A 229,459-nucleotide genomic window follows, 5' to 3' on the forward strand; every position below is an offset into this window, starting at 1 on the left:
CGTGGACGACGACGGGGGCCACGACGACTTCTACCCCTACCCCGACGCCGTCCCCGACGAGGAGCCCGACGGAGCCGGTCGCACGGCCGCCCGCCGCGCCGCCATCGACGAGGACACCACCGACCTCGACCACGGCGACGACGCGGACGACACGGACGACGTGGACGACATCGACGACGCGGACGACCACGGGCCCGGCGATCGCCGCGCGGCCGACCCGACCGGCCGGCGTGCCGAGGACCGGACCGACCGCATCACGCGCCCCCGCGACCGCTCCCGGGACGACTGACCCGACGCCCCGGGCCCCGGCCGGGCCGGGTGACCCGGGCCACCGCACCGGGCGCCGTCGTCGTCGGGGGGCGCGTCTACCCTGGCCAGGGGCCGTGGAGCGGCCCGGACCGGCGAGGAAGGGACACGGTGGGCGCGCAGGAGCGGCACGGGGCGCTGCGGGTCGTCGTCCTCGTCTCCGGGAGCGGCACCCTGCTGCAGGCACTGCTCGACACCGCGGGCGCCGGGTTCGCCGTCGTCGGGGTCGGGGCCGACCGCGCGGGTGCCACCGGGCTCGACCGGGCCCGCGCCGCGGGTGTCCCCACCTTCGTCGAGCGGGTCGCCGACCACCCCGACCGCGACGCCTGGAACACCGCGCTCGCCGCGGCCGTCCTCGCGCACCGGCCGGGCCTCGTCGTCGGGGCGGGGTTCATGAAGCTCGTCTCCCCGGCCTTCCTGGACGCGCTCGGATGCCCGATGCTGAACACGCACCCGGCGCTGCTGCCGGCGTTCCCCGGCGCGCACGCCGTCCGGGACGCGCTGGCCGCCCGGGTGCCCGTCACCGGCGCGACCGTGCACGAGGTCGACGCCGGGCTCGACACCGGACCGGTGCTCGCGCAGGCGGAGGTCCCCGTGCTCCCGGGCGACGACGAGACCTCCCTGCACGAGCGCATCAAGACCGAGGAACGACGGCTGCTGGTCGCGACCGTGCGACGGTTCGCCACCGCCGCCCAACCCCACGAGGTGAACAGTGAGTGAGCGCAGGCCGGTACGCCGGGCCCTGATCAGCGTCTACGACAAGGCCGGTCTCCTCGACCTGGCCACCGGGCTGCACGCCGCCGGGGTGGAGATCGTCTCGACCGGCTCCACCGCACAGCGGATCGCCGACGCCGGCGTCCCGGTCACCCCCGTCGAGGAGGTCACCGGGTTCCCCGAGTGCTTCGACGGCCGGGTCAAGACCCTGCACCCGCGGGTGCACGCCGGGCTGCTCGCCGACACCCGCAAGCCCGAGCACCTCGCGCAGCTCGAGCAGCTGAACATCGCGCCGTTCGACCTGCTGGTGTCCAACCTCTACCCGTTCCGCGAGACCGTCGCGTCCGGCGCGAGCCGCGACGAGGCCGTCGAGCAGATCGACATCGGCGGCCCGGCGATGGTGCGGGCCTCGGCGAAGAACCACGAGAGCGTCGCGGTCGTCGTCGACCCGTCGCGCTACGCCTGGGTGCTCGAGCAGGTCGGCGCCGGCGGGTTCGTCGTGGAGGACCGCCGCAGGCTGGCCGCCGACGCCTACCGGCACACCGCCGCCTACGACGTCTCGGTCGCGACCTGGATGGGCGAGCAGTTCCCCACGGGCGACGACGACGCCTCCGCCGAGTGGGTCGGCGCCACCTGGACCCGCGAGCGCCCGCTGCGCTACGGCGAGAACCCGCACCAGTCCGCCGCGCTCTACACCGACGGCACCGGTTCCGGCCTCGCCGGCGCCGAGCAGCTGCACGGCAAGGAGATGTCCTACAACAACTACGTCGACGCCGACGCAGCCTGGCGCGCCGCGCACGACCACGGCGACCGCCCCACGGTCGCGGTGATCAAGCACGCCAACCCGTGCGGGATCGCGGTCGGCGCCGACGTCGCCGAGGCCCACCGCAAGGCGCACGCCACCGACCCGGTGTCGGCGTTCGGCGGGGTCATCGCGGTCAACGGCGAGGTCTCGGTCGCGATGGCCGAGCAGGTCGCCGAGATCTTCACCGAGGTCGTCGTGGCCCCCGGCTACGCCGACGGCGCCCTCGAGGTGCTCCAGCGCAAGAAGAACGTCCGCGTCCTGCGCATCCCCGACGGCGCTGCCCGCACCGGCACCGAGCTCCGCCCGATCTCCGGCGGGCTGCTGGTGCAGCAGCGCGACCTCGTCGACGCCGACGGCGACGACCCGGCCGCCTGGAAGCTCGTCACCGGCGACGCCGTCGCCCCCGAGGTGCTCGACGACCTCGCGTTCGCCTGGCGCGCCTGCCGCGCGGTGAAGTCCAACGCGATCCTGCTCGCCCACGACGGCGCCGCGGTCGGTGTCGGCATGGGCCAGGTCAACCGGGTCGACGCGGCGAAGCTCGCCGTGACCCGGGCCGGGGACCGGGCCCGCGGCTCGGTCGCCGCCTCCGACGCGTTCTTCCCCTTCCCCGACGGGCTGGAGGTGCTGCTCGACGCCGGTGTCGCCGCCGTCGTGCAGCCCGGCGGCTCGGTCCGCGACGACGAGGTCGTCGCGGCCTGCGCGAAGGCGGGCGTGCCGATGTACCTGACCGGGACGCGGCACTTCGCCCACTGACCCACCGCTCACCCCGACGGCCCGGGATCGCCTCGCGCGGCCCGGGCCGTCGGCGTTCCCGCAGGTCGGGGGGTGTTCCGGCCGAGAATGTCGGGGGTGCGTGCGACGGTCCTCCCGTCGTCGTCACCACCCCCACCCGGGGGATGCGGAGCGGCGGCACAGGCCCTATGCTTCGAACGTCAGTTCGAGCACGCGTCGCCTTCCCCGCGGCGCGCCGGGCGAGGTCGCGGCCGTTCGGTCGTGGCGCGGTGTGTGGCGGGGAGGTACTGCGGTGCGCGTCGGTGCGGGCGAGGGGCCGGTCGTCGTCGGGGGAGCGGCGGCGGTCGGCCGGGTGGTCGGCGGTGTCGGTGGGGGAGCCGGCGTCGACGTCGGGGACGACACCGGTCCGGAGGGGTCCGGGCCGGTGGTCGGGGCCGGGTCACGTGCCCCCGGGGGCGGGCGGGAGCCGCTGCCCGGGGCGCGGGGCCCGGCCGGGGGGCCGGGGTCCCCGGCGGGCTCGGCCGCCGAGCGGCTCGCTCGGGCCCGGCACGTCCTGCGCCGCACGGAGACCCGGGCGGGTCTGGAGCGGACCCGGCCGGGGCCCGTGGGGCCCTGCCCGGAGCCGGAGCCCCCGGCCCGCAGCGCCGGGACGGTCGAGGCGCGTCCGGTGACCGAGGCCGACCTGCTGCCGGTGCCGGGGCCGCTGGCCGGTCTGCTGCCCGGCGGGGGCCTGCGGCGGGGGTCCACCGTGGCGGTGGGCGTGGGGTCCGGCGCGGGGTCGCTGCTGTTCGCGCTGCTGGCCGCCGCGTCCGCGGAGGGCGCGTGGGCGGGCGTGGTCGGCCGTCCCGGCCTCGGCGCGACGGCCGCGGCCGAGGCGGGCGTGCGGCTGGACCGGCTGGCGCTGGTCCCCGACCCCGGCGCGGACCTGGTCCGGGTGACCGCGGCGCTGCTGGACGGGCTGGACCTCGTGGTGGTGGCCGGGCCGGAGCGGGCCGGGCTGCGGGCCGGGGACCGGCAGCGGCTCGCCGCGCGGGCCCGGCAGCGGGGTGCGGTGCTGCTGGCGCTCGGTGGGTGGCCGGGTGCCGACCTGCGGTTGCACTGCACCCGTCCGCGCTGGGAGGGCGTCGGCCGCGGGACGGGGCGGCTGCGGTCCCGGCGGGTCGAGGTCCGGGCGGAGGGGCGCGGGATCGGCCCGGCCGGGTGGGGGGTGGAGGTGCTCCTCCCGGGCCCCGGAGGGACGGTCGTCGCCGCCCCGGCGGCGCCCGCGGTCCCCGCGGTGCCGTCGGTGCCCGCGATCGCCTCGGTGCCCGCGATCGCCTCGGTGCCCGCGGTCTCCGCGGCAGCGGTGGGCGAGGTCCCGGTCGCGCGACCCGTGGCCCGGGCGGCGGGATGAGCACGCCCGGCACGACGGAGGCGGTCGGCGCGCCGGGCACGGGCGGCGGTGGGCGGGCGGAGCCCGACCCGCGGGTGCTGGCGGTCTGGTCCCCGGACTGGCCGGTCACCGCCGCCGCCCGCGCCGCGCACGTCCCGGCGGACCGGCCGGCCGCGGTCCTGCACGCCAACCGGGTCCTGGCCTGCTCGGCGACGGCCCGCCGGCACGGGGTCCGCCGGGGGCTGCGGCGCCGGGAGGCGCAGGCCCGGTGCCCGGAGCTCGTGGTGCTCGCCCCCGACCCGGGGCGCGACGCCCGGCTGTTCGAGCCGGTCGCCGCCGCGGTGGAGGCGCTCGCCCCGGGCGTCGAGGTGGTGCGGCCGGGGCTGCTGGTGCTGCCCGCGCGCGGTCCGGTCGGCTGGTTCGGCGGGGAGCGCGCCGCGGTGGAGCGGCTGATCGACCAGGTCGCGCTGCACGCCGGGACCGAGTGCCAGATCGGTGTCGCGGACGGGATGTTCGCCGCCGCGCTCGCCGCCCGCCGGGGCCGCGGGGTGCCGCCGGGACGGTCGGCGGAGTTCCTCGCACCGCTGGAGGTCGCCGAGCTGGACCGGGACCCCGACGTCGACCGGGCCGCGCTGGTGGACCTGCTGCGCCGGCTGGGGCTGCGGTCGCTGGGGGCGTTCGCGTCGCTGTCGGAGGCCGACGTGGCCTCGCGCTTCGGCGCCGACGCGGTGGTCGCGCACCGGCTCGCCCGTGGACTCGACCCCCGCCCGCCCGCGCGCCGGGTCCCGCCGGAGGAGCTGTCCGCGGCGGTCGAGCTGGACCCGCCGGTGGACAGGGTCGACGCGGCCGCCTTCGCCGCGCGGGCACTCGCGACCCGGCTGCACACCGCGCTCGCCGGGCACGGCCTGGCCTGCACCCGGCTGGGGGTGCACGCACGCACGGAGAGCGGGGAGGAGCTGCTGAGGGTCTGGCGGTGCGCCGAGCCGCTGACACCGTCCGGGACGGTGGACCGGGTGCGCTGGCAGCTCGACTCGTGGCTCGGGCGCGGCGGCTCCGGGACGCTGGTCGCGCTGCGGCTCACCCCGGAGGACACCGTGGTCGCCGGGGCGCTGCAGCGCGGGCTGTGGGGCGACGTCGGCGAGGGCGACGAGCGGGCCGGGCGGGCCCTGGTCCGGGTGCAGGCGCTGCTCGGGCCGGAGGCGGTGCTCACCGCGGTCCCGGCGGGCGGCCGGGACCCGGGCGAGCGGGTGCGGCTGGTGCCGTGGGGCGACGAGCGGGTGGTCGAGGACACGGCGGTCCCCGCCCGGCCGGGACCCGTGGCTCCCGCGCGGGACGGCGCCGCCGGTGCCCCCGGGCATGCGGAGCAGGCGGACCCCGAGCCGCCCGGACCGGCCCCCGGGCGGCCGGCGGTGGCACGTCCCGGCGACGCCGTGCCCGACGAGGCCGCGGAGAAGGAGCCGGGAGAGGCCGGGCCCGCGGGACGGCCCCGGGACGGGGAGCGGAACGGGACCGCACACCCCCGCCGCGCTCCCGGGCGTCGGCCACCCGCCGACCCCCCGGCGACCTGGCCCGGCCGGCTCCCGGCACCGTCCCCGGCGACGGTGCCCCCGGACCCGGTCCCGGTCCGGTTGCTCGCCGCGGACGGTGCCGAGGTGTGCCCGGCCGCGCCGGACCTGCTCGACGGCGTCCCGCGCCGGGTCGCGGGCGGCGGCCCGGACCGGGAGGTCACCGGCTGGGCCGGACCCTGGCCGGTGCACACCCGCTGGTGGGCCCCCGACGGCCCCGGGCCCGCGGTCCGGCTGCAGGTCGTGCTCGCCGACGGCACGGCCCTGCTGCTCGTGCACCGCGGCGGCCGCTGGGAGGTGACCGGTGTCTACGACTGAGCCACCGGCCGCCGCGGGCGGGTCAGCGCTGCGGGATCCCGGTGAGGTCGACGGCGAACCGGCCGATCGCCGAGGCCATCGCCGTCACGTTCCGGTCCAGTGCGGTCCGGTCGATGTTGGTCAGCCGGTCGCAGGCCGTGTGGTAGCAGGGGTCGTAGGACTGTCCCGCCGTGCCGCCCCACTTCTGCGCCTGCTCCGGGGTCTTCTGCTCCTCGGCGCCGGTGAACAGGCCACCGGCCGGGATGCCGGCCTCGATGAACGGGCCGTAGTCCGAGCGCCCGTCGAACGCGGTGCCCTCGGGGCCGTTCACGCCCGCCCCGACCAGCGCCTCGGTCAGGACGCGCTCCGCGGTGTCGGAGCCGGGCGGGCCCGCCTCGCCGCCGAGGCCGTCGGAGTTGTCGCCGTCGTAGACGAGGTAGCCGGGGTTCGGCGAGCCGACCATGTCGAAGTTGAGGTAGAGCGCGATCCGCGCGCGGTCGGCCTCGGACAGGCCCTCGACGTACTTCGTCGAGCCGACCAGGCCGATCTCCTCGGCGCCCCACCACGCGAAGCGCACCTTCTGGCCGACCGGCGGGGAGCCGCCGAGCTTCTGCGCGATCTCGAGCAGGGCGGCGCTGCCGCTGCCGTTGTCGTTGATGCCGGCGCCCTCGGGCACGCTGTCGAGGTGGGCCCCGGCGACCACGACCCGGCCCGGGTCGCCGGTGGTGGTCTCGGCGATCACGTTCCGCGAGGTCTGCTGCCGGATCGTGGTGTCGAGCACCAGCGACGCCTGCTGGCCGTCGCGCAGGGCGGCTCCGGCGGTCTTCGTCACGGCCGCCGTCGGGACGACCCCCGGGGTGTCGCCGAGGGTGGCGGGCAGGGCCGCGTCCTCGGTGTTGACCACGATCACCGCCGCCGCGCCCGCCGCCCCCGCGAGCCGGGACTTCTGGCCGAACTCGCAGGTCCCGCGCTCGACGACGGCGATGGCCCCGGCCGGCATCCCGGTGTAGTCGGCGGCGTCGCAGCCCGGTGTCGGGTCCTGCGGGGTGCGCGGGCGCAGCGACAGCGGCGCGGTCAGCCCGCCGGGCGGGGTGGCGGGGGAGAAGCCGAGCACCTCGGTCGTCACCGGTGCGCCGGCCACGGTCAGCCGTGCGTCGCCCGCGGAGAAGGTGCGCACCTCGAACGACGGGGTCGACACCTCGAACCCGCTCGCACGCAGGGTCCCGACGACGTGGTCGACGGCCGCGTCGTACCCGGGGGTGCCCACCGCGCGGTTGCCATCGTTCGCGTCGGCGAGCTTCTCGAACTGCTGCAGGTGGGCGTAGGCGCCGTCGCCGCCGACCGCGGCCGCGAGCCGCTGCGGCAGGCCGGGGTCGCCCTGCGCGGCCCCCTGGCTCCCGCCGCCGGTGGTGCCGATCGTCGCGGTGCCCGGCGCCGCGGGGACGTCCGCGCAGGCCGCGAGCGCGACGACGGCCACCCCGGCCGCCGCGAGCCTGACAAGCCGGTTCCCGAGGCGTGGCCGGTGCCGGCCACCCGTCGTGCTCGCCCGTCCCATGGAGCCACCCCTGCCGTCCGGCCCGGTGCCGGGCCTCGTCCGCGCCGGGTGTCCGGCGCTCCTCGTGCGTGCGCGGTACCGGTCGGGCGCCGCGGCGTCGGACCAGCATCCGCCATCGGGCGTGGCCGTGCGGTGAACCGACGATCACGACACGGCGTCACGAACACGACGGTACGACCCGGCGCGACCCGGGGCCGCGGTGATCCTCGGTCGATCCACACCGGGGTCTCAGTCGTTCCACAGGTTCGGCTGGTGAACTCGGAGATGTCGGCGGGGCGGTCCACGAACCACCTGCCGGCACCGGATGGGTACGTCCGGGTGGCCCGCGGGCCGGCGCTGGGGAGCGGCCGGTGTGCCGCGCCGGAGCCCGGACCCGCCGTGCGGGGCCGACCGGCGCTGGGGAGCAGCCGGCCGGCCCGCACGGCGACGCCCGTCCGCGGAACCCGGCGCTCGACGTTCGAACTTGTGTTCGAGTACGCTGCACGGGTGGGCTGGCAGAACCCGGACGTCCCCTGGGCGGAGCTGGAGAGTGCGCTGTCGGGTCGTTCCGTGCGCGACGGCGCGAGCCTGCGCGGCGGCCCGGAGGCCGACGGCGGGGACGCACCGGCCTGGTCCGTCCACCGCGGCCCCTACGAGCCGCCCGAGGACCTGCACCCGGCGGGGCCGGGCGTCGTGCCGTACGCGGAGCTGCACTGCCACTCGCACTTCAGCTTCCTCGACGGCGCGAGCGCCCCGGAGGAGCTGGTCGAGCGTGCTGCCGAGATGGGGCTGGAGGCGGTCGCGCTCACCGACCACGACGGCATGTACGGGGTCGTTCGGTTCGCCGAGGCGGCCCGCGCGCTCGGGGTGCGCACGGTGTTCGGCGCCGAGCTGAGCACCGGGCTGACCGCCCCGCAGAACGGCGTCGCCGACCCCGAGGGCGAGCACCTGCTGCTGCTGGCCCGCGGCCCCGACGGGTACCGCGCGCTGTGCCGCACCATCTCCACCGCGCAGATGCGGGGCGGGGAGAAGGGGCGGCCGGTCTACGACCCGGACGAGGTCGTCGCCGACACCGCGGGGAAGGTCGTCGTGCTCACCGGCTGCCGCAAGGGCGCGGTGCGCCGCGCCCTGGACCGCTCGGGCCCGGTGGCCGCCGCGGCGGAGCTGGACCGGCTGGTCGCGCGCTTCGGCGCGGGGAACGTGCGGGTCGAGCTGACCGTGTACGGCGAGCCCGGCGACACCGAGCGCAACGACGCACTGGCCGCGCTGGCCGAGCGGGCCGGCGTCGCGACGGTGGCGACGACCGGCGCGCACTACGCCACCCCCGACCGGGCCCCGCTGGCCGCGACCGTCGCCGCGGTCCGGGCCCGCCGCAGCCTCGACGAGATCGACCCCTGGCTGCCCGCGGCGGGCACCGCGCACCTGCGGTCCGGGCGGGAGATGGCCCTGCGGTTCGACGAGCGCCACCCCGGCGCGGTGGAGCGCGCGGCGGAGCTGGGCCGGGAGCTGGCGTTCGAGCTGCACCTGGTGGCGCCGGACCTGCCGCCGTTCGACGTCCCGCCCGGGCACACCGAGACGACCTGGCTGCGGGTGCTGACCGAACGCGGCCGGATGGAGCGTTATGGCAGCTGTGACGAGAACCCGTTCGCGGCGCACACCGTGCAGCGCGAGCTGGAGATCATCGAGGCGAAGAACTTCCCCGGCTACTTCCTGATCGTCCACGACATCGTCGACTTCTGCCGCCGGTCGAACATCTTCTGCCAGGGCCGGGGATCGGCCGCGAACTCGGCGGTCTGCTACGCGCTGGGCATCACCAACGTCGACGCCGTCCGGCACGGGCTGCTGTTCGAACGGTTCCTGTCCCCGGACCGCGACGGCTACCCCGACATCGACCTCGACATCGAGTCCGGCCGCCGCGAGGAGGCGATCCAGTACGTCTACCGCCGCTACGGCAGGCTGTTCGCCGCGCAGGTCGCGAACGTCATCACCTACCGGCCGCGGTCGGCGATCCGCGACACCGCCCGCGCGCTCGGGTTCTCACCCGGCCAGCAGGACGCCTGGAGCAGGCGCGTCGAACGCTGGCACGCCCTGGAGGCGAGCGAGCTCCCGCAGGAGATGCCGCCGCTGCTGCTGGACCTCGCGGGGCAGCTGATGGGTGCGCCCCGGCACCTGGGCATCCACTCCGGCGGCATGGTCATCTGCGACCGGCCGGTGTCCGAGGTCGTGCCGGTGGAGTGGGCGCGGATGGCCGACCGGACCGTCGTGCAGTGGGACAAGGAGGACTGCGCCGCGGCCGGGCTGGTGAAGTTCGACCTGCTCGGGCTGGGCATGCTCACCGCGCTGCACCTGATGGTGGACCTGGTCACGACCGTCACCGGTGAGCGGATCGAGCTGCACGCGATCGGCGAGTCCGACCCGGAGGTCTACGCGATGCTGTCGCGCGCGGACTCGGTCGGGGTGTTCCAGGTGGAGTCCCGCGCCCAGATGGCCACCCTGCCGCGGCTGCGCCCGCGCGAGTTCTACGACCTCGTCGTCGAGGTCGCGCTGATCCGGCCCGGCCCGATCCAGGGCGGCTCGGTGCACCCCTACATCCGGCGGCGCAACGAGCTCGAGACCTGGGACCACGACCATCCGCTGCTCAAGCCCGCGTTGCACAAGACGCTGGGCATCCCGCTGTTCCAGGAACAGATGATGCAGATCGCCGTCGACGTCGCGGGGTTCACCGCGGCCGAGGCCGACGAGCTGCGCCGGGCGATGGGCTCCAAGCGGTCCACCGAGCGGATGGAACGGCTGCGCGGGCGGTTCTACGACGGAATGGCCGCGAACGGGATCACCGGCGAGCTCGCCGAACGGATCTTCGCCAAGATGCTGGCCTTCGCGAACTTCGGGTTCCCGGAGAGCCACTCGATCAGCTTCGCCGCGCTCGTCTACTACTCGGCGTGGTTCAAGCTCTACCACCCGGCGGCGTTCTGCGCGGGCCTGCTCAACGCCCAGCCGATGGGCTTCTACTCGCCGCAGTCGCTGGTGGCCGACGCCCGCAGGCACGGCGTGCGGGTGCACCGGCCGGACGTCAACGCCGGGCGGGCCGACGCCGTCCTCGAACCCGACGACGACAGCACCGGCGGCCGGGCGGTCCGGCTCGGCCTGGCGGGTGTCCGCACCGTCGGCGCGGACCTCGCCGGGGTCATCGACGCCGAGCGCGACGCGGGCGGCCTGTTCGCGGACCTGCCCGACCTGGCGCGCCGGGTCCGGCTGACCGGCCCGCAGGCCGAGGCGCTGGCGACGGCCGGGGCGTTCGGCTGCTTCGGGGTGGAGCGGCGGGAGGCGCTGTGGGCGGCGGGCGTCGTCGCGGGGGTGCGCCCCGAGCACCTGCCGGGCACCGCCGTCGGGTTCGACGCGCCGGCCCTGCCGGGGATGACCGAGGCGGAGCTGACCGTCTCCGACGTCTGGGCCACCGGCGTCTCCCCGGACAGCCACCCGGTGCAGCACCTGCGCGCGGACCTCGACGCGCTCGGTGCGGTCCGGATCGACCGGCTCGACGAGGTGGGCCGCCACGCCGGCCCGGACACCCCGGCCCGGGTGCTGGTCGGGGGACTGGTCACCCACCGCCAGCGCCCGGCGACCGCGCGCGGGGTGACGTTCGTGAACCTCGAGGACGAGTCCGGGATGCTGAACGTGACCTGCTCGGAGGGCCTGTGGGCGCGCTACCGGTCGGTGGCGCTGGGGAGCGCCGGGCTGCTGGTCCGGGGCCGGCTCGAACGCAGCCCGGAGGGCGTGCTGAACCTGCTGGCCGACCGGCTGCAGCGGATGCCGCTGGCGGTGAAGGTGGTGTCCCGGGACTTCCGCTGACCGTCCCGCCCGCGCCCGGCGCCGGGCCCCCGCGACCGCCGGGCCCCGCGGTCCCCGACCACCGGGACCACCGGGACACGCGGACCACCGGAACCGGGCACGCCGCGGGCCCCGCCGGAGGAACCGGCGGGGCCCGCGGGCGGTCGCGACGGGGTCAGGACTTGACGAGCGGCCCGCCCATCGACATCGCGCGTCCGCCCAGGGTCTGGCCGAACGCGTCGAACAGGATGTAGGCGAAAACGATGCAGAACGCGAACGTCGTGATCCCGGCGATCGGGAACAGGCCCGCGTTGCCCGCGGTCACACCGATGTAGGCCAGCACGAAGGTGATGTCGACGAGCACGAAGCCGATCGTGAACATCAGCGGCAGCCGCAGCGTCGCCAGCGTCAGCAGGACGAACACCAGGGTGAAGGAGAGCAGGTAGGCCGACTGGATCGACCCGACCTGCTCGGTGGACAGGGCCTGTCCGGTGCCGGCGTCGATGATCCAGCCGTTGTTCAGCGCCATGAGCAGCACGCCGAAGCTGGTCCAGAACGCGGAGAAGACACCGAAGATCGCGGCGGTGACGCTGTCCCCGACGCGCAGCGCGACCATGGCCGACAGCAGCAGGAACAGGCCCGCCGAGAAGGTCACGATCGGGATCATGCCGCCGGGCAGTGCGGTGGTGTCCAGGTAGCCCACGAACCACAGGCCTAGCGTGATGCCGGACGGCAGGAAGCAGATGAGGCCCATCAGGGCCGGGTTGGCAGCCGGGGCGGCTGCTGCCGGGGCGGGCGGGGCAGCAGCGGCCTGCGCCCCCGCGGTGTCGCTCTCCACGCTCATGGAAAACTCCTCGTCGAGTTCGTGACCGGTCGTGCACCGGCGGTGTGATTCTGCTCTCGTGGAGATCGTTTTTCGCCCCTCCGTACGACCAGACCCCGACCTGTACCCCGGTCGCACGCAACCGGACCGTCGTCGCAGGTCGCGGGGGCGGCGTCCCCTACTTGCGCGGCACGTACGCGTCCTTCGGTCAGGTTCGACCGGCCCGGGCGTCACCTGAGAGGATGCCCGGGTGACCGCACGCGTGATGGACGGCAAGGCGACGTTGGCGGAGCTGCTCGAGGACCTGCGGGGCCGAGTCGAGAAGCTGACCGCCGCCGGGGTGACCCCCGGGCTGGGCACGGTGCTGGTCGGTGACGACCCCGGATCGCACGCCTACGTGCGCGGCAAGCACCGCGACTGCGCCAAGGTCGGCATGACCTCGCTGCAGCGCGAGCTCCCCGCCGACGCGAGCCAGGCCCAGGTCGAGGACACGATCGACGAGCTGAACGCCGACCCGACCTGCACGGGCTTCATCGTGCAGCTCCCGCTGCCGGACGGCCTCGACGCCGGCGCCACGCTGGAGCGGGTCGACCCGGGCAAGGACGCCGACGGCCTGCACCCGACCAACCTGGGCCGCCTGGTCCTCGGCGAGCCGGGACCGCTGCCGTGCACCCCGCGCGGCATCGTCGAGCTGTGCCGCCGGTTCGGTGTCGAGCTGAACGGGGCGCGGGTCGTCGTCGTGGGTCGTGGCGTGACCGTCGGCCGCCCGCTGGGGCTGCTGCTGACCCGCCGCTCGGAGAACGCGACCGTCACCCTGTGCCACACCGGCACCCGGGACCTGACGGCGCACCTGCGGGAGGCCGACGTCGTCGTCGCGGCGGCGGGGCGGGCCGGGCTCATCACGGCCGACCAGATCAGGCCGGGCGCCGCGGTGCTGGACGTCGGCGTCACCCGTACCGACCTGGGCCTGGTCGGCGACGTGGCGCCCGAGGTCGCCGAGGTCGCCGGGCTGCTGGCGCCGATGCCGGGTGGCGTGGGACCGATGACCCGCGGGATGCTGCTGACGAACGTCGTCGAGGCAGCCGAGCGCAGCCTGTCGGCGTGACGGGCGGCGGCAGGGGGCGGTGATGGTGACGACCCGCTCCGGGCACGGCCTGCGGGCCCGGCTGCGGGCGCACTGGCCGCTGCTCGTCGTCCTCGGTGTGTCGCTGGTCGGGCTGCAGCGGGTGGTCACCGAGCACTGGCGCGAGGGGTCCGCGGCGCTGGCGGTGGCGATGCTGGTCGCCGCGGGCCTGCGGGTGGCGCTGCCGCCGGACCGGGTCGGGCTGCTCGCGATCCGCGGCCGCTACGCCGACGCGCTGGTGTACGGCGGGTTCGGCGTCGTCGTCCTGCTGCTGGCGCTGACGATCACCCAGGGCTCGCTGACCATCAGCTGAGTGGTCAGCTGCGGGAGCCGCCGGTCGTCTCCGGGCCCGCCGGGCGCCGGGTCGGGGGCCTGCGCGGGCCGGCGGGACGCTTGCTCCCCGGACGCCCGGGGCCGGTGCTGGTCGCGCGCACGACCCGGCCCGGCCGGGCGGGGAGATCCCCGGTCGGTGCGCTGCGGGACGGCCTGATAATGATCATCGCTAACGAGATTCTACCGGTGGGTACACCCGCTCCGGGACGGGGGTTGCTCCGGACGAGTTGCGTGATGTCGCCCACGGTGGCCCCGCTGATCACCCGTTGATCGCAACGAAGATCGATCCGCCACCCGGTCGGCGGCGCCCGGTCCGGCGGCACCCCACGGACGGAGGTGGTCCCCGCCACCGTCCGCGAGCATGATCGCCGCCATGACCGACCGCAGCGGCCACATCGTCGACACCCTCGTGACCGCCTTCGACGACCTGATGGCGGCCGACCCGTCGGCGTTCCGGACCAAGTTCCGGAAGATGGCCGCCGACCCGTTCGCGTTCTACCGGGGCAGCGCCTGCCTGTTCTACGACGACGTCGCCCGCCGCGAGGACCCCTGGGTCGACGACCGCACCGGCCGGGTCTGGATCCAGGGCGACCTGCACGCCGAGAACTTCGGCACCTACATGGACGGCGACGGCGTGCTCGTCTTCGACGTCAACGACTTCGACGAGGCCTACCTCGGCCACTGGACCTGGGACGTCACCCGGTTCGCGGCCAGCCTGTGCCTGCTCGGCTGGCGCAAGGCGCTGTCGGACCGGTCGCTGTCCGAGCTCGTCGAGCGCTACTGCCGCAGCTACCTGGCCCAGGTGCGGCACTTCGCCGACCGCGACGACGACGCGTTCTCCCTGCGCCTGGACACCACCGACGGCCCGGTGCACCAGGTCCTGCAGACCGCGCGCACCCGGACCCGGGTCGGGCTGCTCGACGCGATCACCGAGACCGAGGGCTTCGACCGGATCCTGCGTGCCGGCCCCGGTGTCCGCACCCTCGACGACGACGAGAAGGCCGCGGTCACCGCCGCGTTCGAGGTCTACGTGGCCACGATCCCGGAGTCCCGGCGTCACCGCGGCGTCGCCTACACCGTCAAGGACGTCGCCGGGCGTTCCGGTGTGGGCATCGGCAGCGCCGGGCTGCCGACGTACACGGTGCTGGTCGAGGGGCTGAACCAGGCGCTGGACAACGACATCGTCGTGTCGATGAAGCAGGGCAACGTGGCCGCGCCGTCGCGGGTGGTCACCGACGAGCGGGTGGCCGCGGCGTTCCGCCACCACGGGCACCGGACGGCGGTGTCGCAGCGCGCGCTGCAGGCGCACGCCGACCCGATGCTGGGCTGGACCGAGCTCGGTGGCGTCGGGTTCGTCGTCGCCGAGGTCTCGCCCTACGAGGCGGACCTGGACTGGTCGGAGCTGACCGAGCCCGACGAGATCGCGCCGGTCGTCGCGGACCTGGGCCGGGCCACGGCGAAGATCCACTGCGTGGCCGACGCCGACGCCGACCACGCACTCGTCGACTTCCGGGTCGAGGAGGCGGTCGCGGCGCGCACCGCGGGCGCGGAGGACGCGTTCGTCGAGTGGGTCGTGGAGTTCGCCCACGACTACGCCCGGACCGTGCGCGCGGACCACGCACTGTTCGTGGAGGCGTTCCGCTCCGGGCGCATCCCCGGCGTCAGCTCGGCCTGACACGACGACGGCCCGCCCTCCCGGCAGCGGGAGGACGGGCCGTCGGCGGTGGGGCTACTTGCCGGCGAAGGCGTCGATCGCCGCGTTGAACGTGGCGCTCGGCCGCATGACCGCGTCGGTCTTCGCGCGGTCGACGTAGTAGTAGCCGCCCAGGTCGACCGGGTCGCCCTGGACCGCGTTCAGCTCACCGACGACCGTGTCCTCGGCGGCGGCGAGCTTCTCGGCGAGCGGGGCGAAGATCGCGGCCAGCTCGGTGTCCTCGGTCTGCGCGGCGAGGGCCTGCGCCCAGTACAGCGCGATGTAGAAGTGGCTGCCGCGGTTGTCGAGCTCCCCGACCTTGCGCGACGGCGACTTCCCGTTCTCCAGCAGCTTGCCGGTGGCCTCGTCGAGGGTCTGGCCGAGCAGCTTGGCCCGCAGCGGCTCCTCGGTCTTCGACGCCAGCATCTCCAGCGAGACGGCCAGCGCGAGGAACTCACCGAGGGAGTCCCACCGCAGGTGGTTCTCCTTCTGCAGCTGCTGCACGTGCTTCGGCGCGGACCCGCCGGCGCCGGTCTCGAACAGGCCGCCGCCGTTCATCAGCGGGACGATCGACAGCATCTTCGCCGACGTGCCCAGCTCCATGATCGGGAACAGGTCGGTGAGGTAGTCGCGCAGCACGTTGCCGGTGACCGAGATGGTGTCCTCGCCCTTGCGGGCCCGCTCCAGGGTGTAGCGGGTGGCCTCGGCGACCGCGAGGATCTCGATGGTCAGGCCGTCGGTGTCGTGCTCGCCCAGGTACTTCTCGACCTTCGCGATCAGCTGCGCGTCGTGGGCGCGCGCCGAGTCCAGCCAGAAGACGGCGGGGGAGCCGGTGGCCCGGGCTCGCTCGACGGCCAGCCCGACCCAGTTGCGGATCGGGGCGTCCTTGGTCTGGCAGCCGCGCCAGATGTCGCCCTCGCCGACCTCGTGCGAGAGCTTCTCCTCGCCCGACGCCGCGTCGACGACGCGCACGGTGCCCGCCGAGGCGATCTCGAAGGTCTTGTCGTGGCTGCCGTACTCCTCGGCCTTCTGCGCCATCAGGCCGACGTTCGGGACGGTGCCCATCGTCGTCGGGTCGAAGGCGCCGTTGGCCTGGCAGTGCTTGACGGTCTCGTCGTAGAGCGGGGCGTAGGACGAGTCCGGGATGACGAACTTGGTGTCCTGCAGCGCGTCGTCGGCGTTCCACATCTGGCCGGAGGTGCGGATCGCGGCCGGCATCGAGGCGTCGATGATGACGTCGCTGGGGACGTGCAGGTTGGTGATCCCGCGCGCGGAGTCGACCTGGGCCAGCGCCGGGCCGGTCTCGTAGGCGGCGGTGATGGCCTTCTCGACGGCGTCGCGCTTGTCGGCGGGCAGCTTCTCCAGCGCGGTCAGGATCGAGGCGAGACCGTCGTCGGGGTCGGCGCCCACGGAGGCGAGGTCGTCGGCGAAGGAGGCGAACACGTCGGCGAAGTAGGCGCGGACGGCGTGGCCGAAGATGATCGGGTCGGAGACCTTCATCATCGTGGCCTTGAGGTGCACCGAGAACAGGACGCCCTTGGCCTTGGCGTCGGCGACCTGCTCGGCGAGGAAGGCCTGCAGCGGCTCGCGACGCATGACGGCGCCGTCGAACACCTCGCCGTCCAGCAGCGCGACCTTCTCCTTCAGCACCGTGACGGTGCCGTCGGCGGCGACGTGCTCGATGCGGACCGCGCCGTCACCGGCGGCGGTGAACGAGGTCTCGGAGTGGCGGAAGTCGCCGTCGTCCATGGTGGCGACGTGGCTGGTGGAGTCGGAGCTCCACGCGCCCATCGAGTGCGGGTGCTTGCGGGCGAAGTTCTTCACCGACAGCGGGGCGCGGCGGTCGGAGTTGCCCTCGCGCAGCACCGGGTTGACCGCGGAGCCCTTGACCGAGTCGTAGGCGGCGCGGGCGGCCTTCTCCTCGTCGCTCTGCGGGTTCTCCGGGTAGTCCGGTACGTCGTAGCCGGCGCCCTGGAGCTCGGTGATCGCCGCCTTGAGCTGCGGGATCGACGCCGAGATGTTCGGCAGCTTGATGATGTTGGCGTCCGGGGTCTTCGCCAGCTCGCCCAGCTCGGACAGCGAGTCCGGGACGCGCTGGGCGTCGGTCAGCCGGTCCGGGAACTTCGCCAGGATGCGGGCGGCCAGGGAGATGTCGCGGGTCTCCACGTCGACCCCGGCCTGGCCGGCGAAGGCCTCGATGACCGGCAGGAAGGAGTGGGTCGCCAGTGCCGGCGCCTCGTCGGTGTACGTGTAGATGAGCTTCATCGCGTCCTCAGGCCTGCCTCGGCTCGTCGTGTGTGCTGCCGTGTCCAGCGAGCGGGCCGCGACGGCGCCGGCGGACGGGCCCGGGACGACCGGGCGGGTCCCCGGCGCGGCGACCCGCTGACTGGGCCACACGCTATCTGTTCACCGCCCCCGCACGCCCGCAGGAGTAACCGGCCCGACACCCCCGTGATGGTCGAGCCCACGGCCGCGGACCGGCTACCGTGGTCGCGGCAGCGCTCGGCGGGAGGGGAACGACGGTGGCGAAGGTCTTCGGGCTCACCCGGAAGTCGCTCCTGAGGGGCTGGCCGCTGGTCGGGCTCATCGGTGTCGGCCTGACGGTCGTCGCACTCGCCTACGGCGGTGTCACCGGGAACCTGGAGACCACCGGGTGCCGTGTCGTCGTGCAGGGCGAGCAGGTGACGGTGCGCTCGGCGCCCGGCAACTCGGCGGCGCCGGTCCGCACGCTCCCGGTCGGGACCGAGGTCGCGGCCGAGACGATCGTCGACGGCGGCTTCCGCAAGCTCACCGAGCAGAACCAGTGGGTGCCGGTGGACTCGGTCGCCGCGACCTCGGGCAGCCGGTGCTGAACCCGTCGCGCAGCGTGATCAGGGGTGCGGCACAGTAGGCGGTGTGAACGCGCTCGCCACGGTCAACGTCAACGGGGTCCGTGCCGCCGCCACCAAGGGGCTGCTGGAGTGGCTGGCCGCGACCGACGCGCGGGCGGTCTGCCTGCAGGAGGTCCGGGCCCGGCCCGACGAGCTGCCGGCCGCCTTCCTGGCCGCGCTCGACGAGGGCGGCTGGCACCTGCGCCTGGCCCCGTCGCTGACGGCGAAGGGCCGCAACGGCGTCGCCGTGCTGAGCCGCGACGAGCCCGAGGCGGTCCGGATCGGCTTCGGCGACCCCACCACCGACCTCGACGGCCGCTACCTCGAGGTGGACCTGCCCGGCGGGCTCACCGTCGCCTCGCTGTACCTGCCCAAGGGCATGGCGGGCACCGAGAAGCAGGACCACAAGGACGCGTTCTGCGCGGCCTTCGGTGACCACCTGCGCACCGCGTTCGACCGGTGCGCCGCGACCGGGCGGCAGATGGTCGTCGGCGGGGACTGGAACATCGCCCCCACCGAGCTGGACCTGCGCAACTGGCGCGGGAACCGGCGCAACTCCGGGTTCCTGCCGCACGAGCGGGAGTGGTTCGCGAAGCTGCTCGAGCACGGCTGGCGCGACGTGGTGCGCGAGCGGCACCCGGGCGTCGACGGGCCGTACTCGTGGTGGAGCTACCGCGGGCGGGCCTTCGACAACGACACCGGGTGGCGGATCGACCACCTGCTCACCACGCCCGGGCTCGCGGACGCCGCGCACGAGGCCGTGGTGGACCGGGCGCCCGCGCACGACCGGCGCTTCTCCGACCACGCCCCCGTCGTCGTCCGGCTGGGGGCCGTGTGATCGCCGGCCGGATGGTCGGCGGCCGCTACCTGCTGCTCGACGAGCTGGGCCGGCGCGGTTTCGGGCCCACCCACCGTGCCGAGGACCGCATCACCGGCCGCACCGTCGCCGTCACCGAGATCGCGCTGCCCGCGGTCGCGGGGGTCCGGGAGCGGCTGCTCACCGAGGTCCGGGCGGCCGGACGGCTGCGCCACCCGTCGGTCGTCGGGGTGCTGGACCTGGTCACCGACCGGTCCTCGGCCGGGGACATGCGCGAGTACCTGGTCACCGAGCACCCGGAGGCGCGACCGCTGGGTGCGGTCGTCGAGACGGCGCCGCCCTCTCCCCGGCAGGTCGCGCTCGTCGGCCGGGACGTGCTGGCCGCGCTGCGCGCGGTGCACGCCGACGGCGGCACCCACGGCGGCCTCGACGCCGACGCGGTGCTGGTCACCGCCGACGGCCGCGCCCTGCTCACCGACGTCGGCCTCGCCCGCGCGGTCGGTCCGCGCCCCGGCGGGAACGGTGCGCCCGCCGCCCCCGAGGGCGCCGACACCCCGGCCGCGGACCTGTGGTGCCTGGGTGCCGTCCTGCGCGAGGCGGCGGACCCGCGCCTGTCGGCGGGCAGCGCGCTCGCGACGGTCCTGGACGGCCTCACCGCCGACGACCCGGCCGAGCGCCCGACCCACGACCGGGCCGCCGAGCTGTTCGAACGCGGCGCCCGGCCCCGGTCCCCGGGCGGGGACCTCGGCCGCAACCGCTGGATCCTGCTGGGCGTGGCCGGGGTGCTGGCCGTGGTCGTCGTCGTGCTGCTGGTCCTCGCCGTCCTCTGAGCACTCCCGGCGGCGGAAACCCGGCGGCGCCCGCGACGCGGCGGGGGCAGGATGGGCCGGGTGAGCCGGAGCGTCGAACACCCAGCCGACCACCCCCGCGTCGCCGCCGTGAAGGAGGCGTTGCGCCGGGCCGGTGCCGATCCCGCGTCGATCGCGGGCCTGGTGCTGCTGCCCGACGCGGTGACCACCGCGGCCGCGGCGGCCGCCGCGCTGGAGGTGGAGGTCGGCCAGATCGCGAACTCGCTGGTCTTCGACGCCGACGGCGCCCCGCTGCTCGTGCTCACCTCCGGCGCGCACCGGGTCGACACCGACAGGGTCGCCGCCCTGGTCGGCGCGCAGCGGGTCGGGCGGGCGTCCAAGGAGCTCGTGCTGGAGGCGACCGGGCAGGTCATCGGTGGGGTCGCCCCGGTCGGGCACCCGGCGCCGGTGCGCACCCTGGTCGACGTCGCCCTGGGGGAGTTCGACCGGGTCTGGGCGGCCGGCGGGGTGGCCCGCTCGGTGTTCCCGACGACCTTCGACGAGCTCGTCGCCGTCACCGGCGGGACGCCCGCCGAGGTCGCCTGAGCCGTATTCCCGCACCGGCCGTGATCCATCGCCGGGAAACGGACGGTCGCTGCGATGATCCGCGAAACCTAGTGTGGGTGGCATGGCCGATACTCCTGCCGCACCCGTCCCGGCCGAGGCCGTACCGCCGGTCCCTCTCCCGACCCCCGCACCCGCCGAACCGGTGCCCTCGGACTCGGCGTTCCGCCGGGCCCTGCGCCGGGTCCGGGACGGGGCCACCCTCGACGTCACCGAGGCCGCCGTCCTGCTCGCCGCCCGCGGTGAGCACCTCGACGAGCTGCTCGGCCACGCCGGCCGGGTCCGCGACGCCGGACTCGTCGAGGAGGGCCGCCCGGGCGTCGTCACCTACTCCCGCAACGTCTTCATCCCGCTGACCCGGCTCTGCCGCGACCGCTGCCACTACTGCACGTTCGCGACCGTCCCGCACAAGCTCGACGACATGTTCCTGGAGCGCGACGAGGTCGTCGAGATCGCCCGCCAGGGCGCCGCGCAGGGCTGCAAGGAGGCCCTGTTCACCCTCGGCGACCGCCCCGAGGACCGCTGGCCGCAGGCCCGCGAGTGGCTCGAGGCGCGCGGCTACGACTCCACCCTCGACTACGTCCGGGCCTGCGCGATCGCCGTCCTGGAGGAGACCGGGTTGCTGCCGCACCTCAACCCGGGCGTCATGAGCTGGGAGGAGCTGACCCGGCTCAAGCCGGTCGCGGCCAGCATGGGGATGATGCTGGAGACGACGTCGCAGCGGCTGTTCGAGAAGGGCGGCCCGCACTTCGGCAGCCCCGACAAGGAGCCCGCGGTCCGGCTGCGCGCCCTCACCGACGCCGGCCGCGTCGGCGTCCCGTTCACCACCGGCATCCTGATCGGCATCGGCGAGAACCGCACCGAGCGGGCCGAGTCGCTGTTCGCGATCCGCTCCGCCGCCCGCGCGCACGGGCACGTGCAGGAGGTGATCGTCCAGAACTTCCGGGCGAAGCCGGACACCGCGATGGCAGGCGACCCCGACGCCGACCTGCACGACCTGGCCGCGGCGATCGCCGTCGCCCGGCTGGTGCTGGGCCCGAAGGTGCGGCTGCAGGCGCCGCCGAACCTCGTCGGCGACGAGCAGGCGCTGATGCTGCGCGCCGGGATCGACGACTGGGGCGGTGTCTCCCCGGTGACGGTGGACCACGTGTCCCCGGAGATGCCGTGGCCCGCCGTCGACGAGCTGGCCGCGATCACCGAGGCCGAGGGCTTCACGTTGCAGGAGCGCCTCACCGCCTACCCGAAGTACGTGCGGGCCGGGTCGCCGTGGATCGACGCGCGGCTGCACGGCCACGTCGCCGCGCTGTCCGGGCCCGACGGGCTCGCCCGGCCCGACGCCGTCGTGGAGGGGCGGGCGTGGCAGGAGCCCGACGGCGGGTTCGCCTCGACCGGGCGCACCGACCTGAACTCCACGATCGACACGACCGGGCGCACCGAGGACCGGCGCAGCGACTTCGGCGACGTCTACGGCGACTGGGACGAGGTGGCCGCCGAGCTGGAGCACCAGCGCGCCGGGCACGGGGCGGCCCCCGAGCGGCTCGACTCCGACGTCCGGGCCGGGCTGGACCTGGCCGCGTCCGACCCGGCGGCGCTGCTCGACCCGGCGCACGCCGACGCCGCGATGGCCGTGCTGACCGCCGACGGGCCCGCGCTGCGCACCCTGCTCGACCTCGCCGACGACGTGCGCAGGCAGGTCAACGGGGACGACGTCACCTACGTGGTCAACCGGAACATCAACTTCTCGAACGTCTGCTACGTCGGCTGCCGGTTCTGCGCCTTCGCCCAGCGCGAGCGCGACGCCGACGCCTTCCGGCTCTCGCTCGACGAGGTCGCCCAGCGCGCCGCGGAGGCCGCCCGCGACGGCGCCACCGAGGTCTGCGTGCAGGGCGGCATCGACCCGCAGCTGCCGGTGTCGTTCTACGCCGACCTGGTCCGCGCGGTCACCGCCGCCGTGCCGGGGATGCACGTGCACGCGTTCTCCCCGATGGAGATCGTCTCCGCGGCGGCCAAGGCCGGGGTGTCGATCCGGGAGTGGCTGACCGAGCTGAAGGCTGCCGGGCTCGGCTCGATCCCGGGCACCGCCGCCGAGATCCTCGACGACGAGGTCCGCTGGGTGCTGACCAAGGGCAAGCTGCCGGCGTCGCAGTGGATCGAGGTCGTCTCGACCGCGCACGAGCTGGGGATCCCCAGCAGCTCGACGATGATGTACGGCCACGTCGACGAGCCCCGGCACTGGCTCGGCCACCTGCGCACGCTGGCGTCGATCCAGGACCGCACCGGTGGGTTCACGGAGTTCGTGCCGCTGCCGTTCGTGCACCACAACGCCCCGATCTACCTGGCCGGGATCGCCCGGCCGGGGCCGACCGAGCGCGACAACCGGGCGGTGCACGCGTTCGCCCGGCTCGCGCTGCACGGGCGGATCGACCACGTCCAGTGCTCCTGGGTGAAGCTCGGCGACGACCTCGCCGCGGACATCCTGGCCGGGGGCGCCGACGACATGGGCGGCACGCTGATGGAGGAGACGATCTCCCGGATGGCCGGCTCGGAGAACGGCTCCGAGCGCTCGGTCGCCGAGCTCACCGCGATCGCCGCGGCCGCCGGTCGCCCGGTCCGGCAGCGGACGACGACCTACCGCGGCGAGCCCCGCGTGCTCACCCCGGCGTCGGGCACCGGGCCGCGGATGCTGCCGCTGACCCCGGCCTGATCCCGGCCGGTCCCGCGCCGCCCCGGGCCGCGCGGGACCGGCCCGGCCGCCGATCGGCCTACGGTGGCGGTATGGGTGTACTCGGAGAGATGTTCCCGCGGAAGCGGATGCACGAGGACTCGGACGCCGCGCAGGGCGGGCAGCAGTGGCGGCTGGGCCCGATCGACCTCGACAAGGGCGTGGTGACGGTCGAGGCCGCGCCGCAGCCCGAGGACCCGGCGCAGGAGGAGGACCGGGAGAACGGGTGAGGTACTGACCGGGACGACGCCCCGCGGCTGCCGCAGCCCCCTCACCGCGCTGTCGCAGGACGTCCGCCCCGGCCGGTGGGCCGACCCCCCGATCCGGCCCACCCCGCCGCCGGCCACGCGCTGGCGCGGCTTCGATCGGCAGAGTGAGGCCAACGGTACGATCTTGAGCAGTCCGGGGTCAAGGGAGGCGAGCGGGTGCGGCCGCAGGAGCTGGGCGCCGTCGGGCGCGGTCTCGGCCTGCTCGCCGACACCTGGACGCTGCTGATCCTGCAGCGCGCGTTCCTCGGCGTCAGCCGGTACGCGGGGTGGCGGGAGACCCTCAACATCTCCGACGCGACGTTGTCGGCGCGGCTGCGCGGGCTCGTCGACGCGGGTCTGCTCGAGCCCCGCAGCTACGCCGACGGTGGCCGCGAGCGCCGCGGCTACGCCCTCACCGAGCGCGGTGGCGACATCTGGAAGCTGCTGATCTGCACCTGGGACTGGGAGAAGACCTGGGTCCCGCGGGAGGTCCCGCTCCCCGAGATCGTGCACCGCGACTGCGGCCGCCCCACCCGGGTGCGGGTGTGCTGCGCGGCCTGCGGCGGCGCGGTCGGTCCGCGGGACACCGAGGTCGAGCGCGAGCCCGGGGCGCCGGGGCTGGACCTGCTGGCCCGCAGGCACCCGCGGCGTACCCGCGGCACGCTGCCCGTCGACCCGCTCTCGTTCCTGCCCGGTGCGATGGAGATCATCGGCGACCGGTGGGGTGCCACCGTCCTCGGCGCCGCGCTCGCCGGGATCCGGGCGTTCACCAGCTTCGCCCACGAGCTGGGGATCTCCCCGGAGGTGCTGTCGGACCGGCTGCGCCGCTTCGTCGCGCTCGGGGTGCTCAGCCGCAGCGGCGACGGCGAGTACCGCCTCACCGACAAGGGGCGGGCCAGCTTCCCGATCCACGCCTGCCTGGTCGAGTGGTCGCACCGCTGGTGCGGCGGGGACGGCGCCCCGATCGACCTCACGATCCGCCACCGGGCCTGCGGGCAGCCGCTCTGCGTGCGGCTGGACTGCGAGCAGTGCGGGCGGGCGTTCGCCCGGGACTCGGTGTCCCCGGTGCGCCCGAGATGACGGACGGTAGGGAACGATGGCGGGCATGAACGACGCCCACCGTCCCCGCGTGCTGTCCGGGATCCAGCCCACGGCCGACTCGTTCCACCTCGGCAACTACCTGGGTGCGCTGCGGCAGTGGGTGGCCCTGCAGGACGACCACGAGGCGTTCTACTGCGTCGTGGACCTGCACGCGATCACGGTGGAGCACGACCCGGCCGAGCTGGCCCGGCGTACCCGGGTCGCGGCCGCGCAGCTGCTCGGGCTGGGGCTCGACCCGGACCGCTGCACGCTGTTCGTGCAGTCGCACGTCCCGGAGCACGCGCGGCTGTCCTGGATCCTGGAGTGCATCACCGGCTTCGGCGAGGCCGGCCGGATGACCCAGTTCAAGGACAAGTCCGCCAAGCAGGGCACCGACCGGGCGACGGTCGGGCTGTTCACGTACCCGATCCTGCAGGCCGCGGACATCCTGCTCTACCAGGCCGACCGCGTCCCGGTCGGCGAGGACCAGCGCCAGCACCTGGAGCTGACCCGCAACCTCGCGCAGCGGTTCAACCACCGCTTCGGTGAGACGTTCCGGGTGCCCGAGCCGCACATCCCGCAGGCCACGGCGAAGATCTACGACCTGCAGGACCCGACGGCGAAGATGAGCAAGTCGGCGTCGTCGCCCAGCGGGATCGTGGAGCTGCTCGACCCGCCGCGGACCTCGGCGAAGAAGATCCGTTCCGCGGTGACCGACAACGAGCGCGAGATCCGCTTCGACCCGGAGAACAAGCCGGGCATCGCGAACCTGCTCACCATCAACGCGGCGATGACCGACCGGAAGGTCGCCGAGGTCGAGGCCGAGTACGTCGGCCGCGGCTACGGCGACCTGAAGAAGGACCTCGGCGAGATCGTCGCCGCGTTCGCGGAGCCGTTCGCGGAGAAGGTGAACGGCTACCTGGCCGACCCGGCCGAGCTCGACCGGGTGCTCGCGCGCGGTGCCACCCGTGCGCGTGAGGTCTCCGGCGCGACACTGGCGGCGGTTCACGAGAGGATCGGGTTCCTCCCGCCCGCCTGAGCCGCGCGCCCGGGGCGGGGAGTACCACCGAACCGGGGGAATGATGGCCGAGAACCGCGCCGCCACGATCGCGCACCGGCTGGAGACCGACGAGGAGGAGACCGAGACCTTCCTCGACCGCCAGCGGGAGAAGCATCCCTGGCTGGACCATCTGGTCCGGGCGGGGGAGCGCTACACCGAGAACCACGGCGACCACTACGCCGCGGCGATCACCTACTTCTCCATCCTCGCGCTGGTGCCGCTGCTGATGGTCGGGTTCGCGATCGCCGGGTTCGTGCTCCGGGGGAACCCGGAGCTGGTCGACTCGCTCCGGGACTCCATCTCCTCGGCCGCGCCCGGCGGGCTCGGTGACACGCTCGGCCAGGTCGTGGACACCGCGGTGAACCGGGCCGGCGCGATCGGCCTGATCGGTCTGGTCGGCGCCCTCTACTCCGGCATCGGCTGGATGAGCAACCTCCGCGAGGCGCTGACCGAGCAGTGGGGCCAGCGCGACGACGCCCCGCCGATGATCAAGCGGCTGGCGTTCGACCTGCTCGCCCTGCTCGGGCTCGGGCTGGCCCTCGTGCTGTCGTTCGCGATCTCCTCGATCGGCGGCGCGGCCGGGAGGTACCTGCTCGACCTGGTCGGCCTCGGCGAGGCGACGTGGGCACGCGTGCTGCTGAGCATCGCCTCGTTCCTGCTCGTGCTCGCCGGCAACTGGCTGGTGTTCCTCTGGGTGATCGCCCGGCTGCCGCGCGAGCCCGTGTCCCTGCGCAGCGCCGTCAAGGCCGCGCTGATCGGCGCGGTCGGGTTCGCGATCCTGCAGCGGGTGATGGTGTTCTACCTGGGCAGTTTCGGCGACTCGCCGGTCGGTCAGGCGTTCGGCCCGATCCTCGGTCTGCTGGTCTTCATCTTCTTCACCTCGCGGTTCCTGCTGTTCGTGACGGCCTGGGCCGCGAGCGCCGAGGAGAACGACCTGGGCTACCGCGACCTGCCCGCCCCGGCGATCATCCGTCCGCAGTACGTCGTCCGGGACGGGCCGGGCGCGCTCGCGTCGGCGGGCCTGGTCACCGCGGGTCTGATCGGCGGGGCACTCGGCCTGCGGGCCCTGGGGCGCCGGCGGCGCTGACCGTCCGGTCCCTGGCGTACGCGTTCGGACAGGTGTGCGCGCGGTCCGGGGCTGCCGCGCTGCGGCGAGGTGCCGGCGGCTCGTGGGCACCGGGGGTACCCGCGACGCCGTCCCGCCCCGATCTCGAAGGGCCTGATCCCGACGAGTTCGCTTACCCGGTAAGCGGATTCGCAGGAGGGTGTGGCCCGGCCTGCGGGCGCGGGGGTGAGCCGGTGCCGTCCCGGCCGGTTCTCCCGGTACAGGCCCCGACGAACTCGTTCGCCCGGTGAACGGTCTCGCGGACCCGAGCTCCGGGGACGTGATCCCGGCGAATTCGCTTACCCGGTAAGCGGATTCGCAGAATGGTGCACCCCGGCCCTCGGGCACCGGGGCGAGCCGGCGCCGATTCGGCCGGGTCCCGGGAGAGGCCCCGACGACTCGTTCACCCGGTGGGCGATTCCGCGGGAGGAGAGTTCCGGGGTGCGGGGCGCCGGGACGGTCCCGGGCGTCTGCCGCGGGTCAACGACGCCGGCGCAGCCGCGCGGCCACCAGGGCCCCGACGCCGGCGAGCGCGGCGACCCCGCCGACCAGCACCGCGGCGGGGACCGGCGGAGCACCCGCGGCATCCGGGGTGCCGGTCGCCGTCGCCCCGTCGGTGCTCCCCGTCGCCCCGTCCGCGTCTCCGGACGCCGCCGCGCCGCCTGCGTTGTCCGCGCCGCCTGCCCCGCCGGCGGGGGCCGCGGCGCCGGGGGGCGTGTCCGAGCCGTCGGCGGACCCGGTGGTGCCCGGCTCGACCAGCGTCCCGATCCCGGTGGCCTGGGCGCCGAAGCCCCAGTCCAGCAGTGCGCGGGCCTGGTCGACCATCAGCACCGGCCGGGGCTCGCCGCGCACGATGGCGACGACCAGCCGTCGCCCGTCGCGCTCCATCGCGCCGACGAAGGTGTGCCGGGCGGCGTCGGTGAACCCGTTCTTGCCGCCGAGGAAGCCGGGGGCGCCGAGGAGCCGGTCGTCGTTGCCGAGCAGGAAGCCGGGCTTGTCGGCGAACCCGGGGAACGGGATGCTCCGGGTGGTCAGCGCGGCCGCGATCCGCGGGCGCTCCAGTGCGGCGCGCAGCAGCAGGCCCAGGTCGTAGGCCGAGGCGGACATCCCCGGGCCGTCGAGGCCGGCGGGCGTCGCGGGGCGGGTGTCCAGGGCACCGAGGCGGCGGGCCTCGTCGCGCATGGCGGCCAGCGTCGCGGGGACCCCGCCGAGCTCGCGGGCCAGGGCGTTCGCGGCGTCGTTGCCCGAGGACAGCAGCAGCCCGTGCAGCAGCTGGTCGACCGTGTAGCGCCCACCGGGACCGATCCCGGCCCGGCTGCCGTCGACGTTCGCGTCCTCGGCGGTGCCCACGACCACCCGGTCCATCGGCAGCCGCTCGTCGACGACCAGCGCGAGCAACAGCTTGATCGTCGACGCCGGACGCTGCCGCGCGTGCGGGGCCCGGGCGGCGAGGACCGCACCCGAGTCCAGGTCGGCGACGACGTACGACGCGACCCCGACCGGCGGGGGCGGCACCGGCCCGGCGTGGGTGTCACCGCAGCCGCCGAGCCCGCCGACCGGTGGCGACGGCACCGGCAGCGGGGCGACCGGCACCGTCTCCTCCCGCGCGGGCGGGCCGGGCGGGACCTCCTGCCCCGGGCACCCCGCGGCGGCCGCGACCGGAGCGGCGGGGGCGGCCGGAGCGGCGGAGGCGACCGGAGCGGTACCCGCCGCCCCGACCAGCGCGAGCGCCACGACGACGGGAACGAGCAGCCGGGCGGCGGGTCGGCGCGGGGAGCCCGGGCCGGCGGGGGTCGTCACCGTTGCAGCATGACCCACCGCCCGGCGGAACGGGCCGCCCGCTCCGGGCCCGGCACCACGGACCGCGGCACGGTCAGCGCTCGACGATCTCCTTGACCCGGTCCAGGCTGCGCTCCAGCCCGTCGCGCATCAGGGTCTCGCGGTCCCGGCCCAGGATCCCGCTGCGCTGCAGCAGCCGTACCGGCAGCGCCGCCTCGCCGGTCTTCTCCCGCCAGGCGACGACGGTCGTCGCCCCGTCGCCGGCCGGCTCCAGGATCCAGCCCCAGGCGGTGCGCGACTCGGTCACGACGAAGGTGAACCGGCGGGCCGGCTCGCACTCGGTGACCCGGCAGTGCGTCGACCAGCGGATCCGGCCGTGCCGGTTGCCCCCGGTGAACCTCGCGCCCACGGCGGGCCCGGTCGCGTCGCCGCGCCACCGTCCCCCGGTGGCCTCCGGGCTCCACTCACCGGCCCGGGTGATGTCCGAGACCAGCTCCCACACCCGCTCCGGTGGGGCCTGCACCGTACGTTCCGCGCGATCCATCGATCCTCCTCCGACGACTGCCGTCACCTCCCGGTACAAGATCGTCCGGGTGCGCGGACGGTACCGTCCGTCAACCGCTCGACGATTCCGCGTCACGGCCCTGTTTCGACTTCTGCCAAAACCGTTGTCCAGCGGTTACCGTCCCGTCCGGACATGCGCCGCCGAGCGGTGGCGCCGGAGGGGGAGGTCACCTCGTGCGGATCAACCAGCGCATCGGAGGCAGGGGCCGGTACGCGACCGCGATCGCGCTCGTGGCCGCGGCGGCACTCACGCTCGCGGGCTGTGCCCGCGACACCGGCGGGGGCGGCGGCGCCCAGACCGGGGAGTGCGAGCGCGTCGCGCCGCCGTCGGTCCCGGCCGCGTCGGCCCAGCCGGCGCCGGAGGCCCCGAAGGCGGACGCGAGCCGGCTCAAGGTCGGGCTGGCCTACGACATCGGCGGCCGTGGCGACGCCTCGTTCAACGACGCGGCGGCCGCCGGCCTCGACCGCGCCGTCGCCGAGCTGGGGCTGCAGAAGGCCAACACACGCGAGGCGACCGCCCAGGCGGGGGAGAGCGAGGACGCGGGCACCAACCGCCTGCGCCAGCTCGCCCAGGGCGGGTTCAACCCGATCGTCGCGGTCGGCTTCAACTACGCCACCGGCGTGAAGACCGTCGCGACCGAGTTCCCGAACATCCAGTTCGCCATCGTCGACGACGACACGGTCGACCTGCCCAACGTCAAGCCGCTGGTCTTCGCCGAGGAGCAGGGCTCGTTCCTGGTCGGCGCCGCGGCCGCGCTGAAGACCTCGACCTGCAAGGTCGGGTTCATCGGCGGCGTCGACAACCCGCTGATCCAGAAGTTCGACGCCGGCTACGAGCAGGGCGCCAAGGCCGTCGCGCCGCAGATCGACGTCGAGTCGGCCTACATCTCCCCGGCCGGCGACTTCACCGGCTTCAACGACGCCACCCGCGCCACCGAGATCGCGTCCGGCCAGTACGACGGCGGCGCCGACATCGCCTTCGCCGCGGCGGGCCAGTCGAACCAGGGTGTCTTCGCGGCCGCGCAGACCGCGCAGAAGAAGGCCATCGGCGTCGACTCCGACCAGTACAACTCGCCGCAGCTCACCCAGGTCCGCGACACGATCATGACGTCGATGATCAAGCGGGTCGACGTGGCGGTCTACGAGTACATCAACGCGGTCGCGGGCAACACCGTCGCGAAGCTCCCGGCGCGGTTCGACCTCGCCAACAACGGTGTCGGCTACTCCACCTCCGGTGGCCAGGTCGACGACATCGTCCCGCAGCTCGAGGCGTACAAGGCCGCGATCATCGCCGGACAGATCGACGTCAAGTCCACGAAGTGACCGACGAGCGCCACGCGGTCGAACTGCGCGGGATCACCAAGCGGTTCCCCGGCGTCGTCGCGAACGACGGCGTGGACCTCACCGTCACCCACGGTGAGGTCCACGCCCTCTGCGGCGAGAACGGGGCCGGCAAGTCGACCCTGATGAAGATCCTCTACGGGATGCAGACGCCCGACGAGGGCACGATCGTCGTCGACGGGGCGGACACGCACTTCCGCAGCCCCGCCGACGCCATCGCCGCGGGGATCGGGATGGTCCACCAGCACTTCATGCTGGCCGACAACCTGACCGTCGCGGAGAACGTGCTGCTCGGCGCCGAGCGCCTGCACGGCATCGGGAAGGCGGCCCGGGCGCGGATCACCGAGCTGTCCGCGACCGTCGGGCTCGCCGCCCGGCAGGACGCGCTCGTCGAGCACCTCGGCGTCGCCGACCGGCAGCGCATCGAGATCCTCAAGGTGCTCTACCGCGGCGCCCGCACGGTGATCCTCGACGAGCCGACCGCGGTGCTGGTCCCGCAGGAGGTCGACGAGCTGTTCGCGACCGTGCGCACGATGCAGGGCGACGGGTACACGTTCCTGTTCATCTCGCACAAGCTCGACGAGGTCCGCGCCGTCGCCGACCGGATCACCGTGATCCGCCGCGGCCGCACGGTCGGCACCGCGGACCCGCGGACCGTCACCAACCGCGAGCTGGCGGAGATGATGGTCGGCTCGGAGCTGCCCTCGCCGGAGACCCGCGAGTCGACCGTGACCGACCGCGAGGTGCTGCGCGTCGAGGGCCTCGGGCTGGCGAGCCCGGACGGCGGCCGCGACCTGCTCGACGGCGTCGACCTCGTCGTGCACGCCGGTGAGGTGCTGGGCATCGCCGGCGTCGAGGGCAACGGCCAGACCGAGCTCGTCGAGACGGTCATGGGGATGCGCAGGCACGCCCGTGGCCGGGTGCTGCTGAACGGCACCGACATCTCGGCGACGTCGACGATGGCCCGCCGCGAGGCCGGCATCGGCTACGTCCCCGAGGACCGGTCCCGCCACGCCCTGCTCGGCGAGCAGCCGCTGTGGGCGAACCGGATCCTCGGGTTCCAGTCCCGGCCGCCGATCGCCCGGCGCGGGCTGCTGGACACCGCCGCGGCGCGCACCGACACCGAGCGGATCGTGCGCGACTTCGACGTCCGCACCCCCGGCATCGACGTCATGGCCGCCGCGCTGTCCGGCGGCAACCAGCAGAAGCTCGTCGTCGGGCGGGAGCTGTCCGGCGACCCGGTGCTGCTCATCGCGGCCCACCCGACCCGCGGCGTCGACGTCGGCGCGCAGGCCGGCATCTGGGCCGAGCTGCGCCGCGCCCGCGCCGCCGGGCTCGCGGTGCTGCTGGTCTCGGCCGACCTCGACGAGCTGATCGGCCTGTCCGACACCCTCGCCGTCATCTCCGGCGGGCGGCTGGTCGGCACCGCCGATCCCGCGACCGTGACCCCCGAGGAGCTGGGTACCAAGATGACCGGAGCCGCCACGTGAGCCGGCTGCGGGGCGCCGTCGTCGCGCCCGTCCTGGCGATCGCGGTCGCCGCCCTGCTCTGCGGGGTCGCGCTGGTGATCAGCGGGGCGTCGCCGTGGACGGCGGTCACCACGATCCTCGCGCAGGTCGGGTCGGGCACGGTCGTCGTGGACACCGTGAACTCCGCCGCCGTCTACTACCTCGCCGCGCTGGCCGTCGCGATCGGCTTCCAGATGCGGCTGTTCAACATCGGCGTCGAGGGCCAGTTCCGGGTCGCCGCCTGCGTCGCCGCGATCGTCGGCGGGACGGTGGCGCTCCCGCCGGTCCTGCACACCGTGCTGATCATGGTGGTGGCGCTGCTGACCGGCGCCGCCTGGGTCGCGATCCCGGCGCTGCTCAAGGCCTACCGCGGTGTCTCCGAGGTCATCTCGACGATCATGCTGAACGCGATCGCCACCGGGCTGATCGCCTACCTGATCCGCGCCGAGACCTTCGGCGAGCTGCGCGGCAACAACATCACCACCCCGCCGATCCCCGAGTCGGGCTGGTTCCCCGGGATCCCGGTGGGCAACGGCGCGATCTTCGGGATGGTGTTCGTCGCGGCCGCGCTGGGCATCGGCTACTGGTTCCTGCTCGGACGCACCCGGTTCGGCTTCGAGCTGCGCGCCTCCGGCGAGTCGGCGACGGCCGCCGCGACCGGCGGGGTGAACGCGCGCCGCACGATCGTCGTCGCGCTGCTGCTCTCCGGTGCGGTCGCCGGGCTGGTCGGGCTGCCCGAGCTGCTCGGGCGCGACCACGCCTACACGCTGTCCTCGCCGCAGGGCTATGGCTTCACCGGCATCGCGATCGCGCTGCTGGGCCGCAACCACCCCGTCGGCATCGCGCTGGGCGCGCTGCTGTGGGCGTTCCTGGACAAGTCCGCGGTGGCGCTCGACGTCGTCGGCATCCCGCGGGAGATCGTGCTGATCATGCAGGGCCTGATCGTGCTGTCGGTGGTCGTCGCCTACGAGGTCGTCCGCCGGGTCGAGCGCCGGGCCGAGCAACGGCGGGTCGCCGCGGCGGCCCCCGCACCGCAACCCGCGGAGGTGTCGTCGTGACCGCGGTGCTGGACCGTGCGCGGACCCTGCCCGGCTGGGCCCGGTCGGCGCTGATCGCAGCCGCGCTCGTCGCCGTCCTGTCGGTCACGGTGACGCTGACCGGCCAGACCCAGCTGACCTCCGGCGGCACCGCGTCCGCCGCGGTGCGGCTGGGGCTGCCGATCCTGCTCGCCGGCCTGGGCGGCCTCTGGGCCGAACGCGCCGGGATCATCAACATCGGCCTCGAGGGCATGATGGTGCTCGGCACCTGGGGCGCGGCCTGGGCCGGCTACCAGTGGGGGCCGTGGGCGGCGATGCTCGGCGGGCTGGTGTTCGGCGCGCTCGGCGGGCTGCTGCACGCCGTCGCGACGGTGACGTTCAACGTCAACCACATCGTCTCCGGCGTCGCGATCACCCTGCTCGGGACGGGACTGACGAAGTACCTGGCGACGCTGGTGTTCACCCCGGTCTCGCAGAACCCGCGCCAGTCCCCGCGGCTGGAGGGCTTCACCGAGTTCTCGATCCCCGGGGTCTCCGAGGGCCTCGCGGCGCTGGAGGCCCAGCAACGCGTGTTCGTCTCCGACCTCGCCGGGCTGCTGTCCGGGCTGGTCACCGGCCTGACGCCGATCCTGGTCATCGGGGTCGCGCTGGTCCCGGTGAGCTACCTCGTGCTGTGGCGGACGGCGTTCGGGCTGCGGCTGCGCAGCGCGGGCGAGTCGCCGGTCGCGGCGGAGTCGCTCGGCGTGAACGTGGTGCTGCACAAGTACGTCGCGGTCACGATCTCCGGCGCGCTGGCCGGGCTCGGCGGCGCGGCCCTGGTGCTCAACCCCGGCCAGCTCGGCTACCTGGAGAACCAGGTCGGCGGCCGCGGGTACATCGGCCTCGCCGCGATGATCTTCGGCAACTGGCGGCCCGCCGGGCTGCTCGTCGGCTCGGCGCTGTTCGGCTACGTCGACGGCCTGCAGCTGCGCGCCGGCGGTGAGGCGGTGCACGCGCTGCTCTACGGCGCGACGCTGGTCGCGGTCGTCGTCGCGGTGCTGTGGGCGATCCGCCGGATGTGGACCGCCGCCGCCGTCGCGCTCGTCGCGGGGCTGCTGGTGTACGCGGTCTACTGGTCGGTCGACACCGTGCCCAGCGAGTTCGCCTCCTACGCCCCGCAGCTGGTCACGCTGATCGTGCTCGCGGCGGCCTCGCAACGACTACGACCACCGGCCCGGCTCGGCGAGCCGTACCGGCGCGGGGAGGGACGCTAGATGGCAGGCGGGGGACCGTCCGGAGCGGGCGCGGACATGATGCGGCCCGACGCACCCGTCCCGGACTGGGACGCCCTGCGGGCCGCCGCGGTGCAGGCCGCGGCCTGGGCGTACGCGCCGTACTCCCGGCTGCACGTCGGCGCGGCCGCACTCGTCGACGACGGGCGGGTGGTCACCGGCTGCAACGTCGAGAACGCCTCCTACGGCCTCGGCGTCTGCGCCGAGGTGACCCTCGCCGGCCAGCTGCGCCTCTCCGGCGGCGGACGGCTGCTCGCGGTCGCCTGCCGCTCCGGCGACGGCGACCTGCTCATGCCGTGCGGCCGCTGCCGCCAGGTGCTCCACGAGTTCGGCGGCGCCGCCCTGCTCTGCGACACCCCGCGCGGGGTGCTGCCGTTCACCGAGGTGCTGCCCGACGCGTTCGGCCCGGAGGACCTCCCGTGAGCTTCTCCGCGGTCGAGGTCATCGCGGCCAAGCGCGACTGCCGCACGCTGTCGAAGGCCCAGATCGACTGGGTGGTCGACGCCTACACCCGCGGCGAGGTCGCCGACGAGCAGATGGCCGCGCTGGCCATGGCGATCCTGCTCAACGGCATGGAGCCCGGCGAGATCGCGCACTGGACCCAGGCGATGATCGACTCCGGCGAGGTCCTCGACTTCGGCGACGTCGGACGCCCGCTGGTCGACAAGCACTCCACCGGCGGCGTCGGGGACAAGATCACGCTGCCGCTGGCGCCGCTCGTCGCGGCCTGCGGGGCGGCGGTGCCGCAGCTGTCCGGGCGCGGGCTCGGCCACACCGGCGGCACCCTGGACAAGCTGGAGGCCATCCCCGGCTGGCGCGCCTCGCTGACCACCGAGGAGATCACCGCGCAGCTGCGCGAGGTCGGCGCGGTCGTCTGCGCGACGACGCCCACGCTCGCCCCCGCCGACAAGCGGCTCTACGCGCTGCGCGACGTCACCGGCACCGTCGAGTCCGTCCCGCTGATCGCCAGCTCGATCATGAGCAAGAAGCTCGCCGAGGGCACCGGCGGGTTGGTCCTCGACGTGAAGGTCGGGTCCGGCGCGTTCATGAAGACCCTGCCGCGCGCCGGGGAGCTCGCCGACGCGATGACCGCGATCGGTGCCGCCCACGGCCTCCCGACCACCGCGCTGCTCACCGACATGTCCCGCCCGCTGGGCCGCTGCGTCGGCAACGCCCTGGAGGTCGCCGAGTCGGTCGAGGTGCTGCGTGGCGGGGGACCGGCCGACCTGGTGTCGCTCACCGTCGCGCTGGCCACGGAGATGCTCGCCCTCGCCGGTCTGCCCGACGCCGACCCGGCGGCGGTGCTCGCCTCCGGCGCCGCGTACGACGTGTGGGAGCGGATGATCGCCGCGCAGGGCGGGGACCCGTCCGCGCCGCTGCCGGTGGCCACGCACGTCGAGACGGTCGTCGCCGAGCGGTCCGGGATCTTCGCCGGGGCCGACGCGCTCGCCGTCGGTACCGCGGCCTGGAAGCTCGGAGCCGGGCGCGCCCGCAAGGAGGACCCGGTGCAGGCCGGGGCCGGGGTCCGGCTGCTGGCCGCCCCGGGCGACGAGGTCCGCGCCGGTGCGCCGCTGGCCGAGCTGCACACCGACGACGCCGACCGGCTCCCCGCGGCCCGGCGGCTGCTCGCCGGGGCGGCGCTGCTGATCACCGCGGACCCGCCGCCCGAGCGGGACCTCGTCCTCGACGTCCGCCGGGGCGGCTGACCGCCCCCGGCCGGGGCAGCGCGCGGCCCCGAACGGCGGCAGGTGCCCGACGGGACGTGACGGATCTTCCTGCGTCCGCGTGTCGCATTCGCGACGAAACGTAACTCTCGGTGTATCCGTCCGTTACGCACAGTGTGAACCGTTCGCCGGCGACGATGCCGTCCCCCAGCCACGTCCCCGTGTCACCGGACCCCGCGGGGGTGACGGCGGGCCCCGACGTCTGGACCGCGGCCGAGGCGAGCGAGGACTTCCGCGAGCTCCGCGCGCGCCTGCTGCGCTTCGTGCTGCCGGCGACCGCGGGCTTCCTGGGCTGGCTGTTCCTGTTCGTGGGGCTCAGCGCCTGGGCGCCCGGGCTGCTCGGCACCCGGGTGCTCGGCGACCTCACGCTGGTGCTGGTGCTGGCCATCGGGCAGTTCGTCTCGACGTTCGCGATCACCGCGCTGTACGTCCGGTACGCAGGCCGCCGCCTTGACCCGCTCGCCGACGAGATCCGTGAGCGTCTCGAGCGGGGCCACCGGTGACCGCCGCCGTCGCGGCCGCGTCCCCGGCCCCCGGGGACCCGCTGCTCAACATCCTGGTGTTCTCGTCGTTCATCCTCCTGGCCTTCGTCCTGGTGCTGCGGGTGCGGCGGCGCTCGTCGGCGGCCCGGGACTACTACACCGCGGGCAGCGGCTTCACCGGTCCGGAGAACGGCCTGGCCCTGTCCGGGGACTTCCTGTCGGCCGCGACGTTCCTCGGCATCGTCGGCGCGGTCGCCGTCGCCGGTCCCGACGGGTTCCTCTACGCCGTCGTCGCCTTCGTCGCCTGGCTGGTGGCGCTGTTCTTCGTCGCCGAGATGCTGCGCAACACCGGTCGCTACACGATGGCTGACGTCCTCAGCTACCGGTTGCGGCAGCGCCCGGTGCGCGCGGCCGCCGCGACCTCGGCGGTGGCGATCTCCACGCTCTACCTGCTCGGTCAGCTCGCGGGCGCGGGCGGCCTGCTCGCGCTGCTGCTCAACATCACCGACCGTGCCGGGCAGTCCGCGGTGATCGCCGGGGTCGGGGCCGTGGTCGTCGGGTACGTGCTGATCGGCGGGATGAGCGGCGCGACCTGGATCCAGATCGTGAAGGCGGTCCTGCTGCTGGCGACCGGGATGATCATGGCCGCCTTCGTGCTCGGCACGACCGGTATGAGCCTGCCCGCGCTGCTGACCGCGGCCGTCGCGAACCACCCGCGCGGCGAGGCGGTCCTGTCCCCGGGGCTGCTGTACGGCGGTGGCCTGACGGCCAACCTCGACCTGCTGTCACTGGCCGTCGGCGGTGTCCTCGGTGTGGCCGGGCTGCCGCACATCCTCATGCGCTTCTACACCGTCCCCGACGCCCGGCAGGCCCGGAAGTCGGTCGTGTGGGCGATCTGGCTGATCGGCGCGTTCTTCCTGCTGGTGCTGGCGCTCGGGTACGGCGCCACCGCGCTGGTCGGGCCGGAGGCGATCCTCGCCGCGCCCGGCGGGGTGAACTCGGCGGCGCCGCTGCTGGCACTGCAGATCGGCGGGCCGGTGATGCTGGCGCTGGTCTCGGCGGTGGCCTTCGCGACGATCCTCGCGGTCGTCGCCGGTCTGATGATCACCGCCGCGGCCGCGTTCGCCCACGACGTGTACGCCCAGCTGCTGCGCCGCGGCCAGGCCACCGCGGCCGAGGAGGTCCGGGTCGCCCGGCTGACCACCGTCGTCATCGGGCTCGTCGGCATCGCCGGGGGAATCCTGGCCAACGGCCAGAACATCGCGTTCCTGGCCGCGCTGACCTTCGCGATGGCCGCCTCGGCGAACCTGCCGACGCTGCTGTACTCGCTGTTCTGGAAGGGGTTCACCACGACCGGTGCCCTGTGGAGCATGTACGGCGGCCTCACCGTCACGCTGACGCTCATCGTGTTCTCGCCCGCGGTGTCCGGTGCGCCGACGGCGATGCTGCCCGACCTCGACTTCGCGTGGTTCCCGCTGGCGAACCCAGGCCTGGTGTCGGTCCCGGCGGGCTTCCTGCTCGGCTACCTCGGCTCGGTGCTGGGCCGCGAACGCCCCGACGCCGCCGGGCACGCGCAGATGTCGGTCCGGGCGCTGACCGGGGCAGGACTGCAGCGTGCGGTTCCCGAGGACCCGCCGGCGCCGCTCCCCGCCGGCCACAGCGCCCACCCGGCTCCCGCCGGTCACGGCGTCGCCCCGGTCCCCGCCGGCCACGGCGTCCACCCGGCCTCCGCCGGTCACGGTGCCCACCCGCGCCCCGACGGTCCTGCGGGCCACCCCGGCCCGGCCGGTCCCGCGGCGTACCGGGGCCCGGCCGGTCCCGCGCCGCACCGGCGTCCGGACGGTGGGGTGGCCCGTACCGCCCGGCCGGACGGTGCCGCCGCACCTCTCCGCACGGGACGGCCCCACGGCGGGCCGTCGCGCGACGCCCGGCCCGGCGGCCACCCGGCGGGCCCGTACCGGCCGCCGGCCGCCCCGGCGCGGGACCCGCAGCTGCGCCCGGGACGGGAGCGGCCCGGGCCCGGCACCGGCACGCCGTCCCACTGAGCCGCGTCCCCCGACCCCGGCCGGCGCCCGCCGGCCGGGGCCGGGCCGTGCTCGGCGGGGCGCCGGAACGGGCGGATCCGCGACACGCCCGCCGCTGCGCCGTGACGCCGGGCCGGTGCGCCCACCGGTGGGTGACGGCGCGGTGCCGGGCGGGCGTCGGCACGACGATTCCGATCCGGCACGATGGACCACGATGCGTGAGGACCGACGAGCGGCGGAGCGGGCGCCCCACCCCGCGGTGGTGCGGCACCAGCCGCTCCCCCGACCGGTGATGGGCACCGACCCCCGGCGGACCCCGCGGACGCCCCCGGAGGGAGCCGCCGAGGTGACCCGTCCGCTCGGGTCCGGGCGGATCCCCGACCCGGGGGAGCCGACCACCCCGCTGGGACCGGTGGCCGACCCGTCGCCCGGCCGTCCCGCACTCCCGGACGGCGCCGCCGCGGGCCCGGGGACGCCGTCGAACGGCACCGCGCCGGCGGGGGAGACGCCCGGGGACGGCGGAGCACCGGCCCCGGGGACGTCCGGGGACGACCCCACCGGGACGACCCCGTCCGGCGGCGCGGAGCGCACCGGCTCGCTCGTCCGCTCCTCCGGCATGATCGCGATCGCCAGCCTGGTCAGCAGGCTCACCGGCTTCGTCCGGAACCTCGCGCTGGTCGCGGTGCTGGGCTTCGCGGTCGTCAACGACTCCTACACCGTCTCGAACACGCTGCCGAACATCGTCTACGAGCTGCTGCTCGGCGGTGTCCTGACCAGCGTGATGATCCCGGTGCTGGTCCGCGCCCAGGCCGAGGACGCCGACGGCGGCGAACGCTTCACCCGCCGTCTGCTCACCGTCGTCGGGGCCGCGTTGCTGGTCGCGACCCTGATCGCGATGGCCGCCGCCCCACTGCTGACGAGGCTCTACCTCGGCTCGGGGGACACCGGACAGGCCAACCCGGCCCTGGCCACGGCGTTCGCCTGGCTGCTGCTGCCGCAGATCTTCTTCTACGGCATCGGTGCGCTGCTCGGCGCGGTCCTGAACTCGAAACAGGTGTTCGGACCGTTCGCCTGGGCACCGGTGCTCAACAACCTGGTCCTGCTGGGTGTGCTCGTCGTCTACGTGCTCGTGCCGGGGGAGATCTCGGTCGACCCGGTCCGGATGGGCGACCCGAAGCTGCTGGTGCTGGGGGTCGGGACGACGCTCGGCATCGTCGTCCAGGCACTGGTGCTGATCCCGTTCATGCGCAGCATCGGGTTCCGCTACCGCCCGGTGTGGGGCTGGGACCCGCGGCTGTCGCTGGCCGGCGGGATGGCGCTGTGGATCGTGGCCTACGTCCTCGTCGGGCAGGCCGGCTACATCGTCACCACCCGGGTCGCCGCGTCGGCGTCCGAGGGGTCGGTCGCGACCTACATGAACGCGTGGCTGCTGCTCCAGGTCCCGTACGGGGTGCTCGGGGTGTCGCTGCTGACCGCGCTGATGCCGCGGATGAGCCGGGCCGCGGCGAAGGGCGACGTCGACCAGGTCGTCACCGACCTCTCCCTCGGCGCGCGTCTGTCCACCGTCGGGCTCGTGCCGATCGCGGCCGTGATGACGGCGTTCGGCCCGTCCCTGGGCACCGCGCTGTTCTCCGTCGGCGCGGGCAGCGGGACCGGGGCCGAGCGCCTCGGCCAGGCCGTCGCGTGGTCGGCGTTCGGGCTCCTGCCCTACGCGGTCACGATGCTGCAGATGCGCGTGTTCTACGCGATGACCGACTCCCGCACCCCGACGCTGATCCAGGTCGGCATGGTGGGGGTCAAGATCCCGCTGCTGCTGGCGTGCCCGCTGCTGCTCCCGCCGGAGCAGGTCGTGCTCGGCCTCGCCGCGGCGAACGGGGTCTCGTTCGTCGGGGGTGCGGTGCTCGGGCAGTGGCTGCTGCGTCGCCGTCTCGGCCGGGCCCGCTCCGGTGAGGTGCTCGCCTGCCTGGCCCGGGTGGCGCTCGCTTCGGCCGCCGCGGCCGCCGTCGCCTGGGGGATCACCCGGCTCGTGGACCCGGCGCTCGCGGACTGGCCGGACGTCGCCCGGGCCTGGACGCTGCTGGTCGGGGGCTCGCTGATCGCGCTGCCGCTGGCCGTGGTCGCGATGCGGGTGCTGCGGGTCCGCGAGCTCGACGCCGTGTTCCGGCGCTTCGCCCGCCGTTGACCCCGGCTCACACGACGGGCGGCGCCCCGTCCGGCACCGGCGTCGGGGCGGCACGCTGGGAGAACGCGAACCAGAGGTAGCACAGCCCGACGACGAACAGCAGTCCCGTGGCCGTGCCCTCGATCTGCAGCGGCGCGGCGCCGCCGACCGGGCCGGGGACGAACACCGCGGCGACGATCGCGGCGTAGAGCAGCGGGTCGAGGGTGCGCAGGGACCGCACCGTCCGCGCCACGGGCGCCCCGCGGTGACGCAGGAACAGCAGTGACTCGACCAGGCCGACCAGGCCCAGCACCCCGAACGTGACCCGCCACGCGATGCTGCTCCCGGCGGCCAGCACCGCGCCCAGCCCCATCACGCCGGGCAGGAAGAAGTGCAGGGCCACGTGCAGCGTGCTGCGGTGCAGGGCCGGATCGCGACGCCACCCGCCGTGCGAGAGACCCAGCACGGTGAACCACAGCCCGAGCAGCGTGAAGCTGACCGAGCTGAGGCTCTGGTAGAAGCTCAGGGCCGGATCCACGGACACCTCCACCGGTCGGCCGACGGGTGCAGCGATGATGGCCGCGGCGGAATCGGTTGTCTGCGGCCGATCAGCCCAATCGGGTCCCGGAACGCACGAACGCCGCGCCCCCGGCGTGCGGGGCGCGGCGTCCGTCAGGAGAACCGGGGGACTCAGTCGTCCGGGTCGTCGCCGACCAGGTCGGCGGCGGAGGCACCGTTCTGGCTCTTCACCGCGACCTTGGCCCGCCCGCGGCGCTGGGCCGGGCGGGGCGGGGGCGGCGGGGCCTGCTGGGCGTACTGCCCACCCCGGCCCATGATCAGCTCCGCGAACGTCGCCATGGCCTCGTCGAGCTGGCTGGCGTTGCGGCGCTCGGACTCGGCGTTGGCCTTGGTGACCAGGTCGGTGACCGAGCCGGTGTCCGGACGGTCGCGCAGCACGGTGTCGAGGCCGGCGAGCCGGTCGTCGACGCCGGCGGAGAGGGTCGAGACGTCGCCGGACAGCTTCTCCAGGCGAGTGTCGACCTCCCCGGTCAGCTTGTCGAGGCGGCCGTCGACGTCGCCGGTGAGCTTGTCGAGCTTCCCGTCGACGCTCTCGCCGAGCGCGTCGAACCGGCCGTCCACGGCTTCCGACAGCGACGACAGCCGCTCGGTGACCGAGCCGTCGAGCTCGCCCAGGCGGTCCTTCAGGGACCCGCCGAGCTTGCCGACCCGCTCCTTGACCGACCCGTCCAGGTCGGTCAGCTTGCCGTCGAGACCGGACTCGACCGAGTCGAGCCGGGTGCCGACCTCCTCCAGACGGGCGGAGAGGGCCTCCAGCCGCTCGGTGAGGGCGTCGAACGCCGGGGCCGGGTCGACGGCCGGGCGCTGGGCCAGGTCCTCCAGGCGGCGGTGCAGGCCCACCGAGGTGTCACCCAGCAGGTTGCGCAGGCCCTCGCCGGTCTCCTCGAAGGAGTGCACGGCCGCGTCGAGCTGCTCGCGCACCTGACGCTCGACGCCGTCGACGCGCTCCTTGATCGGGGAGGCGACGGCGTTCGGCATCGCGTCGAGCCGCATCTCGTGCCGGTCGAGGCGGTTGTCGAGGTCGTCGAGGCGCTTGTGCAGGCCGCCCAGGCGGTCGTCCAGGCCGTCCATCCGGCCCGAGACGCCCTCGAGGCGCCCGCCCATGCCGTCGAGCCGCCCGTCGAGCTGGGCGATCGGCTTGGCCAGCTTGTCCGGCAGGGACTCGATGGCCCGGGTGATCGCGCCGAGCACGATCTCGGTGTTGTCCAGCTTGGACACGGTCTCGTCGAGGCGCTCGGCCAGGACGTTCAGCTCGGTCCGGTCGGGGAGTTCGGTGAGCTTCTTGCGCACGGTGCCGATGGCGTCCAGGGCCGCCAGCCGGGCGTGGATCTCGTCGAGGGAGTCGAAGATCTGCTGCTGTTCGCTGTCACGGATCTCGGCCGCTCGCATGAGCATGCCGCGCATCCGGTCGAACGAGAGGTTCGAAGTGTCGCTCATGGCACCTGCTGCGCTTCCTCTGAGCCAAGTGGGGAGTGCCCAGAGGGTAGCGACCGCCGTACGAGGGTCGACGGACGGTGTTGCGTTGAGCCGTCCGGGGCATGTCTCCGCACCCGGATCGGGTCGATCATGGCAGGTCCGGGCGCCGGTCGTCGCGCGCCACGCCGCTCGGTACCGTGCCCGAGTGGCAGATCCCACCGCTCCCGTCCCGGTCACCCGCGACACCGTCCGCCGCGCTCCCAAGGTGCTCCTGCACGACCACCTCGACGGCGGCCTGCGGGTCGGGACCGTCGTCGACCTGGCCCGCGAGTACGGCTACGACAAGCTCCCCACCACCGACCCCGGCGAGCTCGCGGCCTGGTTCCTCGGCGCCGCCCACTCCGGCTCGCTGGTCCGCTACCTCGAGACCTTCGGGCACACCGTCGCCGTGCTGCAGACCCGGGAGGCGCTGACCCGGGTCGCGGCCGAGGCCGCCGAGGACCTGGCCGCCGACGGCGTCGTCTACGCCGAGGTGCGCTTCGCCCCTGAGCTGCACGTCGAGGGCGGGCTGGACCTCGACGCCGTCATCGACGCCGTCCTCGACGGGTTCCGGATCGGCACCGACCGCGCCGCGGCGGCCGGCAACACCATCCGGGTCGGCACCCTGCTCACCGCGATGCGGCACGCCGCCCGGTCCCGGGAGATCGCCGAGCTGGCCGTGCGCCACCGCGACTCCGGCGTGGTCGGGTTCGACATCGCCGGCGCCGAGAAGGGGTTCCCGCCCACCCGCCACCTCGACGCGTTCGAGTACGTCCGTCAGCGGTGCGCGCACGTCACCATCCACGCCGGTGAGGCGTTCGGGCTGCCCTCGATCCGGGAGGCGCTCCAGTGGTGCGGGGCCGAGCGGCTCGGGCACGGTGTCCGGATCGTCGACGACATCACCGTCACCGACGACGGCCCGCAGCTGGGCCGCCTCGCCGCCTGGGTCCGCGACAGCCGCATCCCGCTGGAGATGTGCCCGACCTCGAACGTGCACACCGGCGCCGCGTCGTCGCTGGCCGAGCACCCCATCGGGCTGCTCACCGAGCTGCGGTTCCGGGTCACGGTCAACACCGACAACCGGCTGATGTCCGGCTGCACGATGACCAGCGAGATGTACGACCTGGCCGAGACCTTCGGCTACGGCTGGGACACCCTGCGCTGGTTCACCGTCAACGCGATGAAGTCGGCGTTCATCGGGTTCGACGAGCGTCTGGCGCTCATCGAGGACGTCATCAAGCCCGGGTACGAGGCCCTGTCGCGCTAGTGCTCCCGCAGCCGGGCCTCGAGCCCGGCGACGAGCTCGCCCCAGGACTGCGCCTCCTGGGTGAACGGCGGGCTGGGTGCCATCCGCGTCGGGTCCGGCCGTACGACGAACGACACGAGCCAGCCGAGGCTGTTGGACTCGGCGAGGACCTCGGCGGGCTCGGGGTCCCCGGCCCACTCGCCGACGTCGGTCAGCAGCTCCGAGGCCAGGTCGAGCTGGACCGGGTCCAGGTCGAGCACGCCCTCGGCGAGGTCGGGGCCGATCCCGGTCAGCACGTAGGTGTTCATGTCCTCGACGCCGCCGTCGAGCTCGCCGACGGCGGCCGCGTCGAGCACCTCGGCGAAGGTGACGGCCGCGGTCAGGTCGGTCCCGGCGACGGCGGGGTGCTCCCGGTCGGCCAGCGCCCGGAACAGCGCACGCTCGGAGCCGAACACGTCGATCCGGCCGTCGGAGCCGAGGAAGACCGGCTTGTCGTCGAGGTAGCAGCGCAGGCTGACCACGGAGCGGTCGCCGACCTCGATGCGGATCGGGTCGATGCCGACCTCGGCCCAGAAGCCGGTCGGCTCCTCCTCGGCGGTGTCGGCGTCCTCGGTGCCCGCGGCGAGCGCGGCGGCCTCGAGGGCCTTGTCGTCGTCGAGGGGCTGCTCGGCGAGACGGTCGCGGAGCTCCTGCTCCTCGGCGCGTGCCTTGTCCAGCGCCCCGGCGTCGACGTCCGGGGTGGCGACGAGGTCGTCGACGGTGTCGACGATCCCGTCCCAGTGCGTCGCGATCGCCTCGGACAGCGCGGTCCAGCGCTTGGCGCCGTCACGGCCGGCGAAGGCCTGCTCGCCCTCGCGCAGCAGCGCGAACGTGGGCTCGCCGTCGAGCGCGGCGATCACGTCGGTGAGGTCGCAGACGTCGGCCAGCGACCGGACGATCGAGACGGTCTCGTGCAGCTCCTGCACGGTCAGCGCGTCCGGGTCGGCGGCGGCCAGCTCCGGCAGACCGACCAGGTCGTACCGGTGGACGGCGTCGGGGGTCAGCTCGGCGACCGCGAGCCCGGGGACCGCCGACCACGCGGGGTGGTCGGTCAGGTCGTGCTCGGGTGCGGTCCGCACGAACGCGGCGAGACCGGCCACCTCGTCGAAGACGAACACGTGCTCGTCGTCGCCGAGGAAGGCTTCCCACTCCTCGCCGTCCTCGCGCCAGGGGGGAGCCCACAGGGTGACCACGTCGCCCCGGGTGAGAGCGAGCCGGATCGGGACGATGTCGCTTGCCACGGGGCGAGCCTATCGTCGCGTCCTTCCGCCGGCCGGTCCCACCACCTCGGGTGTCGCCGGCCCGGCGGATCACGGTCGTGCGGGGTCAGGCCTGGGAGTGCAGTCGGACCACTCCGATGGACACGTCCTCGAGTCCACCCCGGTCGAAGTCGCGTCGCAGCTGGTCGGCCTTGATGGTCGCCGTCATCCCGTCGAACGGGCCGTGCGCGTCCACCTCCCCGGTCTGCGGGTCCACCGCCAGAACAACGTATCCGTCGCACTGCGTGAGCTTTTCCGCAGCAGCGATCAACGTCTGCTCCTCGGAAGTCGTGTTCTCCGGCATCGGATCACCTCCTTGTTGTCTAGTACAGCGTCGGCGGTGCCCTCGATGTGACACCGTTTCGGCCATACCACCCGTTCGGGTCAGGTGAATCGCGAGATCGGCGACCGCGCGTGCTGATCGTGGCACTCCACGCGGTCGGTCACGCGATCCGGGGAACCGGACGTGTCCGACCGGACACCGTTGGTGATCACGGTTCCGCTCGGGGATCGGCTGTCACGCAAGGTCTGCGAGGGTGTCCGCGGCCTCACCCGGGAGGACGAGGAGGTGCATCCGGCCGGTCCCGGCGTCACTCGTCGGTGAGCGCGTGCTTCTCACGCTTCGTGAACCGTGACACGCATCCGTGTCAACGTCCGGGGGTGACGTCCCGGTGTCCGTCCGGTCACGGGACGGCATCGTCGCAGGACACGGGGCGCGTCCGGCCGTCGGGTCCCACCGGCCCGCGGGGCGACGGCACCGGATCGGTGGGCCGGGCGCCTCCTCACGGGGGATCTCCTCGCGGCCCGGCCGCCGTAGGCTGTGCGCCCGTGGACACGATCGTCGTCGACCACCCGCTCGCGCGGGCCCGGCTCAGCACCATGCGGGACGCCCGCACCGACAACGCCACCTTCCGGGCGGCGTTGCGCGAGCTCACCCTGATGCTGGTCTACGAGGCCACCCGCTCGGCGCCGCTGGCCGAGGACCGGATCCACACCCCGGTCTCGCGGACGGTCGGGTACCGGCTCGCGAACCCGCCGGTGCTCGTCCCCGTGCTGCGGGCCGGGCTGGGGATGGCCGAGGCCGCGCTGAACCTGATCCCGGACTCGCAGATGGGCTTCGTCGGCATGGCCCGCGACGAGACGACCCACGAGCCGGTGCCGTACATGGAGTCGCTGCCCGACAGCCTCGTCGGGCGGCCGGTGTTCGTGCTCGACCCGATGCTGGCCACCGGCGGCTCGATGGTGCACACCGTGGAGCTGCTGACCCGCCGCGGCGCCGACGACGTGACGGTCCTCTGCGCGCTGTCCGCGCCGGAGGGCGTGGAGCGGCTGCGCGCGTCCGGACTGCCGGTCCGGATGGTGACCGCCAGCATCGACGAGCGGCTCAACGACTCCGCGTTCATCGTCCCCGGCCTCGGCGACGCCGGGGACCGTCAGTTCGGCGCGGTGTGAGCCCGCCGTGAGGCCCTCCCGCCGCATCCTCACCGGGGTCGTGGCGACGGTGGTCGCGGTCGCGCTGTCGGCGCTGCCCGCGGCGGACCGGCCGGAGGACGCCGAGGTGCCCGCCGCCGTCGACGAGCCCGGGGTGGTGCGGGTGATGCCGCTGGGCGCGTCGTCGACGGTCGGGGTGGGGAGCCCGGGGACGGCGGGCTACCGCCTCCCGCTGTGGCAGCGCCTGGCCGCCGACGGCGTCCGCATCGACTACGTCGGCTCCCGCAGCTCCGGGCCGGAGGCGCTGCCCGACACCGACCACGAGGGCCGCTCCGGCTGGACGGCGGCCCGGATGGTGCCGATGACGGGCGGCTGGGTGCTGGCCGCGCAGCCGGACGTCGTGCTGCTGCACGCCGGGACCAACGACCTGCTGCAGGGCGCGAGCGCGCGGGCGACGGCGGCGAGCCTGGACCGCCTGCTGGACCGCGTGTTCGCGGCCGCACCGCACACCCACGTGATCATGGCCGGGGTGTGGGCGCCGCTGCCGAAGCAGCGGGCCGAGCGGGCGCGGCTGGCCGAGTACCTGCCGCGGGTCGCCGCGGCGCACCGGGCGGCCGGGCACTCGGTGGAGTTCGTCGACACCTCCACCCTGTTCCCCGCCGGGCGGACCGCGGACGGCCTGCACGCCGGACCGGGCGCCTACCGCACGATCGCGTCGGTGTGGGCCGACCGGATCGAGGCGCACCTCGGGGTCCGGCCCGCCACCGGGCGCCGGTAGCTCAGTCCTCCGGCATGACGGTCGCGGCCACGACCGCGCCCAGCTCGCGGCACGCGGCCCGGGCGGCGGCGTCCGGGGGACCCGCCACCTCGACCGGCGCGGCCGCCGCGGTCCAGCCCATCGCCCCGGCGACCGTGGTCACCGAGCGGGTCGCGCCGGAGGTGTCCGAGCCGCCGTGCACCCACAGCCCGTAGGGCAGGCCGCGGGTGTCGTCGGCGCAGACGTAGAAGACCTGGTCGAGGAAGTGCTTGAGCGCGCCGGACATGTAGCCGATGTTCGCCGGCGTCCCGAGGACGACGGCGTCCGCGGCGAGCAGGTCGCTCGCCGTCGCGGCCAGGGCGGCGCGGGCGACGACCTCCACCCCGGTGATGTCCGGGTCGGCCGCGCCCGCGCGGACCTCGGCGAGCAGCTCCGCGGTCGCGGGGGACGGCGTGTGGTGGACCAGGAGCAGGCGCGCGCTCATCCGGCGAGCATCCCGTCGACCTCGGTGCGCAGCGCGTCCAGGCGCTCCGCGGCGACGGCCCGCGATGACGGCACCGCGGCCACGTCGCCGGTGGGGTCCTCCACGACCTCCAGGTAGGCCTTGAGCTTCGGCTCGGTCCCCGACGGGCGGATCACCACGCGGGTCCCGGGGCGCCGCAGCCGCAGCACGTCGGGGGCCGGGCGGTCGGCCTCCCAGCCGGCCGGGGGCGCGTCGCGCAGCCGGGCGACGGCGGCGTCGCGCTCGGCGGGGGCCATCCGGATCGAGACGCCCCGGGTGGCGTGCACGCCGAACTCCGCGGCCAGCTCGTCGAGCCGCCGCGGCACCGACGACCCGGCCGCGGCGAGACCGCGCACCAGGTCCGCGGCGACGACGGCGGCGGAGACGCCGTCCTTGTCCCGGACGCCGTCGGGGTCGACGCAGAGCCCGATCGCCTCCTCGTAGCCGAAGACGAGCCCGTCGCCGGCCCGCACGATCCACTTGAACCCGGTGAGGGTCTCGGCGGAGCGGGCCCCGCGGGTGGCCGCCACCCGGGCGAGCATCGACGACGACACCACGGTCGTCGCGACCAGCGGGTCCGCCGCGGTCGCGGTCCGCAGGACGTGGTCGCCGAGCAGCACGCCGGTCTCGTCGCCGGACAGCATCCGCCAGCCGTCGGGGAAGGCGACGCCGAGCGCGCACCGGTCGGCGTCCGGGTCCAGCGCGACGGCGAGGTCCGCGCCGCTCTCCGCGGCCAGCGCGAGCAGTGCGTCGGTCGCGCCGGGCTCCTCCGGGTTCGGGAACGCGACCGTCGGGAAGTCGGGGTCGGGCACGGCCTGGCTCGCGACGACGGCGACGTCGTGTACCCCGGCCCGGGCGAGCGCGGCGACCGCGGTCGCGCCGCCGACGCCGTGCATCGGGGTGAGCGCGATCCGCGGCGCGGGCGCCCCGGTGTTCCCCGACAGCGTCGCGACCCGGTCCAGGTAGGCGCCGGTGACCTCCGCCGGGTCCGGCAGCGGCCCGAGCGGCACCGACACCGCGGGCGGGGCGGCGGTGATGGCGTCCTCGATGGCGGCGTCGTCGGGACCCACGAGCTGCGCGCCGTCGGCGAGGTAGACCTTGTAGCCGTTGTCGGCGGGCGGGTTGTGCGAGGCGGTGACGGCGATCCCGGCGACCGCGCCGAGGTGCCGCACGGCGAAGGCCACCAGCGGGGTGGGGACGGGGCCGTCGAGCAGGGTCACGGTGAACCCGGCGCCGGTCAGCACCCGGGCGGTGGCCTCGGCGAACGCCGCCGACCCGTGCCGGGCGTCCCGGCCCACGACGACCCGGCCGGTGCCCGCGGTCCGGGCCAGGTGGGCGGCCAGCCCGGCGGTCGCCCGGGTCACGACGGCGACGTTCATCCCCGACGGCCCGGCCCGCACCGGCCCGCGCAGCCCGGCGGTGCCGAAGCGCAGCGGCCCGGACAGCCGGTCGGCCAGCTCGTCGCCGGCCGCCGCGGCGCCGTCGCCGCCGGCCATCGCGGTGGCCAGCACGCGCTGCAGCTCGGCCCGGGTGCCCGGGTCGGGGTCGTCGGCGATCCAGCGCAGCGCCGCGTCGCGCAGCGGCCCCGGGAGCACCATCAGATGCGGCCGACGAGGTCGCGCAGCAGCGAGCCCATCCGGGTCGCCGCGGCGGCGCCGGCGTCGAGGACCTCCTGGTGGTTCAGCGGCTGCCCGGACAGGCCCGCGGCCAGGTTGGTGACCAGCGAGACGCCGGCGACCTCCAGCCCGGCGGCGCGGGCGGCGATCGTCTCGGCGACGGTGGACATCCCGACCAGGTCCGCGCCCAGCGTGCGCAGCATCCGGATCTCGGCCGGGGTCTCGAAGTGGGGGCCGGGCAGCCCGGCGTAGACGCCGTCGACCAGCGACGGGTCCAGCTCGCGGGCGGCGGCGCGCAGCCGCGGGGAGTAGGCGTCGGTGAGGTCGACGAAGTGCGCGCCGTGCAGCGGCGAGCGCGCCAGCAGGTTGAGGTGGTCGGAGATCAGCACCGGCTGCCCGACCGACAGGCCCTCGGTGATGCCGCCCGCCGCGTTGGTCAGCACGACCGTGCGGACACCGGCCGCCGCGGCGGTGCGGACGCCGTGCACGACCGGGTCCATCCCGTGGCCCTCGTAGAGGTGGGTGCGCCCGAGCAGGACCAGCACCCGGGTGTCGCCGATGCGCAGCGAGCGGGCGGTGCCGCCGTGGCCGACCGCGGACGGCGCGACGAACCCGGGCAGCTCGGCCATCGGGACCTCGGTGTCCGGGGTGCCGAGGACGTCGGCGGCCGGACGCCAGCCGGAGCCCAGGACCACCGCCACGTCGTGGGTGTCGGTGCCGGTGCGGCGGGCGAGCTCGGCGGCGGCGTCGTGGGCGCGAGCGGTGGGGTCGGCGGTGTCGGCCATGGGCGCCAGCCTAGGGGGCGCCTGCGCCGTGGCCGGCTCAGCCCGGGGTGGCGCGGAAGCCGGAGGCGACGGCGTCGAACAGGCCCGCGACGGCGTCCTCGGCGCGGCCGGCGGGGGAGGTCAGCTGCAGTACCCAGACCCCGCCGAGCTGGTCGCGGCCGGGGATGATGCGCATCAGCGTGCTGCGCTGCGCGCTGCCGCTGCCGGTGGTGAGCGCGATCTGGCTGGAGCCGTCGGGCAGCTGCTCGACCGGTCCGGCCTCGACCGGGTCGACGCCCAGCGCCTCGGGGGTGAGGGCCTCGGTGACGGCCTGCAGCGAGGTCGCCGCCCGGACCGACAGCTCCTGACGGCCGTCCGGGCTGACGAAGCGGACGACGACCGAGCCGTCGGGGGCGGGCGAGCGGAACTGCGTCCAGCCGTCGGGCACCGGCACGGTGAAGCCGAGCGGGTCCGGGTAGGTGGTGCGCAGCGACCGGTCGGTGGCGACCGTGACCGTCGACAGCGGTTCCTGCCCGGCCAGCGCGCGGACCCCGGCGAACCCGGCGAGCGCGCCGAGCAGCACGATCAGGGCGCCGCCGAGGACCAGCGGGACGGCGCCGAGCACGGTGGTCGGGCCGGCCGCCGCGGTGCGGGCGGGCGCCGCCCCCCGCGACGACGGCCGGGCCTGCCGCGGGCGCGGCGGCTCGGCGGGCGGCGGTGCCGGGGCGGGCACGGGGTCGGCGACCGGGACGCGGCCGTAGGCGCCGGTGCCGGTGGGGCCGACCGGGCCGGGCGGGGGCGGTGCGGCGACCCGCGGCGGTGCCGGTGCCGGGGCCGCGCCGGTCGGTGCGGGCACCCGCGCCATCACGGTCGGCACGTCCGGCGAGCCGGGGAAGATCGGGTCGTCCGGGTCGGCGAGCAGCGGGCGCAGCCGGGCCCGGACCTCGTCGAGCGGCATCCGGCCCGACGGCTCCTTGACCATCAGCCCGGCGATGACCTCGGCGAGCGGGCCGGTGATCGTCGGCGCGGGGACGGGGCCGTCGACGACCTCGGTGATGGTGCGGACCGGGTCGCCGTCGACGTCGTAGGGCGGGCGGCCCTCGACGGCGGCCCAGAGCGTCGCGCCGAGGCCCCACAGGTCCGCGGCCGGGGTGACCGGCTGGCCCGCGGCGACCTCGGGGGCGATGTAGGCGGGCGAGCCGAGCACGAGGCCCGCGGAGGTCATCGGCGCGTCGGACTCGTTGCGGGCGATGCCGAAGTCGGTGAGCTTGATCCGGCCGTCGTCGGAGATCAGGACGTTGCCGGGCTTCACGTCGCGGTGGGTGATCCCGGCCCGGTGCGCGGCCCGCAGCGCCGCCGCCGTGCCGTGCCCGACGACGCCGGCCTGCGCGGCGTCGAGCCTGCCCAGCTCGGTGATCGCCGCGGCCAGGTTCTTCGACGGCACCAGCTCCATGACCACCAGCGGCTCGTCGCCGCCGGAGTCGAGCACGTCGAAGACGGTCACGACGTTGGGGTGCGACAGCCCGGCCAGCGCCCGGGCCTCCCGCATGATGCGTTCCCGCAGCTCCAGCTTCTCCCCGGCCGGGATGCCGTCGGGGATCTTCAGCTCCTTGAGCGCGACGCGGCGGTGCAGGACCTCGTCGAAACCCGACCAGACGGTGCCCATCGCGCCGCTCCCGAGCGGACCGTCGACGCGGTACCGCCCGGCGAACTGTCGGCGCTGGACCTCGCCCTCGGGAACGGACACGCCGTCGATTGTTCCATCGTGCCCGCGCGGCCCGTCCCCGCACACCGTTCCCGGCCGAGATCGTCACCGCCGGTGCGCGGGGGTGACGGTGCGTGACGACACTGGTCGGTCCGGGACGTCGGGCGGCCGCCGCGGCGGGTCGGGCGTACGGACGGTCACGGTCCGGTGGCATTCCGGCCGCGGGACGGTGTCGTCGTGCCGGGAGTTCCCCGTGACGGGCGTCCGAACCGCCGGTGAACGGCGAGGACGGCCGTTCGCCGACGGGAGGAGCGGTCGCACGCGGCCGTTCACCTGGAGCAGTGAACCCGCTGGCAGCAGCTCGCCGACCCCTTGCCGCCCCGAGGCGTGAACGGACGATTTCGACTGGAACACCGCCGGACGGGTGAGCACCATCATGGGTGGTGGGAGACGACCGAACGCCGTCCGCGTCGACCGCGGACATGCGGGCCGTTCCCGCCGAGGGCCAGTACGAGGAGGACAAGGTGACTGCGCTGCAGACCCGCACCGAGCTCCCGGAGATCACCGATCCCGCGGTCGACGATCTCGGCTCCGGCACGGGTCCGGCCTGGCTGGAGTCGTGGATGCGGGCGCACAAGGGCGAGATCGTCGGCTGGCGCCGCGCGATCCACGCCCAGCCCGAGCTGGCCCGTCGCGAGCACCTCACGACCGCGCGCGTCGCGGAGACCCTGCTGCGGGCCGGTCTGGAGCCGCGCACGCTGCGCGGCGGCACCGGCGTCGTCTGCGAGGTGGGGCACGGCGAGCCGCTGGTCGCCCTGCGCGCGGACATGGACGCGCTGCCCCTGCAGGAGCAGACCGGTCTCCCGTTCGCCTCCGAGGTGCCCGGCGTGATGCACGCCTGCGGGCACGACGCGCACACCGCGATGCTGCTCGGCGCGGCACTGGCGCTGCAGTCCGCGCCGTCGCTGCCCGGCCGGGTCCGGCTGGTGTTCCAGCCGGCCGAGGAGGTGCAGCCGGGCGGCGCGCTCGACGCCGTCGAGCAGGGCGTGATGGAGGGCGTGCAGCGGATCTTCGCGCTGCACTGCGACCCGCGCCTGGAGGTCGGACGCCTCGGCACCCGGGTCGGGCCGATCACCTCGGCCTGCGACCTCATCGAGGTCCGGCTGACCTCCCCGGGCGGGCACACCTCGCGCCCGCACCTGACCGCCGACCTCGTGCAGGCGCTCGGGCTGCTGGCCACCCAGGTGCCGCTGTTGCTGACCCGCCACGTCGACCCGCGCTCGGGCACCGTCCTGACCTGGGGTGCGGTGCACGCCGGGGACGCGGCGAACGCGATCCCGCAGTCCGGGCTGCTGCGCGGCACCCTGCGCACCGCCGACCACGCCACCTGGACCGAGCTCGAGGAGAAGCTGCGGGCGCTCGTCGCGTCCGTGCTGGCCCCGACCGGTGTCGGCTACGTGCTCGACCACGTCCGCGGTGTCCCGCCGGTCGTCAACGACGCGGTGTCCACCGGGATGCTGCGCGACGCCGCGGTGACCGTCGGGGGCGAGGCGGCCGACGCCTCCACCGAGCAGTCCTCCGGCGGCGAGGACTTCGCCTGGTACCTGGAGCACTCCGCGGGCGCCATGGCGCGGCTCGGGGTGTGGTCGGGCGCCGGGAAGCAGCGGGACATCCACCAGCCGACCTTCGACCTCGACGAGCGGGCCCTGCCGTTCGGCTCGCGGGTGCTGGTGCAGGCCGCATTGTCCGCCCTGGCGCAGGCGGCCTCCTGAACCACCGTCTCCCGCGGTGAACGACGACGGCCCGGTCCCCTCGCGGGGGCCGGGCCGTGGTCGTCAGCCGGTGCGGCCGGTCAGGACTGGTTGCCGGGGGAGGACTTGCGGCTGGGCCTGCTGCGCAGCTCGTTGACGTAGTCGTCCGGGGCGCCCGCGGTCTCCGCGGCGTCGGCGATCACGCCCAGGTAGCGGGCCGACGGGTCCCCGCCCTCGTAGGCGTTCAGCACGTAGATGAACGCGAGGACGCTGCCGTCGAGGGTGGCGACGCGCAGCCGCAGCTTCTTGTGCATGCCCAGCTCGCCGCCCTCCCAGCGGTCGAGCTGGCGTTCGTCGTGCTCGGGGACGTCGTAGAGCACGACGAACACCTGCGAGCCCGGCTCCTCCACCACGGTGGAGAGCGCGCCCTCCCAGGTGTAGTCCTCGCCGCCGAACGTCAGCCGCCAGCCCTGGAGCCACCCGGTCCCGGCCATCGGCGAGTGCGGGGCGCGCTCCTTCATCTGCTCGGGGTCCATGTTCGACCCGTACGCGGCATACAGCGGCACGCGTGCAGGGTAATGGGAAGCCCGGCGGGGCCTCGACCCGCCCGGTCCTAAGGATGGGACACGCGTACTGTGAGCCCCGTCGACGCCGGCGGGCGGGACCGCCTGCCGGTCCACCACCACCGACTTCTCCAGGGGGATCTCCCGTGACCCGCATCGTCATCATGGGCGGCGGACCGGCCGGGTACGAGGCCGCACTCGTCGCGGCACAGCACGGCAGCGAGGTGACCGTCGTCGAGCGGGACGGGATGGGCGGCGCCTGCGTCGTCTACGACTGCGTCCCCTCGAAGACCTTCATCTCCTCCGCGGCCGTCCGGGTCGACCTGCACCGTGCCGAGGACCTCGGCGTGCTGGTCGACCGCGGCAACTCCGCGGTCGACCTGCCCGCGGTCAATGAGCGGGTCAAGTCCCTCGCTCTCGCCCAGTCCGCCGACGTGCGGGCCCGGCTGGAGAACGAGGGCGTCCGGATCATCGCCGGCACCGCGCAGTTCGCCGGGCCCGGCGCGGCCCGCGCCGCGCACGAGGTGACCGCCACCCACGCCGACGGGACGGTCGAGGAGCTCGTCGCCGACGTCGTCCTCATCGCGACCGGGGCCACCCCGCGGGTGCTGGACTCCGCCCGCCCCGACGGCGACCGGATCCTCGACTGGCGCCAGCTCTACGACCTCGACGAGCTGCCCGAGCACCTGATCGTGATCGGGTCGGGCGTGACCGGCGCGGAGTTCTGCTCCGCCTACGTCGAGCTCGGCTGCCGGGTCAGCCTGGTCTCCAGCCGTGACCGGGTCCTCCCGCACGAGGACGCCGACGCCGCCGCCGTGCTCGAGGAGGTCTTCGCCGAGCGCGGCGTCGAGATCCTCGCCCACGCCCGCGCGGACTCCGTCGAGAACACCGGCGACGGCGTCCGCGTGACGCTGTCCGACGGCCGCGTCGTCGAGGGCTCGCACGCCCTGATGACCGTCGGGTCGATCCCGAACACCGCCGACCTCGGCCTGGAGAAGATCGGCATCGAGACCGACCGCGGCGGGTTCGTCCCCGTCGACAAGGTCTCGCGCACCTCGGAGCCGGGCGTCTACGCGGCCGGCGACTGCACCGGCGTGCTCATGCTTGCCTCGGTCGCGGCCATGCAGGGCCGGATCGCGATGTGGCACGCGCTGGGCGAGGGCGTCTCCCCGATCCGGCTGCGGACCGTCGCGGCGAACGTGTTCACCCGCCCCGAGATCGCGACCGTCGGGATCAGCCAGAACGCGATCGACTCCGGCGAGGTCCCGGCCCGCACCGTGATGCTGCCGCTGTCGACCAACCCGCGCGCCAAGATGCGCGGGCTGCGCCGCGGCTTCGTGAAGCTGTTCTGCCGCCCGGCGTCCGGCGTGGTCATCGGTGGTGTCGTGGTCGCCCCGGTCGCGAGCGAGCTGATCCTGCCGATCGCGATGGCGGTCCAGAACGGGCTGGGCGTGGACGACCTGGCCCACACCTTCTCGGTGTACCCGTCGCTGTCCGGGTCGATCACCGAGGCGGGCCGTCAGCTCATGCAGCACTCCGACCTGGACTGAACAGCTCCGCGAACCGGTCGCGCAGCTCGCCGTCGCCCGCGGGGGCGAGGGTGGACCACTCGGGTCCGCCGTGCGCGCCGGTCCCGCGGGTCAGCCGGTAGCGCCCCCGCGGCGTGTCGACGACGGCGACGTGCCCCGGCAGCCGCGACGGGCTGCCCCAGCGGTCGTGCCGGACGGCACAGATCTGCGCACGGTGCGCGGGCCCGGCGAGCAGCGGTGCGAGCCGGGCCCGCTGCCCGTCGTCCGTGCCGGGGTCGGTGTGTGCGTCCGCGTCGAGGAGGCGGGCCAGCTCGGTGGTGGGCAGGGCCACGGCGGGCCCGGGCCCCGGCGCGCGCCGGGGCAGGGCCGACACCGCGGCGAACGCCGGTGAGCCCGCCGCGGTGACGGTGACGGCTCCGCCGGTGTGGACGGCGAGGACGCCGTCGCCGTCGCGCTCGGCGGCGACCGCGCGCAGCGGCCCGTCGTCGAACCGGCCGCGCACCTCCAGGTGACGGTCGGGGCGGGCGAGCAGGGCCAGCAGCCGTACCAGCGCGGGGTCGGGTCCGGCCGGACCGGCGAGGCCGCGGGCGCGCAGCCCGCCGACGCCGGCCGCCACGACCCGGCGTCGCTCCTCGCGGGTGCGCCCGGGGGAGGGCAGCCGCAGCGCCACCGGGGTGGCGCCGAGCCCCAGGTGCTCCCAGACGACGTCGAACTCGGCGCCGGTGAGCACGAACGGCACCGACGGGGTCCAGGGCGCGGGCTCAGCCACGGCCCCTCCAGCGCGCGTCGGGGCGCAGGACGCCGGGGTCGGGTCGGGCATCGGGCTGCTCCGGGGGGTCGTCGGGGGCGGCGTGCTCGTCGGCGACGAGGCGCCAGGCCGGGATGCGGGGGTCGGCGGGCGCGCCGACGGTCGCCGCGACCGGGTGCGGGGCGGCCGGGACCGCGCCCACCGGTACTCCGGCGGGGGTGACGGCCGGGTCGCCCGGTGCCGGCATCGGCGGCGGGGTGGGGCGGGCGTGTGTGACGGCGCCGGGGGGCGCCGGGCCGTCGGTGTGGGGGACGGCGAGGTCGCCGGTGGTGACGCCGTAGTGGACCGGGCTGCGGGGACCGTCGGGGTCTCCGGGATCGCCGGGGGCGGGGCAGTGCGGGGCGGTGCCGCCGCCGGTCGGTCCGCTGCCGGTCGGCCCGTGGTCGGTCGGCCCGTGGTCGGTGGGGTCGGCGCCCGTCGCGCCCCCGGCGGCCGGCCCGCCGGTCGTGGGCTGACCGGGCGCGCCGCCGCCGGTCGTGGAGTGGCCGGGGCCTGCGGACGTGGAGCTGTGCGGCGTGGGGTCGCCGGGGGCGGTACCGCCGGTGGTTCCGCCGCCGGTTCCCCCCGGGGACGGTCGGTCGCTCGGGAATGCACCGGGAGCGGGGCCTCCGGGCGAGGCGCCGTCCGGGTCGGGGCCACCGGGCGTCCACGGCGCCCCACCGTCGGCGGCCGGGGCGCCACTGGGGGCGCGGGTGCCGCTGGTCGTCGCGTCGCCGGAGGGCGGTCGGTGCTCGGCCCCGCTCGGCGGTCCGTCACCCGGCGGGTCCTGGGCGGCACCGCCGGACGGTGTCCCGTGGCCGACCGCGTCGCCGAGCCGCGGGGCCCCACCAGGGGTGGTGTCGCTGCCGGGCCCCTCCGGCCCCGGTGCGGCGTCGTCGCCGGCCGGTGCGCCGTGCTCCGGGGGCAGGTCATCGGAGGGGTGTTCGTCGCGTCCCGGTGGCAGGTCGCCGGAGGGGTGTGCGCCGTGCTCCGGGGTCAGGTCGCCGCCGGGGCGCGGGTGTCCGGGCGGTGTGTCGTCCTCGGCGGGCCTGCGTCCGTCCCGGCTCTGTCGCTCCCGGCGGATCGTGGCGCCGATCAGGATCCCGGCCCCGCCGAGCGCCCCGCCCGCGAGCACCGCGGCGGTCACCGCGGTGCCGCCGCCGGGGTCCGCGCCGCCGACACCGCCCGGGTCGCCGGCGCCCGCGGGGGAGGCCGGACCGGCCACGAGGCCGACGGTTCCGGGCCCGGTGTCCGTGCCGGGCGTGCCGGTGCGGGGTGTGTCGGTCGCGGAGGCGTCCGCGAGGTCGGGCCCGGAGGAGGGCCCGCCGACGTCGATCGGCCGCGCCCCGGGCACCCCGGCCCGTCCGTTCCCGGTCAGCACCGCCGCGGTGATCCCGCCGAGGCCGATCCCCGCGAACACCGTCGTCCCCGACGCAGCGCCGCCCGCCGGGGCCGGATCCGCATCGCCGCCGGGACCGGGCGGGGGCCCGCCGGGCGACGGGGCCGGGACGGCGGGGGAGGCGGGGACGGTGCCGTCGTGGGCGACGGCCGGGGACGCACCCCACCCCGTCCACGGGGCGCCGGTGACGCGGGTGTCGCCGTCGTAGCGGACCATCAGCTCCGCGGCCCGGCCGGCCGAGTTGCCCGCGGCGAGGTCGGCGGCCGCCCAGTCGTCGAGCAGGGCCGGGCCGGTGGGTGCGGTCTCGGGCGGCGTCGGGGCCGCGGCGGCCGGCATCCGGGCCCGGAGGTCCGCGGCGAGCCCGGCCTGGGCGGCGAGTGCGTCGGCGGTGCGGTCCGCGTCGACGGCGGCGGAGACGACCCAGCCGTCCAGCGACCCGAACGCCACGGTGACGCCGTCCGCGGTGCCGCCGGACCACCCTCCGGGCAGCTCGCGGACCTGGCCGGACAGCTCGCGGTGGACGTCGGTGAGCGCGGCGGCGGCGTCGCGCCAGGCCCGCTCCGCCCCGGCCGACGCCGAGGGGCCCGGACCGGACGCGACCATCGCGACGATCTCGGCGTGGCTCAGTCCCGCCCAACGGGGTGCGGTCACCGGGCACCCCCGTTCAGCGCGTCCGTCGTCGACTCCTCGGTGTGGATGTAGGCACGCCCGGTGACACCGGCGGCGTCGCGGGCCCGCAGCAGCTCCGCGTGCAGCGTGCGCAGCCGGCCGATCGCGGCGTCCGGGCCGTCCGCGGCGTGGACGGTGTAGCGGGCGGCGGCCTCGGCGCTGGCCGGGTCCCCCAGCCACGGTTCGACCCGGCGGGCGTCGGCGTCGAGGGTGCGGAGCGCGACGGCCAGCCGGGACGCGGCCCGGTCGAGCGCCTCCGCCGCCCCGGCCGGGGCGGCCGGGTCGACACGCAGGTCCGGGTGGATGTCGGGCACGTCGGCCTCCGGTGCGGACGGGCGGATCACGGACGGGCGCACGCTAGGCCCGCACCGGCCGTCGCCGCGGGGGTTCGCCGTGGAACGGTCGCGATCGCGAAGCCCGCACACGACGACACCCCCGCCCGCACCGGTGGTCACCGGCGCGGACGGGGGTGTGTCGCGATCAGGCCGCCGTCACCTCGGTCGGCTCCGGGACCTCGACCGGGGCGCACCCGCGCAGCGGGCACGGAGGTGGGGCCCAGGGCCGGGGCGTCCCGCCGAGGGCGGGAACGGTCCCCGCGAACGGCCACCGGCCTGCGAAACGCTGCAGATACCAGTAGACGAACAGGTGGTCCGGTTCCTCCGGGTCGGAGACGAACAGCGCACGCTCGCCCAGGTCGGTGACCCAGGCTGCGTAGTCGTTCGCCACCTGCCCCGGTGGGCGCGAGGCCCGCCGGGTCAGGAGCCAGTCCTCCGCCCGGGTGCGCCAGGACGCCAGCGCGGTCGGGTGCAGGGTGGCCCCCGGAAGCTCCCGGAGGTTGGCGGTGAAGGTGCCGATCAGGACCCCGTCCGCGCCGTACGCGGCGGAGGTCAGGGTGAGCAGGGAGTGCGGGCCCGGGATCGGGCCGTCGGTGTGGACGTGCGTCGTGACGTGGAACGTCGTCGGCGCGATGTCGAACTCTGGGGGCATGACGGATCCTGTGACGTCTCGGTCGAACTGGGACGGCTCACGGCGCGGCAGGGCCTGCGTGGTGAGCGGATCCGCGGCGCGGTACTCCGCGTGGCGGTAGTTCCGGGCCCCGTGGATCGGGCACACGGGTCGGCTGTGGAGTTGTGACGTGCGTGTCGCGGGCGCCGGACGGCGTGCGCGACACGTCGGGAACGCTAGAACGGCGCGACGTGCCGGTCAACGGGCGGTGACCCGCTCGGCACAGCGCGTTCCGCGGAACGCGGGCTGCCGGCGCGCGGGCGACGGGGCCGGGCGGACCGCCTCAGCCCTCGCCCACCAACCGCCCCAGCACGACGACGTCGACCCGCTCGCCGTCGACGGTCCACGCCTCCCGCAGCCGGCCCTCCGGCACGAACCCCAGCGTCGCGGCGACGGCGGCGGAGGCCCGGTTCGGCTCGGCGTGCATCCAGGTGACGCGGTGCAGCCCGAGCCCGCCGAAGGCGAAGCGCACGACCGCCCCGGCCGCGGTGCGGACCAGGCCGCGTCCGCGGGCGCCGGGCAGCGTCCAGCAGCGCAGCTCGGCGGTGCCGTGGGCGAGGTCCAGGTGCTCCAGGGTGATCTCGCCGAGCATCTCCCCGGTCGTCGGCTCGGCGACGGCCCAGGCACAGCGGGTGCCGCGGGCCCAGCCGTCGATCCGGTCCGCGACGTGCGCGGTCACCTGCTCGTCGAAGTCCGGGGCGGCCGGGTCCGGACGGTTGCGCCAGCGCCGGATCTCCGGATCCCGGCAGGACGCGGCGACGGCCGGGCGGTCGTCCACCCGGCCGTCGTGCCGCAGGCCGCGCAGGTACCACGCCCCGGCGTTGATCTCGACCGGGTCGAGCACCGGGGCGGGCACCCGGGTCAGTCCTTGATCTCGCAGATGACGGTGCCCTGGGTGACCGAGGCGCCCTGCTCCGCGTCCAGGCCGGTCACGGTGCCGGCCTTGGTCGCGGTGACCGGGTTCTCCATCTTCATCGCCTCGAGGACGACGATCAGGTCACCCACCTCGACGGTGTCGCCCTCGGAGACCGCGACCTTGATGATCGTGCCCTGCATCGGCGCGGTGACGGCGTCGCCGGAGGCCTTCGCCCCGCCGCCGCCCTTGCCACCGCGCTTGCGCGGGGCCGCCTTGGCCGCGCCGCCGCCGTTGCCGCCGCCGAGGGCGAGGTCACCGGGCAGCGAGACCTCCAGGCGTCGCCCGCCGACCTCGACGACGACGGTCTGCCGCTCGCCGGACTCGTCGTCGGCACCCGCGCCGCCCTCGAACGGCGGGACGGTGTTGTCCCACTCGGTCTCGATCCAGCGGGTGTGCACGGTGAAGTCCTCGAGGGTCTCGGCGGCGTAGGCCGGGTCCTCGACGACGAGACGGTGGAACTCGAGCACGGTCGCCATGCCCTCGACCTTGAACTCGCCGAGCGCGCGACGGGCCCGCTGCAGCGCCTGCTGCCGGTCGCTGCCCCACACGATCAGCTTCGCCAGCAGCGAGTCGAACTGGCCGCCGATGACCGAGCCGTCCTCGACGCCCGCGTCCATCCGGACGCCCGGCCCGGCCGGGTACCAGATCCGCTCGACGGTGCCCGGCGCCGGCAGGAAGTTGCGCCCGGCGTCCTCGCCGTTGATGCGGAACTCGATGGCGTGCCCGCGCGGGGTCGGGTCGTCGTCGAAGTCCAGCTCCTGGCCCTCGGCGATCCGGAACATCTGGCGGACCAGGTCGATCCCGGTGGTCTCCTCCGAGACCGGGTGCTCGACCTGCAGACGGGTGTTCACCTCGAGGAAGGTGATCATGCCGTCCTGGCCGATCAGGAACTCGACGGTGCCGGCGCCGTAGTAGCCGGCCTCCTTGCAGATCGCCTTCGAGGCGTCGTACAGGGTCTTCTTCTGCTCGTCGCTCAGGAACGGCGCGGGCGCCTCCTCGACGAGCTTCTGGAAGCGGCGCTGCAGCGAGCAGTCCCGCGTCCCGACGACGACGACGTTCCCGTGCTGGTCGGCCAGCACCTGGGTCTCGACGTGGCGCGGCTTGTCCAGGTAGCGCTCGACGAAGCACTCGCCGCGGCCGAACGCCGCGGTGGCCTCACGGACCGCGGACTCGTACAGCTCGGCGATCTCGGAACGCTCACGGGCGACCTTCATGCCGCGCCCGCCACCGCCGAAGGCGGCCTTGATCGCGACCGGCAGGCCGTGCTCGTCGGCGAAGGCGATGACCTCGTCCGCGTCCTTCACCGGGTCCTTGGTGCCGGGCACCAGCGGGGCGCCGGCCTTCAGGGCGATGTGACGCGCGGTCACCTTGTCGCCGAGGTCGCGGATCGACTGCGGCGACGGGCCGATCCAGGTGAGGTCGGCGTCGATCACGGCCTGGGCGAAGTCGGCGTTCTCCGACAGGAAGCCGTAGCCGGGGTGGATCGCGTCGGCACCGGCCTGCTTCGCGGCACCGATGACCTTCTCGATGTCGAGGTAGGACTCGGCGGCGGTGGAGCCACCCAGCGCGAAGGCCTCGTCGGCGAGCCGCACGAACATCGCGTCCCGGTCCGGGTCGGCGTAGACGGCGACGCTCTGAAGCCCCGCGTCCTTCGCTGCTCGGATCACGCGGACGGCGATCTCTCCCCGGTTGGCGACGAGCACTTTGCGCAGTGCGGGCACGGTCGAACTCCTCCGGTCACGGCGCCGGCCCGATGCTCCGGCGCAGGGTTAGGCGGAGTGTAAGAGCAGAGCAGCCGGAAGTTACCGGTGGGGAATGTGGCGATGGCAACGTCGTCACCCGTCCGAGGGCCCCGACCTCGACCCTGATCGTTCCAGTCGTGACCGGTGCCACCATCGGGACAGGCGGTTCCGGGGTCGCGGGGCGGTGCGGCCGTCGTAGTGCAGCGCCGCCTCGCGTGCGGCCAGCTCGCGCCGCGCGCCCGCACCGAGCCGCCCGGCGGCCGCGAGCTCGCGGGCCAGGTCCCAGCCCTCCCGCTCCGGGCCGTAGGGGGCGACGCCGTCGAAGCGGGCGTCGAACCGGGCCTGCCAGCCCGCCCCGGCGTCGACGGCGAGCAGCGGCCACGCCGCGGCGACGAGCCCCGCCCGCTTACGCAGCAGCGCGGCCCGGGTCGCGGCCAGGCGCGCCGCGTCGAACCCGGCCGGGTCCGCCCCGCCCGCGACGAGCGCCGCCACCAGCTCGGCCTGCCGCCGCGCGAGCCCGTCGCTCACGCCGGGGCCGGCCCGTCCGCGGCGGGGGCCGCCACCGGCCCGGCCCCGCGCCCGGCGCCCGCACCCGCCCGGCACGGTGCCGCGTGCCCGGCCGCGGCCGCGACGGCGTCCAGCTCCGCGCGCAGCACCGCGGCGGGCGGGTAGCGGCCGTCGCGTTCCAGCATCACCGGCGGCGGCACCGGCAGCTGCGCGACGGTGTGGGCCAGCAGCGCCAGCACCGCGTCCGGGACGGGGTCGGTGTGGGTGTCGTGCAGCAGCCCCGCCGCGTCGGCGGCGTGCCCGGCGACGTGGCAGTAGGCCACCGCCCCGGGCGGCAGCCCGGCGAGCAGCGCGTCGACGTCCGCCCGCGGGTCACGGCCCCGGTTGCGGGCGTTGACGAAGGTGTTCGCGACGTCGAGCAGCAGCGGCGCCCCGGTCCGGTCGTGCAGCCGATGCAGGAACCCCGCCTCGTCGAACTCGTCGTCGGGCCAGTCGAACAGGGCCGCGATCGGCTCCAGCGCCAGCGGGACGTCGAGCTCCGCGCGGGTCGCCGTCACGTTGGCGACGAGCACGTCGAGCGCCTCACGGGTGCGGGGGAGCGGCAGCAGGTGCCCCGCCTCGACCCCGCCGGCCCGGGTGAACGCGATGTGTTCGCTGACCAGCGCCGCACCCGTCGCCGCGGCGCAGGCGGCGAGGTGGGCGACCCGCCCCGGGTCGACGCCCTCGGGCGAGCCGGGCGACAGCCGCACCCCGTGCACGACGACCGGCCTGCGCAGCAGCGACGCCGGCACCGCGTCCGGGCGCAGCGACTCGGCGATGACCTCGTGGAACGCGAGACCGTCGACGTCGTCGAGGACGGCGGCGATACCGCTGCGCCAGCCGACCCCGGTCCCGCCCGGGACACCCGTCATGTCGCCACCTCCGCCGTACGAGCCGTCCCCGCAGCTTCACACCCCCCACGGTGCAGCTGCGGGGACGGCAGATCCGGTTCCCCACGCGGGCTCAGCCGCCGCAGCCGCCCCCGCCACAGCCTCCGCCGCCTCCGCCGCAGCTGCTCCCGCCGCTGTCACCGCCGGACCAGCCGACGCCACCGCCGTCGGAGGAGCCGCCCCCGGTCGCGGCGGGCGCCCCGCCGAGCGTGGCGAGCTTCTGCGCCGCGAGCTCCTCGGCGAAGGCGGGCTCGGCGGCCAGCATCGCGCCGACCCCGAACGCCCCGACCGACAGCGCGGCCGCGGCGGGCCCGACGGCCGTCCAGTCCGGGCGCATCGACGGCGACAGCGCGTCGTTCCGGGACCGGACGACGGTGAGCGCGGCGTCCCCGGCCCGGGTCCGGTCGGGGACCCGCGTCGCGAGCACCGTGGCGAACACCGCGGTGGCGGCGACGAGTGCGAACAGGAACCCGACCGGGCGCCCACCGCCCAGACCGGCGGCGATCCGCACCGCACCGGCGAGGGCGAGCACCCCGACCGGCCAGGCGGTCGCCCGGTAGCGGACCCGGTCGGCCGGGGACAGCAGCAGCCCCGCGGTCTCCAGCCGCTGCGCGGCCCGGGCCAGCTCGGTGCGGACCGGCTCGTGGGTGCCCAGCATCCGGCCCGGGGTCAGACGCTGCGCGGAGCGGTGGATCGCCCGCTGCAGCGCCGACGCGCCGTGCCCGGGGACCCGGCCCGCCCGCACCTGGCCCGTGGTGCGGCCGGAGGTGACCAGGCTGCCGTCGACGTGCATGGCCGACAGGGCCGCGTACACGGCCAGCTCGGGGCCGCCGTTGAGGTACGCGACGTCCTCGGGCCTGCTGTCGAGGGTGCGGGCGCCGCGCGGATCCCCCTGCGCGATCGTCCGCCGCCGGCGCAGCACGATCCCGGAGACCAGGACCAGCGCGACGACGTAGAGGACCAGGAAGGTCTGACCCGGGATGCCCCAGGTGTCCCCGGTGAGGTTCGTGCCCATCTCCACCACCCCCTGCGGTGAGCGACACTTCGTCGTTCGAAGCAGTGTGCGCCCGCTCACCCCGGCCGGGTGACCGATTTGAGGTGGACTTGAGGAAGGAGCGCGGACGACGACAGCCGGGATCACCGACGGTGACCCCGGCTGTCGCGGGAGTGAGCGGGCGGGCTCAGGCGGTCGCGGCCCGCACCTGGTTCTTGATGCGCGCCAGCATCGCCGCGATGCCGCGCAGCCGCAGCGGGCTGACGGCCTCGGCGAGGCCGAGGTCGGTGTAGAAGTCGTCCGGCACGGCCAGCACCGTCGCGGCGGGCTGCCCGTCGAGCCCGGTCACCATGATCGAGGCGAACCCGCGGGTGGTCGGCGCCTCCTTCGGCGCGGAGAAGAACAGGTGCACCGGCCGCTCACCGCCGTCCTCCACCTCGACGGCGAGGAACAGCGGCGACTGGCACTCGTGGACCTGCTCCATCGTGTCCGCGGTGTCGGCGTACCGCTCGGGCAGGTCCGGCAGCTCCTGGGACAGCTCCAGCAGCAGCTGGAGACGGTCCTTCGGGCCGACCGCGGCGAAGTCGTCGACCAGCTCGGCGAGATCGGGGGGCAGGGTGCCCGGGTCGGTGGAGCTCACGCGGACCCGCGCTCCTCGCCCTGCACGATCGGCACGCGCACGGCGTTGCCCCACTCGGTCCAGCTGCCGTCGTAGTTGCGGACCCGGTCGAAGCCCAGCAGGTACGTCAGCACGAACCAGGTGTGGCTGGAGCGCTCGCCGATCCGGCAGTAGGCGACGACGTCGTCCGAGGCCGACAGCCCCTGCTCCTGCTCGTAGATCGCGGACAGCTCGGCACGGCTCTTGAAGGACCCGTCCTCGGCGGCGGCGCGGGCCCACGGGACGCTCGCGGCGCCCGGGATGTGCCCGCCGCGGACCGCGCCCTCCTGCGGGTAGTCGGGCATGTGCAGCTTCTCGCCGGTGTACTCCTGCGGGGACCGCACGTCGACCAGCGGCCTGCCCAGGTGGGCGAGGACGTCGTCCTTGAAGGCGCGGATGCCGGAGTCGTCGCGCTCGACGACCGGGTAGTCGACCTGGGCCGGGGTGGGGGCGTCGGTGACCATCTCGCGGCCCTCGGCGACCCACTTGGACCGGCCGCCGTCGAGCAGCCGCACGTCGGCGTGGCCGAACAGGGAGAACACCCACAGCGCGTAGGCGGCCCACCAGTTGTTCCGGTCCCCGTAGACGACGATCGTGGTGTCCCGGCCGATGCCGCGCTCGGACATGATCTCGGCGAAGCGGGTGCCGTCGACGTAGTCACGGGTGACGGGGTCGTTCAGCTCGGTGTGCCAGTCGACCTTCACCGCGCCGGGGATGTGCCCGGTCTCGTAGAGCAGCACGTCCTCGTCGGACTCCACGACGACGAGGCCGGGGTCGGTGAGGTGCTCGGCCAGCCACTCGGTGGTGACCAGGCGCTCGGGGTGCGCGTACTCGGCGAGCTTCGGGTCGGGGTCGTGTCCGACAGTCATGGCCGCAGGGTAACCGCGTGCCCCGACACCCACACGGCGGTCAGGACCGCGGCGTCCACAGATCGACCACCGACACCCCGACCGCGCCCAGCAGACGGCGCAGCAGCGGCAGGCTGATCCCGATCACATTGGACGGGTCGCCGTCGATGCCCTCGACGAACCAGCCGCCCAGCCCGTCCAGGGTGAACGCGCCCGCGACCTTCAGCGGCTCGCCGGTGGCGAGGTAGGCGTCCAGCTCGGCGTCGGTCGGCTCGGCGAAGCGCACCCCGGTCCCGGCGTGCCCCTCGGCCTCCTGCGCCACCGCCCCGCCGGCCAGACGCAGCACGGCGTGCCCGGTCAGCAGCTCGCCGGTGCGCCCGGCCATGGCCTTCCAGCGGCGCCGCGCGGTCTCCGCGTCGTGCGGCTTGCCGACCAGCTCGCCGTCGACGAGCAGCATGGAGTCGCAGCCCACGACCACGCAGTCACCGGTCAGCCGGTCGGCGACGGCGGCGGCCTTGGCCGCGGCCAGCAGCGTCACCTTGCGCGCGGGGTCGGCGTCGGGGTGCGCGGCGAGCAGGGCGTCCTCGTCGACGTCGGAGACCTCCACGGCGGGGTCGGCCCCGGCGGCGCGCAGGACCGACAGGCGGGCGGGGGAGGCCGAGGCCAGAACCAGACGCACGACGGCAGACGCTACCGGCCCGCCACCGCGGAGCCGTGGTCCGCCGCCGGGTCGGCGGTCCGGTCCGGCCCGGCGACGCGGTGCAGGCGCAGCGCCAGGTGCAGGTGGAAGCGGCCCTCGGGGGTGCGCCAGTCCGGTCCGAGCAGGTCGTCGACGCGTTCGAGGCGCTGGCGCACGGTGTTCGGGTGCACCGACAGCGCGTCGGCGGCCGGGGCGAGCAGCTCGCCCGCGGCGAACCAGTGCCACAGCGTCTCGGCCAGCCGGGTGCGCCGGCGCCGGTCGTAGTCGAGGACCGGGCCGAGGTGGCGCCCGACGATCTCCCGCGACGTGGTGCCGGTCCGGTCCCGGATCACCGCGCCGACCGCGCCGAGCGAGGCGAAGTCCGCGTGCCCGGTGGTGCGGCCCAGAGCGCGGGCCGCCGCGGCGACGTCGGCGGCCTCGGTGTGCGCGCGGCGCAGGTCCGACGGCCCGCCCGAGGGGCTGTGCGCGGCGCCGACGAGCGACGGCGTCCCGGCCGCGGCGAGCCCCTCGGCGACGAGCGGTGCCGCCCCGGCCCCCGCACAGCCGGGGCCGGTCGTCCCGGCGGCGATCACGCACACGTGCCCGTCGTGCACCGACACCAGCCAGCGGCCCGCCCCGTCGAGCCCCCGCACCGCCCGCGCCGCGGTCACCGCACCGGCCGGGTCGACGTCGACGACCAGCACCGTCGCCGGGGTGTCGGGGGAGAGGCCGTACTGCGCGAGCCGGGTCCCCAGCGTCGGCCGCGGCGGGACCCGGCTGTCGACGAGCTCCTCGACCAGGGTGGTCTGGGCGGTCTCGTCGGCCTGGGCCAGTGCCCGCTCGACCAGCAGCGCGACCGTCATGAACGCCGAGGCGTGCGCCAGCCGGGCGACGGCGTCGTCGTCGGCGCCCTCCATGACCAGGGTCGCCAGGTGCTCGCCCGCGGTGGTGATCGCGAGCAGCGCGTAGGTCCCGCCGCCGGGCAGGTGCGCGATCGCGACCCCACCGGCCTGCTGGGAGGTGCGGACCGCCGACCGCAGCCGCCACCCGGCCAGCTCCTCGGGGGTGAGCAGCCGTCGTCCCGTGCGCAGCGCCCCGGACGGGTCGTGCAGCGAGAGCGGGTGCCCGACGGACTCGGCGAGCACGGCGAACACCCCGGCCGCCTCGGCGGTGGAGCCGGCCATCGCCCCCATGAGGCGTTCGTCGAGGTGCAGGAGGTGTTCCAGGCGCAGCCGGGCGCCGGGGTCGGAGCCGTCGTCGCGGGTGGTGCGCAGGCGCCGGATCTCCTCGCCGCGCCGGGTCTGCTCCAGCGCGACGGCGGCCTGCACGGCCATGTGCTCCAGTGCGGTCCGGGCGGCCGGGCCGAGGGTGCGGGGCCCGCGGTGGGCCACCAGCAGCGCCCCCACGACCCGCCCGCCCAGGCGCATCGGGGCGCCCGCGATGGCCCGCACCCCCTCGCCGCGCACGATCGTGTCGATCCCCGACAGGTGGTTGAGCGCCCGGTCGGCCAGGTAGTCCGCGGTCGCGACCGTGCCCGCGCCGGCCGCCGCGCGCCCCAGCACACCGGTGCCGAACGGCATCCGGATCGCGCGGTACTCCGGGGTGCGGACGCCGTCGGTCAGCTCGATGTAGGTCGTACCGGAGTGCAGGTCGTTGAGGCTGAAGTAGGCCATGTCCGCGCCGAGCAGCGCCCGGGTGCGGCGCAGGACGGCGCCGAGCATGACGTCGCGGTCGCCGACGTTCGCGAGGTCCAGCGCTGTCTGCCCGACGGCCTGCAGGATCGCGTCCTGGCTGGGCTCGGGGAACGGCGGAGCCGGCTTCATGCGCCCGACCCTATGTCTGTCCGCGCCATGTCCTGCGATCAAGACAGGCGCATACGACCATGGACGCCCGCCCCGGGCTTCCCGAGACTGGCCCGGCGACGAACTGCCAGAACCCTCCAGCGACGAAGGGAATCCTCATGGCCACGGCGAACAAGCTCAGCGTCATCCCCTGCGGGGCGATGCACGCCAACCTCCCGTTCCTGCTCCTCAAGCCCGGTGTCAGCATCAAGCCACGGTCCGAGAAGGACGCCCCGATCGACTGGGTGGAGGTGCCGACGCACTGCGTCCTCGTCGAGACCGACGAGGGCAAGCTGCTGTGGGACACCAGCTGTCCGTCGGACTGGGAGACGCGCTGGGCGCCGACCGGTCTGCAGGAGTTCTTCCCCTACGACCAGGTCGCCGACGACGAGTACCTGGACAAGCAGCTGCACAAGATGGGCGTCGGGCTCGACGAGATCGACTACGTCGTCCTCTCGCACCTGCACTTCGACCACGCGGGCAACGCCCAGATGTTCAAGAACACCAACGCGAAGATGATCTGCTCGGACAAGGAGAAGGAGTTCGCGCTCGGCTTCGAGGGCCCGTTCAACGGCGCCCACCTCAAGGCCGACTACGAGGGCATCGACTGGGAGATCGTCTCCGGTGATGTCGAGCTGCTCCCCGGCGTCAGCATGATCCAGACCCCGGGGCACACCCCGGGCTGCATGTCGATGCGCGTCGACCTCCCCGACACCGGCACGATGATCTTCACCTCGGACGCGGTCTACATGGGAGCGAGCTACGGCCCGCCCGCCGCGCCGGCCGCGATCGTCAACAACCTCGAGGACTGGTTCTCCTCGGTGGAGAAGCTGCGCGGCATCCAGGAGCAGACGAACGCGCAGATGGTGTTCGGTCACGACGCCGAGCAGATCCACCAGCTGCGCAAGGCACCGGAGGGGTCGTACACCTGATGACGTTCGAGGTTCCGGAGTACACCGAGGAGACGATCTTCACCTGGGGCGCGCCGCCGCTGAAGTTCGGCGCGGGCGCGATCGACGAGGTCGGCTTCGAGCTGTCGGCCTACGACGTGTCGCGGGTCCTGATCGTCACCGACCCCGGTGTCAACGCGCTCGGCGCGCCGCAGCGCCTGGCCGACAACCTGGCCCGCTACGGCATCGAGTCCGAGATCTTCGACGGCGTGCACGTCGAGCCGACCGACGACTCGATGAACAAGGCGACCGAGTACGCCCGCGCGCAGGGTCCCTGGGACGGCTTCGTCGCCGTCGGGGGCGGGTCGGCGATCGACACCGCCAAGGCCATCAACCTGCTCACCAGCCACCCCGGCGAGCTGATGGACTACATCAACAAGCCGATCGGCGGCGCGAAGGTGCCGCCCGGGCAGCTCAAGCCGCTGATCGCCGTCCCGACGACGGCGGGCACCGGCTCGGAGTCCACCGCGATGTGCGTGCTGGACATCCTGTCGATGAAGGTCAAGACCGGGATCAGCCACTGGCGTCTGCGCCCGACCCTGGCCGTCATCGACCCGCTGCTGACGATGACGCTGCCGCCGCAGGTCACCGCCGCGGCCGGGATGGACATCACCTGTCACGCGGTGGAGAGCTACACGGCGCGGTACTACACCACCTTCGACCGCAAGAAGCCCGAGGAGCGGGTCACCTACTGCGGCTCCAACCCGGTCTCGGACCTGTGGTGCGAGAAGGCTATGTCGCTGCTGGCGAAGTCGTTCCGGACGGCCGTCGAACGCGGCGCCGAGGACGTCGAGGCCCGCTCGGACATGATGATGGCCGCGACGTTCGCGGGCATGGGCTTCGGTAACTCCGGGGTGCACATCCCGCACGCCAACGCCTACCCGATCGCGGGCATGGTCAAGGACTACCGGCCGCAGGGCTACCCGCAGGACGAGGCGATGGTGCCGCACGGGGAGTCGGTGTCGCTGACGGCGCCGGAGGCGTTCCGGTTCTCCTTCGACTCCGCGCCGGAGCGGCACCTGCGGGCCGCGGAGCTGATGGACCCGCGGGCGGACAAGGTGAACGACCCGCGCGAGCAGCTGCCCGGGGTCCTGACCCGGCTGATGCGCGACATCGGCATCCCCAACGGCATCGGCGGCGTCGGCTACACCGAGGCCGACGTGCCGGACCTGGTCCCCGGGACGATGAAGCAGCAGCGGCTGCTCGCGACCTGCCCGCGGACCCCGACCGAGGACGACATCGCCGACATCCTCACGAAGTCCGTGCAGAACTGGTGACGCCCGTCCGCCGGCGGCCCGCTCCGGGCCGCCGGCGGACGCCGAGGAGAGAGCAGCAGATGCCGATCTACGTCTTCCGGTGCGGGTGCGGAGCCCGTTTCGAACACCTCGCCTCCATGTCGGACCCGAGCACCCCGCCCTGCCCGGTCTGCGGCGACGGCGCGACGAGCAAGGTCCCGGCCGGGTTCGCGCTCGGCGGCCAGGCGAGCCCCGGCCTGTCCAAGGACGAGATGCCCCAGACCTGGCGGGGTGTCTACAACGGGAACTCCGAGTACATCGACTCGATGCGCCGGACCTGGGACCAGCGACGCAGGCTGGAGGAGAAGTACCCGGAGATCGCCGGGGACCAGCGGCCGATCCTGGCGCACGAGGGCAAGTACCACGACGCCCCGCTGCGGGCCGGTGACATCCAGCTGGGCGGCACCGCCCCCATGCCCGGCGCGGGCGTGGCGGCCAAACAGGGCCACGGGCACGGACACGGGCACGGCCATGGGCACGGCCACACCCCCGCACCGGCGCCTCCCGCCACCGACACCACCACCGACTGACCCGCCGGGTGGACGCCGCGCCGGGTGCTCGTGGCGACCGGTGACGGTGCGCGGCGACCCGCGCGGCGGGTGCCGGGCGACGGCACGGGTCGCCACGGCGCTCGCCGGCCGTTGCGGGGCCGCTGCGGGACGGTGTCAGCGGCCGGCCAGGCCGTGGCGGTAGGCGTAGCCGACGGCCTGGGCGCGGTCGCGCAGCCCGGTCTTGGCGAACAGGTGGTTGACGTGGGTCTTCACCGTCGCCTCGCCGACCACGAGTCGTCGCGCGATCTCGGTGTTGGACAACCCCTCGGCGATCAGCCCGAGCACCTCGACCTCGCGCGGGGTCAGCCCGTCCGGCGGGTCGACCGGTGCCGCCGGGGCGGTCGACGCGCGGGCGGCGACCAGCCGGGACAGCACCCCGGCGTCCACGGTGGACACACCGTCGGCGGCCGAGCGCAGGGCCCGGCCGATGGCCTCGGCGTCGGCGTCCTTGGACAGCCAGCCCGAGGCGCCCGCGGCGATCGCGTCGACCACGGCGTCGTCGTCGACGTAGGTGGTGAGCACGACGACGGCGGTGCCGGGGTGCCCGTCGCGGACCCGGCGGGTCGCCGAGACGCCGTCGCCCGCGGGCATCCGCAGGTCGGTGAGCAGCACGTCCGGGGCCAGCTCGGCGACCCGGGCGACCGCCTCGTCGCCGCCGGACGCGGTGCCGACGACCTCGATGCCGTCGAGCAGGCCCAGGACGGTGGCGAGTCCGTCGCGCACGATCCGCTGGTCGTCGGCCAGTACCACCCGCAGGTCGCTCACGTCGTGATCCTCTCGCGGTCCGGGGAACGGGCGGGGAGCCTGAGCCGGACCCGCCAGCCGTCGGGGGTGGGGCCGGTCTGCAGCTCGGCGCCGACGAGTGCCGCCCGCTCGGCCATCCCGATCAGGCCGGAGCCCTCGCCGTCGCCGGGCGGCGGCGGTGTCCCGGCGACGTCGACGACCTCCAGCTCGGCGCCGTCGCCGTCGCGGCGCAGGTGCACCGTCACGGGGGCGCCGGGGGCGTGCTTGCGGGCGTTGGACAGCGCCTCCTGCGCGGTGCGCAGCACGGTCTCGCCCTCCCGCGCGCCGAGGTGCAGCCCGTCGGCGACCTCGACGGTCGCGTCCGGGTGGGCCCGGCCGAGCTCGCGCAGCTCCTCGGCGACGTCGACCGGTGCCGGTCCCTCGCGCAGCGCACGCACGGCGCGGCGGGCCTCGGTGATCCCGTCGGAGGCGAGCCGCTGGGCCCGCTCGATCTGGGCGATGGTGTCCGGCGCGGCCCCGTCGCGCAGTGCCATCAGCCGGGCACCCTGGAGCTGGACGGCCAGCGCGGACAGCGAGTGGGCCAGCACGTCGTGCACGTCGCGGGCGACCCGGGCGCGGTCGGCGATGGCCTCGGCGCGGGCGTGCTCCTCGCGGGCCCTGGCGTCGGCGACGAGTGTCCGCTCGTGCTCCTCGGTCCGGCGGGCGGAGTCGCGGCGGCCGATCCCGAACAGCACCATCGCGGTCAGCGCGGCGATCACCAGCAGCGCGTCCCACAGCGAGGTGTAGGGCCCGACGACGATCGTGGTGGCCGCGATGACCGGCACGTCGACGAACAGCGCGGTCCGGTACGGCAGCCGCAGCGCGGCCACGAACACCGCCATCATCGGGAAGGCCGCCGAGGTGGTCCAGCCGTCGGACCCGGCCAGCAGGGCGATCCCGCCCCCGGCGAGCGCGACGCTGGTCAGCACCGTCGCGACCGGCGGCATGTTCCGGTAGAGGGCGAAGACCACCCACCCGGCGACGGCCGGGACGAGCCCGGCGTAGAGCCAGGTCGGCGAGACCTGCTGGGCCGGCGACCAGAACAGCAGGAACAGCACGATCGGCAGCCACAGCAGCGACACCAGCCGCCGGGGCACCCCGAGCAGCGGCGACCGGTCGGGCTCGACGCGGCGGGCCGTGCGGGCGGCGGGCGTGCTCACCGTTTCACTCTGACACAGCGGCCGGGTCGGGCGGGACGCTCAGGCCGCCGCGCGGACACGGCGTGCCTCGTCCGGCCGGACCGGCAGCCCGGCCGCGGCCACCCGGCGTCGCAGTACCAGGCTCTGGACCAGCAGGCTGCCGCCGAAGACCAGTGCCGACGACGTCGACAGCAGCAGCCCGGCACCGACGGCCCCGCCGAGGACCCCGGCGCCGACCCGCACACCGATGGTCAGCACCCAGGCGACCAGCAGCGCGGCCGAGCCGCTGCGGTACGCCCACCCGTCGCGGGTGCCGAGGCGGAAGGCGTAGCCGCGCAGCACCCCGAGCCCGGCCGCCAGCACCAGCTCGGCGGCGAGCAGCGCCACCCCGGCCGCGGTGACCTCCGGGCGGGCCTGGGCGAGGGTGAGCACCCCGATGCCGATCACGACGAACGGGAGCGTCACGTCGCGTCGCCCGCCGACGTACTGCCCGCGGAACTGCTTGTAGAGGACCAGGCCGACGATCGCGACCGTGATGACGAGTGAGGTGGCGTCCATGGGGAGAACGATCTCCCCGCGGGCCCGGTCGTCGCGTCGGCGCCGGGGTCGATCCCGGGTGGACCCGCCCCCTCCACCCCCGGGTGGACCGCCGCCCCCGGGCCGGACGCGACGACGCCCGGTCCCCGGGCACGTGGTGTGCCGGGGACCGGGCGTCGGTCGGTGGTGCCTACGGGGTCAGCGGGGGAGGCCGGAGGCGCGCCAGGCGCCCGGGCCCGCGTGCAGCGGGGCGCGGAGCCGGGCCGCGGGGTGCGACCACAGGTCCGGCGTCCGCGGCGGGGCGGGCGGCCCGCCGGCGCTCGCCGCCGCGGCGACCACGGCGGTCAGCGCGGCGAGCTCGTGGTCGTCCGGGGTGCCCCGCACGACCCGGAACAGCGCACGGCGCTCCTCGGGGGTGGCCTCGGCGTCGGTGGTCACAGCGGGATGTTCCCGTGCTTGCGGGTCGGTCCCTGCTCCCGCTTGGTGGACAGCATCCGCAGCGCCCGGCCGACGTAGCCGCGGGTGTGCGACGGCGGCACGACCGCGTCGATGTAGCCCCGGTCGGCGGCGATGTAGGGGTTGCAGAGGGTGTCCTCGTAGTCCTGCTGCAGCTCCGCGCGCTTGGCGGCGAGCTCGTCGCCCTCCAGTCCCTTGAGCTCCTTGCGGTAGAGGATCGACACCGCGCCCTGCGCGCCGGTGACCGCGATCTGCGCGGTCGGCCAGGCGATGTTGACGTCGGCGCCGAGGTGCTTGGAGCCCATGACGTCGTAGGCGCCGCCGTAGGCCTTGCGGGTGATGACGGTGACCTTCGGGACGGTCGCCTCGGCGTAGGCGTAGATCAGCTTCGCGCCGCGGCGGATGATGCCGTTCCACTCCTGCTCGGTGCCGGGGAGGAAGCCCGGGACGTCGACGAAGGTCAGCACCGGGATGTTGAACGCGTCGCAGGTCCGCACGAAGCGGGCGGCCTTCTCCGAGGCGTCGATGTCCAGGCAGCCGGCGAACTGGGTCGGCTGGTTCGCGACGATGCCGACGCTGCGGCCCTCGACGCGGGCGTAGCCGATCACGATGTTCGGCGCCCAGAGCTCCTGGACCTCGAGGAAGTCCTCGTCGTCGACGACCCGGTTGATGACCTCGCGGATGTCGTAGGGCGTGTTCGCCGAGTCCGGGATCAGGGTGTCGAGCTCGCGGTCGGAGTCGATGATCCCGTCCTCGATCGACCCCTCGACGGGCTCGGTGGCCGGGAACGACGGCGCCTCGGACAGGTTGTTCGACGGCAGGAAGCTCAGCAGCTGCTTGACGTAGTCGAGCGCGTCGGCCTCGTCGCCCGCCAGGTAGTGCGCCACACCGGACTTGGTGTTGTGGGCCCGGCCGCCGCCGAGCTCCTCCATGTCGACGTCCTCGCCGGTGACGGTCTTGATGACGTCCGGGCCGGTGATGAACATGTGGCTGGTCTCGTCGACCATCACGGTGAAGTCGGTGATCGCGGGGGAGTAGACCGCGCCGCCCGCGCACGGGCCCATGATCAGCGAGATCTGCGGGATCACGCCGGAGCTCTGCACGTTGCGGGTGAAGATCTCGCCGTAGAGGCCGAGGGCGACCACGCCCTCCTGGATGCGGGCGCCGCCGCCGTCGTTGATGCCGACGACCGGGCAGCCGATCTTCGCGGCCACGTCCATGACCTTGACGATCTTCTCGCCGTAGACCTCGCCGAGCGCGCCGCCGAAGACGGTCGCGTCCTGGGAGAACACGGCGACCGGGCGGCCGTCGATCGTGCCGGTGCCGGTCACGACGCCGTCGCCGAACGGGCGCTTGGCGTCCATCCCGAAGTTCGTGGACCGGTGCCGGGTCAGCGCGTCCAGCTCGACGAACGAGCCCGGGTCGAGCAGCTGGTCGATCCGCTCACGGGCGGTCTGCCGCCCCTTCGCGTGCTGCTTCTCGACCGCGGACGCCGAACCGGCGTGGACCGCGTCCTCGAAACGCTGGTAGAGATCGGCGAGCTTGCCCGCCGTGGTGTGGATGTCCGGCTCTGCCCCACCACTGTCCGGGGTCGCCATCGGCTCCGTTGCGGCGCTCATGAGGTCGGAGCTTAACCCGCAAGTAGGTTCGGCTCGGGCGTGACGTCCGACGCAGCCGACCGGGTGGCCGCCCCGGCGACACCGTTACCGATCCGTTCACCCTCCGCGGTCCCCGGCGCGTCGCGGGGCCGTTACGGTGCGCGGTGATGACGACCGGGACGAATCACGGCGACGGGACCCCGCTGGACCCGTACGCCCTGCGGACGGCCGTGCTCCGTCCCGCGGGGGGCTGGACGGCGCTCGACGTCGTCGCCTCCACCGGATCCACGAACGCCGACCTGCTCGCCGAGGCCGGGCGCGGTGCGCCGGACCGCTCGGTGCTGATCGCCGAGGACCAGGTGCGCGGCCGCGGCCGCCTCGACCGGACCTGGATCTCGCGGCCCGGGGCGGCCCTGACGATGTCGGTGCTGTGGCGCCCCGAGGGCGTGCCCGCCGACCGGCTGGGCTGGCTGCCGATGCTCGCGGGCGTCGCGCTCGCCGACGCGATCACCGAGCTCGCCCCGGACGTGCCGGTGGCCCTGAAGTGGCCCAACGACCTGCTCGTCGGGCCGGCGCGGGGCAAGGCCGCGGGGATCCTCGCCGAGATGACCGCCGTCTCCGGCGGCGGACCGGGGATCGTCCTGGGCATCGGGCTCAACATCTCCACCCCGGCCACCGACCTGCCGTGGGGCGCGACCTCGCTGGCCGCGCACGGGTTCACCGCGACCCGCTCCGAGACGGCGATCGTGCTGCTGGGGCACCTGTACCGGCGCGAGGCGCAGTGGCGCGACGCCCACGGCGACGCCGACGCCTGCGGCCTGCGCCGCGACTACCGCTCGGCCTGCGCCAGCCTCGGCTCGCGGGTGCGGGTGGAGCGCCCGGCCGGGGACCACCTCGTCGGGACGGCCGAGGACGTCGACCCGCAGGGCCGGCTGCTGGTCCACCCGGACGACGGGGCCCGCGTCGCGGTGGCGGCCGGGGACATCGTCCATCTGCGCCCGGCCGACCAGTCCTGAGTCACCCACTGCGCTGACCTGCGACGCAGCCCCCCGCGCGTCGCGTGGGCGGTGGGCGCCCGGCGCCCTACCGTGGGGGTATGGCGTTCCCCGACAGCGCTCTGGACCGGGTTCTGGACCGGGTTCTCGACGAGGGCGAGCACGTCGTGCTGCTCGGGCACCCGCACTGGCGGCTGGGTCTGCGCCCGGCCGCGGTGCTCGTCGCGGTCAGCGCCGTCGCCGGGTTCGGGGCCGCCGTCGTCCGGCTGCAGCCGTGGGCGCCGTGGGCCTGGCTCGTGCTCGGGGTGCTCGCCGCGCTCGTCGCGGTGCGGTTCACGCTGCTGCCGATCGCGCGCTGGCGCGCCACCCTGCTGGTCGTCACCGACCGGCGGTTCCTCGTCCGGGAGGGCCTGCTCGTCCGCGACGGCCTCGACGTGCCGATCGACCGCATCGACTCGGTCCGCGTCCGGACCGGCGCCGGGGGACGGCTGTTCGGCTGCGGCACCCTGCTGCTCGACGTCGCCGGGGAGCGGCTGCGGTTCACCGACGTCGCGGGCGTGGAACGGGTCCAGGCCCGGCTGCACCGGCAGATCGGGCTGCTCGCCGAGCGGCGCCGCAGCCACGAGAAGGAGAGCGAGCACACGGCCCGCCGTGGTCACGCCGACGCGGCCGTGCGGGGCAGGATGGAGGCTCCCGCACCGCAGCGAGAGAGGGCGTCCCTGTGAGCAACGGTCTTCCCACGACGGTGCGCGACCCCGCGCTCCCGGAGCGCGTCGAGATCTACGAGGTCGGCCCCCGCGACGGGTTGCAGAACGAGAAGACCGTCGTCCCGGTCGCGGTGAAGGCCGAGTTCCTCGACCGCCTCGCCGACGCCGGTCTGCGCACGCTGGAGGCGACCAGCTTCGTGCACCCGAGGTGGGTGCCCCAGCTCGCCGACGCCGCCGATCTGCTGGCCGTGCTCGACCGCCGTGCCGGGCTCGACTACCCGGTACTGACGCCGAACGAGCGCGGCCTGGACCGGGCGATCGAGGCGGGCTGCGACCACGTCGCGGTGTTCGCCTCGGCCACCGAGACGTTCGCGAAGCGCAACCTCAACCGCACGCTCGACGAGCAGTTCGCGATGTTCGAGCCCACAGTGACCCGCGCGGTGTCCGAGGGACTGCGGGTGCGGGCCTACGTGTCGATGGTCTTCGGCGACCCGTGGGAGGGCGGCGTCGACCCGGACCAGGCCGCCGCCGTCGGGGCGCGGCTGATGGAGATGGGCTGCGACCAGCTCTCCCTCGGCGACACGATCGGCGTCGCCACCCCGGCGCACGTCGGCGCGGTGCTCGACGCCTGCGTCGCCCGCGGGGTCGGCGTGGAGCGGCTCGCGGTGCACTTCCACGACACCTACGGCCAGGCGCTGTCCAACACCCTGGCCGCGCTGCGGTACGGCGTGACCACCGTCGACGCCAGCGCGGGCGGCCTGGGCGGCTGCCCCTACGCCGGGTCCGCGACCGGCAACCTCGCCACCGAGGACCTGGTGTGGATGCTCGACGGGCTCGGCATCGACCACGGCGCCGACCTGCGGAAGCTGGTCGACACGAGCGTGTGGATGGCCGGGCACCTGGGACGGCCGTCGCCGTCGCGGGTGGTCACGGCGCTGTCGGCCTGACCCCGAACATGCCGGTGAACCGGGACCGGTAGACGACCGTGCCGTCGCCGGTGCGGGTCAGCGTCCCGCGCAGCGTGATCAGGCCCATCGACGGGCGGCTGCGCGAGACGCGGGCCTCGAGCACCTCCATCTCCGCGTGCAGCTCGTCGCCCGCGAACACCGGTGCCGGCCAGGCGATCTCGTCGCCGCCGGGGGAGCCGAGCGACGCCGCGCGGGACAGCACGGCGTCGACGTAGGCGCGCATCCACAGGCCCGCGGTGAACCAGCCGGACGCGGCCAGGCCGCCGAACACCCGCTCGCCCTCGGCCTCGTGCAGGTGGAACGGCTGTGGGTCGAACCGGGCCGAGAACGCGACCATCTCGTCGCGGTCGACCACGGTCGTGCCGAGGTCGAGGACGGTGCCCGGGGTCAGGTCGTCGAAGTACAGCTCAGCCACGCAGCACCCCCAGCACGGCGTCGTGCAGCAGCCCGTTGCTGGTCAGGCCGTGCCCGCCGGACCAGGTCGGGTTCCCGGCCAGGTCGGTCAGCCGCCCGCCCGCCTCGGCGACGACGGCGGCCGGTGCGGCCAGGTCCCACGGGTTCGCGGCGGGCTCCACCGCGACGTCGACGACCCCCTCGGCGACGAGCACGTGCTGCCAGAAGTCGCCGAACGCGCGGGACTCCCAGCAGGCCTCGGTCAGCGCGATCCAGCCCTCCCGCGACGCCGGGGACGGGTCGGTGCGGAAGGTCTCGGTGTTGGTGGTCGAGACGTAGGCGTCGGCGACGTCGGCCACCCCCGACACCGCGATCCGCTTGGGCGTCCCCGACGGCAGGTCCCGCGCCCAGGCCCCGGCCCCCGCCGAGCCCCACCAGCGGCGGTGCAGCGCCGGCGCGCTCACCACCCCCACCGTCGGCACGCCGTCGACGACGAGCGCGATCAGCGTCGCCCACGCGGGCACCCCGCGGGAGAAGTTCTTCGTCCCGTCGATCGGGTCGATCACCCAGCCGCGGCCGTGCGCGGTATCGGTGGACCCGCCGCGCTCCTCCCCGAGGATCGCGTCGCCGGGACGCTCGTGGCCCAGCGCGGCACGGATGGCGTCCTCGGCGGCGGTGTCGGCGTCGGTCACCGGGGTGCGGTCCGGCTTGCGCTCCACCCTCAGGTCGGCGGCCCGGAAACGGGGCAGCGTGATCGCGTCGGCGAGGTCCGCCAGGCGCAGGGCGAGATCCAGATCACCGGGTTCGGCGGGCACGCATCGCTCGGGGTTCACGTTGGGCGAGCATGCCAGCTCGCACCGCCACCGTGCCCGGGGCCCGGAGCCCTATGCTCGGTGAAATGACCACCGTGGTTCTGGCCGAGGACGACGCGGCCATCGCCGAGCCGCTGTCGCGGGCCCTGCAGCGCGAGGGGTACGACGTCGACGTCGTCGCCGACGGCGTCGGCGCCGTCGACCGGGTCACCCGTGCCCAGGTCGACCTGCTCGTGCTCGACCTGGGGCTGCCCGGCATGGACGGCCTGGAGGTCTGCCGGCGGGTCCGCGCGACCCTGCCGGACCTGCCCGTCCTCATGCTCACCGCCCGCACCGACGAGGTCGACTTCGTCGTGGGGCTCGACGCCGGCGCCGACGACTACGTGTCCAAGCCGTTCCGGCTGGCCGAGCTGCTGGCCCGGGTGCGGGCGCTGCTGCGCCGCCGCACCCAGGACGTCGTCGAGGTGGACGGCCTGCGGATGGAGCTGTCCGGCCGCCGCGTCCTGCTCGACGGCGACGAGATCTCCCTGGCCAACAAGGAGTTCGAGCTGCTGCGGGTGCTGATGATCCACGCCGGCCAGGTCGTGACGCGCGAGGAGATCCTGCACGCGGTCTGGGGCGACGCGGACATGAAGTCGTCGAAGACGCTGGACATGCACATGTCGTGGCTGCGCCGCAAGATCGGCGGCGAGAAGCGGATCGCCACCGTCCGCGGCGTCGGCTTCCGGTACAACTCGGACTGAGGTCGCCGTGCGCCGCCGGATCCTGATCTCCACCCTGCTGACGGTGGCGCTGACCGCGCTGTTCCTGGGCGGCCCGCTCGCGCTCGCGACCTGGCAGCTCGTCGAGGACTTCACCCGTGCCGAGCTGACCCAGCGCCTCGAGCAGGTCACCGAGACCGTCGAGGAGTACGGCACCGGGCCGCAGTCGCAACGGCTGGTGGAGGCGGCGATCCCGCCGAACTCCCGGCTGGTCGTCGTGCCGCCGGACTCCGACCCGATCGTCTACGGCGTGGACCGGGTCGACGACCCGGTCACCGAGTCGCTGCCGTTCGGGCCCGGCGGGATCATGGAGCTGTCCCAGCCGACCTCGGTGATGCGTTCCCAGCAGACCCAGGTGGTGGCCGTCGTCGTGCTGCTGGTGGGGTTCTCCGTCACCGTCGGCACCGGGGTCGCGGTGTACACCGCGCGCCGGCTGTCGGACCCGCTGCGCGACCTCGCGGCCCGCGCCGCCCGCCTCGGCGCGGGCGACTTCCGCCGGTCCCCGGCCCGCTACGACATCGCCGAGCTCGACCGCGTCTCGGAGGTCCTGGACTCCTCGGCGACGGCGCTGTCCCAGCTGCTGCACCGCGAGCGGTCGCTGGTCGGGGACGTGTCCCACCAGCTGCGCAGCCGGATCACCGCGCTGCAGCTGCGCCTGGACGAGCTGGCCTGCCACCCCGACCCGGACGCCCGCCGCGAGGCCAACGCGGCGCTGGAGCAGACCGAGCGGCTCACCGCCGTCCTCGACGACCTGCTGGAGTCCGCGCGCGCCGCCCGGGCGGTCGGGGCCGAACCGGTCGACCTGGCCGAGGCCGTCGCCGACGCCGAGCGGGAGTGGCGCGGCCCGCTCACCGCTGCCGGCCGGTCGCTCAAGGTGCGGGTGCCCGAGGGACTGCTCGCCCGGGTGACCGCGGCGCGGCTGCGCGAGGCGATCGGGGTGCTCGTCGACAACGCGCTGCAGCACGGCGACGGCCCGGTCACGATCTCCGCGCGCACCGGGGAGAACGCGCTGCTGGTGGAGGTGTCCGACACCGGGCCCGGCGTGCCGGAGGACCTGGTGCCGCACGTGTTCGACCGGGGCATCTCGGCGCAGTCCTCGACCGGGCTGGGGCTGGCGCTGGCCCGGACGCTGGTCGAGGCCGACGGCGGCAGGCTGGAGCTGTCCCGGGCCCGGCCGCCGGTGTTCCGGCTGTACCTGCCCGCGGCCCGCACCGACGACGTCGCCGCGACGGCCCCGGTGCCCGACCGCACCGGCCCGCGGTAACCGGTGGCCCGGTCGCTCAGTCCTTCGGGGCGGGGGTGACCGGCGGGGGCTGGCGTCGCACGAACTGGTCCGGCCACACGAACCGGCGGAACGCCCACCAGCGGAAGGCCATCCCGACCAGGGTGCCGACGATCTGCCCGGCCACGAAGTCCGCGGACTCCTGGGCGACCAGCGAGACGAACGGCACCTGCAGCTCGAAGACGTAGCGCGACACCCACAGCGGCGCCGAGTACACGGCGACCCCGACCCCGCTGATCACGAAGAACAGGAGGGCCTCGTGGTGCCGCTCGCGCCCGCCGCGGGTCCGGAAGGACCACTCGCGGTTCAGCACGTAGGACACCATCGTCGCCACCAGCACCGCGATGACCTTGGCGGTCACCGGCTTGTCGGCCAGCACCGTGGCCTTCAGCACCAGGAACACCACCGTGTCGATGACCCAGGTGCTGCCACCGACCATCAGGAACTTGATCAGCTCGCGGTGTTTGATCGCCTTGTCGCGGTACGGCTGGGGGATCCTGGCGAGCGTCGCCTCCACCACCGTCACGGGATCGATCGTGCCAGATTAGGCTCCCGGTCTCGTGGAGAGGGTTGACGCGCAGAAGGCCGCCTTGCCCGTCGTCGGCATGGTCGGCGGTGGCCAGCTGGCCCGGATGACCGCCCAGGCCGCCGTCGCGCTGGGTCAGACCCTGCGGGTGCTGGCCGCGTCGCCGGACGACCCGGCGGCCCGGGTGACGCCGGACGTCGTCATCGGCGACCCCGACGACGCCGCCGCGCTGCGGGAGCTCGCGACGGGCTGCTCGGCCGTCACGTTCGACCACGAGGGCGTCCCGCAGGAGGTGCTGGTCCCGCTCGCCGAGGCCGGGCTGCCGCTGCGGCCGCCGCCCTCGGCGCTCGTGCACGCGCAGGACAAGCTGGTGATGCGACGACGGCTGTCGGGGATGGGCCTGCCGGTGCCCGCGTTCGCCGAGGTGTCCGCGCCCGGCGACGTCGCCGCCTTCGGGGCGGAGCACGGCTGGCCGGTCGTGCTCAAGGCCACCCGCGGCGGCTACGACGGCCGCGGCGTCTGGTTCCTGCGCGCCGGCGGCGACGACACCGACCGGCTGGTCGCCGACCTGCTCGACGCCGGCACCCCGCTGCTCGTCGAGTCCGCGGTCCCGATGACCCGCGAGCTGGCCGCGAGCGTCGCCCGCTCGCCCTTCGGTCAGGCCGCCGCGTGGCCGGTCGTCGAGACCCTGCAGGTCGACGGCCAGTGCGCCCGGGTCACCTCGCCCGCCCCCGGGCTCGACCCGGACCACGCCGCCCGGATCCAGGAGCTGGCGCTGCGGATCGCGGCCGAGCTCGGCGTCGTCGGGCTGATGACGGTCGAGCTGTTCGAGACCGCGCCCGGCGAGGTCGTCGTGAACGAGCTGGCGATGCGCCCGCACAACTCCGGGCACTGGACGATCGAGGGCTCGGTCACCTCGCAGTTCGAGCAGCACCTGCGCGCGGTGCTGGACTACCCGCTCGGCTCCACCGCGCCGGTCGCCCCGGTCGCGGTGATGGCGAACGTGCTCGGTGCGGCGCAGGAGCCCGCGATGGGCATGGACGAGCGGCTGCACCACTGCTTCGCGCGCTTCCCCGAGGCGAAGGTGCACCTCTACGCCAAGGACGGCCGTCCGGCCCGCAAGATCGGCCACGTGACGGTCCTCGGCCGCGACGAGGCCGACGTGCGCACCCGCGCGGAGCTCGCCGCGGGCTGGCTGGCCACCGCGACCTGGGCGGACGGCTGGTCCGCCCACACCGGCGATCCCCGCTCCCCGCACTCCCCGGAAGGACCTCGATGACGCAGACCGGCTCCCCGCGCGTGGGAGTGATCATGGGCAGCGACTCCGACTGGCCGGTGATGGGCGCCGCGGGCGCCGCGCTCGACGAGTTCGGCGTGCCGTGGGAGGTGGGCGTCTACTCCGCCCACCGCACCCCGCAGCGGATGCTCGACTACGCCGCCTCGGCCGCCGACCGCGGCCTGCAGGCGATCGTCGCCGGGGCCGGTGGTGCCGCGCACCTGCCCGGGATGGTCGCCGCCGCGACGCCGCTGCCGGTCATCGGCGTGCCCGTGCCGCTGAAGTACCTCGACGGCCTGGACTCGCTGCTGTCGATCGTGCAGATGCCCGCCGGCGTGCCGGTGGCGACCGTCGCGGTCGGCAACGCCCGCAACGCCGGACTGCTCGCGGTGCGCATCCTCGGCGCCGGCGACGAGCGGCTCCGGCAGGCCATGGTGGAGTTCCAGGCCGACCTCGAGCGCAGCGTGCTGGACAAGGACGCGGCGCTGCGCGTGGCCGCCCGCGAGGGCTGAGGATCGGGCCGCGATTTTCTGGTGGCGCGCCGCTCGATCCCGTGCGTACGGTGTCGGTACACGGGAGAGGAGGTGGTCCAGCAGATGAGCTACAGCAGGACACGTGAGGTGGCCGTCAGCTAGCACCACGTTCTGCTCCGGCGGGGAGAACCCGTCGGAGAGGCGGTCGTGGAAGCCGGTGTGGTGCCGGCGAGTTCCCGACGGTCACCCGTGATCCCCGGGTCCGAACTCTGTCCGGTTCGGTGGCGCACCCCGGTGCGGCCCGGGGATCACGCATGTCCGGGGCCGGACGCCCCGGGGCCGGGCTCAGCCCGTGCGTCGGGTCGACTCCCGTTCCAGGGTCCGGGCCGCGCGCTCCAGGCGCCGGGTCACGTCCTCCAGGTCGGGCGCCGCGGCCGGCTCGCCCGCGTCCTCCAGCGGCAGCATCGGCGCGACCCGGCGGAAGTGGTCGACGGCGCCGGGCAGGTCGGCGTCGCGCGCGCCGTCGACCAGCCAGCGGCGCAGCGCCTGGTTGTGCGCGGCGACCAGCGCTGCCGCCGTCACCGCGGCGCGCAGCTCGCCGTCGGGGCGGCCGCCGAGCCGGGCCGTGAGCTCGCGGGTGAACAGCCGCCGGTAGTGGTGCACCGAGGCGGCCTCGCGGTCGCGCAGCGCGGGCACCGAGCCGACCAGCGCGAAGCGCAGCCGGGCGACCTCGGGGTCCTCGGTGTAGAGCTCGAACACCGTCTCCGCGGCACGCAGTGCCAGTGACGGCAGCGGCTCGTCGGGGTGCGCGCCGGCGAACACCTCGCCGATCCGGGCCAGTCCGCGCTCGTGGTCGGGGGACAGCGCGTCCTCCTTGCCGCGGAAGTAGCGGAAGAAGGTCCGGCGGCCGACGCCCGCGGCGGCGGCGATGTCGTCGACGGTGGTGTCGTCGTAGCCGCGTTCGGTGAACAGCCGCGCGGCCGCCGCGACCAGCTCCCGCCGCACCTCGGCCCGCCCCTCGGGGGAACGCCCGCGCCGCGTGCTGGTCGTCATGGCACGGAGGGTAGCAAGGTCCCGTGACATGTGGCACGGAGTGCCGTTAGCATGGTCGGCATGAACAGCGAGTTCGACAGCTACCGGCTCAGCGACGAGCACACGGCCCTCCGCGAGGCGGTCCGGGACCTGGCGGAGAAGGAGATCGCCCCGCACGCCGCCGACGTCGACGAGCAGGGCCGGTACCCCGTCGAGGCACGCGACGCGCTGGTCAAGGCCGGCTTCCAGGCCGTGATCATCCCCGAGGAGTACGGCGGCCAGGGCGCCGACGAGCTCGCCGGCTGCATCGTGATCGAGGAGGTCGCGCGGGTCTGCGCGTCGTCGTCGCTGATCCCCGGGGTGAACGGCCTCGGGCTCACCCCGATCCTGCTGTCCGCCTCGGACGAGCTGAAGAAGCAGGTCCTGCCGTCGGTCGCCGCGGGCGAGGCGATGGTCAGCTACGCCCTGTCCGAGCGCGAGGCGGGCTCCGACGCCGCGTCGATGAAGACCCGCGCCCGCCGCGACGGCGACGAGTGGGTCCTCAACGGCACCAAGTGCTGGATCACCAACGCCGGCGAGTCGACCTGGTACACGGTCATGGCCGTCACGGACCCGGAGAAGAAGGCCAACGGGATCTCGGCGTTCGTCGTCCACAAGGACGACCCGGGCTTCGTCGTCGGGACCAAGGAGCGCAAGCTCGGCATCCACGGCTCGCCCACCCGCGAGATCCACTTCGAGGACGCCCGCATCCCGGCCGACCGGATCATCGGCGCCGAGGGCACCGGCTTCAAGACCGCGCTGCGCACCCTGGACCACACGCGTCCGACCATCGGCTCGCAGGCTGTCGGCATCGCCCAGGGCGCGCTCGACGTCGCGACGCAGTACCTGAAGGAGCGCAAGCAGTTCGGCAAGCACCTGGCCGAGTTCCAGGGCCTGCAGTTCATGCTCGCCGACATGGCGATGAAGGTCGAGGCCGCCCGCCAGCTCTGCTACGTCGCCGCCTCGCGCGCCGAGCGCAACGAGCCGGACCTCGGCTTCATCTCCTCGGCCGCCAAGTGCTTCGCCTCCGACACCGCGATGCAGGTGACCACCGACGCCGTCCAGCTGCTCGGCGGCGCGGGCTACACCCGTGACTTCCCGGCCGAGCGCATGATGCGCGACGCGAAGATCACCCAGATCTACGAGGGCACCAACCAGATCCAGCGTATGGTGATGGCGCGTTCGCTGCTCAAGTGACACGCTGACGCCCCATGGACGGGGCCGTCGTGGACCGCGCACTGCTCGACCGGCTGCTCGACACCGACCCGGCGTTGCGCTGGCAGGTCGAGCGCGACCTGGCGGGTGCGCCTCCCGAGGTGTGGGAGGCCACCCGCGCGCGGGTCGCGACCGAGGGGATGGGCGCGCGGCTGCTCGCCCACCAGGACCCCGACGGCACCTGGGCGGGCGGTGCGTACTTCCCGGCCGGACCGTCCACGGTGGAGGGGCAGCCGTGGACGGCGACGACCTGGTCGCTGAACGCGCTGCGCGAGTGGGGCCTGGACCCGGCGGCGCTGGCGGGCACCGCGGAGAAGCTCGAGTCGTGCCGCTGGGAGTACGACGACCTGCCCTACTGGGACGGTGAGGTCGACGCCTGCATCAACGCGTTCACCGTCGCCAACGGACTGTGGCTCGGCCGTGACATGGACGCCCTCGCCGCCTGGTTCGCCGAGCACCGGCTCGCCGACGGCGGCTGGAACTGCTTCTGGGTGGACGGCGCGCGGCGGTCGTCGTTCCACTCCACACTGAACGCGCTGTACGGGCTGCTCACCCACGAGCGGGCCACCGGCGGGACCGCCGCGACGCGGGCCGCCCGCCGGTCGGGTGAGGAGTACCTGCTGACCCGCGGGCTGCTGTACCGGCTCTCGACCGGCGAGCCGGTGGAGCTCGAACGGGACCCGGCCGAGCTCGCCTACCCGTTGCGCTGGCGGCACGACGTGCTGCGCGGCACGGAGTACTTCCGCCTCGCCGCCGCGCTCGACGGGGTCCCGCCCGACCCGCGGCTCGCCGACGCCGTCACGGCGCTGCGCGCGTCGCGGCGGCCGGACGGGCGCTGGGTCCAGGGCGTCCGCGACCCGGGGGAGATGTGGTTCGAGGTGGACGTGCCGCCGGGGGAGCCGTCGCCGTGGCTGACCCTGTATGCCACCCGGGTGCTCGCCTGGTGGGACGCGGCGACCTGACGATCAGTACCTGGGCGCGGTCCGGGGCAGGGCGCGCGGCACTGAGGTGCTGATGATCACGCACTCGGCGGGGTGCGGATGACGAGCACGGCCGCGGCCGGTTCCCCGGCGAGGGCGGTGTAGGTGTGCTCGCCGTCCGCGGGCCAGCGGGTGGCCTCGCCGGTGCCGAGGTCGGCCTCGCTCCCGCTGCGTCCGGCCCGGACGGCACCGCGGGTGACGAGCAGGTGCTCCACCACCCCCGGACCGTGCCCGGGGGACACGTGCACCGCCTCCGGCACGAGGGCCAGGGCGTACACCTCGACGGTGCCGTGGTCGTCGGTGGCCGTCTCCAGCAGGCGCGCGGTGATGCCGGGGCCGGCGACCTCGGCCCCGGGGTGCTCGGCGAGCAGCCGCGACAGCGGTACGCCCAGGGTGTCCGCGAGCGCGTAGAGGGTGGAGAGGGTGGGGTTGCGGCTGCCGTTCTCGATCTCCGACAGCGAGCCCTTGCCGATCCCCGCCCGCTCCGCGAGGGCTCCGAGGGAGAGACCGTGTGCGGTCCGGGCCGTCCGCAGCCGTGCGCCGACGGCCGTGCGCAGCGCCCCGTCGTCCACCGGGCGACTGTAGCCGGGGCGGGTCGGCCGGAGGGTCCCGTGCCCGCGCCACCCCGGCCGCATCACCGGGCCGTGCCACCCGGCTGCGTCACCGGGCCGCGGCACTCGGCCGCGCTACCCGGACGGGGTGCCCGGGCGACGTGGGGGACCGGGTGTCCCGGGGTCGCGTACCGCGGTGGCCGCGGAGAAGCGTGCCGGGAGCGCCGTGACCTGGTCCCGGAGGTCGTCGAGGTCCCAGAGGTCGCGGCCGTCCGGCTCACGGAAGGCCGGCGTCACCAGGCCGGCCCTGGCCCAGCGGTGCAGTGCCCGCGGGCTCAGGGCCAGTCTGGTCGCGGCCTCGCCGGTGGTCACCAGTCGCACCGGGCGCCGCCGCCGGTCAGGCCGCGGCGGGTGCCGCGGTGCGGGCGGTCAGGCGGCCGACGACCAGGCTGCAGCCGTAGCCCAGCACGACCGAGCCGACCACGAACGACAGCAGCATCACCGTGAAGGGGCCGGTGGGCAGCGAAAAGTCGGTGCCCGACGCCCCGCTGAGCAGGCCGAACGCCGCGGTCGTGGCGAACCCGACGACCGCGCCGGGCACGAACCCGAGCACCGGTACGAGCGCACCGAGGATGAACACCGCGGTCATCCCGCCGATGATCAGGCCCAGCAGGGCGGGGTTCGTGGTGAGGCCGGCCAGGACCAGCATGACGGTGCCGGTGACGATGCCCCAGACGTTCGTGGCCAGAGCGGTGACCAGCGCGGGCCGGTCACCGCCCGCCGCGAAGAACGTCGCGGCACCCAGGAACGTCGCCGGTACGAACAGACCGAGCCCGGAGAGCGGACCGAGGTAGAGGTACGCGATCACCGCCCCGGCGACGCCGATCACCAGGGCCAGAGCGACGGGCAGCTTCATGAGACGGGCCTTCCGGTAGAGCCGCGCCCGACGGGTGCGGCGGCCCACGCAGGATGGGCCGCGGCAGGTGGCCGTACCAAGCTCGGCGGACCGGACGTCACCGCCTGTTTTCCGGACGACACGGTTCGGTCATCTTTGGTCGGGTCGACGGGGTCCCGTGTATCGGCCGCAGAACATCCTGCTTACCGCCCGGGGCGGGTTCTGTTTACAGAACGACGCGGTTAGGGTGGGCCCGTGGATCGTTCCTGGGCGCAACCGGTGTCGGTCGGTGTCGTCTCCGCGGTGATCGGGGTGACCAGCTCGTTCGCCGTCGTCCTCGCCGGGCTGACGGCGGCCGGTGCCGACCCGGCGCAGGCCGCGTCCGGGCTGGTGGTGCTCACCGCGCTGATGGGGGTGGCGACGATCTGGCTGTCCCGCCGGTTCCGCCGCCCGCTGATGATCGCCTGGTCCACCCCCGGCGCCGCGTTGCTGGCCTCCACCGGGGCCGTCGCGGGTGGGTGGCCCGCCGTGGTCGGCGCGTTCGTCGTCGCCGGTCTGCTGATCGTCGCGACCGGGCTCGTGCGCCCGCTCGGGCGGCTCGTCGGCGCGATCCCGGCGCCGATCGCGCAGGCGATGCTGGCCGGTGTGCTCCTGCCGCTGTGTCTGGCGCCGGTCCGGGCGCTGGTCGAGCGGCCGCTGCTGGTGGCGCCGATCGTGGTGCTGTGGGTCGTGCTGTCGCGGTTCGCGCCGCGCTGGGCGTCCCCGGCCGCGTTCGGGCTGGCGCTGGTGATCGTCGTCGTCCTCGCCGACGGCTGGTCGTGGCTGCGCCCGCCGGAGATCACCCTCACCGTCCCGGCCTTCTCGGTCGCGGCCCTGGTGGGGGTCGCGCTGCCGCTCTGGGTGGTCACGATGGCCTCGCAGAACGTGCCCGGAGTCGCGGTGCTCGCCGCGGCGGGCTACCCCGTCCCCTGGCGCCACGCGATGGTGCTCACCGGCGCCGGGACGGTGCTCGGGGCCCCGGCCGGTGCGCACGCGATCAACCTGGCCGCGATCACCGCGGCGCTGCCCGCCTCGCCCGAGTCCCACCCGGACCCGGCGCGACGCTGGGTCGCCTGCCAGGCCAACGGCGTCGCCTGCCTGCTGCTGGCCCCGCTCGCGACGACGATGGCCGCCCTGGTCGCGGCCGCGCCGCCCGGGGTCGTGGAGTCCGTCGCGGGGCTCGCGCTGCTCGGGACGTTCGGTGCCGCGCTCGCCGGTGCCCTCGCCGTCGCCGACCCGACGCCGGACCCGGCCGTCGCGCGGGTGCCCGCGGCCGCCGCGTTCCTGGTCTCGGCGGCCGGGGTCACGATCGCCGGGATCGGCGGGGCGTTCTGGGGTCTGCTCGCCGGGGTGGCGCTGCACCTGGTGCTGCGCCGACGCCCGGCCGCCGCGTGACGCGGCGGCCGTCACAGCACCGCGGGACCCGGCGGCGTCAGCGGCGGAAGCCCTCCACCCGTACCACGTCGGTCGGGGCGAACCGCCCCGCCGCGGCGTCGATGAGCGCGATCGTCCGGGCCGACTGCGCGCAGCCGAACCCGTACTTCGCCCGCACCCGCGCGTCGGCGATCTCCATGCAGGTGCGGCTGCGCGTGACGAACTCGGCCACCGGGTAGGTCGTGCCGGTGTCCAGGTGCTCGGTCACCACCAGCGACGGCGAGTAGTAGCTGACCTCGGTGCCGTCCGGCCAGCGGACGTCGAACATCATCTCGGGCACGGTCGTGCACGGTAGGCGGCCCGGATTGCCGCCGTGTTGCGCGCGGCGTCTACAGGATGAAGCCGAACAGCGGGCTGTCCGGCGGGATCGGCTCGATGTGCGGGGGAGCCTCCTGCATCCGCTTGAGCAGCGCGGGCAGGTCGTCCGGCGAGCCCAGCTCGATGCCGACCAGCGCCGGGCCGGTCTCCCGGTTGGAGCGCTTGGTGTACTCGAACAGGGTGATGTCGTCGTCCGGGCCGAGGACGTCGTCGAGGAAGCGGCGCAGCGCGCCCGGCTCCTGCGGGAACTCGACGAGGAAGTAGTGCTTGCGGCCCTCGAAGACCAGGGCGCGCTCGACGATGTCGGCGTAGCGGGAGACGTCGTTGTTGCCGCCCGAGAGCAGACAGACCGTCGTCGCGTCGCGGGGGATGTCGAGCCGGTCCAGCGCCGCGGGGGACAGCGCGCCCGCGGGCTCGGCGATGATCCCGTCGGACTGGTAGAGCGCGAGCATCTCGACGCAGATCCGGCCCTCGGGCACCGCGAGCAGCTCCACGCCCGCGTCGCGCACCACGTCGAAGGTGGCCGCGCCGACCTTGCGCACGGCGGCGCCGTCGACGAACGGGTCCAGCGACCCCAGGTCGACCGGCTCGCCCGCGGCGACCGCGGCCGCCATGCTCGCCGCCCCGGCGGGCTCGACGCCCACGATCCGGGTCGACGGCGCGCGCTCGCGCAGGTAGGTGATGGCCCCGGCGAGCAGTCCGCCGCCACCGACCGGCACGACCAGCACGTCCGGCGGGTCGGCCAGCTGGGCGAGGATCTCGCGGGCGATCGTGCCCTGGCCCGCGACGGTGCGCGGGTCGTCGAAGGCGGGCACCTGGGTGGCACCGGTGGACTCGGCGTCGGCGCGGGCGGCCGCGGCGGCCTCGTCGTAGGTGTTGCCGACCACCCGCACCTCGACGGCGTCACGACCCAGCCGCGCGACCCGGTCCCGCTTCTGGCGCGGGGTCGTGCCGGGCAGGTAGACCCGCCCGGTCACGCCGAGGCGCTGGCAGGCGAACGCGACGCCCTGGGCGTGGTTGCCGGCGCTGGCGCAGACGACGCCGGCGAGGCGGTCGGCCTCGGGCAGCTGCGCGATGAGGTTGTAGGCGCCGCGGATCTTGTACGAACGGACCGGCTGCAGGTCCTCGCGCTTGACCCAGACCTCGCCGCCGAGCGCGTCGGACAGGCGGGGGTTGAGCTGCAGCGGGGTCGGGCCGATGACGGCGCGGAGCCGGGCCGCCGCGTCGTCGACGTCCCGGGCGCTCACAGAGGGGGTCACGGTCGACCAGGGTGTCATGACCCCCGGCCGGGCCCGCCGCTCACCCCAGGCGCAGGGTGACCCGCTCGGACTCCGCGCGGCGGTCGAGGGTCGCCGGGTCCCCGGCGGCGTTCACGGTCTGGACCAGCGAGGCCCCCGCCGCGAGGACGGCGAGCAGCCCGTCGCGCAGGCCGTCCGCGCTGTCCCAGCCGGTGCTCGACAGCACCCGGGCGCCCGCGGTGATGCCGAGCGCGTCCGCGCGCTCCCGGGCCGTGGCCAGCACCTGCTCGCCGCTCGCGCCGTCCCAGGCCGGGGCCGCGCCGTCCACCGGGTCCCACGGGACGAACTCGTCGCCGTGCACCCGCACCTCGGTCGCGAAGTCGACGGTCCCGCCGGGGAGGTCGCCCAGGCCGCGGCCGAAGAAGTCCAGCGAGAACGCGACGACCGTGCCCGCCCCGGCCGCGAGGGCCACGTCGAGCCGCGCCGCGTCGGCGAGCACGACGTCCGCGCCCGCCGGGTCGCCGACGAGCTCCGCGCCGCAGGACCACACGGCCAGCAGCGCGGCGACGGTCTGCCAGTGCGCGGGCAGCAGCGCCGCGACCCGGGTGCCCGGCTCGACGTCGACCTCGTCGCGCAGCAGGTTCGCCGCCTTCGCGGTCCAGTTCGCGGTGGTCGTGCCGGACAGCTCGGTCCGCTCGCCGGTCGCGTCGTCGTAGTGGGTGACCAGCGGTCGCGGGGCGGCGGCGCCGAGCGCCGGGCCGAGCAGCGCGTCGGTGAGGAACAGGCCGGAGCCGAAGACGGTGTCCATCACGCCGGAACGCTACGTCAGTCGATGCAGGGGACCCCGCCCGCGGTGATCGGCGGGGTGGAGGGCGCCGGGGCGGCGGCGGGCGCGGCCGCCGCGGAGGTCGACCGGCCGCCGTTCGCGCGGTCGGTGCCGAGCAGCACCTGCACCCGGCCCTGGGCGACGGCGTCGGACTGCTCGACGCCGATCCCGCCCAGCGCCTCGGCGACCCGGCGGGCGGCGGCGTCGCCGTCGGCCTGGCTGTAGCGGACCACCGAGGTGGTGCGGTCCGGGGCGTTGCCGACCTCGCCGGGGGTGAACCCGTTGCGGCCCAGGGTGTCGGCGACCTGCGCGGCCAGCCCGGTCATCCCGGACCCGTTCGCCACGTCGGCCACGACCGGCGCCGCGGCCTCCGGGGAGGTCACGGCCGCCTCCTCGGGCTCGGGGTCGGTGTGGTGGGCGACGAAGTCGCGGACCTCGGCGGGGTCGACGAGCAGCACGTCCTTGCCGCGGGTGGTCTCCGGGCCGCCGGTGGGGATGGTCAGGAAGTCCATCTTCCCGGCCGCGATCGACGACGCCTCGCGGGCGAAGCCGAGCAGGTCCCAGCCGCTGTCGATGACGACCGACTGCTGGATCACCTCGACCAGCGCGCCGAGCTTGGTCGGGTCGGTGAGCGTGCCCGAGGAGAGGACCTTGTTGGCGACCGCGGCGAGGAACACCTGCTGGCGGTTGATCCGCGACAGGTCCCCGCCGGCCAACCCGTGCCGCTGCCGGACGAACGCGAGCGCGTCGGCACCGGAGATCGTCTGCGGGCCCGCGGGGAAGTCGGCGCCGGAGAAGGCGTCCTTCGCCGGGGCCTTGAGGCAGACGTCGACGCCGCCGACGGCGTTGGTGAGGTTGTAGAAGCCGAGCAGGTTGACCTCGGCGAAGTGGTCGATGGCCAGCCCGGTGAGGTCCTGGACGGTGTCGATCAGCGCCTGACGGCCCGCCTGCGACGAGTCCTGGTCGATCTGCCGGGGGTCGCGCACGCCCTCGGCGACCAGCCGGGACGCGGTCTGCGCCTTCGTCTGCGGGTACGCCGCGTTGATCTTGTTGCGGCCGATCCCGGGGATCGACACCTCGGAGTCGCGCGGGATGGAGAACGCGGTCGCGCTGCCGCCGTCGGCGGGCAGGTGCACGACGATGATCGTGTCGGAGTTGAGGACGCCGGACTCGGCGCCGCTGCGCAGCTGGGCCAGGACGTCGGCCGGCAGCGGGTTGCCCTGCGCGTCGGTCCGGCTGTCCACGCCGACCAGCAGGATGTTCTGCTCGCCGCCCGCGGAGCCGCCGAACAGCAGGTTCGTCGTGGTGATGCCGCCGGTGACGTCGCGGTAGAGGGTCCACACGGCGCCGGTGAGCAGCACCGTCAGCGCCGACAGCACGGCGACGGCGAGCCGCAGCCGGGCCAGCAGCCCGCGGCCACGGGGCGGTCGTCCGCCGGTGCGCCTGCCCCGCGCCGGGTACGGCGGGTGCTCGTCGGGGCCGGTCGCGGTCCCGGCCCGGCTCCAGCCCGCGGAGCCCGCGGGGCGTCCGCGTGCGGCGCCGGTGTCGGGGCGGACCCGGGGCGAGCGGGACCGGTCGTCGGGGGCGGCGGGGCGGCCGGACCGTCGTGCGGCGGCGCGCTCGGCGGCCGACGGGCGGGAGCGGTCCCGGTAGCCCTCGCCCATGCTCGCTCCCCTCGGGGTCCGTCTCGTCCGCGCCGCTGCGTCTCACCCGGACGGGGGAGTCCGGTGAACCCGGGCGCGGCCCGTGCGTCTCTGGGGCCGGACACCCCGGTCGGGGACCAGGGTGCAGCATCCGGGCCCGCGCCGTGGGTCGTGCCGGCCTGCGTGTCGGGTTGCTCGCCCGGTCGTCGTAGGGGGCCGGGACTTGAGGGTGACGCACGGGTACGACGTGTCGTCGCTGCTCGGGGGCGGTCCAGATGTTGGGGTGACAGTATCGCTATCTCAGTCGCGGTGACGGAGTGTGATCTTCGCGGGCGCGAACGGGCGGTGCCGGACGGTGCCGCCGGGCGCGGGCGCGCCGGTGCTGACTAGGTTGCGGGACATGCGCGGGGTGGACGAAAAGGACGGGGAGGCCACGTGACCGACGACGCACGGTCCTACGGCGACGGGGTCGCCGTCGTCACGGTGACCTACTCGCCGGGCGCGCTGCTGGACGTCTTCCTCGACTCGCTGCGCGGCGCGACGACCCGCACGGACGTGCCGGTCGTCCTGGCCGACAACGGATCCGTCGACGGCGCCCCCGAGCGCGCGGCCCGCGAGCGCGACCACGTGACGTTCCTGCCGATCGGGGAGAACGTCGGCTACGGCGCCGCCGCCAACCGCGGGGTGGCCTCGCTGCCCGACGGGTACGGCTGGGTCGTCGTCGCCAACCCGGACCTGGAGTGGGGCGCCGGGTCGCTGGACACCCTGCTCGATGCCGGCCGTCGCCACCCCCGGGCGGGGTCGCTCGGCCCGCTGATCCGCGAGCCGTCCGGCGAGGTCTACCCCTCGGCGCGCGAGGTGCCGTCGCTGGTGGCGGGCGCCGGGCACGCCGCGCTGGCGCCGGTCTGGCCCGCGAACCCGTGGACCGCGGCCTACCGGCGCAGCCGCGAGGACCTGACCGAGCGGGCGGCCGGCTGGCTGTCCGGGTCGTGCCTGCTCCTGCGGCGCACCGCGTTCGACTCCGTCGACGGTTTCGACCCGCGCTACTTCATGTACTTCGAGGACGTCGACCTGGGCGAACGGCTGGGTCTCGCCGGATGGCGAAACGTGTACGTCCCCGGCGCCGATGTCGTACACGTGGGCGGAGCGTCCACGGGCAAGCCGGAGGTGTCGGCACGGATGCTCGCCGAGCACCACCGCAGCGCCTACCGGTACCTGGCCGACCGCCACCGCGGTCCGGTGCACGCGCCGCTGCGTGCGGCCCTGCGCGCCGGCCTGGCCGTGCGCTCGGGTCTGCTGCGGCGGACCGGCTGAGCGCGAACGAGAAGAAAGAACCTGAGGGGGAACCTGCGTTGCAGGACGTCGAGGCGGTCGTGCTGGTCGGGGGCAAGGGCACCCGGCTGCGGCCACTGACCCTGTCGGCGCCCAAGCCGATGCTGCCGACGGCGGGGGTGCCGTTCCTGGCGCACCTGCTGTCGCGGATCCGCGAGGCGGGCATCCGGCGGGCGGTGCTGGGCACGAGCTACCTGGCCGAGACCTTCGAGGAGCACTTCGGCGACGGGTCGTCGCTGGGGCTGGACCTCACCTACGTCACCGAGGCCGAGCCGCTGGGCACCGGCGGGGGCATCCGCAACGTGGCCGGCAAGCTCTCCGCCGAGCACGTCATGATCTTCAACGGCGACGTGCTGGCGGGCACCGACCTGACCGCCGTCGCCGACACCCACCGCAGCACCGGTGCCGACGTCACGCTGCACCTGGTGCGGGTGCAGAACCCGCGGGCCTTCGGCTGCGTCCCCACCGACGCGACCGGCCGGGTGCTGGAGTTCCTCGAGAAGACCGAGGACCCGCCGACCGACCAGATCAACGCCGGTTGCTACGTCTTCCGCCGCGAGGTCATCGACACCATCCCCGAGGGCAGGCCGGTGTCGGTGGAGCGCGAGACGTTCCCCGACCTGCTCGCCTCCGGTGCGCACGTGCAGGGCCACGTCGACGTCGCCTACTGGCGCGACATGGGCACCCCCGGTGACCTGGTGCACGGCTCGGCGGACCTGGTCCGCGGGGTCGCGCCCTCGGCGGCGCTGCCCGGGCCGACCGGCGAGTCGATGGTGCTGGAGGGGGCCGAGGTGGCCTCCGACGCGTTCGTGTTCGGCGGGACGACCGTCGGCCGCGGCGCCCGGATCGGCTCCGGGGCCCGGGTCGAGGGCTCCATGCTGTTCGACGGCGCGGTGGTGCAGGCGGGCGCGGTCGTGGAGAACTCGGTGATCGGGGCCGGTGCGGTCGTCGAGGAGGGCGCGAGCGTCCGCGACACCGTGGTCGGCGACCGGGCCGTGATCGGCGCGCACTGCGAGCTGCGGCACAACATGCGGGTGTGGCCGGACGTCACGCTGCCGCCCCACGGGGTCCGGTTCTCGCCCGACGTGTGACCATCGGGGGCGTGGACGCGGTCGCCGTGGTGGTGGACCGGGAATGGCGGCCGCCGTTCCCGCTCGACCTGTACGGCGTGCTCGCCCCGTTGCGCCGCGGCCGGGGCGACCCCACCTGGCGCACCGCCGTCGACGGCGCCGTGATCTGGCGGGTCTCGACGACTCCGGCCGGTCCCGCCACCGTCGCGATCCGCCGTCGCGCCGACGGCGGCCCCCACGGCACCGTGCGGGCGACCGGCTGGGGGCCGGGAGCGGCCTGGGAGGTCGACCGGCTGCCGTCGCTGCTGGGGGCCGACGACGACCCGTCGGCGTTCGTGGCGCACCACCCGCTCGTCGCCGACGCGCACCGGCGCCGTCCCGGCCTGCGGCTGGGCTCCACCGGCCGGGTGTGGGACGCGCTGCTGCCCGCGGTGCTGGAGCAGAAGGTCACCGGCACCGAGGCGCACCGCTCCTTCCGCGAGCTCGCGTGGCGCTTGGGGGCGCCCGCGCCGGGCCCGGCCGGGGTGGTGCCCGCCGGGATGCGGGTCCCGCCGACGCCCGAGCAGATCCGCGCGGTGCCGGAGTGGGAGTGGCACCGGGCCGGCGTCGACCACGCGCGGCGGACGGCGATCCTGCACGCCGCCGTCGTCGCGCACCGGCTGGAACGGGCCGCCGAGCTGGGCGGGGAGCAGGGCCGGGTGCTGCTGCGCCGGGTCCGCGGCATCGGGGTCTGGACGGCCGCGGAGATCGCCCAGCGCGCCTGGGGCGACCCGGACGCGGTCAGCTTCGGCGACTTCCACGTGCCCAACACCGTCGGCTGGGCGCTGCTCGGCCACGACCTCGACGACGCGGGGATGCTCGAGGTGCTCGCCCCCTACGTGCCGCAGCGCCAGCGCGCGGTCCGCTACATCGAGGCGTCCGGGTTCCGCCGTCCCCGGTTCGGGCCCCGGTTCTCCCCGCGCGACTACCGCTCGTTCTGACCGACGTAGGGTCGCCGTGTGAAGGTCACCGTTCTGGTCGGCGGCGTCGGCGGAGCCCGCTTCCTGCAAGGCGTGAAGCACGCGCTCGGACTGCCCCCCGTGGGGTCGGGCGAGTCCGCGCACGAGGTCACGGCCGTGGTCAACGTCGGCGACGACATCTGGCTGCACGGGCTGCGGGTCTGTCCGGACCTCGACACCGTCATGTACACCCTCGGCGGCGGCATCGACGTCGAGAAGGGCTGGGGCCGCTCGGACGAGACGTGGTCGGTCAAGGCCGAGCTGGAGGCCTACGGCGCCGAGGCGACCTGGTTCGGGCTGGGCGACCGCGACGTCGCCACCCACCTCGTCCGGACCCGGATGCTGCGTGCCGGCTACCCGCTGTCCCAGGTCACCGAGGCGCTCTGCCACCGCTGGCAGCCCGGGGTGCGGCTGCTGCCCGCCTCCGACGACCGCGTCGAGACCCACGTCGTGATCGACAACCCGGACCCGGCCGCGGTCGAGGAGACCCCGCAGGTCGCGATCCACTTCCAGGAGTGGTGGATCCGGCACCGGGCCGCCCCGAAGGCGTACCGCTTCGCCTCGGTCGGCGCCGACCAGGCCGCGATCCTGCCCGACGCCCGGGCCGCGATCGCCGGGGCCGACGTCGTGCTCGTCGCCCCGTCCAACCCGGTGGTGTCGATCGGCACGATCGTCTCGGTCCCCGGGATGGCCCAGGCCCTCGCGGCGACGCCCGCGAAGGTCGTGGGGCTGTCCCCGATCGTCGGCGGGGCGCCGGTGCGGGGCATGGCCGACGCCTGCCTGAGCGCGATCGGCGTCGAGACCAGCGCCGAGGGCGTGGGCCGGCACTACGGCGGCCGCGGCGAGGGCGGCCTGCTCGACGGCTACCTGGTGCACACCGGCGACGCCGCGACCGTGCCCGGCGCGACCGTGCGCGAGGTGCCGCTGCTGATGACCGACCACGACGCGACCGCCGCCATGGCCCGCGCCGCGTTCGAGCTGGCGGGCGTCGGTGTCTGAGGGTTTCCCCGACCACGCGTCGCAGAAGCTGGAGATCATCGGAGTCCCGGGGCTGCCGGAGTTCCGCCCCGGCGACGACCTCACCGCCGCGCTGGCCGAGCGGATGACCTGGCTGCGCGATGGCGACGTCGTGGTGGTCACCAGCAAGGTGTTCTCCAAGGTCGAGGGCAGGCTGGTGCCGGCCCCCGCCGACGAGGAGGAGCGCGACGCGCTGCGCCGCAGGCTGGTCGACCAGGAGACCGAGCGGGTGGTGGCCCGCAAGGGCCGGACGCTGATCGTGGCCGGGAAGCTCGGCATCGTGCAGGCCGCCGCGGGCATCGACGGCTCCAACGTCCGCCGCGACGAGCTCGCCCTGCTGCCCGCCGACCCGGACGCCAGCGCGGCCGGGCTGCGCGCCGGGCTGCGGGAGCGGCTCGGGGTCGAGGTCGGCGTCGTCGTCACCGACACCCTGGGGCGCAGCTGGCGGGTCGGCCAGACCGACATCGCGATCGGCTCGGCCGGGCTGCCAGTGCTGCACGGCTACTCCGGCGCCGTCGACGGCCAGGGCAACGACCTGGTCGTCACCGAGATCGCCGTCGCCGACGAGATCGCCGCGGCCGCGGACCTGGTGAAGGGCAAGCTCGGCGGGCTGCCGGTCGCGGTGCTGCGCGGCGCGGCCCTGTCCGACGACGGCTCGACCGCCCGTGACCTCATCCGGCCGATCTCCGAGGACCTGTTCTGGCTGGGCACCGACGAGGCGATCGCCCGCGGGCGCGGCGAGGCGGTCCTGCTGCGTCGCAGCACCCGGGACTTCGCCGACGAGCCGGTCGACGCCGACGCCGTGCGCCGCGCCGTGGGCGTCGCACTGACCGCGCCCGCGCCGCACCACAGCACCCCGTTCCGGTTCGTCTGGCTGCGTGACGCGGCGCGACGCACCGCGGTGCTCGACGCGCTGCGCGAGCGCTGGCGTGCCGACCTGGTCGCCGACGGGCGCCCGGCCGACGAGGTGGAGCGCCGCCTCGCCCGCGGGGACCTGCTGCGCCGCGCCCCGGAGCTGGTGCTGGCGTTCCGGTCCACCGCGGGGATGCACGGCTACCCGGACACGGCCCGGGGTGCCGCCGAGCGGGACATGTTCACCGTCGCCGGCGGGGCTGCGGTGCAGTCCCTCCTGGTCGCGCTGGCCGCGGAGGGGCTGGCGTCCTGCTGGGTCGGCTCGACGATCTTCGCCGCGGACGTCGCCCGCCGGGTCCTGGACCTGCCCGACGACTGGGCGGCGCTCGGCGCGGTCGCCGTCGGAGTGCCGGTCGAGCCGATCGCCCCGCGTGCGCCCCGGCCGGCCGGCGACGGCCTGCTGGAGCTGTGAGCCCGTGGTAGCCCCGGCGACGGCCGCCCGCGAGCTGGGTGCCTGGACACCGCGCGACGCCGGCCAGCGGGCCCTGCAGCACGCGCTGCTGGCCTTCCTCGACGCGCGCCCCGACGACGCCTGCGACCGCTCCTGCGTGCCCGGGCACCTCACCGCGTCGGCGCTGCTGCTCGACGCGGGTGGGGACCACACGCTGCTGACCCTGCACCCGCGGGTGGGCCGCTGGATCCAGCTGGGCGGGCACTGCGAGCCGGGCGACGACTCGCTGCGCGCCGCGGCGCTGCGCGAGGCCACCGAGGAGTCCGGGATCGACGGCCTGGAGATCGACGAGCACCCGCTGCACGTCGACGTCCACCCCGTCACCTGCTCGCTCGGGGTCCCGACCCGCCACCTGGACGTGCGTTACCTGGTTCGCGCCCCCGCGGGCGCGACGCCGCGGATCAGCGACGAGTCGCTGGACCTGCGGTGGTGGCCGGTGGACGCGCTGCCCGCCGACGACGACACCGTCGCGACGATGGTCGCCGCCGCCCGCTGAGCCGGGCTCAGAAGTTGCGCCAGAAGAACATCGCGGAGTAGCCGAGCCGGAACAGCTCCTGGTTCCCGCCGGCGGCGCCGAACAGCAGCTGGGTGGCGGCGAAGAACAGCGCGCTCACCCCGGGCACGAACAGCAGCAGGGCGAGCAGCACGAACGGTGCCCAGGGCCGGACCCGCTCGCCGAGGCGCCGCGCCGGCGCGGACAGGTACGGCTCCAGTGCGCCCCAGCCGTCGAGGCCGGGCACGGGCAGCATGTTCAGCACGAACGCGATGATCTGGAAGTACGCGAGCGCGGACAGCCCGGCCGCCACCGGCAGCGGCATCCCCGGGAACACGGCCACCGTGATGATCAACACGATGCCGAGGGCCAGGTTCGCCGCGGGGCCCGCCAGTGAGACCGCGCTGCGCCGGGCCCGCGACCGCAGCGCCCACTGGTTGATCCACACCGCGCCGCCGGGCAGCGGCAGCCCGCCGATCAGCAGGATGATCAGCGGCAGCACCAGGGACAGGCCGGGGTCGGCGTAGCGCCGCACGTCGAGGGTCAGGTAGCCCTTCGCCGCGACCGAGGTGTCCCCGCCGCGGTAGGCGGTGATGGCGTGCCCGTACTCGTGCAGGCACAGCGACACCACCCAGCCGCCGAGCACCATGACGAAGATCCCGGAGGTCGCCAGTGCCCCCGATCGGGTGGGGACGGCGGCGGCGGCGAGAACACCACCGAGAAGGGTGACGCCGAGGATCAGCAGGAACCAGGGGCTGATGCGGCGTGTCAGGGACGGCACGTACCCATACTCCACGTCGGAGGAAACGCCCGCGCGCGACCCTTCACTCAATCGGCAGAGCCGGCTTGCACAGAGCGAGTGTCAGCGCTGTACTTACAGCGGTGTCATTCGCCAGTGCGTTGCGGGGAGGTGGGCGAGTGGACGACGTCGAGGGGTTCATGCGGATGCTGCGGCCGGTGGAGGCCGAGCCGTTGGGCACGGTCGAACGGCCCGATCACGAGATGGCCGACTACGACCAGGTCGCCCAGATCCTGGACCTGAAGGGCCTGCTGGACGACGGTTCCTCCGAAGAGGTGCCGGACTGGCAGGAGCGCGCGCTCTGCGCGCAGACCGACCCGGAGGCGTTCTTCCCCGAGAAGGGCGGCTCCACCCGTGAGGCCAAGCGCATCTGCTCCGGCTGCGAGGTCCGGGCCGAGTGCCTGGAGTACGCGCTGGCCCAGGACGAGCGCTTCGGCATCTGGGGCGGGCTGAGCGAGCGGGAACGGCGCCGCCTGCGCCGCGCCGCCGTCTGACCTGTTCCGGGGGGAACACATGAGGGCCGGTCGCCGTCACGGTGACCGGCCCGTCGTCGTCCCCGGGTCGTGCCGCGGGGACGCTCAGCCGCCGTCGACGGCGTCGGGCTCGATGTTGAGGTACTCCGCGACCTGCTCGACGAGTACCTCGTGCACGAGGTCGGCGAGGTCCTCGCCGTTGCGCGCCCTGGCCTCGAGCGGGCGGCGGTAGAGCACGATCCGCGCCCGGGTCGGCATCCCGGCGGAGTCGACCCCGGCCGGCACGAGGTGCGCCAGCGGGACGCCGACGTCGGCCAGCACCCCGGTGCCCCACACGATCTCGTCGGGCGAGGTGCGGTCGACCGACGGCACGTCGTCGACGGCGAGGTCGAGGTCGACCAGCTCCGGGCCCCAGCGCGCCTCGATCGGTTCGAGCGCCTCCAGCACCTTCGCGTCGAAGCGTTCGGCGCGGGTGCGGAAGGCCGGCGTCGACACCGGGTACATCAGGCCGCGCAGGCCGCGTCCTCGCCGGTCCCGCCGGCGCGGGCTGCGCGGCGACCGGCGGTCGTTCTCGGGACGAGCGGTGGGCACCAGGGCATTCTAGGACCCCCGCGCCCCACCCGGGGGTGACCCGCGACCGCGGCGGGCGGACCGTCCGCCGAGCGGGGTGCGCGTCGCAGTGCGGCGGCGGGCCCGCGACGGGCTATCGTCGGCGACGTGTTGAGTGTGCGGAGATGTTCACGGACGGGCTGCACCGAGCTCGCCGTCGCCACGCTCACCTACGTCTACGCCGACTCGACCGCCGTCGTCGGCCCGCTGGCCACGCAGGCCGAGCCGCACTCCTACGACCTGTGCACCGGGCACGCGCACAACCTCACCGCCCCCCGCGGGTGGGAGGTCGTCCGGTTCGAGGGCGAGTTCGCCCAGCCCCAGCACAGCGGCGAGGACCTCACCGCGCTCGCCGACGCCGTCCGCGAGGCGGGCCGGGTGGACCGGCCGGTCGAGGTGGTCGCACGGCCCGGCGGCACGGGGCGGCGCGGGCACCTGCGGGTGCTCCCGAAGCCCGAGGACGGCTGAGCCGCCCCACGGGGTGAGGAGACCTGCGCGGACGGGTGACACGGCTGCGCTAGGGTCGTGCGTCGTGCCCGACCTCTCGGCGATCGTGAAGGCCTACGACATCCGCGGTGTCGTCGGCGACCAACTGGACGAGCCCACCGCGCGCGCACTGGGTGCGGCGACGGCGCGGCTCGTGGCGGGTGACGACCCGGCGCCGTCGGCGGTGGTCGTCGGGCGGGACATGCGGGACAGCTCGCCCGCGCTCGCGGCGGCGTTCGCCGACGGGGTGACCGGGCAGGGGCTCGACGTCGTCGACATCGGGCTCGCGAGCACCGACATGCTCTACTACGCCTCCGGCACGCTGGACCTGCCCGGCGCGATGTTCACCGCGAGCCACAACCCGGCCGCCTACAACGGCATCAAGCTGTGCCGCGCCGGCGCCGTCCCGGTCGGCCAGGACTCCGGCCTCGCGACGATCCGCGACGAGGCGGGCCGCTTCCTCGACTCCGGGGTCCCCGAGGTCCCGACGCCGGGTGCCGTGCGCACCGAGGACATGCTCACCGGCTACGCGCGCTACCTGCGCGGCCTGGTCGACCTGACCTCGCTGGACGCCTCCCCGGAGCTGACCGTCGTCGTCGACGCCGGGAACGGGATGGGCGGGCACACCGTCCCGACCGTGTTCGACGGCCTGAACGTGCGCGTCGTGCCGCTGTACTTCGAGCTCGACGGGAACTTCCCGAACCACGAGGCGAACCCGCTGGACCCGGCGAACCTGGTCGACCTGCAGAAGCGGGTCGTCGCCGAGGGCGCGGACCTCGGCCTGGCCTTCGACGGCGACGCCGACCGCTGCTTCGCCGTCGACGAGCGGGGCGAGGCGGTGAGCCCGAGCGCCATCACCGGGCTGGTCGCGGCCCGCGAGCTCGCCCGGGCGCACGCGGCGGGGGAGTCCGACGTCGCCGTCATCCACAACCTGATCACCTCGCGGGCGGTCCCGGAGCTGGTCGCCGAGCACGGCGGCCGCGCGGTCCGCACCCGGGTGGGCCACTCGTTCATCAAGCAGACGATGGCCGAGACCGGCGCGGTGTTCGGCGGCGAGCACTCCGCGCACTACTACTTCCGCGACTTCTGGAAGGCCGACTCCGGCATGCTCGCGGCGCTGCACCTGCTGGCCGCACTCGGCGAGCACCGGGCGGCCGCCGCCGGGGCGACGGTGTCCGGGCTGATGGCGGGCTACGACCGCTACGCCGCCTCCGGGGAGATCAACTCGACGGTCGGCGACCAGGCCGCGCGGGTCGCCGAGATCGAGGGCGTCTTCGGCCCGCGCGACGGCGTCGAGCTCGACCGGCTCGACGGCCTGACCGTCTCGCTGCCGGACGGGTCGTGGTTCAACCTGCGGGCCTCGAACACCGAGCCGCTGCTGCGGCTCAACGTCGAGGCGGCCGACGACGCGGCCGTCCGTGCCCTGGTGGACGAGGTGCTGGCGGTCGTGCGCGCCTGATCGCGCGGCCCCGCACACCTGCGGTGATGGCGTCCGTACCCGGTCGGCTGCCGCGGAGTGTCGGTACCGGGTGGCAGCATCGAGAGCGCGACATGACGACGAGGAGAACCGTGGCCCTACAGCTCGACCCCCAGCTGCTGGAGATCCTGGCCTGCCCGTGCGACGCGCACGCGGTACTGACCCCGGGTGAGGACCGGCTGACCTGCACGGTGTGCGGTCGCGCGTTCCCGGTGACCGACGGGATCCCGGTGCTGCTCCTCGACGAGGCGCTGCCCGGGACCGGGCCGGCGGGGGACGGACGGGACGACGGGTGAACGGGGTGCTCGACGACACGCTGCTGGCCGATCCCGAGGGGCTGGCGGCGCGGGACACCACGGGCGTCCTGCGGGCCGCCGCGACCGCGGGCGCCCAGGTCCGCTCCGCGCTGTACACCGCGGGCCAGGCCGGGCTGGACCGGCTCCGCGGGCACCGTCCGCGCGCGCTGGTGCTGCTGCACCGGCCCGGTGTCTCCGGGGTGGTGGCCGACCTCGTCACGGCCCTGCTCGGGGACCGCTGTCCGGTGCCGGTCGTGGCCGCCGAGCGGCTGCCGGGCTGGATCGGGCCGCTGGACGTCGTCGTCGCGCACTCCGCGGACCCCACCGACCCGGAGCTGGCCGAGTCCGTCGCCGTCGCGGTGCACCGCGGCGCCGAGGTCGTGCTGTCCGCGCCGGACTCCGGGCCGGTCGCCCAGGCCGGCGCCGGGCGCGCCCGGCTGGTCGAGCCGCGCATCCCGCTACCCGAGGGGCTCGGGTTCGCCCAGGCGCTGACGGTCGCGCTGGTCGCCGTCGCCGAGCTGGACCTGCTGCCCGGGATGCGCAGCGAGGAGGTCCCGGCCCGGCTCGAGGCGCTGGCCGACGCGCTGGACGCCGAGGCCGAGCGCTGCCAGCCCGCGCACGAGCCGTTCGTGAACCCGGCGAAGGCGCTCGCGCTGCGGCTGGCCGAGCGGACGCCGCTGCTGTGGGGCGTGGACCCGGCCGCCGCCGCGGTGGCCCGGCACGGCGCGCTGGCGCTGGCCACCCACGCCGGCGTCGTCGCGCACGCCGACGGGCTCGCGCAGGCGGGCACCCTGGCCGGGCTGCGCGTCGCCGTCGACCTGTCCGAGCGGGGCGGGGGCGACATCTTCCACGACCCGTTCGACGACCCGGCCCCCGGCGGCGACGCGCCGCCGCCGCGGCTGGTGCTGCTCGGCACGGGGGAGGAGGACCCGCAGTCGGTGAGCCGCCGGGTGCTCGGCCGGGAGTGGCCGAACGCCGACCTGGCGCACCCGGTCGACGAGATCCCGCGCGGCACCCGCGACGCGGCGCTGCTGCGGGCCGGTGTGCTCGCCCTGCGCGCCGACATCGCCGCCGTGTACCTCGGCCTGGCGACCGGCGCCACCCTGATCACCTGACCCCGCGCACCTGACACCGGGAGACCCGTGGAACTGCTGGAGAACCCGATCCGCACCTACGCCTGGGGCTCGCGGACGGTCATCGCCGAGCTGCTCGGCGAGCCCGTCCCGTCACCCCACCCGCAGGCGGAGCTGTGGCTGGGCGCGCACCCGGCCGCCCCGTCGACGGTCGCCGGGGGCACCCGCCCGCTGCACGAGCTCATCGCCGCCGACCCGGTCGCCGCGCTGGGCCCGGGCCGCGACCGCTGGGAGGGACGGCTGCCGTTCCTGCTGAAGGTGCTGGCCGCCGAGGAACCGCTGAGCCTGCAGGCCCACCCGAGCCTGGAGCAGGCCCGCGAGGGCTGGGAGCGGGAGAACGCCGCGGGGATCGCGGTGGACGCGCCGGACCGCAACTACCGCGACGCCCACCACAAGCCGGAGCTGATCTGCGCGCTGACCGAGTTCGTCGCGCTGGTCGGGTTCCGCGAGCCGGCCCGCACGGTGGAGCTGCTGCGCGCCCTGGACGTCCCCGAGCTCGCCGCCTACACCGAGCTGCTCGCCGGCCAGCCGTGCCCGGACGGGCTGCGCGCGCTGTTCACCACCTGGATCACGCTGCCCCAGTCGGTGCTCGACGGGCTCGTCCCGGCCCTGCAGGACGGTGCGGTCCGGCTGCTGGAGCGTGGCACCGCCAAGGAGTGGACCGGCGAGGCGAAGACCGCGCTCGACCTGTCCGAGCGCTACCCCGACGACGCGGGCGTGCTCGCCGCGCTGCTGCTCAACCGGATCACCCTGGCCCCCGGCGAGGCGCTGTACCTGCCGGCCGGGAACCTGCACGCGTACCTGTCCGGGGCGGGCATCGAGGTGATGGCCAACTCCGACAACGTGCTGCGCGGCGGGTTGACGCCCAAGCACGTCGACGTGCCGGAGCTGCTGCGCGTCCTCGACTTCACCGCCCTGCCGCCGCCGGTCCGCGCCCCGGTCCCCGACCCCGGCGCCGACGGCTGGCACCGCTACGACGTGCCGGTCGAGGAGTTCCTGCTCCGCCGTGCGGTCACCGACGGCCGGGACAAGCTGGACGTCCCCGGCACCGGCGCCCGCATCCTGCTGTGCGTCGACGGTGACGCCGCGGTCGACACCGGGGGTGTCACCGTCGAGCTGCCCCGCGGCCGCGCGGTGTTCCTCTCCGCGGCCGACAGCGGCGCCGTCCTGACCACCGGCGAGGACGGGGCCACCGTCTTCCTGTCCGGCGACGCGCTGTAGCCCACCGCGCTCTCGCCCGTCGCGCTGCGGGTCTCCTGGTGGTGGCCCGCCGCGCCGCGGGCCACCGCGTCCCGGCTCACCCGGTGCGGCGGGCCGCGGCGGGGTCGGTCCCGTCGGCGTCGCCGTGCGCCCCGGCCGCACCGACCTCGGCCATCACCTCGGCGAACACCGCGACCGGGTCGGCGGCCGCCTCCGCCGAGAAGAAGCGCTCCAGCCCCTGCGCCGCGCCGGCGGCGTTGTGCTCCGCCCGCGGGAACATCGTCGCCTCGTAGCGGGCGACCGCGCCGGTGAGGTCGTGCGGGGTCGCGGCGACCTCGCGGGCCAGGTCGGCGGCGTCGAGCATGGCCGAGTTGGCACCCTGCCCGGAGAACGGCGACATCAGGTGCGCCGCGTCGCCGATGAGCGTGACCCCCGGGACCGGGTCCCAGCGGTGCCCGACGGGCAGCATCTCCAGCGGCCGCTCGACGATCCGGTCGTCGCACCGGACGATCAGCTCGCGCAGCTCGGGGGCGAAGCCCGCGAACGCGGTGAGCAGCACGGCGCGGGCCGCGGCCGGGTCGGCGAGCACCCCGGCGGTGGTGGTGAGGCCGTGCTCGGAGGCCCAGCCGGGCGGACGGTGGAACCCGGCGTAGACGCGGGCCGAGCCGTCGCCGAGCCGCTGGCAGAACAGGGCCCGTCCGGCGGCGCGGGTGGTCATCCCCCCGCGTCCGACGAGCGCCTCCAGGCCCGGGAACGACGCGGGCGTGACCCGCAGCTCGACGAAGGTCACCCCGGTGTAGGACGGCGTCGCCGCCGACAGCAGCGGTCGCACCCGCGAGCGCGCCCCGTCCGCCCCGACGACGAGGTCGGCCGTGACCCGCTCCCGCGTGCCGGGACCGGTGCCGTCGGGCGGTCCGGCGAGCACGGCGTCGAGCCTGCCGTCGTCGCGGTGCTCGACCCGGTCCAGCCGCGTGCCCCAGCGCACGGTGCCGGGGGCCAGGGACCCGAGCAGCAGCGCACGCAGGTCGCCGCGGTCGATCTCGGGGTTGAACAGCTCGCCGGGGGCGGCCCGCTCGTCGAGCAGGACCGCGCCGTCCGGGGCCAGCATCCGCATGTCCTGGCCCTCGGGCCGGGACACACGCAGGAACTCCTCCAGCAGACCGGCGGCGGACAGCGCGACCTGCCCGCTGTCGCGCTGCATGTCCAGGGTGCCGCCCTGGTCGCGGGTGGTGATGTCGGCCTCGCGTTCGAGCACGGTGACAGCGACGCCGTGGCGCTGCAGGACGCGGGCGAGGGTCAGGCCGCCGGGTCCGGCTCCGGTGACGAGGACGTGCGGTGGGGTGGTCATGGTGGCCTCCGGGGTGGGGGGAGTGCGAGTGGGTCGGCCACGACTGTAGGTGAAGTCGATTGAAAAGTGTAGTGACTTCACTTTCTGAGTGACTGCGCTAACCTGTCGCCGTGACCGCACCCGGACGCCGCGAACGCAAGAAGGCCGCCACCCGCCAGGGCATCGCGGACGCCGCACTGCGCCTGTTCCTCGACCGGGGCTTCGACGAGGTGACCGTCGCCGAGATCGCCGAGGCCGCGGACGTCTCGGTCACCACGCTGTTCAAGCACTTCGGCAGCAAGGAGGCGCTGCTGTTCGACGAGGACACCGAGCAGGAGTCCGAGCTGGTGGCCGCGGTGCGCGACCGCGCGCCGGGCACCGACGTCGTCGACGGGCTGTACGCCTGGCTGCTCGCGCGGGTCGACGGCCCGCCCGCCGCGCGACGGCCGTCGGCGGCCGAGATGGAGCGGTTCCGCGCGCTGACCGACGCGGCGCCGAGCCTGCGCGACCACGCGCGCCGGATGTGGGCCCGGCACGAGGCGGCACTGGCCGCGGCACTCGCGGCGGACGCCGGGCGCGCCGAGCCGGCACCGGCGGACCGGGTGCTCGCACACGTCGTCGTCGGGATCCCGCCGCTGCTGCGCGAGCAGGCGGGCCGGGCCCGCGAGCACCTCGACGCGGCGTTCGCCCTGCTCCGCCACGGCTACGACGGGGCTCAGTAGGTGTCGGGCGCCCGGTGGTGCTCGAAGATCAGCGACGTCCGGGTGCCCGCGACCTCGGCCCAGGCGTTGAGCGTGCCGACCAGGTCGCGCAGGGCCACGGTGTCGGCGGTCGCGACCCGGATCATGTAGTCGTCGTCGCCGGCGAGGAAGTACACGTCGCGGACCTCGGGGCGGCGGGACACCCGGGTCACGAACTCGGCGAGCCGGTCGCGGGCGTCGGACTGCAGGCGGACCGAGATCATGGCCTGCAGCGGGTGGCCGGTCGCCGCCGGGTCGACATCGGCGTGGTAGCCGCGGATCACCCCGCGCTCGCGCAGTGCCCGGATCCGGCCGAGGCAGGTCGACGGGGCGATCCCGGCCCCCGCCGCGAGTGAGTTGTTCGGTGTCCGGGCATCCCGCTCCAGCTGGCGCAGCAGGGCGCGGTCGACCCCGTCGAGCCGAACAGGGTTCGACGGTGACGGCCTGATCCGCCGCGGATTCGAAGAATCATCGTTCACAGAAGGCCTCCGAGAATCTTGTTCAGTTCTGTTGGCAGCTTATCGATGTTTCTTCACCATTGATGCAGGTAGCGGGCCGAGTGGAGGAGAGGGACATGCGCGTCGCGGTGCCGAAGGAGACAAAGGACAACGAGTTCCGGGTGGCGCTCACGCCCGCCGGGGTGCACGAGCTCGTCGGGCGGGGGCACGAGGTCGTCGTCGAGCACGACGCCGGCGCCGGGTCCGCGATCTCCGACGCCGACTTCAAGGAGGCCGGGGCGCAGATCGTGTCCGACACCGCCGAGGTGTGGGGCTCGGCCGAGCTGCTGCTCAAGGTGAAGGAGCCGATCTCCTCGGAGTACGGCCACCTGCGCCCGGACCTGACGCTGTTCACCTACCTGCACCTGGCCGCGTCGCGCGCCTGCACCGACGCGCTGCTGTCGGCGGGGACGACCTCCATCGCCTACGAGACCGTCACCGACTCCCGTGGCCGGCTGCCGCTGCTCGCCCCGATGAGCGAGGTCGCGGGCCGGCTCGCCCCGCAGGCCGGCGGCTACCACCTCATGCGCTCGGCGGGCGGGCGCGGCATGCTCCTGGGCGGCGTCCCGGGCGCGCCGGGTGCCGACGTCGTCGTGCTCGGTGCCGGTGTCGCGGGGGCGAACGCCATCGCCATCGCCGCCGGCATGCGCGCGAAGCTGACCGTGCTCGACGTCGACGTGGACAAGCTCCGCGCGATCGACGAGCAGTACGCCGGTGCCGTGCGCACCCAGTACTCCACCGCGCTGTCCGTGCGCGAGGCGGTGACCAGCGCCGACCTCGTGATCGGCGCGGTCCTGCTGCCCGGGGCCAAGGCGCCCACCCTGGTGTCGAACGAGCTCGTCTCCCAGATGCGGCCCGGCGCCGTGCTCGTCGACATCGCGATCGACCAGGGCGGATGCTTCGAGGACTCGCGGCCCACCACCCACGCCGACCCGACCTACCGGGTGCACGACACCGTCTTCTACTGCGTCGCGAACATGCCCGGCGCGGTGCCGCACACCTCGACCCGCGCGCTCACCAACGCGACGCTGCCGCACGTGCTGCGCCTGGCCGACCAGGGCTGGCGGGCCGCGACCGAGGCCGACCCGCACCTCGCCGCGGGCCTGTCCACCCACGCCGGGACGCTGCTGTCGCACGAGGTCGCGCAGGCGCACGGCCTGCCGCACGACACCCTCTGACCGGCCGGGTTCGACGGCGCAACAGCATCGTGACCTCAAATCTGTGCACGGAGACGTGACGCAGGACGCAACGACGTCGTAGCTTCACCGCCCATGACGGTCACGAGCCGTGGTGGCGGCATGTTCCGCACCAAGACGGTCGAGCAATCCATCCGGGACACCGACGAACCGGACACCCGGCTGAAGAAGGACCTGGGGACGATCGACCTGATCGTCTTCGGGGTCGCGGTGGTCATCGGCGCCGGCATCTTCACCCTGGCCGCCAGCACGGCCGGCAACATCGCGGGACCCGCGGTGTCGCTGTCGTTCGTGCTGGCCGCGGTGGCCTGCGGCCTGGCCGCGCTCTGCTACGCAGAGTTCGCCTCGACGGTGCCGGTCGCCGGCAGCGCCTACACCTTCTCCTACGCCACCCTGGGCGAGTTCATCGCCTGGATCATCGGCTGGGACCTGGTCCTGGAGTTCGCGGTCGGCTCGGCCTACGTGTCGAAGGGCTGGTCGGAGTACCTCGCCCAGACCCTCGGCCTGATCGGCATCGAGGTCTCGACCTCGTTCGAGCTGGGGAGCTTCTTCTCCTTCGACTGGGGCGCGCTGCTGCTCGTCGTCGTCCTGGCGTTCCTGCTCTACCGCGGCACGAAGCTGTCCAGCCGGGTCAGCCTGGTGATCACCACGATCAAGGTCGCGATCGTGCTGTTCGTGATCATCCTGGGCGCCTTCTTCATCAACGCGGCGAACTACACCCCGTTCGTCCCGGAGCCCACGCCCGGCACGGTCGAGACCGGCACCGGCATCCAGCAGTCGCTGCTGTCGTTCTTCGGGGGCGCCTCGTCGAGCGTCTTCGGGGTCTACGGCGTGTTCGCCGCCGCCGCGATCGTGTTCTTCGCCTTCATCGGCTTCGATGCCGTCGCCACGACGGCGGAGGAGACCAAGAACCCGTCGAAGGCGCTGCCGCGCGGCATCCTCGGCTCGCTCGCGATCGTCACCGTGCTCTACGTCGCCGTCGCGCTCGTGATCACCGGCATGGTGCCCTACACCGACCTGGCCACGAAGCCCGACGGCACCCGCGCCACGCTGGCCACGGCGTTCGCCTCGCTCGGCATCAACTGGGCGGCGACGATCATCGCCGTCGGCGCGCTGCTCGGCCTCACCACGGTCGTCATGGTGCTGATGCTCGGCCAGATCCGCGTCATCTTCGCGATGTCGCGCGACGGGCTGCTGCCGACCGCGCTGGCCAAGACCAACCGTTTCGGCACCCCGGGGCGCGCCACCTGGCTGATCGGCGTCGTCATCGCCCTGGTCGCGACGTTCTTCCCGGCCCAGGACCTCGAGCAGATGGTCAACATCGGCACGCTCTTCGCGTTCGTGCTGGTCTCGATCGGCGTGGTGATCCTGCGCCGGACCCGGCCGGACCTGCCGCGCGGCTTCCGTACCCCGCTGGTGCCGCTCGTGCCGATCCTGGCCGTGCTCGCCTGCGTCTGGCTGATGCTGAACCTGTCGGTGGAGACCTGGCTGCGGTTCGTCATCTGGATGGTCATCGGCGTGATCGTGTACTTCTCCTACTCGCGGAAGAACTCGATCCTCGGCCGTCGCGAGCGGGGTGACCTGCCCGCCCAGGCGACGTCCTCCGACTGAGTTCCCCCGGCGACGGCGGCGTACCCGATTCCCGGGTGCGCCGCCGTTCCGTATCAAACGGACAGAACGTATCTTTTCGGCCATGACGGCCAGAAGCCCCAATGGCGGGATCTTCCGCACCAAGACGGTCGAGCAGGCGATCCGGGACACCGAGGAACCGGAGTTCCAGCTCAAGAAGGCACTCGGACCGGTCCAGCTCACGATCATGGGTATCGGTGTCCTGATCGGCACCGGCGTGTTCGTGCTGGCGGGCGAGGCCGCGGCGCTCTACTCGGGTCCCGCGGTGTCGCTCTCGTTCCTCATCAGCGGGATCGTGTGCGCGCTCGCGGCGCTCTGCTACGCCGAGTTCGCCTCCACCGTCCCGGTGGCGGGCAGCGCGTACACGTTCTCCTACGCCTCGATGGGCGAGTTCATCGCCTGGATGATCGGCTGGGACCTGGTCCTGGAGTTCACCCTCGGCGCGGCCACGGTGTCGAAGGGCTGGGGTGGCTACTTCGACACGGTGATGGCGAGCATCGGGCTCCCGGTGCCGGAGGCCGTCTCCGCCGGGCCCGGCGGAGACGGGATCATCGACCTGCCCGCGGTGTTCATCGCGCTGCTGATGATGACCGTGCTGATAGTCGGCATCAAGCTGTCGGCCTGGGTCAACGCCACGGTCACCACGCTCAAGCTGGTGATCGTCGCCGGGATCATCGGGATCGGCGTCTTCTTCGTCTCGGGCGAGAACTGGATCCCGTTCGTCCCCGAGTCCCGGCCCGCCGACTACTCCACCGCGGCGGGCACCCCGCTGATCATGGACCTGTTCGGCATCGACACGGCGTTCGGCCTGACCGGCGTCTTCACCGCGGCCGCGCTGGTCTTCTTCGCCTACCTGGGCTTCGACATCGTCGCGACGCTGTCGGAGGAGGTGAAGGAGCCGCAGCGCACGATGCCGATCGGCATCATCGCGTCGCTGACCATCGCCACCCTGCTCTACATCATCGTGTCGCTGGTCTACACCGGGATCCTGCCCTACGAGCAGCTCGGGGTGGAGGCACCGGCCGCGGCGGCGATGGCGGCGACCGGGCTGCCCGCGGCGGAGTTCATCATCTCCTTCGGCATCCTGATCGGCCTCACCGTCGTGATCATGACGCTGATGCTGGGGCAGACCCGCGTCGCGTTCGCGATGAGCCGCGACCGGCTGCTGCCGCCGTGGCTGGCCCGGGTGCACCCGACCTTCCGGACCCCGTACCGGCTGACGATCATCACCGGTGTCTCGGCGGCCCTGATGGGCGGCTTCCTGGAGCTCACCGAGCTCGGGCAGCTGGTCAACATCGGCACCCTGGCCGCGTTCGTGCTGGTCTCGATCGGCGTGATCGTGCTCCGGAAGCGCCGCCCGGACCTGCCGCGCACGTTCAAGGTGCCGTTCATGCCGGTGCTGCCGATCGTGTCGGCGGTGGCCTGCTTCGGTGTGGCGCTGTTCCTGCCGGCCGACACCTGGATCCGGTTCTTCGGCTGGATGGCGCTGGGTGCGGTGATCTACTTCGTCTACGGCCGGACGCGCTCCCGGCTGGCGACGGGCCAGACCCTGGCCGAGATCGCCGCCGAGTCCCGCGGCCGCAGGGCCCCGCAGCGGGGCGAGGAGCAGTAGTCGACCGGTACCTGAGCGCTGTCACGGCCCGGCCGGGCAGCGCTCAGGTACCGATGATCATGCGTTCGGCAGGGTGTAGCCGGCGAACCGCTCGCGCAGGGTCTTCTTGGAGAACTTGCCTACGCTGGTCTTCGGCACCTCGTCGACCAGCTCCAGGGCATCGGGGAGCCACCACTTCGCGACCCGGTCGGCGAGGAAGTCCCGCAGCTCGTCGAGGGTCAGCGTCGCGCCCGGCTCGACGACGACGCAGGCCAGCGGCCGTTCCACCCACTGCGGGTGCGCGACGCCGATCACCGCGGCCTCGGCCACCTTCGGGTGCGCCATGATCTCGTTCTCCAGCTCGACCGTGCCGATCCACTCGCCGCCGGACTTGATCAGGTCCTTGGTGCGGTCGACCAGGCGGAACGAGCCGTACGGGTCGACGGTGGCGACGTCGCCGGTCCGCAGCCTGCCGTCGTCGGTGAACTGAGCACCGCCGCCCTCGCCCTTGTGGTACTCCTTCGCGATCCACGGCCCGGACGCCTGCACCTCGCCGGTGGCGTGGTCGTCCCAGGGCATCTCCTCGCCGGTCTCGGGGTCGGCGATCCGCATCTCCACCAGCGGCATCGGTCTGCCCTGGCGGACGCGCGCGGCGGCGAGCTCGTCGTCGGAGGCACCGTCGAGGTGCGAGCCGAGCACGGCCATCGTGCCGATCGGCGAGGTCTCGGTCATGCCCCAGATCTGCAGCAGCGGTACGCCGAGCCGGACGCGGTACTCCTCGCACAGCGCCTTCGGGACCGCCGAGCCGCCGCAGAAGATCGTGCGCAGCGACGACAGGTCGCGCTCGCCGAGCAGCGGCAGCACGTTCATCCAGATCGTCGGGACCCCGCCGGTGACGGTGACCCGGTGCCGCTCCACGAGGTCGACGATCACGCCGGGGGACAGGTCCGGGCCGGGGAACACCAGGTCGGTGCCGGCGAGCAGGCAGCCGTAGGGCAGGCCCCAGGCGTTCGCGTGGAACATCGGCACGACCGGCATGACGACGTCGCGCTCGGACAGTGCCGGGCCGTCGGCGATCAGCGTGACGAGCGAGTGCAGCATCGTCGAGCGGTGGCTGTAGACCACGCCCTTCGGGTTCCCGGTGGTCCCGGACGTGTAGCACATCGCGGCGGCGCTGTTCTCGTCGTCGACGACGAACCGGCCCGCGTACGGCTCGGCCGCGGCCAGGAGCTCCTCGTAGGACCGGATCCGCGGGTCGTCGGGGACCGCGACGTCGGCGCCGTCGTCGAGCACCACCACGTGCGCGACGCCGGGCAGCCGGTCGACGTGCGGCCAGAACAGCGGCAGCAGGGAGCGGTCGACGAAGACGACCTCGTCGCCGGCGTGCTCGGCGACGTAGACGAGCTGGTCGGGGTGCAGCCGGATGTTGAGCGTGTGCAGCACCCGGCCGGTGCACGGGGCGGCGAGGTAGAGCTCCAGGTGCCGGGAGGTGTTCCAGCAGAACGTGCCGACGCGGCCGTCCGCGGAGACGCCCAGGGTGTCCAGGACGGTCGCGAGCCGCCGCACCCGTTCGGCCCACTGGGCCACCGTGACGACGTCCTCGGTGCCGTCCGGCCGAGCGGTCACCATCCGTTTGCGCCCGAACAGCTGCTCCGCGCGGTGGAACACGTGCGGCAGGGTCAGCGGGCGGTCCTGCATCAGTCCGAGCACATCGATCAACCTACCGGCGGAGGTGACCGCGATCACCCACCTCTCGGGCAGGTGCGGGTCGCAACGGATCTGCCGCGGACACTCCCTGTGACCGCCCGACCGCAGTACGCTCGCCGTCCATGACCGACGCGTCGCCGGACGACCCGCACTCGCCTGCGGTCTGCCTCGACGTCGGCTCCTGCTGGACCAAGGCCGTGCTGGTGCTGCCCGACGGGACCCCGGCGGGGTTCGCCGAGCACCCCACCACGGCCGACGTGCTCACCGGGGTCGACGCGGCCGTCGCCGCCGCGGCGGCCGCCGCGGGCCGGGGCAGGCGTGCCGCGCCGCGGGTGCTGGCCTGCTCCTCGGCGGGCGGGGCACTGCGCCTGGCCGTGGTCGGGGCCGAGACGTTGATCGCCACCGAGGCCGGGCACCGGGTCTGTCGCTCCGCGGGGGCCCGGGTGGTCGGGGTGCACCCCGGGCCGCTGGAGCCCGACGCGGTGCTGGAGCTGTCGAGCCGTCGCCCCGGGGCGGTGCTGCTGCTCGGCGGTGCCGACGGTGCCGACCCGGCGGTGCTGCTGCACAACGCGGGCAGGCTGGCCCGCACCCGCGGGCACTGGCCGGTGCTGCTCTCGGTCGACGACGGCGCCCGCGCCGACGCGCTCGGCCTGCTGCTGGCCGGCGGGCGGGCCGTCACGACCTGCCCCAACGTCACGCCGCAGCCGGGCCGGATCGTCGCCGGGCCCGCGCGGGACGCCGTCGCCGCGCTCTACGCCCGGCACGTCCTCGGGGCGGGCACCGGCCGGTTCGGCGCACTGGTCCACTCCGCCACGCACGCCGCGGTCGGCGACGGGGCCGGGGTGCTGGCCCGGCTGACCGGGACCGGGGTGCTCGTCGTCGACGTCGGGTCGGCGACCACCGACGTGCACCGCAGCGGCCCCGGGCCCGGCCCGGCGGCCGCGACCGTGGAGGGCGACCTCGGGGTGCGCGACGGCGCCGTCGGCGTCCTGACGGAGGCCCAGACCGAGGGCATCGTCGACCCGGTGGAGGCCGACCTGCTCGGCCCGGCCGTCGCCGCGCTGCAGGAGTCGCGGGCCACCGTGCCCGCCGACCGGGGCGCGGCCGCCGAGGACCGCAGGCTGGCCGCGATCGCGGCGGTGGTCGCGCTGCGCAGGCACCTGCGCCACACCGGCGTCCTGGCCGACCCCGCGCACCCCGGGACCGGCCCGGACACCCCCGTCGACGCGGGTGAGATCGGTCTCGTCGTGCTCACCGGGGGCGTGTTCCGCCAGCGCGACGCGGCCGGGCTGGCCGCGGCGGCCCTCACGGTGCGCCACGACGCCGTCCTGGCCCCGCTGCTGGCCCGGGCGGAGGTGCGGGTCGACAGCGAGTCCGTGCTGGCCCCGGCCGGGCTGCTGGCCGCGCACGGCCGCGAGGTCGCGGCGGGCGGGCTGCTCGCCGAGCACCTGACGGGCTGATCACGCCTGAGTTGACACCCCCGCGGTGGCTCGGAACCATGGAGGTCGCGACATCGCCGGGCGCCGAGAGGCGCTGCAGCGGCCGTCACCGGCCGCCACGCTCGGGCCCGGCCGGCACGGACGAGGAAGGGCGCCTGTCTCCGACGAGGAGGGAGGACGCCGTGAACCGTGTACGCCGCTCCTCCTCCCGGTCGGACCGCACCCGTCGTGCCGACGAGTACGACTCTTACGCCTGAGGAGGCGCACCCACCCCATGACCGATCACCCGAAGCTGCAGCACGCCGGCGGCCTGGACTTCGCGATCGCCGACATCTCCGAGGCGGAGTACGGCCGCAAGGACATCCGGCTCGCCGAGAACGAGATGCCGGGCCTGATCGACCTGCGCCGTGAGTACGGGGAGTCCAAGCCGCTGACCGGCGCGCGGATCGCCGGCTCGCTGCACATGACCACCCAGACCGCGGTCCTCATCGAGACCCTCGTCGCGCTCGGCGCCGACGTCCGCTGGGTGTCCTGCAACATCTTCTCCACCCAGGACTACGCGGCCGCCGCGACCGTCGTGGGTCCGCACGGCACCGAGGAGAACCCGCAGGGCGTCCCGGTCTTCGCCTGGAAGGGCGAGTCGCTGGAGGACTACTGGTGGTGCACCGAGCAGCTGTTCAAGTTCCGTGACGCCGACGGCAACGTCGTGGGCCCGAACATGATCCTCGACGACGGCGGCGACGCCACCCTGCTCGTGCACAAGGGCGTCGAGTTCGAGAAGACCGGCGTCGTGCCGAGCTTCGACGACGACGACCTGTCCGTCTCCGACGAGGAGCGGGTCGTGTTCGACACCCTGCGCCGCAGCCTCGCCGAGGACCCGCAGCGCTGGACGACGATCAACTCCGACATCCGCGGCGTCACCGAGGAGACCACCACCGGCGTCAACCGGCTGTACCAGCTGGCCGAGCGCGGCGAGCTGCTCTTCCCGGCGATCAACGTCAACGACTCGGTCACCAAGTCGAAGTTCGACAACAAGTACGGCATCCGCCACTCGCTGGTCGACGGCCTCAACCGGGCCACCGACGTGCTGCTCGGCGGCAAGGTGGCCGTCGTGGCCGCCTACGGCGACACCGGCAAGGGCTCGGTCGAGGCCCTCGCGGGCCAGGGCGCGCGCGTCATCGTCGCCGAGGTCGACCCGATCTGCGCGCTGCAGGCGCTGCTGGAGGGCCACCAGGTCGCGACCCTGGACCAGGTCATCGAGCAGGCCGACATCATCGTCACGGCGACCGGCAACAAGGACATCCTGACGGTCGACCTGCTCAAGCGGGCCAAGCACCAGGCGATCGTCGCCAACGTCGGTCACTTCGACAACGAGATCGACATGGCGGGCCTGTCCCGCGTCGAGGGCATCAAGAAGATCAACATCAAGCCCCAGGTCGACGAGTGGATCTTCCCGGACGGGCACTCGGTCATCGTGCTGTCCGAGGGCCGCCTGATGAACCTGGGCAACGCGACCGGCCACCCGTCGTTCGTGATGTCCAACAGCTTCTCGAACCAGGTGATCGCCCAGATCGAGCTGTTCACCAAGCACGAGGAGTACAACAAGGACGTCTACCGGCTGCCGAAGCACCTGGACGAGAAGGTCGCGCGGATCCACGTGCAGGCCCTCGGTGGCGAGCTGACCAAGCTCACCAAGGACCAGGCCGAGTACATCGGCGTGGACGTCGAGGGTCCGTACAAGCCGGAGCACTACCGCTACTGAGCGAGTAGCCCGCGGATCGCGCATCGGTACCGCGTTCTCCGTCCGACGGCGCGGGGGTCCCTTCCGGGGCGCCGCGCCGTCGGCGTACCAGGGGGTCACCGTCGGGATGACGATCGAGATCGGGTCGGGTGACGGCTGGGTGCACTGCGCCCGGGGTCACCGGCACTGGGGCCTGTTCGGCGCGGCCGGGCTGCTCGTGCGCCACCGTGACGACGCCGACCCGGCGGGCGTCGACCGGGTGCTGCTGCAGCACCGGGCGTCCTGGAGCCACCACGGCGGCACCTGGGGGATCCCCGGCGGTGCCCGGGACCGGGGGGAGTCCGCGGTGCGGGCGGCGCTGCGCGAGGCGGCCGAGGAGAGCACCCTCGCCGTCGCCGGGCTGGCGCCGGTGGAGGAGTTCGTCGACGACCACGGCGGCTGGAGCTACACCACCGTCGTCGTGCGGACGCCGGACGCGCCGCCGGTCCGGGTGCGCGGCGCGGAGAGCACCGAGCTGCGCTGGGTGCGCACCGACCGGCTCGGTGAGCTGGACCTGCACCCGGGCTTCGCGACGACCTGGCCCACCGTCTCGGCGCTGGGCGCCTGACCTACGCTCGACCGCCGTGGGGGAACTGGTGGTCGTCGAGGGACTGGACGGTGCGGGCAAGCACACGTTCACCACGGGGCTCGTCGCCGAGCTGCGCGCACACGGCGCCTCGGTCACCACGACGGCCTTCCCCCGCTACGACGACGACGTGCACGCCGAGCTGGCCCGCGACGCGCTCTACGGCCGGATGGGCGACCTCGCCTCCTCGGTGCACGCGATGGCGGTGCTGTTCGCGCTCGACCGCCGGGCCGCCGCGGCCGGGCTGCGCGCGGCGCTCGCCGCGCACGACGTCGTGCTCGTGGACCGCTACGTCGCCTCCAACGCCGCCTACAGCGCCGCCCGGCTCGGCCAGGACGCCGACGGCGAGGTCGTCGGCTGGGTCCGGGCGCTGGAGATCGACCGGTTCGGCATCCCGGTGCCCGGCCACCAGCTGCTGCTGGCACCGCCCCGGGAGGTCGCCGCGGAGCGGGCGAGGTCGCGCGCGGCCACCGAGCCCGGCCGCGCCCGCGACGCCTACGAGAGCGACGACGGCCTGCAGGCCCGCACCGACGCCGTCTACCGGGAGCTGGCGGCGCGGTCCTGGCTGAGCCGCTGGACGGTGCTCGACGACCCCGCCGCGGCACCGTCGGCCCTCGTGCCCGCCCTGCTGCACCGGTGCTGATCACGGGGCTGGGATAGTGACGTCCATGAAGTCGCGCGTACTGGTGGTCGACGACGACCCGGCCCTGGCCGAGATGCTCACCATCGTGCTGCGGGGCGAGGGCTTCGAGACAGCGGTCGTGTCCGACGGGACGCGGGCACTGCCCGCCGTCCGGGACACCCAGCCGGACGTGGTGCTGCTCGACCTGATGCTGCCCGGCATGAACGGCATCGACGTGTGCCGGGCGATCCGGGCGGAGTCCGGCGTCCCGATCGTCATGCTGACGGCCAAGAGCGACACCGTCGACGTCGTGCTCGGGCTGGAGTCCGGCGCCGACGACTACGTCGTGAAGCCGTTCAAGCCCAAGGAGCTCGTCGCGCGGATCCGGGCCCGGGTCCGCCGCAACGACGCCGAGCCCGCCGAGCAGCTGTCCATCGGCGAGATCGACATCGACGTGCCCGCGCACCAGGTCACCCGGGAGGGCCGGCCGATCGCGCTGACCCCGCTCGAGTTCGATCTGCTCGTCGCGCTGGCCCGCAAGCCGCGCCAGGTGTTCACCCGCGAGGTCCTGCTCGAGCAGGTGTGGGGCTACCGGCACGCCGCGGACACCCGTCTGGTGAACGTGCACGTGCAGCGTCTCCGGTCGAAGGTCGAGCGCGACCCGGAGCGCCCCGAGGTGGTCCTGACCGTCCGCGGGGTGGGGTACAAGGCCGGTCCTCCGTGACCGGCGCGCCGCGGGTGGTGCACCGGCCGTGGTGACGCGGCGCCGCGGACTCCGCACCCGGCTGGCCCGGCTGCCCGGCGCCCGGCGGGTCGCCCGCGCGCTGGGCCCGCTGCGGGTGCAGGCCCACGAGCTGGGCGTGCTCATCGCCGCGGCGTGGCGGCGGTCGCTGCAGCTGCGGGTGGTCACCTCGACGCTGGCGCTGTCGTCGGCGGTCGTGCTGGTGCTCGGTCTGGTGCTGCAGAGCGAGATCGCCGAACGGCTGCTGCAGAGCAAGCTCGACGCCGCGATCTCCCAGTCGGACGCGAACCGGCAGGTCCTGGAGGGGCAGCTGGCGAGCGTCGACCCGGACCGCGAGGGCGTGCAGGAGACCCTGGACACCGCCCTGGAGCGGCTGACCGACACCACCGGCCCCGGCCGGGCCGGGACGGCCGGGGAGTTCAGCGCCGCGCTGACCACCGGGTCGGCGAACGGGCCCGAGGTGTCCGCCGGCGACGTCGGCCAGATCACCGCGCGCCAGCAGGACATCACCGCCCGCGGGTCGCTGGACAGCCTGAACCGCCAGTACACGACCGTCGACGGCGTCCCGAACCTCGTCATCGGGCAGAAGATCGCCACTGCGGGCCGGGAGCTGCAGTTCTACCTGCTGTTCCCGCTCAACGGCGAGCAGCTGACCCTCGGGCTGGTGCAGAGCACGCTGATCGTCGGCGGGCTGGTGCTGCTGGTGCTGCTGGCCGCGATCGCCAGCCTCGTCACCCGGCAGGTGGTCCGCCCGATCCGGCACGCCGCCGACGTCGCCGAACGCTTCGCCGGGGGACACCTCGACGAGCGGATGGCCGTGCGCGGCGAGGACGAGGTCGCCCGGCTCGCCGAGTCCTACAACGAGATGGCGGGCAGCCTCGCCGCGCAGATCGCCCAGCTCGAGGAGTTCGGGGCGCTGCAGCGGCGGTTCACCTCCGACGTCAGCCACGAGCTGCGCACGCCGCTGACCACCGTGCGGATGGCCGCCGACGTCCTCTACGCCTCCCGTGACGAGCTGCTCCCGGCGCTGCGCCGCAGCTCCGAGCTGCTGGTCACCGAGCTCGACCGGTTCGAGGAGCTGCTCGCCGACCTGCTGGAGATCTCCCGTCTCGACGCCGGCGTGGCCGAGCTGGGTGCCGAACGGGTCGACCTGTCCGCGGTGGTGCGGCGGGCGTCCGACGCGGTGCGCGGCATCGCCGCCGACGCCGGCACCGACCTCGTCCTGGATCTGCCGGCGGGCGAGCTGATCGAGGCCGACCCGCGCCGGGTGGAGCGCATCGTGCGCAACCTCGTCGCGAACGCGATCGACCACGGCGAGGGCCGCCCGGTGGAGGTGACGGTGGCCGGCGACGACGCCGCGGTCGCCGTCGTCGTGCGCGACCACGGCGTCGGGCTGCGGCCCGGCGAGGCCGACCTGGTGTTCAACCGGTTCTGGCGGGCCGAGGAGTCGCGGGCCCGGCGCAGCGGCGGCACCGGGCTCGGGCTGTCGATCAGCATCGAGGACGCCCGGCTGCACGGCGGCTGGCTGCAGGCCTGGGGCGAGCCGGGCAATGGCTCGGCGTTCCGGCTGACCCTGCCGCGCGAGGTGGGCGGGCACATCACCGCCTCGCCGCTACCGCTCGGCCCGCCCGCCGCCGCGGCCGGGGACCGGCGCAACGGCAGCTCGGTGCCGACCCCGCCGCAGGGGATCGGCCGCGACCTGCGCGAGGAGGACCTGTGGCGGCTGCGCCCCGAGGAGCACGCGCCGATGCAGCCCGCCGAGCGCGCCATCATCGACCCGGGCGGCGACCGGTGACCGCCCGGCGTGCGCTGGCGGCGCTGGTCGTGACGGTCGCCGCCGCCGTCGTCGCCGGGTGCGCGACGGTGCCCCAGCAGTCCGACGTGCAGGTGCTGCGCCAGGGCGAGCAGGCGGCCGAGCAGAACCTGAGCGGCCCGATCGAGGACGACGAGCCGCTCGGCCTGGTCCGCGGGTTCGTCTACCGTTCCGGCTCGCCCGACGACCGGCACGCGCAGGCCCGCCGCTACCTGTCGGCGTCGGCGTCGGACTGGGACGACGCGGCGTCGCTGACGGTCCTGGACGAGCGGTTCGACACCGTCGTGTCCCCGGACAACGGCACACCGGGCCCGGACCGGGTGACGGTGCGGGTGCGGGGCACCCGGCTGGGCACGGTCGGGCCGGGCGGGGCGTTCGAGTCCTCCCCGCAGCGGGTCGAGGTCGACGTCGGCGTCGTCCGGGAGGGCGAGCACTGGCGGATCGACCGGCCACCGCCCGGGGTGATGGTCCGGCTGTCGGACTTCCGCTCGCACTACCGCGAGCTGCAGGCCTGGTTCGTCGACCCGGTCCGCCGGATGCTGCTGCCCGACGGGCACTACATCCGCAGCGGGCGTCCCGGTGAGCTCGCGATGGACGCCGTCGACGTGCTGCTGCGCGGGCCGTCCACCGGCCTGGCCGGGGCCGCGGTGACGATGTTCCCGGCGACCGCGCGGATCCGCTCGGCCACCACCGATCCCGCGGCGGGCACGGCGTCGATCGAGCTGACCGGGGTGTCGGGGCTGTCCCCGCAGGACCGGGGGCTGCTCGCCGCGCAGGTCGCGCAGACCCTCGGCGGGGTGGGCGTGCCGCGGGTGGAGCTGCTGGCCGACGGCGGACCGCTGGTCCCCGGCACGCCGACGGTGTCGGCCGCGGACCAGGCCGACCTCGTCGCCGGCCCCGGCCGTGCCCCCGCGTTCCCCTACGTCGTCGACGGCGGCCGGGTCCGCCAGCTCGGCGCGACCGGCGTGGCGGCGCCGGTCGCCGGGCAGGCCGGGAACGGCTCGTTCGACATCACCGAGGCCGCCGCGTCCGCGCGCAGCGGGCGGATCGCCGTCGTGTCCCGGGAGTCGACGGGCACCCAGCGGCTGCTCACCGGCCCGCTGGGCGGGGAGCTCACCGCCACCCCAGTGTCCGGCGCCGACGTCCGCTCGCTGAGCTGGAACGGGGCGGGCGACGAGATCTGGGCGGTCGTGAACGGCAGGCTGCGCCGGGTCCTCGTCCCGCCGTCCGGGCCGCCGGTCGAGGGCGCGGTGGACGCGGGCAGGCTGACGCCGCTCGGCCGGATCGGGGACATCGCGCTGGCGCGTGAGGGCGGCCGGATCGCCGTCGTCGCCGACGGTGCGCTGCTCGTCGGCCCGATCGTCCCGCTCGACGACGGCGAGGTCGCCGTCGGGCCGCTGCGGCGGCTGCGCCCCGGGGACCTCGACGACGTGGTGTCGATCGACTGGCACTCCGCGGACCGCATCGTGGTCGCGTCGGACTCGGACCGCCCCATGTCCGAGGTGAGCGCCGACGGTCTGCGGCTGGACCAGATACCCGGCACGAACCTGACCGCGCCGCTGGGGGCGCTGGCCGCCGCCGAGGGGCGCCCGCTGTACGTGACCGACCGGACCGGCCTGTGGAGCTACTCCGGCGGCGAGTTCGACGCCTGGCAGCAGGCGGGCGGGACCGGAGCGGCCGCACAGCCGTTCTACCCCGGCTGAGCGCGTCCCGGTGGCCGGATCCCCGGCCTGTGGACAACTCCGGCGGTTGTGGACAACCCGGCCCGGGCGGGCTCCGGCGGGGCCGCGGCGACGGTGCCGGGGGCGAGTATCGGAGCCGTGACCCCGACCCGAGCCCCGTCCCCGGCCGCCGCCCTGCTGGACCTCCTCCTGCCCCGGACCTGCGGGGGCTGCGGTGCCGGGCCGCCCGGTAGCGGGGGCTGGTGCCCGGCCTGCGCGCAGGACACGGCGGGCCCGGTGCCGGTCCGGGTGGCAGGAGCCGGTCGGGTCGCGGCGGCCGGGCGCTACCGCGGGCCGCTGCGCCGGGCCGTGCTGGCGTACAAGGAGCGCGGCCGGCGGGACCTGGCGCCGGACCTGGCCGGGCTGCTGGTCGGCCCGGTGTCGGCGGTGCTCGCGCCGCGGGCCGACGGGACGCCGGACCCGGCCGCGGTGCGCCTGGTGCCCGCCCCGTCCCGGCCGTCGGCGGCCCGGGTGCGCGGCGGTGACCACGTGCTGCGGCTGTGCCGGGCGCTGGCGCCGTTGCTGACCGCGGCCGGGCTGCCGGCCCGCACCGACGCGGTCCTGGCCCTGCACCGCCGCGCCCGGGACTCGGTGGGGCTCGACGGCGCGGGACGGGCGGCGAACCTGGCCTCGGCGCTGCACCCGGCCCGCGGCCGCGAGCCGGTGCCTGCGGCCCCGGGGGAGGCGGTGCTGCTGGTCGACGACGTCGTGACCTCCGGGGCGACGCTGCGGGCCTGCGGGGCGGTGCTCGCCGCATCCGGACTGCCCGCCGTGGGCGCCGTGGTGCTCGCCGACGCCTCGGCCCGCCGGCGCCGACCGGACGGTCGCCTGTGACGGCAGTCACACGATCTGGCGGGTCCGCCGGTCTCCCCGTCCGCCGTCCACAGTGGTCCCCGGGTGCGCGATCCGGAGGTGAGCGCGCCGCCCCCGGGGGTGACGGGTCACCCGGGTGCCGCGGGGTCGTCGCACACCGCGTCCGATGGCGCCAGGGTGTCCACCCGACGGGTCGGCGAACGACCTGTCCCGGAGGCGGATTTCCCGATAACGTCGGCTGAACTCCGACCGCTACCACATCAGGAGGAACGACCGCGAGCCCACCCCCCGGGGCCGTCGTCGGGTCCCGGGTTCAGCACGACTGAAGCGAGGGATGTTCGAGTGGAGATCGTCGTCACCGGCCGGAACGTCGAGGTGCCGGAGCACTTCCGTGGCCTGGTCCAGGACAAGCTCAGCCGCCTGGAACGCCACGACCACAAGATCGTCGGAATGGAGGTGGAGCTCTTCCACGAGCCGAACCGCCGTCAGCAGAAGTCCTGCCAGCGCGTCGAGATCACCGGGCGCGGCGGCTGCGGAGCCGTCGCCCGCGCCGAGGCCTCCGCCGCCGACTTCTACGCCGCACTCGACATGGCCGTCGGCAAGCTCGCCGAACGGCTGCGCCGCTCCCACGATCGCCGCAAGCCCAGCCGCCGCGACCGCGTGGCCGCCTCCCGCGCCGCCGCCGACGCCTCGGCCGTCGCGCTGATGGAAGCGGCCCCTCCCGTCACCGACACCATCCCCGCACCGCGCAGCCACGACGAGTCCCTGACCGACGACGAGCTGGTCCGCCTCGAGCAGCAGTGGGAGGCCGAGTACCGGCCCGGGCGCATCGTCCGCGAGAAGTCCCACCCGGCCACACCCATGAGCGTCGACGAGGCGCTGTCACGGATGGAGCTCGTCGGCCACGACTTCTACATGTTCGCCTGCAGCGAGACCGGCCGTGCCTCGGTCGTCTATCGCCGCCGCGGCTACGACTACGGCGTGATCCGGCTCGACGGCTGACCACCCGCGCCCGACGGTGCCCGGGCCGCGGCGGGGAACGCCTCCCCGCCGCGGCGCGGGCCACCGTCGCCGGTGCCCGTACCATGGACGACGGGGTCGGCCCGCCGTGCGGCGGCGGTGCCGTGCCGGTGCCGCCCGCGGCACCGGGTCGCGGCGCGGAGACCGTGGTGGGAGGCCCCGTGTCCTGACCGCGACGTGAATGAGGTCGGCAGTGCCCTTCCTGAGTCGACTCCTCCGGGCCGGCGAGACCAAGCTGGTGAAGCGGCTCGCGAAGATCGCCGCGCACATCGACGGACTGGAGCCCGATTTCGAGGGCCTCACCGACACGCAGCTGCGCGCCAAGACCGACGAGTTCCGCCGTCGCCACGCCGACGGCGAGTCCCTCGACGACCTGCTGCCCGAGGCCTTCGCCACGGTGCGCGAGGCCGCCCAGCGCACGCTGGGCCAGCGCCCGTTCACCGTGCAGCTGATGGGCGCGGGCTCCCTGCACATGGGCAACGTGTCGGAGATGGGCACCGGTGAGGGCAAGACCCTGACCTCGACGCTCGCCGTCTACCTCAACGCGCTGCCCGGCGACGGCGTGCACGTGGTCACCACGAACGACTACCTCGCCAAGCGCGACTCCGAGACCATGGGCCGCATCCACCGCTGGCTCGGTCTCACCGTCGGCGTGATCCTGTCGGAGATGACCCCGGCACAGCGCCGCGAGCAGTACGCCTGCGACGTCACCTACGGCACGAACAACGAGTTCGGCTTCGACTACCTGCGCGACAACATGGCGTGGAACACCGCCGACATGGTCCAGCGCGGGCACAACTTCGCCATCGTCGACGAGGCGGACTCGATCCTCATCGACGAGGCCCGCACGCCGCTGATCATCTCCGGCCCGGCCGAGCAGAGCGCCCGCTGGTACCAGGAGTTCGCGCGGCTCGCGCCGATGCTGTCCAAGGACATCCACTACGAGGTCGATGAGCGCAAGCGCACCGTCGGCATCACCGAGGAGGGTGTCGCGCTGATCGAGGACCAGCTCGGCATCGACAACCTCTACGAGTCCGCGAACACCCCGCTGGTCGGCTACCTGAACAACGCGGTCAAGGCCAAGGAGCTGTTCAAGAAGGACAAGGACTACATCGTCAACGACGGTGAGGTCCTGATCGTCGACGAGTTCACCGGCCGTGTGCTCGCCGGCCGTCGCTACAACGAGGGCATGCACCAGGCGATCGAGGCCAAGGAAGGCGTCGAGATCAAGCCGGAGAACCAGACCCTGGCGACGATCACGCTGCAGAACTTCTTCCGGCTCTACGACAAGCTCGCCGGCATGACCGGTACGGCCCAGACCGAGGCCGCCGAGCTCCACGAGATCTACAAGATGTCGGTCGTCTCGATCCCGCCGAACCGGCCGCGGGTGCGCGCCGACCAGGCCGACCTGATCTACAAGACCGAGCCCGCGAAGTTCGAGGCGGTCGCCGACGACATCGCCGAGAAGCACGAGAAGGGCCAGCCGGTCCTGATCGGCACGACGAGCGTCGAGAAGTCCGAGTACCTGGCGAAGCTGCTGCTGCGCCGCGGTGTGCCGCACGAGGTGCTCAACGCGAAGAACCACGCGCGTGAGGCGCAGATCATCGCCCAGGCTGGGCACGCGGGCGCCGTCACCGTCGCCACGAACATGGCCGGTCGCGGTACCGACATCATGCTCGGCGGCAACCCCGAGTTCCTCGCCGACCTGGAGCTGCGCAGCCAGGGCCTCGACCCGGTCGAGACCCGTGAGCAGTACGAGGCCGCGTGGGACGCGGTGCTCGACCGCATGCGCAAGCAGGTCAAGGCCGAGGCCGACGAGGTCCGCGCCGCGGGCGGGCTCTACGTGCTCGGCACCGAGCGCCACGAGTCCCGCCGCATCGACAACCAGCTTCGCGGCCGGTCCGGCCGTCAGGGCGACCCGGGCGAGTCCCGCTTCTACCTGTCCCTCGGCGACGAGCTGATGCGCCGCTTCAACGGCCAGGTCGTCGAGTCGATCATGAACCGGTTCAACCTGCCGGACGACGTGCCGATCGAGGCCGGGATGGTCACCCGCGCGATCCGCAGCGCGCAGACCCAGGTCGAGCAGCAGAACTTCGAGATCCGCAAGAACGTCCTCAAGTACGACGAGGTGCTCAACCAGCAGCGCAAGGTCATCTACGACGAGCGCCGCCGGGTCCTCGACGGGGAGGACGTGCAGCGCCAGACCCGCAACATGCTCGAGGACGTGATCCACGCCTACGTCGTCGGCGCCACCGCCGAGGGCTACTCCGAGGACTGGGACCTCGAGAAGCTGTGGACGGCGGTCAAGGGTCTGTACCCGATCCAGCTCGACTGGCGCACCGTCACCGACGACATCGACGACCTGTCGGCCGAGGAGCTCGAGCGGGTCATCCTCGCCGACGCCGAGACCGCCTACGCCCGGCGCGAGGCCGAGATCGACGCGCTCATCGGCCCGCAGGGCGGCATGCGCGAGCTCGAGCGCCAGGTCCTGATGCAGGTCATCGACCGCAAGTGGCGCGAGCACCTCTACGAGATGGACTACCTCAAGGAGGGCATCGGGCTGCGGGCCATGGCCCAGCGCGACCCGGTGATCGAGTACCAGCGCGAGGGCTTCGACATGTTCGCCGCGATGCTCGAGGGCATCAAGGAGGAGACGATCGGGCACCTGTTCAACGTCGTCGTCCAGGTGCAGCAGCCGGCCGCCCCCGTCCAGGAGGCCGAGCCGGAGACGACCGAGATCCCGGTCGTGCGCCGGGTCCCGGCCGAGGACCCCGCCGAGTCCACCGTGGTCCTGCCGAACCTGTTCCGCACCAGCCCGCCGCAGAACCTGCAGTACAGCGGCCCGGGCGAGGACGGCGGGGTCGCGCGTCGCGGCGAGGGCGGGGCGGCGGCCCCGGGCACCGGGCGTACCGGTCGCCACCAGGTCCCGGCCCGCGGCAACGGGGCGTCCCCGAACGGCGACGACGGCGTCAACCGCGCCGAGCGGCGCCGTGCGGAGAAGGCCCGCCGGCGGCGCTGAGCTCCGGGCGCCGCCCGGCGGGGGTCTCCCGCCGGCGGCGCCGGTTCCCGCGGTCGCGGTCGTGCCGGTTCCCGTGGTCGCGACGCCCCGCACGAGCCGGGGCACGCAGCAGGTCCCGCTGCGACGGGGATCCGCACCCGGCCGGGCTCGGCCGCGTCGCGCCTCACACGAGCCGGACGGCGGTGGCGAGCCACCGGCCGTCCGGTGCCCGGTCCAGCCGCAGCGCCAGGGCCCGCACCCGCCCGGCGACGGTGACGGTCGCGCAGACCTCGGCCACGTCCGGCCGGGGAAGGCCGACGTGCACCCGCGGCGCCCGGCGCGCGGTCGAGCCGTTCGGGCTCCCGCAGCCGGGGGCACCGACGCGTCCACCGGGGCCCGACCGGCCACGGGACGGGCGCGCCGGGTGCACGATCCGGGCCGCGGTCAGGTAGCGGCGCACCGCCGGGGTGGTGACGGCGGCGACCCCGTCCGGCGGGCGGCGCCCCGCGAGCACCTCGGTCAGCAGCCGGACGATCCCGGTGGCCGGGGCCCGGACCCGCTCGACGTCGGCCGGGGAGGCGTCCTCGGGCACCGTCGGCACCGGGACGGGGCGGACCGCCTCGCGCGGTGCGGGCGCCGGTCCGGAGGACATCCGGAACCCACCGGGCAGGACGACGACGACCCCCGGTGCGAGCGGTTCCGGCACGTCGGCGGGGGCCTGGACCCGGAGCGGCCCGGAGCCGGTCCCGGGGGTGGTGTCGGTCCGCGGGCCGGAGGCACCCTCCGCCGGGGCGGTGTCGGTCGTCGTCGTGGTCACCGCGCCAGACTGCGACGGCCCCGGTGGCCGCGACGGGGACCGGCCCGGATCCGCCACCGGATCGTCCGGCTCCGCACGATCCGGTGCCGCACGATCCGAGGGCGCACGTACGGCCGGCGTGCTCCGGCGCACCGACGGAGCCACGGATGCGAGCGGTGCCGGCGCCGCGCTCGTGACCCGACGCCCGGTGGGAGCCGGTGTTCACGAACGCGATCGGCCCCGCCCGTCCGCCCCCGCCGGGCCCTGCCGCGTCCTACCCTCCCGCGATGCCCGCACCCCGCCCACCGGGACGTATCGACCTCACCCCGCCCCGTCTCGTCGCCGCTCCCGACCCGGTGGACGGCCCCGCGGAGTCGCTGGCCGACCTCGTCGTCCGGGCCGGGGCGGCGGTGCTCGCCGAACGCCGGCGGCGGACCGGGGGCCACGGCCTCGGCGTCACCGGGTTCGCCGTCCTCGACGTGCTGGAGCGGTGCGGCGGACTGGCCCAGCGCGAGCTCGCCGCCCGGGTCCGGGTCGCCCCGACCAGCCTGACCCCGGTCGTCGACGCGCTGGAGACGGCGGGCCTGGTGGTCCGCCGCGGGGACCCGGCGGACCGGCGGGTCCGGCTCGTCGCGCTCACCGACGCCGGGCGGGAGCGGTGGCGTGCCGCCCGCCCCGACGGGCGCGGACCGTGGCTGCGGGAGCCGGGGGACGGGCTCGACGACGCCGTCCGCGCTTACCTGCTCGCGGTGATCGCCGACCTGGAGCAGGATCGGTCCGACGTGACGTGATCGGCGGGGGAGTGCGATGGGACGGACCGCGGTCGAGGTGGTCGACCTGGTGAAGCGGTACCCGAAGGCGAAGGGCAACGCCGTCGACGGCCTGTCGTTCTCGGTGGCCGAGGGCGAGGTGTTCGGGCTGCTCGGGCCCAACGGCGCCGGGAAGACCACGACCGTCGGCGTGCTCACGACCCGCGTGGTGCCGACCTCGGGCACGGCCCGGGTCGCCGGGCTCGACGTGCGCGCCGACGCCGTCGCCGTCTGCGCGAAGCTGGCCGTCGTCCCGCAGCGCCAGAACCTGGACCGGTCCCTCGGCGTCCGCGACAACCTGGTCTTCCACGCCGCCTACCACGGCGTCGGGCGGGCGGAGCGCAACCGCCGCGCCGACGAGCTGCTGGAGCGGATGGGGCTGACCGACAAGGCGAAGGCCGTCGCCGACGACCTGTCCGGCGGCCAGGCGCAGCGCGTCATGATCGCCCGCGGGCTCATGCACTCCCCGGAGGTGCTGTTCCTCGACGAGCCCTCGACCGGCCTGGACCCGCAGGCCCGGCTGTTCGTCCACGACCAGATCAGCGGGCTGCGCGACGAGGGCGTGACCGTCGTGCTCACCACCCACGACATGGACGAGGCGCACAAGCTGTCGGACCGGATCGGGATCGTCGACCACGGGCGGCTGCTCGCGCTGGACACCCCGGACGCGCTGGTCCGGTCGCTGCCGGGCAGCGCGACGGTGGAGATCGTCGCCGACCACGGGCCCGGTGCGGCGGAGACGCTGCGCGCGGCGCTGGCCGGGCTGGGCGGTGTCGCGCGTGCCGAGACCCCGCCGGGCCGCGGCCCGGGGGAGAACGGCACCGTGTCGGCGTTCCGGCTGTCGGTCACCGCGGAGCCGGCGGCGCTGCTGGCACCGGCCGTCGACCTGCTCGGGCGGCACGGCGCCACGGTGCGCGACGTCAGCCTGGGGCAGGCGACGCTGGAGGACGTGTTCATCGACCTGACGGGCAGGGACCTGCGATGACCGGGCGTGCCTTCCTGGCGGTGCTGCGCCGCGACCTGTTCGTCACCGGCCGGGAGCTGCCCTCGTTCCTCGCCCAGACGCTGGTGCAGCCGTTCTTCTTCCTGCTGGTGTTCGTCGTGGTCCTCGGCCGCGGCGGCTTCGTGTCACCCGAGTACGGGCAGATCATGCTGCCCGGGCTGATCGCGCTGAACGCGATGTTCGGCGCGCTGCAGGCGGTGACGCTGCCGCTGGTGTTCGAGCTGTCCTGGACCCGGGAGATCGACGATCGGCTGCTCGCGCCGATGCCGGTGTGGGCCGTCGCCGTCGAGAAGATCGCCTTCGCGGGGCTGCGCGGCCTGCTCGCCAGCCTGCTGATGGTGCCCATCGGTTTCGCGATGATCGACATCCGGTGGCCTGCCGAGGGGCTGGCCCCCGCGCTGCTGATGGTGGTGCTCGGGAGCCTGCTCGGTGCGGCGATGGGGCTCACCATCGGCACCGCGGTGCCGCCGCGGCGGATCAACATCCTGTTCGCGGTGATCTTCACGCCGCTGCTGTTCACCGGCTCGGTGCAGTACCCGTGGCTCACCCTGGCCGACCTGCGCTGGTTCCAGGTGCTGTCGGCGGTGAACCCGCTGACCTACGTCAGCGAGGGGATCCGCGCGTCGCTGGTGCCGCAGGTCCCGCACATCCCGCTGTGGGTGTGCGTGCTCGTCCCGGTGGCGGCGATCGTGCTGTTCACCCTGCTGGGGATCCGCGGCTTCCTGCGCCGGGCCCTCGACTGAGCCGCGGCGGTCGAGCGGCGGAGCGGCAGCACCGAGCCGCGGCGGAGCCCCGGGAGGCGGCGACACTCGGTACCGTCGGCCGGGTGGCGGACACCCGGACCCTGCGTGGCCTGATCGTCGACTACGGCGGGGTGCTCGACGACCCCGCCGACGGGTCCCTGCTGCTCGCCTACGCCCGTCGCGCCGCGGCCGCGGGGATCCGCACCGCGCTGTTCTCCGGCGCGCACGCGGTGCCCGACGAGGTCGCCGCGGCGTTCGGCACGGTGCTGCTCGGTGCGGTCCGCGGGGCCCGCAAGCCGAGCCCGGACTCCTTCGCCGCCGCCGCGGCGGAGCTGGGCCTGCCCGCGGGGGACTGCGTCGTCGTCGACGACATGGGGGCGTGCGTGCGGGGCGCCGCCGCGGCCGGGGCGGTCGGGGTGCACCACACCGGTGCCGCGACCACCCTCGGCGAGCTGGAGGTCCTCCTCGGGGTGCCCGCCCGCGGCTGAGCCCCCGGGGCGGCCCGCGGCGCCGCCGGGACACCCCGGACATGCGGAGGCGCCGCCCGCAGCGTGCGGACGGCGCCTCGTGGGCAGCCCGGCGGTGGCCGGACCGGTCGTGCCCTGCTTACTGCTGCGGGGGCGGCGGCGGGGCCTGCCCGGGCGCGGGCGGCGGCGGGGCCTGGCCGTCCGGACCCGGCTGACCGGGGGGCGGCGGCGCGGCGGTGTCACCGGCACCGGTCCGCTCGCGGGCGAACTTGGTCGCGGTGTCGATCTGACCGTCGTGACCGTACTTCTGCTTGGCCGCGTCGCCGACCTTGTTCAGGGCCTGGTCGACCTTGTCGTCGTGCTTGCCGAGCAGTTCCTTGGCCTTGTCCAGGAAACTCATGCGCCCCATGCTGGCCCCGTCAGCGCCGGGGCGCAGTGCCGGGCCGTCGCTCGTTCGGGTGATGGTGGCCGCCGGTCGCCGAGCGGAGCCGGGCGTGCTCCGGGCGGAGGTCGTCCACCCGGGTGACGCCGAGCAGCTGCATCGTCCGCTCCACCTCGGCGCGCAGGATCTCCACCGCGCGGGACACCCCGGCCTCGCCACCGGCCATCAGCCCGTACAGGTAGGCGCGGCCCACCAGCGCCGCGCGGGCGCCGAGCGCGACGGCGGCGACGACGTCGCCGCCGTGGGTGATCCCGGTGTCCACCAGGACCTCCGCGTCGTCGCCGAGCTCCTGCACCACCGGCTGGATCAGCTCGGCGGGCACCGGGGCCCGGTCCAGCTGCCGTCCGCCGTGGTTGGACAGCAGCACGCCGTCGGCGCCCGCGTCGGCGACGCGGCGGGCGTCGGTGACCGACTGGACACCCTTGACCACCAGCTTCCCGGGCCAGGCCCCGCGCAGCCAGGTGACGTCGTCGAGGGTCAGCGCCGGGTCGAACACCCGGTTGATCACCTCGTAGGGGCTGCCGCCGCCCGCGGCGAGCGACTCGAACGTCAGCGGCTCGGTGGTGAGCAGGTCGAACCACCAGCGGGGGTGGCGGGCGCCGTCGACGAAGGTCCGCAGCGACAGCGCGGGCGGGATGGACAGGCCGTTGCGGGCGTCGCGGCGCCGGTTGCCGCCGACCGGGGTGTCCACGGTGAGCAGCAGCGTGTCGTAGCCGGCCTCCCGCGCCCGGGAGACGAGCTCGTGGGCGACCGAGCGGTCGCGCCACAGGTAGAGCTGGAACCAGTGCCGCCCGCCGCGCCCGGCCTCGGCGACGCCCTCGATCGTCGTCGAGCCCATCGTCGAGAGCGCGTAGGGGATGCCGGCCCGCGCGGCGACGGCGGCGACCGCGCGCTCGCCCTCGGTGTGCATCATCCGCGTGAAGCCGGTCGGGGCCAGTGCGAACGGCAGCGACGAGCGCCCGCCCAGGATCTCCCGGCCGGTGTCCACCCGCGAGACGTCGGTGAGCACGGTCGGCGAGAACTCCACCGAGGCCCACACCTCGCGGGCCCGGCGCAGGCTCACCTCGTCCTCGGCGGCCCCGTCGGTGTAGTCGAACACCGCCCGCGGCGCGCGTCGCCGGGCGAGCTCGCGCAGATCACCGATGCTCGACGCGCGGGCGAGCCGGGCCGCCGTGCGGTCCAGGGTGAACGGGGCCGGCCGCAGCAGCGGCGCCAGCTCGGACGGGCGGGGAATGCGACGGCGCACCATCGCCCCGACACTAGGTGACCGGTCAGCGTCGGCGCAGCAGCTCGTAGGCGGCGACGGCTCCGGCGGAGGCGACGTTGAGCGACTCCACCCCGCCGTACATCGGCAGCGAGAGGATCCCGTCGAGCCGGGAACGGACGTCCTCGGTCAGGCCGTCGGTCTCGTTGCCCAGCACCAGCGCGACCCGGGGCGGGAGCGACGCCTCCAGCAGCGAGTCGCCGCCGGCGTCGAGCCCGAACACCCCGAACCCGGCCGCGTGCATGAGGTCGACGCCCTCGGCGGCGGTGGCGCAGCGCAGCACCGGCGCGGCGAAGGCCACCCCGGCCGAGGCCTTGATCACCAGCGGGTCGATGGCGGGCACCCCGCGGCGGGGCAGCAGCACGCCGTCCAGACCGGCGGCCGTCGCGCTGCGCAGGATCATCCCGACGTTCGACGGGTTGGTGACGGCGTCGAGCACCAGCACCGACGCCGGCCGCCGGGTGCCCAGGTCGGACAGGAAGTGCTCCAGCGGCGACATCCGCGGGGCGACGACGTCGGCCAGCACGCCCTGGTCGTGGCGCCCGTTGCCGGCGAGCACCTTCACCCGCTGCGCGGTCGCGCGCTGCACCGGCACACCGCGGCCGCGGGCGGCCGCGGTGATCTCGCGCTCGCCGCCCCCGCGCACCGTGTCGGCCAGCACGACCTTGTCGACCTCCAGGTCGGGGTCGGCCAGCGCCTCCAGGACGGGCTTGCGGCCGTAGACCGTGATGAACCGGTCCTTCGGGGAGACCGCACCTGCATCGCTCACGGGGAGAAGCGTCGCACGTAGGATCGCGGCCATGCCGTCCCGGCTCTCCGCACTCGACGCGTCCTTCCTGTACCTGGAGGAGGCGACCACACCGATGCACGTCGGCGGGGTCGCCGTGTTCGACCGCCCCGACGACGGCTTCGACTACGACCGGCTGGTCGAGCTCATCGAGCAGCGCATCGCGCTGGTGCCGCGCTACCGGCAGAAGGTCCGCCACGTCCCGGGCAACCTCGCGCGCCCGGTGTGGGTCGACGACCCCGAGTTCGACATCGCCTACCACGTGCGCCGCTCCGCACTGCCCCGTCCGGGCAGCGAGGAGCAGCTGACCGAGCTGGTCGGGCGCCTGATGTCGCGCCCGCTGGACCACACCCGCCCGCTGTGGGAGATGTACCTCATCGAGGGCCTCGCCCCGGCCGGGTCCGCTGACGGCGGACGGGTCGCGATCCTCACCAAGACCCACCAGGCCATGGTCGACGGCATCTCCGCCATCGACATCGGCCAGGTCATCCTGGACGTGTCCGCCGAGCCGCGGGACACCCCGGACGAGCTGTGGATGCCGCGCCCGGAGCCGACCGACGGCCAGCTCGTGCTCGACGCGATCTCCGAGGCCGTCACCCGCCCCACCGAGATCGTGGACAACGTCCGGGTCGCCGCGGGCGACGCGCTGGCCACCGTCGGCAAGCTCGCCGGGGCCGCGGGCAAGGTCCTGAACATGGCCCGCACCGCGGGCCGCCGCGCGCCCGGGCTCCCGCTGAACGCCGAGATCTCCACCCAGCGCCGGTTCGCGATGGCCCGCACCGACCTGGAGGACTACCGCAAGGTCCGCGCCGCCTACGGCTGCGACGTCAACGACGTGGTGCTCGCCGTCATCGCCGGTGCCCTGCGCACCTGGCTGATGTCGCGCGGCGAGCCGGTCGCCGGGTCGTCGTCGGTGCGGGCGCTGGTGCCGCTGTCGGTGCGCGGCGAGGGCGACGTGCCCAGCTCGGCCACCGGCGGGTCGCTCGGGAACCGGGTCGCGTCGTTCCTGGTGGACCTGCCCGTCGGCGAGCCGAGCCCCCTGGTGCGGCTGCACCAGGTCACCCACCAGATGCGCGAGCACACCGACACCGGCGACGCCGTCGGAGCCGACACGCTGGTCCGGATCGGCGGGTTCGCCCCGCCGACCCTGCACGCCGTCGGCGCCCGCGCCGCGAACGGCATGGCCCGGCACTTCTTCAACCTGGTCGTGACCAACGTGCCCGGCCCGCAGTTCCCGCTCTACGCGGCCGGGGCGCGGATGCTGGAGATGTTCCCGGTGGTGCCGCTGGCGAAGGGGCAGGCCGTCTCCATCGGCCTGACCAGTTACGACGGTGGTGTGTACTACGGCCTGAACGGGGACAGGGACGCCATGGGCGACCTCGACGTGCTCGCCGGGATGGTGGACGAGTCACTCGAGGAGCTCCTCGAGACACTGCGACAGACGGGATGACCCCCGTCAGAGGAGAGGACCGTTGAGGATCTACCTCCCCGCGACCTGGCCGATGCTGGCCCGCACGGTGAAGACCGGGAACTTCGAGCCGCTGGGCGGCACCGCGTTCGCACTCACCCCGAAGCTGCGCGAGTCCTACACCGCGGGCGACGACGAGGAGCTCGAGTACGCCGCGATGAACGAGGCGGCGCGGGCGTCGCTGCGGCTGCTGTCGGTCGAGTTCGGGCTGGGCGAGGACGACACCCCCGCCCGCCGGGTCGTGGTGTCCGCCGACACCGACGACGTCACCCTGCGCCCCGACCTCGACGACGGCGCGGTCCGGGTGACCGGCCCGGTGCCGGTGTCGAAGATCGCCGCCGTGCACGTGGACCTGCCGGAGGCCGAGCACGCCGTCCGGGAGGCGGCCGGTGCGGTCGACAAGGCCGACCTGGGCGACATGGACGCCGAGTTCCTCGTCGGCGAGGCCGAGGACCACGAGCTGGCCTGGTACGACGGCACCGAGCTGCCGTTCCTCGTCGAGCTGGGCTGAGCCCCGGCGGGCGGTCAGCCCGTCCCGGCCGGAGGCCCCGGTGCGGGGTCGGCGAACACCGGGTCCCGCCCCTCCAGCCGCGCGGTCACCGCCTCGCGCTGGTTCGGGCTCGCGATCAGCGCACCGATCTCGGCCTGCTCGGCGGCGAGCTGCTCGGCGGGTGGGCGGGGCGCCGCGAGCAGCCGCTTCGCCGCACGCACGGCGTGCGGGTTGCGGGCGGCGATCTCGTACGCGGTCGCCAGCGCGGCCGCCCGCGGGTCCTCGGCGGTGCGGGTCGCGAGCCCCAGCGCGACGGCCTCGGTGCCGGACACCGTGCGCCCGGTGAAGGTCAGGTCGCGGGCGACGTCGCGCCCGACCAGCTGCGGCAGCAGCAGCGTGCCGCCCATGTCGGGCACCAGGCCCCACACGATCTCCAGCACCGACAGCGTCGCGGTGGGGGCGACGATCCGCAGGTCCGCCCCCAGCGCGATCTGCAGCCCGCCGCCCAGCGCGTGCCCCTGCACGGCGGCGACCACCGGCACGTCCAGCTCGGCCCAGACGTACGCGGCGCGCTGCCCGGTCGCGTGCGCCGGGGAGCCGTCGCGCGGCGGGGGCAGCTCGGCGGTGGCCGAGAGCCGCTCCCCGGAGCGCATCGCGCGGAACATGTCGCGGTCCAGCCCGGCGCAGAAGTCCGGCCCGTCCGCCGAGAGGACCACCGCGCGGACGTCCGTGCGGTCGCGCAGCGCCTCCGCGGCGTGCACGATCGCGGTGAACTGGGCGACGTCCAGGGCGTTGCGGCGCTCCGGGCGGGTGAGCCGCACCTCGGCGACGCCGTCGTCCACGGTGGTCCGGACACGCTCGCTCATGCACCGGACCGTAACCCGGATCGGAGGCCGGTATGGCGTTCGTCGCGCCGCAGCTGCACGAGGTGACCCGGGGGCTCGCGTTCCCGGAGGGCCCGGTGGCGCTGTCCGACGGGTCGGTGCTCGTCGTCGAGATCGCGGCCGGGCGGCTGACCCGGGTGCTGCCCGACGGCGGCCACGTCACCGTCGCCGAGACCGGGGGTGGCCCGAACGGCGCCGCGATCGGCCCGGACGGCGCCGTCTACGTCTGCGACAACGGCGGCTTCACCTGGCACACCCGCCCCGACGGCACCGTGTACCCGGGCAACCAGCCCGAGGACTACCGCGGCGGCGCGATCCTGCGGGTCGACCCCGACACCGGCGGCTCCTCGGTGCTCTACGACGGCCTGCGCGGCCCCAACGACATCGTCTTCGCCGCCGACGGCACCTTCTGGTTCACCGACCTCGGCAAGCGCCGCCCCCGCGAGGTCGACCTCGGCGGGCTGTACCACGCCCGTCCCGACGGCTCGGCGCTCACCGAGGTCGTGCACCCGCTCATGACCCCGAACGGCGTGGGCCTGTCCCCGGACGGGTCACGGCTCTACGTCGCCGAGACCGCCACCGGCCGCGTCTGGTGCTGGGCGGTCACCGGCCCCGGCGAACTCGGCGCGCCCCCGGAGCTGCCCGGCCCGCCCGGCCCCGGCGACGCCCGGCTGCTGCACGGCTTCGCCGGGTTCCGCAACCTCGACTCGCTCGCCGTCGACGGCGACGGGAACGTCTGCGTCGCCACCCTGGTCTCCGGCGAGGTCAGCGTGCTGTCCCCGGCCGGGGAGCTGCTCGGCACCGTCGCGCCGCCCGAGCACGACCCGCACGTCACGAACATCTGCTTCGCCGGCGCCGGGTCGCGCGAGGCCTGGGTCACCTCGTCGGGGTGGGGGCGGCTCTACCGCTGCACCTGGCCGGTCGACGGCCTCGACCTGGCGTTCCGCCGCTGAGGGCCCCGGGTCAGCCGCGGACCGGCGGCTCGATGGTGATCGGGGCGCCCCAGCCGTCGTAGCGGACGAGGACGTCGAGCGCCGCGCCGTCGGGGAGCTGCTGGCGGACCCGGCTGCGCAGCGGCCTGCGCTCGGCGTCGACCCAGATCTCCGCGCTCAGCCGGGTCAGCCCGGCCCGCTGCTGGGCCTGCAGCGCCGTGCGGCGCGCCGGGTCGGTCTCGGTCGCCGCAGCCCGGACCAGGTCGACGACCAGCGTGTAGTGCACGGTCGGGATGCCGTCGACGGCGTCGTCGGCGGCGTCGGCGACGAGCACCGCGTCCGGGTAGCGGGCCACCGCCCCCAGCGGGTCGACGCCGGCGGCGACGTTCGCGGCGAGCGTCGCGTGCGTCATCTGCTCCGGGGGCAGCGGGACGCGCCCGGCCTCGCCCCAGCCGCCGTCGCCGGGGCGCAGCCAGGTGCGCCCGCCGATCCGGATGATCTCGGTGCTCTGCGCGACCGTGCCGGACGGCCCCGAGCGCAGCAGCAGCCGCACCGCGGGGGCGTCCCCGGCCCGGTCGACCCGCAGGGCGCCGTCGCCGGTCACCGGGACGGTCGTGCCGTCGTGGGTCAGGGTGCCCGCCACCGACAGCGTCGAGCCGCCGTCGAGCCGGGTACGGGCCCGGACGTCGGTGATCAGCGGCGCCGGGTCGTAGTACTTCGGCAGGGCGGCGGGTGCGGCGGCGGGCGGTGCGGGGGTGTCACCGAAGGAGCCGGGCCAGGCGCAGCCGGTCAGCCCGGGCACCAGCACCGCCCCGCACAGCAGCAGCGTCATCGCGCGCCGTCCCGGCACTACCCGCTCCCCGGCCGTCGTCGTGATGGTCAGAACCTGTCGCTCGCCAGCGCCACCAGCACGCGGCGCAACGCCTCGAGTCTGCCCCCTCCGAGTGCGCCGGAGGCGACCAGGTCGTCCAGTGCGCACTCCGGGTCGGCGGGCGGCCCGAGGTGCCCGCAGCCGCGCGGGCAGTCCTCGATCGCGGTCGCCAGGTCGCCGAACGCGGCGACGACGTCGTCCGCGCCGACGTGGGCGAGCCCGAACGAGCGCACCCCGGGGGTGTCGACGACCCAGCCCTCGGCGTGCGGGAACGCCAGCGCCGCGGTGGTCGTGTGCCGTCCCTTCCCCACACCCGACACCCGTCCGATGGCCTGGGTCGCGGCCGGGACGATCGCGTTGACCAGGGTGGACTTGCCGACCCCGGAGTGCCCGACCAGCGCGCACAGCCGCCCGGACAGCTCCTCGCGCAGCGCGTCCAGCCCGGACGGCGGCCCGGACTCCGAGCGCCCGGTCACCAGCACCGGCACGCCGAGCTCGCGGTACTGCGCCGCGAACGGCTCCGGGTCGGCGAGGTCGGACTTGGTCAGGCACAGCACCGGCTGCAGCCCACCGGCGAAGGCCGCGACCAGGCAGCGGTCGACGAACCCGCTGCGCGGCACCGGGTCGGCGACGGCGGTGACCACGATCAGCCGCTGCGCGTTCGCGACGACGATCCGCTCGTAGGGGTCGGTGTCGTCGGCGGTGCGGCGCAGCACGGTGTCGCGCTCGGCGACCCGCACGATCCGGGCGAGGGTGTCCGGCTCACCGGACAGGTCCCCGACGAGGTCCACCCGGTCCCCGACGACGACCGGCGTCCGGCCCAGCTCGCGGGCCCGCATGGCGACGACCTGGGGCAGGCCCGGGTCGGCGTCGACCGCGCAGGTCCACCGTCCCCGGTCGACGGCGGTGACCATCGCGCGGGTCGCGTCGGCGTGCGCGGGCCTGCGCTTGCTGCGCGGCCGGCTCCCGCGCCGTCCGGGGCGGACACGGACGTCGGACTCGTCGAGCCTGCTGATGTCGCGGGGCACCCTGCTCAGCCGTCCACACGGGTCCCGAGCAGCGCGGCCCAGCGTCCGGGGAAGTCCGGGATGGTCTTGTCGGTGCTCGCGACGTCGTCGATCTCGACGCCGGGCACCACCAGCCCGATGATCGCGCCGGCGGTGGCCATCCGGTGGTCGGCGTAGGCGCCCCAGGGCCGGTCGGAGCGCCCGGTGAGCGGCTTCGGCTCGATCACCAGGCCGTCGTCGGTCTCGGTGACGGCGCCGCCGAGCGCGGTGATCTCGGTGGCGAGGGCGGCGAGCCGGTCGGTCTCGTGGCCCCGCAGGTGCCCGATCCCGCGCAGCCGCGAGGTGCCCGACGCCAGCGCGGCGACGGCGGCGACGGTGGGGGCGAGCTCGCCCGCGTCGTGCAGGTCGACGTCGACGCCGGTGAGCCGGTCCGGCCCGGTCACGGTGAGGCCGTCGGCGGTGTGCGTGACCGTGGCGCCGAACTGCTCCAGCACCGGCAGGACGTCGACGCCGGGCTGGGTGGTCTCGTCCGGCCAGCCGCGCACGGTGACCCGCCCGCCGGTCACGACGGCCGCGGCGAGGAACACCGAGGCGTTCGACAGGTCGGGCTCGACCGACCAGTCCCGCGCCGCGACCGGGCCGGGCTCGACCCGCCAGGTGTTCGGCTCGGCGTCGTCGACGACCACCCCGGCCGCGCGCAGCATCTCCACGGTCATCGCGATGTGCGGCAGCGACGGCAGCGGCTTCCCGTCGTGGAACACGGTCACGCCGCGCTCGAACAGCGACCCGGACAGCAGCAGCCCGGACACGAACTGCGACGACGCCGACGCGTCGATCGTCACCTCGCCACCCCGGATCGGGCCGCCGTCGAGCACGAACGGCAGCGCGTCGGCGGCGCCGTCGTAGGACACGGTGGCACCGAGTGCGCGCAGCGCGTCCAGCACGGTGCCCATCGGGCGCTCCCGGGCGCGCGGGTCGCCGTCGAAGCGGACCGCCCCGGACGCCGTCGCCGCGGCCGGGGGGACGAACCGCATGACCGTGCCGGCGAGCCCGCAGTCGACCTCGGCGGGCGCCTCGGGAGTGCCGCCGCGCAGCCCGGGGTGCGCGCCGATCCGCACGGTGTCGCCGTCGGTGGCGACCGGGACGCCGAGCGCGGCGAGCGCCCCGGTCATCAGCGCGGTGTCGCGGGTGGGCGGGGCGCCGTCGACCCGGACGTCGCCGCCGGACAGGCCGGCGAGCAGCAGCGCACGGTTGGTCACCGACTTCGACCCGGGGACGGTGACGGTGCCGGTCACCGGCGACCCGGGCGTGGGGGCGGTCCAGTTGCTCACGCCTCCATCCTTCCCCACGTGGGAGGATGGGGCGCATGTGCGGCCGTTACGCCTCCACCAAGGCCCCCGCGGACCTGGCCGACGAGTTCCACGCTGTCGACGCGACGCAGGAGACCTCGCAGCGTCCGGACTACAACGTGGCGCCGACCAAGGACATCACCGTGGTGGTCGAGCGCCACCCCCGCGACGGGAGCGGCGAGCCCGACCGGGACACCACCGAGCGGTCGCTGCGCACCGTGCGCTGGGGGCTGGTGCCGTTCTGGGCGAAGGACCCGTCGGCGGGCGCGCGGATGGTGAACGCCCGGTCGGAGACGATCACCGAGAAGCCCGCGTTCCGGCGCGCGGCCGCGTCGCGGCGCTGCCTGTTCCCGATGGACGGCTGGTACGAGTGGCAGCGCCACGACGCCGTCCCGAAGTCCCAGGGAGGGACCGGCAAGCCGACCAAGCAGCCGTACTTCACCCACTACGCCGACGGCGCCACGATGGCGATGGCGGGCATCTGGGAGTTCTGGCGCCCGAAGGGCGACGAGCTGACCGAGAAGTACCCGGACGGGCTGGTCACCGCCTGCGTGCTCACCACCGGGGCGGTCGGCCCGCTGGCCCAGGTGCACGATCGGATGCCGCTGGTGCTGCGCCCCGACGACTGGTCGGACTGGCTGGACCCGGACCGCGGCACCGGCGACGAGGGGGTGACCCGGCTGCTCGTCCCGCCGTCGCCGGAGCTGGTCGCGACCCTGGACATCCGGCCGGTCTCGCCGCAGGTCAACAACGTCCGCAACAACGCGCCCGAGCTGCTCGACCGGCTCCCCGACGACCAGGTGACCGAGCCGATCCAGCTCGACCTGCTCTCGTGACCGCGGCGCGCGAGGTCGACACCCCGCGCGGCCCGGCCCGGGTGACCCTGCACCGGGCGGGGTCCCCGCGCGGGCTGCTGCTGCTCGGGCACGGCGCGGGCGGCGGCGTCGACGCCCCCGACCTGGTCACCGCGACCGCGGCGGCCACCGCCGCCGGGTTCGACGTCGGCCTGGTCGAGCAGCCCTACCGGGTCGCGGGCCGGCGGGCCCCCGCCCCGGCCGGGCACCTCGACGAGGCGTGGCTCGCCGTCGTCGCGGCGGTGCGGCCCGGCCACGACGGCCCGCTGGTCGTCGGCGGCCGCAGCTCCGGCGCACGCGTCGCCTGCCGCACGGCGACGACGGCCGGTGCGGCCGCGGTGCTGTGCCTGGCCTTCCCGCTGCGCCCGCCGGGCCGCCCGGAGCGGACCCGGGCCCCTGAGCTCGACGGTGCCGGGGTGCCCGTGCTCGTGGTGCAGGGCCGCAGCGACCGCTTCGGCGTCCCGGCCGAGGGGCCCGACCGGCAGGTGGTGCTGCTGGACGGCGACCACGGCCTGAAGAAGCAGCACGACCGGCTGCACGAGGTCGTGACCGGGTGGGCGGCGGCACAGCTCGACCAGTAACCAAGGTTTGCCTACCCTGACTTGTCCGGTACGTTCCCTCCGTGCCGAAGATCCGAACTGTGACGGCGGCGGCGACCGCCGCGGTCCTGGCCGCACTCCTGCTCGTGGTGGCGGGGTGCGCCGCCGCGCCCGAGCCCGCCCCGTCCGCGGAGGGTGGGTACACGGTCACCCACGCGATGGGGGAGACGCGGCTGACGGCGCCACCGTCGCGGGTCGTGGTCCTGGACTCCCCGCACCTGGACGCGCTGGTCGCGCTCGGGGTCGTCCCGGTCGGGGCGAGCGAGTCGGCGGCCGGGGCCGGGTTCCCGCCCTACCTCGCCGACCGCCTCACGGGCACCCGTCCGGTCGGCTCGATCAGCGAGCCCGATCTCGAGGCGGTCGCGGCGCTGCAGCCCGACCTGATCATCGGCTCGGCCGTGCGGCACACCCCGCTCCACACACAGCTCGCGCGGATCGCCCCGACCGTGTTCTCCGTGGGCAGCGGCACCGACTGGACCGAGCAGGCCCGGATCACCGCGGCCGCGGTGCAGCGCACCGGACAGATGGAGGACCTGCTCGACCGGTGGCGCCTGCGCGCCGAACAGGTGGGCGAGGAGGTCGGCGCGTCCGGGCGGACGGCGTCGATCGTGCGGTTCCGGCCGGAGGCGTTCCGGCTCTACGGCCCGGACAGCTTCTCCGGGTCGGTGCTGACCACGATGGGCTTCGACCTGGGCGACCGCGCCTGGGACGAGTACTCGATGCGGGAGGTCGGACCGGAGCTGGCCTCGGAGATCGACGGCGACGTCGTGTTCTTCACCGACCGGGCCGGTGACCCGACCGCAGGTGCCCGGGGTGCGGTGACCCGGTTGTGGGGCGACGCACCCGCCGTCCGCGCCGGCCGGGTGCACGAGGTCGAGGACGAGACCTGGATGGTGGGGATCGGCGTGCTCGGCGCCGACCGGATCGTCGACGACGTGCGGGCGCGGCTGACCGGTTGAGCCCGCCGCCCTAGCGGGCCCCGACCAGCAGTCCGGCCGTCTCCGCCGCGGACCGCGGCGACCCCAGGTGCCAGCCCTGGCCGATGTCGCAGCCCAGGTCGTGCAGCCGGCGCGCCTGCCACCCGGTCTCCACCGACTCCGCGACGACGGTCAGCCCCAGGGTGTGGGCCAGCTCGATCATCGCCGAGAGGATCACCGGGCTGTCGACGTCGTGCGGGACGCCGTCGTCGCCCGGGCAGGGGCCGCCCTGCCCGGTGACGAACGACCCGGCCAGCTTGAGCACGTCCACCGGCAGCCGGTGCAGGTAGACGAGGTTGGAGTAGCCGGTGCCGAAGTCGTCGATGGCGATCCGCACCCCGAGCTGTGAGAGCTCCTCCAGCGCCTGCACCGGGCGCCCGGCGGCGGACATGAGGTCGCTCTCGGTCAGCTCCAGCTGCAGCGACGACGCCGGCCACCCGGTCCGCTCCAGCACCTCGGCGATGCGGGTGACGGCGTCGGGCCTGCGCAGCTGCTGGCCCGCCACGTTCACGCTGAGCACGAGCCCCGCGTCGGCGCCCGCGTCCACCCAGGACCGGGCGTCGGTGCAGGCCCGCTCCAGCAGGTGCAGACCCAGCGGCACGATCAGGCCGGTCTGCTCGGCCAGCGGGATGAACACGTCCGGGCCGAGCCGCTCGCCGTCGGCGGTGCGCCAGCGGGCGAGCGCCTCCACCCCGACGACGGTGCCGTCGCCGAGCGCCACCAGCGGCTGGTACTCCAGGTGGAACTCGCCGCGGTCCAACGCGCCCGGCATCCGGCCGGCCAGCTCGAACAGGTGCACGTCGTTCGCGTGCCGGGCCGGGTCGAAGACCGCGATGCGGTCCCGGCCGTCGCGCTTGGCCCAGTACATCGTCGTGTCCGCGGCCTGCATCAGCTCGGCGGCGCCCGCCGGTCCGGTGACGTCCTCGCCGATGGGGGTGCCCGCGGGGTCGCGGAACGGGCGGGCGACGATCCCGATGCTGGCCGAGACGACGACCTCCCGGCCGCGCACGTGCACCGGCCGCCGGACGACCGCCAGCGCCTGCTCGGCGACCGCGGTCAGCTGCTCCACGCCGGTGCACCGCTCCACGAGCACCACGAACTCGTCGCCGCCCATCCGGGCGACGGTGTGCCCGGCCGGGCGGAGCTCGGCGCCGAGGCGGTGCGCGACGGTGCGCAGGAGCTGGTCGCCCGCGTCGTGTCCGAGGGTGTCGTTGACGGCCTTGAACCCGTCGAGGTCGAGGTAGCAGACCCCCACCGGGGCGGGGGAGCCGTACGGGCCGGAGAGCGCGGTCTCGAGCCGGGTGAAGAACAGCGAGCGGTTCGGCAGCCCGGTGAGCGGGTCGTGCTCGGCCTGGTGGCGCAGCCGCGACTGCAGGCGGCGCCGCTCGGTGACGTCGGAGACCATCGCGACGAGGTAGCGGGGCTCGCCGTCGGGGGAGCGGACCAGCGAGACGGTCAGCTCGGTCCACACCTGGTCGCCGTCGGCCCGGAAGTAGGACTTCTCCATCCGGACGTGCCCGACCCGCCCGGCGAGCATGGCCTCGATCTGCGGCCACATCTCCGGGGTGTCCTCGGGGTGGATGAACTCGAACACCGAGCGGCCCACGAGATCGCCCGGCCGGTAGCCCAGCAGGGCGGTCAGCGTGCGGTTGGCCTCCAGGATGCGACCCTCGGTGTCGGCGACGCTGATGCCGAGCACGGAGCTCTCGAAGACCACCCCGTAGCGCGCCTCGGAGCGCCAGCGGGCGTCCTCGGCGGCGGCACGCGCCGCGAACGCGGCGGAGCTGATCCGCTCCTGCTCCAGCCGGGTGCGGTCGCGCAGCATCCGGGCGTACCCGGTCGACAGCGCCCCGACCGCCGCGCTCCAGCGGCGGAACCGTTCCGGGTCGAGGGTGCGCCCGGCGAAGTGCGCGGCCAGCACGTCGATCGAGCAGCGCAGGGCGGCGGGGTCGGTGAGGTGCGCGGCGACCAGCTCGGCGCCTACCTCCTCGGCGATCGCCTCCTCCGCCCGCCCCTCGACGACGGCGGTGAACCACCAGGCCGCCCCGGACAGCACCGCGTACAGGTCGGCTCGGGCGGCGGAGACGAAGCCGCGGGCCTCGATGGCGCCGACCCAGGCGTCGGCCAGCGCCGACGGCCCCGGCCCCTGCCCACCGGGCAGGACGGGGACGGGCTTCGCCACGACGGCTCTCCCTCCGATGATCAGATCCCGGGCCGCCCGGCGTGCCGTGCGACGGCGGCGAGCCCGGGGTAACGCTGCGCCTCGGGGCCCACCGGGGACTCCGGACGCCAGAGCGGGATCCGCACGACTCCGGGCTCCACCAGCTCCAGGTCGCCCAACAGCGCCGCGACCTCCTCGGTGTCGCGCATCCGCATCCGGTGCGGGGACCTGTCCCTGTTGTAGAGGTTCTGGGCCCGGCTCGCACCGGAGAGGCCACCCTCGTCACTCGCGTGGCTGACGACCACATGGCTGCCGGGGGCCGCGGCGCCGGCGTAGGCGGCGATGATCCCGGCCGGGTCCGCCTCGTCCGGGACGAAGTGCAGCACGGAGACCAGCAGCACCGCCACCGGGCGGGAGAGGTCGAGGTGGGTGCGGGTCAGCGGGTCGTCGAGGACCCGGCGCGGGTCGGTCAGGTCGGCGGCGAGGACGGCCGTCGACGGGTCGCCGTCGAGCAGCGCGCGGCTGTGCGCGACGGCGATCGGGTCGTTGTCGACGTAGAGCACCCGGGCGTCGTCGCGGGCGGTCGCCGCGACCTCGTGCACGTTGCCGACGGTCGGGATGCCCGACCCGAGGTCGAGGAACTGGCGGATCCCGTGCGCGCAGAGCTGGTGCACTGCCCGGCGCAGGAACGCCCGGTTGGCCTGCGCGACGGCCGCCATCTCGGGCAGCGCGTCGAGCACCCGGTCGGCGAAGGCCCGGTCGGCCTCGAAGTTGTGCGACCCGCCCAGGTAGTAGTCGTAGACCCGGGCCACGCTCGGGCTGGTCATGTCCACTTCGTCGGGCGCCCATGCCGGTCGGTCCACGCGTGCTCCCCGTAGCTCGTCTCGATCGGTGCCGACGGCGTCCTGCTGCCGTCGGTGATCGACCTTACTGGCGCGGAGCCCGGATCGGACCCGTCCGGGTGACCCTCTGCGGTCAGCCGGTTGCGATCGGTGCGACGACGGCGCCGGTGAGTGCCAACAGGTCCGCCGGGGCGAGCTCGATCTCCAGGCCGCGCCTGCCCCCGGAGCAGAACACCGTCGGGTGCTCGTGGGCCGAGGCGTCCAGGACGGTCGGCAGCCGCTTGCGCTGGCCCAGCGGGGAGATGCCGCCCGCGACGTAGCCGGTGGTCCGCTCGGCGTCGGCGACGTCGGCCATGACGGCCTTCTTCCCGCCCGCGGCGGCGGCCAGCGCCTTGAGGTCCAGCTGGGCCGACACCGGCACGATCCCGACCGTCATGGCCCCGTCGACGAGCGCGACGAGGGTCTTGAACACCCGGCGCGGGTCCTGCCCCATGACGGCGGCGGCCTCCTCGCCGTAGCCGGCGCCGTCATGGTGGGTGTAGGTGTGCAGCTCGTGCGCCACCCCACGCCTGCTCAGCAGTGCCGTCGCCGGGGTGCCCCTGCCCGCCATCGTCCTCGTCCTCCCGTCCGCGCCCCGCGGCCGACCCGGGGGTGACGGGGAACCTACGGGAATGCCGTCCGGCGCCGCACCGTTGTCCCGGGTGTGACGACATCAGTGATGGAGAGGCCCGGGGCCGCGCCGCCGGACGGCCGTGAGCGGCCGGGGCGCGTACCCTCCGACGCGTCCGCCGTGCCGGTGACCCGCACCGGTGCGCGACTCGTGTCACTGGAGAGGGAACCTTTGTCAGTACAGCCGGATCAGCCGGACCAGCCGGAGACGGGCGCGGCAGGGACCGATCCCGCGGAGCTCGCCGCCCTGGTCGGTGTGGCCGACGCCGACGGCAACCGTGCGCCCGAGGACGAGAGCGTCTCCGACCGCACGGCCCGCTTCGAGCGCGACGCGATGCCGCTGCTCGACCAGCTCTACGGCGCGGCGCTGCGCATGACCCGGAACCCGGCCGACGCCGAGGACCTGGTGCAGGAGACCTTCCTGAAGGCGTACTCGGCGTTCGGGTCGTTCCGCCGCGGCACCAACCTCAAGGCGTGGCTGTACCGGATCCTGACCAACACCTACATCAACGGCTACCGCAAGCGGCAGCGTCAGCCCCTGCAGTCGCCGACCGACGAGATCACCGACTACCAGCTGGCCCAGGCCGGTGAGCACAGCTCGACCGGTCTGCGCTCGGCCGAGGTGGAGGCACTCGACGCGCTGCCCGACAGCGACGTCAAGGAGGCCCTGCAGGGCCTGCCGGAGGACTTCCGCATGGCGGTCTACCTCGCCGACGTCGAGGGGTTCGCCTACAAGGAGATCGCCGAGATCATGGGCACCCCGATCGGCACCGTGATGTCGCGGCTGCACCGCGGCCGGCGCCAGCTGCGCGACATGCTGACCGACGTCGCCCGCGAGCGCGGATTCGTCCGCGACGGGGCCGCCGGCGCGACCGGGGACCGGGAGGTGACGGCATCGTGAGCGCCGCCGAGGACTCGGGCGCACCGCTCGAGCGCAACCCGATGATCCAGGACCCGCCCGCGAACACCGGCTGCACCGAGGTGCTGGCCGAGGTGTGGCTGTTCCTCGACCACGAGTGCGACCAGGAGCGGCGACGCCTGCTCCAGCAGCACCTGGACGAGTGCGCGCCCTGCCTGGCCGAGTACGGCATCGACGAGAAGCTGAAGGCACTGCTGGCCCGCAAGTGCGGCGGCGAGGCGGCCCCCGCCGGGCTCAAGGACCGGCTGCGGTCGCAGATCCGCTCCGCGGTGCTCGAGCAGGCCCAGGTGACCGTGGAGAGCGGCCCGGACGGCACCAGCGTCTCGGTGTCGCACCAGCGCACCGAGTACCGCCGCTCCGGCGGCTGACCGGCACCGCCGCTCCGGCGACACACGCGAGAGGGCGGGCACCCCACCGGGGTGCCCGCCCTCTCGCGTCGGTGTCGCCGAACTCAGCAGTTCGGCTTCTTGCCGTGGTTGGCGCCCTTCTTGGCGCGGTCACGGCGCTTGCGTGCACGCTTGGACATCTCGACCCTCCTTCCCGTCCGGGTCACGGTTCCGCGGCGTTGCCGCGGGAGCTTCGTACGCGCGATTCTCGCATGTGGTGGGATGGGCGATCGTGACCACGCTGAGCGAGCTGCTCGCCGAGCACACGACGATGGACGGCGAGACCGCCGATCACCTCCAGCGCGTGGTCGGTGAGTGGCAGTTGTTGGCCGACATGTCCTTCGCCGACTTCCTGCTGTGGGTGCCGCTGGACGACCTCCACGCGGGGACCGGCGGTGCCTCCCGGGCGGCGACCGCGCAGTTCCTGTGCGTCGCCCAGGCCCGGCCGACCACCGCACCGACCGCCCACCCGGACGACGTCGTCGGCCGCCGGGCGGTGCCGGTGGAGGTCGGCCAGCTGCGCCGGGCGGTGCTGGAGGGCCGGATCTGCCGCGACGACGACCCGCGCTGGCACCTGGAGGTGCCGGTGCGCCGGGAGACCATCCCGGTGCGCTTCAAGGGCCGCACGGTGGCGGTGCTGTCCCGGGACACCAACCTGTCCACCCCGCGCGTCCCGAGCCCGCTGGAGATCGCCTACCTCGGCAGCGCCTCGGACCTGTGCCAGATGATCGTCGACGGGACGTTCCCGCCGCAGTCCGGTCCGCCCGGCTCGGCCGAGGGCAGCCCGCGCGCCGGGGACGGCCTGGTCCGCCTCGACGTGCACGGGAACGTGGCCTACGCCAGCCCGAACGCGCTGTCGGCGTACCACCGCATGGGCCACGCCAGCGACGTCGCCGGGGCCGACCTCGCGACGGTCACCAAGGCGCTCGTGCTGGACCCGTTCGACGCGAAGGACGTCGCCGGCCGGATCAACGAGGCCCTCGACGGTGCCCCGTCCACCCGGATGGAGATCAAGGGCCGCCGGGCGACGATGCTCGTGCGCGCGCTGCCGCTGCGCCCCCGCGGCGACGCGGCGGGCGCGCTGGTCCTGGTCCGCGACGTGACCGACCTGCGTCGCCGGGACGCGGCGCTGATGAGCAAGGACGCCACCATCCGGGAGATCCACCACCGGGTGAAGAACAACCTGCAGACGGTCGCGGCGCTGCTGCGCATGCAGGCCCGGCGCAGCGAGAACCCGGAGGCGGGCCGGGCGCTGGAGGAGTCGGTCCGCCGGGTCACCTCGATCGCGCTGGTGCACGAGGCGCTGGCCTACTCCGTCGCCGAGGTCGTCGAGCTCGACGAGCTGCTGCCGAAGGTGCTGCCCGCCATCCGCGACGGTGCGACGACCGAGTCCCGTGCCCGGGTGCGGGTCGACTCCGGGTTCGGGGCGCTGCCCGCGGCGAAGGCCACCCCGCTGGTGCTGGTCCTGGCCGAGCTGACCCACAACGCGCTGGCGCACGCCTACGACCCCGGCACGGCGGGGGAGGTGGTCGTCAGCCCGGTGCGCTCGGCGAGCCGGCTGGAGGTGTCGGTGGCCGACGACGGCCACGGCATGCCGGTCGACTTCGACTTCGAGAGGTCCAAGGGGCTGGGTCTGCAGATCGTGCGGACCCTGCTGACCTCCGAGCTGGAGGCGACGATCGAGGTGCGGGCCCGGGAGGGCGGCGGCACGGTGGCGGTGGTCCGGGTACCGCTCGGCGGTTCCTGAACGCCGCGGTGGGAGGGGCGGCGGGGCAACGGGTCCGCCGCCCGTCGTCCCCGGGCGGTCGCTGCGGTGCGGCGGGTGACCGATCCCGGTCACTCCCGGTGACCCGGGGCGTGGACGGGGGCCCGGAGGGCACCGGATACGCTCGTCCCGTGACCGTTGATCCCGGTGCCGTGGTCGCGCCGGCACCGTGGTCGACCCTCACACCGGGGTGGCAGATCACCCCGAACGCACCTCGGGCCCGTGGCCGGTGGCGTCCGGCTACGGGCCCGAGGTCGGGGAGCTACTTCTTCTACTGTCCGGAGCTGCTGTCCGGGACAGCCGTTCCTGCCGCATTCCGGGCGAGTGCCCGGGCGGGGCTGCCTACGCGGTGCGGGCGCGCGGACGGGTGCTGCGCCGCTTCAGGGCGCGCCGCTCGTCCTCGCTCATGCCGCCCCAGACACCCGCGTCCTGGCCGGACTCGAGAGCCCACTGCAGGCACGACTCGGTGACCGGGCAACGCCGGCACACGCTCTTGGCCTCCGCGATCTGCATCAGGGCAGGGCCGCTGGTGCCGACCGGGAAGAACAGCTCCGGGTCCTCGTCGCGGCAGATCGCGTCGTGACGCCAGTCCATGATCACTTTCTCCTCTGGTGCGCGATCGGGGTCGCGCCGATCGTCTGTGCGCTTGGTGTTACGTGCGTGTTTCGCAGCTTGTGAATACTTTCACGAGCCACCGCGGTCCTCAATGGGAAACTGCTCGCGGGATGCGTGAGCGCCCTCATAGGGAACGCACGCAGACAGACCAGTGCCCGGGACTTCGAGCCGCCCTGGGCCGGTTCCACGATCCAGTGTCCCTGTCCCACCCGGAATCGGCCACCCGAAAACGATGTCGACCCGGACACCCTCTGAGTGAGGGGTCCGGCCCGGTGGGACGGAACCTCCACGAGCGGCGTTGCTCGTGGCCTCGCTTGCGTAGGGACCACCTTGGATCACGGGTTTGGCCTGGTGTAAGCCCCAACGGGACCGACGGTCCGCTCACATCGGTGAATGGCGCGGTTGCTCACTCCGGCGTGTGAGAGCGCCCGCACGATGCGCGACGAACCGTCCGTCTCACACGACGACGCGTAACGCTCCGGGCACGCTGAGGAATTCCACATCGGTGCGCATTCCGAGGTGGTCGCCGTCGAGCTGGAGAGCGAGAGGCTGTTCCGAAGTGATCCGCACCCGGCCGACGGCGTCGTGCCGGACGATGTGCCGCCCGTGCGGGTCGCCGTCGGCGGCCAGGATCTGGCGCAGGGTCGAGGCGATCGTCCGCGGGCTCAGCCCGGTGAGCGCGAACAGCCCCAGCCCGCTGCCGAACGACGAGCGGGGGTTGGTCCGCACCGCGCGGCCGGACAGGAAGGTCCACGGGTCGGTGTTGGAGACGAACGCCAGCCGCACCCCGGTCAGCGGCGCCGCGTCGGGGAGCTCCACCGTCATCGACGGCGGACGGCGCAGCTGCGCGAGGTACTGGGCGATCGCGGTCACCGCGTAGCGGCCGGGGCTGGCCTCGTGTCCCTGCGCGCGGGCGCGCTCGACCGCGGCCACCACCTCGGCGTCCCAGCCCATGCCGGCGTTGAAGGTGAACCAGCGGTCGTCGGCCCAGCCGAGGCCGACCAGCCGTCGTCGTCGCCGGGCCAGCGCGGTGAGCACGTGCCCGGTCGCCTCGACCGGGTCGCGCGGCATGTCCAGGGCACGGGCGAACACGTTCGCCGAGCCGCCGGGGACCACCGCGAGCATCGCGGTGGCGTCCGGGTCCGGCCGCGGGGCGCCGCTGCCCGAGCCGGTCTGCGCGGCCAGCAGCCCGTTGACGACCTCGTTGACCGTCCCGTCGCCCCCGAGCGCGACGACGAGCTCGACGCCGTCCGCCACGGCCGCCGCGGTCGCCTCCGCCGCGTGGCCCCGGTAGCGGGTCTGCAGGACGTCGAGCTTCAGCTCGCTGGCCAGGGCCTTGGTCAGCACGTCCCGGCCGGCGGCGGTGGTGGACGTGGCCTGAGGGTTGACCACGAGCAGCGCGCGCACGGGGCGACTGTATCGACCGCGCACCGGCCGGTCCGTCGGCCGCCCGGCGGTGGCGGTCGTGGCGGGCGGCCTATCCTCGGTGGGTGGCCGATGACCGCGACGACCGCCCCGTGACGCGGGAGCGACCGCCGGAGAACGTGCGGGTGGCGGGGGTGCTCGTCGCGGCCGAGGGGCTCGTCGGCGCCGTCCTCGCGGTCGTGCTCGGCGTGCGCGCCCTGGAGGCCGGCGGCGCCCGCCTCTACTACGGACTCGCCGAGGCCGGGATCTTCGTGCTCCTGGCGGCCGCCGTGGCCGGTGTCGGCTACGGGCTGGTCCGCGGGGTGCACGGCTGCCGCACCCCGGCGATCGTCGTGCAGCTGCTGCTGTTCCCGGCCATCTACTACGCGCTGGGCCCCAGCCGTCAGCTGGTGTGGGGCATCGTCTGCGGGCTGTTCGTGCTGTTCACGTTCCTGATGCTGATCAGCGAGCAGTCCCGGCGCTGGTCGATGGGCGACGAGTACCCCGAGGACTAGCGGCCGGCCGCCCCGCCGGTCCGCCGCCCGGCCAGCGCGACGAGCGGGTCGCCGGTGAGCCGGTAGGTGGTCCACCCCTCGTTCGGCACCGCGCCGACGGAGCGGTAGAAGCCGATGGCCGGGGTGTTCCAGTCCAGCACGTTCCACTCCAGGCGCTTCCAGCCGCGCCGGGCCACCTCGGCGGCCAGCTCCGCGAGCAGGGCCGCGCCGTGCCCGTCGCCGCGGGCGCCGGGGGTGACGTAGAGGTCCTCCAGGTGGATCCCGGCGACGCCCTCCCAGGTGGAGAAGGTCCGGAACCAGATGGCCGTGCCGACGACCGCGCCGTCGTCGCCGGTGGCCACGAAGGCCCCGGCCGACGGGTCCGGGCCGAACAGCGCGGCGTGCAGCTGGTCCTCGGTCAGCCCGCACTCGTGCGCGGCCTTCTCGTAGTCGGCCAGCTCGTGCACGAGCCGGACCATGACCGGCACGTCGCCGGGGGTGGCCGTACGGACGCTCACTGGTCCTCCGCGGGGGTGGGGCGCTGGTTGACGTGGTCGAGGCGGGGCACCCCGCGCTCGAACCCCAGCACGCTGACCCCGGCCGGGTCCATGCGGAAGTGCACACCGCCACTCGCGGGCAGCCCGATCCAGCGCGCCGTCAGCACCCGGGAGAAGTGGCCGTGCCCCACGAGCACGACGTCGCCGCCGCCGAGCAGGGCGCGCGCGTCGGCGAGGACGGCGTCGGCGCGCGCGGCGACGTCGCCGGGCGTCTCGCCGCCGGGCCACGGCCCGTCCCAGATCGTCCAGCCCGGCAGGGACTCGCGGATCTGCGGCGTGGTCCAGCCCTCGTTGTCGCCGTAGTCCCACTCGACGAGCCGGTCGTCGACCGCGTCCACGCGCAGCCCGGCCAGCTCGGCGGTGTCCCTCGCGCGCGTGCGCGGGGAACAGAGCACCCGGGCGGGCGGGGCCTCGTGGCGGACCAGGGCCAGCGCGTCGCGCACCCGGCGGGCGGCGGCCCGGCCCTCGTCGGTCAGCGGGACGTCGGTGCGGCCGGTGTGCTTCCCGGTGCGCGACCACTCGGTCTCGCCGTGGCGCAGCAGGAGGATCCGTCCGTCCGGATCGGCGTCGGTGCTCACGGGCGGCGACGCTAGTCGCGGACGCTGCGGGACGCTCGCGGTGATCAGGTCACCCGGTCGGGTCGGATCCGGACCCGACCGGGCAGTCCGCCGGGCGCGCCGTACCCGCAGGGTGGCCGGATCGGATGGGATCCGTGGCGGACCACGAGCCGAGGAGCGTCATGTCGTCGCAGTTCTCCCGCCACCCCGCGCGGCGGCGCATCGCCGGGATCGCCGCCGCGGCCGGCCTCGCGGTCACCGCCGCGCTCACCGCGCCCGCCGCCGCGGGCACCGCCGTGGCCGCCCCGTCCGCCCCGGCGGTGCAGGCCGGGGCGATCGGCCCGGGCGTGCAGATCGCCACCCCGGTCACCGGCGGCGCCGAGCTGTGCACCGCCAACTTCCTCTACACCCCGGCAGCCGGGCAGGACGGGCACCGCGACGAGCCCGGCGGCCGCGGCGCCGAGCACCAGGCCGCCCCGGCCGGGGCGCTCTACCTGGGCGCGGCCGCGCACTGCATGGCGGGCGAGGACGCGATGTCCTCGGTGGACGGCTGCCGCGAGCCGGTCATGCCGGAGGGCATCGAGGTCGGCATCCGCGGCCGCGACGGGAAGAACTACACCGGACGGGTCGCCTACAACTCCTGGGCGGTCATGCAGGACCGCGGCGAGACCGACCCGCAGCTGTGCCTCTACAACGACCTCTCGCTGATCCAGCTCAGCCCGGCGGCCGTCGCCGTCGCCGACCCGACGGTCCCCGGCTTCGGCGGCCCGACCGGGCTCGACACGGACGGCACCGAGCAGGGGGAGAAGGTCTACAGCTTCCAGCCCAACCAGCTCGTGGCGACGCCGTACAAGCAGGGCCTGAGCCTCGGGCAGCCGGAGGGGCCGCGCACGCACGTCGTCTCCACCACACCGCCGGGGGTGCCGGGCGACTCGGGCTCGGGCTACCTCGACGCGCGCGGGCGGGCGTTCGGGCTGCTGTCGAGCCTGATGCTGCCGACCAACACCAACGGGGTCACCGACATCGCCCGGGCACTGGCCTACGCCGAGCGCTACGGCGAGGTCGGCGCCCTGGAGGTCGTCCCCGGCCGGGTCCCGTTCACGCCGGGCGTGCTGCCGCTGACCGAGCTGCCCAGCGGCCCGTCGCTGCCCGCACTCCCGCTGCCCGACCTCACCCCGGCGCCGCTGCGCTGACCCGGGCACACGGCTCCCGGGACGGGCGTGCGGTGATCCGTACGCCCGTCCTGTGCGGGTGGCCACTCCGGACGCGCCGGGTGACCGGTTCCCGGCGTCCACCCGGTTAGACTCGCCGCCAGATCCGACAGCTCGTCCCGGCTCGGCGCCCCTATCCCGGCGCAGCGCGCGGGATGGCCGTCCGGCACCGCGAGCAGGTCGACGTCAACCCGCGACGCCCGGTGCAACGGCAGGCGCGTCCGTGCGCCGCTCTCGTACCGCACCACCCGTGGAGTCTTCCCATGACGCTCGCCCAGGACCCGACCACCCGTTCCGCCCCCGACCGGCACGAGGTGTTCGGCGCGCACGAGGGCGGCAAGCTCGCGACCGGCCTGACCGCGCCGCTGGCCGACGAGCGCGACCTGTCGATCGCCTACACCCCCGGCGTCGCGGACGTCTGCCGCGCCATCGCCGACGACGCCTCGCTCGCCGCCCGCTACACCTGGGCGCACCGGCTGGTCGCCGTCGTCAGCGACGGCACCGCGGTGCTCGGCCTCGGCGACATCGGGCCGCGCGCGTCGCTGCCGGTGATGGAGGGCAAGTCGGCGCTGTTCAAGTCCTTCGCCGGGCTCGACTCGATCCCGCTGGTCCTCGACACCACCGACGTCGACGAGATCGTGGAGACCCTGGTCCGGCTGCGCCCGACCTTCGGCGCGGTCAACCTCGAGGACGTCGCCGCACCGCGCTGCTTCGAGCTGGAGCGCCGCCTGGTCGAGGCGCTCGACTGCCCGGTTATGCACGACGACCAGCACGGCACCGCCGTCGTGCTGCTCGCCGCCCTCGACGGCGCCTGCCGGGTGCAGGGCCGCTCGCTGTCGGACCTGCGCATCGTGATCTCCGGGGCCGGCGCGGCCGGCATCGCCTGCGCACGCATCCTGCTGACCGCGGGCGCCTCGGACGTCGTGCTGCTCGACTCGCGCGGGGTCGTCGACGCCGGCCGCGGCGGGGAGAAGGCCGCGCTGGCCGCCGTCACCAACCCGCGCGCGGTCACCGGCGGGATCGCCGAGGCCCTGGCCGGTGCGGACGTGTTCGTCGGGCTCTCCAGCGCCACGCTGCCCGAGGAGCTGTTGGCCACGATGGCCCCGGAGTGCATGGTCTTCGCACTGTCCAACCCCGACCCCGAGGTGCACCCGGACGTCGCGGCCCGGCACGCCGCGATCGTCGCGACCGGCCGCAGCGACTTCCCGAACCAGATCAACAACGTGCTGGCCTTCCCGGGGATCTTCCGCGGCGCGCTGGACGCGCACGCCCGCCGCATCACCGACGACATGAAGGTCGCGGCGGCCCGCGCCATCGCCGACGTCGTCGCCGACGAGCTGTCCCCGCAGAAGATCGTGCCCGGCCCGTTCGACCCGCGGGTGGCCCCGGCCGTCGCCGCGGCGGTGGCCCGCGCCGCGGGCGACGTCGGCGTGACCGCAGGCTGACGAACGGCCATAACCCCGGTTACGAAACGTGTGCAACCGGGGTCTGCGCCGAACGGCACGGCTCGCTGTGAGCGGTCGAACACACACGGTCGGATCGGTTGCCACCGCTCGCCGAGCACGTCACACCCTTCACCCTCCGGCGACTACCTGTCACCACCCGTGAGTGACGGGCGGAGCAACGGTGTTGGGCCGAACGGTCTCATCACTCGCTGTATCGGGTGGCTCGATCGGTCTACCCGCCCGGATCGCCCGGCACGGTGGCTCGTTGTTCCCCACGGAGCTGCCGAACGGAACGGAGGCGGGCGTGTCGGAGCAGGAATCGCGGGCGGGACACCGTCCGGGTGCATCGGTCGGGGACCCGGCCGGTGGACGCGCGGAGCAGGCACCGGGTGCCCGCCGCGACAGGGACCGGGACCCCGGTCTCGCCGGTGACCTCGCCCGGGCCTTCGCCGGTCCCGGTGGCACCCCGGCGGGCCGCGCCCGGCCCGGACCCGACGACGAGCCGCTCCTCGACCGTGCGGAGGCCCTGAACCTCGCCGCCGCACCGGACGCCGAGATCTCCGGCACAGGCTTCGGGGAGCCGCCGTTCGGCAGCGCCCGCCGCCTCCCCGGTGCGCCGCGCCCGGCCGGCCCGGCCCCGTCGGTCGCCGAGGCGTCCCCCGGCCCGGGGACCACCGGGTCCGGGGCCACGGGTGCCGACGGTGCCGACCACTCCGCGGTGCAGCTCCCGCCCTCGCCCGCGATGGTCTGCGACGCCGGGGGCGTCGTCGTCCACACCAACGCCGCGCTCCGCCGCCTCGCCGGCTCCGCCGACCCGACCGGCATGCGGCTCCCGCAGCTGCTCGTCGGCCCGGACTCCGACGCCCGCCTGGTCCGTGCCGACCGCCGCCTGGCCCGGGTCAAGGTCGTCCGCTGGAACCAGCCGGGTGACCGCACCGTCGTGCTGCTCACCCCGTTCCCCGACGCCGCGCCCGCGCCGTCGGACGAGGCCCCCGCGCTCGACCTCGAGCGCGCCACCCGCTCCGGCACCTGGACCTTCGACCTGCAGGCCGGGACGCTGACCCGCAGCGAGGGGCTCGTCGAGCTCTACCGCGCGCTCGGCGTGCGCCCCGACGGCCCCGACGGCCCCATCGAGGGCGAGCAGGTCGAGCGGGTCTGCCGGATGCTGCGCCGCGGCCCGGACGCCGCGCCGGAGCCCACCACCGCGCACAGCTCGGAGATCCGCCCCGAGGGCGGCGCGGTGCTGTCGTGCCGCACCCGGATCGACCGCACACCCGGCGGTGCCCCGCTGCGCCTGATCGGGACCGTGCAGGACGTGTCCGACCGGCGCCGGGCCGAGTCCCGCGCGCAGCGCTCCGGGCAGCGGTTCGCCGACCTCGTCGCCACCATCACCACCGGCGTCGCGATGCTCGACGGCCGCGGCCGGATCGTCGACGCCAACCCGGCGCTGTGCCAGCTGCTCGACGCCGACCTGGAGACCCTGCGCGGCGTCCCGGCACGCAGCCTGTCCGCCGAGCCCCAGTCCGACGGCCGCGGCGGCCTGCCGGACTGGCTGCGCGACCCGTCGCACCCCGAGCCGACCTACCGGATCGAGTCGCTGCCGCTGCTGCGCGCCGACGGGACCCGGGTCGACTGCGAGGTCGTGGTCAACGCCGCCCCCTCCGACGACGGCCGCCCGTTCTGGCTGCTCGTCGTCACCGACGTGGGGGAGCGCCGCCGCGCCGCCGACGTGCTGCGCGAGGCCGACACCGTCGACCCGCTGACCCGGCTGCCCAACCGGGCCGGGCTGCTGGAGCTCGCCGACCGGCTGCTGGCCGGGCCGGACGCCGACCGGGTCGCCGTGGTCTGCGGCGACGTCGACGACTTCGCCCGCGTCAACACCGGTCTCGGCCACGACGCCGGCGACACCCTGCTCGTCGAGCTGGCCGGGCGGCTGCAGCGCGAGCTGCCGTACCACTGCACGGCCGGGCGGCTGTCGGCCGACGAGTTCGCGGTGGTCTGCGCCGACGTCGACGAGGTCGGCGGACCGCAGGCGCTCGCCGCCGTCGTCGCCGGGCTGCTGCGCGGCGACGTCACCGTGGCCGGCAGGCCGATCACGCTGACCGCCTCGGTCGGCGTCGCCGGGCGGGACGCCGCCGTGGCCGGCCCGCAGGCCGACGCCCGCGGCCCCCGCGGCGACGACCTGCTGCGCTCGGCCGAGGTCGCGGTGCGCGAGGCCAAGCAGCGCGGACGCGGCACGGTCGCCGTCGCCGACCGGGGCGCCGTCGCCCCGGCGCGCCGCCAGCTGGAGCTGGAGGCCGAGCTGCGCGCCGCGATCGAGGGCGACGCGCTGCGCCTGGAGTACCAGCCGGTCGTCGCGCCGGACGGCACCGTGCTGTCCGCCGAGGCGCTGCTGCGCTGGTCGCACCCGGTGCACGGCGAGGTCTCGCCCGGCGAGTTCCTGCCGGTCGCCCAGCGCGGCGGCCTGCAGCGCGACCTGGACCTGTGGGTGCTGCGCACCGCGGCCGCCGAGGCCGCGACCTGGCCCCGTGCCGGGCAGGCCGTCGCCGTCGCGGTGAACCTGGCCGGGCTGCTGCCGGCCGACCCGTCGTTCCTTGCCGACGTCACCGCGATCGTCGAGGGCGCCGGGCTGCCGTGGAACCAGCTGGTGCTCGAGCTCGTCGAGACCAGCCTGGTCGCGCTGCCGCGCCCCGCGCTGGACGCGATGAGCGAGCTCGTGCACCGCGGCGTCCGCTTCGCCGTCGACGACTTCGGCACCGGCTACTCGTCGCTGGCCCGGCTCAAGGAGCTCCCGGCGCAGACGGTCAAGGTCGACCGCGCCTTCGTCACCGGCGTCGGCACCGACCCGGCCGACTTCGCGCTCGCCCGCGCCGTCGTCGAGGTCGCGCGCGCGATGGGCCGCAAGACCGTCGCCGAGGGCGTCGAGACCGCCGAGCAGTTCCACGTCCTGCGCGGGCTCGGGGTCGACGCGTTCCAGGGCTGGCTGTTCGCCCGCTCGCTGCGCCCCGACGACCTGCACCGCGTGCTGCGCGGCGGCGGCCTGCCCACCCCGGCGACGAGCGCGACCCCGCCCGACGGGACCCCGGGCGCCTGGTGAGCCGGTCGCGCCCGCCCACCGCGGGCGCGACCGCCGTCGTCACCGCACGAACGCGCTCTGCCCGGTGATCGCCTTCCCGACGATCAGCGTGTTCATCTCCCGGGTGCCCTCGAAGGAGAACATCGCCTCGGCGTCGGCGAAGTACTTCGCGATCCGGTTCTCCAGCACCACCCCGTTGCCGCCGACGAGCTGACGCCCGAGCGCGACGGTCTCCCGCATCCGGGTCGCGCAGAACTCCTTCACCAGCGACGAGTGCGCGTCCGACCCGCGCCCGGAGTCGAGCAGCTGGGCGTTGCGCACCGCCATCCCCAGCGAGGCGCTCACGTTGCCGAGCATCCGCACCAGCAGGTCCTGCATCAGCTGGAACCCGCCGATCGGGCGGCCGAACTGCTCCCGCTGGGCGGCGTAGGACAGCGCCAGCTCGTAGGCGGCCATCTGCACCCCGACCGCGCCCCAGGCGGCGTTGGCCCGGGTGCGCTGCAGGACCAGTCCGGCGTCGCGGAAGGTGCCCGAGCCGCCGGAGAGCCGGTGCGACTCCGGCACCCGGACCTGGTCGAGCAGGATGTCGGCGTTCTGCACGATCCGCAGCGATTGCTTGCCCTCGATCTTCGTGACCGTCATGCCCTCCGACGGCGAGGGCACGACGAAACCGCGCACCGCGCCGTCGGCGTCCGGGTCGGTGTCCCGGGCCCACACGATGACCAGATCGGCGAAGGTGGCGTTGCCGATCCAGCGCTTCTCGCCGTCGAGGACCCACTCGTCGCCGTCGCGGGTGGCGGTGGTCTCCATGCCACCGGCCACGTCGGACCCGCCGTGCGGCTCGGTCAGCCCGAACGCGCCGATCGAGTCCATCCGGGCCATCGCGGGCAGCCAGCGCTCGCGCTGCTCGGGGGTGCCGCCGGCGTGGATCGAGCCCATCGCGAGGCCCGTGTGGACGCCGTAGAAGCTGTTGACCGACGGGTCGACCCGGGAGATCTCCGCGTGCAGGAACCCCAGGAACAGCCGCGACGCCGGCGGGTCGGCGTAGCCCGCCCCCGCGAGGTCGAGGCCCGCGAAGCCCTTGACCAGCTGCATCGGGAACTCGGCGCGGTCCCAGGCCTCCAGCACGACGGGGGCGACCTCGGCGCGCAGGAACTCCCGCACCCGGCGCAGGTCGGCGCGCTCGGCGTCGGTGAGCAGGTCGGCGTAGTGGAACCAGTCCGCGACGTGCGGGTGGTCTGGGTCGAGGTCCAGCTCGGGACGCGGCAGACGCGTGGGCTCCTTCGGCATGGCCCCACTGTTGCGCCGCGGCGCACCGGCCGCACGGCAGAGCGCCTACCGCAGGGCCTGCAGCAACGCCGCGCCGGCCGTCGTATCCCCGACCGGGCTGAGCACCACGTGGTCGGCGCCCGCGGCCCGGTGCTCGGCGACCCGGGCGGCGATGTCCTCGACGCCGCCGCGGGCGGAGACGGCGTCGAGCAGCCGGTCGGCGCGGGCGTCGACCTCGGCCTCGGCGAACCCCAGCCCGCGGACGGCGGCGCGGTAGCCGGGCACGCCGAGCAGGAACCCGGCCAGCTCGCGCAGGCCGGTCCGGTCGGTCCCGAGGACGGTCGGCAGCATCACCGCGAGCAGCCGGTCCGGGCCCAGCGCCGCCCGCGCCCGCGCGGTGTGCTCGGGGGTGACCAGCAGCGTCACCGCCCCGGCGCAGCGGGTGCGGGCGAGGTCGAGCTTGCGCGGTCCGAGCGCGGCCAGCAGCCGCTCCGACGCGGGCAGCCCGAGTGCGTCGAGCTCGTCGAGGTGGCGGTGCAGCGCGTCCAGCGCCCGCGGCTGCTGGGGCGCCCCCAGTCCGGTCAGGTAGCGGCCGGGGTGACGGCGGGCCGCGTCGGCGTGCACCGCGGCGACGGCCGCCGCCGGGTACAGCCCGGTCGGCACGATCCCCGGGACGACGGCGGCGGCCCGGGTGCCGTCGAGCAGCGCGGTCAGCCGGTCGAGCCGGTCGATCGCGCCCCCGGCGAGCCACAGGGTGCGGGCACCGGCGTCCTCCAGGGCCGCGGCGTCGGCGGGAGCGGGTCCGGTGGCGACGCCGAGCGGGCCCAGTGCAGTGGTCAGGGTCATGTCCGCAGCGTCGGTGCTGAACCGGACTGCAGGTCAAGCGCGACGGGGTGCCGGTGACCTGCGGCCGACCGCTCGCCCGTCGCGCACGACCGGGTTAGTGTGCTGCGACCAAGCGGGGAGCAGGGGTCCCGCGCGACGGCAGGGGGAACCGCCGATGATCGAGTTCCGGGGCGTCACGAAGCGCTTCCCGGACGGGACGGTCGCGGTCGACGAGCTCGACCTCGTCGCCGAGCAGGGGCGGATCACGGTCTTCGTGGGCCCGTCCGGCTGCGGCAAGACGACCTCCCTCCGCATGATCAACAGAATGATCGAGCCGACCGGCGGCGAGCTGCGCGTCGACGGGCGCGACGTGCTGTCCGCCGACCCGGCCGAGCTGCGCCGGGGCATCGGCTACGTCATCCAGCAGGCCGGGCTGTTCCCGCACCGCACGATCGTCGACAACATCGCGACCGTGCCGATGCTCGTCGGGAGCAGCAAGAAGGCCGCGCGGGACCGGGCGATGGAGCTGATGGAGATCGTCGGCCTCGACACCTCGATGGCCAAGCGCTACCCGGCGCAGCTGTCCGGCGGCCAGCAGCAGCGCGTCGGCGTGGCCCGCGCGCTCGCCGCCGACCCGCCCGTGCTGCTGATGGACGAGCCGTTCTCCGCGGTGGACCCGATCGTCCGGGAGAGCCTGCAGGAGGAGCTGCTGCGGCTGCAGTCCGAGCTCGGCAAGACCATCGTGTTCGTCACCCACGACATCGACGAGGCCATCAAGCTCGGCGACAAGGTCGCGGTGTTCCGGGTCGGCGGCAAGCTCGCCCAGTACGACGAGCCGGGCGTGCTGCTGTCCCGCCCGGTCGACGGTTTCGTTGACAACTTCGTCGGCCGCGACCGCGGCTACCGGGGCCTGGGCTTCCTGTCCTCGGACACCATCCCGATCGGGTCGCTGCCGGTGCTCTCGGTCGGCGACCCCCTCCCCGACGACGGCTGGTCGGTCGTCGTCGACGGCTCCGCCCGGCCGCTGGGCTGGGTCGAGGCCGGTGAGGGCCGGGTGACCGAGGAGGCCATCGTCCCGGGCGGGTCGCTCTACGCCGTCGAGTCGGGCTCGCTGCGCGGCGCGCTCGACGCGGCGCTGTCCTCACCGTCCGGTCAGGGTGTCGCCGTCGACGCCGACGGCCGGGTCGCCGGCTCGGTCACTGCCGACTCGGTGCTCGAGGCGCTGCCCGCGGCCCGCGACTCGCACAACGCCGCCTGAGGCCGCCGTGACCTGGGTGTTCGACAACCTCGACTCCGTGCTCGACGCGCTCGCCGAGCACGTCGTGTACGCCCTGATCCCGGTGCTGCTCGGGCTGGTGTTCGCGATCCCGCTGGGCTGGGTCGCCAACCGCAACGCGACGCTGCGCACGATCATGACCAACGCCGCCGGCCTGCTCTACACGGTCCCGTCGCTGGCGCTGTTCGTGTTCATGCCGCCGCTGCTCGGCACCCAGATCCTCGATCCGGTCAACGTGATCGTCGCGCTGACGGTCTACACCGTCGCGTTGCTCGTGCGGACGGTGTCCGACGCGCTGTCCGCGGTGCCGGGCCACGTCGTCGACGCCGCGAACGCGATGGGCTACACCCCGGTCCGGCGTTTCGTCGGCGTCGAGCTGCCGCTCGCCGTGCCGGTGATCGTGGCCGGCCTGCGGGTCGCCGCGGTGTCCACGATCAGCCTGGTCACGGTGGGTGCGGTGATCGGCTTCGGCGGGCTCGGCCTGCTGTTCACCGAGGGCTTCAACCGCAGCAACGACGCCCAGATCGTCTCCGGCATCGTGCTGGTGCTGCTGCTCGCGCTCGTCGTCGACTCGGCCCTGCTGCTCGGCGGCAGGCTGCTCACCCCCTGGCAGCGGGCCCGTACCGGGAAGGCGGGGGCATGACCTACTTCGGCTGGCTGTTCGACGGCGCGAACTGGGAGGGGCCGACCGGCATCCTCGCCCGGCTCGCCGAACACCTCGGCTACACCGCCCTGACCCTGCTGGTCGCGGTGCTGATCGCGGTGCCCCTGGGCGCCTGGATCGGGCACACCGGCCGCGGCGGCTTCCTCGTCGTCGGCCTGGCGAACGGGCTGCGCGCCCTGCCCACCCTGGGCCTGCTGGTGCTGATCACCACGCTGGTCGGGCTGTCGCTGATCGGCCCGATCATCACCCTCATCGTGCTGGCGGTGCCCGCGGTGCTCGCCGGCACCTACGCCGGCATCCGCAACGTCGACCCGGCCGTCGTCGACGCCGCCACCGGGATGGGCATGCGCGGGCCCGAGGTGCTGTGGAAGGTCGAGCTCCCCAACGCGCTGCCGCTGATCATCGGCGGGCTGCGCAGCGCGACCCTGCAGGTCATCGCGACCGCGACCATCGCCGCCTACGTCTCGCTCGGCGGGCTCGGCCGGTTCATCATCGACGGCCTCGGCCAGCGCGACTTCGGCATGATGATCGGTGGCTCGATCCTGGTCGCCCTGCTCGCGATCGTCGCCGACCTGCTCCTGGGCGGGCTGCAGAAGCTGATCGTCTCGCCCGGCCTGCAGGCCACCGGCCGGACCGCGCCGCGCCGGCTGCGCGTGGTGCCCACCCGTCCCGAACCCGTCCGCGAAGCGGCCTGACCCACCCCGCACGTCCCCGAGAGGACACCCACCATGAGACGCACCCGTCTGCTGACCGCCGTCGCCGCGACGGTGACCGCCGCGTTCGCGCTGACCGCCTGCGGTGGGGGCTCCGACCCCCTCGCCGGGGGCGGGCAGTCCGGCAGCAGCGACCAGAGCACCGTCGTCGTCGGCGCCGCGAACTTCACCGAGAGCCAGATCCTGTCCTCGGTGTTCGCCCAGGCGCTGCAGGCCAAGGGCGTCACGGTCGAGACCCGGCCGCCGATCGGGTCCCGTGAGGCCTACGTGCCGGCGCTCAAGGACGGCTCGATCGACCTGATCCCGGACTACAGCGGCACGCTGCTGCAGTACCTCGACAAGAGCGCCGCGCAGACCCAGCCGGACGAGGTCTACACCGCGCTGCAGTCGACGCTGGAGAAGGCGGCGCCCACCCTGACCGTCCTGAACCGGGCCGAGGCCGAGGACAAGGACGCCGTCGTCGTCACGAAGGAGACCGCGCAGCGGCTGAACGCGACCTCCATCGCCGACATCGCGTCGCGCTGCGGTGAGCTCGTGTTCGGCGGCCCGCCGGAGTTCCAGACCCGTCCCGACGGCATCCCCGGCATCCAGAAGACCTACAACTGCTCGTTCAAGTCCTACCGCTCGCTCGACGCCGGCGGCCCGCTGACCGTCGCGGCGCTGAAGAACGGCGACGTGCAGGCCGCGGACCTGTTCACCACCGACGCGGCGATCCCGGAGAACGACTTCGTGGTCCTCACCGACCCGAAGAACAACTTCGCCGCGCAGAACGTCGTGCCGCTGATCAACAAGGAGAAGGCGACCCCGCAGGTCACCGAGATCCTGAACGCGGTCTCGGCGAAGCTCACCACGCAGGAGCTGCTCGGCCTGAACGAGGCCGCGGCCGCGCCGGACAAGCCGTCGGTCGACACCGTGGCGAAGAACTGGCTGACCGCACAGGGCCTGCTCTGATGACCGGCGAGGTCCTGTCCCTGCACCGCTACCCCGTGAAGTCGATGCTGGGGGAGGACCTCGCCGCCCTCGAGCTCGACACGCACGGCGTCGTCGGCGACCGGGCGCTCGCCCTGACCGACCCGGACACCGGCCGGGTCGCGACGGCCAAGCAGCCCCGGCACTGGCGACGCCTGCTGACGTGCACCTCCGCGGGCGTCGGCGACGACGTGCGGGTCACGCTGCCCGACGGCCGCACCGTCGACGCCGGGCAGGCCGCCGGGCCGCTCGCCGAGCTGCTCGGCCGGCCCGTGGTCGTCGCCCAGCAGCGGGCCGACGGCGCCGTCGTCGAGCGGCCGGACCCCGAGGACGTCCTTGCCCACGGCCTGGACGCTGAGGTCGACGCGCCGACCCTGGAGATCGCCCAGGGCGCTCCCGGCGGGCGGTTCGTCGACCACTCGCCGGTGCACCTGATCACCACCGCGACGCTGGACGCGCTCGGCGTCGAGGCGCTGCGCTACCGGCCCAACGTCGTCGTCGCGACGCCGCCGGGCACCGAGCCGTTCGTGGAGAACGGCTGGCTCGGGCGCCGGCTCACCCTCGGCGACGTCGTACTGGTCCCGACCCTGCCGACCCCGCGCTGCTCCGTGCCGACGCTGGAGCACGGCGACCTGCCCCGCGCCCCGCACGCGCTGCGCGGTCCGGCCGACCGCAACCGCGTCGAGGTCGAGGGCTTCGGGGTGCTGCCCTGCGCGGGGCTCTACGCCCGCGTCGAGCACACCGGCACTCTGCGCCTCGGGGACCGGGTCGAGGTCTCCTGAATCTTTATGATCAGGAGTATTCTTTACCGGTGTTGAACATCAAGGACGCCGAGGCGGACCGGCTTGCCCGTGAGCTCGCGTCCGAGACCGGGGAGTCGATCACCCAGGCCGTGGCTGTCGCGGTCCGTGAGCGGCTGGAACGCATCCGGGGGCGCGGCGCGTCGGTCGGTCTCGCCGAGGAGATCGACGCGATCGCCCGCCGTTCGGCCGCGCTGCCCGAGCTCGACCGACGGACGTCGGAGGAGGTCCTCGGGTACGACGACGACGGGCTCCCCACCTGATGGTGATCGACACGTCCGCCCTGGTGGCGATCCTCTTCGACGAGCCCCCGCGCCCGGCGCTCGCCCGGGCGATCGAGGCGGACCCGGTCCGGCTCGTGTCGGCGGCGACGGTCCTGGAGGCGGCGATGGTCGTGGAGTCGCGTCGCGGTGACGCGGCCGGCCGGGAGCTCGACATCCTGCTGCACCGTGCGCAGGTCCGGACCGTCGACGTCGGCGAGCGGCACGCCGAGCTGGCGCGGTCGGTGTGGCGCCGCTACGGCAAGGGGCGCCACCCCGCCGGCCTGAACTACGGCGACTGCTTCTCCGCGGCACTGGCCCTCGCGAGCGGGGAGCCGCTGCTGTTCGTCGGCGACGACTTCGCCCGGACCGACATCCCGTCGGTCGCCCTGTCCTGACGTGCCCGCCCCGGTCAGGTCAGGCGCGAGTACACGTCGGTGACCAGCAGGACCGCGAACAGCACCGACGAGATCCCCAGGACCGCGTTGGACAGCCAGCGCGAGCGCGCCTCGCGGGCCACCATCGAGGTGTTCAGCAGCAGGAGCAGCGTCACCGCCAGGAACGGCATGAAGAACGAGCCCAGCACCCCGTAGACCAGGGTCAGCGCGAACGGTCGCCCGATCAGCAGCAGGGCCATCGGCGGGAACGTCAGCCACAGCAGGTACCCGCGGAAGGGCAACGACCGCTCGGCGCGGGCGGCCTCGTAGGCCCCGGCCCGCCCGGGCCCGTCGCCGCGGTCCCCGGTGTCGGTGCCCGGCTCCTCGCCGGGCACCACCGCGTCGACCTCGTCCGGCCCGATCGCGGCCTTCTTCCCGTGCGGCAGCCGGATCGCCCGCACCCAGTCGGTGAACAGCAGCGACACGCCGTTCCACACGCCGAGCAGCGAGGTGAAGGTGACCGACAGGAAGCCGACGAGGAACAGGATCCGCACCGGCTCGCCGTAGAGGGCACCGAGCCGGTCGGCGAGGGTGAGCAGCCCGCTGTCGGACTCGGTGAGGTTCTCCCCGAGCAGGATCGTGGACCCGACGACGAGCATCGAGACCACGAAGATGCCGGTCATGATGTAGCCGGTCGCGTTGTCCAGCCGCATCATCGACAGCCACTTCGGGCCCTTCCAGCCCTTCGCGAACAGCCAGTAGCCGTAGGCGGCCATGGTGATCGTCCCGCCGACGCCGCCGATCAGGCCGAGCACGTAGACCGTGGACCCCTCGGGCAGCCGCGGGACGAGGCCGTTCGCCAGCGCGGGCAGGTCCGGGCCGACCAGGATCGCGACGAACACGACCGTCGCGAACTTGATCAGCACGAGCACCGTCATGAACTTCTCGAACGCGTGGTAGCGCTGCACCCACACCAGCGCCAGCCCGACGACGCCCGCGATCGCCGCCCACCCGCCGACCGGCAGCCCGCCGAACAGCGCGTTCAGCGGCAGCCCGACCGCCGACATCGCGGTGGCGCCGTAGACGAAGCCCCACACCACGATGTAGACGCCGAAGAAGCCGGTCGCCCAGTAGCCCAGCCGCCGCCAGCCGTCGAGCATGGTCGCGCCGGAGCCGAGGTGCCAGCGTCCGACGGCCTCGCCGAGCGCGAGCTTGACCAGGGTCCCGACGACGGCGGCCCACAGCAGCACCGTCCCGAACGACGCACCCGCCACCATCGTCGCGACGAGGTCGCCCGCGCCGACGCCGGTCGCCGCGGCGAGCAGGCCCGGCCCGATCGAGCGGATCCTCCGCGCGCCGGTGGGGGGTTCGAGGAAGTCGGTCTGCGGACCGGGGGAGGCCATCGTCACAGTCTCCGATCACGGCGTCGTGGGAGGGATCGCGCGGGTTCGCCGAGCACGCTAGGCGAGCGGGGCGGTGCATTCCAGCGCGGAAGGGTCACGAACGGACGTATCGGACCCCCGATCGCGGCGACGGGCTACGACGCACGGCGCACCCGCCGTTGCAGCCGGTGCACGCCCGGCGCACCATGAACGGGTACCGGGACCGGCCGATAGATTGGCCGCGGCGTCGGCCGGGTCACGGTCGCCGCACGCGCACGCACGGAGGGTGGGCATGGCGAACATCGACGAGATCCGGGCCGGGATCGGGCGGGCCAACCAGCAGGCCACCGAGAGCCTCGGCGCGCTGCGGCACGCCCGCCAGGCCATCGAGGAGGCCGGCGCCGCGTTCTCGCAGAACATCTACGGCACCGCCCAGAACGACGCCGACGACGCCCGCGCCCGCTTCGCCGCCGCGTCGGAGAAGATCGACGAGGTCGAGCAGGCCCTGCACATCGCCATGCAGTCCGCCGACGACGTCGCCTCGCGGCTCTGACCGCGCCCGCCCGCCTCTGATGGCCCGTCGCCCGAACCGTCGCGAGCGGATCCGGTCCGCCTTCGACGGGTTCCACCGGGCGGCGTCGCGGGCACTGGGTGCGGCGGAGGGCCGCCGCGACCGGGCCGCGGCCCGGCACGCCGAGGTCATGGCGGAGCTGTGGCTGCGCGAGACCGGGCACGACGCCGCGCGCCGCGACCCGGGGCTGGCCCGGGTGCTCGGCAACCCGCGGCTCGCCGGCGTCCTCGCCCGGGTCGCCGAGGACCGGGCGCACGTGTTCGACCGCTGGCAGGGCGACTCGCCCCAGACGCTGTCGGAGATCGTCGCCGACGCCAGCCCCGGCGCCGCCGGGGACGCCCCGGCCGACTGGAAGCCGGTCGCGGGCGCCGTCGAGCCGACCGGTCCGGTCCCGGAGATGTGGGTGCTCGGCACCGGCTCGGTGGAGGGCGGTGCCCCGTTCCGGGTCGCGGTCCCGCTGCTCGACGGCGCGCACCTGCAGGTGGTGTCGACGCCGCGCTCCCGCGACCGGGCCGAGGCGATGGTCGAGCAGCTGGTCCTGCGCACCGTGCGGCACTTCCGGCCGGGCGCGGTGAACGTGCACGTCTGGGACGTCGGCCAGCTCGCAGGCGCCCTGCCCGGGCTGTACCCGCTGACCCGCACCGGGCTGCTGACCGTGCACGACCCGACCCGGCTGGGGCGGCTGCTGGACCAGCTCGCGGACCGGATCCGCCGGGTGCAGACCCGGGTGCTCGCCGACGGCGCCACCTCGCTGCGCGAGCTCGCCGACCGCACGGGGGAGCGGCCCGAGGCGTGGCTGGTGGCGGTGCTCGTCGGCAACGGCCGCGAGCTGCCCGAGGCCGAGCTGCGCCAGCTGCAGCGGGTGGCGCGCGGCGGTGTCGCGGCGGGGGTGCAGCTGGTGCTGCTCGACGTCCCGGCGGCGCTGCCGCGTCCGGTGGAGACCGTCGACTTCGGGGACCCGCCGGGCGTCGACCCGGCCGACGACCGGCTGCCGGTCCCGGTGCGGACCTCGGTGACCGGACCGCACGTGCTCGTCGAGCCGGACCCGCCGGTACCGGCCGACGACGTCACCGCGGTGTGCGAGGCGATCGCCGCCGGGCACGAGCAGTGGCGCGGACGGCTGGGCGCGTTCAAGGACATGCTGCCCCGGCGGCGCGGCGAGGGCCGCTCGCACGACGGGCTGAAGGTCGTCGTCGGGCACGAGGACGGCATCCCCGCCGAGCTGAGCCTCGACGACCATTCCCCGCACGCGCTCGTCGGCGGGCCCAGCGGGTCGGGCAAGACGAACCTGCTGCTGGCCTGGATCGCCGGTCTCGCCGCGCACTACGGCCCGGACGAGGTCGAGCTGTACCTGCTCGACTTCAAGGAGGGGGTGTCGTTCACCCCGTTCGCCCCGGACCCGGAGGGCCACCGCGCCGACCGGCTCCCGCAGGCCCGGCTGATCGGTGTCAACATCAACACCGACCGGGAGTTCGGGCTGGCGCTGCTGCGCCACCTGTCCGAGGTCATGCGCAGCCGCGCCGAGGCCGCCCGCCGGCACGGCGCGACCAAGCTGGCCGAGCTCCGGGTGGAGCGCCCCGACCTGCGGCTGCCGCGGATCGTCGCGGTCATCGACGAGTTCCAGTTCCTGTTCACCGGCCGCGACGCCGTCAGCGCCGAGGCGACCGCGCTGCTGGAGGACGTCGCCCGGCGCGGCCGCTCGCAGGGTGTGCACCTGGTCCTGGCCAGCCAGGACGTCTCCGGCATCGACGCGCTGTGGGGCCGCTCGGCGATCTTCGAGCAGTTCGTCCTGCGGATCGCGCTGCCCCGCGCGCGGCGGATCCTCGCCCAGGACAACGAGGCGGCGCTGGCGCTCCCGCGCTGGCACGCGATCGTCAACCACGACTCGGGCGTCGCGCACGGCAACCACGTGGTCCGGCTGCCCGAGGCGGGCGGCCCGGTGGTCCGCGACGTCCAGGTCACCGCGTTCACCGACTTCCCCGACACCCCGGAGCCGGTCGTCTTCGACGGCGCCCGTGCCCCCTCCCACGACGCGCTGGCCGCCCGGCTGCCCGCCGACGGCGTGCCCCGCGCGCTGGTCGGGCAGTTCGTCGACGTGCACGGCAGCCCCGCGGCCGCCGAGTTGTCCGACGGCCCCGGCCGCAACCTCGGGGTGATCGGGCCCGACGCCCGCGTCGCGGTCCCGCTGCTGTGCTCGGCCGTCCGCTCGGTGGTGGTGTCGCTGCCCGACCCGGCCGGCGCGCAGGTCCTGCTCGTGCCGCTGGCCCCGGACGCGGCGGCCGCCGCGGGCGCGCTCGCCCCGGACCTGCCCGGCACGGTGGAGAAGGTGTCCGCCGACGGGTTCGCCGCCCGCGTCGCCGAGCTGGCGGCGACGGTCCGTGCCCGGGCCGCGTCGGGCGGCGGTGGGGGACACGCGTCGCTGCTGGTCGTGGTGTTCGGCGCCGACGCGGCGGAGTCGATGCTGGACCGCACCGGCACCGAGGACCTGCGGGCGCTGCTGCGCCACGGGCCCGGGGCCGGGGTGCACGTGCTGGGCTGGTGGCAGGGCGCGCAGCGGCTGAAGACGCTGCTGGCCCCGCCGGGTGCGGCGATCGACGACCTGGGCGCCTGGGTGGCGACCGGCGTGCAGGGCACCGACCTGGTGCCGCTGCTGGGCGGACAGCCGCTGGACTGGACGCCGACGCCGGGGCGCGCGCTGTTCCTCGACCGCTCCCGGCACGGCCGCCCGCAGCTGGTCATCCTGACCGACGCGGGCGGCGGCGGCCCGGACACCCTCGCCGGAGGTGGGATGTGAGTGCCGTCGAGCGCTACCGCGCGGTCGTGGCCGAGCTGGCCGGTGCCGTCGTCGACCTGCGGGAACGCGACGCCCGGCGGGCCGAGGAGCTGCGCCGCGAGCTGCGCGGCACCGAGCGGGAGCTGCGCGACGCCGCGGACCGGCTCACCCTGGCCCGCGGCATGTTCGAGCTGCGCTGGGAGGCGGCGTTGCAGCTGATGTGGTCGGCCGAGGAGCCGGGGCGTCCCCGGCCGCGACCCGACCTGCGGGCCGACCCCGACGAGCACGCCGCGCTGGAGGAGGCCGCCGACGAGGCCCTGCGCGAGCTGCGCTCCTCGGGCGACCGGCGGCTGTTCCGCCTGCGCCGCGACGACGACTGACCCCGCCCCGCACGCCGCACCCGCCCGGGCCGGACACGCCGAGATGCAGCCCCGGGCCGGCCACGCGGGTGGCGGGCAGCCCTGAGCTGCATCTCGACGGTCGTGCCGGGGGTCCGGGGCCGGTGGTCGCCGTCCGCCCCTCCCCGGCGTACCGCGTGTGCGGCACCGGATCGTGGGCGGGCGGTCAGCCCAGCGGGACGACGCCCAGCAGCAGCGCGACCCCGAGCATCGCCAGCGAGCAGACCGCGGCCCGCCAGATCACCCTGCGGTGGTGGTCGGCCAGGTTGACCTTCGCGAGCGAGACGAGCAGCAGCAGCGCCGGGACCAGCGGGCTGGTCATGTGCACCGGCTGGCCGATGATCGAGGCGCGGGCCATCTCCACCGGGGCGATGCCGTAGTGGCCCGCGGCCTCGGTGAGGATCGGCAGGATGCCGAAGTAGAACGCGTCGTTGGTGAGGAAGAACGTCAGCGGCATGCTCAGCACACCGGTGATCACCGCGAACCAGGAGCCGACCGACGGCGGCACGGCCGAGACGATCCCGTTCGCCATTGCCGTCACCATGCCGGTGCCCGACAGCACCCCGACCAGGACCGCGGCGGCGAACACCATGGACACGACGCCGACGATCGAGGTGGCGTGCGAGGTCACCGCCCGGAGCTGGTCCTCGGGCTTCGGGAAGTTCACGACCAGGGCGATCGCGGCGGCCGCGACGAACACCAGCGACAGCGGCAGGACGTCCATGCCCAGCAGCACCAGCAGCGCGACGGTGAGCCCGAGGTTGAACCAGATCAGCTTCGGCCGCAGCGTCGGACGGTTCGGGTCCAGCGTGCCCTCGAGGGCGGCGTCGTCGGCGTCGGAGGAGCCCCCGGCGGAGCCGGACGCCGGCCGGTCGGTGCCGTGCGTGCCGTCGGTGCCGGTGCCCCCGCCGACCAGGGCGGGCTCGCGCACCGCCACCATCTCGTCGGCGACGACCGACAGCGTGCGGCCCGAGGCGAGCAGCCGCCTGCGCTCGGAACGGCCCAGCTGCCAGGCCAGCAGCAGCACGGTGGCGATGCCGGCCACCATGCCCGGGACCATCGGGTTGAACAGCTCCGAGGGCGACACGTTCAGCACCGTCGCCGCGCGGATCGTGGGGCCGCCCCAGGGCAGGATGTTGAGCACGCCGTTCGCGAGGTTGGCGACGACGGTCAGCACCACCGGGCTCAGCCCGAGCCGCAGGTAGATCGGCAGCAGTGCGGACACCGTGATGATGAAGGTGGTCGAGCCGTCGCCGTCGAGGGAGACGACACCGGCGAGCACCGCGGTCAGCACGACCAGGCGCACCGGGTCGTTGTTCACCGTGCGCAGCACGAAGCGGATCAGCGGGTCGAACAGCCCGACGTCGATCATCGTGCCGAAGAAGATGATCGCGAAGAACAGCAGCACGGCCGTCGGCGCGAAGTCCTTGAACGCCGACGAGATCGAGTCGACGACGCCGTCCTCGCCCGGTTCGGACAGGCCGGTGCCGGTCGCCACGAGGGCGAAGGTCAGCGGGACGAGTACCAGCGCCAGCGTCGGCGCGAGCCGCTTCGCCAGGATCAGGTACATGAAGACCGCGATCATCGCGGACCCGAGAACGATGAGCATCGGTGCTCCTCCTCGACGGATGTGTCGAGGAGCAACGCTAGGTCCGGGCCCCGGCCCCGGTCCCGCTTGCGGACACAGCCCACGTAGTGGTCGCTGCGTGCCCTGTGGTCGTTGTGGTCACGGGGCGGACGGGCGGCCGGCCGCCCCGTGACGGGCGGGTCAGTGGTCGATGCGGGTCGCGTCGTTCGCCCAGAACACCACGCGCCTGCCGACGCCGGTGATGATGAAGTGCAGGGTGATGCCGATCGCGGACAGCAGGACGAGCACCGCGAACGTCCGGGACACGTCGAGGGTGAAGTTCGTGGCCTGGATGGCGTAGCCCAGGCCCTCGGTCGACCCGACGAACTCGGCGACGATCGCGCCGGTCACCGCGAAGATGGCGGCGACGTCGAGCCCGGCCACGATGCTCGGGAGCGCGCTGGGGAACTGCAGCCTGCGGAAGACCTGTCCGCGGGTGGCGCCGAACGAGCGGAACATCGCGATCTGGTCGGGGTCGGTCGAGCGCAGCCCGTGGATCGCGTTGACCAGCAGCGGGAAGAAGGCCAGCAGCGCGGTCGTGACGACCTTGGAGGTCATCCCGGTCCCGAACCAGATCAGCAGGACCGGCGCGATGGCGACCTTCGGGATGGTCTGGGTCGCGACGACCAGCGGGAAGACCGCCTTGTCGACCAGCCGCGACTGGGTGACCAGGAACGCCACCGACAGCGCGGCGACGACGGCCAGCAGGAAGCCCAGCAGGATCTCCTGCAGCGTGACCCACGCGTGCGGGAGCAGCGAGCCGTCGGTCAGCCCGACCCACAGCGACCGCGCCACCGTCGAGGGGGCGGGGACGATCAGCGCCGAGACGTCGAAGACGACCACGGCGGCCTCCCACACCGCCAGGAGCAGGACGGCGAGCCCGGACGCGAGCAGCCAGCCGGGTTGGTCGACCAGCCGCCGGCGGGGCGGCCGGGCGGTGGCGGGGGGCGTCCGGACGGAGGTGCTGCGGTCCGACGTCGTCGTCATGTCTGTCTCCGTGGTGGGGCGGGGCGGGCGCTCAGTGGGCACTGTGCTCGGAGTTGAGGAGCCTGCGGATCCGGGTCACGTAGCTCCCGAACTCGGGGGTGTTGATCGTCTCGAGGACCCGCGGGCGGGGCAGGTCGATGTCGATGACCTCGGCGATCCGGCCGGGCCGGGCGGTCATGACCACCACCCGGTCGGACAGCAGGACGGACTCGGGGACGCTGTGGGTGACGAACAGGACCGTCTTGCGGTCCCGTTCCCAGATCTCGAGCAGGTCCATGCCGAGCTGGTCGCGGGTGAGCGCGTCCAGCGCGCCGAACGGCTCGTCCATCATCAGGATCTGCGGGTCGTGCACCAGGGCGCGCCCGATGCCGACCCGCTGCTGCATCCCGCCGGAGAGCTCGTTGGGGTACTTGTCGGCGAAGTCGGACAGGCCCAGCTTGGCCAGCATCTCGTCGGCGATCCGGTCCGACCCCTCGGCCGGGGCGCCGTTGAGGTCGTGGGACAGCAGCAGGTTCTGCCGCACGGTCCGCCAGGGCAGCAGCAACGCCTGCTGGAAGACCATGCCGAGACGGTGCCGGCCCGGGAGCAGCTCGCCGCCGAAGCTCAGCGAGCCGTGGGTCAGGCGGGTCTGCCCCATGATGATCTTCAGGAGGGTGCTCTTGCCGCAGCCGCTCGGGCCCACGATGGACAGGAACTGTCCCTGCGGGACGGCGAGGTCGACGTCGTCGAGGGCGACGACCTCGCCACCCCGCTTGCTGGTGTAGCTCTTGTGCACGCCGGTCAGTGCGACGGCGTCGGTCGTGGCCAGGGTCATGGGGGCACTCCTCTGTGCACGGTTCGGGGGAGAGGGCCGGGTCAGGCGGTGCCGGACTCCGGCCCGGCGACGGCGTCGGGCACCGGCAGCGGCCACGTCCCGCCCATCAGGTCCGTCAGGCGCATCGCCGCGGCGGTGAGCAGGGACTCCTCGCGGGCCGCGGACCCCGGCGCCAGCGCGGTTGCGGTGCCGATCACCGCGATCGTGGCGGCCAGTCCTCGGGCGCCGAACACCGGCGCGGCCAGGATGCGGACACCCGCGGAGGTCGTGGTGCTGCCGATCCCGCTGGCCCGCGCCTGCTCGGCACGCTCGTTGAGGTCCTCGCGCTGGGCACCGGGGACGGTCCCGAGCAGACGCTCGATGGCGAAGCGGTCCGGGTGGAAGGCCAGGAAGACCTGGGTCTGTGCGGCGTCGCTGGCGAGCTGGTGGCCGACGCGGACGGTGACGGCCGCGCCCCAGGTGACGTGCTGCTCGACGTGGACGACGACGGGGCCGCCCGCACCCCACAGGGCCATCGCGACGGTGAGGTGGGCGTCGGCCGACAGGTCGCGCATCACCGGGGGAGCGATCTCGGTGACCTGCTGGCGGCCCAGGGCGAAGGCCCCGAGCTGGTAGAGCAGCCGGGACGGCTGGAACGAGGCCTGCTGGTCCGGGCAGCGTTCCAGCAGCTCGGCCGCCACCAGCGACATGAAGTAGCGGTTGGTCGTGGTCCGGTTCAGCCCGAGCAGCGTCGCCCCCTGCGCGACCGTCAGCGTGGGCCGGGACGGGCCGAAGAGCGCCAGGATCTGCGCGGTACGGGCGACGGCCTGGATGTCGCCGGTCGACCGGGAGCCGACGTCCGGGAGGGGAACCGTGTCGCCGCTCATACGCCGTGGCCTCCAGATGATCGTATAGCGATCTGCGTGTTGCGAAGATAGGGCGCGACAAGGGCCGCGCACAAGCATCAATCGGATCTGTAGTCGATTTGTCGCAGACAGCGCAGTCTTGACATGTCGGGATGCGAACTTATAGTTCGGGATGCGGTCATCCGGTGCGACGCGAGTCGGGGCGTTCGAGAGCCACGCGTGGTGCCCGCCCCTCCACGGACACCTCCCACGAAGGCAGGCATCTGATGAACAGCAGCACTCTGCTGCGCCGCCTCGGCGTCGTCGCCACCGCCGCGGCCCTGGTCGCCGGGCTCGGCGCCTGCGGCTCTTCCACCGACCCGGGCTCGGGGAACACGCTCAACGTCGTGGTCACCACGGCCGCCTGGAGCGTGGAGACCGGCTCGATCACCCTCGCCGACCGGCTCGGCTTCCTCCGCGAGGAGGGCGTCCAGGCGACCTTCAGCACCGCGAAGTCCGGGACCGAGGCCGCCCAGCAGATCATCGGCGGGAACGCCGACGTCGCCGTCGCCACCCCCGAGCCGGTCATGATCGCGGCCCAGCAGGGCACCGACCTGCAGTACTTCATGCCCTTCTACGGCCACGTCATCTACGGCCTGGCCGCGGTGCCCGGAAGCGGCATCGCCTCGGTGGCCGACCTGCGGGGCAAGCGGGTCGGCGTCACCAACGCGAACAGTACCGGGGCGACCCTGCTGCGCACCGCGCTGAAGGCCGAGGGCATGAGCGAGAAGGACGTGACGATCGTGCCGATCGGCGTCGGGGCCCAGCAGGTCACGGCGGTGCGGGGCGGCGACGTCGACGCGCTCGCCATGTACGACACCCTCTACACCAGCCTGCGCTCGCAGGACATCGCGGTCACCGACATCCCGGTCCCCGGGCTGGACCAGCTCTTCGGCGGCGGGCTGCTCGCCCAGAAGTCCGCGCTCGCCGAGAACCCCGAGGCCTACGCGAAGCTCGGCCGGGCCGTCGCCAAGGCGCTGGCCTGGAGCCGGCAGCACCCCGAGGACGCCGTGCGCGCCGTCTGGGACTCCAAGCCGGAGACCCGCCCGGGCCCCGACCAGGACGAGCAGAAGGCCCTGGAGGACGGCGTCGCGATGATCGAGACCCGGCTCGGCGCCCTCATCCCGGACCCGCAGAGCACCTCGTGGACCGAGATCGACCCGGCGTCGGTGGACCGCTTCGCCGACTGGGCGCTCGGTGCCGGACTGATCACCGGGAAGCCGCCGGTCGAGGACGTCCTCGACTCGGGCGCCGGTGCGGCCATCGGCGACTTCACCCCGTCCGAGGTCACGCCGTCCGCGGGGTCCTGACCACCCCGCCCCGCTCCATCCGCCTCCCACGACCCGTGCCGCCACCGCGGCACGCAGGAAGGACACCGCTCCCATGTCCGACGCCGTCCTCGCCGCGCTGCGCGGCCTGATCGACATGCACGTCCACTCGGGCCCCAGCCCCTACCCGCGGCGGTTCCTGCACTACGAGGCCGCACAGGACGGATGGGACCGGCTCGGGATGCGGGCGATGGTGGTCAAGTCGCACCACCACAACACCGTGATGGACGTGCTCGCGCAGGCCAACCAGCTGGCGTCGATCCCGACCGAGGTGTTCGGCGGGATCGCGCTGAACAGCCCGGTCGGCGGCGTCAACCCGCACGCCGTGCGGCTGTCGCTGTCGATGGGCGGCAAGGTCGTGTGGTTCCCGACCATCAGCTCGGGCCGGCACATCGACTGCCACCCCGAGGGCGGCCAGTTCCCGACCTCGACCGTGCACACCACGATCGAGCGGATCGACGTGGTCGGGCCCGACGGCGGGCTGACCGCCGAGGCCCGCGAGGTCGTCGGGATCGTCCGGGAGGCCGATGCGGTGCTCAACGCCGGGCACATGTACCCCGACCAGATCCGGGTGCTGTTCACCGAGGCCCGCGCGGCCGGGATGGACAAGCTCGTGATCAGCCACCCGAACTTCGTGATCGGTGCCGAGCCCGAGACCTGCGAGGAGTTCGTCGGGCTCGGCGCCTACGTCGAGCACGAGGTCGGGATGTACAACCCGCACCGGGAGAACCGGCACTTCGAGCCGGAGACGCTGTTCGAGTGGATCTCCCGGATCGGTCCGGAGCACACCGTGCTGGCCTCGGACGCCGGCCAGCGCGGCAACCCCGCCCCGGTGGACGCGTGGCTGGGCACCTGCGAGGCGCTGCTCGACCTCGGCCTGGACGAGAAGGACCTGCGCCGGATGGTCGTCGACAACCCCGCCCACCTGCTCGGCATCGCCGAGTAGACGCGTCGCCGACCGCACAGGAGGACTCCCGTGACCACCGAGCTCACCCCCACCACCGACCCGCGCCGCACCCTCGCGTCCCAGGCCGCCGGGATCGACCGGACCCGGCCCATCGCCGCCGCCCAGTACCTCGACTTCACCGCGCTGCCCGCGACCACGACCGACGCGGGGGACACCTGGACGACGCGGGGCCAGAACGCCGTGGTGCACCACGTCGCCGCCCGCAGGCCCGGCACGGTCGTCGACACCACCTTCTCCTCGGAGACGGTCCTGATCCTCACCGACACCGCGGCGGCCGCCGACGTCACCTGGGAGGGCGCCAGCACCGCGCTCGCCGGGCACGGCGTCGCGGTCCTGCCGCCCGGCGCCGTGCGGATCGACAACACCGGCACCGCCGACCTGACCCTGCTGGTCCGCAGCGACGAGCCGGGCTGGGCCGGGCGCGCGAGCAACGCCGCCGCGTTCGCCGAGCCGTCGCCCCGGGTCGCACCGGCCGAGCCGTGGCCGGCCCCGCCCGGGCCGGAGCGGGTGCGGTTCTACCGGGCCGAGGACCACCCGCTCGAGCAGGGGAGGTTCGGACGGATCTTCCGCAGCCGTTCGTTCATGGTCAACCTGCTGGCCGCGCACGACGGGCCGCGCCCGGCCGACACGCTCTCCCCGCACCACCACGACGACTTCGAGCAGTACTCGCTGGCGACCCACGGCCACTACACCCACCACATCCGCACGCCCTGGGTCACCGACCGCAACCACTGGCGCGAGGACGAGCACGTCGGCGTCGGCAGCCCCTCGCTGACGGTCATCCCGCCGCCCACCGTGCACACCTCCGAGGCCGACGGCCCGGGGGAGAACCGGCTGATCGACATCTTTTGCCCGCCGCGCGCCGACTTCTCCGCCAAGCCCGGCTGGGTGCGCAACGCCGAGGACTTCCCGGCGTGACCGGCACCGGGCCGGTGTCGCCGCGGGCGGTGCTGCGGCCGGGGGCCCGCGCGCTCGGGACCTGGCTGAAGCTGGCCGCGCCGGAACCGGTGGAGATCGTCGCCGGGGCCGGGTTCGACTTCGTCGTCGTCGACCTGGAGCACGCCCCGATCGGGATCGAGACGGCCGCCTGGCTGCTGTCCTCGGCGCGGGCGCACGGGCTGGTCCCGTTCGTCCGGATCCCGGACCACCGGCCGTCGACGGTGCAGCTGATGCTCGACGCCGGTGCCTGCGGGCTGTTCGTCCCACGGGTGGACTCCCTCGCCCAGGCCGAGGCGGTGGCCCGGGCGTTCTCCTTCCCCCCGGAGGGCACCCGCGGGTCCGGGGGGACCAGCCGGGCCGGGCACTGGGGCCGGCGCCCGACGCCGGACTACCTCGGCTTCGGCCGGGACGAGGCGATGCTGATCGTCCAGCTGGAGGCCGAGTCCGGGATCGCCGACGCGGAGCGGATCGCGGCGCTCCCGGCCGTCGCCGGGCTGTTCGTCGGCGCCGCGGACCTCGCGCTCTCGACGGGATCCACGCCGTCGTCGGACGACGTGCTCGCCCACATCGGGACGGCCCGCGCGGCCGCGCACGGCGCCGGGAAGGTGTTCGGGCTGGCCTACGGCGCGGCGCCGGCGGCGATCCGCACGGCGTTCGACCACGGCACGGACTTCGTCGTGGGCGGCAACGACGCGAGCCTGCTCGCGAGCGCCGCCGCCGACCTGGTGACCGGGGTCCGGGAGACGGCATGACCGCGTCTCCGTCGATGTCCCCGTCGATGACCCTGGGGCTGGCCCTCGACCTCGGGTCCGAGCCCGCGATGGGGCCGGTCGCCGCGCAGCTGCGCCGCGCCCGGCCGCTGCTGGAGACCGCCGAGCGGGCGGGCTTCGACTCGGTGTGGCTCGGCGAGAGCTTCCACGCCCGGCCCGAGCCGTTCCACCTGCCCTCGGCGCTGCTCGTGCTGGCGCACCTGGCCCCGCTGACGACCCTGGGCCTCGGCACCGGGGTGCTGCTGGTGCGCGCGCAGGACCCGGACCGGCTCGCGACCGAGGCCGCGCTGCTCGACCAGCTCAGCGAGGGACGGCTGGTGCTCGGCCTCGGGCTCGGGCCGCCCCCGCTGCGCGGCAGGTTCGGGGGGCCGGACCGCGCCGGCGGCGCGCTGCTGGACACCGTGCTGGCCGGGATGCGCGAGCGGTGGCGCGACGGCGGTGGCGCGGTCCCCGCGCCGTGGCGGGCCGGTGGGCCGCCGGTCCTCGTCGGCGGGTCCGGCGCCGCCGCGGTGCACCGCGCGGTGTCGGCCGCCGACGGCTACTACGCCGCCACCAACTACTCCGACCGCGTCCTGGCCCGGCAGGCCTCGGCCTACCGCGACGCCGGCGGCACCGGCACCGTCGCGGCCAACCGCATCTGCGTCGTCGACACCGACGGTGACCGGGCCCGCGACCACGCCGCGCAACACCTCGGCGGGCTGCGGGACTACTACCGCTCCCGCGGGCTGTGGGACGTGGGCCGGGCCGACGGCGATCCCGACCCGGTGCTCGTCGGCACCCCGGACGAGGTCCTCTCCCGGCTCCGCGACCACCGGCGGGCCGGCGTATCCCAGATCCAGGTGCGGGTCGCGCCGCACCCGATGCCGGCCGAGGTGGCCCGCCGCACCGTCGCACTGCTCGGCGAGCACGTCCTACCCCGGCTGGGAGCGCTCCCGGCCGGATCACGAGAACACGACAGGAGCACGTCATGAGCCAGGAGGTCCGCGGCGTCGTCGCCCTCGACCTGGGCAAGCCGGTCACCGTGGAGACCGTCGTGGTGCCCGACCCCGGACCCGACGAGGCCGTGGTCCGCGTGCAGGCCTGCGGGGTCTGCCAGACCGACGTGCACTTCCGCGACGGCGGCATCCCCGGCCGCTTCCCGATCCTGCTCGGCCACGAGGCCGCGGGCGTCGTCGAGTCGGTGGGCGAGGGCGTCACCGACGTCGCCCCGGGCGACTTCGTGATCCTCAACTGGCGCGCGGTCTGCGGTGCCTGCCGGTCCTGCCGGGACGCCGAGCCGTGGTCCTGCACGGCGCCGCGCACCGCGAGCACCCCGATGACGCTGACCGACGGGACGCCGCTGGGCACCGCGATGGGGATCGGGGCCTTCGCCGAGAAGATCCTCGTCCACGCCGGGCAGTGCACGAAGGTCGACCCGCGGATCAGCCCGCAGGTCGCCGGGCTCATCGGCTGCGGGGTGACGACCGGGTTCGGTGCCGCGGTCACCACCGGTGGCGTCCGGCCCGGACACACGGTCGCCGTGATCGGGTGCGGGGGCGTCGGCGACGCCGCCATCGCCGGTGCCCGGACGGCCGGTGCGACCACCGTCATCGGGATCGACACCGACCCGCGGAAGCTGGAGTGGGCGACCGGGTTCGGGGCCGACCACACCGTCGACGCCCGGGACACCGACGTCGTCGAGCGCGTCCGCGAGCTCACCGGCGGGGCCGGGGCCGACGTCGTCATCGACGCGGTCGGGCTGCCGCAGACGTGGAAGCAGGCCTTCTACGCGCGCCGCCCCTCCGGCACGCTCGTCCTGGTCGGGGTGCCGCACCCCGACGCGACCGTCCCCGACCTCCCGCTGATCGACTTCTTCCGCCGGGACGGCGCGATCCGGTCCAGCCGGTACGGCGAGTGCCTGCCGTCGCGGGACTTCCCGCGGCTGGTCGAGCTGCACCTCGGTGGACGCCTGCCGCTGCAGGACATGGTCACCGAGGAGATCGGCATCGACGACGTGGAGACCGCGTTCGCCCGGATGCGCGACGGCGAGGTCATCCGCTCCGTCGTCGTGTTCTGACCCCCGGCCCGCCGCGGGGCCGGTGAGTCCCCTCCCGGCCCCGCGGCGTCACTCGTCGTCGGCGTCGTCGCGCGCGAGGAAGCTCGACAGCCGCTCGACGGCCGTCTCGAACTGCGGGTTCGCGTCGACGAAGGCGCGGAGCCGGTCGGCCAGCCACTCGACGCTGACCTGCTCGTCGCCGCGCCGGTCGACGAGCTCCTCGATGCCGCGGTCGGTGAAGTACATGCCGGCGAGGATACGGCGGCCGCCGCTTGACCCGGACGCGACGGCATCGTTTCCGATGGTCTCCCACCGCCTCGTGAGGAGATCCCATGTCCACCGCGCCGTCCGCCGCGACCGTCGCCCCGACCCCGGTGAGTGACCGTGCGCTCGCCCCCGACCTCGCCCGGGGCGCGATGCTGCTGCTGATCGCACTGGCCCACGCGCCCTGGTTCGCCTACACCTCCGAGCTGGGGGCCACGCTGCTGCACGCCGCGGACGGCGGGCTCGCCGACCGGATCGCCCAGGTCGTGACCATCACCGCCGTCGACGGCCGCGCCTGGACACTGTTCGGGTTCCTGTTCGCCTACGGCATCGGGCAGCTGTACGCCCGCCGGATCGCCGGCGGCGGCACCGACGCGCAGGCGCGGCGGCTGCTGCGCACCCGGCACTGGTGGCTGCTCGCCCTCGGCCTGCTGCACGCGGCCCTGCTGTGGCAGGGCGACATCCTCGGCACCTACGGCGTCCTGGGCCTGGTGCTGGTGCCGCTGTTCCTGCACCGCAGCGACCGCACCCTGCGGATCGGGGCCGGGGTCCTGGCCGGTCTCGCCGTGGTCGTCCCCGCGGTGACGGGCGTGCTGGCGCAGTTCACCGGTGGCACGACGCCGACGTCGGCCGCGCAGCAGCTCGCCCTCGCCACCCCGGACTGGTTCGCGACGCTGCCGCTGCGGCTCGCGCTGTGGGTGTCGGCGATCCCCGGGGCGTTCGTGACGCTGGTGATGCCCGCCGCGGTGCTGCTCGGGCTGCTCGCCGCGCGGCACCGCGTGCTGGAGGAGCCGGGCGCGCACCTGCCCCTGCTGCGCCGCACCGCCGTCGTCGGCATCGCCGTCGGCTGGTCGGCCGGGCTGGCCCAGGCCCTCGTGCACATCGGCGTCATCGCGCTGCCGGACCCGGGTGCCTTCGCCGGCCTGCACATCGCCACCGGGATCTTCGCCGCGCTCGGCTACGCGGCGGTGTTCGGCCTCGTCGCGCACCGGCTCGGCACCCGTCCGACGGCGCCGCTGCCGGTCCGGGCGCTGGTCGCGCTCGGCCGTCGCTCGCTGAGCGGCTACCTGGCGCAGTCGCTGCTGTTCGTGCCGCTGCTCACCGCCTGGGGCCTCGGGCTGGGCGCGCACCTGTCCGGCTGGTCGGCGTCGCTGGTCGCGGTCGGGGTGTGGCTGCTGACCGTCGTCGTCGCGTACCGGCTCGACCGGGCCGGCGTGCGGGGGCCCGCCGAGACGCTGCTCCGCCGCCTGACCTACGGGCCGGCGCCGCGGAGCGCTCGGTAGCGTCGACGGACCGCCGCGCCCGCGGCCCCGCCGTCCCCCCGATCCGGAGTTCTCATGGCACTCACCCCTCCCGTGGCCCGCACCCTGCACGACGTCGGCCTGGCCGCCTGGTTCGGCGGCTCGCTGATGGGCGTCACCGGCCTCAACGGCGCACTGGACGCGGTCGGCGACCCGGCCGAGCGCGAACGGCTCGCCGGCGCGGGCTGGGGCGGATGGGGCCGGATCGGCACCGCCGCGACGGCGGCGCACCTGCTGGGCGGGGCGGGCCTGCTGGCGCGCGACGCGGTCCGCCGGCGCGAGCCGGGCGTCGCGGCCGCGGCGGCGACCCGGACCGCGCTGACCGGTGCCGCGCTCGCCGCGAGCGCCTGGGCCGGGGCGCTGGGCCGCCGCGCCGCGACGCCGGAGGGCCCGGACGCCGCGCTGCGCCGCCGGATCCGGGTGGCGGAGTGGGCCGTGCCGGTCGTGACCGGCGCCGCGGTCGTCGCCGGGGCGCTGCGCCGCTCCTGACCCCCCGGGACACGGACGGCCCGGCCGGGGATATCCCCGACCGGGCCGTCGTCGTGCGTGGTGTTATCCGGCGAACGCCTTGTCGATCAGCTCGGCCTGCTCGACCTCGTGCACCTTCGACGAGCCGGCGGCCGGGGCCGCCATCCGGCGCCGGGACACCCGGGTGAAGCTGCCCTGCAGCTGGGGCAGCTTCTGCGGCAGCTCCAGGCCGTAGTACGGCCACGAGCCCTGGTTGGCCGGCTCCTCCTGGACCCAGCGGACGTCACCGGCGGCCTCGGGGTAGCGCTCGAGGACGGCGGCGATCTCCTCGGCCGGCATCGGGTAGAGCCGCTCGACGCGGACCAGCGCGGCCTCGTCCACCGTGGTGTCGCCGTTCTTGCGGCGCTTGTCGCGGGCCGCGGCCAGCTCCCAGTAGATCTTGCCGGAGCAGAACAGCACCCGCTTCACACCGGAGACGGTGTCGCCCTTGCCGGCGTGCTCCGGGTCGTCGATGACCGGGCGGAACCGGCCCTCGGTGAAGTCGGACAGCGGGCTGACGACCTGCTTGGCACGCAGCATCCACTTCGGCGTGAACACCACCAGCGGCCGGCGCACCCCGTCGAGGGTGTGCTGGCGCAGCAGGTGGAAGTAGTTCGCCGGGTCCGACGGCAGCGCGACGGTCATCGAGCCCTCGGCGCACAGCTGCAGGAAGCGCTCGATGCGCCCGGAGCTGTGGTCGGGGCCCTGGCCCTCCAGGCCGTGCGGCAGCAGCAGCGCGACGTCGGAGAGCTGGCCCCACTTGGCCTCGCCGGAGGAGATGAACTCGTCGATGATCGACTGGGCGCCGTTGACGAAGTCGCCGAACTGGCCCTCCCACATGACGAGCGCGTCGGAGTTGGCGACGGAGTAGCCGTACTCGAAGCCGACCGCGGCGAACTCCGAGAGCGCCGAGTCGTAGGGCAGGAACCGGCCCTGCCCCTCGGCCAGGTTGCGCAGCGGGAAGTACTCCGCACCGGTGTGCCGGTCGATCAGGACCGAGTGCCGCTGCACGAAGGTGCCGCGACGCGAGTCCTGACCGGACAGTCGGACCAGCCGGCCGTCCATCGCCAGCGAGCCGATGGCGAGCAGCTCGGCGAAGGCCCAGTCGACGTCGCCCTCGCGGGACATCTTCTCGCGCTTGCGCAGCACGGGCTCGACCCGCTTGTGCACGGCGAACCCCTCGGGGAGGTTGGCGTGCACGTCGCCGATCCGGTGGACGACCTCGAGCGGGACCGAGGTGTCGAGGTCGGACGGGACGAGCTGCTCGGACTCGATCGACGGCGAGATCACCGGCGGGGTCTTCTCGAGCTCGCGCACCTCGTTGAAGACGTGCTCGAGCTGGTTGGAGAAGTCCTTGAGCGCCTGCTCGGCCTCCTCCATGGTGATGTCACCACGGCCGATCAGCGACTCGGTGTAGATCTTCCGGACGCTGCGCTTGGCGTCGATGATGTCGTACATCGACGGCTGGGTCATCGAGGGGTCGTCGCCCTCGTTGTGGCCCCGGCGCCGGTAGCAGATCATGTCGATCACGACGTCGTTGTTCCAGCGCTGGCGGTACTCGACGGCCAGCTTGGCGACCCAGACGCAGGCCTCCGGGTCGTCGCCGTTCACGTGGAAGACCGGCGCGCCGATCATCTTCGCGACGTCGGTGCAGTACTGCGAGGAGCGCGAGTGCTCCGGCGCGGTGGTGAACCCGACCTGGTTGTTGACGACGACGTGCACGGTGCCGCCGGTGCGGTACCCGCGCAGCAGCGCGAGGTTCAGCGTCTCGGCGACGACACCCTGGCCGGCGAACGCCGCGTCGCCGTGCATGAGCACCGGCAGCACGGTGAAGCCGCCGTCGCCCTTGTCGAGCAGGTCCTGCTTCGCGCGGACGATGCCCTCCAGCACCGGGTCCACGGCCTCCAGGTGCGACGGGTTCGCGGTCAGCGAGACCGCGGTCTCGCCGTCGCCGAACATGCGGAAGTACTTGCCCTCGGCGCCGAGGTGGTACTTCACGTCGCCGGAGCCGTGCGCCTGGCCCGGGTCGAGGTTGCCCTCGAACTCGCGGAAGATCTGGCTGATCGGCTTGCCGACGATGTTGGCCAGCACGTTGAGCCGGCCACGGTGCGGCATGCCGATGACGACCTCGTCGAGCTCGCGCTCGGCGGCCTTGTCCAGCACGGCGTCGAGCAGCGGGATGACGGTCTCGCCGCCCTCCAGCGAGAACCGCTTCTGCCCGACGTACTTGGTCTGCAGGAAGGTCTCGAAGGCCTCGGCCGCGTTCAGCCGGGACAGGATGTACTTCTGCTCCGAGGAGTCCGGCTTGACGTGCGAGACCTCGATGCGCTCCTCGAGCCACTTGCGCTGCTCGGGGTCGGCGATGTGCATGTACTCCGTGCCGATGGTGCGGCAGTAGGAGTTGCGCAGCAGGCCGAGCACGTCGCGCAGCTTCATGTGGCTCTGGCCGCCGAACCCACCGACCGCGAAGTCGCGGTCGAGGTCCCACAGGGTCAGACCGTGGCTGAGGACGTCGAGGTCGGGGTGCCGGCGCTGGCGGTAGTTCAGCGGGTCCGTGTCGGCCATCAGGTGGCCGCGGGTCCGGTAGGACTCGATCAGCTCCAGCACGCGGGCGGTCTTGTCGACCTCGCCCTCGGGGAAGTCCTGCACCCAGCGGACCGGCTCGTACGGCACCCGCAGCGAGGCGAAGATGTCGTCGTAGAAGCCGTCCTCGCCGAGGAGCAGCTGGTGGATCCGGCGCAGGAAGTCGCCGGACTCGGCGCCCTGGATGATCCGGTGGTCGTAGGTCGAGGTCAGCGTGATGATCTTGGAGATGCCGAGCTCGACGAGGCGCTCCTCGGAGGCGCCCTGGAACGCGGCCGGGTACTCCATCGCGCCGACGCCGACGATCGCGCCCTGGCCCACGGTCAGCCGCGGCACCGAGTGGTTGGTGCCGAGCGTGCCCGGGTTGGTGAGGCTGATCGTGGTGCCGGAGAAGTCCTCGGCGGTCAGCTTGCCCTCGCGGGCCTTGCGGACCATGCCCTCGTAGGACTGCCAGAACTGCGCGAACGACAGGTTCTCGCAGCCCTTGATCGACACGACGATCAGCGTGCGGCTGCCGTCCTTGCCCGCCATGTCCATGGCCAGGCCGAGGTTCACGTGCTCCGGCGTCGCGACCGAGGCCTTGCCGTCGGTCTCGACGAAGTGCCGGTTCAGGTTCGGGAAGTCGGCCAGGGCCCGGACCAGCGCGTAGCCGATCAGGTGCGTGAACGACAGCTTCCCGCCGCGGGTCCGCTTGAGGTGGTTGTTGATGACGATGCGGTTGTCGGCCAGCAGCTTGGCCGGGACCGCACGGACGCTGGTCGCGGTCGGCAGCGTGAGGGACGACGTCATGTTCTTGGCGATGGCGTTCGCGGCACCGCGCAGCGGGGTGGTGGTCGCGCCACCCCCGTCCTGCGCCGGCTTCGCGGCCTTGGATCCGCTGCCCGCGGCGGGCTTGGCCGGTGTCCCGTTCGACGACGACGCCGGGGCCGGTGCGCTCGCGGTGCGCAGGCGCTCCTCGGCGGGCGGCGGCTCGGCCTTCGGGGTGACCGGCGGCGGGACGTCGCGGGAGGTGGCGGTGCCCTTGCCGCCGGCCTTCCCGCCGTTCGTCACGGCCTTCTGGGCCGGGGCGTCGCCGGAGCCGGCCGCGCCGGTCTCCGTGCCGCTCCCGCTGCCCTGGTCGTCCTCGGTGGCCGCGCCGCGGGTGACCCCACCCGAGGAGGCCGCCGGGGCGGACCCGTTGCCGGAGGAGGTGTCGGCCGGCTCCTCGGTCCCGACGGACGACGAGGAGGTCTGCTCACCGTCCTTGCCGTAGTCGGCGAAGAACTCGTGCCAGGCCGGGTCCACGGCCGACGGGTCCTCCTGGAAGCGCTGGTACATCTCCTCGACGAGCCACTCGTTCGGACCGAAGTCGCTCGCCTGATGGGAGGTACTGCTCGATGACACTCTGCGTCAACCGCCTTGATAGCTGCTCGATTTGTCGCGACCGGCTACCAGGTTAGTCCCCTCGGCGCGAGACCGGGCAGTGTGCCGGGTCCCACTTCGTGATCGTTTCGTGATCGACCGCACGCGGACGGCGAGCGGCACGATTCAGAAGCCGGGCGGGGACCCGAGGACGCCGACCACCGCCGTCTGCGTCGCCGTCTCGGCGACGACCGTCCCGACCGGCGGGCCGACGCGGGCCGGTCGGCGGACGGTGTCGCGCTCGCCGGCGTACTGCCCGTCGACGGGGGAGATCAGCAGCTCGGTGCGGACCGGCCCGTCGTCGTGGACGAGGGTGGGGTGCCGCTCGCCGTCGAGGTTGTCGGTCTCGCCGAGGGAGACGGCCGGCATCCGGCGCAGCGCGGCGTAGAGCACCGCGCGCAGCTCGGCGGGGACCCGGCAGGTCCGCAGCGCGTCGACCGCGCTGGGGAACGGGCCGGTGTAGCCGCGGCCGGGCGGGCTGTCGGCGATCAGCCGGTCCAGCATCGCGGCCGGGTCGCGGGGCAGGCCCGCGAGGAACGCCTCGGTCGGGTTGGCCCACGAGCCCACCTTGGCGGCGGGCCGGTGGCCGTGGAGCGCGGCGTAGAAGTCGCCGTGCGGGGCGCGGAAGCGGCCGGTGGGCCACTGGTCGGCGATGTCGAAGCCGTCCTCGATCGCAGCCGCGCCGTCGCCGCTGAGCCAGTGCACGCGGCCGGTCAGCTCGCGGTCGAGCAGCCAGTCCTGGGCCGGGTCGAGCGGGGTCCACTGCTGGACCAGGTGCTCGCTGTAGTGGACGCAGAGCTCGTCGCGGGCGAAGCAGGTCCCCATCCACCAGGCGTGCGTCGCCGTGTGCCGGTACTGCCCGGGGGAGATCGGCTCGTCGGAGGTCCGGATGGCGAGCTCCAGCAAGTCGGGCTCCTCGTCATGTCGCGAGTCCTGTCGCGGGTGCCCCGGCAGGGGTTGCCCGGGGCGCCGTGAACCGTGGATGACGTCACACATTCTCTACGCCCCGCCTACGAGCCGTGACGCGACCCCCCCGGTACTGGGCCGAACGGCGCAATGCCGCAGGTCCCCTCGTCGGGGGGGTGGCGTGGTGCTCACGCGGCCGCGCCGCGGCCGGACAGCCGGAACCCGCGGTAGCCGTCGGCGGCGACGTCGGCGCAGGTCGCGGCGTAGCGGGCGAACCCGCCGGCGTAGGGCATGAACACGCTCGGCTTGCCCGGCACGTTCGCGCCCAGGTACCAGGACGACGCGGCCCGCGGCAGCAGCGTCGCGTCGGCGGCGGCCCGGTTGTGCTCGCCCCAGTCGCGCTCGGCGACCGGGTCGGCCTCGATCCGGTCCCGGCCGGTCGCGCGCAGGTGCGCCAGGCAGCCGGCGATCCAGTCGACGTGCTGCTCGATCGAGGTCGGCATGTTCGTGAGCACCGACGGGCTGAACGGCCCGGTGACGGTGAACAGGTTCGGGAAGCCGGACACGGCCAGCCCCAGGTAGGCCCGGGGGCCCGCGCGCCAGGCGTCGCTCAGCGCCGTGCCGTCCGGGCCGACCGGGTCCAGACGCAGCAGCGGGCCGGTCAGCGCGTCGAAGCCGGTGGCGAACACCAGGTCGTCCAGCTCGTGCAGCGCGCCCGAACGCAGCCGCAGACCACCCGGCTCGACGGCCTCGACCGGGTCGGCCCGGACGTCGACGAGCGTCACGTCGTCGCGGTTGTAGGTCTCGAAGTAGTGGGTGTCGATCGGCGGGCGCTTGGTGGCGAAGCCGTGGTCGTGCGGGAGCAGTGCCTCGGCGGTCGCCGGGTCCTCGACGACCTCCCGGATCCGGTCGCGGATGAACTCCGAGGCGGTGGCGTTGGCGGCCTCGTCGGCGAGCAGGTCCCGGTACGCTGCGCGGAACCGCAGCCCGCCGCGCTCCCAGGCGGCCCGGTAGACGCGCTCGCGCTCGTCGTCGGGGTCGTCGAGGGCGGAGCGGTCGTCGATCGTGAACGGGTGCCCGTTGGTGGACCCGGCCTGGATCTCGCGGATGTGGTCGTAGTCGGCCTTGTAGGCGCGCGACTCGTCCTCGGTCAGCGGGCCGTTGCGGGCCGGGATCGAGTAGTTCGGGGTGCGCTGGAAGACGGTCAGGTGCGCGGCCTGCTCGGCCAGCACCGGGATCGCCTGGATCCCGGTCGAGCCGGTGCCGACGACGCCGACCCGCCGCCCGGCGACGTCGACGCCCCCGTGCGGCCAGCTGCCGGTGTGGAACCAGCGCCCGGCGAAGTCGTCCAGGCCCGGCAGGTCCGGCACGTTCGCCGCGGACAGGCAGCCGACCGCGGTGACCAGGAACCGGCAGCGCAGGTCGGGGCCGTCCTCGACCGACACTGTCCAGCCCCGCCCGTCGGCGTCGGCGCGGGCCCCGGTGACGGTGGTCGAGAGCCGGATGTCCCGGCGCAGGTCGAACCGGTCGGCGACGTGGTCGAGGTAGGCCCTGATCTCCGGCTGGCGCGGGTAGCGCTCGGTCCAGGTCCACTCCTGCTCCAGCGCGGAGTCGAAGGAGTAGCAGTAGTAGTAGCTCTCCGAGTCGCACCGCGCGCCCGGGTAGCGGTTCCAGTACCAGGTCCCGCCGACGCCGTCAGCGCGTTCCAGCACGACGGCGGACATCCCGAGCCCGCGCAGACGGTGCAGCATGTAGAGCCCGGCGAACCCGGCTCCGACCACGACCGCGTCGAACTCCTCGGGGGCGACGTCCTGACCAACAGCGCTGTCGACCATGTCACCCAGATGAGCACGCCCGCGCGGGCCCGGCAAGCCCGGACCTAGGACATCCAGGTCTTGAGCTTCTCGAACGTGCGGTTCACGTCGTTGGTCATCGGGTTCACGTGCAGGTGGGTGATCCCGTTCTCCTGCAGCGCCGCGATCCGCTCGCGGACGTGGCCCTCGGAGCCGATCAGGGTGACCTTGTCGATGAAGTCGGCGGGGAGGGCGGCCATGGCCTCCTCCTTCTTCCCGTCCAGGTAGAGGTCCTGCACGGTCTTCGCCGCGTCGGCGTAGCCCTGCTTGGCGAAGACGGTGTTGTAGAAGTTCTTGCCGCGCGCGCCCATGCCGCCGATGTAGAGCGCGTAGAGGCCGCGGGCGGCCTGGCGGGCCGGCTCGAAGAACTCCTCCTCCAGCGCGACGATCCCGCCGCCGGTGATCTGCAGCGGGCCCAGCTCGGGGGCGCGCTTGGCGTAGCCGGCCTCCAGCGCGGGCCCGAAGACCTCCTGGATCTTCTCCGGAAGCACGACGTGCGGCAGCCAGCCGTTCGCGAGCTCGGCGGTCATCTGCAGGTTCTTCTCGCCCAGCGCGGCCACCCAGATCGGGATGTCGGCGCGCTTCGGGTGGTTGATGATCTTCAGTGGCTTGCCGAGGCCGGTGCCGCCGGGCAGCGGGATCGGGTAGAGCCCGTCGTTGGTGAGCTTCTCCTCCCGCTTCCAGACCTTGCGGCAGATCTCGATGATCTCCCGGGTGCGCCCGATCGGCTTGTCGTAGGCGACGCCGTGGAAGCCCTCGATGACCTGCGGGCCGGACGCGCCGAGGCCGAGGCTGAACCGGCCGTCGGACAGGGCGTCGAGGCCGGCCGCGGTCATCGCGGTCAGGGTCGGGGTGCGCGAGTAGATCGGCAGGATCGCCGAGCCGATCTCGAGCCGCTCGGTGCGCGCGGCGAGGTAGCCGAGCAGGGAGACGGCGTCGAAGGAGTAGGCCTCGGCGGCCCAGACGACGTCGAGGCCGGCGCGTTCCATGTCGGTGACGGCGTCCGCGTTGCGGATCGGGTCGTCGCCGTAGGGGAGGACGGTGGAGAGCTTCACTCCCCGTTCAGTACTCACAAGTTACTCGTCGGTCAAGTCCGGACCGGGGAGCGGAACCCGAATCGCAACAGGGGGGTTAGCCGCACTGCCCGGTGGGTAGCGCCGCCGGGACAGTGGAGCCATGACGCTCGAGGCCGCACCACCCCGCAGCACGCCCGCGAAGCGGACGCCCGCGCCGATCGTCGACGGGCAGCGCCCGCCCGGCGCGATGTTCCTGGTCGGACTGTTCGTCGTCCTCCCGACGCTCGCGCTGTTCGCCGCCGTCCCGCTCGCGTGGGGCTGGGGCCTCGGGTGGGTCGACGTCGCGCTGTTCGTCGTGTTCTACCTGGTCAGCGGCCTGGGTGTGACGGTCGGTTTCCACCGCTACTTCACCCACGGCTCGTTCAAGGCGAACCGGGCGCTGCGGATCGCGTTGGCGGTCGCCGGCAGCATCTCGCTGCAGGGCAGCGTGCTCGACTGGGTCGGCGACCACCGCCGGCACCACGCGTTCTCCGACAAGGAGGGCGACCCGCACTCGCCGTGGCTCTACGGCACCGGTGCGAAGGCGCTGGTCAAGGGTTTCTGGCACTCGCACATGGGCTGGATCTTCAACCGCGACCTCACGAACATGAAGCGGTTCGCCCCGGACCTGCTCGAGGACCGCGACATGATGCGCGTGGAGAAGGCGTTCCCGCTGATCGTCGTGTTCAGCCTGGCGGGCCCGGCGCTCGTCGGCGGCCTGGTCACCATGTCCTGGTGGGGCGCGTTCACCGCGTTCTTCTGGGCCGGCCTGGTCCGCGTCGCGGTGCTGCACCACGTCACCTGGTCGATCAACTCGATCTGCCACATCTGGGGCGAGCGCCCCTTCGCCTCCCGTGACAAGTCCGCCAACGTCTGGTGGCTGGCGGTCCTGTCCTTCGGCGAGTCCTGGCACAACCTGCACCACGCCGACCCGACCTGCGCCCGGCACGGTGTGAAGAAGGGCCAGATCGACATCTCGGCCGTCGTCATCCGGGGCTTCGAGAAGCTCGGCTGGGCGACCGCGGTCCGCTGGCCCACCACGCGCCGCCTCGAGAAGCTCTCGAAGAAGCCGGCCGCCGCCGCGGCCTGACCCTCCGCGTCATACGTCCGACGCCCCCGGTGCCCCGTGCACCGGGGGCGTCGTCGTGTCCGGCGGCCTAGCGGCGACGCCGGGCCGGTCGCCGCTTCCCCGCCGTCGACGGGGGGCGCGGTGCCGGCGCCGCCGGGGGCTCGCTGCGACGGGTCCGGGTGCTGTGCGCCGAGCGGCCGCGCACGATCCCGATGAACTCCTCCATCAGGTCGCTGTTCTCCGCGTCCGGCCAGGTCAGTGCGACGCCGGAGCCCGGTGCGTCGACCAGTGGCCGGTAGGTGAGGTCCCGGCGGTGGTGCAGCCGGGCCAGCGACTGCGGGACGACCAGCACCCCGACCCCCGCGGCGACGATCTCGACCGCCTCGGCCGTCGTCGGCGGTGCGTACTCCGCGGCCCGGCCGGGCGGCCCGTCGGGCCAGTCGAGCGTGTCGTCGCCGGTGCGCAGGACGATCTCGTCGGCCAGGTCGGCGACGGTCACCTCGTCGGCCGCGGTCACCACGTGCTCCTTCGGGACGACCACCACGGTCGTCTCGGTGTAGAGCGGGATCGCGTGCAGCCCGGTCCGGTCGATCGGCAGCCGGGCGACGGCGGCGTCCACAGTGCCCGCGCGGACCAGGTCCGCGGCCTCGGCGGCGGTCACCGTGTGCAGCTCCAGGGGGACCCCGGGGCGGCGCTCGGCCCACATCCGGGTCCACTTGCCGGGCGTGACTCCCGGGACGTAGCCGAGGTGGAAGGACGTGGCGGTCACCGGTCGAGGCTAGCCGCATAGCCTGGTGACATGACGCGCCAGAGGTCCGCCCAGACGATGAAGCCCGCGACCGCGGCGAAGAAGCTCGGCGTGCTCCTCGACGCCACCCCGGCCGACTTCCGCGAGGGGGTCGTCTCGCGCGACGAGCTCGACGCCCTGCAGGCCGACCCGCCGGAGTGGCTGCGCGAGCTGCGCACCACCGGGCCGCACCCGCGGCCGGTCGTCGCGGACCGGCTCGGGGTGTCGATCTCGGGACTGGCCCGCGCCGGGATCACCGAGCCGCTGACCACCGAGCAGATCGCCGCGATCAAGTCCGAGGAGCCCGAGTGGCTCGCGCGCGAGCGCGCCACCCGCGCCGAGAGCCAGCGCGAGGCCGCGCGGTTGAAGGCGCAGCAGCAGAAGAAGTAGGACGAGGACCGGAACCGTCCTCGTCCGCCGCCAGGCTCGTGGAATGACGAGCTACCTCCTGGTCCCCGGTTTCTGGATCGACGCGACGGCGTGGGACGCGGTCGCGGACGACCTGCGCGCCCGCGGGCACGACGTGGCCGCGCTCGACCTCGGCCACGAGCCCGGTGCGACCGCGGAGACCCGCGTCGACGAGGTGCTCACCGCCCTCGGCGGCGCGGGCGACCCGGTCGTCCTGGTCGCCCACAGCGGCGCGGGCCCGGTCTGCGCCGCGGTGGCCGAGCGCGCCCGGGGCCGGCTCGCGCACCTGGTGTTCGTCGACACCGGCCCGCTGCCCGACGGCGTCGCGCAGATCGACTTCACCCCGCCCGACGCGCAGGCCGCGACCCGGGCGACCCTCGCCGAGCACGGCGCGCTGCCGATGCCGGCCCGCGCCGAGCTCGACGCCGCCGGCAGCAGCACCGCGGGAATCCCCGACGCCGTCTTCGACGACGTCCGTGCCCGCTCGGTGGCCGAGCCGCCCGGGGTGGTGCTCACCGGCGCGCGTCGCGGGACGCCCGACCCCTCGCTGCCCAAGACCGTCGTGGCCTGCAGCTTCGCTCCCGACGACGTCCGGGAGCTGATCGACGCGGGCGCACCCGGGTTCGCGGAGATGGGCGGTCCGGAGTGGACGATCATCGCGCTCCCGACGGGGCACTGGCCGATGCTGTCCGAGCCATCGGGGCTCGCGGGGGTGCTCGACGGGCTGGGGTGACCCGCCGCCTCCGCGTGTGCCGCCGGCGCTTTGCCCGGGGGTGCCAGGCCGCGGGCCGATCGCCGAGATGCAGCTCAGCGGGATTTGTGGATCTTCCCGGCCCGCTGAGCTACATCTCGGCGTTCGAACTTGAGTCAAAGCCTCTTGCTCAAGATGTCTTGATAAAGATACCTTGACTCTCGTGCCGAAGGAGCCCTACACCCTCACCGACCCCGCGCGGCTGCGTGCGCTGTCCCATCCGCTGCGGGTGGAGCTGCTGGAGGTGATCGGGCTCGAACGGACCGCGACGGCCACCCGGTGCGCCGAGCTCACCGGCGAGAGCGTCGCCAGCTGCGCTTACCACCTGGGGATCCTCGCCAAGTACGGCTTCGTCGAGCCGGCCGAGGGCGGCCGCGGCCGGGAGAAGCCGTGGAAGCTCGTCCGCTACGGGCAGTCCTGGGGCGTCGAGGACGGCATGGAGCCCGAGACCGCGATGGCCGCCGAGACGCTGTCGGAGGTCTACGTCGACCGGGTCGCCGAGAAGATGAAGCGGTGGTTCCGGCGCGCCGGGGCCGAGGCGCCCGAGTGGCGCGAGGGCGCCGGGTTCTCGGCGGGCTCCACCTGGATGACCGCCGAGGAGCTCGGCGCGCTGCACGAGGAGCTGATCGCCGTCTCGCGGCGGTTCGAGCAGCGGCAGCACGACCCGTCCACCCGTCCGCCGGGGGCGCGTCCGGTCGAGTTCTTCTTCGGGACGTGGCTCCCGCGCCCGCCCGGCGAGATCACCCCGCCAGAGCCGCCGGGAGGTGGGTCGTGATCGAGGACCACGGGGCCCGTCTCGCGCGGGCGCGGATGGCGGACCTGCACCGCGAGGCCGAGGCGCACCGCCTCGCCCGGCGCTGCCCCCGTCCGCGGATGCGCGACGGCCTGCACGCCGCCTACGCCCGGCTGTGGTGGGCCGTCCGCCCGCGTGCCGGGACCTGGGCGCCACGGCTGCTGCACCACTGACGCCCCCTCCACGGGTCGCCCGCTGGCCGGCACCGACCCGCCGAGATGCAGCTCAGCGGGAGTCGTGGATCTCCCCGGCCCGCTGAGCTGCATCTCGGCGTCCGGAATGCGTCGAGATGCGGCTCAGGGGCGTGCGGGGTGCGCGCATCTCGACGGAGGTGTGCGGCGAGGCCCGGACACGACGACGCCCGGGCCGGTGACCCGGCCCGGGCGTCGTGACGTGCTGCTACGCGACGATCAGACGTCGTAGCGGTCGGCCATCATGACCTTGTCCCACGCGGCGACGAAGTCGCGGACGAACTTCTCCTTGGCGTCGTCGGAGGCGTAGACCTCGGCGACGGCGCGCAGCTCGGAGTTCGACCCGAAGACCAGGTCGGCCCGGGTGCCGGTCCACTTCACGTTCCCGGAGGCGTCGACGGCCTCGAAGGAGTCGTCGTCACCGGCGACCGAACGCCACTGGACATCGGAGCCCAGCAGGTTGGTGAAGAAGTCGTTGGTCAGCGTGCCGACCTTGTCGGTGAACACGCCGGCCGTCGACCCGCCGGTGTTGGCGCCCAGCACGCGCAGGCCGCCGACCAGCACGGTCATCTCCGGGGCGGAGACGCCGAGCAGGTTCGCGCGGTCCACGAGCAGGAACTCGCCGGGCAGGGTGTGGCCCTTGCCGCGGTAGTTGCGGAAGCCGTCGGCGGTGGGCTCCAGGTAGGAGAACGACTCGACGTCGGTCTTCTCCTGGGTGGCGTCGGTCCGGCCCGGGACGAACGGCACGGTGATGTCGTGCCCGGCGTCCTTGGCGGCCTTCTCCACCGCGGCGGCACCGGCCAGCACGACCAGGTCGGCGAAGGAGATCTTCCTGCCACCGGAGAGCGAGCCGTTGACGTCGGACTGGATCGACTCCAGCGTCGAGATCACGGTGCGCAGCGTGTCGGGGTCGTTGACCTCCCACTGCAGCTGCGGCTCGAGGCGGATGCGGCCGCCGTTGGCGCCACCGCGCTTGTCGGACTGGCGGAACGACGAGGCCGCGGCCCAGGCGGTCTTGACCAGGTCGCTGACCGACAGGCCGGACTCCAGCACCTTCGCCTTGATCGACGCGACGTCGTCGGCGGAGACGAGCTCGTGGTCCACGGCCGGGACCGGGTCCTGCCAGAGCAGCTCCTCGGTCGGCACCCAGGCGCCGATGTAGCGCTCCTTCGGGCCCATGTCGCGGTGGGTCAGCTTGTACCAGGCGCGACGGTAGGTGTCCTCGAACTCGGACGGGTTGTCCAGCCAGCGGCGGGTGATCTCGCCGTAGACCGGGTCGACCCGCATCGAGACGTCGGTGACCAGCATCCGCGGCTTGCGGTTCGGCTGCCCGGCCTCGGGGTCGGGGATGATGTCCTCGGCGTCCTTGGCGACGAACTGGTTCGCCCCGGCCGGGGACTTCTCCGGCACCCACTCGTAGGCGTAGAGGTGCTTGAGGTAGTCGTGGCTCCACCGGTTCGGGGTGCGGGTCCAGATGACCTCGAGCCCGGAGGTGATGGCGTCACGGCCCTTGCCGGACTTGAAGCTCTGCTTCCAGCCCAGGCCCTGCTCGGTGATGTCGGCGGCCTCCGGCTCGGGGCCGACGTTGCCGTTCTCGTCCGGGTTGGCGGCGCCGTGGGTCTTGCCGAGGGTGTGCCCGCCGACGATCAGCGCGGCGGTCTCCTCGTCGTTCATCGCCATCCGGCCGAAGGTCTCGCGGATGTCGCGGGCCGCGGCGATCGGGTCACCGCTGGCGTCGGGGCCCTCCGGGTTGACGTAGATCAGACCCATGTGCGACGCGCCGAGCGGCTTCTCCAGCTCGCGGTGGGCGAAGTCCTTGCTGCCGCCGTAGCGCGCCTCGTTGCCCAGCCAGACGTTCTCCGAGCCCCAGTAGACGTCCTCGTCGGGCTCCCACACGTCGGCGCGGCCGCCGGCGAAGCCGAACATCGGGAAGCCGGAGATCTCGTGGGCGCGGTTGCCCGCGAAGACCATCAGGTCGGCCCAGGAGACCTTGCGGCCCCACTTCTGCTTGACCGGCCACAGCAGCCGGCGGGCCTTGTCGAGGTTGCCGTTGTCGGGCCAGCTGTTCAGCGGGGCGAAGCGCTGCATCCCGGCGCCGGCGCCGCCGCGGCCGTCGTAGGTCCGGTAGGTGCCGGCCGAGTGCCAGGCCATCCGGATGAAGAACCCGGCGTAGCTGCCGTGGTCGGCGGGCCACCAGTCCTGCGAGGTGGTGATGACGGCGTCGACGTCGCGGGCGAGCTCGTCCAGGTCGACGGTCGCGAACTCCTTCGCGTAGTCGAAGCCCTCGTCCATCGGGTCCGCGGCGGGAGCGTGCTTGCGGAGGATCTTCAGGTTGAGCTGGTTCGGCCACCAGCTCTGGTTGCCGCCACCCTCGGTGGGGTGCGCGATGCGGCCGGCGGCGACGGGGCAACCGCCGTCCTGCTCGCGGTTCATCTCGCTCTCGACGGTGGGGTGCTCGTCAGACACGGGACATCCTCTCGGGATCAGTGGATGAGCAGTCGGGGCACCGGCCCCAGTAGACGACCTCGGCCTCGTCGATCACGAAGCCGTTGTCGTCGGAGGCGGTGAGACAGGGTGCGGAGCCGACGGCGCAGTCGACGTCGGCGATGGCGCCACAGGACCGGCACACCACGTGGTGGTGGTTGTCGCCGACCCGCGCCTCGTACCGCGCGACGGAACCGGTGGGCTGGATCCTGCGGACCAGCCCGGAGGAGTGCAGCGCACGCAGGACGTCGTAGACGGCCTGGTGCGACACCTCCCCGAGGTCCTCCCGCACGACACGGATGATCGACTCCGTGTCCGCGTGCTGGTGGGAGTGCACCGCCTGCAGCACGGCCAGGCGAGGACGCGTCACGCGCAGCGACGCCGCGCGCAGCATGCCCTCGTAGTCCGATGCGTTCGACACGGCGGCGAGACTGCCCGCTTTTCTTGAGTCGGTCAAGTTTCGGCGTGTCTCAGTATGAGACCGGCGCCACGTCAGACGGTGCTGCGCTCCCGGCCCGCCCAGAACGGTGCCCGGAGATCCTTCTTGAGGATCTTGCCGGTCGGGTTGCGGGGGAGCTCCGGCAGGACGTCGACGGTCTTCGGACACTTGAACGACGCCAGGTGGGCGCGCGCGTGAACGAGCAGCTCCTCGGGGTCGACGGTCGCCCCCGGCGCGGCCACCACGCAGGCCTTCGGGACCTCGCCCCACCGGTCGTCGGGCACTCCGATGACGGCGACGTCGCCGACGGTCGGGTGCTCGGCGAGCACCCGCTCGATCTCGGCCGGGTACACGTTCTCGCCGCCCGAGACGATCATGTCCTTGATCCGGTCGGTGACGTAGACGTAGCCGTCGGCGTCGATGTGGCCGCCGTCGCCGGACCGCAGCCATCCGTCCGGGGTGATCGCCGCCGCCGTCGCCTCCGGCTTGTCCCAGTAGCCGCTCATCAGCTGGTCGGTCCGCACCCAGATCTCCCCGGGCTCGTCCGTGCCGAGCCGCTCGCCCGTCGCCGGGTCGCGCACCTCGATCGTGCAGCCGGTGATCGGCCTGCCCGCCGACACCAGCCGGTGCTCGACGGCCGGGTCCCCGTGGTCCTCCGGGCCCAGCGAGCTGACCACGCCGCAGGCCTCGGTCATCCCGTAGACCTGGTGCAGCTTCGGGCCGAACAGCGCCAGCGACGCCCGCATCACCGGCAGCGGCATCGGCGAGGCGCCGTAGGAGATGGCCCGCAGTGACGTGTAGTCGCGGTCGGCGGCGCCCGGCACCTGGGTCATCGCGCCCATCAGCGCGGGCACCCAGAACGTGTGCGTGATGCCCTCCGCAGCGACCATGTCCAGCAGCGCCGCCGGGTCGGGCATCCGGGCCATCACGATCCGCGCGCCCTGGGCGAGCGCGAGGAAGGCGTAGCTGGTCCCGCCGACGTGGAACAGCGGCATCGCGACCTGCACGACGTCGGTCGGCGTCAGCTCGAAGTCCGCGGCGACGTGCGCGGCGTGCGCCAGCATCGCGCCGTGGGTGAGCATCGCGCCCTTCGGGAACCCGGTGGTGCCCGAGGTGTAGAGCTGCACGAAGCAGTCGCCGGGGCCGGCGTCGTAGGGGTCGGTGTCCGGCTCGTGCGCGGCGAGGAACGCCTCGTACTCGTCGGCCTCCCCGCCCACGTGGAGCACCCGTTCCACCGCGCCGAGCTTCTCCCGCAGCTGCCCGACCGCCCCGGCGAACTCCGGGCCGACCAGCAGCAGCCGCGCCCGGGCGTCGCCGATCACGTAGACGATCTCCGGCGGGGCGAGCCGGAAGTTCACGACCGCGTTCGCCGCGCCGATCCACGCGCACGCCAGCGACAGCTCCAGACACGACGGGTGGTTGAGGTCCAGCACCGCGACCCGGTCACCCGGGCCGATGCCCTCCGCGCGCAGGGCCGCCGCGAGCCTGCGCACCCGGACGTCCAGCTCGGACCAGGTGCGGCGGACGTCGCCGAAGCGCAGGGCCTCGTCGTCCGGGCGCTCGGTGGCGTGGGTGCGCAGCAGGGAGGACACGGTGCTGGTCGGGTCGATCACGGGGCGGCTCCTCGGGGCTCGTCGCTGAGCGTGTGACGCACGCCATTCAAGTCCGTTTCGTCGGTCTCGCGCCAGTGCCGACCGGATCGGTGCGGGGCCCGCCTCCGGTCGTGTCCCCGCGCTGGGCGAGGATTGCCGGGCAGGCGATGCCCCGGCGCGAACCCGGGGTGCGACGCGAGACGGACGGAGGCCGGAGTGCAGGAGACCGCGTCCACGGACCCGGCGACGGCGGCCGGGAGCGGGCGGATCGTCGTCGAGGGGCTCGGCAAGAGGTTCGGCCCGGTCGAGGCCGTGCACGACCTGTCGTTCACCGTCGAGCCCGGCTCGGTGACGGGGTTCCTCGGACCCAACGGGTCGGGCAAGACGACGACGCTGCGGATGATCCTCGGGCTGGTCGTGCCCAGTACCGGGCGCGCGCTCGTCGACGGGGTCCCGTTCTCCGCGCTGGCCTCGCCCGGCCGCGTCGTCGGTGCGGTGCTGGAGGTGCAGGGCGTGCACCCGCGGCGCACCGCCCGCGCGCACCTGCGCGCCACGGCCGCCGCGATCGGCGTCCCCGACTCCCGGGTCGACGAGGTGCTCACCCTGGTGGGCCTGGCCGCCGCCGCGGACCGCTCGGCGGGCGGGTTCTCGCTCGGCATGAACCAGCGCCTGGCGCTGGCCGTGGCGCTGCTCGGCGACCCGCGCATCCTCGTGCTCGACGAGCCGGGCAACGGCCTGGACCCCGACGGCATCGCCTGGCTGCGCTCGTTCCTGCAGGCCTTCGCCGCGTCCGGGCGCAGCGTGCTCGTCTCCTCCCACCAGCTGGCCGAGATGGAGCTGACCGCCCAGCGGCTGGTCGTCATCGACCGCGGTGCCTGCCGCTTCGACGGCACCGTCGCCGAGCTGCGCGCCGGCCACGGCTCGCGGGTGCTCGTGCGCGCCGCGGACCCGGCCCGGCTGGCCGAGGCGCTCGCCACGGACGGGATCACCGAGATCGACCGCGTCGACGACGGCGTACTGGCCGTCGGCGGGGCCGACGCGGTCCGCGTCGGGGACCTGGCGCTCGCCGCGGGCGTCGCGGTGTACGGGATGAGCGAGGAGCGGGCCGGGCTGGAACAGATGTTCCTGCGCCTGCTCGCCGGGGAGGAGCAGCGCTGATGGCGACCGTGAGCCTCGACCGCTTCCGCGCGGTCCTGACCGCCGAGGTCCGCAAGACCCTGTCCACCCGGGTGTGGTGGCTGCTGTTCCTGCCGGTGCTGCTGCTCGCGCTGGCCCAGAGCCTGCTCGGCAGCATCCTGCAGCTGCTCGTGCCGCAGGCCACCGACACCTCGTCGATCCTGATGCTCGCCGGGCTGGCGTCGGCGCTGACCATGACCGCGATCGTCGGCGCCGCCTTCGGGACGCTGCTGGGCACCGGCGACTTCCGGCACCGCACGGTCACGCTGGCCTATCTGACCGGGTCCCGTGGCCAGGTGCTCGCGGCCAAGGCGCTGATCGCCGCCGTCGTCGCCGGGCTGTACGCGCTGTTCCTCGTCGTGGTCGGTCCGCTGCTCGGCGGTGCGGCGCTCGGCGGCCAGCAGCTGCCCGACCTCGGGCAGCTCGCCGGGCTGGGCGCGATCGGCATCCTGGTGTGCGCGCTGTGGGGGGTGCTCGGCGTCGCCGTCGGGACCCTGGTGACCAACCAGGCCGGGGCGATCGCGCTCACCGTCGGCTACCTGCTGATCGGGGAGAACCTGATCGCCGGGGCGCTGCGCGCGGGCGACGGGTCCTCGCTCGGCGACCCGTCGGTGTTCGCCCGGCTGACCCCGTTCCTGCCCGGCAACGCCGGTGACCTCGCGATCTGGGAGCCGGTCGTGAGCTCGGCCGGGCTGGGGGCGCAGTCGCAGTTCGTCCTGGAGTTCCTGGCCGGGGTCAGCGCCCCGCCGCCCGGCTGGGTCGGGCTGCTGGTCCTGGCGGTCTGGACGGCCTCGGGGATCGCACTGGCCGCCGTCGTCGGGGCGCGGCGGGACATCACCTGAGGCGAGCCGGCGGGTCCGGGGCGGCGGCCGGCAGCCCGGCCCACCTCGCACGGGTTCGCTCCACCTCGCAGCCTCTGCACGGTCTGCGACGTCGCCGGAACCCGTGCGAGGTGGGCGGTGCGGGGGAGCGGCCGTCGTCGACGGCGGGTGCCCGGCGGCCCGCGCCGGGCGGCGTCGCCGGGCCGGTTGTCGGGGGGCGGGCATAGCCTGGCGACGTGCCCTCTCCCCACCCCTCCGCGCGCCCCGGCTGGATCCGCAGACTGGCCACGGCCTGCATGCGGCACCGCCGCGTCACGGTCGGTGCGCTCGTCGCGTCGATGCTCGGCGTCGGGCTGGAGGCGATCGGTCCGCTGCTGATCCGCGAGGGCGTGAACGGCGCGATCGGCGGGGACACCGGCGTGCTCGCGCCGGTCGTCGGCGGGCTCCTGGTGCTGGGCGTGCTGAAGTTCGTCGGCGCGTTCGTGCGCCGCTACCTCGGCGGCAAGATGGCGCTGAACGTGCAGCACGACCTGCGGCGCGCGGTGTTCGGCGCGGTGCAGCGCATGGACGGCGTCCGCCAGGACCGGCTGCGCACCGGCCAGGTCGCCTCGCGGGCCATCTCCGACCTGCAGCTGGTGCAGGGCTTCCTGTCGATGGTGCCGCTGTCGGCGGGCACCGTCGTGCTGGTGGTCGTCGCGATCGTCGCGATGCTGTACCTGTCGCCGCTGCTCACCGTGGTCGCGCTGGTCATGCTGCCGCTGGCGTTCCTGGCCACCAACAGCATCCGGCGCAGGCTGTTCCCGGCCACCTGGTCCGCGCAGCAGCGGGCCGCGGAGATCGCGCAGCAGGTCGAGGAGACCGTCACCGGCGTGCGCGTGGTCAAGGGCTTCGGGCAGGAGGCCCGCGAGACCGCCACGCTGGAGGGCCGGGCCCGCCGCCTCTACGGCGAGCGGCTGCGGGCCGCCGGGCTGACCGCGCGGCTCAACCCGATGCTGCTGGCGCTGCCCGGGCTGGGACAGGTCGCGGTGATCGGCGTCGGCGGCTGGATGGCCGCCCGCGGCACCATCGACCTCGGCACGTTCCTGGCGTTCACCACCTACGTCGGGATGCTCGTCGGGCCCGCCCGGCTGATCGGCGCGCTCGTGGTCACCGCGCAGCTGACCCGGGCCGGGGCGGAGCGCGTCTTCGAGATCGTCGACGCCGCACCGGGGATCGTCGACCCGGAGCGTCCGGCCGCGCTGCCCGAGGGCCCGCTGACCGTCGAGCTGGACGACGTCCGGTTCGGCTACGAGCCCGCGGGCTCCGGCCCGGACGGCGACGCCGCCCCCGACCCGGTCCTGGACGGGCTCTCCCTGCGCGTCGAACCCGGCGAGACCCTCGCCCTGGTCGGCCCGCCCGGCTCGGGCAAGTCGACGGTGGCGCTGCTGCTGCCCCGTTTCTACGACCCGCAGGCCGGGCGTCTCGCGATCGGCGGGGTGGACCTGCGCGACCTGCGGCTGCACGACCTGCGCGCCGAGCTGGGGGTGGTGTTCGAGGAGGCGTTCCTGTTCTCCGACAGCATCCGCAACAACATCGCCTACGGCCGGCCCGACGCCGGTGAGGACGAGATCCGCGCCGCCGCCGAGGCCGCGCAGGTGGCGTCGTTCGTCGAGGACCTGCCCGACGGCTACGACACCGAGGTCGGCGAGCGCGGCCTGACCCTGTCCGGTGGCCAGCGGCAGCGGATCGCGCTGGCCCGGGCGATGCTGACCCGGCCGCGGGTGCTGGTGCTCGACGACGCGACCTCCGCGGTCGACACCGCCACCGAGGCCGCGATCCACGAGACCCTGCACGAGCTGACCGCCGAGCGGACCACGCTGCTGGTCGCGCACCGGCGTTCCACCCTGGCGCTGGCCGACCGGATCGCGGTGCTGGACAAGGGCCGGGTCGTCGACACCGGCACCGAGGACGAGCTGCGCGGCCGGTGCGCGCTGTTCCGGGAGCTGCTCGCCACCGGCCCCGCCGACGAGCTCGGCGGCGGTACCCGCGGGCCCGCCGCCCACGAGGCGGCACCCGCCAACGGCACCGGCACCGGCACCGGCACCGGCACCGGCACCGGCACCGGCGACGGTGTCCTCGCCGATGCACCGGCGGGCCCGGCCGTCACCCCGGAGCTGTGGCCGCGGGTCAGCATCGAGGAGGACCCGGACCGGGCCTTGACCCGCGACGGCGGAGGCGGCGCGGCCGGCTGGGCGGGTGGGATCAGCGCGACCCCCGAGCTGCTCGAGTCCGTCGCGAAGCTGCCCCCGGCGGACGAGACCCCCCGGCTGCGCGGCGACGACGACCCGACCGCCCCCGATCCCGCGTTCCGGCTGTCCTCGCTGCTGCGCCCCGTGCGCCGGCTGCTGGTGCTCGGCGTCGCGCTGATGACCGCGGACGCGCTGGCGACCCTGGCCCTGCCCAGCATCGCCCGGATCGCCGTCGACGACGGCATCACCGACGGCGCCACCCGGGTCCTGCTGCTGGCGGCGCTGGCCGGGCTGCTGATCGTCGTGCTGGACGCGGTGGTCGTCGGGTTCCAGACGCTGGTCACCGCCCGGGCCGGGGAGAGCCTGCTCTACCTGCTGCGGCTGCGCAGCTACGCGCACCTGCAGCGGCTCGGCCTCGACTTCTACGAGCGCGAGCTGTCCGGCCGGATCATGACCCGGATGACGACCGACGTGGACGCGCTGTCCACGTTCCTGCAGACCGGGCTGGCGCAGGCCGTCGTCAGCCTCCTGACGATCGGCGGGGTCGCGACCGCGCTGGTGCTCACCGACCCGCACCTCGCGCTGTACGCGCTGGGCTGGCTGCTGCCGCTGCTCGCGGTCGGCACCGTGGTGTTCCGCCGGTTCTCCTCCCGCGCCTACGCCGAGGCCCGCGAGCGGGTCAGCGTGGTCAACGCCGACCTGCAGGAGAACGTGTCCGGGGTGCGCATCGCGCAGGCCTACGTCCGCGAGGAGCTGAGCTACGACCGCTTCGGCGAGCGCTCCGACGCCTACCGCCGGTCGCGGCTGCGCGCGCAGCGCTACATCGCCACCTACTTCCCGTTCGTGGCGTTCCTGTCCGACATCGCCACGGCGGTCGTGCTGTTCGTCGGCGGGACCCGCATCGTCGGCGGGGACATCACCCCGGGCGTGCTCACCGCGTTCCTGCTGTACCTGACCCTGTTCTTCGGCCCGGTGCAGCAGCTGTCGCAGGTGTTCGACGGCTACCAGCAGGCCCGGGTCGGCCTGAACCGGATCTCGGAGCTGCTGCGCACGCCCACCTCGGTCCCGGACGAGCCCGAGCGCCCGGCGCCCGTGCCGGCGCGGCTGCGCGGCGAGGTCGAGCTGGACCACGTGACGTTCCGCTACCCGGGAGTGGACGCCCCCGCCCTCGACGACGTGTCGCTGCGCGTCGGGGCGGGCGAGACCGTCGCGCTCGTGGGCGCGACCGGTGCCGGCAAGTCGACGCTGATCAAGCTGATCGCCCGGTTCTACGACACCGGCGACGGCCAGGTCCGCGTGGACGGCGTCGATGTGCGCCGCTTCCCGCTGGCCGGGTACCGCTCGCGGCTCGGGGTGGTCCCGCAGGAGGCGCACCTGTTCACCGGCGACGTCGCCTCCAACATCGCCTACGGCCGCCCGGACGCCCCGCCGGAGCGGATCGAGGCCGCGGCCCGCGCGGTCGGGGCGCTGGGTCTGGTGCGGTCGCTGCCGCAGGGGTTCCGCACCCCGGTGGGCGAGCGGGGGCAGGGCCTGTCTGCGGGGCAGCGGCAGCTCGTCGCGCTGGCGCGGGCCGAGCTGGTCGACCCGGACGTGCTGATCTTCGACGAGGCGACCGCGGCGCTGGACCCGGCCACCGAGGCCACCGTGCTGGCGGCGGGGGAGCGGGTGGCGTCGCGGCGGACCGCGTTCGTCGTCGCCCACCGGCTGCAGACCGCGCGGCGGGCGGACCGGATCGTGGTGCTGTCCGGCGGCCGGATCGCCGAGGAGGGCACGCACGACGAGCTGGTCCGTGCGGGCGGTCGCTACGCGGCCCTGTGGCGCGCGGGGGAGCTGGAGCCCGAGCCGGACAGCCCGCTGGCCGCACAGACCTGAGCCCGGCGGGTCAGTCCCGCAGGTGCTCGGCCCGCGCGGCGACGGCGGCCCGGCGCGGGTCGTCCCGGTCGAGCAGGTCCAGCAGCAGCTCGTGCGCCTCCAGGTCGTCGGTCCCCAGCGGGTGCACGACGAAGCGGTGCAGGAGTGCGACGTCGTCCGAGGCGAGCACGGCGTGCCGCAGCCCGACCACGAGCTCGTCGCGCAGCTCGCGCACGGCAGGCGCGTCGGAGCGGGGCAGCAGCTCGCCGTGGCAGGAGTCGAGCGCGTCGGACACCCGGCCGTCGCGCAACGCGGCGCGGACCCGCAGGAAGTCGGCCTGCGGCCCGGCCGCCAGCCGGTAGGGGCGGGTGAGCAGCAGCTCCGCGCCCAGTGACGACCGCAGCCGGTGGATCTCGCCGCGGACGGTGGTCGGGTTGCCGTCCTCGCCGTAGAGCATCAGGGTCAGCTGCTCGCCGGAGAGCCCGTCGGGGTGCAGCGCCAGCGCGGTGAGGATCTCCGCCGGGCGCAGGGTGGCGGCGAACTCCTCGCCGTCGAGGGTGACGCGCGGACCGCCCCCGCCGGTGAAGCGCAGCTCCAGCGGGCGGGGCGCACCGGTCGGCGCCGTCGGGACGACGCGCCCGCGCCGCCGCGACGGCGGCACCAGCAGGTAGCCCTCGGCCAGCCTCTCGACGGCCATCTCCCGGCCGTCGCCGAGCTGCACCCGGTCGACGCCGTCGTCGAGCCGGATCCGCTCGGGGAACAGGCCGTAGGGCTCGCTGGCGATGACCCGGCCGCTCGCGGACAGCAGGGCGCCCTCGGAGCCGCGCAGCGCCGCGAGGTGCGGCATGTTCTTGACCCGCAGCCGCTCGTCGGCGATCGCCAGCCGTACCCGCAGCTGGTTCTCCGCGAGGTGTGCGGTCGCCGTCACCAGCTGCACCAGCGCGGGGTGCACGGTGTGCAGCGGCCCGGAGATGTCGATCGCGCCGATGGTGTCGCCGGTGTCGGGGTCGTGCACGGGGGCCGCGACGCAGGTCCAGTCGTGGTAGGCCCGGACGAGGTGCTCGGCGGAGTGGATCCGGACCGGCTCGTCGACGGCCAGCGCCGTCCCCATCGCGTTGGTGCCGATCGTCTCCTCGGCCCAGCGGGTGCCCTCGACGAGCCCGACGTCGTCGGCGGAGTGCAGCAGGCCGTGCGCGCCGTCGCGCCACAGGACGGTGCCGTCGGCGTCGGTCACGAGCATCACGTGCATCGCCTCGTCGGCGATGCTCACGAGGGTGGAACGGAGCAGCGGCATCACCGCGTGCAGCGGGTGGCCGGTCCGGACCTCCTTCAGCTCGTCGGCGAGGTAGATGAGCGGGGGGAGCCTGCCCTCCGGGTCGACGTGCGCGGCCAGGCTGCGCTGCCACGAGTCCGAGACGACCGGGCGGGGGGTGCCCGCCGAACCGCCGGCGCCGAGCCCGTCGTCGTAGATGCGCCGCAGGCGATGCGCGTCGGCGACCATCTCCTCGGGGGACGTCCCGCCCTCGGCTCCGCTCACGTCGCCTCCCGTCACGGCTGGGGGCACGTCGTGCCCTGCTCCCACGTGATGTCCCGCGCCGGCGCGGGACCGTCCCGGAATCGGTGGTCGGTCCCGGGGTCGCGAGCATACCCGCTGCTCGGGGGGCTCGACCCCCTCGCGACCGGGCCGGGATGCGACGTCGCTCGATCGCGCGCAACGTGGGGGCAACGTGGCGCTCCTTACGGTTTGCCGCATCGGGACGCCGGTTGGTGTTCCTGCGATGACGCAACAGATCCACCGGAGGACAGCGATGACGCTCGAAGCCGTTCGTGAGGCCACCGATCTGCGTGCCGGCCGCGGGGCCGACGGCGCGGATGTGATCCGCCGCGCGGCCCGGGTACTCGTCGTCGACTCCGAGCCGGTCGTCCGGCACGGGCTGCGCGCCCTGCTGACCGCCGAGCCCGACCTGGCCCCGGCCGGCGAGGCCGCCTCCCCGCGCGACGCCCTGATGGCCGCCGAGCGCGCCCGCCCCGACGCGATCATCGTCGACATCGAGTTCGCCCGCGACGAGCGGCCCGGCCTCGACCTGGTGCGCGCGCTGCTGGAGCGCTGCCGCGGGGTGAAGATCCTCGTGCTGACCGGCTGCCGTGACCGCGACTCGATGATGCGCACCGTCCGCCTGGGTGTCCACGGCTACCTGCGCAAGGGCGCCGACACCGCCGAGATCGTGCGGGCGCTGCGCACGGTCCTGCGCGGCGAGGGCGTCTTCGACCCGGGCACCGCGAGCGCCGGCCCGCTGCAGGTGCTGCGCGACACCGACCCGGCGCCGTCGCCCACGCCGGACCTCTGCAAGACCTCGCTGCTGACCGACCGCGAGAACCAGGTCCTGCGGCTGCTCGCCGTCGGCCTGTCCAACCGCGAGATCGGGACCCGGCTGCGGATCTCCGAGGCCACCGTGAAGTTCCACGTGCGGAACCTGCGCGACAAGCTCGAGGTCCGTCGTCGCACCGAGATCGTCTACACCGCCGCCCGCCAGGGCATCGTCTGATCCCGCCGGGCCGGGGCGAGGCACTCGCCCGCCCCGGTCCGTGCCCTCGTCCAGCGCACGCGCGACCGGCGCGGTCACCCATCGGGTGGCCGCGCCGGTCGCGTTGCGTGGTCGACGCCACCCCTTTCGGGGATGCGTTCACCCGGCGGCCACCTTCTCCTCACCCCACGGGAGAACGGGGGTGTTGGGATGCGGAGGAAACGGACGGTTCCGAACGGACCGGACCGGACCGCGTCATCCCACCACGACCCCAGGAGGACGACCGTGGCCCACAGCTGCCCCGGCGACGCCCCCCAGGCCGGCCCCCGCCGTGCCCTCCCGCTCCTCGACCGCGTGCGGCACGGACGTCAGGGCCTCACCTGCCGCTACAGGTGCGGCGACGCCTGCTCCCGGCCCGAGCCCAACCCGTCGTCGAACGCCTACTTCGGTGACGTCATGCAGGCCGTGCTCGACCGGCGCGGGATGCTCCGCGCCGGTGCGGTGATCGGCCTGGGCGCCGGGGCCGGTGTGGCCCTGGCCGGCACCGCCTCGGCGGCCGAGCCCGCCCCGGCCGCGCCGGCCCACCCGCTCGGTGCCGACGTGGCCGCGCCGGCGCACGCCCGGCCCCCGCGCGGGCTGCAGTACGAGACGGTCGCGCCGAACCTGGACGACGCGATCCGCGTGCCGGTCGACTACGCGAGCAACGTCGTGATCCGCTGGGGCGACCCGATGTTCCCGGACGCGCCGGAGTTCGACTTCGAGAACCAGACCGCCGCCGCGCAGGCCCGCCAGTTCGGCTACAACAACGACTTCTGCGGGATCCTGCCGATCGACGGCCCCGGCCGCCGCTACGTCATGTTCTCCAACCACGAGTACACGCTCGAGCCGCTGATGTTCCGCGGGTACGACGAGGACGCCCCCACCCCCGAGCAGATCCGGATCGGCATGGCCGCGCACGGCGGCGGCGTCGTCGAGGTGACCCGCGACCTGCGCACCGGCGAGCTGCGCTACGACCGCAACGGGAAGCTCAACCGGCGCATCACCGCCGACACCGAGATGGTGCTCGACGGCCCGGCCGCCGGTGCCGAGGTGCTGCGCACGAAGGCCGACCCGACCGGGCGCAGCGTGAAGGGCATGATCGGCAACTGCGCCGGCGGCACCACCCCGTGGGGCACCTTCCTGTCCGGCGAGGAGAACTTCGACGGCTACTTCGCCTCCGGCCCGGTCACCGACGAGCGCGCGAAGCGCTACGGCTTCGAAGAGGGCGCCTCGGAGCGCCGGTGGGAGCGCGTCGACCCGCGCTGGGACCTCGCGCAGGAGCCGAACGAGGCCAACCGATTCGGCTACATCGTCGAGATCGACCCGCACGACCCGCGCTCGAAGCCGGTCAAGCACACCGCGCTCGGCCGCTTCAAGCACGAGGGCGCCACCGTCGCGCTCACCCGGGACGGGCGCCCCGTCGTCTACATGGGCGACGACGAGCGCTTCGACTACGTCTACAAGTTCGTGTCGGACAAGCGGATGCGCCGTGGTCACAGCCGGGCCGCCCGCGAGCACAACGCCACCCTGCTGTCGTCGGGCACGCTCTACGTCGCGACGTTCATCGGGGACAGCCCGGCCGCGGAGATCACCGGCACCGGGACGCTGCCGCGCGACGGCCGCTTCGACGGCTCCGGGCAGTGGAAGCCGCTGGCGTCGACCACGAAGTCCTACGTGGACGGCATGAGCGTCGCCGACGTCTTCGTGTTCACCCGGCTCGCCGCGGACAAGGTCGGCGCGACGAAGATGGACCGCCCGGAGGACGTGGAGCCCAACCCGCGCACCGGGAAGGTCTACATCGCCTGCACCAACAACTCCGACCGCGGCAAGGCGGGCGCCAAGGCCGGTCCGGACGAGGCGAACCCGCGCAACGCCAACCAGCACGGCCACGTCATCGAGCTCACCGAGACGCGCGACGACCCGGCGGCGACGACGTTCGCCTGGAACATCCTGCTGGTCTGCGGGAAGCCCGACGACCCGTCGACGTACTTCGGCGGGTTCGACAAGTCCCAGGTCAGCCCGATCACCTCGCCGGACAACGTGGCGTTCGACCCCTACGGCAACCTGTGGATCTCGACCGACTCCAGCCAGGCGCTGGAGATCAACGACGGCCTCTACGGCGTCGTGCTGGAGGGGCCGCAGCGCGGCTCGACCCGGCTGTTCGCCAGCGTCCCGGTCGGCTCGGAGTGCTGCGGCCCGGTCGTCACCGAGAACTTCGTGCTGGTCTCGGTGCAGCACCCGGGCGACGTCGACGACGCCTCACCGGAGAAGCCCGCGTCGCACTGGCCCGACGGCGGCGCCGCGCAGCCGCGTCCGGCCGTCGCCGCGATCCGGCACCTGAAGGACGGACGCCCGGCGAAGATCGGCGTCTGAGACCACCGCAGCCCGGTCCGTGCTCCGCCGCGGACCGGGCGGCGGGTCAGGCGCAGCGGCCGAGGTCCGGCTCGCCGGACCCGGCGCGCTTGTCGAACGAGATGTGCACGTGGTCGTAGTGGTTCGCGGTGTCGCCGCCGCGGTCCTCCATCGTCGACCATCCGGAGCCGTCGTTCATGCGCTGCTCCCATATCACGTACTTCACGCCGAGCTCGTCGGCGTTGGCCAGGGCGCAGTCGGCGATGCGGTCGCCCTTCTGCCCGCGCACCATGATGTCCAGGGCGTGTCCGGTCGGGTGGTCGGAGGCGTTCGCCCGGTTCGCGACGCCGATCAGGTCGGTCTCGCCGTAGGCGCAGCCGAGGAACTCCGCGGCGTCGGACACCCAGTCCTTCACCCGGCCCAGGTCGTCGAGGTCGAGCCCGCACGACGGGTCGTTCAGCCCGCGGGCGGCGAGTGCGGCGGCGGCCCTGGCCTGCTCGGCGGCCTCCTGCGCCAGGCCCTGGGCCTTGCGGGCCGCGGCGAGGCTCGCGTCCGCGGCCGGGTCGAGCAGACCCGCGTCGCGGACGATCTCGGCGCCGAACACGGGCGCGGAGCGGGGAGTGTCCGCGGCGGCCGCGGCCTCGGCGAACGGGCTACCGAGGTCGCCCTCGGACACGTCCTGTGCGGCCAGGCGCAGGTCGGCCTCGGCCGGCCCGAAGCCGAGCCCGGTCACGGGCGTGACGACGGCGAGCGTGCCGCTCGCGACGGCGGCCGCGGTGGCGACGTGACGCAGACCGGGCCTCAGCCCGGCCTGCGCCCGATGTCGGTGTCGGGGCACGACGGTCTCTCCTCCGGCACGCGGACCGGCCGGGCTGCGGGGGAGCGTCGGGATCGGGGGATCCCGGCCCGTCGGGGGGTACCGGACCGCGTGTTCAGTGACCGGACGGTAGCGAATGTCCCGTGATGTCCGATCTTCGCGGACCGTTCGTGGCGACGACCGCACCCGGCCGTGCGACGAGTGGCGCGGATCGGGCACCCCGGACGTCTTTACCCGACCGGACGTTCGGTGCAAAAGTAGCGCGGTCCGGGACACCGCCGTCCCGGGTCAGGGGAGGACGCATGACCGAGCAGCAGGCCGGGCCCGGCGCGGGCCCGACGAGTGCCGCCGACACGACCGGCTCCGCGCCCGCGCAGGTGCGCCGGGTCGCCGCGACGAGCGCGATCGGCACGACGATCGAGTGGTACGACTTCTTCATCTACGCCACGGCCGCGGCCCTGGTGTTCAACAGCCAGTTCTTCACCACGATGTCCGCGGCCTCGGGCACCCTGGCCGCGTTCGCGACCCTCGGGGTCGGCCTGGTGGCGCGTCCGCTCGGCGGCATCGTGTGGGGGCACTTCGGCGACCGCCTCGGCCGCAAGAAGATGCTGGTCTTCTCGCTGCTGCTGATGGGCGTGGCCACCGTCGGCGTCGGCCTGCTGCCCACCTACGGCCAGATCGGCGTCGCGGCGCCGGTGCTGCTCGTCGTGCTGCGCCTGCTGCAGGGCCTCTCGGCGGGCGGTGAGTGGGGCGGCGCCGCGCTGATGGCGGTCGAGCACGCCCCGCCCGGCAGGCGCGGGCGCTACGGCTCGTTCCCGCAGATCGGGGTGCCCGCCGGGCTGATCCTGGCCCAGCTGGTGTTCCTCGTCGTGTCCAACCTGACCACCCCCGAGCAGTTCGCCGCGTGGGGCTGGCGGATCCCGTTCCTGCTGTCGATCCTGCTGGTCGTCGTCGGGCTCGTGATCCGGCTGCGGGTCGAGGAGAGCCCGGTGTTCGCGATGCTGCGGCAGAACCGCGGCCGCAGCCGCGCCCCGATCCTGGAGGTGTTCCGGCACCGTCCGCGCGAGCTGGTGCTGGCCTCGGTCAGCTTCGTCGCGAACAACGCGATCGGCTACATCTTCCTGGCCTACCTGCTCTCCTACGGCACCCAGGTGCTCGAGGTCCCGCGGAACACCATGATCGTCGTCGTGATCATCGGCTCGCTGAGCTGGCTGGTCAGCATCGTCGCCGGCGCGATCTGGTCCGACCGTGTGGGCCGCAAGCGCGCCTACCTGGTGGGCTCGGTGCTGCTCGTGGTGTGGCCGGTGCCGTTCTTCCTGCTGCTCGACACCACCGGGTTCGCCGCGATGGTCGTCGCGGTCGTCGTGCTCACGGTGGGGCTGGGCCTGTCCTACGGCCCGCAGTCCGCGTTGTTCGCGGAGATGTTCGAGGCACGCTTCCGCTACAGCGGCGCCTCGTTCTCCTACGCCGTCGGCGCCGTGCTGGGCGGCGGGTTCGCACCGCTGATCGCCGCCGCGCTGCAGCAGGGCTACGGGACGTCGATGGCGGTCGCGGCCTACATGGTAGTCGTCGCCGTGATCTCGCTGGTCGCGGTCCTGCTCATCCGGGAGACGCACCGCCCGGACGCGCCCGCCCGGCTCTCCTGACGACGACGGCGCCCCGGACCTGGTGTCCGGGGCGCCGGAGCGGCCTAGATCGAGCGGTGCCGGCCGTTGCCGAGCGGGGCCGAGAGGTCCCGGGCCCGGCGACGCCCGGCCACGGTGCCCTCGGCGGGCCGCTCGTCGACGGTGCCGGGGCCGCCGGAGGACATCGAGCGGGCCTGCTCGGCCAGCTCGCGGGTCACGCAGGGCCAGGTGGCGCTGACCCCCGTCGCGTCCCGGCACTCACGGCAGAAGCCCTGCGCGTCGGGGGTGTGTTCCGCCAGGGTCCGCTCCAGCAGATCCGGCATCTCGGACAGGATGTTCGCGAGTGCCACGACTCACCTCCAGGTCGAATGCGGGCGACAGTAGTGGTCGGGTTCACCCGCCCCCGGCGGGGCGGGGGGCCCGTCGGCCGGTGTCCGCCGATCCACTCAGGACCCGGTGTTCGCGCTGCTCGCGGGGGGTGTGCGGGATCGCACCGGGGCTCTCCGGCGGTCCGGCCGCCCGGTGTGGCGCCGCCCCGTCGGCACAGGGCGGCCCCGTCCGCTCGGTGAACCGTGTCACCGATCGGCGACCGGTGCCGGCGACACGACGACACGCACCACTGCTGCGCCGGACGTGTGATCGGATCACCCGTCGTCGCCGCCGGACGGCCCAGTGGGCCACCCCCGTCCGGACCCGGGGCGCTGCGGCGTCCGCGTTCGCGCCCCGTGACCGGGCCGCGCTCAGCCCTCCGGGACCTCCCGCTCGATCTCGTCCAGCCAGATCGTCGCCGACAGGTCCGAGGGTGCCCGCCAGTCCCCGCGGGGCGACAGCGCGCCGCCCGCGGACACCTTCGGCCCGTTCGGCAGCGCGGAGCGCTTGAACTGCGCGAACTGGAAGAACCGCCGCGCGAAGACCTGCAGCCAGCGCCGGATCTCGGCGGGGGAGTAGGCGGGCCGCTCGTCGTCGGGGAACCCGGGCGGCCACTGGCCCGCGGCGGCGTCGGACCAGGCGTGCCCGGCCAGGAACGCGATCTTCGACGGCCGGAAGCCGTGCCGCAGCGTGTACCAGAGCGTGAAGTCCTGCAGCGCGTACGGACCGACGGTGGCCTGGCTGGACTGCACCTCGGTCGTCCCGTCCGAGGGCACCAGCTCCGGGGTGATCTCGGTGTCGAGCACCGAGCGCAGCACCGCCGACACCTCGGGCGGGAACTGCTCGGAGGAGATCACCCAGCGGATGAGGTGCTGCATCAGCGTCTTCGGCACGCCGCCGTTGACGTTGTAGTGCGACATCTGGTCGCCGACGCCGTAGGTGGACCAGCCGAGCGCGATCTCCGACAGGTCCCCGGTGCCGAGCACGATCCCGCCGCGCTGGTTCGCCAGCCGGAACAGGTAGTCGGTGCGCAGCCCGGCCTGGACGTTCTCGAAGGTGACGTCGTAGACGGGCTCGCCCCGGCCGAAGGGGTGGTCGATCTCCGACAGCATCGTCCGCGCGGTGCCGGTGATGTCGATCGTGGCGAAGGTGACGCCGAGGGCCTCGGACAGCGCGACGGCGTTGTTGCGGGTGTGGTCGGAGGTGGCGAAGCCGGGCATGGTGAAGGCGAGGATGTCGGTGCGCGGGCGGCCGAGCCGGTCCATCGCCCGCGCCGCGACGATCAGGGCGTGGGTGGAGTCGAGCCCGCCGGACACGCCGATCACGACCTTCGGCTGGCCGATCGCCCGCAGCCGCTGCTCCAGCCCGGCGACCTGGATCGAGTAGGCCTCGAAGCAGTCCTGCTCGAGGCGCGCCGGGTCGGCGGGCACGAACGGGAAGCGCTCCACGGTGCGGCGCAGGCCGATGTCGTGGCCGGGCGGGTCGAGCCGGAACGCCACCGTGCGGAAGGCGTCGGTGCGGGTGGCGTGGGTGCGGCGGTTGTCGTCGAAGGTGCCCTGGCGGCGCCGCTCGCCGGCGATCAGGTCCAGGTCGACGTCGGCGACCGCGTGCCGCGCGCCCTGCGGGAAGCGCCCGGACTCCGCGAGCAGCACGCCGTTCTCGTAGATCATGGTCTGGCCGTCCCACGAGACGTCCGTGGTCGACTCGCCCTCGCCCGCGGCGGCGTAGACGTACGCGGCCAGGCAGCGCGCCGACGCCGAGCGCGACAGCAGGTGCCGGGTGTCGGCCCGACCGACGGTGATCGGTGAGCCGGACAGGTTCGCCAGGACCGTCGCCCCGGCCAGCGCCGCCTCCGCCGACGGCGGGATCGGCACCCAGTAGTCCTCGCAGATCTCGGCGTGCAGCACGAAGCCGGGCAGGTCCTCGGCGGCGAACAGCAGGTCCGTACCGAAGGGCACGTCGGTGGCGCCGAGCCGGATCGTGGCGCCGCGGACGTCGTCCCCGGGGGCGGTCTGGCGGCGCTCGTAGAACTCGCGGTAGGTCGGCAGGTAGGACTTCGGGGCGACGCCCAGGATCCGGCCCCGGTGGATCACGACCGCGCAGTTGTAGAGGCGGTGGCGGTACCGCAGCGGTGCCCCGACCACGAGGACCGGCAGCAGGTCCGCCGTCGCCTCGACGAGGGAGAGCAGCCCGGTCTCGACGGTCTCCAGCAGCGTGTCCTGCATCAGGACGTCCTCGATGGAGTAGCCCGAGAGCGTCAGCTCAGGGAACACCACCAGCCCGACGCCGTCGTCTGCGCAGGTCCGGGCGGTCTCCAGCACGGCGGCGACGTTCGCGGCCGGGTCGGCCATCGTGGTGTGCAGGGTCGCCGCGGCGGTGCGCAGGAAGTGGTGGCGGTAGACGGAGCGGAAGTCCACGCCGTCATTCTGACCGGTGGGTGGTCAGCTCCGTCGACCCGCCAGCATCCGCGCCGCCGCGCAGGCGACCCCGGTGGCGACGAGCAGCCCCAGCAGCACCGCCCAGCCCGCCCCGACCGAGCCGCCGGCCAGCACGACCCCGAGCGAGCCCAGCCACGCCAGCGGCACCAGCAGCCACAGCGCCAGGCCGTGCAGCACCTTCGGGATCTCCCCGACGCCGGCCGCGATCACGATCCACACCACCCCGGCGAGCAGCCCGCCGACGAGCAGCAGGGTGCCGACTCCCTCCCAGACCACGTGTGTCTCCTTCCTAGGGGTCGGGCACCGGCAGCACGCGCTGCGGCACACCGGGCCCGTCGTCGATCGTGACACCCGCCGGCGTCGCGGGCGGGGCCAGCGGCCCCAGCAGGTGCGCACCCAGCCAGTCCACCAGGTCCGGCAGCTGCGCGCGGACGGCGTTCTGGTTGTGTCCGCCACCCGGGTAGAGCCGGGTGTCGACGGTCACCGGTGGCGCGGCGGCCGCGCGGATCCGGTCCGCGGCGGCCCGCTCCTCGGGTTCGTCGGAGCCCGCGGTGACCAGCATCGCCAGCGGCGCGGGCCGCTCGCCCAGCAGCGCGACGACGTCGTTGGCGGCGGCCAGGTCGGGCCGCCCGGCGAACAGCTCCCCGGTGACGACGTCGTCGGGGGTGCGGTCGTAGCCGCTCTGGCTGACCGCGAGTGCGTAGGTGCGCGGGTGGCGCAGCGCCAGGTTCATCGCGCAGTAGCCGCCCGAGGACCAGCCGGCCAGCGCCCAGGCGCCGCGGTCGGGCCGCACCCGCAGGTGCCGGGTCGTCCAGTCGACGAGGTCGGTGGTCAGGTAGGTGTCGTCGGCCGCGCCGTGCTGGGCGTCGACGCACTCCTGGTCGTGGCCGAACCGGGGCTCGCCGTTGATGTCGGGGATGACCAGCACGACCGGCGGGATGCGGTGCGCGGCGATGGCGGCGTCGAGCACGTCGGGCACCTTGAACAGGGCGGCCACCTCACGGGGCTCGCCGGGGAACCCGGGCAGCCACTCGACGACCGGGAACCGCGCCCGCGGGTGCTCGGTGTAGCCGGGCGGGAGGTAGACGTCGGCGTCGCGGTCGATGCCGGACACGGCCCCGTGCAGGGTCATGTGCAGCGTGGAGCCCAGCCCCTGCGCGGAGCGGGCGGCGACCAGCGGCATCGCCGCGTCGAGGCCCGCACCGTCCGGGCCGATGTCGGCGACCGAGCCCTCGCCGGGGTCGGGGGAGGACCCGATCAGCGAGCCGACGGTGGGGAAGAAGCCGCCGAGCAGGTTCGCCCCGGCCCCGGCGGCCGCGAGCACGGCCACGGCCGAGACGGCCACGAGCAGCGTCCGGGCCACCCGGCGCAGCCGGTGCCACGCCCCACCGGTGAGGACGAGCAGCAGCACCGCCGCGACCGTCGGCACGACCACCGCCGCGACGACGTCGAGGCGCAGCTCGGAGGCGTGGATCACGGCGCCGCCCCCGCGCGGACCCGGCTCACCGGCGCAGCAGCCGCAGCAGCGCCGGCGGGCGGCCGCCGAAGCCCTCGGCCTCGAGCACGACGAACAACACCCGCGGCAGGTCGCGGACGGCGGGGAACAGCACGTAGCGCGGGTACCAGCTCGGGCGGAACTTCGCGTTGAACCGGTAGAGCGAGTCGATCTGCCACCAGCGCGACGCGATCCGCAGCACCCTGGCCCAGCCGCGGGCGACCGGTCCGGCACCGATCCGCTCGCCACGCTCCAGGGCGGAGCGGAACATCGCGAAGTTCAGCGACACCCGTTTCACGCCGTGGTCCTTCGCGGCCGCCATCAGCTCGGCGATCATCAGCTCGTTGATGCCGTTGTCGGCGTCGGCGTCGCGGACCATGAGGTCCAGCGAGAGCCCGTCGCGGCCCCAGGGGACCAGCTGCAGCATCCCGGACGGCTCGCCGTCGCGGAGCGCGGTGACGATCACCGCGTCCGGGTCGGAGGGGTCCGCGACGCGCGAGGACGCCATCGAGAAACCGCGCTCGTCCTCGGCGCCGCGCCAGCGGTGCGCGCGCTCGGCGACCCGCATCCGTGCGGTCTCGTCGAGGTCCCGCAGCCGCGTCACCTCGACAGTGTGCCCGCTGCGCTGCATCCGGTTGACGGTCTGGCGGACCCCGCGCATGGGGCGTCCGTCGAGGCTGAACGACGCCGTCTCCAGCACCGCCTCGTCGCCGAGCTCGAGGGCGTCGAGACCGGCCTTGGACCAGGCGGTCGCGCCGCGCTCGGAACAGCCCAGCACCGCGGGCGACCAGCCGTAGCGGGTGCAGATGCCGAGGAAGGCCTCGATCGCGCCGGGCCACGCGCCGACGTCGCCGACGGGGTCGCCCGAGGCCAGCGCGACCCCGGCGAGCACCCGGTAGGACACCGCGGACTTGCCGCCGTGGGCGAACACCGCGGCCTTGTCACGGCGCAGGGCGAAGTAGCCCAGCGAGTCGCCGTCGCGCTGGTCGAGCAGGGCGCGCAGGCGCTGCTCGTCGTCGGGGTCGAGCGACGGGCGCGGCTCCGGCGAGCGCAGCAGGTGGTACCCGGCGACGACGAGCGCGACCACCCCGAAGGTCAGCCCGATCGCCGAGGTCAGGTCGTCGAGCCACACGGCGCGCTGCTCGAACTCGACCGGGCCGGTCACCCCGATCAGCGACAGCGCCGCGTGCGCGGCCTGCGCCGCGATCGACGGGTCGCCGACGAGCCGGCGCGGGTTGAGCGCGAGCAGCACCCAGACGATGAGGAAGCCGGATAGCCCGAACTGCAGCAGCGACCGGACCGACCGGCCGAGCCCGCCCGGGTCCTGCCGGGCGACGAAGTAGCGGCGCGTCGCGATCAGCGCCGCCAGCAGCGCGACGACCAGCACCGCGGGCCCGATGCCGCGCCGCTGGTCCAGCACGTGCAGCAGGTTGACCACGACGAGGAACGTCGTCGTCGCGGTCGCCACCCACCAGGCGCGCTGCTTGCGCCGGCGCAGCCCGGTGGCCAGCAGCAGCAGGCCGACCCCGGCGAGCGCGGTCACGACCAGCGACGCCAGCCCCAGCCCCGCGGGCAGGCCCAGGGTGCTGCGCAGCTCGCTGCCGATGACCCGGCGGGGCGCGGGCAGCACCGCCGCGACGACGGTCAGCGCACCGACGATCCGGGCCGCCCACACCACGGCGCGGACGACGGCGGCCTCGGACAGCCGTCGTCTGCGGGCCTCCGGGTCCGGCGCCGGGGCCGCTCCGCGGGTGCGGACGTCCCCGTGCTCGTCCCGGTGCTCGTCCCCGGTCGTCCCGGGCGGGCCGGAGCCCTCAGAGCCCGTCACGCGTTCCTCCTGTCGATTCCGTCCCCGGTGGCGGACCACCGGCGACGCCCGAACGGGCCACCGGACCCGGCAGCCGGGCGCCGAGCGCGTCCAGCTCCGCGGCGACGACGTCGGCCGCCGGTGTCCCGGGCGCCGCGGTCACCGACCCCGACGCTAGCGCCGGGCCCGGCGGCGGCGCGCCCGGCACCGGGTCATCCTGCGTCGCCGCGGTGCGCACGACGACCAGGTCCAACGGATCGGGCGAACCGGACGCGGGGGCCGGGCAGCCGTCGCCGCCGGGTGGCCCGGCCGCCGTCGCGACGTCGGCGCGCTCGGCGAGCGCCCGGCCCAGCGGGCACCCGGGGCCCTCGGGCGGACCGGCGAGGGCCCACGCGGCCCGGTCGGTCCGCAGCACCGGCGAGCCGGCCGCGACGGCGGCGGCGCGCAGCCGGGACACCGGCACCCGGTCGGTCCACAGCACCACCACGGCCGGCATCCGGCCCGCGGTGACCGCGGCGTCGACGGCGGCGTCGACCGCGGCCGACCCGTCACCGGGTCCGGTCCACACCAGGACGGGGTGGGCGAGGTGGTCGTCGTAGCCGGGCGGCAGGTGCACGGGCACGTCGACGCCGTCGACGGTCAGCACGGTGTCCCGGCCGGGTCCGGTGACCGGCGGGGCGGGTGGCGCGGGCAGCCCGCCGCGGTCCGGTCCGGCGGCCAGCGAGGCGGGCGTCGGGTAGAAGCCGAACCAGGCGTTCGTTCCCACCGCGAGGGCGAGCACGACGAGCGCGACCACGGCCGGCAGCGCGGCCGCCCGCACCGCGGGCCGCCACCGGGCCCAGCGGCGTACGAGCAGTACGAGGGTGAGCGCGGCCGTGCCCGCGACGGCGGTGACGGTGACGGCCGACCCGAGCGGGAGCAGTGCGGTCCCGGCGAGCACGTCACCACGATTCCACGCCGGTTCCGGGGACCCGGCGGCGGGATGATCCGTCCCCGTCGTCGGGAACGTCCTAGATCAAGTCCAGAACAGACCGTCCCAAACATGCCGTCCGGGGTCGCCCGCGACGGGAACGCGCTACACCCAGCGTTGTCGCACAAGCGATCCTGTGCGGCCGGGTGGATGACGGCGGTCACACGGACGACGGGGAACGGGGCATCCGCCGCATGCCGGGGCGGTTCCGGGCCGACCCCACCGGTGTTCGACAGCATTCGCACCGAGCCACGGAGGACAGCAGCATGATCACGAAGGACATGACCCGGGAGCTCATCGGTCGTCAGGTCGTCGACAACCACGGCGAGAAGGTCGGCAAGATCGGCCAGATCTACCTGGACGAGCGCAGCGGTGACCCGACCTGGGCCACGGTCAACACCGGGCTGTTCGGCACCAAGGAGAGCTTCGTGCCGCTGCAGAACGCCGACGTGCACGACCGCGACGTCGCGCTGGGTGTGGAGAAGAAGGCCGTCAAGGACTGCCCGCACGTGGGCCGCTCCGACGAGCGCCTGACCGGGTCGGAGGAGGACGAGCTCTACCGCCACTACGGCATCGGCACCGGCAACGGCCGCACCGACGCCCGCCACGCCACCGGTGAGCGCACCGACCGCGACCGCACCGCCCGTACCGGCGACGACGCGATGGTCCGCCACGAGGAGAACCTGCGCGTCGGCACCGAGACCGAGGAGACCGGCCGCGTCGCGCTGCGCAAGTACGTCGTGACCGAGGACCAGACCGTCACCGTCCCGGTGTCGCACGAGGAGGTCCGCCTCGAGCGCGAGCCGATCGACGGCACCGAGGCGAAGGCCCGCCCGGGCGCCATGGGCGAGGCCGAGCACGAGGTGACCCTGCACCGCGAGCGCCCGGTCGTCGACAAGACCACCGAGGCCGTCGAGAAGGTGCGCCTCGGCACCCGCACCGTCACCGAGGACGAGAAGGTCTCCGACACCGTGCGCAAGGAGCGCATCGAGGTCGACGACCCGCAGCACGCCCTGCCCCGCGACGAGCGCCGCAGCTGAGCGACGCACCGCGCCACCGGCGCGTCACCGGAGCCCGTACCTCGGGCCCGGTGACGCGCCGGGCCCATCTGCGGGCCCGGCCGCCGCGAGCCGCACGGTGAAGCACGCACCGCCCTCCGGTGCGGGGCCCGCCGTGACGGTGCCGCCCATCCGGGTGACCAGGCCGTGCGCGAGTGCCAGGCCGATCCCGCCCAGCCCGACCGGGCGACGGCCGTCGTAGCGGTCGTGGAGCAGGCCCCGTTCGAAGGCCACCGGGTAGTCCTCCGGGGCCAGGCCGGGGCCGCCGTCACGGACCTCGACCGCGCCGTCGCCGTGGACGGCGAACACCACTGCGGCCCCCGGCGGGACGACCCGCACCGCGTTCTCGGCGAACCCGTCGAGGACCTGCCGCAGCCGGCGCGGGTCGGCGAGCACCGGCCCCACGTCGCGGGCGGTCTCGGCGCGGAACGCGATCCCGGCCCCCGCGCACCGTCCGCGCCAGACCTCGGCCGCCTCGTCCACCAGCGCCACCGGGTCGACGATCTGCAGGTCGACCCGGACGTCGTCGGCCTCCAGCCGGGCGAGGTCGATGAGGTCGGCGACCAGCCGGTCCAGCCGCAGTGCCTCCCGCACCATGACCTCGCCCGCCCCCGGCACGTCGTCGCCGGTGACCACGCCGTCGGCGAGGGACTCGGCCAGCCCGCGGACCGCGGTCAGCGGGGTCCGCAGCTCGTGGGACACCGAGAGCAGGAACCGGCGCTGACGCCCCTCGCTGCGGGCCAGCGCGTCGGCGAGCTCGTTCACCGCGGCGGCGACGTCGGCGACCTCGGCCGGGCCGCGCACCGGCACCCGCACGTCGCGCGCGCCGTCGGCCAGCTCGCGGGCCGCCCGGGCGGTGCGCCGCAGCGGACGCGCCAGCACGGTGCCGGCACCGGCGCCCACGAGGATCGCGGCCAGCGAACCGGCCAGCAGCGCGAACCCGAGGGTGCGCCCCAGCAGCGGGCTGCCCAGCGGCCCCCGCTCCGGGGCGCGGACCAGGGCGAACGCCGACCCGGCCGCCGGGCGGGCCTCCACCACCCAGCCGGTCCCGTCGGCGGTGACGACCGCGGACACCGGCCGTCCGGCCAGCGCCCGCGCCGCGCCCGCGCGTTCCAGCGCCCGGGCCAGCACCGGGTCGGCGACCGGGTCCGGCAGCACGACGACGGCGATGTCCTGCCCCCGCAGCAGCGGCTCGACCGCGGCGAGGGGGACACCGGCGTCGAGCTGCCGGGCGACGACGTCGGCCTGCTGGGCCAGCGCCTCCTGGGTGACCTGACGCGCGGTCCGGTCGACGAGCACCAGCGTCACCACCGAGCTGACCAGCACCGCGAGGAGCGCGACGAGCAGGCAGGCCAGCGCGACCCGCCACGCGGTGCTGCGCCGGCCGGTCACCGGCCGACCTCGGCGGCGTAGCCGACGCCGCGCACCGTGCGGATCGGGCAGTCGCCACCGAGCTTGCCCCGCAGCTGCGCGACGTGGACGTCGACGGTCCGGGTGCCCGCGTGCGCGGCGTACCCCCACACCGAGGACAGCAGCTGCTCGCGGGAGAACACCCGGCCCGGGTACCGGGCGAGGTGGGCGAGCAGCGCGAACTCGGTCGCGGTCAGGGCGACCTCGTGGTCGTCGACCAGGACCCGGCGGGTGACGGTGTCGACCCGGACCCGGCCCAGCACGAGCGGGCCCGGTACGGGACCGGTGCCGCGGCGCAGCACGGTGCGCAGCCGGGCCATCAGCTCGCGCGGGCTGAACGGCTTGACCACGTAGTCGTCGGCGCCGATCTCCAGGCCGAGGACCCGGTCGACCTCGTCGTCGCGGGCGGTGACGAACAGGACGGGGGTCCAGTCGTCGTCGGCGCGCAGGCGGCGGCACACCTCGATGCCGTCGAGGCCCGGCAGGCCGACGTCCAGCACGACCGCGACCGGCCGGTGCCGGCGGACCAGCTCCAGCGCCGCGGACCCCTCGGCCGCGGTGAGCACGGAGAACCCGTCACGGCGCAGGTACAGGCCGATGAGGTCGACGATGGCGGGCTCGTCCTCGACCACGAGGACGAGCCCGCGTCCACCCGGGCTGGTCTCCACAGGGGCGATCCTGGCACCGCCGGGCCGGGGACCGGTCAGGAACCGCCGCAGTCCGTCTGCTGGACGTGCTCCAGCTGGCCGCGCAGCGTCCCGAGTGCGCTGGTCCGCCCGGCCTGGTCCGAGATCCGGGCGGCGAGCACGTCGGCCTCGGCGGTGTGCCCGGCCGTCCGGGCCGCCTGCTCCCGCGCCTGCATCCAGGCCGTCGAGCCCTTCACGGTGGCGTCGCCACCGATCCGGGTGGTCTGCTTGTCGATCCGGGCGATGGCGTGCGGCAGCCGGTCGCACGTCTTCGTGTCGGCGGCATTCGTGGTGGCCGGTGCCGAGGTACCGGAGGCCGCCGAGGCCACGCCCGCGCCGGTGGCGAGCAGTGCCGTGGCCAGTGCGGCGCCCGCGGCGCCGGTGATCCACTTCGTCCTGGTCCGCATCGGGTTCCTCCTGTCGAGCCCGGCCGGTGCGGCCGGGACCTCACCGACGGTGCTCCCCGTAGATCAGGACCGGGTGCTGCTCGTGTTCGGATCCGGTAAGGGCGCCGGGACCGGGGAGGCGAGCAGGGCGAACGCCGTCCGGAGCGCCCCGGCGGCCTCGGCGACGGCCTGGCGGGGCCGCACCCCGATCCCGAGCGAGGTCGCGAAGCCGTGCACGAGGTCGGGGTGGCGGCGCAGCGTCGCCGGGACGCCCGCCTCCCGCATGCGGGTGACCAGGTGCTCGCCCTCGTCGCGCAGCGGGTCGAACCCGGCGGTCGCGACGTAGGCCGGCGGCATCCCGGACAGGTTGCCCTCGGCGATCCGCAGCCGTGGGTCGTCGCGCATCGCCTCGGGCACGTACCAGCCGGCCATCGCCGCGATCGCCTCGCCGGTGAGCAGGAACCCGTCGCCGAACAGCTCGCGTGAGCGGGTGTGCCCGTCGAGCTCGGTGACCGGGAAGAACGCCAGGCAGAACACCGGACGCCCGGCCGGGTCGGCGCCGTCGCGGCTGGTCTCGCGGGCCACCGTCAGCGCCAGGCTCGCCCCGGCGGAGTCCCCGCCGACCGCGATCCGGCCCGGGGCCGCCCCGAACTCCTCCGGGTGCGCCGTGACGTGCGCGAACGCGGCCAGGCAGTCGTCGACGGCGGCCGGGAACGGGTGCTCGGGCGCCAGCCGGTAGTCCACCGACAGCACCCGGGCGCCGGACTCGGCGGCCAGCGTCGCGCACAGCTCGTCGTGGGTGTCCAGGTCGCCCGCGACGAAACCGCCGCCGTGCACGTAGACGAGCAGCGCGCCGTCGACGACGTCGGGTCCCGGCGGCGGCACGTACAGCCGCGCCCGCAGGTCGGCGACCGCGCCGGGGACCGTGCGGTCCTCGCGGCGCACCCCCGGCTCCTCGGGCCCGGCGACGACGCGGTCGACGAACGACTGGCCCGCCCGCATCTGCTCCGGCGGCGGGACCGGCTGCGGCCGGCGCGGGGTGAGCAGCCGCAGCAGGAGCTGGATGTCGAGGTCGAGCTGCTGGCCGTCGCGACGGACGGGCGGGCCGGCGATCGCCCGCTTCACCGGCTTCGGCAGGGCCAGCACACCGCGCAGGGCTCCTCGTGCGACACGTACCCGATGATCCACGGTGACCTCCCGCGTGTACCCGATCTTCACCCTCGATTGTGGCACCGGGTGCCGTTGCGTGCCGCTCGTCGCGGCACGGATCACCCGCCGCTGCCGTTTCGCAACCTTCGTCCCCCGTTCCCCGGCGGACGGGTGCTCGTTCAGCCCAGTGGAGATCATCTGCGGAGGGGGACGGGCATGAGGACGAGGCTGCGTGCGACGGTCGTGGCGGGGGTGGTGGCGGTCGTCGCGGCGGTGGTCGCGGTGCCGCAGGCACTGGCCTCGCCGGACGGACCGGGGGGCGAGGGTGCGCCGGGTGACGTCGTGTCCGCGGAGCGGGTCCTCACCCCGACGGTGCCCGCCGCGACGGCGACCCGGATCCTCTACCGCAGCCTCGACACCGACGACCGGCCGATCACGGTGAGCGGGATCGTCCTCACCCCGCTCGTCCCGGCGCCCGGGCCGACCCGGGTCGTCGGCTTCGCCGCGGGGACCCAGGGGCTCGCCGACCGCTGCGCGCCGTCGCGGCAGCTGCAGGCCGGTACCGAGTACGAGGCCCCGGCGATCGGTGCGCTGCTGACCAGCGGCTACACCGTGGCCGTCACCGACTACGAGGGCCTGGGCACGCCCGGCGAGCACACCTACGTCAACCGCGCCGCGCAGGCGCACGCCCTGCTCGACGTGGCGCGCGCCGCCCAGCGGGCCGGTGTCGGCGTGCCGGAGGACGCCCCGACCGCGCTCTACGGTTACTCCCAGGGCGGTGGCGCGTCGGCCGCCGCGGTCGAGCTGGCCCCGGAGTACGCCCCCGAGCTGAACCTCGTCGGCGCCTACGCGGGCGCGCCGCCGGCGGACCTGCGTGCGACCGGCCGGGCCCTGGAGGGCGGCCCCGCCGTCGCGCTGCTCGGCTACGCGGTGTCCGGGTTCGACGCCGCCTACCCCGACCTGGGGGTGCAGGACCTGCTCAACGACCGCGGCCGGCAGGTGGTCGCCGAGCTGCGCGAGCAGTGCACCCAGGACTCCGCGCTGCGCTACCCGGGCCTGCGTTCGGAGTCGCTGTCCGCCGACGGACGCCCGATCTCGGCGTTCCTCGACGAGGAGCCCTTCGCGAGCCGGGTCGACGAGCAGCTGATCGGGCGTCGCACCCCCGAGGCGCCGGTGCTGATCGTGCACAGCGTCGCCGACGACATCGTGCCGTTCGGCCAGGGCGAGGAGCTCGCCGAGCGCTGGTGCGCCCGCGGCGCCGACGTCGAGTTCCGGCCGTCGCCCGTCCCCGGCCACCTCGGCGGGTACCCGGAGGGGCAGGCCCGTGCGCTGGCGTTCCTGCAGGCCCGCTTCGCCGACCTGCCGACGACGCCCACCTGCCGCTGACAGCCATGGCGGGAGTCCCTCCCGCCATGGTCAACGTATAACGCAGCGGGGGACTTGCGGCAAGACCCGGTGGCCGCGCCAGACTCTGCGCCCGGCGCCGTGACCTGCGGCGTCGTGGTGACACGGGGGTGGGCGTGCACGGGGTGCTGCTGCAGTTGGGCGAGGTCGGCCGGGACCGGCTCGCCGTCGTCGGGGGGAAGGCCGCGCACCTGGGGGAGCTGACCCGGACGGCGGGGATCACGGTCCCGGGCGGCTGGTGCGTGACCACCGGCGCCTACCGGGCCGTCGTAGAGGGTGCGCCCGGGTTCGACGCGTTGCTGGACCGCCTGGCCGGCCTGCCCGCCGACGACGCCGACGGGCTCGCCGCGGTCGCCGCCGAGGTCCGCGGGCTGGTGGCGTCCCGGCCGGTCCCCGACGACGTCGCGGCGGCGGTCGCCGCGGCGGTCGGTCGGTCCCCGGCCGGGACGGCGTGGGCGGTGCGCTCCAGCGCGACCGCCGAGGACCTGCCGACGGCGTCGTTCGCCGGGCAGCAGGACTCCTACCTGAACGTGGTGGGCGCCGACGCCGTGCTCGACCGGGTGCGGGACTGCTGGGCGTCGCTGTTCACCGACCGCGCCGTGGCCTACCGCCGGCGGCGCGGCCTGGATCACCGCGCCGTCGCGATGGCGGTGGTGGTCCAGGAGATGGTCGTCCCGGACGTGTCCGGGGTGCTGTTCACCGCCGACCCGGTGACCTCCGACCGGACCGCGACCGTCGTCGAGGCGGTGCCCGGGCTCGGTGAGGCACTGGTGTCCGGGCTGGTCGCGGCGGACGGGTGGACGGTGCGCGACGGCACCG

General features: G+C 74.7%; 210 protein-coding genes and 2 pseudogenes (1 of these 212 cut by a window edge). 120 read left to right on the plus strand and 92 right to left on the minus strand.

What is annotated here, in order from left to right; all coding sequences use genetic code 11:
• From KPL57_RS00110 to KPL57_RS00130, 5 genes and pseudogenes are all read left to right on the plus strand, one after another.
• Positions 1-289 (plus strand): annotated as a pseudogene (locus KPL57_RS00110) (hypothetical protein); the annotation flags it as partial.
• 128 nt (positions 290-417) lie between these two features.
• Positions 418-1,026, plus strand: coding sequence for a phosphoribosylglycinamide formyltransferase (purN, locus tag KPL57_RS00115; RefSeq protein WP_226349884.1), 609 nt, complete (start codon positions 418-420; stop codon positions 1,024-1,026).
• Positions 1,019-2,578 carry a bifunctional phosphoribosylaminoimidazolecarboxamide formyltransferase/IMP cyclohydrolase gene (gene purH, locus KPL57_RS00120; RefSeq protein WP_226349885.1) on the plus strand — a complete coding sequence of 520 codons (1,560 nt, stop codon included), beginning with the start codon at positions 1,019-1,021 and terminating at the stop codon, positions 2,576-2,578. Before purN ends, purH begins: the two co-directional genes overlap by 8 nt.
• A 271-nt stretch (positions 2,579-2,849) precedes the next feature.
• Positions 2,850-3,950, plus strand: a complete 1,101-nt coding sequence (locus KPL57_RS00125) for a hypothetical protein (RefSeq protein ID WP_308252760.1) — start codon at positions 2,850-2,852, stop codon at positions 3,948-3,950.
• On the plus strand, positions 3,947-5,812 hold the full coding sequence (locus KPL57_RS00130; protein WP_264197564.1) for a DNA polymerase Y family protein: 1,866 nt from the start codon (positions 3,947-3,949) through the stop codon (positions 5,810-5,812). The genes KPL57_RS00125 and KPL57_RS00130 overlap by 4 nt, the downstream gene beginning before the upstream one ends.
• Positions 5,813-5,834: 22 nt before the next feature.
• On the opposite strand, the gene KPL57_RS00135 is transcribed toward KPL57_RS00130, so the two are convergent.
• Entirely contained in the window at positions 5,835-7,346 is a 1,512-nt protein-coding gene (locus tag KPL57_RS00135; protein ID WP_226349887.1) for a M28 family metallopeptidase, read from the minus strand.
• 486 nt (positions 7,347-7,832) lie between these two features.
• On the opposite strand from KPL57_RS00135, the gene KPL57_RS00140 reads away from it, so the two are divergent.
• On the plus strand, positions 7,833-11,174 hold the full coding sequence (locus tag KPL57_RS00140) for an error-prone DNA polymerase (protein ID WP_226349888.1): 3,342 nt from the start codon (positions 7,833-7,835) through the stop codon (positions 11,172-11,174).
• 154 nt (positions 11,175-11,328) lie between these two features.
• Here KPL57_RS00140 and KPL57_RS00145 read toward each other — a convergent pair whose 3' ends face one another.
• Positions 11,329-11,997: a GPR1/FUN34/YaaH family transporter gene (locus KPL57_RS00145; protein WP_226349889.1), complete on the minus strand. Its 669-nt coding sequence runs from the start codon at positions 11,995-11,997 to the stop codon at positions 11,329-11,331.
• 244 nt (positions 11,998-12,241) lie between these two features.
• On the opposite strand from KPL57_RS00145, the gene KPL57_RS00150 reads away from it, so the two are divergent.
• The 3 genes from KPL57_RS00150 (at position 12,242) to KPL57_RS00160 (ending at position 15,107) form a co-directional block, all read left to right on the plus strand.
• Positions 12,242-13,081, plus strand: coding sequence for a bifunctional methylenetetrahydrofolate dehydrogenase/methenyltetrahydrofolate cyclohydrolase (locus tag KPL57_RS00150; RefSeq protein ID WP_264197586.1), 840 nt, complete (start codon positions 12,242-12,244; stop codon positions 13,079-13,081).
• 22 nt (positions 13,082-13,103) lie between these two features.
• Positions 13,104-13,412 (plus strand): DUF3017 domain-containing protein, encoded by a 309-nt coding sequence (locus KPL57_RS00155; protein ID WP_226349891.1) that lies wholly within the window; start codon positions 13,104-13,106, stop codon positions 13,410-13,412.
• A gap of 381 nt (positions 13,413-13,793) precedes the next feature.
• Entirely contained in the window at positions 13,794-15,107 is a 1,314-nt protein-coding gene (locus tag KPL57_RS00160) for a DUF2252 domain-containing protein (protein ID WP_226349892.1), read from the plus strand.
• A gap of 54 nt (positions 15,108-15,161) precedes the next feature.
• Here KPL57_RS00160 and KPL57_RS00165 read toward each other — a convergent pair whose 3' ends face one another.
• Positions 15,162-17,390 carry an NADP-dependent isocitrate dehydrogenase gene (locus tag KPL57_RS00165; protein ID WP_226349893.1) on the minus strand — a complete coding sequence of 743 codons (2,229 nt, stop codon included), beginning with the start codon at positions 17,388-17,390 and terminating at the stop codon, positions 15,162-15,164.
• Positions 17,391-17,647: 257 nt separating this feature from the next.
• Between KPL57_RS00165 and KPL57_RS00170 the strand changes: the two genes are divergently transcribed.
• The 9 genes from KPL57_RS00170 (at position 17,648) to yhjD (ending at position 26,421) form a co-directional block, all read left to right on the plus strand.
• Positions 17,648-17,977: a hypothetical protein gene (locus KPL57_RS00170; RefSeq protein ID WP_062397696.1), complete on the plus strand. Its 330-nt coding sequence runs from the start codon at positions 17,648-17,650 to the stop codon at positions 17,975-17,977.
• A 43-nt stretch (positions 17,978-18,020) separates the two neighbouring features.
• Positions 18,021-18,833 carry an exodeoxyribonuclease III gene (locus KPL57_RS00175; protein WP_226349894.1) on the plus strand — a complete coding sequence of 271 codons (813 nt, stop codon included), beginning with the start codon at positions 18,021-18,023 and terminating at the stop codon, positions 18,831-18,833.
• Complete coding sequence (locus tag KPL57_RS00180; RefSeq protein ID WP_226349895.1) at positions 18,830-19,642, plus strand: protein kinase; 813 nt, start codon at positions 18,830-18,832, stop codon at positions 19,640-19,642. The genes KPL57_RS00175 and KPL57_RS00180 overlap by 4 nt, the downstream gene beginning before the upstream one ends.
• Before the next feature lie 60 nt (positions 19,643-19,702).
• Positions 19,703-20,206 carry a YbaK/EbsC family protein gene (locus tag KPL57_RS00185; protein WP_373324028.1) on the plus strand — a complete coding sequence of 168 codons (504 nt, stop codon included), beginning with the start codon at positions 19,703-19,705 and terminating at the stop codon, positions 20,204-20,206.
• Between the two features lie 82 nt (positions 20,207-20,288).
• A complete protein-coding gene (locus KPL57_RS00190) occupies positions 20,289-22,928 on the plus strand; it encodes a bifunctional FO biosynthesis protein CofGH (RefSeq protein WP_226349896.1) in 2,640 nt (879 codons plus the stop codon).
• Positions 22,929-22,999: 71 nt separating this feature from the next.
• Entirely contained in the window at positions 23,000-23,176 is a 177-nt protein-coding gene (locus KPL57_RS00195) for a hypothetical protein (protein WP_226349897.1), read from the plus strand.
• A gap of 195 nt (positions 23,177-23,371) precedes the next feature.
• Positions 23,372-24,274: a helix-turn-helix domain-containing protein gene (locus tag KPL57_RS00200; RefSeq protein WP_226349898.1), complete on the plus strand. Its 903-nt coding sequence runs from the start codon at positions 23,372-23,374 to the stop codon at positions 24,272-24,274.
• 25 nt (positions 24,275-24,299) lie between these two features.
• Positions 24,300-25,313: a tryptophan--tRNA ligase gene (trpS, locus tag KPL57_RS00205; RefSeq protein WP_062397676.1), complete on the plus strand. Its 1,014-nt coding sequence runs from the start codon at positions 24,300-24,302 to the stop codon at positions 25,311-25,313.
• 43 nt (positions 25,314-25,356) lie between these two features.
• Complete coding sequence (yhjD, locus tag KPL57_RS00210) at positions 25,357-26,421, plus strand: inner membrane protein YhjD (protein WP_226350612.1); 1,065 nt, start codon at positions 25,357-25,359, stop codon at positions 26,419-26,421.
• Between the two features lie 498 nt (positions 26,422-26,919).
• On the opposite strand, the gene KPL57_RS00215 is transcribed toward yhjD, so the two are convergent.
• Both KPL57_RS00215 and KPL57_RS00220 read right to left on the minus strand, forming a co-directional pair.
• Positions 26,920-28,239 carry a D-alanyl-D-alanine carboxypeptidase family protein gene (locus KPL57_RS00215; RefSeq protein ID WP_226349899.1) on the minus strand — a complete coding sequence of 440 codons (1,320 nt, stop codon included), beginning with the start codon at positions 28,237-28,239 and terminating at the stop codon, positions 26,920-26,922.
• A 73-nt stretch (positions 28,240-28,312) separates the two neighbouring features.
• The gene (locus tag KPL57_RS00220) at positions 28,313-28,762 is read right to left on the minus strand and encodes an SRPBCC family protein (RefSeq protein ID WP_224401466.1); all 450 of its coding nucleotides are present in this window, start codon (positions 28,760-28,762) and stop codon (positions 28,313-28,315) included.
• 194 nt (positions 28,763-28,956) lie between these two features.
• Here KPL57_RS00220 and KPL57_RS00225 point away from each other — a divergent pair, with 194 nt between their 5' ends.
• The 9 genes and pseudogenes from KPL57_RS00225 to murJ all read left to right on the plus strand — a co-directional run bounded on the left by KPL57_RS00225 (position 28,957) and on the right by murJ (position 40,351).
• A complete protein-coding gene (locus KPL57_RS00225) occupies positions 28,957-30,105 on the plus strand; it encodes a BMP family protein (protein ID WP_226349900.1) in 1,149 nt (382 codons plus the stop codon).
• On the plus strand, positions 30,102-31,613 hold the full coding sequence (locus KPL57_RS00230) for an ABC transporter ATP-binding protein (RefSeq protein WP_226349901.1): 1,512 nt from the start codon (positions 30,102-30,104) through the stop codon (positions 31,611-31,613). The genes KPL57_RS00225 and KPL57_RS00230 overlap by 4 nt, the downstream gene beginning before the upstream one ends.
• Complete coding sequence (locus KPL57_RS00235; protein ID WP_062397669.1) at positions 31,610-32,689, plus strand: ABC transporter permease; 1,080 nt, start codon at positions 31,610-31,612, stop codon at positions 32,687-32,689. Before KPL57_RS00230 ends, KPL57_RS00235 begins: the two co-directional genes overlap by 4 nt.
• On the plus strand, positions 32,686-33,921 hold the full coding sequence (locus KPL57_RS00240; protein WP_226349902.1) for an ABC transporter permease: 1,236 nt from the start codon (positions 32,686-32,688) through the stop codon (positions 33,919-33,921). Before KPL57_RS00235 ends, KPL57_RS00240 begins: the two co-directional genes overlap by 4 nt.
• A 39-nt stretch (positions 33,922-33,960) precedes the next feature.
• Positions 33,961-34,362, plus strand: a complete 402-nt coding sequence (locus tag KPL57_RS00245) for a cytidine deaminase (protein ID WP_062403743.1) — start codon at positions 33,961-33,963, stop codon at positions 34,360-34,362.
• Positions 34,359-35,645, plus strand: coding sequence for a thymidine phosphorylase (locus KPL57_RS00250; RefSeq protein WP_226349903.1), 1,287 nt, complete (start codon positions 34,359-34,361; stop codon positions 35,643-35,645). Before KPL57_RS00245 ends, KPL57_RS00250 begins: the two co-directional genes overlap by 4 nt.
• A 179-nt stretch (positions 35,646-35,824) precedes the next feature.
• Complete coding sequence (locus KPL57_RS00255; RefSeq protein WP_226349904.1) at positions 35,825-36,166, plus strand: DUF485 domain-containing protein; 342 nt, start codon at positions 35,825-35,827, stop codon at positions 36,164-36,166.
• Positions 36,163-37,767: pseudogene (locus tag KPL57_RS00260) on the plus strand (cation acetate symporter); the annotation flags it as partial. The gene KPL57_RS00255 and the pseudogene KPL57_RS00260, both read left to right, overlap by 4 nt.
• A 748-nt stretch (positions 37,768-38,515) precedes the next feature.
• Positions 38,516-40,351 carry a murein biosynthesis integral membrane protein MurJ gene (gene murJ, locus KPL57_RS00265; RefSeq protein WP_226349905.1) on the plus strand — a complete coding sequence of 612 codons (1,836 nt, stop codon included), beginning with the start codon at positions 38,516-38,518 and terminating at the stop codon, positions 40,349-40,351.
• Positions 40,352-40,358: 7 nt separating this feature from the next.
• On the opposite strand, the gene KPL57_RS00270 is transcribed toward murJ, so the two are convergent.
• Both KPL57_RS00270 and KPL57_RS00275 read right to left on the minus strand, forming a co-directional pair.
• Positions 40,359-40,868 carry a hypothetical protein gene (locus tag KPL57_RS00270; RefSeq protein WP_226349906.1) on the minus strand — a complete coding sequence of 170 codons (510 nt, stop codon included), beginning with the start codon at positions 40,866-40,868 and terminating at the stop codon, positions 40,359-40,361.
• A 152-nt stretch (positions 40,869-41,020) separates the two neighbouring features.
• Positions 41,021-42,346: a PA containing protein gene (locus KPL57_RS00275; RefSeq protein WP_226349907.1), complete on the minus strand. Its 1,326-nt coding sequence runs from the start codon at positions 42,344-42,346 to the stop codon at positions 41,021-41,023.
• A gap of 184 nt (positions 42,347-42,530) precedes the next feature.
• Between KPL57_RS00275 and KPL57_RS00280 the strand changes: the two genes are divergently transcribed.
• Positions 42,531-43,631, plus strand: coding sequence for an adenosine deaminase (locus tag KPL57_RS00280; protein ID WP_226349908.1), 1,101 nt, complete (start codon positions 42,531-42,533; stop codon positions 43,629-43,631).
• Here the strand turns inward: KPL57_RS00280 and KPL57_RS00285 are convergent.
• The gene (locus tag KPL57_RS00285) at positions 43,628-44,890 is read right to left on the minus strand and encodes a primosomal protein (protein ID WP_226349909.1); all 1,263 of its coding nucleotides are present in this window, start codon (positions 44,888-44,890) and stop codon (positions 43,628-43,630) included. The two genes, KPL57_RS00280 and KPL57_RS00285, sit on opposite strands and share 4 nt — an antisense overlap.
• Before the next feature lie 85 nt (positions 44,891-44,975).
• Positions 44,976-45,212 (minus strand): hypothetical protein, encoded by a 237-nt coding sequence (locus KPL57_RS00290; RefSeq protein ID WP_010230125.1) that lies wholly within the window; start codon positions 45,210-45,212, stop codon positions 44,976-44,978.
• A gap of 524 nt (positions 45,213-45,736) precedes the next feature.
• Here KPL57_RS00290 and upp point away from each other — a divergent pair.
• Both upp and KPL57_RS00300 read left to right on the plus strand, forming a co-directional pair.
• Positions 45,737-46,360, plus strand: coding sequence for a uracil phosphoribosyltransferase (upp, locus tag KPL57_RS00295; RefSeq protein ID WP_226349910.1), 624 nt, complete (start codon positions 45,737-45,739; stop codon positions 46,358-46,360).
• Positions 46,361-46,367: 7 nt separating this feature from the next.
• Positions 46,368-47,117 carry an SGNH/GDSL hydrolase family protein gene (locus tag KPL57_RS00300; RefSeq protein ID WP_226349911.1) on the plus strand — a complete coding sequence of 250 codons (750 nt, stop codon included), beginning with the start codon at positions 46,368-46,370 and terminating at the stop codon, positions 47,115-47,117.
• A 1-nt stretch (position 47,118) separates the two neighbouring features.
• Here the strand turns inward: KPL57_RS00300 and KPL57_RS00305 are convergent, their stop codons facing one another.
• From KPL57_RS00305 to KPL57_RS00320, 4 genes are read right to left on the minus strand one after another with little or no spacing between them, the layout of a single operon-like run.
• Positions 47,119-47,580: a flavodoxin family protein gene (locus KPL57_RS00305; RefSeq protein WP_226349912.1), complete on the minus strand. Its 462-nt coding sequence runs from the start codon at positions 47,578-47,580 to the stop codon at positions 47,119-47,121.
• The gene (locus KPL57_RS00310) at positions 47,577-49,196 is read right to left on the minus strand and encodes a phospho-sugar mutase (protein ID WP_226349913.1); all 1,620 of its coding nucleotides are present in this window, start codon (positions 49,194-49,196) and stop codon (positions 47,577-47,579) included. The genes KPL57_RS00305 and KPL57_RS00310 overlap by 4 nt, the downstream gene beginning before the upstream one ends.
• On the minus strand, positions 49,196-49,999 hold the full coding sequence (locus KPL57_RS00315; RefSeq protein ID WP_226349914.1) for a purine-nucleoside phosphorylase: 804 nt from the start codon (positions 49,997-49,999) through the stop codon (positions 49,196-49,198). Before KPL57_RS00315 ends, KPL57_RS00310 begins: the two co-directional genes overlap by 1 nt.
• 37 nt (positions 50,000-50,036) lie before the next feature.
• Positions 50,037-51,725, minus strand: a complete 1,689-nt coding sequence (locus KPL57_RS00320) for a serine/threonine-protein kinase (RefSeq protein ID WP_226349915.1) — start codon at positions 51,723-51,725, stop codon at positions 50,037-50,039.
• A gap of 440 nt (positions 51,726-52,165) precedes the next feature.
• Between KPL57_RS00320 and KPL57_RS00325 the strand changes: the two genes are divergently transcribed.
• Positions 52,166-53,455 (plus strand): amidohydrolase, encoded by a 1,290-nt coding sequence (locus tag KPL57_RS00325; protein ID WP_226350613.1) that lies wholly within the window; start codon positions 52,166-52,168, stop codon positions 53,453-53,455.
• 80 nt (positions 53,456-53,535) lie between these two features.
• Here KPL57_RS00325 and KPL57_RS00330 read toward each other — a convergent pair whose 3' ends face one another.
• Positions 53,536-54,000: a gamma-glutamylcyclotransferase gene (locus KPL57_RS00330; RefSeq protein ID WP_062397641.1), complete on the minus strand. Its 465-nt coding sequence runs from the start codon at positions 53,998-54,000 to the stop codon at positions 53,536-53,538.
• Between the two features lie 143 nt (positions 54,001-54,143).
• Between KPL57_RS00330 and KPL57_RS00335 the strand changes: the two genes are divergently transcribed.
• Positions 54,144-55,547 carry an NAD(P)H-quinone dehydrogenase gene (locus KPL57_RS00335; RefSeq protein ID WP_226349916.1) on the plus strand — a complete coding sequence of 468 codons (1,404 nt, stop codon included), beginning with the start codon at positions 54,144-54,146 and terminating at the stop codon, positions 55,545-55,547.
• Here the strand turns inward: KPL57_RS00335 and KPL57_RS00340 are convergent.
• From KPL57_RS00340 to KPL57_RS00400, 13 genes are all read right to left on the minus strand, one after another.
• Complete coding sequence (locus KPL57_RS00340; RefSeq protein WP_226349917.1) at positions 55,522-56,295, minus strand: ESX secretion-associated protein EspG; 774 nt, start codon at positions 56,293-56,295, stop codon at positions 55,522-55,524. The genes KPL57_RS00335 and KPL57_RS00340 overlap by 26 nt on opposite strands.
• Positions 56,288-58,363: a hypothetical protein gene (locus tag KPL57_RS00345; RefSeq protein WP_226349918.1), complete on the minus strand. Its 2,076-nt coding sequence runs from the start codon at positions 58,361-58,363 to the stop codon at positions 56,288-56,290. The genes KPL57_RS00340 and KPL57_RS00345 overlap by 8 nt, the downstream gene beginning before the upstream one ends.
• A complete protein-coding gene (locus tag KPL57_RS00350; protein WP_226349919.1) occupies positions 58,360-58,725 on the minus strand; it encodes a hypothetical protein in 366 nt (121 codons plus the stop codon). The genes KPL57_RS00345 and KPL57_RS00350 overlap by 4 nt, the downstream gene beginning before the upstream one ends.
• A 136-nt stretch (positions 58,726-58,861) precedes the next feature.
• Complete coding sequence (locus tag KPL57_RS00355; RefSeq protein WP_226349920.1) at positions 58,862-59,368, minus strand: hypothetical protein; 507 nt, start codon at positions 59,366-59,368, stop codon at positions 58,862-58,864.
• A 301-nt stretch (positions 59,369-59,669) separates the two neighbouring features.
• Positions 59,670-60,242, minus strand: a complete 573-nt coding sequence (locus KPL57_RS00360; RefSeq protein WP_226349921.1) for a GNAT family N-acetyltransferase — start codon at positions 60,240-60,242, stop codon at positions 59,670-59,672.
• A gap of 5 nt (positions 60,243-60,247) precedes the next feature.
• On the minus strand, positions 60,248-62,023 hold the full coding sequence (locus KPL57_RS00365; RefSeq protein ID WP_226349922.1) for an acetyl/propionyl/methylcrotonyl-CoA carboxylase subunit alpha: 1,776 nt from the start codon (positions 62,021-62,023) through the stop codon (positions 60,248-60,250).
• 114 nt (positions 62,024-62,137) lie between these two features.
• Positions 62,138-62,572 carry a hypothetical protein gene (locus tag KPL57_RS00370; RefSeq protein ID WP_226349923.1) on the minus strand — a complete coding sequence of 145 codons (435 nt, stop codon included), beginning with the start codon at positions 62,570-62,572 and terminating at the stop codon, positions 62,138-62,140.
• The gene (locus KPL57_RS00375) at positions 62,569-63,462 is read right to left on the minus strand and encodes a DUF692 family multinuclear iron-containing protein (protein ID WP_226349924.1); all 894 of its coding nucleotides are present in this window, start codon (positions 63,460-63,462) and stop codon (positions 62,569-62,571) included. Before KPL57_RS00375 ends, KPL57_RS00370 begins: the two co-directional genes overlap by 4 nt.
• Positions 63,463-63,553: 91 nt before the next feature.
• Complete coding sequence (locus KPL57_RS00380; RefSeq protein WP_226349925.1) at positions 63,554-64,495, minus strand: TIGR04222 domain-containing membrane protein; 942 nt, start codon at positions 64,493-64,495, stop codon at positions 63,554-63,556.
• Positions 64,496-64,661: 166 nt separating this feature from the next.
• Positions 64,662-65,114, minus strand: coding sequence for a SufE family protein (locus tag KPL57_RS00385; protein WP_226349926.1), 453 nt, complete (start codon positions 65,112-65,114; stop codon positions 64,662-64,664).
• The gene (locus KPL57_RS00390) at positions 65,111-66,001 is read right to left on the minus strand and encodes a sulfurtransferase (RefSeq protein ID WP_226349927.1); all 891 of its coding nucleotides are present in this window, start codon (positions 65,999-66,001) and stop codon (positions 65,111-65,113) included. The genes KPL57_RS00385 and KPL57_RS00390 overlap by 4 nt, the downstream gene beginning before the upstream one ends.
• 40 nt (positions 66,002-66,041) lie before the next feature.
• Positions 66,042-66,659, minus strand: coding sequence for a nucleoside triphosphate pyrophosphatase (locus tag KPL57_RS00395; protein ID WP_226349928.1), 618 nt, complete (start codon positions 66,657-66,659; stop codon positions 66,042-66,044).
• A gap of 11 nt (positions 66,660-66,670) precedes the next feature.
• A complete protein-coding gene (locus KPL57_RS00400) occupies positions 66,671-68,482 on the minus strand; it encodes a helix-turn-helix domain-containing protein (RefSeq protein WP_226349929.1) in 1,812 nt (603 codons plus the stop codon).
• A 137-nt stretch (positions 68,483-68,619) separates the two neighbouring features.
• Here KPL57_RS00400 and KPL57_RS00405 point away from each other — a divergent pair, with 137 nt between their 5' ends.
• The 3 genes from KPL57_RS00405 to KPL57_RS00415 are packed head-to-tail and all read left to right on the plus strand — an operon-like array spanning position 68,620 to position 71,275.
• Entirely contained in the window at positions 68,620-69,432 is an 813-nt protein-coding gene (locus KPL57_RS00405) for an N-acyl homoserine lactonase family protein (protein ID WP_073576374.1), read from the plus strand.
• The gene (locus KPL57_RS00410) at positions 69,432-70,727 is read left to right on the plus strand and encodes a hydroxyacid-oxoacid transhydrogenase (RefSeq protein ID WP_226349930.1); all 1,296 of its coding nucleotides are present in this window, start codon (positions 69,432-69,434) and stop codon (positions 70,725-70,727) included. The genes KPL57_RS00405 and KPL57_RS00410 overlap by 1 nt, the downstream gene beginning before the upstream one ends.
• Before the next feature lie 59 nt (positions 70,728-70,786).
• Positions 70,787-71,275, plus strand: a complete 489-nt coding sequence (locus KPL57_RS00415) for a zinc ribbon domain-containing protein (protein ID WP_226349931.1) — start codon at positions 70,787-70,789, stop codon at positions 71,273-71,275.
• A gap of 135 nt (positions 71,276-71,410) precedes the next feature.
• Here the strand turns inward: KPL57_RS00415 and KPL57_RS00420 are convergent, their stop codons facing one another.
• From KPL57_RS00420 to KPL57_RS00440, 5 genes are all read right to left on the minus strand, one after another.
• Entirely contained in the window at positions 71,411-72,061 is a 651-nt protein-coding gene (locus tag KPL57_RS00420) for a response regulator transcription factor (RefSeq protein ID WP_226349932.1), read from the minus strand.
• On the minus strand, positions 72,058-73,239 hold the full coding sequence (locus KPL57_RS69210; protein ID WP_226349933.1) for a histidine kinase: 1,182 nt from the start codon (positions 73,237-73,239) through the stop codon (positions 72,058-72,060). The genes KPL57_RS00420 and KPL57_RS69210 overlap by 4 nt, the downstream gene beginning before the upstream one ends.
• Positions 73,240-73,278: 39 nt before the next feature.
• Positions 73,279-73,776 (minus strand): hypothetical protein, encoded by a 498-nt coding sequence (locus KPL57_RS00430; RefSeq protein ID WP_226349934.1) that lies wholly within the window; start codon positions 73,774-73,776, stop codon positions 73,279-73,281.
• A 177-nt stretch (positions 73,777-73,953) separates the two neighbouring features.
• On the minus strand, positions 73,954-74,193 hold the full coding sequence (locus KPL57_RS00435; RefSeq protein ID WP_226349935.1) for an acyl-CoA carboxylase epsilon subunit: 240 nt from the start codon (positions 74,191-74,193) through the stop codon (positions 73,954-73,956).
• On the minus strand, positions 74,190-75,830 hold the full coding sequence (locus KPL57_RS00440; protein WP_226349936.1) for an acyl-CoA carboxylase subunit beta: 1,641 nt from the start codon (positions 75,828-75,830) through the stop codon (positions 74,190-74,192). The genes KPL57_RS00435 and KPL57_RS00440 overlap by 4 nt, the downstream gene beginning before the upstream one ends.
• Positions 75,831-75,976: 146 nt before the next feature.
• Between KPL57_RS00440 and KPL57_RS00445 the strand changes: the two genes are divergently transcribed.
• The 3 genes from KPL57_RS00445 to KPL57_RS00455 all read left to right on the plus strand — a co-directional run bounded on the left by KPL57_RS00445 (position 75,977) and on the right by KPL57_RS00455 (position 78,458).
• Entirely contained in the window at positions 75,977-76,825 is an 849-nt protein-coding gene (locus KPL57_RS00445; RefSeq protein WP_226349937.1) for a biotin--[acetyl-CoA-carboxylase] ligase, read from the plus strand.
• 80 nt (positions 76,826-76,905) lie between these two features.
• On the plus strand, positions 76,906-77,529 hold the full coding sequence (locus KPL57_RS00450; RefSeq protein ID WP_226349938.1) for a PH domain-containing protein: 624 nt from the start codon (positions 76,906-76,908) through the stop codon (positions 77,527-77,529).
• A complete protein-coding gene (locus tag KPL57_RS00455) occupies positions 77,526-78,458 on the plus strand; it encodes a hydroxymethylglutaryl-CoA lyase (protein ID WP_226349939.1) in 933 nt (310 codons plus the stop codon). The genes KPL57_RS00450 and KPL57_RS00455 overlap by 4 nt, the downstream gene beginning before the upstream one ends.
• Here the strand turns inward: KPL57_RS00455 and KPL57_RS00460 are convergent.
• Complete coding sequence (locus KPL57_RS00460; RefSeq protein WP_226349940.1) at positions 78,439-78,894, minus strand: MaoC/PaaZ C-terminal domain-containing protein; 456 nt, start codon at positions 78,892-78,894, stop codon at positions 78,439-78,441. The genes KPL57_RS00455 and KPL57_RS00460 overlap by 20 nt on opposite strands.
• Entirely contained in the window at positions 78,887-79,705 is an 819-nt protein-coding gene (locus tag KPL57_RS00465; RefSeq protein WP_051050249.1) for an inositol monophosphatase family protein, read from the minus strand. The genes KPL57_RS00460 and KPL57_RS00465 overlap by 8 nt, the downstream gene beginning before the upstream one ends.
• 65 nt (positions 79,706-79,770) lie before the next feature.
• Here KPL57_RS00465 and KPL57_RS00470 point away from each other — a divergent pair, with 65 nt between their 5' ends.
• Complete coding sequence (locus KPL57_RS00470; protein ID WP_062397592.1) at positions 79,771-80,427, plus strand: response regulator transcription factor; 657 nt, start codon at positions 79,771-79,773, stop codon at positions 80,425-80,427.
• 7 nt (positions 80,428-80,434) lie between these two features.
• Positions 80,435-81,709, plus strand: a complete 1,275-nt coding sequence (locus tag KPL57_RS00475) for a HAMP domain-containing sensor histidine kinase (protein WP_226349941.1) — start codon at positions 80,435-80,437, stop codon at positions 81,707-81,709.
• A 16-nt stretch (positions 81,710-81,725) separates the two neighbouring features.
• Here KPL57_RS00475 and KPL57_RS00480 read toward each other — a convergent pair whose 3' ends face one another.
• Positions 81,726-82,253, minus strand: a complete 528-nt coding sequence (locus KPL57_RS00480; RefSeq protein WP_226349942.1) for a GtrA family protein — start codon at positions 82,251-82,253, stop codon at positions 81,726-81,728.
• Positions 82,254-82,287: 34 nt separating this feature from the next.
• Here KPL57_RS00480 and KPL57_RS00485 point away from each other — a divergent pair, with 34 nt between their 5' ends.
• Positions 82,288-83,532, plus strand: coding sequence for a 5-(carboxyamino)imidazole ribonucleotide synthase (locus KPL57_RS00485; protein ID WP_226349943.1), 1,245 nt, complete (start codon positions 82,288-82,290; stop codon positions 83,530-83,532).
• On the plus strand, positions 83,529-84,041 hold the full coding sequence (purE, locus tag KPL57_RS00490; RefSeq protein WP_073576360.1) for a 5-(carboxyamino)imidazole ribonucleotide mutase: 513 nt from the start codon (positions 83,529-83,531) through the stop codon (positions 84,039-84,041). Before KPL57_RS00485 ends, purE begins: the two co-directional genes overlap by 4 nt.
• Positions 84,042-84,347: 306 nt before the next feature.
• Here purE and KPL57_RS00495 read toward each other — a convergent pair whose 3' ends face one another.
• A complete protein-coding gene (locus KPL57_RS00495; protein WP_226349944.1) occupies positions 84,348-85,055 on the minus strand; it encodes a TetR family transcriptional regulator in 708 nt (235 codons plus the stop codon).
• Between the two features lie 60 nt (positions 85,056-85,115).
• Between KPL57_RS00495 and KPL57_RS00500 the strand changes: the two genes are divergently transcribed.
• Both KPL57_RS00500 and KPL57_RS00505 read left to right on the plus strand, forming a co-directional pair.
• Complete coding sequence (locus KPL57_RS00500; RefSeq protein ID WP_226349945.1) at positions 85,116-86,270, plus strand: acyl-CoA dehydrogenase; 1,155 nt, start codon at positions 85,116-85,118, stop codon at positions 86,268-86,270.
• A 14-nt stretch (positions 86,271-86,284) separates the two neighbouring features.
• Entirely contained in the window at positions 86,285-87,250 is a 966-nt protein-coding gene (locus tag KPL57_RS00505) for a squalene cyclase (protein WP_226349946.1), read from the plus strand.
• A gap of 56 nt (positions 87,251-87,306) precedes the next feature.
• Here KPL57_RS00505 and KPL57_RS00510 read toward each other — a convergent pair whose 3' ends face one another.
• The 3 genes from KPL57_RS00510 to KPL57_RS00520 form a co-directional block, all read right to left on the minus strand.
• Positions 87,307-87,840: a helix-turn-helix domain-containing protein gene (locus tag KPL57_RS00510; RefSeq protein ID WP_226349947.1), complete on the minus strand. Its 534-nt coding sequence runs from the start codon at positions 87,838-87,840 to the stop codon at positions 87,307-87,309.
• 114 nt (positions 87,841-87,954) lie between these two features.
• The gene (locus KPL57_RS00515; protein ID WP_073576356.1) at positions 87,955-88,191 is read right to left on the minus strand and encodes a MerR family DNA-binding transcriptional regulator; all 237 of its coding nucleotides are present in this window, start codon (positions 88,189-88,191) and stop codon (positions 87,955-87,957) included.
• Positions 88,192-88,216: 25 nt separating this feature from the next.
• The gene (locus tag KPL57_RS00520) at positions 88,217-88,735 is read right to left on the minus strand and encodes a DUF1097 domain-containing protein (RefSeq protein ID WP_208821707.1); all 519 of its coding nucleotides are present in this window, start codon (positions 88,733-88,735) and stop codon (positions 88,217-88,219) included.
• Positions 88,736-88,969: 234 nt separating this feature from the next.
• Here KPL57_RS00520 and KPL57_RS00525 point away from each other — a divergent pair, with 234 nt between their 5' ends.
• Positions 88,970-90,148: a benzoate/H(+) symporter BenE family transporter gene (locus tag KPL57_RS00525; protein ID WP_226349948.1), complete on the plus strand. Its 1,179-nt coding sequence runs from the start codon at positions 88,970-88,972 to the stop codon at positions 90,146-90,148.
• Positions 90,149-90,185: 37 nt separating this feature from the next.
• On the opposite strand, the gene KPL57_RS00530 is transcribed toward KPL57_RS00525, so the two are convergent.
• From KPL57_RS00530 to KPL57_RS00545, 4 genes are read right to left on the minus strand one after another with little or no spacing between them, the layout of a single operon-like run.
• On the minus strand, positions 90,186-90,458 hold the full coding sequence (locus KPL57_RS00530; RefSeq protein WP_226350614.1) for an MSMEG_0570 family nitrogen starvation response protein: 273 nt from the start codon (positions 90,456-90,458) through the stop codon (positions 90,186-90,188).
• 58 nt (positions 90,459-90,516) lie between these two features.
• Positions 90,517-91,782 (minus strand): threonine ammonia-lyase IlvA, encoded by a 1,266-nt coding sequence (ilvA, locus tag KPL57_RS00535; RefSeq protein WP_264197565.1) that lies wholly within the window; start codon positions 91,780-91,782, stop codon positions 90,517-90,519.
• A 22-nt stretch (positions 91,783-91,804) separates the two neighbouring features.
• Positions 91,805-92,551, minus strand: a complete 747-nt coding sequence (locus tag KPL57_RS00540; RefSeq protein WP_226350616.1) for a TIGR03089 family protein — start codon at positions 92,549-92,551, stop codon at positions 91,805-91,807.
• A 17-nt stretch (positions 92,552-92,568) separates the two neighbouring features.
• Positions 92,569-94,233 (minus strand): LCP family protein, encoded by a 1,665-nt coding sequence (locus KPL57_RS00545; protein ID WP_226349949.1) that lies wholly within the window; start codon positions 94,231-94,233, stop codon positions 92,569-92,571.
• Between the two features lie 414 nt (positions 94,234-94,647).
• Between KPL57_RS00545 and KPL57_RS00550 the strand changes: the two genes are divergently transcribed.
• From KPL57_RS00550 to KPL57_RS00575, 6 genes are read left to right on the plus strand one after another with little or no spacing between them, the layout of a single operon-like run.
• On the plus strand, positions 94,648-95,526 hold the full coding sequence (locus KPL57_RS00550; RefSeq protein WP_226349950.1) for a glycosyltransferase family 2 protein: 879 nt from the start codon (positions 94,648-94,650) through the stop codon (positions 95,524-95,526).
• Between the two features lie 38 nt (positions 95,527-95,564).
• A complete protein-coding gene (locus KPL57_RS00555) occupies positions 95,565-96,635 on the plus strand; it encodes a sugar phosphate nucleotidyltransferase (protein WP_226349951.1) in 1,071 nt (356 codons plus the stop codon).
• 11 nt (positions 96,636-96,646) lie between these two features.
• Positions 96,647-97,594: a DNA-3-methyladenine glycosylase gene (locus tag KPL57_RS00560; RefSeq protein WP_226349952.1), complete on the plus strand. Its 948-nt coding sequence runs from the start codon at positions 96,647-96,649 to the stop codon at positions 97,592-97,594.
• An 18-nt stretch (positions 97,595-97,612) separates the two neighbouring features.
• Entirely contained in the window at positions 97,613-98,611 is a 999-nt protein-coding gene (gene cofD, locus KPL57_RS00565; protein ID WP_226349953.1) for a 2-phospho-L-lactate transferase, read from the plus strand.
• On the plus strand, positions 98,604-99,953 hold the full coding sequence (locus KPL57_RS00570; RefSeq protein WP_226349954.1) for a coenzyme F420-0:L-glutamate ligase: 1,350 nt from the start codon (positions 98,604-98,606) through the stop codon (positions 99,951-99,953). The genes cofD and KPL57_RS00570 overlap by 8 nt, the downstream gene beginning before the upstream one ends.
• 4 nt (positions 99,954-99,957) lie before the next feature.
• Positions 99,958-100,488, plus strand: coding sequence for an NUDIX hydrolase (locus tag KPL57_RS00575; protein ID WP_226349955.1), 531 nt, complete (start codon positions 99,958-99,960; stop codon positions 100,486-100,488).
• Positions 100,489-100,495: 7 nt separating this feature from the next.
• Here the strand turns inward: KPL57_RS00575 and KPL57_RS00580 are convergent, their stop codons facing one another.
• Positions 100,496-101,266 (minus strand): site-2 protease family protein, encoded by a 771-nt coding sequence (locus KPL57_RS00580; protein ID WP_226349956.1) that lies wholly within the window; start codon positions 101,264-101,266, stop codon positions 100,496-100,498.
• 221 nt (positions 101,267-101,487) lie between these two features.
• Between KPL57_RS00580 and KPL57_RS00585 the strand changes: the two genes are divergently transcribed.
• Positions 101,488-101,778 (plus strand): WhiB family transcriptional regulator, encoded by a 291-nt coding sequence (locus KPL57_RS00585; protein WP_083658828.1) that lies wholly within the window; start codon positions 101,488-101,490, stop codon positions 101,776-101,778.
• Between the two features lie 84 nt (positions 101,779-101,862).
• On the opposite strand, the gene KPL57_RS00590 is transcribed toward KPL57_RS00585, so the two are convergent.
• A complete protein-coding gene (locus KPL57_RS00590) occupies positions 101,863-102,348 on the minus strand; it encodes a metallopeptidase family protein (RefSeq protein ID WP_208622973.1) in 486 nt (161 codons plus the stop codon).
• Positions 102,349-102,483: 135 nt separating this feature from the next.
• Between KPL57_RS00590 and KPL57_RS00595 the strand changes: the two genes are divergently transcribed.
• From KPL57_RS00595 to manA, 5 genes are all read left to right on the plus strand, one after another.
• Positions 102,484-102,834 (plus strand): DUF3499 domain-containing protein, encoded by a 351-nt coding sequence (locus KPL57_RS00595; RefSeq protein WP_020627719.1) that lies wholly within the window; start codon positions 102,484-102,486, stop codon positions 102,832-102,834.
• A gap of 64 nt (positions 102,835-102,898) precedes the next feature.
• Positions 102,899-104,311, plus strand: coding sequence for a phosphomannomutase/phosphoglucomutase (locus tag KPL57_RS00600; RefSeq protein WP_226349957.1), 1,413 nt, complete (start codon positions 102,899-102,901; stop codon positions 104,309-104,311).
• A gap of 110 nt (positions 104,312-104,421) precedes the next feature.
• Complete coding sequence (locus KPL57_RS00605; RefSeq protein WP_226349958.1) at positions 104,422-104,625, plus strand: Trm112 family protein; 204 nt, start codon at positions 104,422-104,424, stop codon at positions 104,623-104,625.
• Positions 104,622-105,740: an SIS domain-containing protein gene (locus KPL57_RS00610; protein WP_226349959.1), complete on the plus strand. Its 1,119-nt coding sequence runs from the start codon at positions 104,622-104,624 to the stop codon at positions 105,738-105,740. Before KPL57_RS00605 ends, KPL57_RS00610 begins: the two co-directional genes overlap by 4 nt.
• 27 nt (positions 105,741-105,767) lie before the next feature.
• Positions 105,768-106,979 (plus strand): mannose-6-phosphate isomerase, class I, encoded by a 1,212-nt coding sequence (gene manA, locus KPL57_RS00615; protein WP_226349960.1) that lies wholly within the window; start codon positions 105,768-105,770, stop codon positions 106,977-106,979.
• Positions 106,980-107,055: 76 nt separating this feature from the next.
• Here manA and KPL57_RS00620 read toward each other — a convergent pair whose 3' ends face one another.
• Positions 107,056-108,306: an NAD(P)/FAD-dependent oxidoreductase gene (locus tag KPL57_RS00620; RefSeq protein WP_226349961.1), complete on the minus strand. Its 1,251-nt coding sequence runs from the start codon at positions 108,304-108,306 to the stop codon at positions 107,056-107,058.
• A 110-nt stretch (positions 108,307-108,416) separates the two neighbouring features.
• Here KPL57_RS00620 and KPL57_RS00625 point away from each other — a divergent pair, with 110 nt between their 5' ends.
• Positions 108,417-109,007, plus strand: coding sequence for a TetR/AcrR family transcriptional regulator (locus KPL57_RS00625; RefSeq protein WP_226349962.1), 591 nt, complete (start codon positions 108,417-108,419; stop codon positions 109,005-109,007).
• Here the strand turns inward: KPL57_RS00625 and KPL57_RS69215 are convergent.
• Positions 109,001-109,504 (minus strand): Lrp/AsnC family transcriptional regulator, encoded by a 504-nt coding sequence (locus tag KPL57_RS69215; RefSeq protein WP_226349963.1) that lies wholly within the window; start codon positions 109,502-109,504, stop codon positions 109,001-109,003. The genes KPL57_RS00625 and KPL57_RS69215 overlap by 7 nt on opposite strands.
• Positions 109,505-109,599: 95 nt before the next feature.
• Here KPL57_RS69215 and ald point away from each other — a divergent pair, with 95 nt between their 5' ends.
• From ald to KPL57_RS00645, 3 genes are all read left to right on the plus strand, one after another.
• The gene (gene ald / locus KPL57_RS00635; RefSeq protein ID WP_226349964.1) at positions 109,600-110,700 is read left to right on the plus strand and encodes an alanine dehydrogenase; all 1,101 of its coding nucleotides are present in this window, start codon (positions 109,600-109,602) and stop codon (positions 110,698-110,700) included.
• 93 nt (positions 110,701-110,793) lie between these two features.
• The gene (locus KPL57_RS00640) at positions 110,794-112,329 is read left to right on the plus strand and encodes an amino acid permease (protein WP_226349965.1); all 1,536 of its coding nucleotides are present in this window, start codon (positions 110,794-110,796) and stop codon (positions 112,327-112,329) included.
• An 82-nt stretch (positions 112,330-112,411) separates the two neighbouring features.
• Positions 112,412-113,959, plus strand: a complete 1,548-nt coding sequence (locus tag KPL57_RS00645) for an amino acid permease (RefSeq protein ID WP_226349966.1) — start codon at positions 112,412-112,414, stop codon at positions 113,957-113,959.
• A 57-nt stretch (positions 113,960-114,016) separates the two neighbouring features.
• Here KPL57_RS00645 and KPL57_RS00650 read toward each other — a convergent pair whose 3' ends face one another.
• Positions 114,017-115,636: a long-chain fatty acid--CoA ligase gene (locus tag KPL57_RS00650; protein WP_226349967.1), complete on the minus strand. Its 1,620-nt coding sequence runs from the start codon at positions 115,634-115,636 to the stop codon at positions 114,017-114,019.
• Between the two features lie 131 nt (positions 115,637-115,767).
• Here KPL57_RS00650 and KPL57_RS00655 point away from each other — a divergent pair, with 131 nt between their 5' ends.
• From KPL57_RS00655 to secA, 10 genes are all read left to right on the plus strand, one after another.
• Complete coding sequence (locus KPL57_RS00655) at positions 115,768-117,105, plus strand: glutamate mutase L (RefSeq protein ID WP_226349968.1); 1,338 nt, start codon at positions 115,768-115,770, stop codon at positions 117,103-117,105.
• Positions 117,106-117,358: 253 nt separating this feature from the next.
• Complete coding sequence (gene ahcY / locus KPL57_RS00660) at positions 117,359-118,846, plus strand: adenosylhomocysteinase (RefSeq protein ID WP_226349969.1); 1,488 nt, start codon at positions 117,359-117,361, stop codon at positions 118,844-118,846.
• Between the two features lie 106 nt (positions 118,847-118,952).
• A complete protein-coding gene (locus tag KPL57_RS00665; protein WP_226349970.1) occupies positions 118,953-119,432 on the plus strand; it encodes an NUDIX hydrolase in 480 nt (159 codons plus the stop codon).
• Between the two features lie 16 nt (positions 119,433-119,448).
• Positions 119,449-120,093, plus strand: a complete 645-nt coding sequence (locus KPL57_RS00670; RefSeq protein WP_226349971.1) for a dTMP kinase — start codon at positions 119,449-119,451, stop codon at positions 120,091-120,093.
• Between the two features lie 25 nt (positions 120,094-120,118).
• Positions 120,119-120,796, plus strand: a complete 678-nt coding sequence (gene mtrA, locus KPL57_RS00675; protein WP_020622190.1) for an MtrAB system response regulator MtrA — start codon at positions 120,119-120,121, stop codon at positions 120,794-120,796.
• 28 nt (positions 120,797-120,824) lie between these two features.
• Positions 120,825-122,609 carry an MtrAB system histidine kinase MtrB gene (gene mtrB / locus KPL57_RS00680; RefSeq protein ID WP_374203644.1) on the plus strand — a complete coding sequence of 595 codons (1,785 nt, stop codon included), beginning with the start codon at positions 120,825-120,827 and terminating at the stop codon, positions 122,607-122,609.
• The gene (locus KPL57_RS69220) at positions 122,606-124,330 is read left to right on the plus strand and encodes an LpqB family beta-propeller domain-containing protein (protein WP_226349972.1); all 1,725 of its coding nucleotides are present in this window, start codon (positions 122,606-122,608) and stop codon (positions 124,328-124,330) included. The genes mtrB and KPL57_RS69220 overlap by 4 nt, the downstream gene beginning before the upstream one ends.
• A 117-nt stretch (positions 124,331-124,447) precedes the next feature.
• On the plus strand, positions 124,448-125,182 hold the full coding sequence (locus KPL57_RS00690; RefSeq protein ID WP_226349973.1) for a ComF family protein: 735 nt from the start codon (positions 124,448-124,450) through the stop codon (positions 125,180-125,182).
• A 321-nt stretch (positions 125,183-125,503) separates the two neighbouring features.
• Entirely contained in the window at positions 125,504-126,163 is a 660-nt protein-coding gene (gene hpf / locus KPL57_RS00695; protein WP_062397537.1) for a ribosome hibernation-promoting factor, HPF/YfiA family, read from the plus strand.
• A gap of 211 nt (positions 126,164-126,374) precedes the next feature.
• Complete coding sequence (secA, locus tag KPL57_RS00700) at positions 126,375-129,200, plus strand: preprotein translocase subunit SecA (protein WP_226349974.1); 2,826 nt, start codon at positions 126,375-126,377, stop codon at positions 129,198-129,200.
• 163 nt (positions 129,201-129,363) lie between these two features.
• Here the strand turns inward: secA and KPL57_RS00705 are convergent, their stop codons facing one another.
• Positions 129,364-129,996, minus strand: coding sequence for an Rv3235 family protein (locus KPL57_RS00705; RefSeq protein ID WP_226349975.1), 633 nt, complete (start codon positions 129,994-129,996; stop codon positions 129,364-129,366).
• A 266-nt stretch (positions 129,997-130,262) separates the two neighbouring features.
• Between KPL57_RS00705 and KPL57_RS00710 the strand changes: the two genes are divergently transcribed.
• The 4 genes from KPL57_RS00710 to KPL57_RS00725 all read left to right on the plus strand — a co-directional run bounded on the left by KPL57_RS00710 (position 130,263) and on the right by KPL57_RS00725 (position 133,018).
• Complete coding sequence (locus KPL57_RS00710) at positions 130,263-130,766, plus strand: MarR family winged helix-turn-helix transcriptional regulator (protein ID WP_226349976.1); 504 nt, start codon at positions 130,263-130,265, stop codon at positions 130,764-130,766.
• 16 nt (positions 130,767-130,782) lie between these two features.
• Positions 130,783-131,769, plus strand: coding sequence for an ABC transporter ATP-binding protein (locus KPL57_RS00715; RefSeq protein WP_226349977.1), 987 nt, complete (start codon positions 130,783-130,785; stop codon positions 131,767-131,769).
• On the plus strand, positions 131,766-132,530 hold the full coding sequence (locus KPL57_RS00720; RefSeq protein WP_178376074.1) for an ABC transporter permease: 765 nt from the start codon (positions 131,766-131,768) through the stop codon (positions 132,528-132,530). Before KPL57_RS00715 ends, KPL57_RS00720 begins: the two co-directional genes overlap by 4 nt.
• An 83-nt stretch (positions 132,531-132,613) precedes the next feature.
• A complete protein-coding gene (locus KPL57_RS00725; RefSeq protein ID WP_226349978.1) occupies positions 132,614-133,018 on the plus strand; it encodes an HAD-IA family hydrolase in 405 nt (134 codons plus the stop codon).
• Positions 133,019-133,136: 118 nt separating this feature from the next.
• On the opposite strand, the gene KPL57_RS00730 is transcribed toward KPL57_RS00725, so the two are convergent.
• Genes KPL57_RS00730 through KPL57_RS00740 form a run of 3 tightly spaced genes read right to left on the minus strand, consistent with a single transcriptional unit; the run spans position 133,137 to position 135,505 of the window.
• Entirely contained in the window at positions 133,137-133,397 is a 261-nt protein-coding gene (locus KPL57_RS00730) for an antitoxin (protein ID WP_062397522.1), read from the minus strand.
• 19 nt (positions 133,398-133,416) lie between these two features.
• Positions 133,417-134,688 carry an alpha-hydroxy acid oxidase gene (locus KPL57_RS00735; protein WP_226349979.1) on the minus strand — a complete coding sequence of 424 codons (1,272 nt, stop codon included), beginning with the start codon at positions 134,686-134,688 and terminating at the stop codon, positions 133,417-133,419.
• Positions 134,689-134,710: 22 nt separating this feature from the next.
• Entirely contained in the window at positions 134,711-135,505 is a 795-nt protein-coding gene (locus tag KPL57_RS00740) for an RNA methyltransferase (protein WP_226349980.1), read from the minus strand.
• Between KPL57_RS00740 and KPL57_RS00745 the strand changes: the two genes are divergently transcribed.
• Positions 135,504-136,940 carry a wax ester/triacylglycerol synthase family O-acyltransferase gene (locus KPL57_RS00745; RefSeq protein ID WP_226349981.1) on the plus strand — a complete coding sequence of 479 codons (1,437 nt, stop codon included), beginning with the start codon at positions 135,504-135,506 and terminating at the stop codon, positions 136,938-136,940. The genes KPL57_RS00740 and KPL57_RS00745 overlap by 2 nt on opposite strands.
• Positions 136,941-136,962: 22 nt before the next feature.
• Entirely contained in the window at positions 136,963-137,469 is a 507-nt protein-coding gene (locus KPL57_RS00750; protein WP_073576326.1) for a hypothetical protein, read from the plus strand.
• A 14-nt stretch (positions 137,470-137,483) separates the two neighbouring features.
• On the opposite strand, the gene KPL57_RS00755 is transcribed toward KPL57_RS00750, so the two are convergent.
• Entirely contained in the window at positions 137,484-138,314 is an 831-nt protein-coding gene (locus KPL57_RS00755; protein ID WP_226349982.1) for a crotonase/enoyl-CoA hydratase family protein, read from the minus strand.
• A 32-nt stretch (positions 138,315-138,346) separates the two neighbouring features.
• On the opposite strand from KPL57_RS00755, the gene KPL57_RS00760 reads away from it, so the two are divergent.
• Entirely contained in the window at positions 138,347-139,285 is a 939-nt protein-coding gene (locus KPL57_RS00760) for an SMP-30/gluconolactonase/LRE family protein (protein ID WP_226349983.1), read from the plus strand.
• Positions 139,286-139,295: 10 nt separating this feature from the next.
• Here KPL57_RS00760 and KPL57_RS00765 read toward each other — a convergent pair whose 3' ends face one another.
• Genes KPL57_RS00765 through aroA form a run of 3 tightly spaced genes read right to left on the minus strand, consistent with a single transcriptional unit; the run spans position 139,296 to position 142,473 of the window.
• Entirely contained in the window at positions 139,296-140,096 is an 801-nt protein-coding gene (locus tag KPL57_RS00765) for a hypothetical protein (protein WP_226349984.1), read from the minus strand.
• A gap of 47 nt (positions 140,097-140,143) precedes the next feature.
• Entirely contained in the window at positions 140,144-141,172 is a 1,029-nt protein-coding gene (gene rsgA, locus KPL57_RS00770) for a ribosome small subunit-dependent GTPase A (protein ID WP_255656771.1), read from the minus strand.
• Positions 141,169-142,473, minus strand: a complete 1,305-nt coding sequence (gene aroA, locus KPL57_RS00775) for a 3-phosphoshikimate 1-carboxyvinyltransferase (protein ID WP_226349985.1) — start codon at positions 142,471-142,473, stop codon at positions 141,169-141,171. Before aroA ends, rsgA begins: the two co-directional genes overlap by 4 nt.
• Positions 142,474-142,508: 35 nt before the next feature.
• On the opposite strand from aroA, the gene KPL57_RS00780 reads away from it, so the two are divergent.
• The 3 genes from KPL57_RS00780 to KPL57_RS00790 are packed head-to-tail and all read left to right on the plus strand — an operon-like array spanning position 142,509 to position 144,903.
• Positions 142,509-143,327, plus strand: coding sequence for an SOS response-associated peptidase (locus KPL57_RS00780; protein WP_226349986.1), 819 nt, complete (start codon positions 142,509-142,511; stop codon positions 143,325-143,327).
• Positions 143,324-143,926 carry an alpha/beta family hydrolase gene (locus KPL57_RS00785; RefSeq protein ID WP_226349987.1) on the plus strand — a complete coding sequence of 201 codons (603 nt, stop codon included), beginning with the start codon at positions 143,324-143,326 and terminating at the stop codon, positions 143,924-143,926. Before KPL57_RS00780 ends, KPL57_RS00785 begins: the two co-directional genes overlap by 4 nt.
• Before the next feature lie 41 nt (positions 143,927-143,967).
• The gene (locus KPL57_RS00790; protein ID WP_226349988.1) at positions 143,968-144,903 is read left to right on the plus strand and encodes an ABC transporter substrate-binding protein; all 936 of its coding nucleotides are present in this window, start codon (positions 143,968-143,970) and stop codon (positions 144,901-144,903) included.
• Between the two features lie 10 nt (positions 144,904-144,913).
• Here the strand turns inward: KPL57_RS00790 and KPL57_RS00795 are convergent, their stop codons facing one another.
• The 3 genes from KPL57_RS00795 to ybaK all read right to left on the minus strand — a co-directional run bounded on the left by KPL57_RS00795 (position 144,914) and on the right by ybaK (position 148,534).
• Complete coding sequence (locus KPL57_RS00795; protein ID WP_226349989.1) at positions 144,914-147,103, minus strand: bifunctional diguanylate cyclase/phosphodiesterase; 2,190 nt, start codon at positions 147,101-147,103, stop codon at positions 144,914-144,916.
• Positions 147,104-147,123: 20 nt separating this feature from the next.
• On the minus strand, positions 147,124-147,945 hold the full coding sequence (locus KPL57_RS00800) for an SAM-dependent methyltransferase (protein ID WP_226349990.1): 822 nt from the start codon (positions 147,943-147,945) through the stop codon (positions 147,124-147,126).
• Between the two features lie 112 nt (positions 147,946-148,057).
• Positions 148,058-148,534, minus strand: coding sequence for a Cys-tRNA(Pro) deacylase (gene ybaK, locus KPL57_RS00805; RefSeq protein ID WP_226349991.1), 477 nt, complete (start codon positions 148,532-148,534; stop codon positions 148,058-148,060).
• Positions 148,535-148,849: 315 nt separating this feature from the next.
• Here ybaK and KPL57_RS00810 point away from each other — a divergent pair, with 315 nt between their 5' ends.
• Together KPL57_RS00810 and rsrA are read left to right on the plus strand one after the other, a co-directional pair.
• The gene (locus KPL57_RS00810) at positions 148,850-149,494 is read left to right on the plus strand and encodes a sigma-70 family RNA polymerase sigma factor (protein WP_062403710.1); all 645 of its coding nucleotides are present in this window, start codon (positions 148,850-148,852) and stop codon (positions 149,492-149,494) included.
• A 41-nt stretch (positions 149,495-149,535) separates the two neighbouring features.
• Positions 149,536-149,880, plus strand: coding sequence for a mycothiol system anti-sigma-R factor (gene rsrA, locus KPL57_RS00815; protein ID WP_062403708.1), 345 nt, complete (start codon positions 149,536-149,538; stop codon positions 149,878-149,880).
• Between the two features lie 83 nt (positions 149,881-149,963).
• Here the strand turns inward: rsrA and KPL57_RS71695 are convergent, their stop codons facing one another.
• Positions 149,964-150,038: a 50S ribosomal protein bL37 gene (locus tag KPL57_RS71695; RefSeq protein WP_369804880.1), complete on the minus strand. Its 75-nt coding sequence runs from the start codon at positions 150,036-150,038 to the stop codon at positions 149,964-149,966.
• A 92-nt stretch (positions 150,039-150,130) separates the two neighbouring features.
• Here KPL57_RS71695 and KPL57_RS00820 point away from each other — a divergent pair, with 92 nt between their 5' ends.
• On the plus strand, positions 150,131-151,645 hold the full coding sequence (locus tag KPL57_RS00820) for a sensor histidine kinase (RefSeq protein ID WP_226349992.1): 1,515 nt from the start codon (positions 150,131-150,133) through the stop codon (positions 151,643-151,645).
• Positions 151,646-152,005: 360 nt separating this feature from the next.
• On the opposite strand, the gene KPL57_RS00825 is transcribed toward KPL57_RS00820, so the two are convergent.
• Both KPL57_RS00825 and KPL57_RS00830 read right to left on the minus strand, forming a co-directional pair.
• The gene (locus KPL57_RS00825; protein ID WP_043277332.1) at positions 152,006-152,257 is read right to left on the minus strand and encodes a WhiB family transcriptional regulator; all 252 of its coding nucleotides are present in this window, start codon (positions 152,255-152,257) and stop codon (positions 152,006-152,008) included.
• A gap of 477 nt (positions 152,258-152,734) precedes the next feature.
• Positions 152,735-153,685 carry a diacylglycerol kinase family protein gene (locus tag KPL57_RS00830; protein WP_226349993.1) on the minus strand — a complete coding sequence of 317 codons (951 nt, stop codon included), beginning with the start codon at positions 153,683-153,685 and terminating at the stop codon, positions 152,735-152,737.
• 83 nt (positions 153,686-153,768) lie between these two features.
• Between KPL57_RS00830 and KPL57_RS00835 the strand changes: the two genes are divergently transcribed.
• On the plus strand, positions 153,769-154,197 hold the full coding sequence (locus tag KPL57_RS00835; protein ID WP_100878641.1) for a hypothetical protein: 429 nt from the start codon (positions 153,769-153,771) through the stop codon (positions 154,195-154,197).
• Here the strand turns inward: KPL57_RS00835 and KPL57_RS00840 are convergent.
• Together KPL57_RS00840 and KPL57_RS00845 are read right to left on the minus strand one after the other, a co-directional pair.
• Positions 154,194-154,694 carry an N-acetyltransferase family protein gene (locus tag KPL57_RS00840; RefSeq protein WP_374203645.1) on the minus strand — a complete coding sequence of 167 codons (501 nt, stop codon included), beginning with the start codon at positions 154,692-154,694 and terminating at the stop codon, positions 154,194-154,196. The genes KPL57_RS00835 and KPL57_RS00840 overlap by 4 nt on opposite strands.
• On the minus strand, positions 154,691-155,311 hold the full coding sequence (locus KPL57_RS00845; RefSeq protein WP_226349994.1) for a histidine phosphatase family protein: 621 nt from the start codon (positions 155,309-155,311) through the stop codon (positions 154,691-154,693). The genes KPL57_RS00840 and KPL57_RS00845 overlap by 4 nt, the downstream gene beginning before the upstream one ends.
• Before the next feature lie 125 nt (positions 155,312-155,436).
• On the opposite strand from KPL57_RS00845, the gene KPL57_RS00850 reads away from it, so the two are divergent.
• The 3 genes from KPL57_RS00850 to KPL57_RS00860 all read left to right on the plus strand — a co-directional run bounded on the left by KPL57_RS00850 (position 155,437) and on the right by KPL57_RS00860 (position 161,043).
• Entirely contained in the window at positions 155,437-156,483 is a 1,047-nt protein-coding gene (locus KPL57_RS00850) for a serine protease (protein ID WP_226349995.1), read from the plus strand.
• A 281-nt stretch (positions 156,484-156,764) separates the two neighbouring features.
• Positions 156,765-157,946: an NADP-dependent malic enzyme gene (locus KPL57_RS00855; RefSeq protein ID WP_226349996.1), complete on the plus strand. Its 1,182-nt coding sequence runs from the start codon at positions 156,765-156,767 to the stop codon at positions 157,944-157,946.
• 304 nt (positions 157,947-158,250) lie between these two features.
• Positions 158,251-161,043, plus strand: a complete 2,793-nt coding sequence (locus KPL57_RS00860; RefSeq protein ID WP_226349997.1) for a bifunctional diguanylate cyclase/phosphodiesterase — start codon at positions 158,251-158,253, stop codon at positions 161,041-161,043.
• A 39-nt stretch (positions 161,044-161,082) separates the two neighbouring features.
• On the opposite strand, the gene KPL57_RS00865 is transcribed toward KPL57_RS00860, so the two are convergent.
• On the minus strand, positions 161,083-162,312 hold the full coding sequence (locus tag KPL57_RS00865) for an acyl-CoA dehydrogenase family protein (protein ID WP_226349998.1): 1,230 nt from the start codon (positions 162,310-162,312) through the stop codon (positions 161,083-161,085).
• A 45-nt stretch (positions 162,313-162,357) separates the two neighbouring features.
• Positions 162,358-163,137, minus strand: coding sequence for an LLM class F420-dependent oxidoreductase (locus KPL57_RS00870; RefSeq protein WP_226349999.1), 780 nt, complete (start codon positions 163,135-163,137; stop codon positions 162,358-162,360).
• Positions 163,138-163,291: 154 nt separating this feature from the next.
• Between KPL57_RS00870 and KPL57_RS00875 the strand changes: the two genes are divergently transcribed.
• From KPL57_RS00875 to KPL57_RS00905, 7 genes are read left to right on the plus strand one after another with little or no spacing between them, the layout of a single operon-like run.
• Complete coding sequence (locus KPL57_RS00875; protein ID WP_226350000.1) at positions 163,292-164,374, plus strand: ABC transporter ATP-binding protein; 1,083 nt, start codon at positions 163,292-163,294, stop codon at positions 164,372-164,374.
• A 7-nt stretch (positions 164,375-164,381) separates the two neighbouring features.
• Positions 164,382-165,035, plus strand: a complete 654-nt coding sequence (locus tag KPL57_RS00880) for an ABC transporter permease (protein WP_073578561.1) — start codon at positions 164,382-164,384, stop codon at positions 165,033-165,035.
• Positions 165,032-165,751: an ABC transporter permease gene (locus tag KPL57_RS00885; protein ID WP_226350001.1), complete on the plus strand. Its 720-nt coding sequence runs from the start codon at positions 165,032-165,034 to the stop codon at positions 165,749-165,751. The genes KPL57_RS00880 and KPL57_RS00885 overlap by 4 nt, the downstream gene beginning before the upstream one ends.
• Positions 165,752-165,784: 33 nt before the next feature.
• Positions 165,785-166,720 (plus strand): ABC transporter substrate-binding protein, encoded by a 936-nt coding sequence (locus tag KPL57_RS00890; RefSeq protein WP_226350002.1) that lies wholly within the window; start codon positions 165,785-165,787, stop codon positions 166,718-166,720.
• The gene (locus KPL57_RS00895) at positions 166,720-167,520 is read left to right on the plus strand and encodes an MOSC domain-containing protein (RefSeq protein WP_226350003.1); all 801 of its coding nucleotides are present in this window, start codon (positions 166,720-166,722) and stop codon (positions 167,518-167,520) included. Before KPL57_RS00890 ends, KPL57_RS00895 begins: the two co-directional genes overlap by 1 nt.
• Before the next feature lie 29 nt (positions 167,521-167,549).
• A complete protein-coding gene (locus tag KPL57_RS00900; protein WP_226350004.1) occupies positions 167,550-167,801 on the plus strand; it encodes a type II toxin-antitoxin system VapB family antitoxin in 252 nt (83 codons plus the stop codon).
• Positions 167,801-168,196, plus strand: a complete 396-nt coding sequence (locus tag KPL57_RS00905; protein WP_226350005.1) for a type II toxin-antitoxin system VapC family toxin — start codon at positions 167,801-167,803, stop codon at positions 168,194-168,196. Before KPL57_RS00900 ends, KPL57_RS00905 begins: the two co-directional genes overlap by 1 nt.
• A gap of 14 nt (positions 168,197-168,210) precedes the next feature.
• On the opposite strand, the gene KPL57_RS00910 is transcribed toward KPL57_RS00905, so the two are convergent.
• Positions 168,211-169,578 carry an Nramp family divalent metal transporter gene (locus KPL57_RS00910; protein ID WP_226350006.1) on the minus strand — a complete coding sequence of 456 codons (1,368 nt, stop codon included), beginning with the start codon at positions 169,576-169,578 and terminating at the stop codon, positions 168,211-168,213.
• A 271-nt stretch (positions 169,579-169,849) separates the two neighbouring features.
• Between KPL57_RS00910 and KPL57_RS00915 the strand changes: the two genes are divergently transcribed.
• From KPL57_RS00915 to KPL57_RS00925, 3 genes are read left to right on the plus strand one after another with little or no spacing between them, the layout of a single operon-like run.
• Positions 169,850-170,110, plus strand: a complete 261-nt coding sequence (locus KPL57_RS00915; RefSeq protein WP_020623160.1) for a hypothetical protein — start codon at positions 169,850-169,852, stop codon at positions 170,108-170,110.
• Positions 170,111-170,129: 19 nt separating this feature from the next.
• Entirely contained in the window at positions 170,130-172,922 is a 2,793-nt protein-coding gene (locus tag KPL57_RS00920) for an FtsK/SpoIIIE domain-containing protein (RefSeq protein ID WP_226350007.1), read from the plus strand.
• Complete coding sequence (locus tag KPL57_RS00925) at positions 172,919-173,281, plus strand: hypothetical protein (RefSeq protein WP_139283056.1); 363 nt, start codon at positions 172,919-172,921, stop codon at positions 173,279-173,281. The genes KPL57_RS00920 and KPL57_RS00925 overlap by 4 nt, the downstream gene beginning before the upstream one ends.
• A gap of 184 nt (positions 173,282-173,465) precedes the next feature.
• Here the strand turns inward: KPL57_RS00925 and KPL57_RS00930 are convergent, their stop codons facing one another.
• The 4 genes from KPL57_RS00930 to KPL57_RS00945 form a co-directional block, all read right to left on the minus strand.
• Positions 173,466-174,908 (minus strand): CitMHS family transporter, encoded by a 1,443-nt coding sequence (locus tag KPL57_RS00930; RefSeq protein WP_226350008.1) that lies wholly within the window; start codon positions 174,906-174,908, stop codon positions 173,466-173,468.
• A gap of 159 nt (positions 174,909-175,067) precedes the next feature.
• Complete coding sequence (locus KPL57_RS00935; RefSeq protein ID WP_226350009.1) at positions 175,068-175,913, minus strand: ABC transporter permease; 846 nt, start codon at positions 175,911-175,913, stop codon at positions 175,068-175,070.
• 31 nt (positions 175,914-175,944) lie between these two features.
• Positions 175,945-176,727: an ABC transporter ATP-binding protein gene (locus KPL57_RS00940; protein ID WP_226350010.1), complete on the minus strand. Its 783-nt coding sequence runs from the start codon at positions 176,725-176,727 to the stop codon at positions 175,945-175,947.
• A gap of 41 nt (positions 176,728-176,768) precedes the next feature.
• Positions 176,769-177,593, minus strand: a complete 825-nt coding sequence (locus tag KPL57_RS00945) for an IclR family transcriptional regulator (protein ID WP_226350011.1) — start codon at positions 177,591-177,593, stop codon at positions 176,769-176,771.
• A gap of 245 nt (positions 177,594-177,838) precedes the next feature.
• On the opposite strand from KPL57_RS00945, the gene KPL57_RS00950 reads away from it, so the two are divergent.
• From KPL57_RS00950 to KPL57_RS00975, 6 genes are all read left to right on the plus strand, one after another.
• Positions 177,839-178,921: an ABC transporter substrate-binding protein gene (locus KPL57_RS00950; protein ID WP_226350012.1), complete on the plus strand. Its 1,083-nt coding sequence runs from the start codon at positions 177,839-177,841 to the stop codon at positions 178,919-178,921.
• 73 nt (positions 178,922-178,994) lie between these two features.
• On the plus strand, positions 178,995-179,885 hold the full coding sequence (locus tag KPL57_RS00955) for a DUF6282 family protein (RefSeq protein WP_226350013.1): 891 nt from the start codon (positions 178,995-178,997) through the stop codon (positions 179,883-179,885).
• A gap of 30 nt (positions 179,886-179,915) precedes the next feature.
• Entirely contained in the window at positions 179,916-180,824 is a 909-nt protein-coding gene (locus KPL57_RS00960; protein ID WP_226350014.1) for a hypothetical protein, read from the plus strand.
• The gene (locus tag KPL57_RS00965) at positions 180,821-181,597 is read left to right on the plus strand and encodes an HpcH/HpaI aldolase/citrate lyase family protein (protein ID WP_226350015.1); all 777 of its coding nucleotides are present in this window, start codon (positions 180,821-180,823) and stop codon (positions 181,595-181,597) included. Before KPL57_RS00960 ends, KPL57_RS00965 begins: the two co-directional genes overlap by 4 nt.
• The gene (locus tag KPL57_RS00970; RefSeq protein ID WP_226350016.1) at positions 181,594-182,586 is read left to right on the plus strand and encodes an LLM class flavin-dependent oxidoreductase; all 993 of its coding nucleotides are present in this window, start codon (positions 181,594-181,596) and stop codon (positions 182,584-182,586) included. Before KPL57_RS00965 ends, KPL57_RS00970 begins: the two co-directional genes overlap by 4 nt.
• Positions 182,583-183,671: an S-(hydroxymethyl)mycothiol dehydrogenase gene (locus tag KPL57_RS00975; protein WP_226350017.1), complete on the plus strand. Its 1,089-nt coding sequence runs from the start codon at positions 182,583-182,585 to the stop codon at positions 183,669-183,671. Before KPL57_RS00970 ends, KPL57_RS00975 begins: the two co-directional genes overlap by 4 nt.
• A gap of 48 nt (positions 183,672-183,719) precedes the next feature.
• Here the strand turns inward: KPL57_RS00975 and KPL57_RS00980 are convergent, their stop codons facing one another.
• Complete coding sequence (locus KPL57_RS00980) at positions 183,720-183,896, minus strand: DUF6104 family protein (protein WP_020623156.1); 177 nt, start codon at positions 183,894-183,896, stop codon at positions 183,720-183,722.
• A gap of 86 nt (positions 183,897-183,982) precedes the next feature.
• Between KPL57_RS00980 and KPL57_RS00985 the strand changes: the two genes are divergently transcribed.
• A complete protein-coding gene (locus tag KPL57_RS00985) occupies positions 183,983-185,197 on the plus strand; it encodes a DUF418 domain-containing protein (RefSeq protein ID WP_226350018.1) in 1,215 nt (404 codons plus the stop codon).
• 54 nt (positions 185,198-185,251) lie between these two features.
• On the plus strand, positions 185,252-185,704 hold the full coding sequence (locus KPL57_RS00990; RefSeq protein ID WP_224401521.1) for a hypothetical protein: 453 nt from the start codon (positions 185,252-185,254) through the stop codon (positions 185,702-185,704).
• 63 nt (positions 185,705-185,767) lie between these two features.
• Here the strand turns inward: KPL57_RS00990 and KPL57_RS00995 are convergent, their stop codons facing one another.
• The 4 genes from KPL57_RS00995 to KPL57_RS01010 all read right to left on the minus strand — a co-directional run bounded on the left by KPL57_RS00995 (position 185,768) and on the right by KPL57_RS01010 (position 193,520).
• The gene (locus tag KPL57_RS00995; protein WP_374203646.1) at positions 185,768-189,622 is read right to left on the minus strand and encodes a multifunctional oxoglutarate decarboxylase/oxoglutarate dehydrogenase thiamine pyrophosphate-binding subunit/dihydrolipoyllysine-residue succinyltransferase subunit; all 3,855 of its coding nucleotides are present in this window, start codon (positions 189,620-189,622) and stop codon (positions 185,768-185,770) included.
• 210 nt (positions 189,623-189,832) lie between these two features.
• Positions 189,833-190,612, minus strand: coding sequence for a hypothetical protein (locus KPL57_RS01000; RefSeq protein WP_226350020.1), 780 nt, complete (start codon positions 190,610-190,612; stop codon positions 189,833-189,835).
• A 188-nt stretch (positions 190,613-190,800) separates the two neighbouring features.
• Positions 190,801-192,447, minus strand: coding sequence for an NAD(P)/FAD-dependent oxidoreductase (locus KPL57_RS01005; RefSeq protein ID WP_226350021.1), 1,647 nt, complete (start codon positions 192,445-192,447; stop codon positions 190,801-190,803).
• 44 nt (positions 192,448-192,491) lie between these two features.
• Positions 192,492-193,520, minus strand: a complete 1,029-nt coding sequence (locus KPL57_RS01010; RefSeq protein ID WP_226350022.1) for an LLM class F420-dependent oxidoreductase — start codon at positions 193,518-193,520, stop codon at positions 192,492-192,494.
• A 121-nt stretch (positions 193,521-193,641) separates the two neighbouring features.
• Here KPL57_RS01010 and KPL57_RS01015 point away from each other — a divergent pair, with 121 nt between their 5' ends.
• The gene (locus KPL57_RS01015; RefSeq protein ID WP_226350023.1) at positions 193,642-194,610 is read left to right on the plus strand and encodes an acyl-CoA desaturase; all 969 of its coding nucleotides are present in this window, start codon (positions 193,642-193,644) and stop codon (positions 194,608-194,610) included.
• 67 nt (positions 194,611-194,677) lie between these two features.
• Here KPL57_RS01015 and KPL57_RS01020 read toward each other — a convergent pair whose 3' ends face one another.
• Positions 194,678-195,295, minus strand: a complete 618-nt coding sequence (locus KPL57_RS01020; protein ID WP_226350619.1) for a LysR substrate-binding domain-containing protein — start codon at positions 195,293-195,295, stop codon at positions 194,678-194,680.
• Between the two features lie 93 nt (positions 195,296-195,388).
• Between KPL57_RS01020 and KPL57_RS01025 the strand changes: the two genes are divergently transcribed.
• The 4 genes from KPL57_RS01025 (at position 195,389) to KPL57_RS01040 (ending at position 197,501) form a co-directional block, all read left to right on the plus strand.
• Entirely contained in the window at positions 195,389-195,766 is a 378-nt protein-coding gene (locus tag KPL57_RS01025) for a DUF5997 family protein (RefSeq protein WP_062397456.1), read from the plus strand.
• A gap of 43 nt (positions 195,767-195,809) precedes the next feature.
• Complete coding sequence (locus KPL57_RS01030) at positions 195,810-196,517, plus strand: alpha/beta hydrolase (RefSeq protein WP_226350024.1); 708 nt, start codon at positions 195,810-195,812, stop codon at positions 196,515-196,517.
• A 181-nt stretch (positions 196,518-196,698) separates the two neighbouring features.
• Complete coding sequence (locus tag KPL57_RS01035; protein WP_226350025.1) at positions 196,699-197,310, plus strand: helix-turn-helix domain-containing protein; 612 nt, start codon at positions 196,699-196,701, stop codon at positions 197,308-197,310.
• The gene (locus tag KPL57_RS01040) at positions 197,307-197,501 is read left to right on the plus strand and encodes a hypothetical protein (protein ID WP_062397453.1); all 195 of its coding nucleotides are present in this window, start codon (positions 197,307-197,309) and stop codon (positions 197,499-197,501) included. Before KPL57_RS01035 ends, KPL57_RS01040 begins: the two co-directional genes overlap by 4 nt.
• A 237-nt stretch (positions 197,502-197,738) precedes the next feature.
• Here KPL57_RS01040 and katG read toward each other — a convergent pair whose 3' ends face one another.
• The 3 genes from katG to KPL57_RS01055 all read right to left on the minus strand — a co-directional run bounded on the left by katG (position 197,739) and on the right by KPL57_RS01055 (position 202,055).
• A complete protein-coding gene (gene katG, locus KPL57_RS01045; RefSeq protein WP_374203647.1) occupies positions 197,739-199,985 on the minus strand; it encodes a catalase/peroxidase HPI in 2,247 nt (748 codons plus the stop codon).
• Positions 199,978-200,397, minus strand: coding sequence for a Fur family transcriptional regulator (locus KPL57_RS01050; protein WP_073578604.1), 420 nt, complete (start codon positions 200,395-200,397; stop codon positions 199,978-199,980). Before KPL57_RS01050 ends, katG begins: the two co-directional genes overlap by 8 nt.
• Positions 200,398-200,495: 98 nt before the next feature.
• Positions 200,496-202,055 (minus strand): long-chain-fatty-acid--CoA ligase, encoded by a 1,560-nt coding sequence (locus KPL57_RS01055; protein ID WP_226350026.1) that lies wholly within the window; start codon positions 202,053-202,055, stop codon positions 200,496-200,498.
• Positions 202,056-202,250: 195 nt separating this feature from the next.
• Between KPL57_RS01055 and KPL57_RS01060 the strand changes: the two genes are divergently transcribed.
• The 3 genes from KPL57_RS01060 (at position 202,251) to KPL57_RS01070 (ending at position 208,131) form a co-directional block, all read left to right on the plus strand.
• Positions 202,251-203,192, plus strand: a complete 942-nt coding sequence (locus KPL57_RS01060; RefSeq protein WP_226350027.1) for an ATP-binding cassette domain-containing protein — start codon at positions 202,251-202,253, stop codon at positions 203,190-203,192.
• Complete coding sequence (locus tag KPL57_RS01065) at positions 203,192-204,052, plus strand: hypothetical protein (RefSeq protein WP_226350028.1); 861 nt, start codon at positions 203,192-203,194, stop codon at positions 204,050-204,052. Before KPL57_RS01060 ends, KPL57_RS01065 begins: the two co-directional genes overlap by 1 nt.
• A gap of 275 nt (positions 204,053-204,327) precedes the next feature.
• Positions 204,328-208,131, plus strand: coding sequence for an ABC transporter ATP-binding protein (locus tag KPL57_RS01070; protein ID WP_226350621.1), 3,804 nt, complete (start codon positions 204,328-204,330; stop codon positions 208,129-208,131).
• A 10-nt stretch (positions 208,132-208,141) separates the two neighbouring features.
• Here KPL57_RS01070 and KPL57_RS01075 read toward each other — a convergent pair whose 3' ends face one another.
• Positions 208,142-209,647 carry a GAF domain-containing protein gene (locus KPL57_RS01075; protein ID WP_226350029.1) on the minus strand — a complete coding sequence of 502 codons (1,506 nt, stop codon included), beginning with the start codon at positions 209,645-209,647 and terminating at the stop codon, positions 208,142-208,144.
• 271 nt (positions 209,648-209,918) lie between these two features.
• On the opposite strand from KPL57_RS01075, the gene KPL57_RS01080 reads away from it, so the two are divergent.
• Complete coding sequence (locus KPL57_RS01080) at positions 209,919-210,656, plus strand: response regulator transcription factor (protein WP_062397435.1); 738 nt, start codon at positions 209,919-209,921, stop codon at positions 210,654-210,656.
• Positions 210,657-210,920: 264 nt separating this feature from the next.
• Positions 210,921-213,047 (plus strand): PhoX family phosphatase, encoded by a 2,127-nt coding sequence (locus tag KPL57_RS01085; protein WP_226350030.1) that lies wholly within the window; start codon positions 210,921-210,923, stop codon positions 213,045-213,047.
• A 46-nt stretch (positions 213,048-213,093) separates the two neighbouring features.
• On the opposite strand, the gene KPL57_RS01090 is transcribed toward KPL57_RS01085, so the two are convergent.
• Entirely contained in the window at positions 213,094-213,864 is a 771-nt protein-coding gene (locus KPL57_RS01090; protein ID WP_226350031.1) for a hypothetical protein, read from the minus strand.
• Between the two features lie 281 nt (positions 213,865-214,145).
• On the opposite strand from KPL57_RS01090, the gene KPL57_RS01095 reads away from it, so the two are divergent.
• Positions 214,146-215,489, plus strand: coding sequence for an MFS transporter (locus KPL57_RS01095; protein WP_226350032.1), 1,344 nt, complete (start codon positions 214,146-214,148; stop codon positions 215,487-215,489).
• Between the two features lie 44 nt (positions 215,490-215,533).
• Here KPL57_RS01095 and KPL57_RS01100 read toward each other — a convergent pair whose 3' ends face one another.
• The 6 genes from KPL57_RS01100 to KPL57_RS01125 all read right to left on the minus strand — a co-directional run bounded on the left by KPL57_RS01100 (position 215,534) and on the right by KPL57_RS01125 (position 222,517).
• Positions 215,534-215,818, minus strand: coding sequence for a hypothetical protein (locus KPL57_RS01100; protein ID WP_208820499.1), 285 nt, complete (start codon positions 215,816-215,818; stop codon positions 215,534-215,536).
• A gap of 390 nt (positions 215,819-216,208) precedes the next feature.
• Positions 216,209-218,254 carry an NAD(+) synthase gene (locus KPL57_RS01105; RefSeq protein ID WP_226350033.1) on the minus strand — a complete coding sequence of 682 codons (2,046 nt, stop codon included), beginning with the start codon at positions 218,252-218,254 and terminating at the stop codon, positions 216,209-216,211.
• A gap of 24 nt (positions 218,255-218,278) precedes the next feature.
• Positions 218,279-218,551: a hypothetical protein gene (locus tag KPL57_RS01110; protein ID WP_073578537.1), complete on the minus strand. Its 273-nt coding sequence runs from the start codon at positions 218,549-218,551 to the stop codon at positions 218,279-218,281.
• Positions 218,552-218,564: 13 nt separating this feature from the next.
• The gene (locus KPL57_RS01115) at positions 218,565-219,752 is read right to left on the minus strand and encodes an esterase family protein (protein ID WP_226350034.1); all 1,188 of its coding nucleotides are present in this window, start codon (positions 219,750-219,752) and stop codon (positions 218,565-218,567) included.
• A gap of 25 nt (positions 219,753-219,777) precedes the next feature.
• On the minus strand, positions 219,778-221,475 hold the full coding sequence (locus tag KPL57_RS01120) for a phosphatidylglycerol lysyltransferase domain-containing protein (RefSeq protein WP_226350622.1): 1,698 nt from the start codon (positions 221,473-221,475) through the stop codon (positions 219,778-219,780).
• A 109-nt stretch (positions 221,476-221,584) separates the two neighbouring features.
• The gene (locus tag KPL57_RS01125; RefSeq protein WP_226350035.1) at positions 221,585-222,517 is read right to left on the minus strand and encodes a hypothetical protein; all 933 of its coding nucleotides are present in this window, start codon (positions 222,515-222,517) and stop codon (positions 221,585-221,587) included.
• Between the two features lie 296 nt (positions 222,518-222,813).
• Between KPL57_RS01125 and KPL57_RS01130 the strand changes: the two genes are divergently transcribed.
• Positions 222,814-223,587: a DUF2382 domain-containing protein gene (locus KPL57_RS01130; protein WP_226350036.1), complete on the plus strand. Its 774-nt coding sequence runs from the start codon at positions 222,814-222,816 to the stop codon at positions 223,585-223,587.
• Between the two features lie 24 nt (positions 223,588-223,611).
• Here the strand turns inward: KPL57_RS01130 and KPL57_RS01135 are convergent, their stop codons facing one another.
• From KPL57_RS01135 to KPL57_RS01150, 4 genes are all read right to left on the minus strand, one after another.
• Positions 223,612-224,997: a HAMP domain-containing sensor histidine kinase gene (locus KPL57_RS01135; protein WP_226350037.1), complete on the minus strand. Its 1,386-nt coding sequence runs from the start codon at positions 224,995-224,997 to the stop codon at positions 223,612-223,614.
• Positions 224,994-225,683 carry a response regulator transcription factor gene (locus KPL57_RS01140; RefSeq protein WP_226350038.1) on the minus strand — a complete coding sequence of 230 codons (690 nt, stop codon included), beginning with the start codon at positions 225,681-225,683 and terminating at the stop codon, positions 224,994-224,996. The genes KPL57_RS01135 and KPL57_RS01140 overlap by 4 nt, the downstream gene beginning before the upstream one ends.
• Before the next feature lie 35 nt (positions 225,684-225,718).
• Positions 225,719-226,108 (minus strand): hypothetical protein, encoded by a 390-nt coding sequence (locus KPL57_RS01145; RefSeq protein ID WP_226350039.1) that lies wholly within the window; start codon positions 226,106-226,108, stop codon positions 225,719-225,721.
• A gap of 63 nt (positions 226,109-226,171) precedes the next feature.
• Positions 226,172-227,233: an alpha/beta hydrolase gene (locus tag KPL57_RS01150; protein WP_226350040.1), complete on the minus strand. Its 1,062-nt coding sequence runs from the start codon at positions 227,231-227,233 to the stop codon at positions 226,172-226,174.
• A 219-nt stretch (positions 227,234-227,452) separates the two neighbouring features.
• On the opposite strand from KPL57_RS01150, the gene KPL57_RS01155 reads away from it, so the two are divergent.
• Both KPL57_RS01155 and rph read left to right on the plus strand, forming a co-directional pair.
• Positions 227,453-228,622 (plus strand): lipase family protein, encoded by a 1,170-nt coding sequence (locus tag KPL57_RS01155; protein ID WP_226350041.1) that lies wholly within the window; start codon positions 227,453-227,455, stop codon positions 228,620-228,622.
• 143 nt (positions 228,623-228,765) lie between these two features.
• Positions 228,766-229,459: the 5' portion of a rifamycin-inactivating phosphotransferase gene (gene rph / locus KPL57_RS01160; protein ID WP_226350042.1), read on the plus strand. It continues 1,883 nt past the right edge of the window; 694 of the gene's 2,577 nt are visible here — the first part of the coding sequence; the start codon lies at positions 228,766-228,768; its stop codon lies off the right edge, out of view.

It is taken from the genome of Pseudonocardia sp. ICBG601, assembly GCF_020496245.1.

Excerpts from the sequence above, each read along its gene's own strand:
- KPL57_RS00825 (WP_043277332.1), bottom strand. The coding sequence starts at position 152,257 with ATGGACTGGCGTCACGACGCGATCTGCCGCGACGAGGACCCGGAGCTG.
- KPL57_RS00850 (WP_226349995.1), top strand. The coding sequence starts at position 155,437 with ATGGGATCCGTGGCGGACCACGAGCCGAGGAGCGTCATGTCGTCGCAG.
- KPL57_RS01145 (WP_226350039.1), bottom strand. The coding sequence starts at position 226,108 with ATGCGGACCAGGACGAAGTGGATCACCGGCGCCGCGGGCGCCGCACTG.
- KPL57_RS01080 (WP_062397435.1), top strand. The coding sequence starts at position 209,919 with ATGACGCTCGAAGCCGTTCGTGAGGCCACCGATCTGCGTGCCGGCCGC.
- KPL57_RS00245 (WP_062403743.1), top strand. The coding sequence starts at position 33,961 with ATGCGGCCCGACGCACCCGTCCCGGACTGGGACGCCCTGCGGGCCGCC.
- KPL57_RS00895 (WP_226350003.1), top strand. The coding sequence starts at position 166,720 with ATGACCGGCGAGGTCCTGTCCCTGCACCGCTACCCCGTGAAGTCGATG.
- KPL57_RS00915 (WP_020623160.1), top strand. The coding sequence starts at position 169,850 with ATGGCGAACATCGACGAGATCCGGGCCGGGATCGGGCGGGCCAACCAG.
- KPL57_RS00530 (WP_226350614.1), bottom strand. The coding sequence starts at position 90,458 with ATGATGTTCGACGTCCGCTGGCCGGACGGCACCGAGGTCAGCTACTAC.
- KPL57_RS00735 (WP_226349979.1), bottom strand. The coding sequence starts at position 134,688 with ATGGTGCGCCGTCGCATTCCCCGCCCGTCCGAGCTGGCGCCGCTGCTG.
- KPL57_RS00390 (WP_226349927.1), bottom strand. The coding sequence starts at position 66,001 with ATGACTGTCGGACACGACCCCGACCCGAAGCTCGCCGAGTACGCGCAC.
- KPL57_RS01015 (WP_226350023.1), top strand. The coding sequence starts at position 193,642 with ATGACGCTCGAGGCCGCACCACCCCGCAGCACGCCCGCGAAGCGGACG.
- KPL57_RS00640 (WP_226349965.1), top strand. The coding sequence starts at position 110,794 with ATGACGGTCACGAGCCGTGGTGGCGGCATGTTCCGCACCAAGACGGTC.
- KPL57_RS00715 (WP_226349977.1), top strand. The coding sequence starts at position 130,783 with ATGGGACGGACCGCGGTCGAGGTGGTCGACCTGGTGAAGCGGTACCCG.
- KPL57_RS01155 (WP_226350041.1), top strand. The coding sequence starts at position 227,453 with ATGAGGACGAGGCTGCGTGCGACGGTCGTGGCGGGGGTGGTGGCGGTC.
- KPL57_RS00650 (WP_226349967.1), bottom strand. The coding sequence starts at position 115,636 with ATGCAGGACCGCCCGCTGACCCTGCCGCACGTGTTCCACCGCGCGGAG.
- KPL57_RS00545 (WP_226349949.1), bottom strand. The coding sequence starts at position 94,233 with ATGGGCGAGGGCTACCGGGACCGCTCCCGCCCGTCGGCCGCCGAGCGC.
- KPL57_RS00190 (WP_226349896.1), top strand. The coding sequence starts at position 20,289 with ATGGCCGATACTCCTGCCGCACCCGTCCCGGCCGAGGCCGTACCGCCG.
- KPL57_RS00415 (WP_226349931.1), top strand. The coding sequence starts at position 70,787 with ATGCCGATCTACGTCTTCCGGTGCGGGTGCGGAGCCCGTTTCGAACAC.
- KPL57_RS00150 (WP_264197586.1), top strand. The coding sequence starts at position 12,242 with ATGGACGGCAAGGCGACGTTGGCGGAGCTGCTCGAGGACCTGCGGGGC.
- KPL57_RS00500 (WP_226349945.1), top strand. The coding sequence starts at position 85,116 with ATGAACAGCGAGTTCGACAGCTACCGGCTCAGCGACGAGCACACGGCC.
- KPL57_RS00375 (WP_226349924.1), bottom strand. The coding sequence starts at position 63,462 with ATGACGGGTGTCCCGGGCGGGACCGGGGTCGGCTGGCGCAGCGGTATC.
- KPL57_RS00885 (WP_226350001.1), top strand. The coding sequence starts at position 165,032 with ATGACCTACTTCGGCTGGCTGTTCGACGGCGCGAACTGGGAGGGGCCG.
- KPL57_RS00740 (WP_226349980.1), bottom strand. The coding sequence starts at position 135,505 with ATGGCCGCGATCCTACGTGCGACGCTTCTCCCCGTGAGCGATGCAGGT.
- KPL57_RS01050 (WP_073578604.1), bottom strand. The coding sequence starts at position 200,397 with ATGCTGCGCGCGGCGTCGCTGCGCGTGACGCGTCCTCGCCTGGCCGTG.
- KPL57_RS00275 (WP_226349907.1), bottom strand. The coding sequence starts at position 42,346 with ATGAGCGACACTTCGAACCTCTCGTTCGACCGGATGCGCGGCATGCTC.
- KPL57_RS00875 (WP_226350000.1), top strand. The coding sequence starts at position 163,292 with ATGATCGAGTTCCGGGGCGTCACGAAGCGCTTCCCGGACGGGACGGTC.
- KPL57_RS00760 (WP_226349983.1), top strand. The coding sequence starts at position 138,347 with ATGGCGTTCGTCGCGCCGCAGCTGCACGAGGTGACCCGGGGGCTCGCG.
- KPL57_RS00450 (WP_226349938.1), top strand. The coding sequence starts at position 76,906 with ATGGCGTTCCCCGACAGCGCTCTGGACCGGGTTCTGGACCGGGTTCTC.
- KPL57_RS01030 (WP_226350024.1), top strand. The coding sequence starts at position 195,810 with ATGACGAGCTACCTCCTGGTCCCCGGTTTCTGGATCGACGCGACGGCG.
- KPL57_RS00315 (WP_226349914.1), bottom strand. The coding sequence starts at position 49,999 with ATGGCCGACACCGCCGACCCCACCGCTCGCGCCCACGACGCCGCCGCC.
- purE (WP_073576360.1), top strand. The coding sequence starts at position 83,529 with ATGACGCAGACCGGCTCCCCGCGCGTGGGAGTGATCATGGGCAGCGAC.
- KPL57_RS00955 (WP_226350013.1), top strand. The coding sequence starts at position 178,995 with ATGTCCGACGCCGTCCTCGCCGCGCTGCGCGGCCTGATCGACATGCAC.
- KPL57_RS00400 (WP_226349929.1), bottom strand. The coding sequence starts at position 68,482 with ATGAAGCCGGCTCCGCCGTTCCCCGAGCCCAGCCAGGACGCGATCCTG.
- KPL57_RS00430 (WP_226349934.1), bottom strand. The coding sequence starts at position 73,776 with ATGGACGCCACCTCACTCGTCATCACGGTCGCGATCGTCGGCCTGGTC.
- KPL57_RS00910 (WP_226350006.1), bottom strand. The coding sequence starts at position 169,578 with ATGGCCTCCCCCGGTCCGCAGACCGACTTCCTCGAACCCCCCACCGGC.
- KPL57_RS00145 (WP_226349889.1), bottom strand. The coding sequence starts at position 11,997 with ATGAGCGTGGAGAGCGACACCGCGGGGGCGCAGGCCGCTGCTGCCCCG.
- ybaK (WP_226349991.1), bottom strand. The coding sequence starts at position 148,534 with ATGGCGGGCAGGGGCACCCCGGCGACGGCACTGCTGAGCAGGCGTGGG.
- KPL57_RS00980 (WP_020623156.1), bottom strand. The coding sequence starts at position 183,896 with ATGTACTTCACCGACCGCGGCATCGAGGAGCTCGTCGACCGGCGCGGC.
- rsrA (WP_062403708.1), top strand. The coding sequence starts at position 149,536 with ATGATCCAGGACCCGCCCGCGAACACCGGCTGCACCGAGGTGCTGGCC.
- KPL57_RS00325 (WP_226350613.1), top strand. The coding sequence starts at position 52,166 with ATGCGGGCCGTTCCCGCCGAGGGCCAGTACGAGGAGGACAAGGTGACT.
- KPL57_RS00310 (WP_226349913.1), bottom strand. The coding sequence starts at position 49,196 with ATGGTGCTCCCGGGGCCGCTGCGCGACGCGGCGCTGCGCTGGATCGCC.
- KPL57_RS00620 (WP_226349961.1), bottom strand. The coding sequence starts at position 108,306 with ATGACCACCCCACCGCACGTCCTCGTCACCGGAGCCGGACCCGGCGGC.
- ilvA (WP_264197565.1), bottom strand. The coding sequence starts at position 91,782 with ATGACACCCTGGTCGACCGTGACCCCCTCTGTGAGCGCCCGGGACGTC.
- KPL57_RS00920 (WP_226350007.1), top strand. The coding sequence starts at position 170,130 with ATGGCCCGTCGCCCGAACCGTCGCGAGCGGATCCGGTCCGCCTTCGAC.
- KPL57_RS00305 (WP_226349912.1), bottom strand. The coding sequence starts at position 47,580 with ATGAGCGCGCGCCTGCTCCTGGTCCACCACACGCCGTCCCCCGCGACC.
- KPL57_RS00890 (WP_226350002.1), top strand. The coding sequence starts at position 165,785 with ATGAGACGCACCCGTCTGCTGACCGCCGTCGCCGCGACGGTGACCGCC.
- KPL57_RS00505 (WP_226349946.1), top strand. The coding sequence starts at position 86,285 with ATGGACGGGGCCGTCGTGGACCGCGCACTGCTCGACCGGCTGCTCGAC.
- KPL57_RS00975 (WP_226350017.1), top strand. The coding sequence starts at position 182,583 with ATGAGCCAGGAGGTCCGCGGCGTCGTCGCCCTCGACCTGGGCAAGCCG.
- KPL57_RS00410 (WP_226349930.1), top strand. The coding sequence starts at position 69,432 with ATGACGTTCGAGGTTCCGGAGTACACCGAGGAGACGATCTTCACCTGG.
- KPL57_RS00745 (WP_226349981.1), top strand. The coding sequence starts at position 135,504 with ATGCCGTCCCGGCTCTCCGCACTCGACGCGTCCTTCCTGTACCTGGAG.
- KPL57_RS01095 (WP_226350032.1), top strand. The coding sequence starts at position 214,146 with ATGACCGAGCAGCAGGCCGGGCCCGGCGCGGGCCCGACGAGTGCCGCC.
- KPL57_RS00665 (WP_226349970.1), top strand. The coding sequence starts at position 118,953 with ATGACGATCGAGATCGGGTCGGGTGACGGCTGGGTGCACTGCGCCCGG.
- KPL57_RS00585 (WP_083658828.1), top strand. The coding sequence starts at position 101,488 with ATGGCCGACTACGACCAGGTCGCCCAGATCCTGGACCTGAAGGGCCTG.
- KPL57_RS00540 (WP_226350616.1), bottom strand. The coding sequence starts at position 92,551 with ATGGACACCGTCTTCGGCTCCGGCCTGTTCCTCACCGACGCGCTGCTC.
- mtrA (WP_020622190.1), top strand. The coding sequence starts at position 120,119 with ATGAAGTCGCGCGTACTGGTGGTCGACGACGACCCGGCCCTGGCCGAG.
- ahcY (WP_226349969.1), top strand. The coding sequence starts at position 117,359 with ATGACCGATCACCCGAAGCTGCAGCACGCCGGCGGCCTGGACTTCGCG.
- KPL57_RS00380 (WP_226349925.1), bottom strand. The coding sequence starts at position 64,495 with ATGGGCACGAACCTCACCGGGGACACCTGGGGCATCCCGGGTCAGACC.
- KPL57_RS00290 (WP_010230125.1), bottom strand. The coding sequence starts at position 45,212 with ATGCCGGAGAACACGACTTCCGAGGAGCAGACGTTGATCGCTGCTGCG.
- KPL57_RS00520 (WP_208821707.1), bottom strand. The coding sequence starts at position 88,735 with ATGAAGCTGCCCGTCGCTCTGGCCCTGGTGATCGGCGTCGCCGGGGCG.
- KPL57_RS00865 (WP_226349998.1), bottom strand. The coding sequence starts at position 162,312 with ATGCCGAAGGAGCCCACGCGTCTGCCGCGTCCCGAGCTGGACCTCGAC.
- KPL57_RS00930 (WP_226350008.1), bottom strand. The coding sequence starts at position 174,908 with ATGCTCATCGTTCTCGGGTCCGCGATGATCGCGGTCTTCATGTACCTG.
- KPL57_RS00780 (WP_226349986.1), top strand. The coding sequence starts at position 142,509 with ATGTGCGGCCGTTACGCCTCCACCAAGGCCCCCGCGGACCTGGCCGAC.
- KPL57_RS00445 (WP_226349937.1), top strand. The coding sequence starts at position 75,977 with ATGACGACCGGGACGAATCACGGCGACGGGACCCCGCTGGACCCGTAC.
- yhjD (WP_226350612.1), top strand. The coding sequence starts at position 25,357 with ATGGCCGAGAACCGCGCCGCCACGATCGCGCACCGGCTGGAGACCGAC.
- KPL57_RS00870 (WP_226349999.1), bottom strand. The coding sequence starts at position 163,137 with ATGACCCTGACCACTGCACTGGGCCCGCTCGGCGTCGCCACCGGACCC.
- KPL57_RS00720 (WP_178376074.1), top strand. The coding sequence starts at position 131,766 with ATGACCGGGCGTGCCTTCCTGGCGGTGCTGCGCCGCGACCTGTTCGTC.
- KPL57_RS00220 (WP_224401466.1), bottom strand. The coding sequence starts at position 28,762 with ATGGATCGCGCGGAACGTACGGTGCAGGCCCCACCGGAGCGGGTGTGG.
- trpS (WP_062397676.1), top strand. The coding sequence starts at position 24,300 with ATGAACGACGCCCACCGTCCCCGCGTGCTGTCCGGGATCCAGCCCACG.
- KPL57_RS00155 (WP_226349891.1), top strand. The coding sequence starts at position 13,104 with ATGGTGACGACCCGCTCCGGGCACGGCCTGCGGGCCCGGCTGCGGGCG.
- KPL57_RS00970 (WP_226350016.1), top strand. The coding sequence starts at position 181,594 with ATGACCGCGTCTCCGTCGATGTCCCCGTCGATGACCCTGGGGCTGGCC.
- KPL57_RS00440 (WP_226349936.1), bottom strand. The coding sequence starts at position 75,830 with ATGAGCGCCGCAACGGAGCCGATGGCGACCCCGGACAGTGGTGGGGCA.
- KPL57_RS00765 (WP_226349984.1), bottom strand. The coding sequence starts at position 140,096 with ATGACGCTGCTGCTGTGCGGGGCGGTGCTGGTGCCCGGGCTGACCGGC.
- KPL57_RS00730 (WP_062397522.1), bottom strand. The coding sequence starts at position 133,397 with ATGAGTTTCCTGGACAAGGCCAAGGAACTGCTCGGCAAGCACGACGAC.
- KPL57_RS01025 (WP_062397456.1), top strand. The coding sequence starts at position 195,389 with ATGACGCGCCAGAGGTCCGCCCAGACGATGAAGCCCGCGACCGCGGCG.
- KPL57_RS00355 (WP_226349920.1), bottom strand. The coding sequence starts at position 59,368 with ATGCCCCCAGAGTTCGACATCGCGCCGACGACGTTCCACGTCACGACG.
- KPL57_RS00405 (WP_073576374.1), top strand. The coding sequence starts at position 68,620 with ATGGCCACGGCGAACAAGCTCAGCGTCATCCCCTGCGGGGCGATGCAC.
- KPL57_RS00195 (WP_226349897.1), top strand. The coding sequence starts at position 23,000 with ATGGGTGTACTCGGAGAGATGTTCCCGCGGAAGCGGATGCACGAGGAC.
- KPL57_RS00995 (WP_374203646.1), bottom strand. The coding sequence starts at position 189,622 with ATGTACCAGCGCTTCCAGGAGGACCCGTCGGCCGTGGACCCGGCCTGG.
- KPL57_RS00985 (WP_226350018.1), top strand. The coding sequence starts at position 183,983 with ATGTCCACCGCGCCGTCCGCCGCGACCGTCGCCCCGACCCCGGTGAGT.
- KPL57_RS00135 (WP_226349887.1), bottom strand. The coding sequence starts at position 7,346 with ATGGGACGGGCGAGCACGACGGGTGGCCGGCACCGGCCACGCCTCGGG.
- KPL57_RS00950 (WP_226350012.1), top strand. The coding sequence starts at position 177,839 with ATGAACAGCAGCACTCTGCTGCGCCGCCTCGGCGTCGTCGCCACCGCC.
- KPL57_RS00495 (WP_226349944.1), bottom strand. The coding sequence starts at position 85,055 with ATGACGACCAGCACGCGGCGCGGGCGTTCCCCCGAGGGGCGGGCCGAG.
- KPL57_RS00165 (WP_226349893.1), bottom strand. The coding sequence starts at position 17,390 with ATGAAGCTCATCTACACGTACACCGACGAGGCGCCGGCACTGGCGACC.
- KPL57_RS00905 (WP_226350005.1), top strand. The coding sequence starts at position 167,801 with ATGGTGATCGACACGTCCGCCCTGGTGGCGATCCTCTTCGACGAGCCC.
- KPL57_RS00655 (WP_226349968.1), top strand. The coding sequence starts at position 115,768 with ATGACCGACGCGTCGCCGGACGACCCGCACTCGCCTGCGGTCTGCCTC.
- KPL57_RS01020 (WP_226350619.1), bottom strand. The coding sequence starts at position 195,295 with ATGTGGGCCGAGCGCCGCCCCGGGGTCCCCCTGGAGCTGCACACGGTG.
- ald (WP_226349964.1), top strand. The coding sequence starts at position 109,600 with ATGCGCGTCGCGGTGCCGAAGGAGACAAAGGACAACGAGTTCCGGGTG.
- KPL57_RS01005 (WP_226350021.1), bottom strand. The coding sequence starts at position 192,447 with ATGGTCGACAGCGCTGTTGGTCAGGACGTCGCCCCCGAGGAGTTCGAC.
- KPL57_RS00945 (WP_226350011.1), bottom strand. The coding sequence starts at position 177,593 with ATGAGCGGCGACACGGTTCCCCTCCCGGACGTCGGCTCCCGGTCGACC.
- KPL57_RS00710 (WP_226349976.1), top strand. The coding sequence starts at position 130,263 with ATGCCCGCACCCCGCCCACCGGGACGTATCGACCTCACCCCGCCCCGT.
- KPL57_RS00940 (WP_226350010.1), bottom strand. The coding sequence starts at position 176,727 with ATGACCCTGGCCACGACCGACGCCGTCGCACTGACCGGCGTGCACAAG.
- KPL57_RS00990 (WP_224401521.1), top strand. The coding sequence starts at position 185,252 with ATGGCACTCACCCCTCCCGTGGCCCGCACCCTGCACGACGTCGGCCTG.
- KPL57_RS01130 (WP_226350036.1), top strand. The coding sequence starts at position 222,814 with ATGATCACGAAGGACATGACCCGGGAGCTCATCGGTCGTCAGGTCGTC.
- KPL57_RS01065 (WP_226350028.1), top strand. The coding sequence starts at position 203,192 with ATGGCGACCGTGAGCCTCGACCGCTTCCGCGCGGTCCTGACCGCCGAG.
- KPL57_RS00755 (WP_226349982.1), bottom strand. The coding sequence starts at position 138,314 with ATGAGCGAGCGTGTCCGGACCACCGTGGACGACGGCGTCGCCGAGGTG.
- KPL57_RS00160 (WP_226349892.1), top strand. The coding sequence starts at position 13,794 with ATGATCGCCGCCATGACCGACCGCAGCGGCCACATCGTCGACACCCTC.
- KPL57_RS01070 (WP_226350621.1), top strand. The coding sequence starts at position 204,328 with ATGCGGCACCGCCGCGTCACGGTCGGTGCGCTCGTCGCGTCGATGCTC.
- KPL57_RS00855 (WP_226349996.1), top strand. The coding sequence starts at position 156,765 with ATGACGCTCGCCCAGGACCCGACCACCCGTTCCGCCCCCGACCGGCAC.
- KPL57_RS00470 (WP_062397592.1), top strand. The coding sequence starts at position 79,771 with ATGACCACCGTGGTTCTGGCCGAGGACGACGCGGCCATCGCCGAGCCG.
- KPL57_RS00645 (WP_226349966.1), top strand. The coding sequence starts at position 112,412 with ATGACGGCCAGAAGCCCCAATGGCGGGATCTTCCGCACCAAGACGGTC.
- KPL57_RS00130 (WP_264197564.1), top strand. The coding sequence starts at position 3,947 with ATGAGCACGCCCGGCACGACGGAGGCGGTCGGCGCGCCGGGCACGGGC.
- KPL57_RS00935 (WP_226350009.1), bottom strand. The coding sequence starts at position 175,913 with ATGACGACGACGTCGGACCGCAGCACCTCCGTCCGGACGCCCCCCGCC.